The organism is Phaeobacter sp. G2 (assembly GCA_025163595.1).
Taxonomy (GTDB): Bacteria; Pseudomonadota; Alphaproteobacteria; order Rhodobacterales; family Rhodobacteraceae; genus Pseudophaeobacter.
Genome location: CP104100.1, coordinates 3,489,732 through 3,720,417, shown reverse-complemented (window position 1 = coordinate 3,720,417; position 230,686 = coordinate 3,489,732). Strand labels below are relative to the sequence as shown.

Here is a 230,686-nt window from a genome sequence, read left to right as displayed (position 1 = left end):
GGATAACCGCGACATCTGCAGTTCTGGCCCGCCAGAAAATTGCAGCAGAGGGCGGTATTCTGATCGGATTCTGGGATGAGCAGGAATACGAAGAGGCCACCGGCAAACCCTTTAGCAGCCTGGTTCCGGCAGGGCGGCCGGGGTAACGCGGGAGACCGGACTGTCCAGTGAACCCAGGCGGTCAGGGAGCGGAGGTCTTTTGTGGCCGATGTGACGCGCTGCCATGTCGGCCCAGACATCCCTCATGTACGGGGCAGGCCCTGTTTGCCAGTCTACATGTCACTTTGTTCCATTGCGATGGTGCGCGCAACACTGGGCAAGCTCTGCATTGCAAAACAGCGGTCTGCAGTAGGCGCGGCGGCTTTGCGGGGGCGAAAGCTCTGCGATTTACTGATTGCGGGCGGGGCTGGAAGTGAGGTGGCCTATACCTGCAGCGCCTAGACTGCCCCGCCACTTTATGCCCTGCTGGGGATGCCAAAACATTCACAGTTGGGGCTTCTCTTGCGCAATCGTTAGCGCTAACTGTATTGCATAAGAGCGGGAGGTATGATTCGGCTAGGTGGGTTCATAAAGGTATTGGAAAATGAGCGAAATTTGGTCGAAGCTGAGTGAGCACCGCAGACAAACTTCTGAGATGTCGATTACCGAACTTTTCGAAAGAGATCAAAACCGGTTTCAGAGCTTTTCTGCCCAAGCCGACGGATTGTTGCTGGATTTTTCCAAAACCGCCCTAGACGAAACCGGACTAAATGCGCTGGTTGATCTGGCGGAACAGGCTGGCTTGGCCAGCAAGATCGAAGCAATGTTTCGGGGCGATCCTATCAACGTCACGGAAGGCCGGGCTGCGTTGCACACAGCCCTGCGCAGCCAGAACGATACGGCTGTGATGGTCGATGGTCAGGATGTCATGCCGGAAATCCAGCAGACCCTGCAACGTATGGAAAGCTTTGCCGGGGCTCTGCGCAGCGGTGCCTATAAAACCGTAACCGGGGCGCAGTTCACGGATGTTGTGAATATTGGCATTGGTGGTTCAGATTTGGGCCCTGTCATGGCAACCCGCGCCCTTGCGCCCTATCACGATGGGCCGCGCTGCCACTATGTTTCCAATGTCGACGGCGCCGATATTACCGATTGCTTGGCTGGGCTGGATCCACAAACCACCTTGATTATCATCGCCTCAAAGTCTTTTACCACCATTGAGACCATGACCAATGCGGCAACCGCGATCTCTTGGTTGCGCGCCGCTCTTGGCGATCAGGCCAGTGGGCATTTGGCGGCGGTGTCTACGGCTTTGGACAAGACCACTGAAATGGGCATTCCCCCGGAACGGGTCTTTGGCTTTGCCGATTGGGTTGGCGGGCGCTACTCGCTTTGGGGGCCTGTGGGCCTGCCTATTCTGATTGCGGTTGGGCGTGATAATTTCCGCGCCATGCTCAGTGGTGCGGCGGCGATGGACCGGCATTTCCAAACTGCGGATTTTCGCCACAACCTGCCGGTTCTGCTGGGGTTGGTTGGCATCTGGCACAGCAATATCTGCGGCTATAATACGCGCGCAATCCTGCCTTACGAGCAACGCTTGGCGCGCCTGCCGGCCTATCTTCAGCAGCTGGATATGGAAAGCAACGGCAAATCTGTGACGCTGGAGGGCAGCCCGGTGCGCCGCACCACGGGTCCGATTGTCTGGGGGGAGCCTGGGACCAATGGTCAGCATGCCTTTTATCAACTGCTCCACCAGGGCACCCATGTGGTTCCCGCCGAGTTCCTGATTGCGGCAGAGGGGCATGAAGCCGAGCTTTCGCATCAGCATGATCTGCTCAAGGCAAATTGCCTGGCCCAATCCGAGGCCTTGATGCTGGGGCGCTCTGCGCAACAGGCCCGCGCCTTGGCCCAAAGCCGCGGCATCCCTGAGGGTGATCTGGATCGCATGACAGCGCATTTGACCTTCCCGGGCAACCGTCCGTCGATCACCCTTGCCTATCCCCGTCTAACCCCCTTTGCACTGGGCCAGATCATTGCCCTGTATGAACACCGTGTCTTTACCGAGGGGGTCATCTGGGGGATCAATTCCTTTGACCAATGGGGGGTTGAACTCGGCAAAGAGCTCGCCGTTGGTCTGCTGCCACTTATTCAAGGCGCCACGGACAGCAGCAAGGATGGCTCTACCCTTGGGTTGGTGGCAAAACTGACAGCCTCCACCCCCGCAACCTGAGGCGCACCCGGTGGGGCGCCAATCGCAACTGGATCTGATATCACTATGGTTTCTCGCGTTATCCCCGTCGACCCCTTTGATCTGGTTCTCTTTGGTGCCACTGGCGATCTGGCGCGCAGAAAAATCCTGCCGAGCCTGTTTCACCGTTTTCAGATCGCGCAGTTCAGCCCCCAAAGCCGCATCATCGGCACGTCGCGCAGCAAGCTGGACAAGTCCGGGTTTCAGGCCTTCGTGGCCGAGGCCATCCGGGAGTTTGGCCAGGAGGGGGAGACCGGAGAAGAGGATATCGCCGCCTTTGTTCAATTGCTGGACTATGTGCCAGTGGATGCAAAAGACGACAACGGCTGGCTGGCGCTGAAAAGCCATCTGCGCGCCGATGTGATCCGGGTGTTTTACCTCTCCGTGGGACCCAGTCTGTTCCCTGAAATCGCCAGCCGTCTTAGCTCTTGCAACATTGCCACACCAGAGAGCCGGATTGTTCTGGAAAAGCCCTTTGGCCATGATCTGGGGTCGGCACAGGCGCTGAACGCGGCGTTGCGGGATCATTTTGACGAAAGCCAGATTTACCGGATTGACCACTATTTGGGCAAAGAAACGGTGCAGAACCTGATGGCGCTGCGCTTTGCCAACTCCCTGTTTGAGCCGTTGTGGAATTCCACCCATATCGACCATGTGCAGATCACCGTTGCCGAAAGCATCGGCGTCGCCGGGCGGGGGGAATATTATGACCGTTCTGGGGCCATGCGGGATATGGTGCAGAACCATTTGATGCAGCTGCTCTGCCTGACTGCGATGGAGCCGCCCTCGCGGTTCACCTCTAATGCGGTGCGCGATGAAAAGGTCAAAGTGATCGAAGCGCTGGAAACGGTGGCGCAGGGCGATCTGGCACGGGGGCAATATCGTGCCACCCCCGGCAGGGCTGTTGCCGACAGCTATCTGGATCACGCCGGTGATCCCAACAGCCGCACCGAGAGCTTTATCGCGATGAAGGTGCAGGTGGCCAACTGGCGTTGGGCCGGGACGCCCTTTTATCTGCGGACAGGCAAATGCCTGCGGGCCCGTGAAAGCGAAATTGCAGTGTATTTCCGTGATCCGCCCCATAACATTTTTGAAGGCGCCGACGGGGTGCATGGCAATGTCCTGGTGATCCGCCTGCAACCGGATGAGGGCATCACCCTGCGCACCACGATCAAGGATCCGGGCCCGGGCGGCATGCGGCTCACCGGGGCCAATCTGGATATGACCTTTGCCGACTCCCTGCCCGAAGCGGGGCGTCCCCAGGATGCCTATGAGCGGCTGATCATGGATGTCATTCGCGGCAACCAGACCTTGTTCATGCGCGGGGATGAGGTCGAGGCCGCCTGGGCCTGGGCCGATCCAATCATTGACGGCTGGAGCCAGTCCGGCGCCGCCCCCCAGGCCTATGATCGTGGCGGCTCGGGGCCTGAGGATTCCCTGTTGCTGATGCACCGCGATAATCGCCGTTGGCGCACTATTGGTGCCTGATGCGTTTCACCACCGCCCCTTTGCCGACCCATCGCTAGCACCTGCCAGACACCCGAAAGGCCTCTTACATGCGACTTAATAAAACTCTCGCCGAGGTAACCCACCGGATCATCGCCCGCAGCGCCGCCAGCCGCAGCGCCTATCTGGAGCGCATGCAGGCCGCTGCAGTCAAAGGACCGGCGCGGGCGCATCTCAGCTGTTCGGGGCAGGCCCATGCCTATGCCGCCACCGGAGCGGATCAAGCGACACTTGCCGAGGCGAGCAGCGGCCATCTGGGCATTGTCACAGCGTATAATGATATGCTGTCAGCGCATCAGCCTTTTGAAACCTATCCGGCGCTGATCCGCGACGCCCTGCGTCAGGCCGGGGGCACGGCGCAGGTGGCGGGCGGAGTGCCTGCGATGTGTGATGGTGTCACCCAGGGCGAGGCGGGTATGGAGCTGAGCCTGTTTTCCCGCGATACCATCGCCATGGCCACCGGCATCGCGCTGAGCCACAATGTCTTTGATGCGGCGGTCTATCTGGGGGTCTGTGACAAGATCGTTCCGGGGCTGGTGATCGGGGCGCAGGCCTTTGGTCATATTCCGGCGGTTTTCCTGCCTGCGGGTCCCATGACCAGCGGATTGGCAAATGACGAAAAGGCGCAGATCCGACAAAAGTTTGCCGCCGGAGAAATCGACCGGGCCGAATTGCTGAAAGCCGAGATGGCGGCCTATCATGGCCCCGGCACATGTACGTTTTACGGGACCGCCAATTCCAATCAGATGTTGATGGAATTCATGGGGCTGCACCTGCCCGGCTCCAGCTTTGTCAATCCCGGCACCGCCCTGCGCGAGGCGCTGACGGTAGCGGGGTCACAACGGGCGCTGGCGCTCTCGGCGCTTGGCAATGACTATACGCCGATCTGCCAGGTGCTGGATGAAAAGACCTATGCCAATGGCATCGTCGGGCTGATGGCCACGGGCGGCTCCACCAATCTATTGATCCACCTCATCGCCATGGCGCGCGCCGGCGGGATCATTCTGGACTGGCAGGATTTTGCGGACCTGTCGGAGGTGGTGCCGCTGCTGGCGCGGGTATATCCCAACGGCTTGGCTGACGTGAACCACTTCCACGCCGCTGGCGGTTTGGGCTTTATGATCGGTGAGCTGCTGGAGGCGGGCTTCCTGCATGGGGATACCAAAACTGTGGCGGGCGAGGGGCTTGCGAGCTACACCCAAGAGCCGTTGCTCTTGGAGGAGGGGCTGACCTTCCGTCCTGGCCCCAAGGAGACCTTGAACGCTGCGATTGTGCGCCCGGCTGCGGAGCCGTTTCAGGCGACGGGCGGGTTGAAACGTCTGACGGGCTCACTGGGGACTGCGGTGATCAAGGTCTCGGCGGTGGATGAAAAACATCATGTGATCGAGGCGCCGGCGCGGGTGTTCCACGACCAAGAGGACGCCAAGGCGGCCTTTAAGGCGGGGGAATTCAACGGCGACGTTATTGTCGTGGTGCGTTTTCAGGGCCCCAAAGCCAATGGCATGCCCGAGCTGCACAGCCTGACCCCGATGTTGGCGATCCTGCAGGGGCGGGGTCACAAGGTGGCGCTGGTCACCGATGGGCGCATGTCTGGGGCTTCGGGCAAGGTGCCGGCGGCGATTCACGTGGTTCCCGAGGCCCTGGATGGTGGACCAATTGCCAAGGTTCGCGATGGCGATATGATCCGGCTGGATGCCACCAGTTGCGCGCTGGAGATCCTCACAGAGGGGGTGCTGGACCGCGCCAGCGCCAGCGCCGATCTCAGCGCCTATCAGCACGGCACGGGGCGCGAAATGTTTGGCATGTTCCGCCGCACTGTGACCTCAGCCGATACCGGCGCCACGGTGTTTGATCTGCCCACCGAGGCGACGCCGACCTCACAGAACTGACACAGAGCAGGCAGGCCGCTCCTTTGGGCACTTTCCCAATTTATTTTGTATGCCCCGCGACTGCCCTGCGCGGGGCATAAGGTTGTGCCTGATCTGCTGGGCTTGACTCTTGGCGGGCTTTGAGTGTTTTTGAACCAATGTAGAATTGGTTCAGCTGGCTGTTGCAGGCTGAAACGTGACGGGCCTAAACATGACGGGCCGAAACATGACGGGCCGAAACAGGTCGCAAGGGGGCGCAGATGCAGGGGTTTACCACACGGCCAGAAATTCGCGGCTCCTTTGGTGTTGCAACCTCAACCCATTGGATCGCCTCGGCTGTAGGCTTTGGCATTCTGGAGCGTGGCGGCAATGCCTTTGATGCGGCGGTGGCCGCCGGGCTGGTGTTGCAGGTGGTCGAGCCGCATTTGAACGGCCCTGCCGGGGATCTACCAGCCATTTTCCATTCCGCTAAATCCGGCAAGACGACAGTGCTTGCCGCCCAAGGCCCGGCGCCGGCCGGGGCGACGATAGATCACTACCGGGCACAGGGGCTGGAGCTCATCCCCGGCTCAGGACTGCTGGCCACGGTCATTCCCGGCGCTTTTGATGGCTGGATGCTGATGCTGCGCGACCATGGAACCCTGTCTCTTGCTCAGGTGATGGAGCCTGCAATCTCCTATGCGCGCGACGGCCACTCGGTTTTGCCTGGGGTCGCCCATACCATCGCAGGCCTGGCGGACTATTTTGCGGCTGAGTGGCCCAGTTCCGCTGCGACCTGGTGTCCCGGTGGTGTTGCGCCCGCACCAAATGAAAATTTCAAGAACCCCGATCTGGCCCGGACATACCAACGTCTGGTGGATCTGGGTGAGGCCAGCGGCGCGGACCGCGTGGCGCAGATTGATGCGGCCCGTAGCGCCTGGGCAGAAGGTTTTGTTGCCGAGGCAATCGCGGAGTATCTAAAAACCGCAAAGGTGCATGACGTCTCGGAGCAAAAGAACAGCGCCGTGTTGACGGCGGCAGATCTGGCGCAGTGGCGGGCGCAGTATGAAGAGACGCTCAGCTATACCTATCACGGCTGGACCGTGCATAAGACCCAGGCCTGGTCGCAGGGGCCGGTGTTGTTGCAAAGCCTGGCGATCCTGAACCATTTTGACCTGGCAGCGATGGACCCTATGGGGGCAGAGTTCACCCATACGGTGATTGAGGCGATGAAGCTCGCCTATGCGGACCGCGAGGCCTATTATGGCGACCCGGATCACAGCGCGGTGCCGATGGATGTGCTGTTGTCGGATGAGTATAACGCCGGGCGCGCAGCGATGATCACTGATCAGGCCTCGCTGCAGCAGCGCCCCGGTCGGGTGCCAGGGTTTGAACATCAGGCGGATGCCTATATCGCCCGGGCGGCGCGGGACTTTGGCGTCGCTGAGGCTGCACCACAAGAGCCGACCATGGCGCATCTCACGGAGAAACGTGGCGATACCGTACATTTGGATGTGATTGATCGCTGGGGCAATATGGTCTCTGCAACGCCTTCGGGAGGATGGCTGCAATCCAGCCCTGTGGTGCCCGGTCTGGGCTTTGCGCTGAACAGCCGCGCCCAGATGTTCTGGCTGGAGCAGGGGCTGCCCACCTCCTTGGCGCCGGGGCGGCGCCCGCGCACCACCCTGACGCCAAGCCTGGCAGAAAAGGACGGCACCCGGCTGGTCTTTGGCACGCCTGGGGGGGACCAGCAGGATCAATGGCAATTGATCTGGTTCCTGCGCTTTGTGCACCACGGGCTGGATCTGCAGGCGGGTATGGACGCGCCGCTGTTTCATTCGATGCATTTTCAAGGCAGCTTTTATCCGCGCGCCGCCCTGCCTGGCGAAATGATGATTGAAGCGGCTTACGGCGAGGCCGTAATCGCTGACCTGCGCCAACGGGGCCATATGGTCACGGTGGCCGAGGATTGGACCGTTGGACGACTGACCGCAGCCCTGCGCCATGCGGATGGGAGCCTGCAGGCTGCGGCCACGCCACGCCTGATGCAGGCCTATGCGGTAGGGCGCTAAGCTGCGCGTGGCAAACTGTCTGGCGAGCAGAACACATACAGGAACGGGAACCTAAGACATGTTTGAGATCGAAACCCTTTTGACTTTGGCGGCCGTTGCTGCTGGATCGGGCGTCGTGGGCGGGATACTGGCCGGGCTATTGGGCGTCGGAGGCGGCATTGTCATTGTGCCGGCTCTTTATCTGGCATTGTCCCTTACCGGGATGGACAGTGCGCTCACCATGCAGGTGGCCGTTGGCACCTCGCTGGCGACCATTGTGTTTACCTCGCTGTCGTCGGGCTATGGTCACTATCGCAAAGGCGCCATTGATATGGGCTTGCTCAAGCTTTGGGCGCCGTCAATCCTGATCGGGGTGCTGATTGGTGGCGTTCTGGGGGGGGTGGTGTCAGGCAAGGTGCTGATTGCGGTTTTTGCCGTGGTGGCGGCCATCGTCGCTTTGGACATGATCCTGCGCACAGGCGCTGACAGTGCAACACCGCGCAGCTTTGCTAAACCGGTCTGGGCCGCTTTGGGCGTGGTGGCCGGGGCGATTTCGGCCATGATGGGGATTGGCGGCGGTACCGTCTGTGTGCCGCTGTTGAATTTCCTCGGCTATGACATTCGCAAAGCGGTTGGCACCTCAGCGGCCATTGGGTTTGTGATCGGTGTGCCCGGAGCGCTGATTTACATGGCGACCGGTTTTGGCGCCGAGGGGCTGCCGCCGTTTTCTTTTGGCTATGTGAACCTTTTCCTGGCAGCGGTGATCATTCCATTGAGCACCAGCTTTGCGCGGGTGGGGGTTAAACTGGCCCATAGCATTCCGCGCCGAGCCCTGCGACTGGCCTTTGGCGTATTCTTGATGCTGACCTCTGCGCGTATGTTCAGCGACCTGGCAGGTCTGTAGCCAGCAATGACCGATCACCCTCCACGCAGCCCAGCAGGCACATCCGATACCCGGCAGCCGCAACAGCATCTGGCGCAGCAGTTGCGACAGGGAATTGCATCCGGAACCATGCTGCGCGGGGACCGCCTGTTGCCTGAACGAGAGATGGCGCAGCATCTGGGCGTCAGTCGTGCCCGTTTGCGGCAGGCGCTGGATCTGCTTGAGGCCGAAGGCGCCCTGTTTCGCAGACGTGGGCAGGGAACCTTTGTGCAACCGCCCCCCGCAACTGACGCCGCGCGGCTCAAGAGCCTCGCGCAACGGGTGAGCCCGCAAGAGGTGATGGAGGTGCGGTTGCAGATCGAGCCTGCCCTGGCAGGTCTTGCAGCCCTGCGTGCCGATGACCAAGCGCGCGAGCGTTTTGCACAGGCGGCCCAGGCGACGCTCGATGCGCCGGATCAACACAGCTACGACGCTGCGGATGACGTCTTTCACTATAAAATCGCAGAGATGGCGCAGAACCCGCTATTTCTGACAGTCTATGAGGCAATCCGTACGGTGCGGGCGCAGTCCAGTTGGGCCACCACACGGGCCGCTCATTATTCGCCTGAGGTGATGGCCGTTCTGGGGCAGCAGCACCAGACTCTGGCAGCGGCCATCCTAAAGGGCGACAGCCCGGCGGCAACGCAGATCATGCAGGACCACCTGCACTGCGTGGCGGAGACGCTGTTGCAATCCCAATAGGGTCGTGACCTTAGAGGAACACCCGGTATTGGCTTAATAACTTCATGCCCTGTTTTGTTATTTACGGAAATTTTCTGGTAAGTAATATCTTGGGTTGCAGGTTCTGTTTCCTGGGGTTGTTTTGGCGCTATTTTTGAATTTTTAATAAACGAACTTTAATAAAGGGGCGTACAACCTTGTGGAGTTTTTAAATGTTCAGGAATGTCTCAATAAACTTAAGATTGCTGGTTTCTGGCATTACAGCGGTGTTATCTATCGTATTTCTGGCCAGTCTGTCGGTCTATAGCCTATGGCAGAGTGAATTGGAATTGGAAGGGCAAATCGCCACTGTCGGGACGGTGCGGCAGGAGTTAAACGCAAATCTGAAACGCGAAGCGATAGAAGGGCTGGTTGTTTACGGCCTGCTTCAGGGCGCAGATCTCTCCAATGATGATAAAGCAGCGCTGTCGGCGCAGCTGACGGAAGAGGCAGAGAGCCTTCTGACCAGTCTCAAAGAGCTTCAGGTGACAGAAACCCAGCCCGAAACCGCCGCCGCGATCGAAACAGTTTTGCCTATGGCAGAGCAGAGCCTCGCCTCTAGCCAGGCTCTTCAGGCTTTGGGGTTTCGCGATAGTGCCGCTGCTCTGGCAGCGCTGCCGTCCTATTTGCAAGAATTCCACGCCTTGGAAGAAGCGCTTCTCTCTCTTGGTGAAAGCATTGAAACGCGTGCCGCGGAAACAGCGGTGGCGGCGCGGGCCCATGATATAAATATGCTTTATACGTTATTGGGTATTTCTGGCCTGACCATTTTGGTGGTGCTATATAATGCGCGCAAAACGACGCTGACCATTACCAGACCAATCGAACGCTTGCGCATGGCGCTCAAAGATGTTGCGGAAGGGGATTTTGAGATCAGGATCTCTGACCGAATGCGCCCGGACGATTTTGGTGAAATTGCCCATGATATCGATGTGATTACTGCCCTTGTTGTAAAAACTCTCGCCGAACAAGAGGCGGGCCGAGCCGAAGGGGAGCGTGTTATCACCCGTCTTGGGAACGGGTTGAAAAATATGTCGAAAGGGGACTTTAGTGACCGTATTGATGAAACCTTTGACGATGAATACGATCCACTGCGCATTGATTACAATGAAACGGTAGATAACCTGAATGAATTGATTTCCAAGGTGGTATTGGCCAGCAAGGGTATTCAGGGACGATCCAGTGAAATTCAGGTCGCATCCGAGGATCTGTCGACGCGCACTGCCAGCCAGGCCGCAACGCTGGAGCAGACTGCAGCAGCGCTGGAGCAGATGGCTATGAGCGTCAACACTGCGGCGCAAAACACCAAAGAAGTCGAGCAGGCGGTGGTGACAGCGCGCAGCGACGTGGAACACAGTGGGCGGGTCGTTGAGGGGGCAATTGCCGCCATGAACGAAATTGAGGCGTCCTCTAGTCGGATTTCGCAGATCATTGGGGTGATTGATGACATCGCCTTCCAGACCAACCTTCTTGCGCTTAATGCCGGGGTTGAAGCGGCACGCGCTGGCGAAGTGGGGCGGGGATTTGCTGTTGTGGCCTCCGAAGTGCGTGAGCTGGCACAGCGGTCGTCTGAAGCGGCAAAGGAGATCAAAATCCTTATCGCGACCAGCTCCGATCATGTCCAGGATGGGGTGCAGCAGGTTGACGGTGCAGGCAAGGCACTGGAAGCGGTTGTCCAGCAGGTCGCCCAGATTTCAGAGCTGATATCGGGCATTTCTGCGGTCTCTGCCAATCAGGCTACGGGGATCAACGAGGTCAATATCGGCATGTCTCAGCTGGATGAGGTGACCCAGAAAAATGCGACCATGGTTGATGAGTCCAGCTCTGCTATCCAGTCTTTGAATGGCGAAACACGCGGACTGAATCAGCTGGTTGATCAGTTTGTCTTGCGCGAAGAGCAGGATCAGGTCGAAGACGCAACCTCTTGGCAGGACGGTGCACCTGAGCCTTGGCAGGACAGTGCGCCTGAGCCTTGGCAGGACAGTGTGTCTGAGGTGGATTTTGCCGAAGCCACTGACGATTTCGACGTGGATGATATGGACTATGAGGAAGAACAGATGCCTCGGTCTGCATAGGCCATTACCGGCCTGAGCCATCATCGGCCTGAGCCATCAACCTGACTGAGCCATCGACGAAGATCGCAGCTAGGATGATCTGTCAGACAATGGCAGGATGCGCCCATTTTGAACAGCCGTAAACTTTTGGCTGGATCTCAAACCGAGCGCATCCGCGAAATCGTACAACCAGACCTAAAGGTAGTAGCTGTCGGAAAAGACATGATGTGCCAACCGGTCACGCTTGAGGCCACGTTTTGCAAGCTCTTCGTCGCTCATCGCCATCAGTTTGGTTAGGGTTTTGTAGCGCGTATCGTTTTCGGCCATTGCGACCAAACCTCTGCCAAGGGCTGTGAAGGGCTTCGCAAGAAGATTCAAAAGTCCAAAGGCGGTTGGGGCGGTATAATGTGCGGTATGTGCCATTTGCAGGTCACTCCTGATAAAACGTCTCCCATGGGGTGAAAATAGGCGGCGGTTCTCCGCGCCACCAGCCGCAGCGCCGTCATAGCCGCTATGCGTTGAGCTCAGGCGCCGGGATGGCGTAAATTTCAGGCATTAAAATCATATATTTGTTAGATTTTTTGCATCTTGTGAAACCTGCGGGCTCAGGGGGCGTGAAATTGAACCCTTGGGCGGGTAGGGCGCATCTGTATTTCAGGATGAATCTGTCCAGTCCTTGGCATGTTGCAAAATGCAAGCATGAGGGAAAATGGTGTTTTTTCCCGTTGCGAGCAGGGCCTGAATGATAAGAATTGGCCCATGAGCGAAATGAACTGTCCCAACTGTGGTAGCGGCGTCAGCCCGGCGATCAAAAGCGTCAAGATGATCACCTGCGAGTCCTGTGCGACCACTCTGCTGCTTGAGGATGCGGGGCTGCGTCTTGCGGGCAGCCAGGGGGTGCTGCATGAGGTGCCGATGATTTGCCAGCTGGGCGATGAGCTCAAGATCGGCAAGGGGCGCTATCAGGTTCTGGGCCATGCCCGGTTTTCCTACGGGCGCGGCACCTGGGATGAATTCTGGGCGATTGACGGCTCCGGCAATCCGGTGTGGATTTCCGTCGATGAGGGCGATCTGATCCTGCAGCGTGAACTGCCAGAAAAAGACTGGCCACAATTTCGGGGGACGCTGCGTCTGGGCCGTACGCTGCGCTACAAGACTGAAGGGTTTCGCGTCGACGAAGAGGGAACCGGAACATGTGTTGGCCTCAAGGGCAGCTTTGGGCACCCGTTGACGGTCGGAGAGAGCTATCGCTTTCTCAACCTGCAGGGGGAGAATGGCACTGTGCTGTCGGCGGAGAGTGTCGGCAAGGACTATGAGTGGTTCATTGGCAGCTGGATCGACCCCTTTGAGGTCGAGGTCAAAGCAGCATGAGCCTGAACCCAGATCTTAAGTCGATCAACTGCACCGCCTGTGGCGCCGGGCTCGACGTTCTGGGCGGCGGCCGGGTGACAACCCATATCTGTAGCTATTGTGGCACGGCGCTGGATGCGTTGGACAATTATAAGACCCTGGTAAAATTCAATATTCTGGAGCGCCCGGAGACCCCGATCAAGATTGGGGCGGCGGGGCAGATCTTTGGGGTGAACTACACTGTCATTGGGCTACTGGAACACGAAGAGGTCTGGCGCGGGCGCAGTTGGAAATGGGTGGATCATCAGGTGTTCTCTCCCACTCATGGCTATGCCTGGCTGACACTTGAGGATGGCCATCTGACCTTTTCGCGGCGCTACCGCAAGCCGGTGGGCTGGCTGTCAGAAGCTGAGGTCAACCGCGCAGATACCCGCCCGAGGGTGCGGGCCGGGGGAGAGGTGTTCCAATATTATGAGACCTCAACCAGCGCGGTGACCTATGCAGAGGGCGAATTCACCTGGGCGCCGCGCAAGGGACAGAAGACCACCACGATTACGGCGATGTCCGACACTGCGATGTTGGGCTTTTCGACCACCAAACGCGAACGCGAGATCTACCATACGGTCTATCTGGAGCCGACCGAGGTTTCCGGCTTTGATCTGGACATTGGGAGCAAGCCAAGCGGAGTACATGCGCTTCAGAAATTGAAGGCAGGCGCCCATGCAGCTTTCCTGACCAAGGCGGCACTGGGCTGTATGGCGCTGTGCCTGGGTTTAGCGCTTGTCATGTTCCTGCAAAACGGCAGGCTAGCCGAAACGCGGCAACGGTTCTCGGTTACGGAACTGCCGGTAACCATCCCGTTTGAGGTGAGCGAACCAGGGCGTCTGACCCGTATTGATCTACAGGGAAATGGGCGCAATAGTTGGCACTTCCTTTCGGTAGAGCTGGAAGATCCCGAGGGGGAGGTTCTGTTTGAGTCCGGGCGCACCGTGGAATATTATCATGGGCGCGACAATGAGGGCAGCTGGAGCGAGGGCAGCAATGCGGCGAGCCTGGCCTTTTTTCCGCCGGCGGCCGGTCGTTATGCGGTGACGCTGGATTTGGAAGAGAGCGGATTTTGGGCGCCCAATGTGAACCGCGCCTCTTCGCCGCAACGCCAGTTGACTGAGGTGAGCCTGCAAATTCGCAATGGCGTTTCCAGCAGTTTCTGGCTGGTTCTCCTGGCGCTTGGTTTTGGCTGTGTTGGCGGCCTGCCGATGCTGCGCCGTTATCTGCATAACAGGGCCCGCTGGCGCGACAGCGACTGGGTTGATGAGGACGACGATTGAGATGATGTTATTTCGGCTGGTCTTTGTTGTGCTCTCGGGGCTGGCTATCGCTGGAACCACCTATGTCGCCTATCTGGGCCATGGCGGCGAAAGCCGTGATTTGGATCGCTCTATCCGCGCTGTCAGCGCTGGGCGGGGATTGAATGGAAGTATCAAATAGAGAGGATTCTCATGGAGTATCTTGCCGCAATTCAGCTGGCTGAAATGATCAGCACTGTTGTCTATACAATTCTGGGCGTCGCGCTCATGGGGCTGATCTGGAAGGTCATTGACTGGATGACACCTTTTCCCATCATGAAAGAGATCGAGCAGGATCAGAACATGGCGCTGGCGGTGTTGATTGGTTTGGTGTTCGTTTCGATTTCGATCATCATTGCGGCTGTCATTGTCTCCTGAGCCGCAGGTGCAGACGACAGAGGGCGCAGGCGCATCAACTGACCCGCTTGCGGCGGCCAAGTCCCTGCGCCTGCGGGAAGCCTGGCTTTTGGTGGCAACCTTTCTGGTGGCTGTGGCCGGCCTCATCTATGAGCTGATTGCGGCCACATTGTCGAGCTACCTGCTGGGTGACTCCGTGCGACAGTTCTCCTATGTGATCGGGGTGTTTCTGTCGTCCATGGGGCTGGGGGCCTGGCTGTCGCGCTATGTGGAGCGCCCAATGGCGGGCTTTGTCTGGGCGCAGATCCTGCTGGGGATCGCGGGTGGGTTTATGGCGCCGGCGGTGTTCCTGACCTTTGCCTGGATGGAGAGCGTCAGCCTGCCGTTGTACGGATTGCTGATCACCGTTGGGCTGCTTTCGGGACTGGAGATCCCGTTGATCGCGCGGGTGCTCAAAGACATTGGCGCGCCGGAGTTCCGCTTTGAGAATGTTCTCAGCGTTGACTATATCGGCGCATTGGTTGCCTCGCTTGCCTTTCCATTGCTGATCATTCCGCACCTTGGCCTGATGGCTGGGAGCCTGGCGTTTGGGGCGCTGAACCTCGGGGTTGCCGGGCTGTCCTTGTGGATATTTCGTCGCGATACCAGCCGGGCGCAGCTGGGGGTCTGGGCGATCGCGTTGCTGGTGACCCTGGTTGCACTATGGCAGGCAGAACGCCTGGTATCCGTGACAGAGAGCAACCTGTTTGAGGATGACATTATCCTCAGCGAAGCCACGCCCTATCAGCAGATCACAGTGACCCGGTATCGCGACCGCACCCGGCTGTTTCTGGACTACTCGATCCAGTTTGATAGCCTGGATGAGTACCGCTACCATGAAAGCCTGGTGCATCCGGCCATGTCGCTGGCGCCGCGCCGCAAATCCGTGCTGATCCTTGGCGGCGGTGATGGGATGGCGGCACGGGAAGTGTTGCGCTGGGCGGAGGTCGAGAAGGTCACGCTGGTCGATCTGGACCCACGCGTCACCGAGCTGTTTCGCGACCACCCGGACCTGTCACCTTTGAACCACGGATCCCTGTCTGATCCGCGCCTTGAAATCAAAAATGTTGATGCCTGGCGCTTTGTTGAAGGCAGCAGCGCTGTCTATGATGTGATAATAATAGATCTTCCTGATCCCAAGAACCTGGCCCTGTCCAAGCTCTACAGCCGCCAGTTTTACGGCACCTTGGTTGAGCGGCTGAGCGCGCAGGGGATTATGGTGACACAGGCGGGATCGCCACTGTTTGCCCGCGAAGCCTTTTGGTCGATCAATGCGACCCTGCAGTCCAGCCGTAACCCCCAGGCCCCGGGGGCTGGGCTGTCGACGCAGCCCTACCATGCCTATCTGCCGAGCTTTGGCGATTGGGGATTTGTACTGGCCAGTCCGCAAAAACCGGCCTCGACGCGGCTTGGCCTGCCTGCAAATCTGGCGGCGGAGCTGAAATATCTGACCCCCGAGGTGTGGCAGGCGGCGCAGGTGTTTGACCCTCAAAGTGGTCCCACACCAGTGGCGGTCAATACGGTGCAGTCACATGCTTTGGTTGGGTATTATCTGGATGGCTGGGCGCGTTGGTTTGAGTAGCCCGTAGGGCCTGCGGTTTTTAAGGTCCTCGCCTTGGCGTCAGTGCGCAAGCGAGATGATTTCTGATCAAATTATTGCAGGGGCAACAGGGGATAGGGTAGGTAGCGGTCAGGATTGATCGCACGGGGCAAGACCCCAGTAAGGAATAGCCCATGACCCCGCTTTCTGGCCTCAAAGTTGTTGAATTGGCGCGCATTCTGGCAGGTCCCTGGATCGGCCAGTCGCTGGCGGATTTGGGCGCCAAAGTGACCAAAGTCGAAAGTCCTGATGGAGATGATACCCGCAGCTGGGGGCCTCCGTTTATTGAGCGCGACGATGATAAAACAGCAGCCTATTATTATGCGGCCAATCGCGGCAAAGACTGTGTTGTGGCGGATTTTCGCACCGAAGCGGGGCGCGCGCAGGTGCTGGAGCTGATCCGGGATGCGGATATTCTGATCGAGAATTTCAAGGTCGGTGGGTTGGCGAAATATGGCCTCGATTATGAGAGCCTGGCCCAGGTGAACCCGCGGCTGATCTATTGCTCGGTCACCGGGTTTGGTCAGGACGGACCCTATGCCAAACGCGCAGGCTATGATTTTCTGCTGCAGGGGATGTCCGGTTTGATGTCGATCACCGGTGAGCCTGAGGGCCAGCCGCAAAAGGTAGGGGTTGCGATCACCGATGTGGTCACCGGGCTTTATGGCACCATTGGCATTCTGGCGGCGGTTGAACAGCGCCATACCACGGGCCGGGGTCAGCACATTGACATGTCCTTGCTGGATTGCGCCACGGCGGTTCTGGCAAATCAGGCGATGAACTATCTTGCCACCGGTGACAGCCCGACACGGCTGGGCAATGCGCATCCCAATATCGCGCCCTATCAGGTCATGGCGGTACAGGATGGGCATATCATTCTGGCCGTGGGCAATGACGGCCAGTTCCAGCGCTTGTGCGATGTGCTGGGTCTGGCGGGCATCAAGGCGGATGCGCGGTTCAGCTCGAACCAACTGCGGGTGGCCAATCGCGATGCCCTGACGATCTTGCTGGAAACCGTGCTGGCGGGCTGGAGCCAGGGAGAGTTGCTGGCAGCACTGGAGGCGGCGACGGTTCCGGCGGGTCCGATCAATACCGTGGGTCAGGCCTTTGAGGATCCACAGTTGCAGCATCGCGGAATGCAGATTTCACCAGAGGGCATTCCTGGCGTCCGTGGTCCCTGGAAATTCTCGGATGCTGATCTGGCGTTGGAAAAATCGGCGCCCAAATTGCCAAAATAAGCTCTGCATTTTCTGGGCTACGGCTCTGGAGTGATGCTGATAGGTGGCTGGTCTCCCAGCAGGCGCCGCACCTTTGGGTCCAGTCTGACGCTGGTGCTGGGGTAGGCGCCGGTCAGCGCCAGGGCTTCGCGGGCGCTGGTGCGCTCAGAGATGCGTACCCAGACCGTGCGGGTGGAAAAGGGCTGTTGATCCGGGCGGGCAGATACCCCAAGGGTCAGCCCCTGCAGATAGGTTGTCTGTTGTGGGTGTTCCGGCATTAAAACTGTCTCCGACAAGAAACCACCTGCGCGCCGGTGGGTCTCATACATACACAGCCGGTTTCCCTGAAAGCTGGCCAGCCCGTGATAACGGCTGCGCTGGCGAATGCTGCCGTCGCCGGAGGTCGCCCGCTCATAGGTATGGGTGACAACCAGACCATCCTCGGCCCGGAGCTGGATCAGACTGCGCAGGATCTGCCCTGGCCAGGTCGGGGTGCAGTAATAGGCGTGATAGACCCCTAAAAACCGACGCAGCGGGCGGGCCTGGTTTTGAAACAGCCGGTTGAACGGCAAAAATGAGGGATTTGCGGCCAGCGCAGCCTTATCCAGCCGCGCGCCCTGTGCGGCGCAGAATTTATCATGGGGGGCCAGCAGCTCTGCCTCTGTCAGGGCAAAATACTTACTGATGCGCCGCAGGTTATGGGCCGAGGGGGCGCCGCCACCGCTGAGGTAGCGGTTGAACTGCTGGCGATTGATGCCAATGCCACGACAGGTCTGCGCAATCGGCCCCGCTTCGGCACAGAGCCAGCGCAGGTTTTGGGCGAAAGAAGACTGCATCTGGCGCTCGCTTATGAGGATCTCGATAAAGTGCTTACATTAGCGTCACTTTGGGTACAATTGCGCAGTATGGAAATTCAGCGACTTGGGCGAGATTGCAGCAAGATTTGTAGCCAGAAAATGAGATGCCCGAATGCCCAACGCCTATGACCTGATCGAGACCACCTGGATCACCCTGCCCGACGGGCGCCGCCTGGCTGCGCGGATGTGGTTGCCACGGGTGCAGACTCCGGTTCCAGCCATTCTGGAGTATCTGCCCTACCGCAAGGGCGATGGCACCGCGCCACGGGATGAAACCACCCATAGGGTTTTTGCCAGCGAAGGCTATGCCTGTATCCGAGTTGACATCGCCGGCACCGGGGACAGCGAAGGCGTCTTTGATGACGAATATTCGGAGCAGGAGTTGAGCGATGGCGAAGCGGTTCTGGCCTGGATTGCGGCGCAGGATTGGTGCGATGGCAACATCGGTATGATTGGCATTTCCTGGGGTGGCTTCAACGGGTTGCAACTGGCATATCGCCGCCCCGAGGCGCTCAAGGCGGTGGTCTCGGTGGCCTCGACAGCGGATCGCTACGCTGATGATATCCACTATATGGGCGGCTGCCTGCTCAGCGATAATGCCAATTGGGGCAGCCAGATGTTTGCCTATCAGTCGCGCCCGGCAAACCCCAAGAACCGCGCTGACTGGCGGGAGGATTGGATCAAGCGGATCGCGGAGATGCCCTTTATGGCCGCCGACTGGCTGCGCCATCCGACCCGCGATGATCAGTGGAAGCACGGCTCCGTCTGTGAGGATTGGTCGGCCATCACCGCCCCGGTTTTGGCCATCACCGGCTGGGCGGATGCCTATGTGAATACCCCATCCGCCCTGGCCGCCAATCTCACCGCACCCTCCAAGGCGCTGGTGGGCCCCTGGGAGCACCGCTACGCCCATATCGCCAAACTGGATCCGGCGGATTTCCATGGCGAGGTGCTGGCCTGGTTTGATCACCACTTGCGTGCAGAGGATAACGGAGCTCAGGATCTGCCGGACTACCGCACCTATATGCAGGAACATTTCAATCCCACCATGCAGAACAAGCCCCGTCAGGGCCGCTGGGTAGCTGAGGCGCAGTGGCCATCCCCCAATGTGCGCGACCGAGTGATGTATCTGGGCGCTGATGGGCTGTCGGAGACGGTCACACCAGGGCAGCGGGTTGTGCGCAACCCGGCGACGCTGGGGCAGGCTGCGGGTTATTTTTGTGCTGGTATGCGGTTTGAAAATGAACTGCCCGGAGATCAGACGGCGGATGATGCCATGGCTACCTGCTTTGACACTGGGCCACTAGCGGAGCCGCTGGAGATATTGGGACGGCCACGCCTGCGGGTGTCCTTCAGCGTCGACCGCCCAGTGGCGCAGTTGGTGGCGCGGCTGTGTGATGTCTCGCCCGAAGGGGTCTCACAGCGGATCACCTACCGCGCCCTGAACCTGACCCATCGCGACAGCCATGAAACCCCGGCGCTTTTGGTGCCGGGGCAGCGCTATGAGGCCGAGATCGCCCTGAATGAATGCGCCCATCACCTGCGCGCCGGGCACCAGCTGCGGCTGGCGATATCGACCTCTTACTGGCCCATCGTCTGGCCCGCACCGCAGGCCGCCGAAGTAACGCTGCATCTGGAAAGCTCGACGCTCACCCTGCCGGAGCGGCGTGTCGCAACCGAGATCGCACCGCAAAACCCCGGTGCACCGCGGGATTATCCAACCCTGCAATCGCAGGTATTGCGGCCTGCCAGCGGCACCTCACAGACCATAACCCGTGAAGATGGCACAGTGGTGCTGGATACCTTTGACGACTATGGCAAGGCGGTGGATCCCTATCACGGGCTGACGGTGGGCAGTCATGTGTCGATGCACTACGCCATACACCCTGACGATCCGGCCTCCGCAGTGTTCGCCAGTGATTGGACCTTCACTTTTGAACAAGACGCGTGGCAGGTCTCGATTGACACCGAGAACAAGATGACCTGCGACGTGGAGAACTTCTATCTGTGGCGCAAAGTGACGGCCCGCGAGGGGGCGGACGGGGCGGAGGTTCTGGTCAAGGAGTGGCAGGAAACCATCCCGCGCGGATTTCAGTGATTGGCCGCAGATCAAAACCGGGGTCAGGCGTCTTTCGCCTGACCGTCGCTGCTGATTTGTCTTAAAAATCCAGGCCGAGATCCAGGGTGCTTGCCGAATGGGTCAGCGCGCCGGAAGAGATGAAATCTACCCCAGTGGCGGCGACTTCGGCAATGCGCTCCAGCTTCATGTTGCCAGAGGCTTCGGTCACCAGCTGGCCCTGGGCCAGCTCGACGGCGCGGATGAGGTCAGGGGTGCTCATATTGTCCAACAGCACCACATCGGCGCCGCCAGTTTCCAGTACCTGGCTCAGCTGAGCCAGGGTGTCGACCTCGATCTCGATCTTCATCATATGGCTGACGCTGGCCTTGGCGGCGTTCAAAACCTGGGCAATGCCACCAGCGGCGGCGATGTGGTTGTCCTTGATCAGGATCGCATCCGAGAGGCCAAAGCGGTGGTTTGAACCTCCACCATGGATCACAGCCTGTTTTTCCACCATCCGCAGCCCCGGCGTGGTTTTGCGGGTGCAGGTGATGCGGGTCTGGGTGCCTTTGGTTTCGGCGACAAACCCGACGGTGAGGCTGGCAATCCCGGACAGACGCCCGGCAAAGTTCAGCGCCACGCGTTCGCCGGACAGGATCGCGGCGGCCGAGCCCTCGATGGTCATCAGGGTGTCGCCGGGAGCACAGGGGGCGCCATCCGCGATCAGGGTTTCAACCTGCAGCGAGGGATCCACCAGATGAAAGGCGATGCGGGCGATCTGCATACCAGATACAACACCGGCCTCGCGGGCATTCAGCCGCGCCCTATAGCGGGCCTCGGCCGGGATCACCGTGCGGGTGGTTATATCGCCGTTCTGGCCCAGATCCTCATGCAGGGCGGCGCGCACCAGGGGTTCCAGCAACAGGTCGGGCAGGGGAGCTTGGCGGATCATGGCATGTCCTTTCAAAGGCTTTGTAACACCCGGTCACGCAGGGCATGGGCGGCGCTGAGGGTGGTCTGGCTACGCTGGGCGAGGGCAGGGTCTGCCTGCGGGAAATCGGTGCGGAAATGGCCGCCACGGCTTTCGCGGCGTTCCAGCGCGCTGGTGGCAATCAGGGTGGCGGTGGCGCACATGTTGAGAAAGGCCTCATCATGGGACTGCGCCGCTTCCAGCGCTTGCAGGGTGGCAAGTGCTTGCCGCAGCCCTTCTGCGTTGCGGCGCATGCCAACATGGGTGGTCATGGTCTGGCGTAGCTGTTGCACCGCCGCCGCATCCAGGCTTGGAGCGGCTGTTGCGAATGCAGGGTGGAGTTCTGCCACTGGCGCTGTCGGCATTGCGATAGTGTCTGCAATGTCCCGGGCCGCGCGGCGGGCATAGACCAGGGCTTCGAGTAGCCCGTTCGAGGCCAGACGATTGGCGCCATGCAGCCCGGTGGAGGCGGCTTCGCCACTGACCCACAAGCGATCCAGCGAGGCACGCCCGCGCATATCCGTCTCGATCCCGCCCATGTGATAATGGGCGGCGACAGCCACCGGAATGGGATCTTTTACCGGGTCAATCCCGGCGCGGGCACAGGTTTCGGCCAGGGCGGGAAAGCGGCTCAGCACCTCGGCGCCAAGTGCGGCACGGGTGTCCAGCATGGGGCGGCGCCCGGCCTGGGTTTCGGCAAAGATACCCCGCGCCACCACGTCACGCGGCGCCAGCTCTGCGTCCGGGTGCTGATCCAACATGAACCGGTGGCCATCAGAATTGATCAGGGTGGCGCCTTCGCCGCGCAAAGCTTCTGTCGCCAAGGGGGCAGGATCTTCACCGCAGTCAACCGCAGTGGGATGAAACTGGACAAATTCCGCATCTGCAATGCGGGCGCCAGCGCGGGCGGCCAGCCCGATAACCTGGCCCCGGATACGTGGCGGATTGGTGGTATGGGCAAACAAGCCGCCAGAGCCACCCCCGGCGAGCAAAACGGCAGGGCAGGAGATCAGCACCGGCGCGGAAGGCTGGTCAGAGCGTCGGATCCAGACCCCTGTCACGGTATCGGCGCGGGTCTCCAGCCGCAGGGCCTCGGTGCCCTCAGTAACCTGGATCGAGGGGGTGGCGCGGACCTCCTGGATCAGGGTTTCCATGATCTGTTGGCCGGCCTGATCGCCTTTGACCCGGACAACGCGGGCGGCGGAATGAGCGGCTTCGCGGCTCATCACGTAGTTGCCGTCAGCATCGCGATCAAACGGCGCGCCCAGCTCTGTGAGGTCAAGAATATGATCGCGGGCCATGCGGGTGACCATATCGGCCACCTCGACGTCGACGGTGCCGTCGCCGGCCCTGCGGGTGTCACGGGCATGGGAGGCGGCGCTGTCGCTTTTGGCCATGGCCGCAGCAACACCGCCTTGCGCCCAGGCGGAACTGGCCCCCAGACCCAGGGGCTCGGGCGAGATCATCAGCACCGGACGCGGGGCCAGCTCCAGCGCTGCGTAAAGCGCCGCAAGACCCGCACCGACAATGACGATACGGTCGGTGCTCAGCTGTTTGGCTGCAACTGGGGCGGTCATGCGCCTGGCTCCCAACGCGGCGCTGTTGCTGGAGAGGTCGCCACCTCTCAGATGCCCAGCTTTTGTGACAGGTCGATCATTTTCTGCACTGCCTGGCGGGCGCCTTCGGCGACTTTGGGATCAACCTCGATTGGCTCGGACATGGTGTGCAGCGACCAGAGAATTTTCTCCAGCGTGATCTTTTTCATGAAGGGGCACATGTTGCAGGGGCCGACAAAATCCACCTCTGGCAGGCTGTCTGCGATATTGGAGGCCATGGAGCATTCGGTGATCAGCAGGGCCTTTTCCGGCTTTTCGTCGGTGACATATTTGATGATGCCACTGGTGGAGCCCGAAAAATCGGCCTCAGCCACCACATCGGGGGGGCATTCGGGGTGGGCAATCAGCCGGGTGCCGGGATTCCACTCGCGGAATTCGCGCAGATCCTTGGCGCTGTATTGCTCGTGCACGATGCAGGAGCCCTCCCACCAGACGACGTTCTTATGCGGCACATCCTGGGCTACATTCTGCGCCAGATACTGATCGGGGGTCATGATGACCGTGTCAGAACCCATGGCGCCGACAATCTGCGCGGCGTTGGAAGAGGTGCAGCAAATGTCTGAGGCGGCTTTGACCTCGGCGGTGGTGTTCACATAGGTGACCACCGGGGCACCGGGGTAACGGCGGCGCATATCTTCGACACCCTCGGCGGTGATGGATTCCGCCAGCGAGCAGCCTGCCTCCATGTCCGGCATCAGCACGACCTTGTCCGGGCTGAGGATCTTGGAGGTTTCGGCCATGAAATGCACGCCGCATTGCACGATGACGTCGGCCTCGACCCGCGTGGCCTCGATCGCCAGTTGCAGGCTGTCGCCCACCACATCCGCAACCCCGTGGTAGATTTCGGGGGTCATGTAGTTATGCGCCAGAATAACCGCGTTGCGCTCTTTTTTCAGGGCGTTGATCGCAGCCACATAGGGGGCGTGGATAGCCCAGTCCATTGGCGCAACCACGCGTTTCATGCGCGCATACTCCTCGGACATCTCCTGCGCCAAAGCGGGGTTTGGCGCCAGATCGTAGTGAGCGGCGAGCTGATCGCGCATGGTTTGCAGATCAAACATGGCTAATCCTCAAAGTGGTGTTCAGGACGAAACGTTGGGTGAGGCTTGTTTCACGTTCAAATTCCGCACGCAAGGGAGACAGGGGGAATACCAAGGCTTGTGCGGTAATATGGCGCGAAGGAAGCCCGTTGTTGGGGTCTATTGGCGCATTGCGGCATCAAAAGGAAACCAAAATGCGCCTGCCGGGTCGTATTTCCCGGGTTTCTTGTCTGTATTGATCGCGGAAATTGGCAAAGTTCCGATAGAAAAAGATGGCGAATTTGACCCCTGGGTAGAGGCGGCCAAAGGTGGGGCTGGACAAATTGTCCCTTTTTCTGCCCTTGGCAAATTAGCCCTGTTTTTGAGCGATTAGCTGTGATTTTGAACCAATGGAAGGTCAGATGGTGACCCGGGCAGGAGGCGGCTATCCTCCCACCCTAAGAGGAGAAAAACAGGCGCAATGGTTGATCTGTTGGATGGTATGCTAAGGGCCTTTTGGCTGGTAGTGACCTTGGATTCTGACCTGGTAGAAATTACTCTACGCTCGCTGCGGGTCACTTTGACCGCGTTGGCGTTTGCCTCGGCGATTGCCCTGCCGTTTGCGGCGTTGCTGGCGGTGCGCCGGTTTCGGATGCGGCGGATTACCATTGCCGTGCTGAACGCGCTGATGGGGCTGCCGCCCGTGGTTGTTGGGTTGATCGTCTATGTGTTTTTGTCACGCTCCGGGCCGTTGGGGGTGATGGGACTGCTGTTTACCCCAACAGCGATGATCATTGCGCAGGTCATTATCATCGTGCCGCTGGTTGCCTCGATTGCACATCAGTCCCTGCGTGAGCTGTGGAGCGATTACCACGATCTGCTGATTTCGATGAATGCTAGCCAGGGGCAGCGGATCAAGGCGCTGCTTTGGGACGGGCGCCGGGCCTTGCTGACGGCGGCGCTGGCGGGATTTGGCCGCGCCATCGGTGAGGTCGGCGCCATCATGGTTGTTGGCGGCAATATCGACCATGCAACGCGGGTGTTGACCACCGCAATCGCCCTAGAGACCGGCAAAGGTGACTTTGCCATGGCGCTGGGGCTTGGGTTTGTGCTGATTGCCATGGCGATCACCGTCAATCTGGCAATTCACTGGCTGGGTCACACGGAAAGTGAGGGGCGCTGGTAATGAAGACGGCATTGTTTCCGCTGGTCGCCAAACAGGCCATGGTCCGCCGCCGTGGCAAGGTGCTGGTTGGTCCCATTGACCTGACTCTCGAAGGTCGGGGCACCACCATTGTGATCGGCCCCAATGGCGCCGGCAAGACCACGCTGCTGAAAATGCTACACGGGATCGTGCGGATGAACGGCGGCGCACTGGATTGGGCCTGTTCCAGAGAAGAGGCGCAGCGGCGACAGGCCTTTGTGTTTCAAACCCCGATCATGATGCGCCGCTCTGTGGTGGATAATATCGCCTATCCCTTGCAACTGGTCGGTGTCGCCCGCGCGGAGGCGCGGGCGCGCGCGGCGCTGTGGGCCGAGCAGATCAATCTGGGCGATGCGCTGGACCGGCAGGCTACCTTGTTGTCCGGGGGCGAACGGCAGAAGCTGGCGCTGGCCCGGGCGTTGATCCGCGAGCCGGACTTATTGTTTCTGGACGAACCCTGCGCCTCGCTGGATGGTCGGGCCACCCGCGAGATCGAAGAGATCCTGTTGCGGGCCGCAGCTTCGGGGACGCGGCTCATTATGTCGACCCATAACATGGGGCAGGCGCAGCGCCTGGCCGATGAGATCTTGTTTGTTTTGCAAGGGTGTATTCACGAATTTTCTTTGGCCCGGGAGTTCTTTGAGGGGCCAAAGACCACACAAGCACATGCTTTTCTAAGAGGAGATATTGTAGAATGAAGCAGCTACTATTGGGTACTATTACAGGTCTGCTATTGACCGGTGCGGCCTGGGCCGATGAGATGAAACTGGCGGTCACCACCTCCTTTCACAACTCGGGCCTGGCGGAAATTTTGCTGCCGGAAATCAAGGCTGATCTGGATCTGGATGTTCAGCTTTTGGTGGTTGGCACAGGCCAGGCAATCCGTCTGGGCGAAGCTGGCGATGTGGATGCCATTCTGGTGCATTCGCAAAAGGCAGAGGAAAAATTCCTTGCTGGTGGCAACGGCACTCATCGCCGTGAAATCATGTATAATGATTTTGTCTTTATCGGCCCCAAATCTGATGTCGCCGGGGTTGCCGCTGCCAAGGATGCAGCCTCCGCGTTGCAGTTGATTGCTGAGGCCTCGGCGCCTTTTGTCAGCCGTGGCGACGATAGCGGCACCCACAAAAAGGAGCTAAGCCTATGGGCTGCAGCGGGTCTGGATGCCGCAGGGTTTGACAGCTGGTACCGCGCAGTTGGTGCCGGTATGGGGGCGGCGCTGAACACGGCTTCTGGTATGGAGGCCTATATCATGGCGGACCGTGCCAGCTGGCTGAACTTTGGCAATAAGGGCAATCTGGAGCTGCTGTTTGCAGGCGATCCGGTCTTGTTCAACCAATATGCCTATCTGCCGGTGAATCCTGAAAAGCACTCCCATGCCAAAAACGATCTGGCGATGAAGCTGGAAGCCTGGCTGACCTCGGATCGGGCCAAGGAGCTGATCAACGCCTATAAGATCAACGGCGAAACCCTGTTTGTCTTTAACGCCAAACAGTAACGCCCCTGTCTATTGTGATGATTGGGCCCTCGTCTGGTGACGGGGGCCTTTTCCTTTTTACCAGTGTCGGCCTATGGCTCTTGCCCGTCGATGGTGAGCGTCACACGATCACCGGCAAACCAGGTGCGGCCAAATTCAACCGGGCGACCCGTTGGGTCGATGTTGACCCCCGTGGTGCGCAGAATCGGCGCGCCTTCTGATATGCGCAGGTGCAGGGCCTGGGTTGCGGTTGCCAGTTTGGCGGTAATGCGGGTTTCCAGCCGGGTGTAATCGGCAATGCCGCAGGCCTTGAGCGCCGCCGTGACCGATTGCATATCTTCCAGAGAGGTCAGCATGTTGGGCAGAACCTGCGCGGGAAAGACGCTTTGAAACAGGGCGATGGGTTGCTCATCCGCCAGGGAGAGCCCGTCATAGACATGCACAAAGTCGCCGAGTTCTAAATCCAGCGCTGCGGCCTCAGTCTTGTCGGCGGCGCGGGTTTCCAGTGCCAGAATGCGTTTGGCGGGGATCTGGCCGCCGCGGGTGATATTTTGGTGAAACCGCACCCGTTTGCCGATGGGGTAATCGGTTGGGGCGGCTGCAACAAAGACCCCAGAGCCGCGCCTGGCATGCACCAAGCCTTGCTCGGCCATTGCCGCCAGCGCGCGTCTGACCGTATGGCGGTTGACGCCAAAACGCGCCGCCAGTTGTGCCTCTGAGGGCAGTTTGTCGCCGCTGCTATAGCGCCCCTGTGCGATGTCATCCGTGAGCGAAATTGTGATGGATTTCCAAACGGCTGTGCGGTTTCCAGGGGTGGGTGTCTTGGGGCCGTTTGCGGACATGTCACTAAACTTTCACAAGGTTTCGATTGCGCTTTGGGGACGGGCTTCGCTATGATTTGTCTAGTTGTATAGAACATGTAGACAAGCTGGCCAAGAGGCTCTGACAGATGAAGACAGAAATTTCCGCCACGGCGCGCAAGACCTGGATGAGCCTTTTGGCCCAGGCAGATGAACGTGAGCTCAGCCAATTGTGGGGGGGCTTTGATCACGACCCCGCGTTTGATTGGCTGCGTCCCCCAGAAGCAGGTGGCGTGATGGTACGGGGCCGCATGGGCGGCGGCGGCGCGCCTTTTAACCTGGGCGAAATGACGGTGACGCGCTGTGCGCTGACGCTGGCGGATGGCACCGTAGGCCATGCCTATGTGCAAGGGCGCTCAAAACCCAAGGCCGAGATCGCCGCCAAGGTGGATGCCTTGATGCAGACCAAAGTGGCAGATGATCTGCGCCAGGCGGTGTTGGAGCCGCTGCAGCAGGCGCAGCAATCGCGCAAAGAAGCGCGCGCAGCCAAAGCCGCAGCCACCAAGGTCGAATTTTTCACAATGGTTCGGGGAGAGGATTGATGTCCCTAGATATCGAAACCAACAGCTACGGCGGTGGCTTTGCCACGCCGCCCGTGGATGCGGCAAATGCCTTTCGCGCGGCGATGAACGCCATGGCCCGTCCCGGCACTGTTCAGAACATCACCGGCGCAGAGCCGCCTGCGGGTATTTCTGCGGCTGCGGGTTGTCTGTTGCTGACGCTGTGTGACCCGGAAACGGGCGTCTACCTTGCGCCAGATGTCGACAGCCCTGCGCTGCGATCCTGGCTGGCCTTTCACACCGGTGCGCCCTTTGTGGCGGCTGATCGGGCGGATTTTGCCCTGGGCAGCTGGGGGGCGCTGATGCCGCTGTCGCAATATCGGATCGGCACGCCGGAATACCCGGATCGCTCGGCCACTTTGATTGTCGAACTGGCTGATTTTGCCGCTGCAAATGCCACCCTGTCCGGTCCGGGCATCAAGGAGCAGAACCATTTGGCGCTGCCGGATGTGGTGGCCTGTCAGGGCAATGCAGCGCAGTTCCCGCTGGGGGTGGATTTCTTCTTTACCTGTGCGGCGCAAATGGCGGCGCTGCCGCGTTCGACCACCATATTGGCAAAGGACTGATCCGATGTATGTAGCCGTAAAGGGTGGCGAACGCGCCATCGACAATGCCCATGCCTGGCTCGCCGAAGAGCGTCGCGGTGATACCGGTGTTGCGGAACTCAGCCTGGCGCAGATCCGCGAACAGATGAGCCTCGCCGTCAATCGCGTCATGGCCGAGGGGTCGTTGTATGATCCGGATCTGGCAGCCCTGGCGATCAAGCAGTCGCGCGGGGATCTGATCGAGGCGATCTTTCTGATCCGCGCCTATCGCACCACCTTGCCGCGCTTTGGCTATAGCGAAGCGGTGGATACCGGTGTCATGGCCTGTGATCGCCGCATCTCGGCCACCTTCAAGGATGCACCTGGTGGGCAGGTGCTGGGGCCAACCTTTGACTACACCCATCGTTTGCTGGATTTCAAACTGGCCGCAGATGGTGAGGTGCCGCAGGCCGCAACCGCGCCGCCGCGTATGGAAACAACCCCGCATATCACCGAATTCCTGCAGGGGGAGGATATCATTGAGCGCGAGCCAAGCTCAGAAGCCGTGCCCGGTGATCTGACCCGCGAACCGATGAGCTTTCCGGCGGGGCGCGCCGTACGCCTGCAGTCACTGGCACGCGGCGATGAGGGCTTTATCCTCGGCATGGCCTATTCCACCCAGCGCGGCTATGCGCGCAACCATGCCTTTGTTGGCGAGCTGCGCATTGGCAAGGTGCCGGTGGAGATGGAGATCCCCGAGCTGGGTTTTGCGATCGAGATCGGCGAGGTAGAGCTGACCGAATGTGAGACGGTGAACCAGTTCAAGGGTTCCAAAACCGTGCCGCCGCAGTTCACCCGTGGCTATGGTCTGGTCTTTGGCCAGTCAGAGCGCAAAAGCATCGCCATGGCGCTGGTCGACCGGGCGTTGCGCTGGGAAGAACTGGGCGAAGACAACCTAGGTGCGGCCGCGCAGGATGAGGAATTTGTCCTCAGCCACTCCGACAATATTCAGGCAACGGGTTTCCTGGAGCACATCAAGCTGCCGCATTACGTGGATTTCCAGTCAGAGCTGGAACTGGTGCGCAAACTGCGCCGCGAGGCGCAGGAGCTGGCGGATCAGATGGCCGCACAGGAGGCGGCGGAATGAGCTCAGTCTTCTCTGCCGTCTCCATCGACGGAAGCATCATCAATGCCATGAGTGAATGTCGATCGGCTGCGCAGTTTCTGATGCGTTTTCGGGCGGTAGAACATGGCCGCCAAGATCAAACCAATAACCACCACAACAATGGTGATACCCAAGACGGTGCCAAGCAGTTCATTGGACGTCATATCTCAAATCTCCTTTGGGAAAAATCAGCTGGGGAAAGGGCATATCATGTCTGACTACAACTTTGCCTATTTGGACGAACAAACCAAGCGGATGATCCGTCGGGCTATTTTGAAAGGTCTGGCAGTGCCTGGCTATCAGGTGCCCTTTGCCAGCCGTGAAATGCCGATGCCCTATGGCTGGGGCACTGGCGGCGTGCAGGTCTCAGCGGCAACGCTGACGCCGGATGATACGCTCAAGGTGATCGACCAGGGTGCCGATGACACCACCAATGCGGTGTCGATCCGCAAGTTCTTTGAACGCACCGCCGGGGTCGCCACCACTGAGGAAACCGCCAAGGCCAGCGTCATCCAGACCCGCCACCGGATCCCCGAGGCCGAGCTCACTGAGGATCAGATCCTGGTCTATCAGGTGCCAATCCCGGAACCGCTGCGCTTTTTGGAACCGCGCGAGACGGAAACGCGCAAGATGCACAGTCTTGAGGAATATGGCCTGATGCATGTGAAACTATACGAGGATATCAGCCAGCACGGCGATATTGCCACTTCCTACGCCTATCCGGTCAAGGTCGAAGACCGCTATGTGATGGATCCTTCGCCTATTCCAAAATTCGACAATCCCAAGCTGGAGATGGCAGCGATCCAGCTGTTTGGCGCAGGGCGCGAGCAGCGCATCTACGCGGTGCCGCCGTATACACGTGTGGTCAGCCTCGATTTTGAAGACTACCCCTTTGAAGCCACCAAAGCTGATCATCCCTGTGATCTCTGCAATTCAGAGGACAGCTATTTGGATGAGGTGATCCTGGATGATGCGGGCAGTCGAATGTTTGTCTGCTCTGACACCGATTACTGCCGCGCACGGCGCGCCGAAGGCCATGTGGGGCGTTTGGGCGAAACCGAAGGGGAGGCTGCGTGATGAGCTCTCAAACAGGAGACCAGGAGATGACACCGCTGTTGCAGGTGAACGCCCTGACAAAAATGTACGGACCCCGCATTGGCTGCAAGGATGTCAGCTTTGATCTCTACCCCGGTGAGGTCATGGGCATCGTTGGCGAAAGCGGGTCTGGCAAATCGACGCTGTTGAATGCCATGGCAGGCCATCACCCGCCGGATCGCGGCGAAGTGGTTTTTGACACCCGCGCCGATGGGCCGGTGGACACGTTGAAAATGTCAGAGCCAGAGCGCCGCATGCTGGGCCGCACCGACTGGGCCTTTGTGCATCAGCATGCCCGTGATGGGCTGCGCATGTCGGTTTCGGCTGGCGGCAACATTGGCGAGCGGCTGATGGCCGTGGGCGGGCGTCACTATGGCGAGATCCGCACCCAGGCTGCCGACTGGCTGGGCCGGGTGGAAATCAGCGACAGCCGTATTGATGACCGGCCCTCGGCCTTTTCCGGCGGTATGCAGCAGCGGCTGCAAATTGCCCGCAATCTGGTCACCGGTCCGCGGCTGGTGTTTATGGATGAACCCACAGGTGGTCTGGATGTGTCGGTGCAGGCACGGCTGCTGGATCTGCTGCGCAGCCTGGTGCGCGAAATGGGGTTGAGTGCCATCATTGTGACCCATGATTTGGCCGTTGTGCGCCTGCTGGCGGATCGGTTGATGGTGATGAAGGATGGTCATGTGGTTGAAAGTGGCCTCACCGATCAGGTGCTGGATGACCCACAACATGCCTATACCCAGCTCTTGGTTTCCTCGGTGCTGCAGGTCTGAAGGATAAAGACGATGATTGAACTTGAAAATGTGAGCAAGAGCTTCACCCTGCACAATCAGGGCAGCGCGGTGATCCCGGTGATGGAGCGGGTCAACCTGGCCGTCGCTGCCGGGGAATGTGTCGGATTGGTTGGCGCGTCGGGGGCGGGGAAATCCACTCTGATGCGCGTGATCTATGGCAACTACCTGGCGGCCTCGGGGCGGGTCATGGTGGGGGATCTGGATGTGGCTCAGGCCGAGCCGCGCCAGATCATCGCTCTGCGCCGTGAAACCCTGGGCTATGTCAGTCAGTTCCTGCGGGTGGTGCCCCGGGTGGCGGCACTCGATGTGGTGGCCGAGCCGCTGTTGTCGGTTGGCACCCCGATTGAGGCCGCGCGGGAAAAGGCCGCCAGTCTGTTGGCAGAGCTGAATATTCCAGAGCGGCTCTGGTCGTTGAGCCCGACAACCTTTTCCGGCGGCGAGCAGCAGCGGGTGAACATTGCCCGGGGCTTTGCCTATGACTATCCGGCGCTGCTGCTGGATGAGCCCACTGCCAGTCTGGATGCCAAGAACCGTGCCACGGTGCTGCGGCTCATTGAGGGCGCCAAGTCACGCGGGGCGGCCATTATCGGCATTTTCCATGATGAGGCTGCCCGCGACCAGGTCTGCGACAGCTTTATCGATGTATCGGCGTTTTCGCCGCAGGTGGCAGCATGACAGAGGCCTCTGCAATGGGGCCGGTGATCGCTGTCGTTGGGCCTTCGGGCGTGGGCAAAGACAGTCTGATGGAGGCCTTGGCTGCTGCGGATCAAAACCTCTGCCTGATGCGCCGGGTGGTGACCCGCGCGCCAGAGGCCGGCGGCGAGGACTACGATGCGGTGAGCGAAAGCGCGTTCAGCAAGCTGGTGGCGGATGGGCATTTTGCCCTGCATTGGCCTGCCCATGGGCTGCACTATGGCATCCCGCATCAGATCGAGGCGCTGCGGGCTGCGGGCAGGGGCGTGCTGGTCAATCTCTCGCGTGCGGTGTTGCTTCAGGCGCAAGAGGTTTTTGGCGATTTCATTGTTCTTTCTGTAACCGCCCGCCCGGAGGTTCTGGCAGAACGTTTGACACAGCGCGGGCGCGAGGACAGCGCCGAGGTTCAACGTCGCCTTGCCCGCGCACGCCAACCGCTGCCTGCGGGGCTACGGCGGCTGCACCAGATCGACAACAGTGGAGATCTGCAACAGGCAGTCGCAGCGGCACGTGCGGCGATCTATTCTACCGCTGTGCCAGAGAGGGCGTAGCGGTGGATCAGATGAAAGCTGCCATCGCTGTCTTCGCCCACAAGTGCGATATCGCTGATCGCCAATGGCCGGGGCAACAAGGGCATCAAATGTGCCTCAAGGGCGGCCTCTACAGCCGGCAGCTCCGCTTTGGGAAGCTTGCCAGTAAGGGTGAGGTGAAAGCGGAACTGCTCCAGCACGTAAGGATAGCCCCAGGTCACCAGATTGGCCTCTTGCGCAGGGGTGAGCCCCGCCGCACGGCGCTTTTCCAGCTCGGTCTGCGGCGCGGGCGCACGCAAGCCGTCCAGATCCCGGACGCAGGCCGCCGCAAGCCTGCCAAGGGCGGTTTCATCGCCGCTGACACGCAGAGCCAGAAAACGCCCCAGGCGGGCCAGATGCAGCCCCTCCAACACGACCGGAGCCTGGCTGGCCGCCAGGGCCGTGCAGGCCTGTTGCAGGTCGGCCAGGCTGTAGCCCTCGGCCAGCCGCATCGGCGGCTTCAGCGTTGCATGCAGTCCGTATTTACGCGGCACTGCAGTGATGCCCGCCAGATCCAGGCCAGAAATTTCCGGTTGGGCAGCGACCTGCCCAGCCGCCATATCCCAGCCCAGCCACTGGGTTGCAAAGACGCTCCAATCGGCTGCGGCCGGGGGCGCGTAATAGATCGCATATCGCGTGAATGTCACATTGGCCTCCTATACGTGGCCATTCCTATAGCTCGAAAGACGTGAAGCCCAGATGACAGATGAAATGATCCTTGCCAATGCCACCCTTGTGCTGCCCAGTGAAACACTGCGCGGCCAGGTTAAACTCCTGGGCGGAGAGATTGCGGATATTGCTGAGGGGACTTCTGTACCCCAGGGCGCAGTGGACTGTGAGGGCGACTATCTTTGCCCCGGTCTGGTTGAATTGCACACGGATAATCTGGAGCGCCATATCCAGCCGCGTCCCTCGGTTGACTGGCCCCATGCGGCCGCCATCATGGCCCATGATGCGGAACTGGCAGGCACCGGGATCACCACCGTTTTTGACGCCATGCGGGTTGGGTCGGTCAGCCGCAAAGAGAGCCGGTATGGCTCTTATGCGCGTGGGCTGGCGAATGAGCTTCTGGAGCTACGGGCAGCAGATGCGCTGAAGATCTCACATTTCCTGCACCTGCGGGCAGAGGTCTGTTCGGATACTTTGGTCGAAGAGCTGGCAGAGTTTGGCGAGGCGGACCGGGTTGGCCTGGTCTCTTTGATGGATCACACGCCGGGGCAGCGCCAGTTTCGTGACATTTCCAAGCTGGAGGCCTATGTCAAAGGCAAGCACGGGTTTAACGACGCAGAGTTTGCGGCGCATGTTGCCCATCTGAAAGCCCTGCGCGACAGCCATGGGGATCTGCATGAGGTCGAGGCGGTCAAAGCCGCCCGCCGCTTTGGCGCGGTGTTGGCCAGCCATGACGACACCACAGCTGAGCAGGTGGCCACCTCGGCCCAGCATGGCATCCATCTGGCCGAATTCCCCACTACAGTCGAGGCGGCACGGGCCTGCCACAGCCATGGCATCAAGGTGATGATGGGGGCCCCCAACCTGATCCGGGGCGGCTCGCATTCAGGCAATGTGGCCGCACGGGAACTGGCTGATCTGGAACTGCTGGATATCATCTCGTCAGACTACGTACCGGCCGCGCTGTTGATGTCGGCGGTCAAGCTGGGCGAGATCTGGGGCGATATGGCACGCGGATTGTCTACTGTCACCCAGGCACCAGCGGATGCGGTTGAGCTGTCTGACCGGGGCCGTATTGAGGTGGGTAAACGGGCGGATCTGATCCGGTTCAAGCTAATCGACAACACCCCGGCGCTGCGCGGCACCTGGGCGCGGGGGCAACGGGTGGCCTAACTTGGGCAAGTGTCACGCGGATCTGCAATCTAATTTGATGCAGGTCTGTGTGGTATCCGAAATGAACTGAAGGGGGATGGTTTTGCTGGGGGCGCAGCAGACTCGGCAGAGAAGACGTAATTTGTCCGCTGTGAGCCCATTTAGACTGACGAGCATCTCGACGCCAATGTACGCTTGGACGCTTGACAGATGATTGCAACCTTCCCGATAGTGCAGAAGTGTTGTCGATTTTCCCCCGGGCCTTAGAACCGCAAGCTTGGCGGAACTCAACACGCCAACACTACTGTGCAGATCACCTAAATAGATGGGTCCTCCATTATGCTTCGTTACGTCTCAGTTATAGCCAGCTTGATCGTGGCCTGTATTACAAGCAATGCAACCGCTTTGGAGCTCCCCAACCCAGCCGCTAAATTTTGCACTGAACAAGGCGGGGCATATTTCCTCGTAGAGGATACCGCTGGCCAACGCGGGATTTGCACCCTCGCCGACGGCAGTGAGGTCGACGCTTGGGCGTATTTCCGGGAGCAACATGCCTCTGTTGAGGAACGCAGTCTGATTGCCGACCGCATTTGGCTGGGCGGCCCAATCCTGACCATGAACGATGATGCGATGCGCGTTGAAGCCTTGGCAGAAAAAGACGGCGAGATTATCGGCGTTGGTGACGCGGGCGACGTAATGGCCCTTCAGGGCGCTGAGACTGAGATCATTGATCTGGCAGGCCGCACCATGATCCCCGGTTTCGTGGATGCCCACGGCCATGTGTTCATGATCGGCATTCAGGCGCTGTCGGCCAACATGCTGCCCGCGCCTGATGGCACGGTGAATGACATCCCCACGTTACAGCAGGTGCTGCGCGACTTTGCCGAAGCCCAACCCGAGCGTGTCGGTGCCGCAGGGCTGATCCTTGGCTTCGGCTATGACGACGCACAGCTTGCCGAGCAGCGTCACCCGACGCGGGACGAACTTGACGCTGTCTCAACCGACATACCGGTCTATGTCGTTCACCAGTCCGGTCACCTTGGCGTTGCGAACTCCAAGGCGCTGGAACTGGCGGGCATCACCGCTGACACGCCAGACCCCGCAGGCGGTGTGATCCGGCGGCGCGAAGGCAGCTCCGAGCCCAACGGTGTGCTGGAAGAAAACGCGGCAACTGTTGTGATTGGCGGCTTGCTGGGCGGACTGGATCAACAGGCCAACCGCGCGATTTTCCGCGCTGGCGTCGAATTGATCTCCTCTTTCGGATACACTACAGCGCAGGAAGGGCGCTCGATCCCCGCTGTGGCAAACCTGATGCAGGCGGTAGCCACCGAGGAAGGGCTGGACATAGATGTGGTGACCTATCCCGATGTGTTGGTGGACCGCGACTATATTCGGGCGAACCACTCCCGCAACTATACAGACCGTTTCCGCGTCGGAGGCGCAAAGCTGACCATCGACGGCTCGCCGCAGGGCTTCACTGCGCTGCGCGACCGCCCGTATTACAACCCACCCGAAGGATTTCGGGCTGACTATGCAGGCTATGCATCGGCATCGAATAACCAGGTCTTTGACGCCATCGATTGGGCATTCGAAAACGATGTTCAAATCCTTGTACACGCCAATGGTGAGGGCGCGTCGGATATTTTGATCGGCGCCATCGACACCGCGACGCAAACGCACGGGCCAGCCGACCGTCGGCCGGTTCTGATCCACGGTCAGTTCATGCGCGAAGATCAGGTGGATGCCTATAACCGACTGGATGTTTTCCCGTCCTTGTTTCCCATGCACACTTTCTATTGGGGCGATTGGCACCGTGATCGCACGGTTGGTCCCGTGGCAGCGGATAACATCTCGCCCACCGGATGGGTTCGCGAACGTGGCATGATGTTTTCAAGTCACCATGATGCGCCTGTGGCTTTTCCCGACAGTATGCGCATTCTTGATGCCACCGTGACCCGTCGGTCGCGCTCAAACGACATCATCGGTCCGGCGCAGCGGGTCGATGTGCTGACGGCACTCAAATCCCTAACGATTTGGCCCGCGTATCAGCATTTCGAAGAGGGTCGCAAAGGATCGCTAGAGGTTGGGAAACTTGCCGATCTGGTTATTCTGTCCAAGGACCCCACAGCGATTGACCCCGAAACGCTCGATACCATCGTGGTGCTGGAAACGATCAAGGAAGGCGATACAATCTATGAAGCCAGTCAGCGCGAGGGGCGTCTAAACTATCGCCCCCGCAACGACGGCACGGACCCTTATGCCGATTTTCTGCGCATCTTCACCGTGTCACACGAAATGCAGGGCGCCCCAAGATCGTTCAGTGCAATGCGTCCTTCACTTTTCGCGACCGCACCGCACTCCGGTGCCTGTATAGCGCGCACTTTGAGCGATATCATGACCGCCTCGCTTGTGACGGAAAGCTCTGGCAAAGAGTAGCTAGAGCAAAGTGTTCGGCGAAATGCAGACATTTGTTCGATTTGCAGGAAAGTAAACAAAGTCCGCAAAGCTGACATTTCGAATATGCGCCTCTATGAGACACTGATGCCTTTCAGTGAACGAGATCCAGGGAGATATGCCTGGTCGAAATTTTGTTTCAGCGGAGCTCAGGCGCGATAAAATAGGTAACGCCCTTCGGGGATGCCTTCGGGGCCTTTGAGTTCTTCAAAACCGACCAGGGGCTGACCTGACACCACGATGCCACCCTTGGCCATGACAGAGGCGATCACCGGCGACATGGCTGCGGCCTCTGCCACATCCTGTTCCTTGACGCCAAAGCCAAAGTCATAGTGGGCCAGGACAATTTTGTGGCCCTCGGATTTGAGACGTTCCAGCATCGGAACCGCCTCGCCCTGCAAAAAGTCTGCTTCGGGGGGCACACAGGAGGGATGGCACTGCAGGACCCGGTCAATGACCCAGACCCGGCGGTCGGGCAGGATTTCCCGCAGGTGGTCATAGGTGCGGCCATTGCCCAGCCCCATGTCCAGCACATCGCCAGCAACCCCTGCGATTTCTGCCGCAGCCCAGTTCAGCCCGTCGCGCTGGGCGGTAAAACGGCGCAGCATAGAATCCAATCGGCTCATTTCAGATCGTCCTTTGTGTCAAATTTCCAGACCTGTCCCGGCCCCTGCATCAGGCGCGCTATCAGCGCCTCGGTGAACTCCCAGATGGCCGCATCATGCACCAGGTGATGGGTGAGGATACCATAGGGCTCGCGGGTGTCTGCCATGCCTTTGCGGCGCGCGCGCAGCTGGTCGCAGATCTGCGCGATCAATCGCTCTGGCGCGGCCAGTGATCGGCTGCCTTTCCAGTCGATTGGGTCCAGATGGGTATTGATCTGCGCCAGCCCAGGCGCAGCCAGGGGGCTTGGGCGCGGGGTAAAGGTCGACAGGGCGGCAAAGCCCAGATCCGCGAGCGCGGGCACCAGATCCAGGGCAATCCGGTTCCAGGGCGGCACAAACATCGGCAGCAGCCGGGGGCCAAACAGCGCCTGCAAGCGGGCCAGTCCCTGCTGTATCTCGCCAAGTGCCACCTGCGCCGGGCGCTGGTCCGGGAATTCACATTTCTTTTGACCCTCGGGCGCCTGGTTCTGGTGGGCCCAGCCATGCACAACGGGAATGAGCTGAGGATGCTGCGCCACGTAGGAGGCCAGTGCGGATTGCGCCGTCTCGGGGATCACCGCCAGATGGACCGGCAGCCCCAGTTTTTGCGACACCGCACTCAGCTGGTCCAATTGCGTGGTTGGCGCAATGGCATCGTCGTCGCGCCACCACAGGGGCAGCTGCAGCCCCTCGGCCTGCCATTTGGCCAGTTCGGCATCAAGCGGGCTCCAATCGGCGGTCATGGCTGTGCTCATATCCGTGCTCATACCTGTGCTTTGACCAGATCATGGGCAATCTCTACCGCACGCCGGGCGCCGTCAAACTGAAACTGATCGGCTGAGCGGCGCGGCGCGCAACGCGCCTTTTCGACGGCTGCAATCAGGCGCTCCGGGGTCAGTTCGGCGGTGCGCAAAGCCTCAAAGCCTGCCAGCGGTGTCAGGCTTTGGGCGCGCAGGCTTTGTTCTACTTCTTTGCCGGCATCAAAGGGGATCAGCACGGCAGGTGTTTCTGCCTGCAACAGATCCAGCGCGGTATTGTAGCCGCACATGCTGACCGAGGCCGCCACATGGGTAAGCATCTGGCGAAAGTCCGGGCGGGCGGGCTCCAGTATCGCTGGCGAAGGGGTTTGGGACAGCTTTTCAATCCGGGCTTTGGCATCGCTGCCACCCACCAGTAGGCGCCAGGGGGTGTCGGGCATCAACCGCGCCGCCTGTAGGGCTGTCTGATAGATTTCATCGCCAACACTGCCGCCGCCAGCACTGACCAGTATCTCGCCACTGCCTTCGGCCGCAGGATGTGGCCCGGCGGCAGCCGGGGCGACAAATCCTGTGTAGTGCAATTTGGCGGCCAGCAAGTCAGAGACCGGCCAGCTCAGCTCCAGCCGGGTGGCCTTTGGGTCGGAATGCACTAGAACAGCGTCATAGAACTCTGCGATCACCGCATCTGCTTTGACGGCTTTTTCCGGCTTTGAGGGCGGCGCCAGAATATCGCGGATCGAGGCAAGGATTTTTGGCGGCTTGGGTAGCACCTTGGCTGCCTGCAGCAGAGCACGAAATTCATGGCGCAGGGAACGACGGCCAAAGGGATATAGCTCGGTGATCAGCAGATCTGGCTGCAGGAGTTGCAGGGCCTGGCACAGGGCCGACTGGCGCTGGTGATAATACCGCTCATCCGCCAGCGCTCCGCCGGGGGTCAGAAGCTGGGTGAAATTCACCCCGTCCGAGCGCAAGGCAGGCAGTTGCAGCAGATCTATGTCACTGGTGGCGAGCTGCGGCGCGGGGAAGCCGCCCGAGACGATCTGCACCCTATCGCCGGCAGCCTGAAAGGCGCGCCCCAGGGTCAGCGCCCGCGACAGATGCCCGGTGCCAAGCAGATGGGTGACGACGATCATGACCTTCATGGGGTGGGCCGTTTCAACAGGCGCACAGGTTCGGCCCAGGGGGACAGATCCTCGCCGTTCAGCTCAATAACAAAAAGCCGGTTGCGTTTGATGCGAAAGGGGGCGGGGCCGTCGAAATTCCACTGATAGGCCTGCGCCAGGATCATCCGCATGATGCCGATATGGCAGACCGCAACCGTGTCGCGTTCCAGGCTGGCCAGCCAGGGTTTGATCCGCATCCAGACCTCGGCGGGGCTCTCGCCGCCGGGCGGGCGGTAGTCCCAGCCCCAGTGTTCTATATCGCGAAAGCCACTGTTTGGGGCCGCCTTCAGCTCCAGGCCCTTCTTGCCCTCCCAGTCGCCCCAGAACATTTCTGTCAGGTTGGCGGCGGTTCGCGGGGTTTTGCCTGTGACCAGCTGGGCTGTTTCCACCGCCCGCGCCAGCGGGCTGGACCAGAGCGCGGCCTGATCCCAGGGGCTGGGCAGGGCAAATTCGGATAGCTCGGCACGGGCCTGGGCGTCGAGCGGGATATCGCTGCGCCCCTGGATCTGGCCTGCGCGGTTCCAGGCGGTATGGCCATGGCGCAAAAGAGCAAGGCGGATCATGGGCGTTCCTCAAGCAGGGGGGTGACGGCGCGCCAGAACCGGGCGCTGGCCGCCGGGGCCAGATGGTTGGCGGCGATCATCTCGCGGGCCTGAGTGCCTAGGTAGTGCCGCAGGCCCGGGTTGGATAACAGCTGTTGCAGTCTGGCGGTTAGCGCTGCGGCGCCAAGGGACACCTCTGGATAATTCTCAGGCTGGTTACTGGGCGCCAGAATGTCCCGCATGCCGGGGCGATCCTGCGCCACCACCGGAACCCCGTGGCTTTGCGCTTCGAGATAGACCATGCCAAAGGCCTCGTTGACGCCGGGCCAAAAGAATAGACTGGCCTGCTCATAGGCCTTGGCCAGTTCCGTGCGGGAGAGTTGGCCCAGAAAGGTAACCCGCTGGGCAAAGGGCGCCATCAGGGCCTCAACCTCGGGCCGGGCGGGGCCATCCCCGGCGATCTGCAACTGCCAGTTGCCCTGTAGCCCCCGGAGGCTGTCTGCGATGATCTGATAGGAGGCAAGCTTATCCCCGTGGCGCATCATGCCAACACTCAGCATAGGGCCATCCAATGTGCTGGCAGGAGGCAGGTTGGCGGCTGGCAGAAACGGGGGCAGGCTGTGCAGCGATTGGTCGGGGTGTTTGTCGCGGTCCAGCGTGATCAGGTCATTGGCGGTGAAATAGAAAATCACCGCTGCGGCATCTGCGGCCGCATGGGCAGACTGGGCAAAGTCCGCCCATGGGCCGGTCAAGCGCCGGGAGGCCCGGGTGCTTTCGATCTGTACATAGGGAATACCGCGCGCCCGCGCGACGAGGGGACCAATGAGATCAGGGGCCTTGTAGTAGTTGTGATAGGTGACCCAAAGATCCACGGCGGGCATCTCGGCACAGAGACGGCGGACCTCCTGGGTGGCTTTGTCTCTTAGCAGCGCCTGAAGCGCCGCATCGCCAGTCTTGTCAAAAACCTTCAGCTCGGTCACCAGATCAACCTCGGCGCCACCGGCCGCGATAATGTCGATCAGGTTGCGCGCCATTTCCCGATCGCCCGAAGGCACAGGGTGGCGCGGCGATTTCATCGGCGCATAAAAGGCGATCCGCTTGGTGCCTGCGGTGGTCATGAGCCCTGCAGCATGGTGTCCAGCCGGCTCACCAGCTGGGCAATGCCGGGGTCCATGCCAAAGTCGCGCCGCAGTCGTAACAGCGCGGCCTCGGCCATGTCTTGCGCCATCTTGGGATTCTGCGTCAGCGACAGGATCGCCTCGGCCAGGGCCTTTGGGTCATCCTTGCTGAGCAGCCCATGAGTGCCGCTGTCGATGAATTCGGGAATGGCAGAAACTGGCGTTGACAGGATTGGCAGCAATTGCGAGGCCGCCTCCATCAGCACATTGGGCAGCCCATCGCGATCCCCGTCCGCCGCAACCCGGCTGGGCAGGACAAACAGGTCAGAGGCCCGCATCGCCGCGATGACTTCGGGCTGATCACAGGCGCCCCGCCAGGTAATTCGCTGCGCGATACCGGCGTCCTGAGCCATGTCCTGCAACAGGTCATTGAGACCGCCGCCGCCAATATGTGTCCAGTGCCAGTCCAGATCCTGCGGCAGCAAGGCCATAGCGGCAATCAGCCGGTCAAAGCCCTTTTTCTCCACCAGGCGGCCAACCGACATCAGCTTCAGAGGGTCGCCCGCAGCCCGCCACTCTCGGGTGGGGGGGGCTGGGAAGCGTGCCAGATCCAACCCGTGATAGATCAGATCAATGCGGCTCGGGTCGTCTGACATCTGTTGCAGATGGCGGGCACCAAAGCCAGTGCAGGTGGCGCCAAAGGCTGCGCCGTGATGCTGGCTTGATAGTTTTTCGCTGATTTCCCAGTCCGGTGAGGTCCAGATGTCCTTGGCATGGGCCGAAAAGCTCCAGGGCAATCCGCGCATGATGGCGGCATAGCGCGCTACAGAGGCGGGGGTGTGCAGGAAATGCGCGTAGAGCCCCAGCACCTCGGCGGGGGCTTCGGCGGCCAGAACGCATGCCTGGCCAAAGCGGCGGATGCGGTTGCGGCTGGGATCGCGGGCCAGATCTGCACGCCAGATGCGGTAAGCCTCTGCATAGCCCGGCAAGGCCTGTGCCTCGGAGCGGGCGGCCCAGACACGGTCAGGTTCCTGATACAGATATTCGGGCAGATAGCGCACCTTTGCCTTCAACCGCTCATGCAGTGGATGGCGTTTGACATCGGTGGGGTGGCGCAGCGACCAGATCTCAAAATCCAGGCCAGCCTCTTCCAGGGCGACAAGCTCTTGGGCGATAAAGGTTTCCGAGAGCCGTGGCCAGCCTTTGACCAAAACCGCCAGGGAAGGGTGCTCTGTGCTCATTCAGCGGCCTTTCGCGGCAAGTCGTGCAATAGGGACGCAACCCGCCGGGTGACGCAGTCCAGCCCATCCAGCAACCCATCTGAAAAGGCGGCTGAGGGTGGTTTTTGCGTCGCCAAGGCGCGGATCGCCTTGGTCATGGCCTTTGGCGTCCAGCCATCGCGCTTTTCATCCAGCATGGAAACCAGGCCCAGCTCCTCGGCCCGGCTGGCGCGGATCCATTGTTCCAGCCGTGGCGTAGTGCGGGGCACGATAACAGCCGGTTTATCAAAGGAGAGCACCTCGCAGAAGGTGTTGTAGCCGCCCATGCAGACAACGCCCTGGGCGCCGGAGAACAGCGTCTCAATTCGCGATTCAAACCCCACAGAGGTAACCCGGCCCTCAAGAGCGGCAACACGGGTCTCAAAGGCCTCGCGGGTTTCGCCAGAGAGGAAAGGGCCGTAGACCAGCACGGCGCGTGGTGACAGTGCTGGGTCTTGTTCATAGGCTGACAACACCAGATCCACCATCATGGCGCCGTCGCCGCCACCGCCGGGGGTGATCAGCACATATGGCTGCTCGGGCGGGTCATCCCAGGCCCCGAGATCGCGCCGCAGATAGCCGGTCCAGTGCATCCTTGCCCGTGTGGCCGGGCTGAGCTCCAGCCCCTGGGTTGGATCGTAGATGGTGGACAGGCCATAGACCCAAATTTCGTCGTAGTAATTTTCGGTGGCCTCAACCGCCTCTTTGCGGGCCCATTCTGCGGCCAGGACGTCAGGCTCGTCCAGCACATCGCGCAGACCCAGGACCAGCTTTGTCCGGGCCTGCTCTGCCAGCAGTTTCAGCGTCGGCAGCAGTTCACCACGAAATCCGGTGGGTTCTTTGTCCACGATCAACACATCCGGGACATATTGTTCTGCCACAGAGCGGATCAAGCCACTGCGCAATTTTGTTGTCTCTTCGATGTTCATGCCCATGGTGCGCGAGGCATAGCTTCCGTCAGAGCGTTTGATCACCCCAGGCAGGCGCATATGATCGACACGGCTGGGAAAGGCAAAACGGCCCGCCACCGGCGACCCCGTCAAGATCAGAGCCGAAGCGGAGGGATCTGCAGCAGTAATTGCCCCTGCCAAGGCACGGGAGCGGCGCAGGTGACCCAGCCCGAATGTATCATGGCTATACAGCATTACCCGAGGGCCGCGTTGTTTGGCATTTTGCTCGAGCGAGAGATCTTTAGTCGAAGTCATTGGCTAGCCTGCAGCTGTACTACAGTTTGGGTGGTGCAATAGGAAAGTGCCGAAATCAAGGGGGGTAACCTTTCAAACTCCCGAAATTGGGCGAAATGGCAGGCAGGTGACAGCTCTTTGCCGTCTGACAGCCGTTCCCTGGGCGCAAGCAGACACAGCAACGCGTCGGGGCTGTGGTGCTGTCTGTGCTGAATTTGCCGGGGGCAGCCGGGGCGGAACACCGGTCCGCGACACTGAGGCGAGACATGGGCGAGGGTGTTGTTTCTGCAATCTGTTCAAATTCTCTTGTGGTGAAAACCGCTGCTTACAATTGTGGAGAGGGGGTCTTGTCGTTACCGTGAAAATACCATTTGAGCGGAGCCCGTCAGTTATGATTCATAGATTTTCCCAGTTTCTCTGTTTCAGCCTCGTGCTGTTTGTCTGCGCGGTGGTGCTCCCGGGGGCTGGCCTTGCACAGGATGCAGCGGATGCGACCCCTGATCCGGTGGCCCGGGCGGTGGAGCTGGCGGCGGAAAGTGGTCTTGGGGTAATTATTGTCGATGGCAATGGGTCTGTCACCTCACCCTCTCCTGTGGCGACCAAGGTTGCCCCCTCGCCGATGGAAGGACATTCGTCGTTGATGAAGGCGCAGACGGAGTTTCAGGCTTTCCGCCAGGAGCTTAACAGCCGTCTTGAGGCGCTGCCCTATTCGATCTTTGAGATGAAATACATCCTGCGCCAAACCAGCCCGGACGGGCGCATCCGCACCTATGCCGAGGTCCTGGGGTGGAGCCTGTTGTTTCTGCTGATCGGGCGCTGGCTGTCGGTTGAGATCTACGGCAAACGCATCGCCAAACGCTATGTAGTGGCCCGGATAAAGGCAGAACCAGAAGGCTATTACGAGAAAATGCCTTTTCTGGTCTATCGCTTCTTTATGGGTGTTTTAGGAACCATCGTTGCGATGGTTTTTGCCTTATTGGCCTCGTTGATCATTTTTGGTGCATCGGGCGACAGTTCCGTCGAGTTCACCGTGACCGCGATCTATACCGCGTTTTTTGTTGCCAGCATCGTGTCCGACCTGTGGCGGATGGTGCTGTCGCCCTATCTCAGCCAATATCGGATGCCGGTGTTTTCCGATAGCGACGCCAGGCGGCTGTATCTTTCGGCCTCTGTACTGGCGACCTATGATGTCTTTTCATTGATTTTTGCCACCTGGGTTCACGATTTTGGGCTGAACTACAATGTCTACGCGTTGGTCTCTGGCTTTCTGGCTTTGCTTGGGGCCTTGGGCGGTCTGGCCCTGATCGGCTTCAATGGCAGGGCTATTTCAAACGCAATCCGGGCAGGGCGCAGCAAGGAAGACTGCTCCTGGCTGCTGCGCGTTCTGTCGATGGCCTGGGCGCCCGTCATGGTCGTTTATATCGTCTTTGGTTGGTTGAACCTGGCGTTTGATCTGGTGTTGGAGCGGGAGATGTCAGTGCCCTTGATGGCTGGGACCTACATGGTTCTGACCTCCATTCTGGTTGTCTATGGGGTTATAAACTACGGCATTGAGGCTGTTAGCTATCGCCGCCGTCTCCCAGAGGGGCTTGCCCCTGCGCCTGTCCTGGGCTCCGAAGAGGGGAACGCGGATGGCATGCTGTCCGAAATCTCTGAGGACGAGATCAAATCCATGTCCCAGAGGCAGGGATACAGGCTCTCGACTTTTCAGGAACTGGCGCGCCGGGTGGCGGGTATCCTTGCCTTTTTGGTGGGCGCCTATTCGCTGGTCCTGGTTTGGGCCCCCGAAGCCAGCTGGATGAAGACCACGGTTGCCGAGCGGGCGTTTGATGTCATTGTTATCCTGTTTTTGGGCTATATCGTCTATCACACTGCGCGGATCTGGATCGACAGCAAGATTGATGATGAGGTCGGTGACGTGCCGGAGGCAGAGCTTGGGGATGAAGGTGGCCATGGCGGCGCCAGTCGTCTGGCCACGCTTCTGCCGCTGTTTCGCGGCGTTATCCTGGCCGTGGTGGTAGTGTCGATCATTCTGATTGTACTGTTGGAGCTGGGGGTGAATGTCAGCCCGCTGTTTGCTGGTGCTGGTGTAGTCGGTCTGGCCGTTGGGTTTGGGTCGCAAACCCTGGTGCGGGATATCTTTTCGGGGGCATTTTTCCTGCTGGATGATGCCTTTCGCAAGGGCGAATATATCGACATTGGCGATGTCAAAGGCACGGTAGAGAAAATCTCGGTGCGCTCGTTCCAGCTGCGTCATCATCTGGGTGCGCTGCACACCATTCCTTTTGGCGAGATCAAGGTCCTGACCAATTATTCGCGCGATTGGGTGATGATGAAACTGCCGCTGCGGGTGACCTATGACACAGATGTGGAAAAGGTCCGCAAGTTGATCAAGAAGCTTGGGCAGGAATTGCTGAGCGATCCGGTCATTGGCGACAGTTTCATGCAGCCCCTGAAGTCGCAGGGGGTGATTGAAATGCAGGATTCTGCAATGATCATCCGGGTCAAATTTATGACCAAACCGGGTGACCAATGGTTGGTCCGCAAGAAAGTCTATCAGGATATTCGTGAGCTATTCGCCCGCGAAGGCATAAAGTTTGCCCATCGGGAGGTCACAGTGCGATTGGCCGAGGATCAGGTGGAGGATATGCCGCAACATAAGAAAGAAGCCATGGCAGGCGCCGTGCAGGCGGCCATTGATGAGGACATCCTGGATGTGAACGGCGAGGGGGATGATCGCTAGACACTGGAGCTGCCTGGAGGTGTCCGTGGCGCCTTAACATGACCGTGCTGTGCAAACGCCTAGGGGGCCTGCGTCATTGGTCTATCCATATGAAGGGGGGCTCCCGCCCCCAATGCGATCCGCTGACGCGCCTCGATTGGCGTTGGGCCGGGCGCCGGGCCTGCGGCCCGGCGGGGGCGATAGCGGCCTTGGAGTGCTAGGATCTAAACGCGGGACAGTGCCCCCTGTCCTTAGTCTTTAGGTGCCCTTGGCCCTTAGGTTAGAGGCCAGCGGGCGGGGGCGCTGCTGCAGGCCTGCGCGGGGCGGTGCCAATGCATCTGGGTGGCGCCAACCTGCAAAGCGGGGCGCAGCCGCAAAGCCGGCCCCCAGCTGCTGTCTTCGACCTCGGGCGCGTAGTCTGCTGGCTGAGAGCCTGAAATCTTGGGCCCCGTGAGCTGCTGCGGTATCTGCGCCAGCTGCTCTGCCATGCGGGCGAGGGACAGCCGGGCGCTGGCAGCGCGCTGGGTTGTGGTCGCCGAGGTCAGAGCATTGAGCACAGCGGCAGCCATCATATAGCCGGTGGCATGGTCCAGAGCCTGCACGGGCAGCGGGGTTGGCTCGTCAGCCCCGGCCCATTGAGCGCCCCTGTCCGCGATGCCGGCGCTCATCTGTACCAGGCTGTCAAACCCGCGCCGTCCTGCCCAGGGGCCGGTCCAGCCATAGGCATCAAGTGTGACCTCTATCCGGTTGGCGGCGATGTGGTCGCGGGTGGCGAGGTCCAGTCCAAGCCCGTCGAGCGCGCCAGGGCGATAGCCATGTACCAGAACATCGGCCTGGGCCAAGAGGTCTTTGAACCGCTGCAGCCCGCCGTTGTCCCGCAGGTCGAGACTGGCCATGGATTTGCCCAGGGATATGTCTTGGATCACCCCTGGTTCGTCCCAGCCCGGCGGATCAATCCGCAGCACCTCGGCGCCAAAACCGGCCAAGGTCCGGGTGGCGATAGGGCCAGCGAGAACCCGCGTCAGATCTAGCACGCGCAAACCTGCCAGAGGCCGCGTGGCGGTCGCCTGGGGGCGATCGCGCAGCAAAACGGGACGCGGTGCGACCCAGTTTATCAGCGGTTCTTGTTGCACGGCCTGTCCCTGGGGATGCGCCAGCCACTGCTCCCTGCTGCGCATAAAGGCGGCGACACCGCCCTGGGCGACAACCGCAGTTTCAAGCGCTTCCCCCTCCCATGTGGCGACCGCTGCGGTCACGGCTGCGGGGTCTTCGGCGCAGCCCAGAACCAAAAGGGCGGCAGCGCGGTGATGGGGCAGGTTGGTATGCAGCCGGATCCAACCGTCCTTGCAGCGGTAGTTGCCGGCAATCGGATCCCACAGGCTGGGGAGCTTCCAGCCCTGGGCCGCGAAACTGTAGCCAAACCAAAGCGAGGCAAGGCGCTGATCCACCGTTACCGGCTGGGCGTTGGAGCCGAGACCTGTCGCCTGCATCAGCAGCGCCAGCTGCTGGCCAACGGCGGCGAGGCTGGCATTGGCCAGCTCGCTGACGGCATAGGCGCTGTCATAGCGCCCCGTGCCAGTGGTTTGATAGCTCTCGGGGCTGGGGAAGTCTTGCAGCTGGCTCATTGTTGATAGGGGTCCAGACTGTCGCGCAGCCCATCGCCAAAGAAGTTGAAGGCCAGCACGATGATGACAATCGGCAGCATCGGAATGGCGGTCCAGGGATAGATCTCGATTGAGGCGAGGTTTTGCGCATCATTGAGCATCACTCCCCAGCTGACCGCCGGCGCTCGCAGCCCGAGGCCGAGGAAAGACAGAGCCGTCTCGCCCAGGATCATCGCCGGGATCGACAGGGTGGCAGAGGCAATCAGATGCGACATGAAGTTGGGGATCAGGTGCTTGCGGATGACCCGACCAGAAGAGGCCCCCATCATTTCCGCCGCCCGGACGTATTCCTCTTCGCGTAGCGACAGGAACTTGGCCCGCACAGACCGTGCCAGCCCCGGCCAATCCAGAATGCCCAGGATCACCGAGATGATGAAAAACACCGCCACCGGTGACCAGTTTGATGGCACCGCTGCCGACAAGGCCAGCCACAGGGGCAGCTCTGGCAGCGAGCGCAAAACCTCGATCACCCGGTTGATTACCCAGTCAATCTTGCCGCCAAAATAGCCCGCAATCGAGCCAAAGAAGATGCCCAGCACAAAGGAAACCGAGATCCCGATGAGACCAACCGTCAGCGACAATTGCGCCCCGTAAAGAATGCGGCTGAAAATATCACGCCCCAAGCGGTCAGAGCCCCAAAGAAACAGCGTCGCCCCTTCGGGTGCACAGAACAAATGGGTGTTTGACGGGATTAGCCCGGCAATATTGTAGCGCTCTGCCTGGCAAAAGAACTCAAGCTTGAGCGGATTGTCGAGATCCGGTTTGAACACCCATTGAAAGGTCTCAAGATCCGCCTCGGAGGTCATGGGATAGATGAAGGGGCCGAGAAATTCGCCGTCATGGAAGAAGTTAATCGACTGCGGTGGCGAATAGAGGTTTTCGCTCATGCGTTGGTTGGGGCCATAGGGGGCGATAAAGCCGACGACAGGCAGTAAAAGATAGCAGATCAGCAGGAAGGCCCCCGAGATCAGCCCCAGCTTATGGGTTTTGAACTTGCGCCAGATCAGCACCCAGTTGGGGGCATCCAGATCCTTGCGCTCCAGCTCCAGCAAGGAGGCCTGGGGATCATATGGCGCGTCGTCAACAAAGCGTCCGTCAGGAAGTTGGGTCATGCGTCACGCCCCTCGTAGCGAATGCGGGGATCCAGCAGGACCAGCAGCACGTCTGAAATCATCGTTCCAATCAGCGTCAGCAGGGCGACAAACATCAAGACAAAGCCGGAAAGAAACATGTCTTGGGTCTTGAGTGCGGTCAGCAGGGTGGGGCCGATGGTCTGCAATCCCAGAACAACGGAGACCAGAACCGAGCCGGAAATCATCGCCGGCAGCAGGTTGCCAATATCGGCGACAAAGGGGTTAAAGGCCACCCGCAGGGGGTATTTTGCCAGCATCCGGGCAGGCCCCATGCCCTTGGCCACGGCGGTTTCCACATAGGGTTTGCCCAGCTCGTCCAGCATATTGGCGCGCAGCCGCTGCATCATCGCCGAGGCCCCGGAGGTGCCGATGACAAAGGTAGGCACAATCAGGTGGATGAGAATGGATTTCACCTTTTCCCAGCCCATGGGCTCGCCCTCAAAGGCGGGGTCCATCAAGCCACCAATAGGCAGGTTGAACCAGCGGTGCCCGTAATAGAACAGGATCAGGGCGAGCAGGAAATTTGGTGTGGCAAGGCCAAGGTAGCCAATAAACGCAGAGGTATAATCGACCCAGCTGCGCGCCCGCGCCGCCGCCAGAACCCCCAGTGGCAAAGCCACCACATAGACAAACACCACCGCCGCAAGGTTGACCAAAACGGTGAGCCAGAGACTGTCGCCGACGATTTCCGCCACCGGGCGGTCAAATTCAAAGGACCAGCCAAAATTGCCCTGCACCAAACCAGAAAACCCATGCGGTCCGGGCAGGAAGCCAACCCAGATAAAATACTGCTGCCACAGGGGTTTATCCAACGCGTATTCGCTGCGCAGGAATTCAGCCTTGGCGACGCCGGCAGACTGGCCGCTGGCGCGCAGCTCTGCGATCTGATTGGAGAGATAATCGCCGGGGGGCAGGTTGATGATGACAAAGACCAGGATGGAGACCACCCAGAGCGTCAGCAACATGGTGCCAAACCGGTAGAAGGCGTAGCGCAGAATCTCCATCAGCCTTCACCGTCCTGAAAATAGAATTCGTCGGGGCGATAGACGCCAAAATGGGCACCGGGTTCCCAGGCCCAGATGGCCTGTTCGGGTACATTGTGCAGCCGGTTTGACACCACCACCGGCTGCGGCGCCGCTGCGACAATGCCAATTCCGTAGACTTGATCCGCGTGGATCGAAAGCATTTGGTGCCAGATTTCGGCCCGCTCAGCGTCGTCGGCGGCCAGCTCCCACTCATGCAGCAGTTCCATCAGGCGCTGAGCGTGCTCCATGTCCGGTGCCTCGCCGGCGGCGCCACCGGTCTGGTAATACTGCCCCCATTTGGGCCAGGCCAGAAACACCTGATCGGTGGGCGCAAGAAAAGCGGGAGAGGTATGTTTTTGCGGCAAGCCATTGTCCCAGCCGTACCAGACCGAGGCCATGGTGGTGCCGGAAAACACCCGGTTGCGCAGAATGTCGCGATCCAGCGGCCGCATGATCAGCTTGACGCCAATGTCGTTCCAATCGTCGGTGATGATCTGTAGCGCATTTTCCACTTCCTGGCGTTCGCCTGCGGTCTCGACCACCAGCTCCATGCGGCGCCCATCGGGCAGATGGCGAATGCCGTAGCCGTCCTTTTCGGTAAGCCCGGCCTGATCCAGCAGTTCGTTTGCCTGTTCAGGGTCAAAAGAGGCCCAGGCCTCGCGGAATTCTGGTCTAAAGAAAGGGCTTCGTTCCAGCACTGACATTGCCCCGGGCTTGGCCAGTTTGAAATAGAGCGCCCGGTTGATGGCTGCCCGGTTGATTGCCAGCGACAGGGCTCGACGCACCCGCACATCACGCAGGGTGTCGCGCCAGACCGGGTCGGCGGTGTTCAGGTTTGGATAGATGGCGATCTGTGATGCAGCGCCGGTTCCCCAAAGGTAGGTCCTGTAGGTGTCCCCGTCGTTTTCGCCCTTGCGCAGGATGGGAATGTCACGAAAGCCAAGACCGCGGGCCTGCAAATCTGCCTGACCTGCGTTGGATTTGGCCGCGACCAGACCACCGGCCACGATCTCCATCTCGACGGTGTCAATATAGGGCAGTTGTACGCCCCGGCTGTCGACCCGGTGATAATAGGGATTGCGGACAAACTGATGGCGGATGCGTTTGCCGGCAGTGGCATTCATCCAGGGTTGCAGGGTTGGTAGCTCGTGATTGTCGAACTTGTACATGTTGTCGTATTTATTATGCAGGGCGGCCCAGCTTTTGACCCGGGCATAGTCCACCTCTTCGGCCAGGGTGTCGGCATCGGCATAATCGGCGTGGAATTGTTTCAAGTAGGCCGAAGGGCGGTAGATGAAGGGCGGGCGTGCCTGAGCCAGGTTTTGCAGGAACTGCGGATGAGGCACCTGCCACTCAAAGATAACGGTGGTCTCATCCGGGAAACTGACCTGGGGCAGCTTGCCCTCTGCAAAGAGAAAATCCGGTGGCCCGGCGGGGCTCAGCAGCGGATTATTGGCGATGTCTTTCCACCAATATTCAAAATCAGCCGAGGTAAAGGGATCCCCATTGGACCAGCGATGGCCCGGACGCAGCCGCAGGGTGTAGCGCTTGTTTCCCTCGTTTTCATAGCCCAGCAAAATATCTGGCTGCAATTGGTAGTCTTCGGAATATCCCATCAGTCGGGCATAGCCGTAGACCACCATTTGACGGATGTCTTTGGAGCGGGTCACCATGGTGTTGAGCGTGCCGCCCTGCACACCAAACTGGCGCCCTTTAGCTGCCAGATCCACAACCAAGGGCGCATGGGGCAAGCGTTCAGAAATGGGGGGCAGATTGCCGGCGTCAACTTCTGGTTTCCAGAACCCGCTTTCGACAAAACTGGGCCCGGCATGCCCCGGCAGCGGCAGCAGCAAGAAGCTGGCAGCAAGCACCGCAGAGGCACGGGTGAGAAGTTTTTGTGTGGCTCTAAACATGGCAGCGTACCTTGTGTCCGGGCTCGAGCGGCACAAGCGGCGGCGCGTCAGAGCCTGAGAATCTAAAGTGTTCGGGCCAGTCCTCGGGGCGACCGGCCCCCTGCGCCACCAATTGCAGATTGATCGGGCGGTGAATGTCCGGCTCGGGTTGGGCTGCAATCAGGGCCTTGGTGTAGGGGTGCTGAGGATTGTGAAACAGGGTTTCGGGGGTCGCTTGTTCGACCACCAAGCCACGCCGCATCACAGCGACCTCGTCGGCGATCCGCGCTACCACGGCCAGATCGTGACTGATGAACAGATACGAGAGTTGTTTTTGATCGCGAATTTGCTCCAACAGGCGCAGAATTTGCTCCTGCACCGACACATCCAGCGCCGAGGTGGGCTCGTCGCAGACCAGCAGGGACGGATTTAGCATCAGGGCGCGGGCAATCGACAGGCGCTGGCGTTGCCCCCCGGAAAAGGCATGGGGATAGCGCTGCAGCATGTCTTCGCTCAACCCGACCATTTGCAGCATGTCGCCAGCCTTTTCACGCCGTTCAGCCCGGTTGCCGATGCCGTGGATTTCCAGGGGTTCTACCATGGTGTCCAGAATACGCATTCTCGGGCTCAGCGAGGAGTAGGGATCCTGAAACACCATCTGAGCCTCGCGCTGAAAGGCGGTGCGGGCGGTGCGATCCATCTTGTGCACTGCGATGGGTTCGGCCCCGGCTGTGGCGCGAAACAGCACTTCGCCGCCGTCGTCCGGCGGTTCGGCCCCCAGGGCAATCCGGGCGGCTGTGGTTTTGCCTGAGCCGCTTTCACCGACGATGGCCAGGGTCTTGCCACGGGGCAGCTGCAGATCAATGCCGCGGCAGGCATAGATCAGGCTGGGGGCTTTCCAGCCTTTGCCAGCGCGCATGCTATAGGTTTTTGAAACCGCGTTCAGCTCCAGGATCAGATCTTTTTGTTCTGGCATGGCCTTGGGCGCTGCGGCTGCGGGAATTTTTGGCGCGGCCTTGATCAGCGCCTGGGTGTAGGCATGGGCCGGGCTGGACAGTAGCGGCTCGGCGGCGCCGGCTTCCATCACCCGCCCCTTGTGCATGACCACGACCTGTTCGGCCATATTGGCCACCACGCCCAGATCATGGGTGACCAGGATCATCGCCATACCCGTGTCGCGTTGCAGCTCCTTCATCAATCCCAGAACCTGCGCCTGGGTTGTCACATCCAGCGCGGTTGTCGGCTCATCTGCGATCAACAGCTTGGGCTTGGCCACCATGGCCATGGCAATCATGGCGCGCTGCCGCATACCGCCAGACAGCTCAAACGGATAAGAGCTGTAGGTGCGTTCTGGATCGGGGAATCCGACGCGTTCAAAACAGGCAAGCACCTTCTTTTTTGCTTCGGCCTCGCTTTGGCGCCCATGCAGCCACAGCACCTCGGCCACTTGATTGCCAATGCGGTGCAGCGGTGACAGGGATCGCATCGGTTCCTGAAAGATCATGGCGATTTGGTTGCCGCGCAGATCGCGCATTCCAGCCTCGGGGAGATGCACCAGTTCTTTGGAGCTGGCGCCATCGTTAAACTGGATGCTGCCAGTGCGGATTTGCGCTGCCTTTGGAAGAATGCGCAGAACTGCGCGACAGGTCACGGTCTTGCCGGATCCGCTTTCACCGACCAGCGCCAATGTCTCGCCGGGGGCGACGTCAAAACTGACCCCGCGCACAACGGAGTCATCCTTGCCAAAGCCGATGCTAAGGTCCTTTACCGAGAGCAGAGGCGCCATTCAGTGCTGCCCTTGGTGATGTCGTGATCCGGTCATTATGTCCCGTCTTTCCCTGTTTTTTTGCGCTCACCTTCGCGCGGGGGTGGTGGTCTAGTCAAACCCCATTTGCCCTGGTGGGGTTTTGCAGAAACAAAATTGATGAAACGGCACCTGTGCGCCACAATTTGCTCTGGCGGCCTGAGCCTAGGCAGCAAGTGCTACACATTTGTTTCAGGATCTGACAAAGCAGGGCGGGACTAAGGCGCGGTGGCGCTGTACCAAAGCCATCCGACCTTGCAGGCATGCCAGAGGAGACCTGATATGAGCACCCGATTGGACCTTTTTATAGACCGCATGGTGTCGCAGCGCGCCTGTCTGGATTTTGGAATAGCCCAGACCGCTGATATGCAGGGGCCAGTGTTTGAGCTGGGGCTGGGCAATGGCCGCACCTATCACCACATGCAGCACAACATCAAAGGCCGCGATCTTTATGTGTTTGAACGTGCCGTGGCCTCGCATCCCGACAGCACCCCACCAGAAGAGCTGACCATCCTCGGTGATGTGCGTGAAACCCTGCCAGCAGCCTTGACCCGCTTTGGCGCTACTGCCAGCCTGATCCATGCGGATCTTGGCGGTCATAACCGGGCCAAGAATGACGCTTTTGCGCAGCTGATCTCGCCGCTGGTTGAACCTCTGCTGGCTGTCGGCGGGCTGATGGTCTCGTCTGACCGGATGTATTTTGAGGCGCTTACCGAAATGCCTCTGCCGCCCGAAGCCGTTGAGGGGCGCTGCTTTATCTATCGCCGCGACAGCTAAGAGCGGGATTTGTGGCGGGACGTTGGGTTACTCTGGCCCTCGCCCGCCAGCGCCGCCTAGGTTGGGGCCTGACCAAACCGGTGACCAGGGAGGCCAACCGATGATTTTTTATGATTGTTCCACCGCACCCAATCCGCGACGGGCGCGGATGTTTTTGGCGGAAAAGGGCCTTGCGCCGGAAAGCCACGATATCTCGATTGCCAAGGGAGAGCAGCTGAAACCAGAATTTCGCGCGGTGAACCCACGGGCGACCATTCCGGTACTGGTGACGGATACAGGCTGCGTTTTGACGGAAAACCTCGGCATTGCGGCCTATCTGGAAGCCCATACGCCGGAGCCTGCCCTGATGGGGCGCACGGCGGATGAAAAGGGCCTGGTGCTGATGTGGAATTCTATTGTCGAGCAGCAGGGCGGCATGCCCATCGCCGAGGCGCTGCGCAATACCCATCCGGCCTTTAGTGATCGCGCTATTCCTGGCCCCGACAATTACGCCCAGCTGCCGGAACTGGCAGAGCGCGGCTTGGCGCGGACCCAGGCCTTTTTTACTCTGTTGGAAGAGCGTTTGCGCGAGAGCCCTTATCTGGCCGGTGAGGCGTTCACCTTGGCAGATATTTCGGCCTTTGTGTTTGTTGAGTTTGCCCGTGTGATCCAGCAGCGGATCCCGGAAGAGAACACCGCCAGCCTGGCCTGGTACAAGGCAATCAAGGCACGTCCCAGCGCGCAGCTCTGACGTCCTCGGGGCAGGGGCGGGCATGACAGGTCTGGACAACATCCTGCGCCCGCCGCAGGATGGCGCAGCCCAATGCTGGATGGCTCCACCCCAGAAAAAGATGAGTTTTTATGCCACCAAAGCCGCTTTTGCACCGTGACAATCCCAGCGCCGAACCGCTGGTTGGTAATGTCAAAGTCACCCGGGACGACTGGCTCAATGTGGCGATGGATGTGCTGATCAGCGATGGGGTCGAGCAGGTCAAGGTGCTGGCCCTGGCTGAGCGGATGAAGGTGTCACGCTCCTCCTTTTATTGGTATTTCAAGTCCCGGCAGGATCTGTTGGATGCCTTGCTGAAAACCTGGGAACAGACCAATACCGCCGCGATGTTGGCCCGTGCCGAGGCCCCGGCAGAGGCCATCACGGGCGCGGTTCTGAACGTGTTTCACTGCATAGCCAATCCGGCCTTGTTCAACACCGCGCTGGATTTTGCAGTGCGGGACTGGGCGCGGCGATCTGGCAAGGTCCGCAGTCTGTTGGATCGCTCGGATGCGCGCCGGGTAGAGGCCTTGACGCAGATGTTTCTGCGCTACGGCTATGCGAGCCTGGAGGCCATGACCCGCGCCAAGGTGCTGTATTACATGCAGCTGGGCTATGACATGGCCGAACCCAACGAGAGCTACGCCCATAGGTTGGAAATGACGCCGCAGTATCTGAAGGTCTTTACTGGGCGTGAGCCCAGTGCGATTGAACTGGATGAATTTTCAGAGTTCACCCGCAAGCACTGGGATTTGTAACCCGGTTTGACCTAAAAGAAATGGCCCCGGTTGGGGCCATTTCTTATTCATAGCTTTTCGAGCAGGCGGGTGGCGTTGGCGCGGTGCTTATGGGCGGCCTCCAGCCGCACCGGACCATAGCCACGGATCTCCATCGGGGCCTCTAGGATCTGTAGGCAGTCCTGGTGCTTATCGCTGCTGTAACTGGCCGCGACCCTGTCCAGGGCTGCCTCGTACCAGGCCAGCAGGCTGCGATGCAGGCGGGCTTCCTCGTGGTAGCCAAAGGGGTTGAGCCGACTGGCGCGCAGCACCCTGGCGCGGCTCAGCACCGACAGGGCAGGGCGCAGCCAGGGGCCAAAGCTCTTTTTGAGCGGGCGGCCTCGAGCGTCTTTTTTGCGGCTCAGCAGGGGCGGGGCCAGGTGGTAGTTGACGCTGTAGTCACCTTCAAACTCCTGGGCGATCTGATCTTTGAAGCCGTCGCCGGTCATCAGGCGGGCGACCTCAAATTCATCTTTATAAGCCATCAGTTTGAACAATGACCGCGCGGCGGCCTCGGTGAGCTCCTCCTTGGCCTGCTCGGGCAGCTGGTTGCGAAAGCTGTCCAAAGTGCTGGTAAAGCGCTGGGCATAGGCGGCATCCTGATACCCCGTCAGGAAAACCGAGCGGCGCTCGATGATCTGGTCCAGTGTTTCGGTGCTCTCTGGGGCTTCGGCATAGAATTGCGCCACCAGCTGGGGATCCGTGGCCATGGCGCGGCCAATGGTAAAGGCAAGGCGGTTTTTGTCGATGGCCACGCCGTTCAGTTCGATCGCCTGATCCAGTGCCGTACCGCTGACTGGCACCAGCCCTTTTTGCCAGGCGAAGCCCAGCATCATTACATTGGCCAGAACCGCATCGCCCAACAGGGTCTCGGCGGCCTCGTTGGCGTTAAAGCCGCTGAGGTTTTCAGGACCCACTGCCGCTGCAATTTGTTGTTCACGCACCCCTGCCATCAGATCGGCGTCACGGCGCAGCACCAGATCCCCTGTGGGCATCTCGGCGCGGTTCAGCACAATCCGGGTGCCCGCGCGATAATGGGCCGAGGCCTTGGGGGCGGAGCTGACCACCACATCACAGCCAATCACCGCATCTGCGGCGGCCTGATCAATGCGCACCTGGTTCAAGCTGTCTGGGCTGGCAGAAAGGCGGATATAGCTGAGCACAGTGCCGAATTTCTGCGCAAAGCCGGTAAAGTCCAGAACGCTGGAGCCTTTGCCCTCCAGGTGTGCCGCCATGGTGATCAGCGCGCCGACCGTGACAACGCCGGTGCCGCCCACCCCGGTGACCAGCAGATCAAAGGGTGTCTCCAGCGCTGGCAACTCAGGCGCGGGCAGTTTTGCGGCCAGGGCATCGCGATCCAGTCCCGCAGGCAGTTTTTTGCGTCGGCTGCCGCCCTCAATGGTGACAAAGCTGGGGCAGAAACCGTTCAGGCAGGAGAAATCCTTGTTGCAGCTGGACAGGTTGATCTTACGCTTGCGGCCAAAGGCTGTTTCCTTGGGTTCAACGCTCAGGCAGTTGCTCTCAATCGAGCAATCGCCGCAGCCTTCGCAGACCAGATCATTGATAAAGGCGAACTTCTTGGGGTCTTCCATGGTGCCACGCTTGCGGCGGCGGCGTTTTTCGGTGGCGCAGGTCTGTTCGTAGATCAGGGTAGAAACCCCCTTGATCTCACGCAGCTCACGCTGGACCAGATCCATATCGGCGCGGTCATGGAAGGTGGTGCCGGCAGGAAAATCGCCGCGGTTGAATTTGTCGATATCATCAGAGACCAAGGCAATGCGCTGCACCCCTTCGGCGCGGCAGGTCTGGGCGATGCCGAGGACCGAGACCGGACCATCGACGGGCTGGCCGCCGGTCATGGCAACGGCGTCATTATAGAGGATCTTATAGGTGATATTGGTGCGCGCCGCGACCGCCTGTCGAATGGCAAGCGAGCCGGAGTGATACCAGGTGCCCTCGCCAAGGTTCTGGAAGATATGCTTGCCACCATTGTACTGCGAGGCCGCCGTCCAGGTGACGCCTTCGCCGCCCATCTGTGCATAGCCAGAGGTTTCGCGGTCCATCCAGCTGGCCATCACATGGCAGCCGATGCCGGATTTGGCCTCGCTGCCGGTCGGCAGTTTGGTTGAGGTGTTATGCGGACAGCCGGAGCAGAAATAGGGGGTGCGGTTGGCCCCGGGCACATTGATCAGCTTGGGTGGCTGGGCCAGCAGGGCAGCAGCCTTGGCGGGCAGGCCCTCATTTGGGAAAAAGCTGTCCAGACGTGCGGCAACGATGGGGGCCAGCATCAAGGGGCTCAGCTCGCCGGTCCAGGGGATCAGCGGCTCGCCTGCGCTGTCGTATTTGCCAACCATTTTGTTGGGTTTGTCACCGGGCCAGTCGTAGAAATACTCTTTGAATTGGCTCTCAATGATGCCGCGCTTTTCTTCGACCACCAGCACTTCGTCTTTGCCACGCATGAACCGCAGAGCTTCGGGGCGGGCGAGAGGCCAGACCATGCCAACTTTGTAGATGTCGATGCCCAGACGGCGACAGGCGGCTTCGTCCAGGCCAAGCAGGCGCAGGGCCTCCATCAGGTCCAGGTGCCCCTTGCCGGTGGTGACAAAGCCAAACTTGGCTGTTTCAACATCATAGATACGGCGGTCAATCGGGTTTGCCTCGGCAAAGGCGCGCACCGCCTTGATCTTGGCGCGGATGCGGGTCTCGATCTCGGGCGAGGGCAGGTCGGCGCGACGAATATGCAGCCCACCAGGGTAGTCTGGCAGCTCAGGGTAGGTAAAGCTGCGGTCCTGTTGCAGTTCAATCGAGCGGGCGCTTTCAACGGTTTCGGACACCGCCTTAAAGCCAACCCAGGTGCCAGAGTAGCGCGACAGGGCAAAGCCATACTCGCCGTAGGTGAGAAACTCGGAAACATCGGCCGGGTTCAGCACCGGCATGAACCAGGACATGAAGGCGACGTCGGATTGATGCGGCATGGAGGAGCTGACGCAGCCATGGTCATCACCTGCCACCACCAGCACACCGCCCTTAGTGGAGGAGCCATAGGCATTGCCATGTTTCAGCGCATCCCCCGAGCGATCAACGCCGGGGCCTTTGCCATACCACATGGAAAACACGCCCTCGACCTCGCAATGGGGATCCAAAATGGCCTGCTGCGCCCCCAGAACCGCCGTGGCACCAAGATCTTCGTTGACGGCAGGCATAAAGGTGACGCGGTTGTCTTCCATCCGCTGGCGCGAGCGCCAGAATTCCAGATCCACTGCACCCAGCGGCGACCCGCGATAGCCAGAGACAAACCCGGCGGTGTTCAGCCCGGCGCTGCGGTCTCGCCGCGCCTGATCCAGCATCACCCGCGCCAGAGCCTGGGTGCCGGTGAGGAACACTCGGCCTTTGGTCTGGTCGTAGCGGTCATCTAGTTTGTAGCTGCGGAAATCATGGCTCAGCTCGGTCATTCTGGTGATCCTTGCGGGTGGTATGGCTGGGAAATGTGCTCTTTGAGGCAGAATAATCCGTCTGAGGTGAAAAGATCTGTCTGAATTGTTGGTTTTTACCGGTGATTTGGATATATTGACCGAAACTTGGCCAATAAATGGATAGATTATCACTCATGCAGCTTATCGACGACCGTGACAGGCATATTTTGCGGCTCTTGCAGGAGGATTCTCGCATTTCCAATGCTGAGCTTTCTGAAAAGGTGGGCATGTCGGCTTCGGCTCTGTGGCGCAGGGTGCGCGCGCTAGAGGACACAGGCGTGATTGAGCGCTATGGCGCGGTGGTGAATGCCAGTGCTATGGGGCTGGATTTTCAGGCAATTGTGCATGTGCAGCTGACCCGCCATGACCCGGAAAAGCTGGCGGAGTTCATTCGTGCCGTCGAACAGAGCCCCTTGGTACAGGAATGCTATGCCACCACGGGCCAATCGGATTATCAAATGCGCGTCCTGGCGCCTGATTTGGAATCCTACAACCGGTTTCTTGAGGAGTTCCTGTTTCGCCTGCCTGCAGTTGCCAGCGCGCAGACCAATTTGGTTTTGCGCACCATCAAACGGGACCGCTCGGTGGTTTCACAGGGGTAGATGGGCAGAACAAGGGGGCTGGAAGGGGTCAGCTGGCAGGCGTCACTGGCTGGCTCACTGGCAGGCGACGCATTTCACCCAGGCGGCAGTCATGGCGAGATAGGTCAGCTGGTGCAGGCATTGATCCGTGCCCATGGCGCGCCAAAAAGACGCCTGCTGGGGGTTGAGCTCTTTCTTTTCGGAATAATGCGCCTTGCCGTAATCGATGTGAAAATGCACCACCCATTCCGCAACGCAGATCAGCAGGGTAAAGCCAACAGGTGCGCCCATCAGGACAAACACAACCACCGAAAACAGCGCATGAACCCCGGCGTGTTGCGCACGTCCTGCATGCAGGTATTCGTCCCGGCCGGATAACATTTTGGGTGTCTGCAAAAAGAAGTCGGCAAACAGATGTTTGATCTGCAACAGGCAGAGCAAAATCAATACGGATCCGACAAGTCCTGGCAAGACATTCCCCTGTACAAAATTCTCTGGAACCATACGGATTTTTTACCAGCTGGCAAATACTGTGTAGCAGGGATGCCGTAACGGGACAGTGACCTTCATCACAGGCGCAACATTTGCTCTGCCCATTGCCTGTCAGGTGCAAACCGCGCTAGGCATGAAGAACTGTTTTTGCTGCAGCCAAAGTTGGAGCTCTCCCATAGAACCGTCTCTCTTCCGTTTTATCTGGAAATATTCCAAACGCGACCAAGTTATCCTGCTGATGGTCACCGGCTGTTTGTTTCCGCTTTTGTATCTCACACTGGAACTGCCCAAACGGATCATCAATGATGCCATTGGCGCGCAGACTGACCGTATTGACCTGCTTGGCTACTCGATAGGAAAACTCGATTACCTGTGGATTCTCTGTGCCGGTTTCCTGATTGCCGTGCTGCTGCACGGATTGCTGAAAATGCGCATCAATACCATGAAGGGTGTACTGGCTGAACGCATGCTGCGACGGTTTCGCTACAGGCTGATCGCGCGGGTTCTGCGCTTTCCTCAGCCCTATTTTGAGCGGGTAAGCCAGGGTGAACTGGTGTCGATGATTACCTCCGAGAGCGAGCCGATGGGGGGCTTGATGGGGGATGCGGTCAGCCAACCTGTGTTGCAGGCCGGACAGATGCTGACAATTCTGTTTTTCCTTTTCACCCAAAGCCCCTGGTTCGGGTTGGCGGCAGTGGCGCTAATCCCGCTGCAGGGCTGGCTGATCCCGATGTTGCAACGCCAGATCAACCTGCTGAACAAGACCCGGATTCATCAGGTACGGGCGCTGGCCTCTGAGATCGGTGAAAGTGCCGCTGGCGCTGCGACGCTGCGCATCAATGGGGGCTGGCGCTACCGGATGGCGGTGATCACCGACCGGCTGGGCCGTCTCTATGACATTCGGTTCCAGATCTATCAGAAAAAATTCTTCATGAAGTTCCTCAACAACTTCATCACCAATCTGACCCCATTCTTCTTTTACTCCGTGGGGGGCTATCTGGTGCTGCAGGGGGAGGTCTCCCTTGGGGCGCTGGTGGCAGCCCTGGCGGCCTACAAAGACCTTGCCTCCCCCTGGAAAGAGCTGTTGGCCTATTACAACCAGACCCAGGATATGGCCCTGCGCTGGGATGTGATTCTGGAGCGGTTTGCCCCGTCGGGCATGGTGCGCGAAGAGCTGATGTCCGGCGAACCGGATGAATTTGTCCGGCTCAATAGCGATGTTACGCTCAATTCGGTCAATGTGCGGGATGCAGATGGGAATTTGGTACTGGAAGACCTGAATGCAACCCTACCGGCGGGGCGGGTCATTGGCATTGCGGCCCCCTCAGAAGAGGACCGACGGGCCATGGCCGCGTTGTTGACCCGTGAAGTTTTGCCGTCTGCCGGACAGGTGACCGTCGCAGGCCAGGATATGCGGGATCTGCATCAGGCGGTACTGGCGCTGCGCGTCGGCCACGTGACGTCCCGCCCGGTACTGTTTCAGGGCTCCTTTGGCGATAACGTGATGATGCCAATGCGCCAACGCCCCAAGGGCAGCGCCCATGATACCGGGCGCTTTCGGGCCGCGCAGCTGGCAGGCAATAGCGCAGATGCCTTTGATGCTCCCTGGCTGGATCCGGAACTGGCGGGGTTTGCGACCGAGCATGATCTGCGCGACTGGTGGGTTCAGCTTCTGGCCGGCATCGGTACCGACAGCGCCCTATTTCGGCGTGGGATGGAACAGAAATTTGATGCCATCCAACACCCGCGCTTGGCGCAGTCTCTGGTTGATCTGCGGCCCAAGGTGCGTGCAGCCATCGCAAAGTCGGAACTGGGCGCGCAGGTACATGGCCTGGCCCCGGATGCCTATAACCCCGCCTTGCCAGTGGTTGAAAACTTGCTCTACGCGACGCTGAGCGAGCCTATCTCCGAGGAAATGCTGAGCCAGCACGTCGATTTCCTCGACCGTCTGCGAGAACTGCAACTGGTCGATGATCTGGTTGCCCTGACACAGGACGTCGTGGACATCCTGCGGCAGATTTTTGGCATGGATGGCACGGATCACCCCCTATTTCGCAAGCTGGGACTTGATCCCAAGGCCTATGAACGGGCTTCTGCCCTGGTTGACAAGACCCGCAGCAAGGGCACCGAGGCGCTGGAACAGGACGAGCTGGCGCAATTGATGATCGTGCCCTTCAGCATTTCGGCTGAACAGATCGGCCCGGCCTTCACGGATGAAATGAAGGCCCGGATCCTCGCCTTTCGCAAAAGCCACGCGGATGAACTGTTGGGGACCTTGTCTGATGTTTTTGTGCGCCTAGACGAGGCAAGCTTTGCCCCGGGCCTGACGGTTCTGGAAAACGCTCTCTTTGGCAAGATTTCCGACAGCTCCGGCGCGCGTGGGGATGAGTTGCGGCGGTTGGTGTCGCAGGTTCTGGTCGAAAACGGCGCCCGTGACATGGTGGTAGAGCTGATCTTTGATTTGCCCATTGCACTGGGCGGCCAGGGGCTGCCTTCCAGCTATGCGGAACCCCTGGCCTTTGCCAGGGCCACGATCAAGCGACCGGATATCCTGCTGTTGGATTCGGCTTTCTCCAGCTATGATCTGGACACCCGGATTGCGGTGCATAAGAACCTGCGCCGCCTGTTGCCCGATACCACGCTTGTTTATCTCGAGTCGGCGTTTGATCGCGTGGATGTGTTTGACGCCTTCTATGAGTTGCGTCAGGGCAGGCTGGTCAGTGATGACCCGGACCATCATGTGGTCGAAGACAGTGCCGCCAGCCAGGATCTGGCGCGCAAGCTCCGGGCATTGGAGGAGACAGAGCTGTTTTCTGGCCTGAACCGGCGGCAGCTGCGGTTATTGGCCTTTGGTGCACGCTGGTATTCAGCCCAGGCCGGGGATGCGGTTTTCCTGAAGAACGATGTCGCCAGTGATGGTGTCTACATGATTACCGAGGGCCAGGCCGGCCTGTTCCTGCCACAAGAGGGGCACGAGGATCATAAGGTCACTTCGGTTGGGCCGGGTAAGTTGGTGGGGGAATTAGGTCTCATCCGCAAAGAACCGCGGGCACTGAGCATGATTGCGGAAACCGAACTCACCTGTTTGCGGATCGGTGAAGAAGAATTCCTGGCCGTGGTCGAAAATGATGCCAATACGGCCTTCAAACTGCTGCAGGTGGTCTCCGGCTACGTTGGAAACTGATTTCTGGTCCCTCCCATGTCCTTGGCGCCTTAACGGGCTGATGTAGGCCGAAGACAGGGGGGAAGACAGGGGGAGGGTGGATAGGGCCAAGAAGGACAGGTGCATGACTGGACGAAACCTGTTTCTGCAGACGCTTACAGGCAGGGAAACGCCTCCAGAAAAACGCTCCCAGAAAAAAGTCGGCTGAAAAAAGCCTGGCGATAGCCGGTAGCTGGTGCGGGTTTAGCTGTCGGGGCTGCAGAACTGCCGGTAAAGCAGGGCAATGAGCTCTTGCGTGTTTTGGTCCTTGAGCGAGTAGAAAATGGTTTTCCCCTCTCGCCGCGTTTGCACCAGCCCCTCATCACGCAGCCGCGCCAACATCTGGCTGACAGCGGCCTGGCGCATATCCAGCAGGGACTCCAGGGTGCCTACGGATTTTTCGCCGGCACCGAGATGGCAAAGAATCATCAGCCGTCCTTCATGGGCCAGCGTCTTGAGAAAGCCTGCCGCCTCGGCAGCGCGTTCTGCCATGTTGATGGGCGCTTCCGGGTGTAATTCTGTTTCGACCGTCTCTGCTGAGGTGGCTGAGTCAAGGAGAGGCTCTGGGGTCTGAAGGGTCACGTATCCAACATCCTGCACTGGTTGATGGGCGCATAATGCCCCACATCCCATAGCAAAGTCACCCCCTGCAATGACGTCTGTCGTGGGTTAGGTCTCTAGTGGCGGAGCGCCGCCGGCAAAACTGTTGCCATTTTGATAGTCGCAGGGCTCTTCGCGCATGTTGAGATGCAGATCAGTGCCGGTAAAGGGGTGCGCACGAGCGAGAGCCTCATCAACCTGAATTCCAAGTCCAGGGGCATCAGGCACGGTGATGAAGCCGTCCTCCACCCGGATGCTGCCTTGGATCAGCGCGTCGTGAAATGGCGTTTCGATGCATTCAGCCATCAGGATGTTTGGGATCGAGGCGGCCAGTTGGATATTGGCGGCCCATTCCACCGGCCCGGCATAGAGGTGCGGCGCCATCTGCGCATTAAACACCTCGGCCAGGGCTGCCACCTTTTTCATCTCCCAGATGCCGCCAGCCCGGCCCAGGGCAGGCTGCAGGATTTCGGCAGCCCCCGCGCGTAAGACGGCAGCAAATTCGGATTTGGTGGTCAATCGCTCCCCGGTGGCAACAGGAATTCGTACCGAGCGGGCGACACGGGCCATATCGTCGATCGTGTCCGGCGGGGTGGGCTCCTCGAACCAGAGTGGTGAATAGGGTTCCAGGGCCTGGCCTAGGCGGATAGCCCCACCAGTGCTGAATTGCCCATGGGTGCCAAACAGCAGATCCGCCTTGTCGCCCACCGCGCCGCGGATGGCCTTGCAGAAGGCGACGGACAGCGAGATATCCTGCATGGCGGGCATATGACCGCCGCGTATGGTATAGGGGCCTGCCGGGTCGAACTTGATGGCTGTATAGCCCTGACGCACCATTTCGGCTGCGGATTCAGCGGCCAGCTCCGGCGAGGTCCAGAATTCAGCGATGTCGTGATGCGCCAGAGGATAGAGATAGGTATAGGCACGGATACGATCATTCATGCGCCCACCGATGAGCGCATGCACCGGCCGGTCACGGTCTTTGCCCAGAATGTCCCAGCAGGCAATCTCGAGCCCTGAAAAGGCCCCCATCACCGTCAGATCCGGGCGCTGGGTAAAGCCCGAAGAATAGACACGGCGGAACATCAGTTCGATGTTTTCCGGGTTTTCCCCGGCCATGTGGCGCTGAAATACATCTTCGATCACCGGTTTCATGGCCTCGGGACCAATGGTGGAGGCATAGCATTCGCCCCAGCCAGTTATGCCGGTATCAGTGGTCACTTTGACCAGAATCCAATACCGTCCGCCCCAGCCAGGTGCAGGTGGGGCGGTGACGATGATCTCAAGATCTTGTAGTTTCATGCCGCTATTTCCCCTCCCAGAGATCGAGCTGTTTCATTTCGTTTTCAATTTCCGCAATGACCTGCGCAGAGCTGAAAAAATAGATGTCGGGTGCGGCAAGATCATCCATGAAGATTTCGATCTCAAGCTGCATTGGGGCGCCATCAAAATCCCCGTCAATGCGCCAACGGCGGCTATTGTCCACCGCTATCTCAGGCAGCGCGCCTATGATGGCCGTGTCAAAATCCGCTGGCAGGGCAAAGCGCGGGTTTTCCGCCAGCCTGATCAAAAAGGGACCGACCTCAGCCGCGTCGAAATTCATCGAGGCCTCAGAGGTGATCGGCGCTGCCACAGGCGGTTTTGGTTTGAACAGGTCGAGCAGAAAATTCAGCACCGGGGCGCTCCGTTTTAGTTGGTTTTGTTAAACAGAATCACATTCCGCTTGGCGCTTCCGGTCTTGGTATCGGCGATGGCCTCGTTGATTTGCTCCAGGCTCCAGCGCCCGGAAATCAGCTCGTCTAGTTTCAGGCGGCCCTGCTCGTAGAGGTCTACCATCCAGGGGATATCGCGCTGAATAACCACGTCGCCCATTTTTGACCCTATAATGCCGTGTCCAACGGCGGCCATGATCACAGGCTCATAGGTCGCCTCTTGGCCGGAATGCGGCATGCCGATCACCACCACCTTACCACCAGAGCCCAGATAGCGCAGGGACTGTTCGTAGGCGGGAATGGCGCCAACCGTGACCAGCACCACGTCGGCACCTTTGCCACCCAGCGCCTTGAAGACCGCTTTCCAGGGGGCTTTCAGGCTGCCAAGCACACCGTCGGTGGCGCCAAATTCCTTGGCGATTTCCAGTTTTTCTTTGGTCATGTCGACCGCAACAATGCGGCGGGCTCCTGCAATGCGCGCGCCCTGGATGGCGTTCAGTCCGACACCGCCAGCGCCAATGACAACCACATCCTGCCCGGCGCGCAGCCCGGCGGCGTTCACTGCGGCGCCAACGCCTGTGATCACCCCGCAAGAAATCAGCGCGGCAGCTTCTTTGCTGAGGCTCTTGGGGATTTTGACGATCTGGCGCTGGTCCACGACCACCTTTTCGGCAAAGGCACCACAGGCCATGGCCTGCATCAACGGGGCGCCCTCTGCAGTTTTCAGAGGCCCATCGTTGAGGGCGTCATAGGGGGTTTCGCAGAGGGTGGGTTTGCCGCCTGCGCAGCAGGGGCAGGTGCCACAAGAGCGGATCAGGGTGACAACGACGCTGTCGCCTTCGGCAAAACCGCTGACGCCGTCACCCAGTCCGGTGATGATGCCGGCGGCCTCATGGCCAAAGACGGCGGGCAGATGACCACCCCAGGCGCCTTCGGCAAAGGATATGTCGCTATGGCAGATGGCGACGGCCTCCAAGGTAACCTCGACCTCGCCCATACGTGGCGCGGCCAATTGAATGTCTTCGATCACCAAGGGGTCCCCATGGCTATGGCAGACGGCTGCTTTGATGGTTTGCATGGTGTTCTCCCTGCTGTTTGAACCCAAGGTGGCCCGCTGGCCGAGTGGTCGCAAGGTGGAAACCGTCAGCTTGTGCCGTTTTCCGCCACGACAGGTCGGCTGCGTAGGAAAACCAAGGCGCCAATGGCCATCAAGACAAGAGCCAGCAGGAAGGGGGCGCCGGGCAGATAGTAACTGGTCTCGCTGTTTGAGAAGAGCGCAAAAGTCGAAGCCATCATCATCGGGGAGACAATCATCGACAGTGCGTGAACCGCTGTCATCACCCCCTGCAGTTCGCCCTGCTGATTGTCCGCAACCACCCGGGACATCATCCCCTGCAGAGCAGGTTGCACCACGGCCCCCAAAGCCGCGATTGGGATCAGCATCAGGGCCAGCGTGCCGCTGCCGATCACCGCAAGCACTCCAAAGGCGATAAAGTCAAAGACCTGCCCCCACAGGACTGTGCGGCGTTCCCCAAACCAGCGCACCATATAGCGCAGCAATCCCCCCTGAACCAAGGCCATGCAGATGCCATAGATTGCCAGTGAAATCCCAATCATCCGGGGCTGCCAGGCAAATTGTTCGGCGGCAAAATAGGACCAGATTGCCGGGTAAACATAGATCGCCACGGAGTAGAGGAAATACACCCAAAGCAAACCAGTGATGCCGGGAATGCGGGCCAGGGCGCGAAAGGCGCCCAGCGGGTTGGCGCGCCGCCAGTCAAAGGCGCGGCGGCTCGCATCGGTGACGGTTTCGCGCATGACAAACCAGCCCAAGGCAAAATTCAGCCCAGCCAGGACGGCGGCGGCATAAAACGGCGCCCGGGTTCCCAGCTCTCCCAGCAGCCCGCCAATCAGTGGCCCCATCACAAAGCCGGCTCCAAAGGCGGCACCAAGCAGGCCAAAATTGGCGGCTTTTTCTGTGGGCTTGGAGATATCGGCGATATAGGCTCCTGCAGTGGCATGGGTTGCAGCAGTGATGCCGCCAATGATGCGCCCCACCAGCAACAGCCACAGCGATCCAGCCAGGGCCATCACCAGATAGTCCAGCGCCATGACAAAGAGTGAGACAAGCAGCACGGGTCGTCGCCCCAATGCATCCGACAGAGAGCCAAGCACCGGGCTGAACAGGAATTGCATCACCGCAAAAACCGTACTCAGGATGCTGCCCCAGATTGCCGCCTCGGCCAGGCTGCCGCCCTGAACCTCCAGCAGCAGATTGGGCATGATTGGCATGATCAGCCCGACACCCATGGCGTCGATCATCACAGTAGTCAGGACAAAGAACAAAGGCAGGCGCATCAGGGGGGTCTTTACTGGCGGGGAGATCAGGCGATGGCGTCTGGAGTACCTGTCGGCGCCAGCGCCTGATCTTGGTTTAGCTGGCCGTCAGTTCCGCGACTTTTGTGCTGAAACGCAAGGCTTCCGTCGGGGCGGCTCCGAGCTGCGCGACCGGATCAAACAGCGTCTGCACGTCGAGCTGGGGAAAGTCGCGCGCCACCAGCCTACGCAGCGGCGTATCACTGGCACCGGCTTCGCGACACAGGGTTTTGACCACAGCCTGCGCCTCTGGGCGCGGCATTTCGGCGGCCAGGGCAAAGCTCAGCGTCTCGGCATGGATCATGTCCAGGCCCGCGCCCAGGGCCGTGTTCATTGCCGCTGCATTGGGCGTTATCCCGGCGCAGAGATCGCGGGCAGTGCGGGCGGCGCTGGCGGCACCCAAAACGATCTGCGGCAGGCACAGCCACTCGCTGAACCAGGCAGCCCCATCGCGTTGATGCTGATGCAGGGCGCTGCCATGTAGGATCGACAGCAGCCCGGTGCCTTGGCGCGCCAGGGCAACCAGGGCGGAGGGGGCGACCGGGTTTTGTTTCTGCGGCATGGTGGAGGAGGCCCCGGCCCCGCCCAGCGAGATTTCACTGATGCCGGTTTGCACCAGGGCGATACAGTCTTCGCCCAGTTTTCCCAGCGCCAGATTGACCCGCACCATCCAGTCCATCAGCCGCAAAACGGATGTCCGATCCGTGTGCCAACTGGCCTCAGGATCAGTGAGCCCCAGCGCCTTGGCCATTTCGGCGCGGACTTCGCCTGCTTTTGGACCCAAGGCGCCGGAAGTCCCAGCCGCGCCAGAGAGAGAGATCAGCAGGCAATCGCGGCGCAGGGGGGGCAGCTCGTCAACCAGCGCCAGCAGCGGTGCGCCCCAGGTGGCGACAACAGCGCCAAAACTGGTGGGGGTGGCATGTTGGCCATAGGTGCGGGCGGCCATTGGCAGGCTGGCATGGGTCTGGGCCAGCTTGGCCAGTGCGTCCAGCGCCAGTTTCAGATCATCCTCGATCAGCGCTAGGGCCTGGCGCAGCCGCAGCATCAGGGCGCTGTCCATGATGTCCTGCGAGGTGGCGCCCCAATGCACATATTGCGCGTGCTCTGGTGCGTTCATTTCGGCGCGAAAGGCTGCAATCAGGCCAGGCACGGGCACGCCGTTTTGCCCTGTGGGCTTGCGCAGGGTGCCGGGATCCAGGGCCACCTCCATGACGGCGCGGCCAATGGCGGCGGCGCTGTCCTGCGGGATCACCCCGGCTGCCCCCTGGGCGCGGGCCAGCGCGCCCTCGACCAACAACATGGCGCGGGCCTCTGCCGTATCGGTAAACAGGCGTCCCACATCACCAGAGGTAAAGAGGTCGCCATAGATCTGGCTGTCAAAGACGGATCCCGCCATTTCAGAAGTCCTTTGCGATTTGCCCGATGAGCGCTGCCAGACCCTGTGGGTCGGCAAAAAAGGGCGAATGAGAGCACTGCATCTCGTGTACTGTGTTGCGCGGCCAATCCGCCACCATCTGCGCCTGATACTCGGGCGGGATGGTCTGATCATTGGTGCAGCGAATATAGGCCTTGGGCGTATTCTGCGAGGCATCCGTCAGCTCTAGCGGCGTCTCCTGGGGCAGAATCGGCTGGGCGCAGAGCCGGGGCAGCGCATAGGCCACGGCCTCGGCGGGGCAGTCCTGGTAAAACAGGCGCGGGGCCTCGGCCGGATCAATTGTATAGCTGGCGCCATTTGGGTGTTTGATCGCGGCAGAGCCAATGGTCTGACGTGGTCCTGCCTTGCGCATGTCGATCAGCGACTGGCCGGAGACGGGCACATAGGCACAGAGATAGATCAAACCGCGTAGCGCCTTTGGCGCGATCTCAGCCGCAGCAGTGATTGGATACCCGGCCCAGGAATGACCCAGAACAATGGTCTCGGGCGAGGTCGCTGCGACGATGGCCTCGGCTGTTTCCTGCAGGGTCACGGTGGCAGGGTCGCGGCCATCGTCGTGGCCGGGCAGGGTGATGGCACGGGCGGTGTGGCCCTGGGCCTCAAGGGCAGGGATGACGTCGCGCCAGCACCAGGCACCATGGCAGGATCCGTGGATCAGCAGGAAATCAGTCAATGTGTCCGGTCTCTTTCAGGAACTGGGTTAGGCGGTCGGCATATTCATCTGGTTGTTCAACACAGGGGATATGGCCCGCGCGGCGGATCAGGTGGAACTGGCTGCCGGGAATAAGATCGACGGTTTCGCGCACCAGATCCGGCGGTGTGGCGCCATCCTCGGCCCCGGCAAAGCCCAGACAGGGCAGGCGCAATCCGCTGGTCGGAGTATAAAAATCAGTACCGGCAATGGCGGCGCAGCAGCCGGCATAGCCCGCCCGCGATTGTTGCACCAGCATGTTGCGCCATAGCTGTAGCTCCGGCGTGGCGCGGAAGTCGCGGGCAAACCAGCGCTCCATCACATTGTCAGCCAGAGGTTCGATGCCCTGATCAGTGACCGCTTTGACCCGGTCCTGCCACATCTCGGCGGTGCCGATCTTGGCGGCGGTGTTCGACAAGACCAGCGCGCGCACCATGTCCAGACGTTTGACCGCCAGCCCCTGGGCGATCATGCCGCCAATGGACAGCCCGACAAAGACACAGTCGCGGACCTGCAGATGATCCAGCAGGCGCTCGGCATCGCGCACCAAGGCCCCCATGGAATAGGGGGCAGGAGGACAAGACGACAGCCCATGGCCGCGTTTGTCATAACGGATCACTTTCAGCCCGGCAGGCAGGCGTTCCACCACCGCGTCCCAGACCCGCAGATCTGTGCCAAGGGAATTGGCAAAAACGAGAGGCGCGCCGTCAGGGTCGCCATCAATGCGGTAGTGAAGCTGGACATCACCGAGGTCTGCGATTTGCATGCGGTCTTCTCCGGTAGGGGTGGCGGCTATCTACCAAAGACGCGGGGGCGGGGTAAAGCCCGGCTTTGCTGCCCGTTTCCTCCTGCGGGCCAAGCCTGCGGCAGGACTGAGCTGTTATCGCACAGTAGCGGGCTCGTCAGTGTCAGGCCCATCGCGCAGCTCCATATGTGCCATGATCTGACCATGGTCCGAGGCGAGTTTGTTATAGGGGGCCTCTGGGTGGCTGCCATCGGTCAGGTGATCGTTGAACACACTGTAATAAAGCATCTGCCCCTTGGCGCCTGACCAGGTGGGATCAAAGTGGCGCGACATGTAAATCTGGTCGATGCTTTCATGCACGCCGCCAAAGGCCGTGGTATAGACCACATCCCTGAGCGAGCGTTTGAGAAAGACCTTTTCGGCCGAGCGCAGGCGCACCCTGTCCACCGCCTCTTGGATTTGCATGTTCTCCGATCGGCTGTAGCGGTCATTGGCGTGCTTGGCATCATGGCGCAGCATCCAGGAGTAATTGCGAAAAGGCACCTCCCCCGAGATGATTTCACTACTGACCGCATGTTCGCCATCGTTGAAATCGCCCAGAACCATCACCGGGCGGTCCTGCTCCAACTCGTCCAGAATGGCCCGGCGCAGAACCCAGGCTTCGCCCATGCGACGCAGGGCCGCGCGCAGCGCCCCCAGGGCCCGGCCTGCCGGGTCATAGGCGGTCAAAACGGTTTCCGGAGCCTGTGCCGCGCCGGGTGGGGTGATGAATTCGCCCAGTTTGGATTTCAGATGGCAGTTGAAGACGGTGACAACCTGACCGTTGATCGGAATACGCGCCTTGAGGATCGGCCGCGACAGGCAGCGCAGGGTGTAATGGCCCGCCTCTTCCTCGCCGCCGAGATGAGACATGGGGATATCCAGCGGCGGGTCCAGCTCTTGGATTACCTCTGGGGTGCCAACAAAGCCAAAGCGCGACAGGATCGCCAGACCGGGGCGGCGCTGGCCGGGCTTGCCGGTGTCATTGGCATTGGGGGCAAAGGCGAGGCCCGTATCGCCGTAGGGACCATAGGCCAATTTGCGAAAAATGGCCTTGCGATGATAACGTTTTGAGCGATCCGGAACCGTGGCAGCATTGGCCTGAATACCGCGGGCATCAGCCTCGGCAATCACCTCGCGCAGGGGCTCTTCTTCAAAAATTTCCTGAAAGCCAACAATATCGGCATCCAGTGTCAGGATCTGATCGGCCATCCAGTCCGACTTCCACGCGTATTCCTCGGGGGTGTAGCTTTGGAAGCGGTAGTATTCCTTGTCCTGACCAATCAGATTTTTGACGTTGAAAGAGGCGATGGTGAAACGGCTCATGGCGAACTCCGTCAGAGGGATAGCGGCCTTATCTGGTCAAGCATAGCGGCTAATCGCCTGGCGGAACAGCTCTGCATCGACATTGCCGCCAGTGGCCACGGCAATCACCGCCTCGCCTTTGATCTCATCCGGGTGGAACAAGGCAGCGGCCAGGGCGACGGCACCGCCGGGTTCGATGACGATCTTCAACCGCAAAAAGGCCATGGCCATGGCGCGCAGTGCTTCTTCTTCGGTGACCACAATACCGGGGCCACAGAGGCGCTGCAGGATTGGAAAGGTCAGCGCGCCGGGGGCGGGGGTGAGGATGGCATCGCAGATCGACCCGGAGATTTCAGCGTTGCTCTGAATGTCACCGCTGTGCAGCGACCGGGTGACGTCATCAAACCCCTGGGGCTCAATCGGGCGCACCCTTAGGCCCGGGGCTGTGGCCTCCAACGCCAGCGCCACACCACTGGTGAGACCGCCACCGCCGCAACAGACCAGCACATCGGCCTGGGTGACGCCCTCTTCCTCTGCCTGGGCGGCAATCTCCAGCCCCACACTGCCCTGTCCGGCGATCACTTCTGGCTCATCATAGGGTTTGATCAAGGTGAGACCGCGCTCTTGGGCCAGTGCCTGACCAATGGCGCTGCGGTCCTCTCCGCCGGCGCGGTCATACAGTACCACCTCAGCCCCCAGCGCGCGGGTATTTTCGATTTTCAGGCTGGGGGCATCGGCGGGCATCAAGATCACCGCCGCCACCCCGTGGGTCTTGGCGGCTGCGGCGACGCCCTGGGCGTGGTTGCCGCTGGAATAGGCCAGAACTCCGCGCGCACGCTCTGCTTGCGTGAGGGTGGAAATCGCGGCCCAACCGCCGCGAAACTTAAAAGATCCAGTATGTTGCAGGCACTCGGCCTTGACCAGAACCCGGCGTCCGGCAATGTCATCCAGAAACGGCGAGCCCAGCAAAGGTGTGACGCGGGCGTGGCCCTGCAGCCTTTGGGCGGCGGCTTGGATCATTTCAAAGGATGACATCAAATAGGCTCCAAAATGGACTGAATAAGAGAAAGGGATTGGGGTTCATCCAGGAACGGAACATGGCCGCGATTGGCCAGTTCCACAGCGTGAATTGCCGGTAGGCGGCGTTGCATTTCCAGGTAGGTTTCGTGGCTCAGGACATCTGAATTGGCGCCGCGAATAATGCCGCAGGGTAGCCCGTCCAGCGCCATGAAAAGCGGCCAGAGATCCGGCACCGGGCCTGCCTCGGCCTGGGCCAGCAGCGCATCGCGCAGCCGGGCATCATAGCGCAGCTGCAAGCCTGTCTCGGTGGCATCGTAAAAGGTTTCCACCTCTTCGCGCCAACGCTGGGCGGGCACATCGCCAAAGCCGGGCGCCATCAGGGCGGCGAGGGTCTCGGCGGCCTGGGCGTGGGTCTTGGCGGCTGGGCGCCGCCCCACATACATCATGATCCGTGCTATCCCGTCCTCTGGAATGACCGGGCCAACGTCGTTGAGGATCACTGCGGTAAGGCGGGATTTGGCAGTGGCGGCCAGCATCATCGCCACCATGCCGCCACGTGAGGTGCCAAGCACCGCTGCCTGTGGCAGTGATAAATGGTCCATTAGCTCCAGCACGTCCTGGGCTTCGCGTGGGACGTTATAGTTCTGAAAATCCGGGTCATAATCCGACTGGCCGCGCCCGCGTGCATCCAGTGTGATCAGCCGATACTGCCGGGCCAGGGGCGCGAAATAGCGAAAATCCCGGCTGTCGCGCGTCAGCCCAGCCAGGCAGATCAGCGGCGTGCCAGTCGGGGTGCCGCTTTCCTCATAAAACAGCGACAGGCCATCGCTTGTGGTGAAATAGCTCATGCAGCGGACCCTCGGTTATGTGGCAGCCAGATCAGGGATGGAGGTCAGGTCGTTCAGCACATGTTGCGCAGACCAGGGCAGCCGATCCATGGGCTCTGCTGCGCGATTGACCCAGGCGGTGGTAAAGCCATACCCCGCTGCGCTGGCGGCGTCCCAGCCATTGGAGGACACAAAAAGCACTTCGTCCTTCTGGCAGCCAAACCGCTGCCCGACCAGGTCATAGACACGTGCGTCTGGTTTGAAGATCCCAACGCTTTCTACCGAGAGCACATCATCCAGAAGCGCGCCGATCCCGGCAGATTGCACGGCCCCATCCAACATGTCGGGGGACCCGTTGGACAGGATCGCGGTGTTCATTTCCGCCGCTTTCAAAGCGGCCAGCATCGCCGGGACTTCGGGGTAGGCCTGAAGCTGCCAATAGAGATCCAGCAGACGTTTGCGTAGTTTATGATCCCCGGCAAGACCTGTGGCCTCAAGCGCCCAATCAAGCCCATCCTGGGTAACCTGCCAAAACCCGCAATGGGCATCCGTGATGGCGCGCAGCCAGGAGTATTGTAGCTGTTTCAATCGCCAATGGTTGGCGAGCTCTGCCCAGCTGTCCTGCAGATGTGGAAATTCGGGTTCGGCGGCAGCCTGACGGGCAGCGGCGGCAACGTCAAATAGCGTGCCATAGGCGTCAAAAACACAGGTGGTGATTGGCATTGCATTCTCCCTTTTTGGCCATCCTGTCATGGCCTTGGGCAGGGCGCAAAGCGCGAAGTTGTGATGAATACAATTGTAGCTCTCAAGGGTTACAATATGCCGGTGCTTTGCGTCTTTGCACCTAGGTTGCCCAGGGAGCGAGCCGACGGGTTTACTTCAAAACTGAGGTCTGTAGGGTGCGCCACTGTAATTTTGTATAACTGGAGGTCACATGACCGAGGTAAAGAACGGCGATACCGTCCGCATTCACTATACAGGCACTCTGGCTGATGGCTCTGTATTTGACAGCTCAGAAGGACGGGATCCGCTGGAGTTCACTGTTGGCTCTGGTCAGGTGATTGCGGGCATGGATGCAGGTCTGCCAGGAATGGCTGTGGGCGACAAAAAGCGGCTCGAAATTCCATCGGCGGACGCCTATGGCCCGCTGAACCCAGAGGCGCGCCAGGCGATCCCGCGCGAAGGCATTCCTGACGATATCCCGCTGGAGCTTGGCACGCAGCTGCAAATGCAAAGCCCCGAAGGCCATGTGCTGCCTGTGACCGTTGTCGAGGTCACCGAGTCCACCGTGACGCTGGATGCCAACCATCCACTGGCGGGCAAGGATCTGAACTTTGAAATCGAGTTGGTCTCGATCGGCTGATTGCCATTTGACGGCGGTTTGAGAAGGGTCAGTAGAAACACTGGCCCTTTTTCTTTGCCTTGTATTTGGGCGCGGATCTGGTTTTGCTGCACCTCAGGGGCAGTAGGAGGGCGCTTATGCAGGGGCAAGATATTATCAAGCGGATTGGGTTGGACTGGCCGATCTTTCAGGCTCCGATGGCAGGGGTCAGCACACCAGAAATGGCCGCCGCGGTGAGCGAAGCCGGGGGATTGGGTGCGCTTGGGATTGGTGCGGCCACGGTTGATACGGCCCGCGAGATGATCCAAAAAACCCGCGAGCTGACCCAGAAGCCGTTTAACATAAACGTATTTTGCCACAGGCCTGCACAGGCTGACCCGGCTTTGGAGGCTGGCTGGCTGGCCCAGATGGCGCCTTTGTTTGCTCGCTTTGGTGCCTCCCCGCCCAAGAGTTTAAACGAGATCTATACCAGCTTTTGCAGCGACAGCGCTGCGCAGCAGATGTTGTTAGCAGAAGCACCTGCGGTTGTGAGCTTTCATTTTGGCCTGCCGGATGCCGAAATCATCCAGGGGTTGAAGTCCAAAGGGGTTTTCCTGATGGCAACTGCGACCTCGCTCAAAGAAGCGCTGGTGATACAGGCGGCGGGTGTTGATGCGGTGGTGGCTCAGGGCTGGGAGGCCGGCGGCCATCGCGGTCTTTTCGACCCGGATGCGCCGGATGCGGGGTTGAAAACCCCTGACCTGACGGCAGAGCTGGTCGCGAGTCTGTCGATCCCGGTTGTTGCTGCGGGTGGCATGATGACGGGGGGCGACATTGCTGCTGCGCTGCGCTTGGGGGCCAGTGCTGCGCAGCTGGGAACCGCCTTTGTCGGATGTGACGAAAGCCAGGCTGATGGGGGCTACAGGCAGGCTTTGGCCGCTGCAACTGCGGGGCAAACGCAGATGACCGCTGCCATTTCCGGTCGTGCCGCGCGTTGTTTGAAGAACGGCTTTACCGCCTGGGCTGAAACACAAACGACCACATCAATCCCGGACTATCCAATTGCCTATGATGCTGGCAAAGCTCTGAATGCTGCGGCCAAACTGGCAGGTGAGACAGGATTTGGCGCTCAATGGGCCGGAACCGGGGCGGCGCAGTCGCGTGCCATGGCAAGCAGTGATCTGATGGCGCTTTTGGTGCAAGAGATGCAGGTTGCGCTGAGGGAGGCTTGAGCCGCTACGCTTAAAGCAACCTAGGCCCTACGCAGGCAAAAGGGCGCCTCTGAGAAGCGCCCTTTTAAAACCCATTTCTTTGATACTACAGGTGGTCTTGTTGCGGCATGCCCAGGACATGGAAGCCGCCATCGACGTGGATGATCTCCCCTGTGGTGCAGGCACCTGCATCCGAAGCCAGATAAACAGCAGTGCCACCCACGGCCTCAAGCGTTGCGTTAGACCGCATGGGGGCGTTTTGCTCGGTGTGCTTGTAGGTCTTGCGGGCGCCGCCAATTGCCGCCCCGGCCAGGGTCTTCATCGGGCCGGGAGAGATCGCATTGACACGGATGCCTTCGGGCCCAAGATCATTGGCCAGATAGCGCGTGGCGCTTTCCAGAGCGGCCTTGGCCACGCCCATGACATTGTAATTTGGCGTGACCCGGTTCGAGCCGCCGTAGGTCAGCGTCAAGACGGTGCCGCCATTGTCTTTCATAAAGGGATGCGACCGGCGCGCCACTTCGATCAGCGAATAGGCCGAGATGTCCATCGAGTTTTTGAAATTCGCCCGGCTGGTATCCAGAATGCGCCCGGTCAGTTCAGACTTGTCCGAATAGGCAATGGCGTGGACAACAAAATCAAAACTGTCCCAGCGGCTGCCCAATTGTTCAAAGGCCGTGTCCAGCGAGGCGTCATCGGTCACGTCAACGTCGACCATAAAGTCACTGCCGACGCTTTCAGCCAAAGGTGCCAGACGTTTGCCAAAGGCCTCACCCTGGTAAGTAAAGGCAAGGTCCGCCCCGGCTTCGGACATCGCCTTGGCAATGCCCCAGGCGATTGAGCGTTCATTGGCAACACCCATGATCAAGCCGCGCTTGCCCGTCAAAGTTCCAGACATTATGAGTGTTATCCTTTGTACTTGCTCAAAACCATCGATCCGTTGGTGCCACCAAAGCCAAAGCTGTTGGTCATGACACAGTCGAGGCCTGCGTTTTCAACGAGCTCGGTTGCGATCTCGCCGGGCAGAATGCCCTCGGCCAGGGTGTCCACATTGATCGATGGGGTAATAAAATCTTTATCCAGCATCAATAGGCAGAAAATTGCTTCCAATGCGCCCGCCGCCCCCTGGGCGTGGCCGGTCATGGATTTGGTCGACGAGACCGGCGGGGTCTGACCTTCGCCAAAGACCCGGCGCACAGCCTCGACTTCGCCAACGTCGCCAACAGGCGTCGAGGTGCCATGGGCGTTGATGTAGCTGACCTTGCGGCCTTCTGGCAGGGTCGACAGCGCCAGACGCATGGCCCGTTCGCCGCCTTCGCCAGAGGGCGCAACCATGTCGTGGCCATCGGATGTGGCCGCATAGCCGACAACTTCGGCGTAGATCTTGGCGCCGCGCGCCAGCGCGTGGTCAAGATCTTCCAGCACCACGATGCCGCCACCGCCTGAGATGACAAAACCGTCGCGGTCCTGATCAAAGGCGCGGCTGGCCGCTTCTGGGTTGTCGTTTTTCTTGGAGGACATCGCGCCCATGGCGTCAAACAGGCAGGACAGGGTCCAGTCCAGCTCTTCGCCGCCACCGGCAAACATCACGTCCTGCTTGCCCATCATGATCTGTTCTGCCGCATTGCCGATGCAGTGCAGCGAGGTCGAGCAGGCCGAGGTAATGGAATAGTTTATGCCTTTGATTTTAAAGGCTGTCGACAGGTTGGCCGAAATGGTCGAGGACATACATTTTGGCACTGCAAAGGGCCCGATGCGCTTGGTGGCGCCGGTTTTGGCAACCACCTGATGCGCCGCCAGCATGGCAGAGGTGGAGGGACCACCAGAACCTGCGACAAGACCAGTGCGCTCATTGACGATCTGATCCTCAGAGAGGCCCGCATCGGCAATGGCCTGGCTCATGGCGATATGGGCATAGGCAGCACCTGGCCCCATAAAGCGAAGGGCGCGCTTGTCGACATGTTCCTTGATGTCGATCTTCAGCGTGCCGGCAACCTGACTGCGAAAGCCATGCTCGGTCATTTCCGGGCTGGCAACGATGCCGGATTTCCCCGCCTTCAACGAGGCGATGACTTCTTCGGTGTTGTTTCCGATGGAGGAGACGATCCCCAGACCGGTGACGACGACACGACGCATACGTGCACTCCCTTAATTGCTTATGTCTTAGTATGCATTGCGGCGGGCAGGTGCAAGATGGCTCTGATATGGGCCTCGGGTGTTTGAACGTATTCGTGAGGATTGCCCAGGGTATCTAACCCGCTGCCCGAGAGATGCGCAGCCTGTTCAAATTTTGGCCGAAATCTCTTTCAGGGCGCCCAGCTCTTTTTGTGTCAAAACGCCCGTGTCAGCACGTTCCAGTGCATCTTTCGACAGGGCCGCTGCGGCTGTTTTGAATGTTTCGGGGGACATCTCTGCGAGCGCCAGCAGGGCGTTGTGCAGTTTTAACTGGACCTCGATGACCGCAGCGCCATCGCGGGCAATAGGTCGAAAGGCCTGCTCCAGCAGCTCGGCGCTCTGCAAGGGGGGCACGGTGACATTTGAATATTCAACCTTTTGTGACAGGTCAGAATACCAAGGCGCGAGTATCCTGACGAGCCGGCCGATCACGTCAATCGCAGTTCCCGGATCATTGACCGATTGTGACAGCGCCCGTGAGGCGATCTCGGACATGACGATGAGCCCGAATTTGGGGTCCTGATCAAAGCTGCGCCGTTCACCACAGGAAAACGCCGCTCTGAGCGGGGTAAGGTCGTGATCCGCATGAGTGTTGCCCGTCACCAACAGTAGTGGTGTCGCCTTATGAACAAATGTTCCTGGTAAGGCCGCGATCCAGACCTCGAGATCCAGTTCCTTTGCGCATTTGGAAATGGCTCCAATGTCAATGTGTTGCACAAAGCCGATCACATTTGAACACAGCCTATGGGCACTGTCTGGAGGGGGCTGTTTTTGCGGCTTGCCACCCAGGCAGGGTTTTTCAATACGCCGCTGCAGCGCGGTGCTTGCTGCTGCTTCAACACGTTCTACGGTGTCTTCGATGCGCCCAAAACTTGCCAGCTGACTGATCCAGCGCAACAGCGCCACCACAACAAATGCAATCACCAGAACGGTTGTGGCAAACAACACCAGACGCCCTGCTTCGGAGTAGTAGCCCGCATTCAATGCAACAATGCCAACAAGGCTGAACAAGAAGGCACCTAGAAACGTTGCCAAGACATTCTGTGTGGTGTGGTCTTCCTGCAGCAGGGCCGTTGCGCGCGGGGTGGCAGAACCTGCGGCTGTCGAGAAGGCCGAAACCGCGATGGACAAGGAAAACGTGGTCACTGCAAGCATCGAGGTGGCCAGAATATTGAGCACCTGATCCACCGCGCCTGCGCCGATTTTTTCGCTCCAGCTAAGGGGTAATAGCTGCCCCACGAACTTTGCCAGCACCACGGAGCCGAGAGCCAGGACTGCAAAGCCGACTGTTCTAACCCATATTTTGCGCAAGTGCTGCAAAATGAGCCAGACAAATTTGATATTGAAAAGATCTGAAAGAACGCTGCGCATAGTGGCGACCCTAGTGAGAAACAAATTGGGCGTCGATGAAAATATCGAAACCATGCGGGTGGCTATGGTGCGGGGCTCTGGGATTATGGCACAGGGCCTAGGGTAACAAAAAAGAGGCCCGGGGGCCTCTTTTCATTGGATCTCTATTCGGATGGCTTATGCCTCGGAGAGAACGACCTTCATGTCTTTGACGTCATAGATCATCTCGCCATCGGCTTCGACGATGCCATCCGCCACACCCATGGTCAGGCGGCGCGTCTGGATCGCTTTTTTGAAGTCGATCTTATAGGTCAGCATCTTGCGCTCGGGGCGGACCATGCCGGTGAGTTTGACCTCGCCCACACCAACCGCCATGCCGCGCCCCTGCCAGCCGCGCCAGCCGAGGTTAAAGCCGGTGAGCTGCCACAGCCCGTCCAGGCCCAGACAGCCGGGCATGATCGGGTTGCCGGGGAAATGGCACTCAAAGAACCACAGGTCCGGGTTGATATCGAATTCTGCAATGATATGGCCCTTACCATGGGCGCCGCCATCGGCGCTGACCTCGGTAATGCGGTCCATCATCAACATTGGTGGCGCTGGAAGCTGGGCATTGCCTGGGCCAAACAGCTCTCCGCGGGAACATTTCAACAGATCGTCTTTGTCAAAGCTGCTGGGGTAATCGGCCATGCTGGCGCGTCTCCTGCCTGAGGTGTTTCATGTGTTTTTCCTCATGTAGCACCCGGCTCAAGGGTCCTGCAAGAGCAGTGAACACTGCCGAGCACGGGGAGGGGGCACAGGGTCGTTTGCCGTGCCGTTCACCGCAGGTGGGGATTCTGTTTGAAAAATGCAATTCATTCGCAGTATAAACACCAATAGCAACGCGATGCAGGATCCGCACATGACGCCAAACACCGAAGAAGTGGCAACACACTGGCTGGTTGACGCCGGTCTGCGCCCGACCCGCCAACGGCTTGCCCTGGCGGAGCTTTTGGTGGGCGATGGCAAACATCGTCATGTCACCGCCGAAAGCCTGTTTGACGCTGCCAAATCCAAAGGCACCGCCGTTTCACTGGCCACGGTCTACAATACGCTGCGTGCTTTTTGTGACGCAGGCGTGTTGCAGGAAATTACTGTGGATGGGTCAAAAAGCTATTTTGACACCAATACCCATGATCACCCGCATTATTTTTGGGAGGACGGCAACCGGGTTACCGATGCGCCCTCTGATCAATTGGTGATTCAACGCCTGCCCGACGCACCTGAGGGTATGGAAATCGCCTCGGTTGATGTGGTCATTCGTCTGCGGAAGGTCTGAGGCCAGCTGCTGCGGGTTTGGGATTCTGGGGGCTCAGGGTCTTTGACAGGATGTCCATCGCCTGCGCCACGGCCGAATCAGGTTTTGGCGCACCGTGGGTGGTGATAATCACTGGCTCCAGGGCGCAGCTGTCGCGGATCGGGATATTCACCAGCGCTTTGCCATCGTAGCTTTGGCGGATAGGTGGCGCGCTATAGCTGATGCCGATCCCCTCTGCGTTGGCGGCGAGGCTGCGCAGCACCTCCAGAGAAGCCGCACGATGCGAAATGCGCGGAGTTAGCCCCAGGCTTTTGAACAGCGCCAGCATATGTTGCACCGACACGCCCTCCTGCGAGAGCACCAGAGGCTCGCGGGCCAGTTGCGCCAGGGAGAGGCTGTCGTGCTGCGCCAGGTCATGGTCGGGCGGCATCAAAGCCTGGGGGGCGCGATTGTCGATCACCAACCGTGTGAAGCCTGCATCCAACCCCAGATCATAGGTCACCGCCAGGTCGATTTCCCCCTGCAGAAGGCCAGCAATGATCTGTGCAAACCCCAGAGTTCTGGTTGTCACGGTGAGGTCAGGCAAGGCCGCGCGCAGGTGGCGCAGAGCGGGGGCCAGTACAAAGGGGGCCAGATCGGAAAAACAGCCTATGACCAGGCTTTGCACCACAGGGCTGCTGCCGTTCTGAGTCTCAAGCCGGGCGGCCTGGTCCAACAGGTGTTGGGCCGCTTTGGCAAAGTCACGCCCCTGAGGGGTGAGCGACAAAGGCGTGCCTCGCCGCCGCACAAACAGGGGGTGGCCCAGGTGGTCTTCGATCCGCGCCAGGGCGGTAGAGAGGGCGGGCTGACTGACATTGAGGGCCTGTGCAGCCGCAGACAGGCTGCCGTGCTGGGCAACCGCGCAGGTGTATTCGTAGTGGCGCAGAGTTAAATATAGCATGTGGTTATAACTAGGTTAGAAATATATTATTTGAAACTAATTTACTCAGGCGGCATGGTCGGCGCAGCAAAAATACTTCTTTTCCGCCCACCGCCAAGCTGGAGCCCGTCAGTCTGCCCGTCTGTCAGGCTGTCGCAAGCGGGCCGGTGTGGTGGTACAATCAGGACGGAGATCCCTATGGTGCACCCTCTCATCACGCAAACCCAAATTGACGATTTTCAGCGCGACGGCGCGGTGTTGATCAAGGGGCTATTCAAGGGGCAGGTCGACCAGCTGCGCCGCGGCATTGCCCAAAACATGGCGCAGCCCGGTCCCTATGCGTCAAACAATGAGAAGGCAGGCCAGACCGGGCGCTTTTTTGATGATTATTGCAATTGGCCCCGCATTTCGGATTTTGAGGCGGCGATCAAATCCTCACCGGTAGCGGAGGTTGCCGCTGACCTGATGCGCTCTGACCGGGTGCAGATGTTCCATGACCATGTCTTGGTGAAAGAACCGGGGACCTCGATGGCGACTCCCTGGCATCAGGATGGTCCCTACTATTTTGTAGAAGGTCGCCAGACCATCAGCTTTTGGTCGCCGCTGGATCCGGTGACAGAGGCTGCCCTGCGCTGTGTTGCGGGCTCTCACAGGTGGGAAAAGGAAGTGCTGCCAACCCGTTGGGTTTCGCAGGAGGGGTTCTTTGCCGACGAAGGGCAGTACATGGCGGTGCCTGATCCCGAGGCTGAGGGCATGACCATTCTAGAGTGGGACATGGAGCCCGGGGATGCTGTGGCCTTTGATTTCAAAACCCTGCATGGGGCCCGTGCCAATACCAGCCAGAGCCGCCGACGGGCCTTCTCATTGCGGCTGGTGGGGGAGGACGCGCGCTATGTCGAACGCCCCGGACCGACCTCGCCGCCCTATCCGGGGCACGACATGCAGCCGGGGCAACGGCTGCGGGAGGATTGGTTTCCGGTGTTGCTGCAGCGCTAGGGCCAGCACGGTGAGGGGAGGGGGCCCTGCCCCCTCTTGCGCCGGATGGGGCTTTCACGCCTGAGATCCTGTTGGTCAGGTGAAATGGCAGGTGGCGCCGGGGTTGGGTTTGGAGGTTAGAACCATTGTCCTGGTTCCATCAGGCCAAGGTCCAGCAGTTGCCGGGAGTGCCACTCAAAGGGAGTGGAGTTGTGCCATTTGAAACTGTCGATGGCAAAATCCGATCCGGGGTTGCGTTTAAGCGCTTTTGCGGTGCGAAAGGAGCAGATGGCAGCGGTTAGATTGTGGTGCCAGGGGCAGGCGTAGGTGTTGTATTCCTGATTATTGAAGGTGTGATTGTCTTGCAGTTCCAGGCCTTCTTTGACCTGGAACAGAGAAATCCTGTCGATCTTGCGGCTGGTCCAGGGAATATGCTCCTCATGGCGCCAGCGCACGCCGCCAAAGAAGTCCAGCTGCCTTTCGCGTGGCTCTTGGGTGGCATCATCCCAGCGGGCCTGGGCGTAGTAGCCTGACTTGTCGAGAAAGGCGGTTTCCAGGGACACGGCGTTGGGATGTTTTTGTAAATCGCCAGCATAGAGATCGATCACATAGCTCAGCATTGCCGAGCGCCGTTCCTCGGTGTGGAACGTCAGCATCTCTGCCACTGTTCTGGTCTCGCAAAACGGGAAGAACAGGAATTCAGCATTGTAGCAGTAATAGAGCCAGCATCCCGGTTGCGCTGCCTTGATAATCTGGTTGACCGCCCCGAACACGTTCTCAGGGGCACTGCAATCAAAGGGAACGCGGTGGACTTTGGATTTGATGTCACGCGGCAGATCAAAGGCATCTGGCATCAGGGCAACAACGGCTTTGAAGCCGGATTGCAAATGATGGCGCAGGGTTGTGGCCACCTCGATATCGTCCTCGACAAAGATCAGCGCGACGGGGCCTTTGACCAGTAGGGCCTTTTGTTGTTTGAGAAAATCTTCCAGCGAAGAATACATCATGCTCTTGTGTCTCTGACCTTTTGCTGCCGTTCTGGCAATTGCCCTTAAAATCGGGTAATCCCGCCTGCATTGCAAGCCGCGAGATTTGCCGTTATGGCAGGCCGTTGTTCCCGATCCCTGCTGGAAGGCACCACAGATATGACCGCGCCCAAGAAGCTGTTTATCAAGACCTATGGCTGTCAGATGAATGTCTATGACAGTGAACGCATGGCCGAAGCGCTGGGCGGGCAGGGCTATACCGAGGCAAAATCTGCGGATGAAGCGGATATGATCCTGCTGAACACCTGCCACATCCGCGAAAAAGCTGCCGAAAAGGTCTATTCGGAGCTGGGGCGGTTCAAAAAGCTGAAGGCGCAGAAACCGGATCTCAAGATTGGGGTCGCGGGCTGTGTGGCTCAGGCCGAGGGGCAGGAGATCATGCGCCGTCAGCCGCTGGTGGATCTGGTGGTTGGGCCGCAAAGCTATCACCGCCTGCCAGAGATGGAGGAAAAGGCGCGTGAGGGGGAGAAGGTGCTCGACACTGATTTTCCCGAAGAGGACAAGTTTGAGAAACTGAAGCGCCGCCCCAAGTCCAAACGCGGTCCGACGGCGTTTTTGACCGTGCAGGAAGGCTGCGACAAGTTCTGTGCCTTCTGCGTTGTGCCCTATACCCGTGGTGCTGAGGTTTCGCGCTCGGCGGATCGTATCCTCACCGAAGCCCGCGATCTGGTTGAGCGCGGGGTGCGCGAGATCACCCTGCTGGGGCAGAACGTCAATGCCTATCACGGTGCCGGAGCCAATGGCGATCTGACTCTGGCCCAGCTGATCTGGGAGTTGGACAAGGTTGAGGGGCTGGAGCGGATCCGGTTTACCACCAGCCATCCCAACGACATGATGGATGATCTGATCGAGGCCCACGGCACCTGCAAGAAGCTGATGCCCTATCTGCATCTTCCGGTGCAGGCGGGATCTGACAAAATTCTCAAGCGGATGAACCGCAGCCATACCGCTGAAAGCTATCTGCGCTTGATTGAGCGGATCCGCGCGGCGCGGCCGGATATTCTGATCTCGGGTGATTTTATCGTCGGCTTCCCCGAGGAGACCGAAGCAGATTTCCAGGCCACTCTGGATCTGGTCGAAGAGGTGAAATACGGCACCGCCTATTCCTTTAAGTACTCCACCCGTCCCGGAACCCCCGCTGCTGAGCGCCCGCAGGTTGACCCGGTTGAGGCCGATGACCGGTTGCAGCGGTTGCAGGCCTTGTTGACGCGCCAGCAGCGCGAAATTCAGGACAGCATGGTGGGACGTGAGGTCGGCGTTTTGTTTGAGAAACCGGGGCGTCAGGCCGGGCAGATGCTGGGCAAGTCAGACTATCTGCACGCGGTTCACGTTGCGGATTGCGACCGGCAGGCCGGGGACTTGGCGCGGGTGCGCATCGTTTCGTCGCGCACAAATTCGCTGGCTGGTGAGCTGATCGACTAGCGGCAGCGGGGCTTTGGGGGCGCTTTGGGCGCCTGGCCTGTGCAACGTGGAGGGGGCCTCAGGTAAGGGGCGATTCTTTTTGCCGTTGACTGCTGGTTGATTTCGCTTGGAAAACCGTTTTGCGGAGGTTTGATTTTGGCGAGTGAGTCATAATTGCTGCGCTCTTGGGGACAATTTAAACAAAACAGTATGAGTGTTGCCTGAAAGCGCATAATCTTGCGAAAAGCCTGCAAGGGTGGGGGCTGTTTTTATGAAAAAGCCGTGTAGATTGTTGCTGATAACCTGAGTGTTAGGAATTTTAAGCGGCAAGCTTCTCTGGGCAATACCCCTGGAGGGACTTAGGTGAAGGAAATCTGGTTGTGATGACATTTAAAGCAAATAACATGGTCGCCCTGCTGGCCGCTGCCGTGGCCGCGGTGAGCCTGTCTGTCGGGTCGGTGCAGGCGCAGCAGCGCACAGTTGTTGGTGAACGCTACGTTCCCACCATCTGGGTGGACCCCGACGGCTGCGAGCACTGGGTGATGGACGACGGCGCCGAAGGCTATATGACGCCGCATGTGACGCCTGATGGCAAACCCGTCTGCCGTCGTGGCAATCTGTGTGGCGTGATGGAGACGGATCAGTTCTTTGCAACTGACAAGCACTACATCAACGCTGCGGGTCAGTCGCGTCTGAAAGAGTTTTTCAATTCCAACAAAGGCAACGTGCGCTCTTTTGTGATCGCTGGTCACACCGACAGCCGGGCCTCTGATGAATATAATATCCGTCTGTCACAGCGCCGCGCCAATGCGGTCGCAGGCGTTGCAAAATCGGTTGGAGCACGGATCACAGATATCCGTGCCTATGGCGAGCGTGACCCACGTGTACCCAATACCAGCGCCGCAAACATGGCGCAGAACCGTCGCGTCGAAATCTATTGCTTGCGCTAAAGAAGGACATCAAGATGCACCTACTCAAAGCAACCGCGCTGTCCCTTGCGCTGACCGCCGTGGCGGCCTGTGAAATCACCGAGGACAAAACCCGTGACCAACACGCTGGGGATGGCTCCAATACGCACCTGTCGAATATGACAGCGGGGATCTGGGTTGATCCCCAGGGCTGTGAACATTGGATCATTGATGATGGCCTCGAAGGCTACGCTGATCTGCGGCGCACCCCGGACGGCAAGCCCGTCTGCAACAGCCCGCTGCCGCGCAATGTTGCAACGGGTCCGTTCAAGGATGGCTCAACCTTCCCGGATTCTCTCTGAGGCTTTACGCCCAGGGGAAACCATCAGTTTCAAGATGCGGTCGCCCCTTTGGGGCGACCTTTTTTGTCTCATTTCTGTGAATTTGTAGGTCGCCTGCTTGCACCTGATCGGTGGCAGATGCAGACTGCCATGAGAAACCCATACTCAGGAGCTCCCCCCATTGGTCACAAGCGCTCGGATCCAGCCACCGACCCCCAGCACCACGCAGGAGGTGCTGCTCGAATTCCCTGACAATCGCCTGCTGATTGATCTTTGCGGCGAATATGATCGCAACCTGACGGAAATCGAACAGAAAATCGGTGTCCAGATTGTGCGCCGGGGCAATCAGCTTTTGGTTCTCGGGGAAGAACCGCTGCGGGATCAGGCCGCTGAAGTGCTTGTTTCGCTCTATGATCGGCTGGAAACGGGGCGCAGTGTTGAACATGGCGATGTCGACCGCGAGCTGCGCATGGGCCATTCCAGCGACGAGGTCGCTGAGGATCAGCTTGAGATGTTCAAAGGTGGCCAGGTCGAGATCAAGACTCGCAAAAAGCTGGTTGAACCTCGCACGGATGCGCAAAAGGCCTATGTGCGCTCGCTGTTTGAGCATGAGCTGGCCTTTGGGATTGGTCCTGCTGGGACCGGCAAAACCTATCTGGCGGTTGCGGTCGGGGTGAACCTGTTTATCACCGGCCAGGTGGATAAGATCATCCTTTCGCGTCCGGCAGTCGAGGCTGGGGAGAAGCTTGGCTATCTGCCCGGTGACATGAAGGACAAGGTCGATCCCTACATGCAGCCGCTTTATGATGCGCTGAATGATTTCCTGCCCGGGAAGCAGCTGGCAAAGCTGCTGGAGGAAAAGCAGATCGAGATCGCGCCTTTGGCCTTCATGCGTGGGCGCACCCTGTCCAATGCCTTTGTTGTGCTGGACGAGGCGCAGAATGCCACCTCGATGCAGATGAAGATGTTTCTGACCCGTCTTGGCGAAGGCTCACGTATGGTGATCACTGGCGACAGGACCCAGGTGGATCTGCCGCGTGGGGTCACATCTGGTCTGGCAGACGCGGAGCGTTTGTTGGCGCCGATCTCCAAGATCAGCTTTAATTACTTTACCGCGCGCGATGTGGTGCGACATCCGCTTGTCGCCGCCATCATCGAGGCCTATGACGCCGAGACACCACCGGCGTGATGCCCGGGCCCATTGGTGGCGAGGTTCTGTCCAACTGCGGCGGTTAAAGGGTAACGACATAGATGGCTTTGGAGATCACAGTAGAGGACAGCCGCTGGCAGCAGGCCGGGCTGGAACATCTCGCGCATCAGGCGGTTGATGCCGCGCTTGGGCATTTTGACCTTGATCCTGAGGAATGTGAGATTGCCTTGCTGGCCTGCGACGATGATCAGATCGCCGGTTTGAACGCAGAGTTTCGCGAAAAACCTGTTGCCACCAATGTGCTGAGCTGGCCAGCGGACGATCTGGCGGCCTCAGAACCGGGTGGGCAGCCGTTGCGGCCAGAGGCAGATTTTACCGGTGAGATCCCGCTGGGCGATATCGCAATTGCTTATGACACCTGTGTCCGGGAGGCAAATGCCGCAAATAAGCCGCTATCGGACCATTTGCGCCATCTGATCGTTCACGGAGTGTTGCATCTTTTGGGCTATGACCACATTAGCGACCTTGACGCCACAGTGATGGAAGGCTTGGAGGTCGAGATACTTGGCAATATGGGTTTGGATAACCCATATACTGTGGATGACAGCCTCTAACGGGGCATTTTGGATAGGACAGATGGGCGATATAGAAGGCAGTTCTAACGCGGCGCATGGCGCGCTGCAGAACATAAGCAGCGCTGTGGCAGAAGCCAGCGCTGCACAACGACCCGGGTTTTGGGAGCGTATTTTTGGCTCCTTTGCGCCGGCCACACCTGAGCAGCAGCCACAGGCAGAGCCCGAGGGACCCAGTCCCGCAGCCCAGTCTCATGGGATGATAAACCTGCGCCGTATGCGGGTCGAGGATGTGGCTATTCCCTCGGCTGAGATCCTCTCGGTTCCGGTCTCTATTGATCGCGACGATTTGGTGCAGGTGTTCCGCGATAGTGGCTTCACCCGGATCCCTGTCTATGAGGGCACTCTGGATACGCCACTTGGGTTTGCGCATCTCAAGGATTTTGCCCTGACCCATGGGTTCAATGGCGGCAGCAAGCCCTTTGAGCTGTCTCAGATGCTGCGTCCTTTGCTGTTTGTACCGCCTTCGATGCCGATTGGTGTGCTCTTGGCCAAGATGCAGGCTGAGCGTCGCCATATGGCCCTGGTGATTGATGAATACGGCGGCGTCGACGGCCTGGTGACGATTGAAGACCTGATCGAACAGGTGATCGGTGAGATTGAGGACGAACACGACCCTGGCGAGGACCAGACCTGGTATCAGGAAAAAGCTGGCTGCTATATCGCTTTGGCCCGTACGCCTCTGGCGGAATTTGAAGCCGAGGTAGGCCAGTCGTTGACCCACCACGAAGATGTCGACGGCGAAGAGATAGAGACGCTTGGCGGGCTGGTCTTCATGCTGTCTGGCCGGGTTCCGGCACGGGGGGAGGTCATCGTGCACCCCGATGGGCCGGAATTTGAAGTCATGGACGCCGACCCGCGCCGGATCAAACGGTTGCGGGTGATGCTGCCGGACCCTGCCGCGGGATGAGCGGCCTGCGGAGCAGATGTTTGCGCGCTGCTCGGCAGCGGTCAAGCTGGGTTGCCGGGTTTTCGGCCTTTGGCCTTGGGGCCTTACTGTCGGTTTCGCTTGCTCCGCTACATTTTTTGCTGAGCCTGCCACTGGCGCTTGGCGGCCTGGGCGTGCTGGCGCTCTGGGCGCGGTCCCCCCTGCAGGCCTCGGTGATTGGCTGGCTGGCAGGGCTCGGGTATTTTAGTTTTGCCCTGTCCTGGATTGTCGAACCCTTTCAGGTCGATGCAGAGCGTTATGCCTGGATGGCCCCCTTTGCACTGGTCTTTCTTGCGGCCGGGCTGGCGCTGTTTTGGGCGGTGGGCTTTGGCCTGGCGGTGCGCTGGAGCCCAGGTGCCGGGCTGAAAGACAAACAGGGCGACAAGCTGGAGGCGCGGCACGATGGCAGGCGGCTTGTGCTACTGCTGGCGCTTTGGTCCCTGGCAGAGCTTGCACGGGCCTATCTTTTTACCGGCTTTCCCTGGGCCGGGTTTGGGCAATTCTGGATTGATACCCCTGCGGCGCAGCTGTTGCCCTGGGTGGGCGGTCAGGGGCTGGCTGTGCTGACCTTTGCGGTGACGCTGCCGCTGGCGCTGTTGCGTAGGCGGCCGTTGTTGGCGGTCTCGCCATTGTTGGGACTGACCTTGGCTGGCTATGCCTTGCCGCCCCTGCCTCCAAAGCCCGCGATGACCTCTCATCTGGTGCGATTGGTGCAACCCAACGCGCCCCAGGCGGAAAAGTGGCTCCCCGAACGGCGCTGGGATTTTGTCCGTCGTGCCATTGAGATGAGTGAGACTGGCGTAAGCGTTGATCAACCCGGTCAAGGCCAGGTCAGGCCGGATCTCATTGTCTGGCCAGAGACTTCGGTTCCGCAGCTTCTGAACAATGCCAGCGATACCCTGTCTGCGATTTCAGAGCGGGTTGCTGGGGTGCCTGTCCTGCTGGGCATCCAGCGGCGCGTCGAGGGGCGGTATTACAATTCAGCGATCCTGGTGAACGCACAAGGGCGGGTGGATCAGATCTACGACAAATCACATCTGGTGCCCTTTGGGGAATATGTACCCTTTGGCGATCTGATGGCCCGGTTTGGGATCTATGGTTTTGCGGCGCAAAGCGGTGCTGGCTATAGTGCCGGTCCGGGGCCTGGCCTGATCGACCTGGGCATTGGCCAGGCGCTGCCGCTGATCTGCTACGAGGCCGTCTTTGCTCGGGATGTAAATGCCGCCCCGGCGCGTCCCAATATGCTGATCCAGATCACCAATGATGCCTGGTTTGGCACGCGATCTGGCCCCTATCAGCATCTGGTGCAGGCACGGATGCGCGCAGCGGAGCAGGGGCTGCCGATGCTGCGGGCCGCCAATACCGGCATCACCGCGATGATCGACCCCTTTGGGCGCCTGCGTGAGACCATCGCATTGGGAGAAACCGGCGCCGTCGATGCCATTCTGCCACAACCGCTGGCTGCCACTGTTTACAGCCGCACGGGCGATCTCCCGGTGCTTTTTCTGTGTATCGTCCTGGTTTTGGGTGCTGTAGAAAAACGACGCAGGGCCGCGAAACCGTCACAGTAGATTAACGTCTGGCGATTAGTATTTGACCTCTAGTTCATCCGAGCGTACTTGGTACGAAGTCCTCTCACAACGGCTTCCTGACGTGACGAGGTTAACCCAATGGAGCATTTTCATGTCTCGTAAGAATTATACTTTTACCTCGGAATCCGTTTCCGAAGGCCACCCGGATAAGGTCTGCGATCAGATTTCGGATGCGGTACTTGACGCATTTCTGGCCGAAGAGCCAGAAGCCCGCGTCGCTGCGGAAACCTTTGCAACCACCAACCGCGTTGTCATCGGCGGTGAGGTGGGCCTGTCCGATCAGGACAAGCTGCACGAATACATGGGGCGGATTGATGCGATTACCCGCGCCTGTATCAAAGAGATCGGCTATGAGCAGGACAAATTCCACCACGAGACCGTGGAAGTCACCAACCTGCTGCACGAGCAGTCTGCCCATATTGCCCAGGGCGTTGATGCCTCGGCTGACAAAGACGAAGGCGCGGGCGATCAGGGTATCATGTTCGGCTATGCCACCACCGAGACACCGCAGCTGATGCCTGCGCCGATTCAGTACAGCCACGCTGTTCTGCGGCGTCTTGCAGAAGTGCGCAAAAATGGCACCGAGCCTGCATTGGGGCCGGATGCAAAATCGCAGCTGTCCGTTGTCTATGAAGATGGCAAACCGGTGCGGGTCAGCTCGCTGGTGCTGTCGACCCAGCACCTGGACGAAAGCCTGAGCTCGGAAGATATTCGCGCAATCGTTGCGCCTTATTTCCATGAGGTCCTGCCCGACGGCTGGCTGACGAACGAGACCATTTGGCATGTGAACCCAACTGGCAAGTTTGTCATCGGCGGTCCCGATGGGGATGCAGGCCTGACCGGGCGCAAAATTATTGTTGATACATATGGCGGTGCGGCACCTCACGGTGGTGGTGCCTTCTCGGGTAAAGATCCGACCAAGGTTGACCGCTCGGCGGCCTATGCAGCGCGCTACCTGGCCAAGAACGTGGTTGCCGCCGGCATGGCAGAAAAATGCACCATTCAGCTATCCTATGCGATTGGTGTCTCCAAGCCCCTGTCGATTTACGCCGATACCCATGGCACCGGCGAGGTGGCTCCGGCTGAGATTGAACGCGCAATTGATCAGGCAATGGATCTGACCCCCCGCGGCATTCGCCAGCACCTGGGCCTGAACAAGCCGATCTATCAGCGCACCGCTGCCTATGGCCACTTTGGCCGCGAACCCGAGGCCGATGGCGGCTTTAGCTGGGAACGCACTGACCTGGCCGAGGCGCTCAAAAAAGGGCTCTGATCCAGGCAACAACCTAACTGCAGGGGCCAAGGTCTTCCATCATGGAGGGCTTTGGCCCTTTTGCTTTTTGGGCTGCATGCGGCAGAGCGTTCGCTCCGTTGCGGCCCATCTGCCCCATCTGGCCAGTGTCGATGCCAATTTGCACTTGGGTCAAAGCACCCTATCGAGTCATGTTGGGGGCAGCACATGAAACTGATTAGGTTTGGACAGGATGCCCCGTTTGATGATCCGAAGTATTGTCGCTGCTACTTTGGCGCTAAGCCCCCTGTCGCTTATGGCAAAGGAACGGATGTCGGATAAATTCGAGGTCAAAGGATCGGTGCTGATCTATGACACCGAAAAAGCCAACGGCGAGATCCTTGATGATGACATTCGGGCCCTCAAGTTGTCCCTGAGAAAACACACAGCCGTCACGGAATTACACCTCAACAGCAGCGGTGGCAGCGTCCATGCCGGGGCCGAGATGGCCGCGATTGTGATGAAGTACCGGCTCGATACCTATGTCGAGGAGGAGTGCACAAGCGCCTGTGTTGATGTCTTTCTTGCCGGAAACCGGCGGCAAATGGCCAGTGGGGCCAAAATCGGCTTTCATCAACGCAGCTGGGCGGCCCAGGCGGTCCAGCGCTACTATCGCAAATACCGCGCGCGCAATGATTGGGGGACACCCTTTGAATTTGGTTCCTGGATCTACGGCGATACCCAGACGGAAGTACATGCGCATCTGGTCTATATGATTTCGCGCGGGGTGGAGCCGGGCTTTGTGGTGTCGACCTTGAAGGCAAAATCGGATGAGATCTGGTATCCGTCTCACGAAGAACTTTCTGCGGCCGGGGTGCTGCGCGAGGCAGTGCCGGGGGTTGTCCCATTGCAACGGGTGCCAGTGGCGCAGGCGGAGCAACTGCCGCTTGCGGCGCCGGAAGTGAAAAAGCAGCGCTAGGGGCATTGAACCGGCGCCTCTCTTGACCTGCGCCGCTGCTTGCGGCAGATGAGCGGCCAACTGCGCACAAGCCTTGTTTGCAAAGGCTGCTTTGATTGCGACTGATCAAAGAGGGCGCCTGAATAAAGGAAGTGCCCCGCCATGGCCGAGAAGAAAACACCCCGTGATACCGGCAGCGACAGCGGTTCAGCCAAGGGTGACACAGCAAACAGCACCCCGGAAAATGGCGCTCATGTGAGCGGCGCGCCCTGGCGCAATTTCTATGGCCGGTTTAGTGGCAAGACCCTGAAAGACAGCCAGCGGCGCTATCTGGCCGAAGATCTTGAGGCGCTCAGCCCCGGTGCTGTGGGCTGGGAGGAAAACCCGGATCGCGCGCCACTGGATCTCGATGCCCTGTTTGGCGGGCGCGACACCTGGCTCGAGGTTGGCTTTGGCGGCGGTGAACACCTGGTACATCAGGCCAGCTGCAACCCGGATGTTGGCATCATCGGGGCTGAGCCGTTTATCAACGGTGTTGCCATGTTGCTGGGCAAGATCCGCAAGGCAGGCTGCGAAAATATTGCCGTGCATCCCGGCGATGCTCGCGATTTGATGGATGTGATCCCGCCACAGTCCATTGCCAAGGCGTTTTTGCTGTATCCTGACCCCTGGCCCAAGACCCGCCACCACCGCCGCCGGTTTGTGACGCAGGAACATCTGGAGCCCCTGGCGCGTTGTCTCAAGCCCGGTGCCATCTTTCGCGTCGCCACCGATATTCCAGACTACGTGCGCCAGACGCTGGAGGAGGTGCCAAAGGCTGGTTTTGAATGGCTGGCGAGCGAGGCCGCAGATTGGCGTGAACCCTGGCAGGACTGGATCTCCACACGTTATGAGCAAAAAGCCCTGCGTGAGGGGCGCACTCCGACCTATCTGACCTTCCGCCGCCTCGGCTAGGGGGCAGCGGGTAAGGGATCGGTGCTGGACGCTCTGATCGCAATTCGTTACCGATAGCGGAAACATATGCAGGCTGACAGGATGCAGGCTGACACGACATAGACAAAGGAAACGCCATGTCCGGACACGGTACCCCGATCCCGATGACCTCCCACCGTGCTGAGCCTCTGAAAGGCGTGGCAGAGGTTCCGGGGGACAAGTCGATCTCCCACCGCTCGCTGATCCTGGGGGCCATGGCCATTGGCGAGACCAGGATCTCCGGCTTGCTGGAAGGTGATGATGTGCTCGACACGGCCAAGGCAATGCAGGCCTTTGGCGCCGAGGTGGTCAATCACGGGGGCGGCAAGTGGTCTGTCTTTGGTGTGGGTGTTGGTGGCTTTGCCGAGCCGGATCAGGTGATTGACTGTGGCAACTCCGGCACTGGGGTGCGGTTGATCATGGGCACCATGGCCACATCACCCATCACCGCGACCTTTACGGGTGACGCCAGTCTCAACGGGCGTCCCATGGCACGGATCACCGATCCGCTGGCGCTGTTTGGTGCCAAGGCGGTGGGCCGCCAAGGGGGGCGTTTGCCGATGACCATCGTTGGCGCGGCAGAGCCAACCCCGGTACGCTATGTGGTCCCGGTGCCCTCGGCGCAGGTGAAATCTGCGGTGTTGTTGGCAGGGTTGAACGCGCCGGGCAAAACCGTGGTGATCGAAAAGGAAGCCACCCGTGATCATTCCGAACGGATGCTGGCTGGCTTTGGTGCCGAGATCACCGTGGAGGACACCGAGGAGGGCCGGGTGATTACCCTGACCGGCCGCCCGGAGCTTAAGCCACAGGAGATCGCCGTGCCGCGCGACCCGTCTTCGGCGGCCTTTCCGGTCTGCGCGGCGCTGATTACACCGGGGTCGGATGTTTTGGTGCCAGGCATTGGCCTCAACCCCACCCGCGCCGGTCTGTTTTACACGCTGCAGGATATGGGCGCGGATCTCACATTTGAGAACCCGCGCGAAGAGGGCGGCGAGCCGGTCGCGGATCTGCGGGCAAAATACTCTCCCGATATGCAGGGCATCGAGGTGCCGCCAGCGCGGGCGGCGTCAATGATCGACGAATACCCGGTACTGTCCGTTGTGGCGTCTTTTGCCCATGGCAAAACCATGATGGCGGGCGTCAAGGAGCTGCGGGTAAAGGAAAGCGACCGCATCGACGCGATGGCGCGCGGGCTGCGGGCCAATGGCGTCACCGTGGCCGAGGGTGAGGACTGGTGGTCGGTTGAAGGCCTGGGGCCGGATGGGGTTCCCGGCGGCGGCACCTGCGAAAGCTTCCTCGATCACCGGATCGCCATGTCCTTTATGGTGATGGGTATGGGGGCTCAGAACCCGGTGACAGTGGATGACGGCTCGCCGATCACCACCTCCTTCCCGATCTTTGAGCCGCTGATGACAGGCCTTGGTGCCAAGTTTACGCGAGCCTGATGCGCTGGCGCGCTGCATATTGGCTTTGCGTTTTGGCCGGGCTTGCCGTTTATGCGGCCATGGTGTTCTGGACCCTGCCAGCCATCGCGCAGGCGGCAGGGGGGCTATCGGCTTTTGATCTGCGGCCCTTTGGATATAGCGAAGCTGAGGCGCGTGCCTTTCTGACCGCTCTGAGTGCCGAGGGGCGGGCGCTGTACACTGGCCCGCAGCGGTGGCTGGACCTGCTCTATCCGGCGCTTCTGGGGCTGTCGCTGGCGGGGCCGGTGCTCTGGCTGGTTGCGTCCAGACCCTGGCGCGTGGTGTTTATCGGCGTGATTGTGGCCGCTACCGCGCTGGACTACCTGGAAAACTATCTTGTGGCCGGTCTGCTTGCAGGGGATATTGACGCGAGGGCGATTGCCGCAGCTTCGCGCGCGACGATGGTTAAATCGGCGCTGGACAGCTGCGCTATTTTGATCGTGCTGGCCGTCTCCATACGGGCGGCCCTAAGGAAGGGAAAGAACAGACCATGAGCCAGAGTTTTACCATTGCCATCGACGGTCCAGCGGCAGCAGGAAAGGGTACGATTTCTAAGGCGGTTGCCGCAGAGCTGGGACTGGGACATCTGGACACCGGGCTGCTGTACCGGGCGGTTGGGGTCAAAACGCTGGAAGGCATCCCGGCCATCACAGCTGCGCAGGGCCTGACCTCTAAGGATCTGCAACGGGATGATCTGCGCGGGCCAGAGGCGGCGCAGGCGGCCTCCAAAGTGGCGGTAATCGCCGAGGTGCGCGCGGCCCTGGTCGATTTTCAACGCGCCTTTGCCCGCCGCGCCGGTGGGGCGGTCCTGGATGGGCGCGACATTGGCACGGTGATTTGCCCCTATGCCGAGGTAAAGCTTTTTGTCACCGCCAGCGCCGAAGTCCGCGCCCAGCGGCGGTTCCTGGAGCTTTCTGCAAAAGGCAAGGCTCAGACCCTGGAAGAGGTGCTGGCAGATGTCAAAGCCCGCGATGAGCGCGACATGAACCGCGCCGAAGCACCGTTGCGCCCCGCAGAGGATGCCGTGGTGATCGACACCAGCGCATTGTCGATAAAAGAGGCCATTGCCAAAGCCCTGCAAGAAGCTTCTGCCCACCGTTGACGCACTCCTCTGATCTAAGTGAACAGCTTCAAGCGTGGGCCTGGTGGGGTACTATATTGGCTGCTATGCGGGCATTTCTGCCGTTTGAGATTTGATCTGGACCTTCAATATGGCTCAAAAAATTCAATCCCTTGCTGTGGTCGATCGCCTTTTCCCACTCATTGTGACAGGCGAAAAAACGTCAACAATTCGGTGGCGGGAGCGGCGCATCGCGCCAGGTCGGCTAAGGTTCTTCAATCAGGCTGACCCCAGTAAGAGTGTGGAAGTCGAGGTGGTTCGTTGTACCGAGCTGCCTTTGGGCGAGGCTGCGCAGTTTGTGGGGCGGGCGCAAGAGTGGCCCGACGCGATTATGCTCGAAGGCATGCGCGAACACTATCCGGAGATACAGCTTTCGAGCATTGTGCAGGTTGTTGAATTCGCCCCTCCTTCGTCTTCATAGGTCTTTAGGTTTGGGCACGCAGCTGCCGTCTGGTCGCGCAGGAATAAATTTCTCTGCGAGATATTGAACTAAACAGTTCAGTTCCGATATGGGAGATGTAAACCTTCCAATGACGGGAAAGACTATGTTTCTAGAAAAGCTGAACTGGCGCTATGCCACCAAAAAGATGGACCCCTCCAAGCCGGTGTCCGAAGAGGCCGTGGCGAAGATCGTTGAGGCGGTGCAGATGGCGCCGACCTCCAGCGGCTTGCAGCCTTATGAGCTCTTGGTGGTGCGCAATACAGAAAAGCGGGCGGCCATTCGCCCTGTTGCCTGGGATCAGGCACAAATCACCGATGGCTCGCATCTGTTGGTCTTTGCCGCCTGGGACAACTACAGCGAAGCGCGTATCGACGCGGTTGTGGATCAGATGGCTGAAGAGCGCGGTGGCATGACTGACCTGCTGCAGGGCTATTATGACCGGCTCAAGGCGATGTATCTGCCCCGTTCTGATGAGGAAAACTACGCCCATGCGGCGCGTCAGGCCTATATCGGTCTGGGCTTTGCCCTGGCAGCGGCGGCGGAACTGGGTGTGGACAGCACCCCGATGGAAGGGTTTGACCCGGAAAAGGTCGACGAAATTCTGGGGCTGAAAGAAAAAGGCCTGCGCTCGGTCCTGTTGTTGCCCCTGGGCACCCGCGACGAAAGCGGCGACTGGTTGGTGAACCTAAAGAAGGTGCGCAAACCGCTGAGCACATTTGTGACCAATATCGACTAAACGGAAAGATGGGGCATCTCGTCGTGTTGGGGTGCCCTCGTTTCCCCTCGTGTCAGCGCCTGAATTAGGTGCAGCTGTGCTCGGCTGATCCAGAAAAATAAGGCCTTTTCCCGGCGGCTGCGTTGGTTTTACTTGCGCGGGGCCGGGAATCCGCTTAACAAGCGCGCTGTCAGTATAGGGGCGGCTAACGCTCGAATGGCAATCTGAGCAGGGTCGGGGAAAGTTCCGGCCCTTTGTGTTTGTTTGCTCCAGATGCCTTTGTGCCACGTCCCATGCGACCAAACCCCAAGACCGGCGGAGACAACCGCACGGCCAGAAAACTTTGTAAAGGAAACCTGAGACCTCATGGCTCAAAACGTATCTATGGAGGACTTCGAAGCCCTTCTTAACGAAAGCTTCGAAATGGACACCCCAAACGAGGGGTCCGTTGTTAAAGGCAAGGTTATCGCGATCGAAGCGGGCCAGGCCCTGATCGACGTAGGCTATAAGATGGAAGGCCGCGTTGACCTGAAAGAATTCGCAAATCCTGGCGAAGCTCCTGAAATTGCTGTCGGCGACGAAGTAGAAGTCTTCCTGCGTTCCGCTGAGAACGCCCGTGGCGAAGCTGTAATCTCTCGTGAGATGGCACGCCGCGAAGAAGCCTGGGACCGTCTGGAAAAAGCATATGCCGACGACGAGCGCGTCGAAGGTGCGATCTTTGGTCGTGTCAAAGGTGGCTTCACCGTCGATCTGGGTGGCGCAGTTGCCTTCCTGCCAGGTTCGCAAGTTGACGTCCGCCCCGTGCGTGACGCTGGCCCTCTGATGGGTCTGAAGCAGCCCTTCCAGATCCTGAAAATGGACCGTCGTCGTGGCAACATCGTTGTATCGCGTCGTGCGATCCTCGAAGAATCCCGTGCCGAACAGCGCGCCGAAGTTATCGGCAAACTGTCCGAGGGTGATTCTGTTGACGGTGTGGTCAAAAACATCACCGAATACGGTGCATTCGTTGACCTGGGCGGCGTAGACGGCCTGCTGCACGTCACCGACATGGCATGGCGTCGTGTGAACCACCCCTCCGAGATCCTGGCGATCGGCGAAACCGTCAAGGTTCAGGTCATCAAGATCAACAAAGAGACCCACCGTATCTCCCTCGGCATGAAACAGCTGCAGGAAGATCCATGGGATCTGGTTGGCGCCAAGTATCCGCTCTCCTCGGTCCACAAAGGCCGCGTGACAAACATCACCGATTACGGTGCATTTGTTGAGCTGGAGCCCGGTGTCGAAGGTCTGGTCCACGTCTCTGAGATGTCCTGGACCAAGAAGAACGTGCACCCCGGCAAGATCGTCTCCACTTCGCAAGAAGTTGACGTCATGGTTCTGGAAATCGACGGCTCCAAGCGCCGCGTTTCCCTGGGTCTCAAGCAGACACAGCGCAACCCATGGGAAGTCTTCTCGGAGAGCAACCCCGAGGGCACCGAAGTCGAAGGCGAAGTCAAGAACATCACCGAATTCGGTCTGTTCATTGGTCTCGAAGGCGACATCGACGGCATGGTTCACCTGTCCGACCTGTCCTGGGACGAGCGCGGCGAAGATGCGATCCAGAACTACCGCAAAGGCGACATGGTTTCGGCCGTTGTCTCCGAAGTGGACGTTGAAAAAGAGCGTATCTCCCTGTCGATCAAAGCCCTGGGCGGCGACAAGTTCGCAGAAGCCGTTGGCGGCGTGAAGCGTGGCTCCATTGTCACCGTGAACGTGACTGCCATCGAAGAAGGCGGCATCGAAGTCGAATACGAAGGCATGAAGAGCTTCATCCGTCGTTCCGACCTCAGCCGTGATCGCGCAGAGCAGCGCCCCGAGCGCTTCAATGTTGGCGACAAGGTCGACGTGCGCGTCACCAATGTCGACAGCAAGACCCGTCGTCTGGGTCTGTCGATCAAAGCTCGCGAGATTGCAGAAGAAAAAGAAGCTGTTGAGCAGTATGGTTCCTCGGATTCCGGCGCAAGCTTGGGCGATATCCTGGGCGCAGCTCTGAACAACGACTGATTTCGACCTGCACTTTAGGTTCTAAACGATTTGAACGGCCCTGCCTTTTGGTGGGGCCGTTTCTTTTTCGGCGGATTTCCACCACTCCTCGGCGCGCCCCAGACGGTCTCCGCCCCGGCACCGGTGGGCGCGGCCTGCGGTTCACAGCAGCGCTGAAAAGGGCGCTGTTCTGCTGGGGAACGGCTTGCGAATCAACTACTTCTCTTGCCGCCTGCGATGCGCAGTTAACGTCTTCGTTGGCTCTGCTTTGCTCTTTGCTGCGGTTAAAACTGTGAATTTGTGGTCGTTTGACGAATTTTGCAGGGTAAATATCGGCCAACTCTCTTCTGTTTTGGTTCCTAGATGGGGCTTTTGGACCTATAGTTGTCGTTAGCCGGCAAAGGCTTGCGTAGTTTTGGGAGGGCAGTGAGTATGATCCGTTCTGAATTGATTCAGAAGATTGCAGACGAAAACCCGCACCTGTATCAGCGGGATGTCGAAAGGATCGTGAATACGGTGTTTGAGGAAGTGACTGATGCGATGTCCCGGGGCGACCGGGTTGAATTGCGTGGCTTTGGGGCTTTCTCAGTGAAACAAAGGGACTCGCGCGTTGGTCGCAACCCACGCACTGGTGAAACTGTCCAAGTTGAAGAAAAACATGTTCCGTTCTTCAAGACCGGTAAGCTCTTGAGGGATCGCCTGAACGGAAAGGCCTAAATGCGTTATATTCGCTACGCTATCCTGGGAGCCCTGGGAATTCTGTTGGTTTCGGTTTGTATCGCAAACCGCACTATCGTTTCGCTGAAACTGCTGCCGGATGCAGTTGCTGAATTTGTCGGGATGAACCCTTCGATCTCTTTACCATTGTTCATGGTGGTTCTGGGTGGCCTCGGGGCCGGTCTGGTCATTGGCTTCATCTGGGAATGGATCCGCGAACATAAACATCGCCGGGCGGTCAGCAACCAGAATCGCGAAGTAAAGAAACTGTCGCGCGAAGTGAAAAAGCTGAAGCAACAAAAACATGAGGGCAAGGACGAGGTTCTGGCCCTTTTGGACGAGGCTAGCTGAGCAAAGCGAATGAGTGCTATTCGGGTCAAGATCTGTGGGCTCAACAGCCCACAGGACGTCGCTGCGGCTGCCGCTGCAGGTGCCGCCTATGTTGGTTTTGTCTTTTTTCCAAAATCTCCACGTAATATCTCCATTGAACAGGCCACCCACCTGGCGTTGGAGGCCCCTGTTGGTCTGTGCAACGTGGCGCTGACGGTGAATGCCGATGATGCCATGCTGGACACTCTGACCGATGCGGTGCCACTGGATATGTTGCAGCTGCACGGCAGCGAGAGCCCGGAGCGGGTTGCCGAGGTAAAAGCGCGCTATGGGTTGCCAGTGATGAAGGCAATTGGGGTGGCAGATGCTGCAGATCTGCCGCAGATTGATCTCTATTCTCAGGTGGCGGATCAGTTGCTGATTGATGCCAAACCGCCCAAGAACGCTGATCTGCCGGGCGGCAATGGGCTGGCCTTTGACTGGCGTCTGCTGGCGGGTCGCAAATACTGGCAGCGCCCCTGGATGCTGGCAGGCGGGCTCACCCCCGAAAATGTCGCAGAGGCGGTGCGCATGACTGGTGCCCGGCAGGTTGATGTCTCTTCTGGTGTCGAGGCAGCGCCGGGGCAAAAAGATGCTGCGCTGATTGCCCGGTTTAGTGCGGCCGCCCAGTCTGTGGCTGTCTGAGTGGCAGTTGGCCCACGCGCTGCTGATTGGTCGCTTGGTGCCTCCTCTGAGGCCAACATGTTTGTGCATCAGCAGTGCAGGGGCCGTTGGGTAAATCTGAAGCCCGACAGATAGAATCCTTCCTTGCCTCCCTTTACCCGCCGCCGCCCGCAGGCTAGTCATATCGGGCGCAGCGACCAGTGCTTCGACAAGGGGAAGAACCATGGCAAACGATCTCTTCAACAGCTTTATGAACGGACCTGACGAAAAAGGTCGCTTTGGCATCTTTGGTGGACGATTTGTCTCGGAAACCCTGATGCCGCTGATCCTCAGCCTGGAAGAGGAATATAACCGGGCCAAAGATGATCCCAGCTTTTGGGCAGAGATGGAGAGCCTCTGGAAGCACTATGTTGGCCGTCCCAGCCCGCTGTACCACGCTGAGCGCCTGAGCACCCATCTGGGTGGTGCCAAGATCTACATGAAGCGCGACGAGCTGAACCACACCGGCGCGCATAAGGTCAATAATGTGTTGGGCCAAATCCTGCTGGCGCGGCGCATGGGCAAGTCCCGCATCATTGCGGAAACCGGCGCGGGCCAGCACGGGGTTGCTACGGCAACTGTCTGCGCCAAGTTTGGTTTGAAATGTGTGGTTTACATGGGCGCCCATGATGTGAAACGTCAGGCCCCCAATGTCTTCCGCATGCGTCTCCTGGGCGCCGAAGTCATTCCGGTGACTTCGGGGCGCGGCACCCTCAAGGATGCCATGAACGACGCTCTGCGCGACTGGGTGACCAACGTCAACGATACCTTTTATTGCATCGGGACCGCAGCAGGCCCGCATCCCTATCCGGCGCTGGTCCGTGATTTCCAGTCGATCATCGGCAAAGAGGTGCGGTGGCAGTTGGCCGAGCAAGAGGGCGAAGGTCGTCTGCCAGATACGCTGATTGCGGCGATCGGTGGTGGCTCCAATGCCATCGGGTTGTTCCATCCTTTCCTGGATGACAAATCGGTCCAGATCATTGGCGTCGAAGCCGGCGGTAAGGGCGTCGATGACCGGATGCAGCACTGTGCCTCGCTGACCGGAGGCCGCCCTGGTGTGCTGCACGGCAACCGCACCTATCTGTTGCAGGACGATGATGGTCAGATCCGTGAGGGCTTTTCGATCTCTGCTGGTCTGGATTACCCTGGCATCGGGCCAGAGCATTCCTGGCTGCACGATACGGGCCGCGCCGAATATGTCTCGATCACCGACAAGGAAGCCCTGGAGGCCTTCCAGCTGTCCTGCGCAATGGAGGGTATCATCCCGGCGTTGGAGCCCAGTCATGCGCTGGCCCACGTGATGAAGATCGCACCAGAGCTGCCATCGGACCATATCATCGTGATGAATATGTGCGGGCGCGGCGACAAAGATGTCTTTACCGTCGCGCGCCATTTGGGCTTTGACATGTCCGACACGGAAGAGGGGCGGGATCTGGAAGACTAACCGGTCACAGTCCAAGCCTTGTAATCAAAGGAAAAGAGCCGCCCCGGAAACCACCAGGGGCGGCGTTCAGCTGCTTCAGGGTTTCTGCAGAACCGTCTTGAAACCTCGGACCTGCGGCTGCCGGATAAGGCACTACCGCCGCCGCTAGGGGCGCGGGTCTGATGTCTTGACGGCGTGGTTTTGCAACAGCGACAAAGGCACAATGTCCAGGGCCCGCGCATGGGTCGCCTCAAGACAGACAAGCGGCGCGCAACCTTCGTCGGCGGCTTGCAAAAACCGCCCGGCGCAGAGGCACCATTGATCCCCGGGCTTCAATCCAGCAAAGCCAAATTCGGGTCGCGCTGTGGAGAGATCATTGCCGACATATTTTGAATAAGCGAGGAATTCGGCTGTCATGACAGCACAGACCGTGTGGCTGCCCTGGTCTTGGCTGCAGGTGTTGCAATACCCGTCGCGAAAAAAGCCGGTGAGCGGCGCCAGTGAGCAGGGCGCCAGCGCGCCGCCCAGAACATTTATGCTTTGATCCTGTTTCATGGGTTTAGCCTACAACATTCTAGCCAAGTTTCGGAATATTTTGATATTGATCCTGCTGACGCGTCTATTCGCGGCAAAACGGGGCGTCCCCGCCCAGAGGCGACTGCAAAGGCAGGTGCAAAAGGGGGGGCGTTATTTGAACTTATCTACCAGCTTTTCCAGAGCAGATCGATCATCCGGCTCTACGGCTGCTTTGGGGGGCGCAGGACGGGCAGCAGGTTCCGAAGCGTGTTGTGACACAGTTTTTTGGGTATCCTGTTGGGGGGCGGGTTTCTTGCCGGTGGGTGGTTTTGAGCCGCCAGAGCTGCGTGGTGGAGCCACCCGCAGCGACACTGCGTTCATGAACTTGCCCCCATCCCCGGCGGCCAGCGCCGCAGCCCCATCCGAGATACCGCGCAGCAGATCATCCAGCCAGGCCTCATCCGCCTTGGGGAAGTCGCGCAACACATAGCCCGCCACCGCATCTTTGTGGCCAGGGTGTCCCACCCCCAGCCGGACCCGGGCATAGTCCGCTCCGATATGAGAATGCAACGAGCGCAGCCCGTTGTGGCCGGCATGGCCACCGCCCTGTTTGACCCGGCATTTGCCCGGCGCCAGATCCAGTTCATCGTGCAATACGGTGACATCTGCGCTGGTGAGCTTGTAAAACCGCATCACCTCGCCAACGGACTGGCCAGAGAGGTTCATGAAGGTCTGGGGCTTGAGCAGCAAGACCTTGATGCCCCCCAGTGTGCCCTCACAGATCTGGCCCTGAAATTTTGATTTCCAGGGCGAAAACCCATGGTCAGAAGCAATTTCATCCAGCGCCATAAAGCCGATATTGTGCCGGTTGCGGGCATATTTGGCACCGGGATTTCCGAGCCCAACAAAGAGTTTCATAGCCTGTCTCATCCCAGGTTTCGGGTGCTTGCGATCCCTGACTGTAAGCGTGCCAGTCAGATTGGCAACCGGTCATGGGGTTTGAGGCTATATGGCGCGGTTCGAGGCAAATATCCAGAGCCGCGGTCCGAAGGGGGCCGAAATCCCAACGAGGGGGCTGGTTTGATCTGTATGTACACTGGCATGCGGTGTCTTGGGCCCTGCGCTGCTCAGAGCCCGTGGGCGCCGCGCTGTGGTAGGGAGTAGTCCGCATCTTTGCCCAGCAGATGACGGGGAATAGGATCGGATATGATCTCGCCGCGAAACCTGGGGGCATCAAAGTTGAACCCACGCAAGATCCGGAACAAAAGCCTTCTGCGCAGCTTGGCCTCTTCCTGCTCCAACCGATCTAACATCACACATCACCCCTTACTCTAGACAGATGGGAGCCTGGCTGGAAAAGGCAAACGAGAGGTTTTCACAAAGCAGGATTCTCTTTAGAGCTTGTCCCTTTTTTTGGACAGTTTTTGCGGATTTATGGCTTGTTTTACTTTCGATGGATGCTTGGCGTCTGGCCGCTGCGAGGGCGACAATACGCCAAGCTGCTGAAAAAACCGCAGCCGAAACACACCCCTTTGAAACAGACGCAGCGGAAACGGACACAGCTGAAACGGACACAGTCGAAACGGACACAGGGGCAGACGCAAAGGCCGACGCAAAAAAAAACGGGGCCCCGCAGGACCCCGTTTCATCACATCCCAAAGGGGAGGTGATTTTACTCTTCAGCAGCAGCAGCGGCTTCTTCGCCGGCGTCTTCGTCTTCGTCAGCGGCAGAGATGCCACCAGGTGCTGCGATATTTGCAATAACGAAGTCGCGGTCGATTGTTGGACGCGCGCCTTTTGGCAGCTCGATCGAGGAGATAGTGATCACGTCGCCGATTTGGCTGTTCGCCAGATCAACGGTGAGCTTCTCAGGGATGTCACCTGCGGTAACAACCAGCTCGACTTCGGGGCGAACAACAGCAAGCATGCCGCCCTTTTTGACGCCGGGGCAGGTGTCTTCGTTGATGAATTCAACCGGGATGAACAGGTTGATTTCCGAAGTCCGGCGCAGGCGCATCAGGTCGAGGTGCGTGGGCAGGTCTTTGACAACGTCACGCTGAACGTCGCGGCAGATCACGCGCACGTCTTCCTGGCCTTCAACTTTCAGGTTCCACAGGGTGGACTTGAATTTGCCGGCTTTCAGCTTTTTCAACAGAACGTTGAACGGGATCTGGATCGAAAGGGGATCCGCGTCACCACCGTAAACAACACCAGGAACCATGCCAGCACGACGTGCTGCGCGAGCGGCGCCCTTGCCCGTCCCCGCACGTTCCTCGGCGACGAGATCAGGAATCTCTTTTGCCATTTGTATTCTCCAATATATCTAGGTGGAGTGCCTCCAAGGCTGTCACTCCACGTGAAGGCCTGCGCTTACAGGGGATTTGGGATTCTCGCAAGGGGGCATTCGCTTGAACTGCCAGTTGCGAGCGCTGCCCCCGGACTGCGACCTTCCGCCGGGATATTTTTGTCCAAATGAAAGGGACTGAAAAAGGTGATCTGTCGCGAGGCGGCGCACAGATATGGGATGCGGTAAAGCCGCGGGTGCTAAGGGAAGTATTAAAGGCCATAGGTTAGTCTGGAAACCCTGTCCATTCTCCGGAGCCTGCTGAGGTGCTGCATCTCTTTTCCCTCTTTTTGCCAACGGTGATTCCCTCCTGGCGGTTTTTCAAGACCGTGGCGCCTTCGCCGCGGATTGAATACCGCCTGATTGAGGCTGGCCGGGTGGGGGACTGGCAGGAGGACCGTCCGCGGCCTGGGCATCTTGGGTTTGGTCAAATCCTGCGGCGCATGCTGTGGAACCCGGAATGGAATGAGCAGCTCTATCTGGTCAGCTGCTCTGAGCGTCTGATTGATGAGCCCAGTCAGCATAGCGTCGACGAAATCAACCTTCGGGTTGCGCGGCTATTACCTGCCGGACAACAAGAGCTGCAGTTTCGCCTTGTGTTTGTGTCGCGTGAGCAGGGGCAGATCGTCAAGCTGGTGGAATATGAAAGCAGTCCTGTTTCTCTGATCACCCTACAGGAGGCGGTGGGATGAGTGGCCTGAGTTTCTTGCAGCAGGGGCTTTCAGCGGGGCAGGCGATGGGCTGGATGCAGCTTTTGCTGGCCTTCGCCATTGCTCAGCAAAGCCTGGAGCACCTGGCACTGGGTGCGTTGGGGCTGCGGGACCGGATGATCTTTGTGCCGCGCTTGGTGCTTTGTGTTGTCATGGGGCTGGGCATTGGCGGCGCCTGGCCTGTTTGGGGGCTTTGGGGGATTAGCCTGGCCATGCTCTGGCGCTATCAGGGGCCCTATAATGGCGGCAGCGACAAGATGACCATGCTGATCCTCAGCTGTCTGAGCCTGGCGCATCTGGCGCCAACAGCGTTCTGGCAGGAGATGGCACTGTCTTATCTGGCGGTGCAATTGGTGCTGTCATATTTTGTCTCAGGCCTGGTCAAGGTGGTGAACCCGGAATGGCAGCGGGGGGAGGCCCTGCGCGATGTCTTTCGCTTTTCCGCCTATCCGGTGAGCGAGGGACTGCGGGGGCTGGCGGATCATCCGCGTTTTCTGTTTGTGATGGGCTGGGCGGTGATCCTTTTCGAGCTGGTCTTTCCGCTGGCTCTGTTGGATCCGGTGGCGCTGAAGCTGGCGCTACTGTGTGCTGCCGGGTTTCACTTTTCCAACGCCTGCTTTTTTGGACTGAACCGGTTTTTCTGGATCTGGCTCTGTGCCTATCCGGCCCTGATCTGGTTTCAGGACCGGATTTTCTAAGGGGTTCAGTCCTGCCAGTCGCCTTCAAAATCCTTGGGGATCAGCAGATTGTGCCGCCCGAGGTTGGCAATGTCGCGCTCGCCACAGAGCGCCATGGTGGTGTCCAACTCTTTGTGGATCACCTCCAGCGCCGTGGTGACGCCTTTTTGTCCCATGGCGCCCAGCCCGTAGACAAAGGCGCGGCCAATCATGGTGCCAGAGGCGCCCATGGCCAGCGATTTCAGCACGTCCTGACCTGAGCGAATGCCGCTGTCCAGGATGATCTCGACCTCTCCGCCAACCGCATCCATGATCTGCGGCAACATTCGGATCGAGCTCAGCGCGCCGTCCAGCTGGCGGCCGCCGTGGTTGGAGACAACAATTGCATCTGCCCCGACTTTGACTGCCATCTTGGCGTCTTCGGCATCCAGAATACCCTTGAGGATCACCTTGCCGCCCCACATTTCCTTCAGCTTGGCAATCTTGTCCCAGTCCAGCGACAGGTCGAACTGTTCCGCAGTCCAGGCCCCCAGCGAAGAGGCATCGGAGATACCGTCGACATGGCCGACAATATTGCCAAACTCACGTCGTTTAGCGCCAAGCATTTCGATGCCCCAGGCCCATTTGGTCATCAGATTGGCGATGGTTTTTGGCGTCAGCTTTGGCGGCGCGGACAGACCGTTTTTCAGGTCCTTGTGCCGCTGACCGAGGATCTGCAAATCCAGGGTGATCACCAGGGCCGAGCATTTGGCATCCTTGGCCCGCTGGATCAGCCGCCGCACGTAGTCTGCGTCGTTCATTGTATAGAGCTGGAACCAGAAGGGTTTGGTTGTTGCTTCGGCGACATCCTCGATCGAATTGATGGACATGGTCGACAGTGTAAAGGGGACGCCAAAGTCTTCGGCGGCTTTGGCGGCTTTGATTTCACCATCGGCATGTTGCATGCCAGTCAGCCCAACCGGCGCCAGGGCCACGGGCATGGCGACATCTTCACCGATCATCTGCGCGGCAGTGCTGCGCCCTGACATATCTACCGCAACCCGTTGGCGCAGGCGGATCTGTTCAAAGTCAGATGTGTTTTCGCGAAAGGTCTGTTCGGTCCAGCTGCCGCTTTCCGCATAGTCAAAAAACATCCGCGGCACCCGCCGTTCGTAGATGCGTTTCAGATCCTGAATATTGGTGATTACCGGCACGGATAAACCCTCGCTTTGGTGTGGTAAGGTTTCCTTACCAATTTTAAGCGCTCACTGCAACACTCAGAGTGCCCTTCCCAAAACGCAAAAGGCCGCACCCAAAGGCGCGACCCAGTCTTGTTCCGGAACTGTGAAAATAGTTAGCCCCGATGGGCGCCATCCGCGAGGGATTTTACAAAACCCAGCACCTGAGACACCGGCTTGCCGCTTGCCATCTGGCTGACGATGGCGCTGCCAACCACGGCCCCGTCAGAGATCGAGGCAATGTTCTGTGCTTTTTCTGGCGTGTTGATGCCAAACCCGACGATGACCGGCAGATCAGTCGAAGCTTTGATACGGGCCACTTCGGGGCCGACATCGCCCGCCTGGGCTTCGGCTGAACCGGTAATGCCGGTGACGGAGACATAGTAGACAAACCCAGAGGTGTTCTGCAGCACGGTGGGCAGGCGTTTGTCATCGGTTGTTGGGGTTGCCAGCCGGATAAAGTTCAAACCCGCTTTTTGTGCCGGAATGCACAGTTCATCGTCTTCTTCAGGGGGCAGGTCCACCACGATCAACCCGTCAATGCCGGCGGCTTTGGCATCCAGCAGGAACTTGTCGACACCGCGACTGTAGATCGGGTTGTAATACCCCATCAAAACGATGGGGGTGGTGTTGTCATCCCTGCGGAACTCAGCGGCCAGCTGCAGCGTTTTTTCCAGGGTCATGCCGCCATCAAGCGCGCGCTGGCCTGCCAGCTGAATAGTGGGGCCGTCGGCCATGGGATCGGTGAAGGGCAGGCCAAGTTCGATAATGTCGACACCCGCCGCTGGCAGGCCCTTTACCAGCTCTAGCGAGCGCTCATAGTCTGGGTCACCAGCCATGACATAGGAGACAAAGGCCTTTTTGCCGGCAGCTTTGAGTTCGGCGAATTTGGCATCAATACGGGTCATGGTCAGGCCTCTTGCAACTTACCGCTCCGGTGTGCCGAAAGTTGCAAGGGAAATCAATCCCGAGGCTGAGCCCATTTGCGTTTTGATCCGCTAGTTCAGCGGAATATGCCAACGCAGGGTCAAACTATTCACACCAGGATTGATGTCGGCTGTCGAGGCATTGGATTTATGGCTGAGCGCTAGAGATAGGGCCTTGCCGTTCTTGAACTGTTTGCCCACCGCAAGCTGGCTGCGGATTTCAAAGGTAGAGCCGAGATCGTTCACGGCAGTGCCTTCAATAAAGGCACCGGGCAAAACGCTGGCCTCGATAAACCAATCCTGTTTCAGGTCCCATTTGCCACTTAGGCCGCCCCCTACAAAGGCATCCCCTGTGTCAACCACTTCAACCGCGCCCGCCAGTCGTGCGGAAAACACATTGCCTTCATAAAAGGGGCGATGGTTGTACTCCAGTGACAGGATCGCACCATCCTCTGCGCCATTCAGTGAATAGTCGGAGTAGCCTGCGCCAAGAACGATCTCCTGCCCAAAGGCGGAGCTCGCGAGCCCTGCGGTGAGAACCGCAGAGAGAAGAATTCTTTTTTTCATGTCTTTCCTCAAAACGTCATGGAACTTGGGAGGAGGTAGGATAAGAATCGGCGATTTAAACCTGCGCACACGTTTATGATATCATAAGTGAAGATTTCACATTTAACAGTGTGCTGCTGCGGGTCAAGAGATCTGCGCGTGAAGTCAGGCAAGGCTCGGCGGGCGATGCTACCTTGCGCCGGGACGCAATGCTGCCTAGAAGCCATTGCCAAATGGCATCAGGAGGCCGAGATGGGCTTTAAAATGGGAATTGTGGGCCTGCCGAACGTCGGCAAGTCGACCTTGTTCAACGCATTGACCAAAACCGCATCGGCGCAGGCCGCGAATTTTCCGTTCTGCACCATCGAGCCCAATGTGGGTGAAGTTGGCGTGCCGGACAGCCGCCTGGACAAACTGGCGGCGATTGCCGGTTCAAAGCAGATCATCCCAACCCGGATGACCTTTGTCGATATTGCCGGTCTGGTAAAAGGCGCTTCCAAAGGCGAGGGCCTGGGCAACCAGTTCTTGGCAAATATCCGCGAAACCGATGCAATTGCACATGTTTTGCGCTGCTTTGAGGATGGCGACGTGACCCATGTCGACGGGCGCGTTGATCCGGTTGCGGATGCGGAAACCATCGAGACCGAGCTAATGCTGGCGGATCTCGAGAGCATCGAAAAGCGCCGTGCCAATTTGGTACGCAAGCTAAAAGGCAATGACAAAGAGGCCCAGCAACAAGAGCGTCTTCTGGCCGAAGCCCAGAAAATGCTGGAAGAGGGAAAGCCTGCCCGCCTGGTAGAAGTGGACGAAGAAGACGCCAAAGCCTGGAAGATGCTGCAGCTCTTGTCCACCAAGCCGGTTCTCTATGTCTGCAACGTCGGTGAGTCGGAATCAGCCGAAGGGAACGCGCATTCTGCCAAAGTTGCGGAAATGGCGGCGGCTCAGGGCAATTCACATGTGATAATTTCGGCGCAGATCGAAGAAGAGATCAGCCAGCTTGATGCAGACGAAGCTCAGATGTTTCTTGAGGAAATGGGTCTTGAAGAAGCCGGACTCGACCGGCTTATTCGTGCGGGCTACGAGCTGCTGCACCTGGAAACCTATTTCACCGTCGGCCCCAAAGAGGCGCGGGCCTGGACCATTCGTCAGGGCACCTCTGGGCCGCAGGCTGCCGGTGTCATCCACGGCGACTTTGAAAAGGGCTTTATCCGGGCCGAAACCATTGCCTATGAGGACTTTATTGCCTGCAATGGCGAACAGGGCGCCAAAGAGGCCGGCAAGATGCGCGCCGAGGGTAAATCCTACATCGTACAAGACGGCGATGTGATGCACTTCTTGTTCAATACCTAAACGCTTTTGCAGTGTGATCCTGGCCTATCGATGGCCATTTTACCGATATGCTCCCCCATGCAGTGTAAATGTATGGGGGTTTTCTTTTGATTTGCCGGATGCCGCTTTGGCAACCCTGGTCTTGAATTGGGGGCGGGGCTTGAAGCGCTGCGGGCGCAAATGCTAGGCCGGCCGGGGGCGCCAAGTGGAGACAGCCATGATTAAACTGATAATTGACACGGATCCTGGCATTGATGATGCCATGGCGATCTTTTACGCGGCGGCGGCGCCGGAAATCTCGCTTCTGGGGCTCACCACGGTTTTTGGCAATGTCACCACCCAGATTGCCACGCGAAATGCCCTGCGCCTGCTCGAAGCCGCAGATTTGCAGGTGCCGGTGGCCCATGGGGCCGAGGCACCTTTGTCTTTGCCGCCGTTCTCGCCGTCGGCACAGGTTCATGGCGACGAAGGTTTTGGCGATATCCCAGCCCAGCAGCCCATAGGCGCGCCGGTGGCAGAGGAGGCCGCGGATTTTCTGATCCGCATGGCCCGCGAACACCGGGGCGAGCTGGTGCTGTGCCCTATCGGTCCTTTGACCAATATCGCCCTGGCCATTCAGCGCGACCCTGAGTTTGTCAAAAACCTCAAGCGGATTGTCATTATGGGCGGATCGCTGGAGGAAGGCGGCAATATCACCGCTCATGCCGAGGCCAATATCTACCACGACCCCCATGCGGCGGATGTGGTCTTTGCTTCCGGCGCGGATCTGGTGATGGTTGGGCTGGATGTGACCCATCAAATTCTGTGTACCGCAGCCGATTTCAGCTCGATTGCGGCCCGGTCGCCCGCATTGGGGGGGATGTTGCAGAAGATGTCAGAGTTCTATCTGAACTTTTATGAAACCGTGGGGAAGTTTGACGGCTGCTCCCTGCATGATCCTGCTGCGGTGATTGCCTGCAGCCACCCGACCTTGTTTGAGGTCAAGAAACTGCCGGTCCGGGTGTCCTGTACCGGAGAGACCTCAGGCGCGACAGTAGAAGCGGGCAAGGGCAGCCGAGCAGCGACTTCGGTTTGCCTCAATGTCGACGCGCAAGCGGTGAAAACACTGTTCCTTGAACGCCTGGCATTGCTGCCCTGAGCAGGCGCTGCGCCGCCGCCTTGGCGCGCTATTGGTGATTTGCCTCAAGGGAAATCGATGTCTTCTTAAGTGGAAATATTAAGAGCCGGGCTCCCCACCAGTTTGCTGGGACTTGTCCGCGAGCCGTTCCGTGGCGCCGTTGGCAGACGGTTGATTGCCGTCTACGAGGCTGACGTGACGGCCCGCTATGGGCGCAAGGATTTTAAAACCCGGGTGCGGCGGTCGCGTTTTCCTCTGGGGGAGCAGGGCTAGCTGCTGCAGGTTCTGCCCACGGCAGGTCGTGAATAGGACAGGCGGGGCATTTTTCGTGGCAACACGGTCGGTCGGCCTGTCCGCTTTTGCATCATCTCCAAAGATTTTGACTGCGCTGTAGAGGCTCCGCTGTTGCTGGTCTTCTGTGGATTGCCCAGGCGGCCCTAGAATAAAGCTTCCTAAGCGAGGTTGTGCCGTGATCTGGCGCCATGTCTCAGGGGCATTGGACACACAGTAGCACCTGCAAGGCTCAGGAGGGGGCGTGCCCCCTGCGCAGCCGGGGCGCGGACAAACAGTCAGCCGGATGTAGCTGGCTGACCCGTGGCGCAGCCTCTCTTATTGCCGCAGGGCGACACCTTAACGAAGCGAGGCGCAATTATTGATTTGGAAAGAGAATCCAGAAGGAGCTGCGATGCGAATCGTGGCTGATTCTTGCCCCAATTGGGTGAGAATTGGCAGCAGCCCACCGAATTCTTACCGAAGTCTTGTGGTCCAAGAGGTATTTTAGGGCGCATGAACGAGACAAAAATGCACGTTTTTACAGGTGTTTGGCTAAAATCTTAAGAAGAGTCTTAACGTCAGGTGGTCTTTTGCTCTGTTTTAGCACCATTCTGCAGCATCAATAACCGGGGGGTTAGGGAATTGTTAACGCTGCCACATTCTGTCCACGATTTCGTCCACCACGCACAAGATTGGGCCCCATTCCAGCCGCACGACTGAACAAACATGTCGATGTGGGAATTTGGAGTGGAAAATGAAACAAATAATCGCTGTGGCTGCGGCCTGCTTGCTTGCAAGTATGTCCAGCGGCGCGAGGGCGGATGATCCGCAATTTGGAGCAAGATCGCTACCTGGGTGGGAAGCGGTTGGACGTCTGAATATTTCGGGACGCAATATGTGTACCGGATCCTTGATTGCGCCAAATTTAGTACTGACCGCGGCCCATTGCCTGTATGATCCGGTAACTGGACGCGCGATTGATCCGACGACGATCAAATTTGAAGCGGGCCTTGTGGGGCGACGTTCCAAGGCTGCACGCAACATTGCCAAAGCAGTGGTGCATCCTGGATATCGCCACAGTGAAAGAGGCGACACACTGATGGGCAGCGACATTGCGGTGCTCCGTCTGTCTCGACCGATCAGTTCGAGTCAGATCCAGCCGTTGGGCATGTCCCTGAATGCCAATCGCGGAGACGCAGTAGGCGTGTTGTCTTATAACTTCAATCATGCGACGCGCCCCAGTTTGGAACGCAGTTGCGAGGTTCTGGCAAGACAGCGCACAACCTTGGTAATGTCATGTCTGGTTGATTTTGGAGCCTCAGGCGCACCGGTTCTACAGGTGAACCCTGGTCGATCGCCCACACTGGTTTCGGTGGTTTCTGCCAAGGCCGCGATGGGGAGCAGGCCAGTGTCGATTGGAACCGCGCTGGATTCAACCCTGTGGCGCTTGATGCAGCAGGCCGGCTGACGACAGATACGTCCCTCCTTAGCGACGTTCCCACGCGACCTGCTGCCAGAATGGCGGTGGGAAGCCGGGGCACCAAGGCGCAGAGGACCATTGGGGCGCAGTCCTGAACGGCTGGACCGTAGAGGACAGGCTGTCAGGCACAGCCGGGAAGAACAGGGCAGCGGGCAAAATGTTGTTGCATCCGCTGCTGGGGCCGGACCGTGATATGCGTGTCTATGGTTCACGAAAGGCCTCTTGAGATTTGTACAGAGGCTTCAACAGGTATTTCAGTACGGTCTTTGATCCGGTTTGCAATTCTGCGGTGGCCCGCATGCCTGGACGGATTTCGATGCCCTGCTGGCGTTCGGTCAGATCAGAACGATCAACCCGGACGGTGACCCGATAAAAGGGTTCGGCGCGGGGATTACGTTCGTCCTCAAAGGTATCCGCCGAGACAAAATCGACCTCGCCATTCAGCGCGCCATAGATGGTATAGTCATAGGCCGACAGCTTGATGGTGGCCTTTTGACCGGTTTGAACGCTGGCAATATCCTTGGGTTTGACGCGGGCTTCGACAAACAGCTCTTCGCCCATTGGAATGATTTCAAAAATCTCTTCACCGGGGCGCACAACGCCGCCAATTGTGGTGACGCCCAGGCTGTTGACGATGCCGGACATCGGCGAGGTGATAACCGTGCGGTTCAGTTGGTCTAGCGCCAGTCGCTGATCCTGCCGCAGCGAGGCCAGCTCACGCAGGGCCTCTGAGTATTCTTCCGCCAGTTTCAATTCGTTCTGGGTGCCAATCTCGTTGAACTTGGCCTGGGCATCGGTGGCCGCTTTCTGCGAGCGGTTCACCTCGATCAAGGCGACGATGTTTTTCTCATAGAGATTTTGCATATTCGCCAGCTCGTCATTCAGCTGGTCGAGGATCTTGCGCGCGCTGGTACGGCGGCTGTCAAAATCCCCCTGCCGGGCGTTCAGCAAGGCCCGCTCAGAAGCCAGGATCTCAGCCGAGCGGTTGGCCAGGGCATCAGGGACGGTAAACTCATAGGCCCCGTCCATTTCTGCTTCCAGGCGGAACTGTTTGATTTCCAGGGTGTCGATCTGGTCCTGCAATTCATCGGCGATGGTGCGGAATTTGGTGTCCTGCAGCTTGGCCAGGATCTGCCCGGCGCGCACCTCATCCCCCTGACGCACGTGGAGCTCGGCCAGAATGCCGCCTTCGAGGTTCTGTACGATCTGCGCCCGCGAGGAAGAGACCACTTCGCCTTCACCGCGCACGATTTCATCCACCGAAGCAAAGGCCGCCCATCCGATGAACAGCAACAGGGCTGCCCCAACCAGATAGACAATGCGGCTGGCGCCACGGGCGCTTTCGGCAAGATCGTAATGCGCGGATGAGGTCATTTAGCCTCTCCAGCGGCGAGATGGGCCAGAACCTTGTCGCGGGGACCATCCACCACCATGCGCCCGTCCTGCAGGATCAGGGTGCGGTTGGTCAGTGACAGGATGGGCATCCTGTGAGTGGCAATAACGGCTGTGCGGCCCTGGAGCCAGGTTTCCAGACGGCTGACCAGGGTCCGCTCCAGCGTTTGATCCAGCGCCGCGGTTGGCTCATCCAACAACACGACTGACGGGTTCTGCAGCCACAGACGTGCCCAGCCGATGGACTGGCGCTGTCCAATCGACAGGCCGCCACCGCCATCGCCAATATCCAGATCCAGCCCCTTATGGTGACCGCGCACATAGGCGCCCAGGCCTGAGAAGTCCAAAGCAGCCATCAGGCGGGTATCGTCGCGCTCCAGCTGATTGAGGTTGAGGTTGTCGCGCAGCGAGCCCGCAAACAGCCGCACGTCCTGGCTCAGGTAGCCGATATTGCGACGCAGATCGCGTGGGTCGATCTGGCCCATATCGGTGCCATCAATCATAATGCGGCCTGAATCTGGGGAATAAAGCCCTGACAACAGCTTGATCAAAGTGGATTTGCCCGAGCCATTGACGCCCAGTACCGCAACCCTTTGACCGGGGGTGATGGCAACACCAGGCACATCCAGGGTCGGGGCGGCGTCTTCGTCGTAGCGGAACACAACTTCGCGCAGCTCAAAGCGGCCCTGAAGCTGCTCACGGCGCAGGTAGCTGCGTTCAGCCTCCATCTCCTGCGGGGCGCTGGCGATGGCCTCCAGCCCCTCCAGAGCGCCCTTGACGTTGCTCCAGCGCGCCATGGTGGCGGCAAACTGGGTCAGCGGTGCCAGGGTGCGGCTGGTCAGGATGCCGGTGGCAATGATTGTGCCGACGGTGAATTCACCGGCAAAAACCAGAAGCGTGCCCAGAACCACAGCGGTGATATAGGTGGCCTGCTGGATGCCCTGGGACCAAAAGGTGAGAGCGCTTGCCAGACGGCGTTGCTCGGTTGAGGAATGCGACGACAGCACGTTCAGCTCATCCCAGTTCCGCATCACGCGGTCTTCGCCACGCTGGGTTTTTACGGTGTCGAGTTCGGTAATCACCTCATGCAGCAACCGGCCTGCCTTGGCATTGGCGCCCTGGGTCTGGCGGGTCAGCGCGATCATCTTGCGCTGCATGAAATAGGCCGGCAGCAACATCAGAACGCCACCGACCATGATCACCCAGACGATGGGGCCGGCGATCGAGGCCACCAGCAGCAGGAAGACGGCGATAAAGGGAATATCGGCCAGGGTGGAGATGGTCGAGGAGGTGAAGAATTCCCGCACGGCGCCAAAATCGCGCATCGCGGCAAACAACCCCGACGGCGGCAGCGGTTTCTTGTCCGACCGCATGCCGATCAGGCGGCGCATCAGGTTGTGCTGCACAGATAGCTCGATCTGGCGTCCGGCGGCATCTGTCAGCCGGGCACGGGCAACTTTCAGCAGCGCCTCCAGCATAATCGCAAGAAAGGCGCCAAGGGCCAGCACCCAAAGCGTTGCATGGGATTGATGGGGAACCACCCGGTCATAGACCTGTAGCGAAAACAGGGCGACAGAGACGGCCAGAATATTGGCCACCAATGAGCCCAGCATGATTTCGCCCACCTGACGGCGGTACTTGGGGAACTCGCCCCAGAACCAGTGGTCGCTTTCCAGCTGTGGCGTGTGGCGCGCTGCCATTTGTTTCAGCGAGGGGCGCGCAACCAGCAGGGTGCCGGTGAAAAATGGCGTGAACTCGCCCAACGGCACCTCGGTGCGATTGTCGGGGCAGGTGGTGTCAAAAATGGTGAGCCGCCCCTGGTCCTGCCCCAGAACCAGCACACATTGGCCGCCCTTCATCATCGCCAGGGCGGGCCAGTCGCCGGGGGTCAGCTCTGGTCGGCGTTGCAGTTTCACCTGCAACCCGGTGGAGCCCAGAGCCTGGGCCAGGCTTTCGGCCGAAGAGTCGCCCGGGTTGTTGCTCCACATGAAGCTGGCGATATCGCCGGCATGGGCCTCTGTGCCCTTCAACGAGGCAAGTGTCGCAATCAGGGTCGCCCGGTGCTGAATACGGGCGGAGGCGCCTTCGATCAGGGTGCCAACTTCGCGGCGGTTGCCTGTTGCCACTTCTGTTTGTTGAGGGGGGGTGGAGCGGGCAGCAGCCGTGGGGGGCTGATGGGCCAACCCTGTTGCAGGCTGGTTTGCCGGGGCGTGCCGGTGTTCTGCGGTCGCAGCGCCGGGGGCGTCAATAATCTGACCCGCAACAGGAGCCGCAGCCGAGGACGGCGCCGGGCTGGGGGGGACAGCCCGCAGCCGGGGGCTGCCTGGTTTGCGCGACGGGGAGTTGGCTTTCGGGGTCGATCCGGGCCGGGGTGGAAAGGTTGTATCGGTCAAATCTTATCCCCATCCGCCAGTAGGCCCATGTCACTTGCCAGCATCAGCTGGATCAACACAACTTCGTATTTTGCTTCGATATGGTCCTGCTCGCGCTGAACCAGCTCTTCGTAGATTGAGACCACATCCATCACAGGCCGCTGGCCTGCTTCGAACTGTGCTTTGAAAAGCCTGTATGTTTCGCGGCTGGCCCGCGCCAAAGAGGCGGTCTCGGCGGTCTGACGCCGGTAGGAGGCCAGCCGCTGCACCTGACGGGAATAGCTGCGCCGCGCGTCTTCTTCAGATTCGCCAATCTGACGACGGGCGGCTTCTTTGGAGACCTCGATGGCTTTCAGAGCCGCGCCAGTGCCAAGCCCCAGGGGTTCGGCCAAATCCAGGGTCAGCCCCGCGCCGGAGCCATCAGAGGTGACATTGCCGGCCGCAGCAATCTGCGGCAAGAGCCCGGCGCGGCCAATAACCGCTTCCGCCACGCCGCGATTGGCGACGGCCTGGGATTTCAGCACTGAAAGATACTGCGTTGTGTCCGGGGGGGTGCCCAGGTCGAGCTTGCCGGGTTTTTCCGAAAAGCTTTCCCCGGTCATCGCCGTGAGCTCGGCGCGGGCGGTGGTGGCCGCATCCTGCGCGGTGGTGCGGGCATTGCGCATGCCGTTGATCTTGCTGTCGACCACATTCAAATCAGAGCGGTCGGACAACCCGCCATCAACCCGACCCGCGACGATGCGGCGGAATTCCTGCATCTGGGTCAGGGCACGGCTGTTGTAGGCGGCTTTCTCATCACCGCGCAGCCCGGCCAGATAGAGCCCCACGGCATCTTCGACCCGCTCGTTCATATCAACCGAAAGATTGACCGCAGCGACTTCAACATCGGCGGCTGCAAAGGCGCGTTCGGCTTTGCGGCGCCCATTGTCAAAAAGAACCTGTTGAATAAGCATGCCAGCCACAAGATCGCCCAGGTCGGTTAGGCTGACCGAAGGGCCGATTGAGGGCAGCCAGTTTTTCGATTCTGCCTCGGCGCGCAGTTTGGCGCTGATCAGCTCTGCCTCGGACGCGCGGGCAGAGGCCGCCACGGCGGCTTCGGCGACGGCGTTATATACAGTATCTTCGGCCAGCAGCGAGCGGCGCTCAAGCAGGGTCGAGATAACTTGTGACGTGGACTCACCTTCGGGCTGCACAAAATTGCCGCCGCGCCGAGAGACCTCGGTTTCGTCACTGGTTTTGCCCGCAAAGATGGGCATGCCATCGGCGCAGCCGGAAAGACTGCACATAAGTGCCAATGCGCCAATGGGTCGTGCCAGTTGCATACTGCCCCTCGCCCTTTTGTAGGGTTTTGGTTGGGACCGGCAGCAGTCAGGAACGGTGCCGGTCCAATTGATCAGATGATGACGGTGACGTCTTGATCAATGACCAGGGTCGCGCCGTCGGTGCCGACTGTGTAGACATTGTAGTTCTCGCCACCGACATTGCGGGTGCCTTCCAGGGTCGCCCCTGTCACGGTCACACTGTCGTCGCCCGGGGTTGACCCACTGTGGATGGTCAGGGTGTCCGAGTTTTCAGACAGCGCCTTGATATCCGCTTCGGTCAGAACCAGCGAGACATTGCTGGCCGCGCCAAGATCCAACTCATCAATGTTGAACTGACCCAGAGAGGCGTGATCCAATGTGCTGGCGGTGGTGGCGTTGTCTTCGAGAACAAGCAGGGTGCTGGAGCCGTTGCCCAGCGAGTCAACATTGGTCACCACCAGGTCGGTACCGTCAGGGATGGCAGTGGAGAAATCAAACTCCGTAATGCCGCCCCCTTCAGAGACAGTCACGCCGGGGTTGGAAACAGACCCATCGCCTTCGAGTGCCTTAACGGTAATGGATTCACCCGTTCCGGCGATGCCTTCGACGCTGATTTCGCTGACGTCTTGGCTGCCAATCTCATAGGTGACAGAGTCCAGAAGAGGGGCTTCAAAGACGGTATCGACTTCGAAGCTTTCGGTCAGGGAACTGGTGTTTCCTGCTGGATCTGTTGCAACAATCGTAGCCGTTGCAGAATACTCCCCAGCCGGCAGATCACTGCCCGAGAATTCAGCACTCCAGTTGCCCGCAGCATCGACGGTGGCGGTTTTGGCCACACCCCGGATCGTCACGACAACCTCAGAGCCGGGCTCGACGGTGCCCTGCAGGGCAAAGCCGGCATTCAGCTCATCCTGATTGACCACGTCATTGGCGGTTTGATTGGCCTCGACGCTGAAGGGATCCACCTCGGTGTCGATCGCAAGGGTGCGGGTGACAACGTCCGTGTTGCCCACAGCATCGGTGGCATGCACTTCGATGTCGACATCGGTTGTGCCGGTCGGAATAGAGCTTTGCGGAATAAGGACCGTCCAGTTGCCCGCAGCATCTACCGTGGCGTTTTGGGCGCCAGCGGCGCCAAAGAACACCTGAACAGTGGAGCCTGGCTCGGCAGTGCCGGTCAGCTGGACACCGCCCTGGGCTTCGGGGCCGGACAGAATATCGTCCGCACCGGCAAAGCCGCCGTTTAGTGTGGCGCTGGTTTCGGTATCAATATGGACCGTGTGGCTGCTGGTCGTGCTGTTTCCGGCGGCATCGCTGGAAGTGACTTCAACAGTGCTGGCATAATTGTTGCCGCCAGTGATCTGTGCGCTGCTGTAGCCAACAGACCAAGTTCCATCGCTGGCCACGGTTGTTGTCTGGGTAACGCCCTGAAACAGAACCGAGATTGAGGCACCGGCTTCACCGGTTCCCGACAGGGTGACACCGGATGAGGCTTCGGAGAAGCTGATAATGTCGTCGCCTGCGACGGTGTTGATGCCGACGGGAGGCGCAATGGTGTCGACCTCCAGTGTCTCGCTAAAGGTGGCGCTATTGCCAAAATCATCTGTTGTGGTGATGGCCACATCTGTCGTGTACTCGCCAGTGTTGATCTGGGTCGAGTCAAAGGTAACCGACCAGCTGCCATCTGCAGCAACAGTTGTCGTCTGGGTGTGACCGTTGATGACAACACTGACGCTGGCGCCCGCTTCACCTGTGCCGGTGATGACGGTACCTGTGGAATGTTCGCTGCCATTGACAAGATCGCCAGTGGACTGCGTGCCGCTGGTGACGTCCAATTCTGGGGGCGTGGTATCGATGATGACTGTAGGGCCATCCAGATCATGGGTTGTTCCATCGGGATCGACGACCTGGACGGTGGTGTCATAGTTGCCATCTATCGGCAGGTCTACGACCGGGAAGGTTACTTCCCAGATGCCATCCTCGTTGACGGTGCCTGTCTGTGTCTCGCCGCCAACGTTGACTTCGACTTCAGCTCCGGGCGTACCGGTGCCGGTGATGACAACCGGATCCGTGGTTGAGCCCGCAACAGGGTAGGTCGCATCGGGGTCATCTACTGTAGGAATGATGAGATTGCCGCCTCCGCCGCCACCTCCGCCACCGCCAGCGATGACTGCGGCACCGGCGACACCGGCTGCTGCGCCAGCTGCGCCGAGACCGCCAAAGAGTGGGGCTGCCAAGGGAGCAATAACCGGCTCGATGCGGTCAACATCCAAAAAGACCATGTCGTCATAGGCGGACCACTTGCCGGTAAGATCCAATGGCTCGTAGCTGGCAAACAGCGCGCCCTCGGCTTTGTCTTCCAGGACAACTTCGACAAAATTCCCGTCCTCGCTGAGGAACAGGTTTTTGCCTCCGGCTGTGCCATTGCTGTAGTAGTTTTGCAGCACCAGGATTTGGCCATCGGCCAGCACGAGGTGGAGATCGGATCCCCGCCGTACATAGCTGTCGATGTCCGAGGCGCTGAGGTTCAGCGAAATGTCCTTGGAGTGCGTGACATTGAGAAGTGAGGGGGAACCCTCTGAAAAAGTGCTTTGACGGGTGGTCCCCGAAAGATCACGGGTGATAAATCCAACAGTACTCATTTTTTTCCGCTCGCTTCTAGACCACGCAGCGCCCGAAATCATGGGGTGCGAAGTGTCCGGTGCCTGTATGTTTCTGCCGAAGACCGTTCTATGCGGCCATATTGTGAGTATATTGCGTCGAATTTAAATCAAATGTCTAGCCGGTGCTGGCAGGAACTGTGGATGAATTGCGCTCTATAGTGTCTTGTTTGCCGCAGGTTTTCTGCCGTGACAGGGCGTTTTCGCCTTTTCTGGGCGTCTTGTTAACAAAGGGTTAATGAAATTGACGGCAGTCGGCTGGTCGGACGGAGCAGTGGCTCAGGGCACGATTTGGACGAAATCAAGGCGAAAGCCAGCACCCGGGGTTCAGTGCCCCGTTATCCTGTCCCAACCAAAACAGCGCCCGAAAGCCCGGCGAAACCCTGTGAGAGGGAGGGGCGACCCAGGCTGTCGGCGGGAGCGCGCTGGGGGTGAGCTCAGAAAATCTGGAGAGTTTGTGAAGGATTTTTTACAAAAAAACTTCTGGCAATTAATTAAAAATACACCAGTTCCTATTAGTATGAAACTCGCAAATAGTGTACCCTTGCGGAAGACTGAACGGCGCCCGAGACTCTCGATTAGCCGGACCAAGCCCCCTGATCAGAGCGGGCATCCGGTGCTTAAGACGCCGTTGAACAAGAGCAGAAATCAAAAGCAAAAACGACCGCGGACCTCCGTGGCCCAGGTACTGGGCTCTCTATGTCTGCGCGTTTTCACTACCGCCAGGAGGAAGGGCGAAGCGTAACCCAGGAGGCTAGATCCGATGAAAGACATTGCCGAGATATTTGTTGAGCAATATGGCCAGACGCGTGAACAGGAGATGTCGCTCTATGACTATCTCGATGCCTGTCGCACCGATCCGAGCCTTTATGCCAATGTGGCGGAGCGGATGCTCAAAGCCATCGGCGAAGAGGAGCTGGTGGACACGTCCAAGGACGCGCGGCTTGGGCCGATCTTTCAGAACCGAACGATCAAGCAGTATAGCGCCTTCAAAGATTTTTATGGGATGGAAGACACCATCGAGCGCATCGTCGGCTACTTCCGTCACGCTGCCCAGGGGTTAGAAGAGCGCAAGCAGATCCTTTATCTGCTGGGGCCGGTGGGGGGTGGTAAATCCTCGCTGGCGGAACAGCTGAAACGTCTGGTCGAAGATCAGCCCATCTATGTGCTGAAAGCCGGTGACCAGTTGTCGCCAATTTTTGAAAGCCCGTTGGGGCTGTTTGATCCCGTGCGCATGGGCAAGCTGCTGGAAGAAGAATACGGCATTGCCCGCCATCGCCTGCCGGGGCTGATGTCGCCCTGGGCGGTGCAGCGGTTGGATGAGTTCGGCGGGGACATCTCCAAATTCACCGTGGCGCGGATCTATCCGTCGGGGTTGCGGCGCATGGCGGTGGCCAAGGTCGAACCCGGTGATGAGAACAATCAGGATATCTCGACCCTGGTGGGCAAGGTGGACATTCGCCAACTGGAACATTTCAGCCAGGACAATCCAGATGCCTATAGTTTTTCGGGCGGTCTGAACCGCGCCAATCAGGGCGTGCTGGAATTTGTCGAAATGTTCAAGGCCCCCATCAAGATGTTGCACCCCTTGCTGACCGCGACCCAGGAGGGCAACTACATGGGCACTGAAAGCTTTGGCGCCATACCCTTTACCGGGCTGGTGCTGGCCCACTCCAACGAGAGCGAGTGGCAGGCCTTTAAGAACAACAAGAACAACGAGGCCTTTATTGACCGGGTGTCAATTGTGAAAGTGCCCTATTGTCTGCGGGTCAGCGATGAGGCGCAGATCTATGGCAAGCTGATCCAGCACAGTGAGCTGGCAGAGGCGCCCTGCGCGCCGGAAACGCTCAAGATCCTCAGTCGCTTTTCGGTCCTCACCCGGCTAAAGCCGCATGAAAACTCCAACCTTTATTCCAAGATGCGGGTCTATGATGGCGAAAGCCTGAAAGACACCGACCCAAAGGCCAAGACGGTTCAGGAATATCAGGACCGGGCCGGCGTTGATGAGGGCATGAGCGGCATCTCCACCCGTTTTGCCTTTAAGGTGCTGTCGTCGACATTCAACTTTGACACCGATGAGATCGCAGCGGATCCGGTGCACCTGATGTATGTCTTGGAACAGATGATCAAACGGGAACAATTCCCAGCTGAGACTGAGGCCAAGTATCTCGACTTTATCAAAACGGATCTGGCCCAACGCTATGAGGAATTCATCGGCAATGAGATCCAGAAGGCCTATCTGGAGAGCTATACTGAATACGGCCAGAATGTCTTTGATCGCTACATCTCCTATGCGGATGCCTGGATCGAAGAGCAGGACTACAAGGATCCCGACACGGGGCAGCTGTATGACCGTGACATTCTCGACAGTGAGCTGAGCAAGATCGAAAAGCCGGTGGGGATCGCCAACCCCAAGGATTTCCGCAACGAGGTGGTCAAGTTCGCTCTACGTCATCGCGCCAATACCGGCGCAAACCCGGCGTGGAATTCGTATGAGAAACTGCGGGACGTGATTGAAAAGCACATGTTCAGCCAGGTCGAAGAGCTGCTGCCGGTGATCAGTTTTGGCAGCAAGAAAGACAGTAAGACCGAGAGCAAGCACCAGGAGTTTGTCGAACGCATGCGCAGCCATGGCTACACCGATCGTCAGGTCCGGCGCCTGGTTGAATGGTATATGCGGGTCAACAAGGCCGGGTAATGGGGGCGCTGCAAGATGCATCAATTCATCGACAGACGCGCCAACCCCAAAGGCAAAAGCCACGGCAACCGGCAACGGTTCCTGCGCCGTGCCAGGGAAAACATAAAAGAGCGTGTTGACCGCTCGGTGCGGGAAAAATCCATCCAGGACGGGGATGGTGTCTCGCCCGAGGGGGAAAAGGTGACAATCCCGGCAAAGGGATTGCAGGAGCCTCGGTTCTTTCACAGTGGCCAGGGTGGCAACCGCAGATATGTATTGCCGGGCAACAAGGAGTTTGTGGTTGGCGACACCATCCCGAAACCAGATGGCGGTTCAGGCCAGGGCGGGCGCAAGGCCTCGGAAGAGGGCGAAGGTGATGATGCGTTTTCCTTTACCCTGACCCGTGACGAATACCTGGAGATCCTGTTTGACGGGCTGGAGCTGCCGGACCTGGTAGAAAAATCCACAGTTGAGACAGAAACCATCGGCAGCCGCCGCGCCGGGCTGACCACGGCTGGCACGCCCAATAACCTCAACCTGGTGCGCACCATGCGCAATTCCCTGGGGCGGCGGATTGCTTTGCGACGCCCTTCTGCTCAGGCGCAGGCGGATCTGGAAGCTGAGATTGAAATGCTGGCGGGCCTGCCCACTCTTTCAAAGGCGCAGGTCGCGCTGCTGGAGGAGCTACAATCCCGGCTGGAGGCGTTGCAACGCAAGCGTAAGGTTGTAGGTTATATCGACCCGATAGATCTGCGCTTTGACACCCATGTGCCAGAAAAGATCCGCAAATCTCGCGCGGTGGTGTTCTGTCTGATGGATGTTTCCGGCTCAATGCAGGAGCGCGAAAAGGATTTGGGCAAGCGGTTTTTCCTGCTGCTGCATCTGTTCCTGTCGCGCTGCTATGAACACACGGAACTGGTCTTTATCCGCCATACCCATCTGGCGGAGGAGGTGGATGAGGAAACCTTTTTCTATGCCCGCGAAACCGGCGGCACCATTGTTTCTACCGCGCTGGACAAGATGCGTGAGGTGATAGCGGACCGCTACCCGCCGCAGGAGTGGAACATCTACGGCGCGCAGGTGTCAGATGGCGAAAACTTTGGCAATGACTCGGCGCGCTGCAAAAAGCTGCTGCTCGAGGATCTGCTGCCGGTCTGCCAATACTACGCCTATATGGAAATTGTCGAAGAAAGCGCGGATGCGCTGCTGCATGACAGTGAGGCGGGGGATGACCTGTGGCAGAACTACCGCGCGGTCAAAGCCCAGGCGCCGCATTTTGAAATGCAGCGCGTGGCCCATGCAGCCCATATCTATCCGATCTTCAGGGAGTTCTTTCTGCCCCGGATAAAGGGAGGTCAAAATGCTTGACGCAAAACCGGGATCCAACCTGCTGTTTGACGGACCAGAGTGGAGTTTTGAACTGCTGGAACAGGCCCGCGACGCGATTGAAGAGATCGCGCTGAATGATTTGGGGCTGAATGTCTATCAGAACCAGATCGAAATCATCTCGGCGGAGCAGATGCTGGATGCCTATTCCTGCACCGGCTTGCCGCTGATGTATCAGCACTGGTCCTTTGGCAAACATTTTGCCCGCGACGAGGCGCTGTATCGCACCGGACGCCAAGGGCTGGCCTATGAGATCGTGATCAACTCCAACCCCTGCATCAGCTACAACATGGAAGAAAACACCATGGCGATGCAGACATTGGTGATGGCCCACGCCGCCTTTGGGCATAATCACTTTTTCAAGAACAACTATCTGTTCCTGCAGTGGACCGATGCCGATGGCATCCATGACTACCTTGCCTTTGCCAAGAACTACATCGCCGCCTGTGAAGAACGCTATGGGCTGGACGCGGTGGAAGAGGTTCTGGACGCGGCCCATGCGCTGCAAACCCAGGGGGTGTTTCGCTATGGGCGCCCCCCAAAACCCACTGCGCAGGAGCTGCAAGCGATGCAGCGGCTGCGCGATGGCCATGAGGCCAGCCGCAGCCTGCTGGATATCTGGACCGATGCCACTTTGGGGCACAAAAAGGAGGAGGACGCGCGGGAGGCGCCCTTTAGTGCACGCCGCAAAAGCCTGAGCCTGCCGCAGGAGAATATTCTCTACTTTTTGGAAAAGCACAGTCCGATTTTGCAGCCCTGGCAGCGGGAACTGCTGCGCATTGTGCGGATGCTGGCGCAGTATTTTTATCCGCAAAAACAGACAAAGGTGATGAACGAAGGCTGCGCCACCTTTGTGCATTATTATATCATCAACGAGCTCTTCTCGCAGGGGCGCCTCACTGAGGGCGCCTATATGGAGATGATGCACAGCCATACCAATGTGGTGTTGCAGCCCGACTATAATGACCCGCGCTATGCGGGACTTAACCCCTATGCGCTGGGCTTTGCCATGATGATGGACATCAAACGCATCTGCCAGGACCCCACCGAAGAAGACCGCGAATGGTTTCCTGATATCGCAGGCCATGAGGCGTGGCGGGAAGTCTTGCGCGATGCCTGGGCCAATTACCGGGACGAGAGCTTTATCCAGCAATTCCTGTCGCCGCACCTGATGCGCAAATTCAAACTCTTTGCGCTGGTCGATCAGGAAGACCAGAAAGACCTGGTGGTGAGCCAGATCCACAACCGGGCTGGCTACAAAGAAATCCGCCGTGCTTTGGCGCAGCAATATGATCTGGCCTATCTGGAACCCGATATTCAGGTCACTGATGCTGATCTGAGCGGCGACAGGCGTTTGATCCTCACGCATGCGGTGCGCGATGGCGTTCACCTGGATGAGGAAAACAAGCGCGAGGTGCTCAAGCACCTAGGCACACTCTGGGGCTATGATGTCTGTCTGAACGCGATGGAGACAGAGCTCTGGACCTGAGTGGACGGAGACCGGGCGCGCTTTGGGCCTGCTTTGATGAGAGTCCTATTGGTTGCGGGGTGGGAATGTTTTGTGCAACTCGTCGATGACATAGGGGTGTGAATGCCGCTGTGACGTGCTTTTATCCTGGTCTGCCGTGGATTGCAGATGTGGGTGATCAGCGGCCAGTTCAGGGTGCGTATGGGGCAGGTTTTCTGGATCATCGGCAGGCCATTGGCGCCGCGCATAGAGCAGCCCCAGAATAGCCAGGGCATTCAGCACCAAGAGCGAAATCCCCATGCCATAGCTGCTCATGCTCCAGCCGGCCAGGGGATAGGTGATCAGCCAGCAACCATGGGACAGGGTGAACTGCGCGGCAAAGACCGCGGGGCGATCCTCAGCCCGGGCTGAGCGTTTCAACAACCGCCCCGAGGGGGTGAGCACGGTCGAATAGCCAAACCCGGACAGGAACCAGCAAAGCATCACCGGCAGCAAGGCCGCATTGGCAAAGATCGCATAGGCCGCCAGCCCGGTCTGGGCCAGGATCGCGATGAGCGCCCCTGCGATCATCAGGCTGCGATCCTGGTGCCCGGCCAGCAGTCTTGGCAGGGTAAAGGCCGCCAGCATGGATCCGGCGCCAAAGGCGGCCAAGGCCAAAGCCACCATATGTTCGGACAGGCCTAGCTCGGCCCGGATGATCACCACGGTGTTGATGATCACCATGGCGCTGACCGAGGCGGCAACGGCTGTCAAACCCAGCAACCCGCGCAGGCGCGGCGTCTTCAGATAGATGCGGATCCCCAGCGTCGTGCGCTGATACAGCCCGGTGGTGGCGCTGGGCTGGGGCGAGGGCAGGACAGTTGAGACCACCAGCAGCGCCGAGGCGATAAACCCAGCGGCAGTGCCAAAAAACAGGGAATTGGCTGTCACCAGCGTCAGCAGCAGTGCGGCCAGCGTAGGCGACAACAGGCTTTCGATGTCATAGGCGAGGCGCGACAGGGACAGCGCATTGGTGTAATCGTCTTCATCCGGCAGCACATCAGGAATGGTGGCCTGAAAGGCGGGGGTGAACCCGGCAGATGAGGCCTGCATGACAAAGATCAGCACATAGATCTGCCAGATTTCGCTGACAAAGGGCAGCGCCAGCGCCACCAGGGCGCGAAGGATATCGAGCGTCACCAACCAGCTGCGTCGGGGGAACTGGCTGGCAAGTGCAGCGGCTATTGGGGCAAGGGTCACATAGCTGACCATCTTGATGGTGAGAGCGATACTCAGCACGATGGAGGCATCGGCGCCAGCCAGATCATAGGCGATCAACCCCAGCGCCACGGTGGCCAGACCGGTGCCGATGATGGCAATCACCTGCGCCGCAAACATATGGCGAAAGCTGCGATTTTTCAGAACCGCTAGCATTTGGGCAGGGCGCCGCGTGATACCTTTGCAGCTGTCGCAACGATGTTCACCAGAACTGCCTGCGGTGCCATTCTCTGGCTGCGGTCAAGATGATCCAATTTCCGCTCCCAATTGGGGGTTTTACCACAGGGGCCCTCATGGCCTCATTCTCCCGTAGCGGACGGTAAATGCAAGGCGGCTTTTGGCTGGCAGCGCTTCCTGACAAGACTTCGCATTGACAAGGCCCCTGTTTCAATTGGATACAATATTCCAAATAAGGATGCGCGCCAGTTCATTTATCGGCTTGCTGCATCTCTCTGTTGTTCTGAAATTAGTGCGCGTCAACAATGCGCCCTTGTCTGATCCTTTTGGGAGACCTCAATATGACCGCTTCTTTTGCCGAATACCGTGAATTGGCCAAATCCCTGGGCGTTGATGCCTTGGCTCTGGTGCCGGGGCCAAATTTCACGCGGGCGTTGGGGCAGGGGTTTATGAGCCATGAACGCCCCTTTGTCCTGGTGATCCCGGCGCAGGGGGCTCCGGCGGCGATTGTGCCAAATCTTGAATTGGGATCCTGGGGGCTGGTCGATTTTGACGGCGCGGTTTTTGATTGGCGCGACCAGGACGGCTATCAGGCCGCCTTTGCGGCGCTTGCCAGCCATATGCCAATGACACGCCTCGCGGTGGAAGGTCAGGTGATGCGGGTCTTTGTGCATCACGGGCTTAAACAGGCCAGCCCGGAGCTGGAGATTATCGACGCCGAAAAGCAGATCTCGGGGTTGCGGATGATCAAGAGCGAGGCCGATATTGCAGCCATGCAAAAGGCAATCACCCTGTCAGAGCGCGCCCTGCATCGGGTCTTGGCGACGGTTGAAATTGGTCAAAGCGAGAAAGAGATCGAAAGCCGCCTCATTCAGGCGCTGTTTGCTGAGGGCGCGGATGATCTCGCCTTTAGCCCAATTGTGGTGGCGGGCGATAATTCGGCCCGGGTTCATGGCCACGCCCGCGCAGACTACCTTATTCAGTCGGGCGATGCGCTGCTGTTTGATTTTGGCGCCCGCAAGGATGGCTTCTGCGCCGATATCACCCGCACGGTTTTTGCCGGCGAGGTGAGCGATGAAGGCCGCGCGGTTTATGAAACGGTTCTGGCGGCCAATATGGCAGGGCTTGCGGCGACCAGGGCCGGGGTGAGCGCCCATCAGATTGATGATGTGGTGACAGGTGTGTTGGAGACCTCTGCCTTTGCTGCGCATATCGAGACCAAGACCGGTCACGGTCTGGGGCGGGACGTGCACGAAGCCCCCTACATCATGCGCGGCAACCCCCAGCTGCTGCCTGCAGGCACGGTTTATACCAATGAACCGGGGCTGTATCTGTCGGGCAAGTTTGGCGTTCGGATCGAAGATGACGTGCTGATCACCGAAGAGGGCTGTCAGGTTCTGACGCAGTTTCCAAAGGAGTTGACGATTGTCGGGGCGTGAGGGCTGACCAACTTGGCCCGCTGAGGGCGGCTACATCCTGACCAAAGACAAAGGCGCAACCCCATCAGGAGTTGCGCCATGATAGATTATCGGTGCCCCTATTTCAGAGGCGGCATTCCGGTTTTAGAATTCAACAACCGCGCGGATGGATTTACCCGCATGCATCAGATCAAAGCCTTCGTTGATCTGATCAAGCGTCAGCTTATGGGTGATCATCGGGTCGATTTCGATCTTGCCGTCCATGTACCAATCGACAATTTTGGGCACATCGGTGCGCCCGGATGCGCCGCCAAAGGCGGTGCCGCGCCAGCTGCGGCCGGTGACCAGCTGGAACGGACGGGTGGAGATCTCGGCACCCGCAGGGGCGACACCAATGATGATGCTTTCGCCCCAGCCTTTGTGCGCGGCCTCCAATGCGGTGCGCATCACGTTGACGTTGCCGGTGGCATCAAAGGTGTAATCCGCGCCGCCGCCGGTCAGCTCTACCAGATGCGCCACCAGATCGCCCTCGACCTCGGCTGGGTTGACAAAATGGGTCATGCCAAAATGCGTCGCCATCTCGATCTTGCCGGGGTTGAGGTCAACGCCGACAATCTGATCGGCGCCGGCCAGTTTCAGCCCCTGGATCACGTTCAGGCCAATGCCGCCCAGACCAAAGACGATGGCGGTAGAACCGATTTCGACCTTGGCGGTGTTGATCACCGCGCCAATACCGGTGGTGACGCCACAGCCGATATAGCAGATCTTGTCAAAGGGCGCGTCCTTGCGCACCTTGGCCAAGGCGATTTCTGGTACAACCGTGTGGTTGGCGAAGGTTGAACAGCCCATGTAGTGATGAATGGGCGTGCCATCCAGCATCGAAAACCGGGTGGTGCCATCGGGCAGCAGCCCTGCACCCTGGGTCGATCGGATCGACTGGCAGAGATTGGTTTTGGGGTTGAGGCAGTATTCGCACTCACGGCACTCAGGGGTATAGAGCGGGATCACGTGGTCGCCCACTGCCAAGCTGGTGACGCCTTCACCCACTTCGATAACCACACCGGCGCCTTCATGGCCCAGAATGGCAGGAAAGATGCCTTCGGGGTCATCGCCAGAGCGGGTGAACTCATCCGTGTGGCACAGGCCGGTGGCCTTGATTTCCACCAGAACCTCACCAGCCTTTGGCCCTTCCAGGTTCACTTCCATAACTTCGAGCGGCTTGCCCGGAGCAACTGCAACAGCGGCACGTGTGCGCATCATAAATCTGATCCTTCGTCCTGTTTCGGTCGCCTGTTTGGTTCTGGCCAACAAGCGACCTATCAATAGTTTTCCCATGTTCGGCGTGGCGGTGATAAACAGGCGGTCCTGTCCGCCTCAGTTGGGCTCACCCAGCGTTACAACCGCCCAAGCCTTCTCGCAAGGGATACCTGAGGTTTAACCCGCATCGCGGCCGGGTGATGATCTCAAAAACGACCAATGGTGCTGCGCGAGGGGCATGGTTGTCTGCAACACTTCAACGGGCGCCATGTTTGCTCATCTCAGACCTCAAACAAAGGGTGACGCACAGGCTGGCTTTGGCGGCGGCGCGGAGGTCGCAAGTAATCGAACCATTCAATGTGATTTTTTCGGGGTAGGGCTTGACCTTCCCCTAACTGGAGGCCCCAAATGAAGTCCCGAACGAGGAAAACCACTGGATTTCGCTATGCAAGACCGCCAAATTTCGATGCAGATTACGGGGCTTAATTGTGCGGGCTGTGTTGGTCGGGCCGAAAAAGCCCTGGCCGCAATACCGGGGGTAACTGAGGCCTCGGTTAATCTGGCCACAGCCAAGGGGCAGGTTCAGGCTGCACAGGATCTTGAACCCGCGGCGCTGGTCTCGGCACTGGAACAGGCCGGCTATCCGGCTGCCGTGTCGCAGTTGAGCCTGGATATCGAAGGGTTGAGCTGTGCCTCCTGTGTCGGGCGGGCAGAGGCGGCTTTGCGTGCGGTTCCTGGTGTGGTCACAGCAGAGGTGAACCTGGCCACCGAGCGGGCGGATATCCGTTACCTGACCGGGGCCACCCGCGCGGCAGATCTGCGTGCGGCCAGCACAAATGCGGGCTATCCTGCCTCCCTGCGGGGCGATGAAGCGGATGCAGCGGAGCAGGCGCAACAGCGCCGCGCCCAGGAGATCAGCGCACTGGCGCGACAGCTGAGCCTTGCTGCCGCCTTGACCCTGCCGGTTTTTGTGATCGAGATGGGCAGCCATATGATGCCCGCGATGCACCATTGGGTGATGGCCAATATCGGCCATAGCAATAGCTACATGTTGCAGTTTGTTCTCACCACCCTGGTGCTGATCGGGCCGGGGCGACAGTTCTATGGCAAAGGCGTGCCCGCCCTGCTGCGCGGTGCGCCGGATATGAACGCATTGGTGGCGCTGGGAACAGCGGCGGCCTATGGGTTTTCTGTGGTCTCGACCTTTTTTCCACAGCTGCTGCCTCCGGGCGCGGCCAATGTCTATTTCGAGGCCGCCTGCGTCATTGTCGTGCTGATTCTGACAGGGCGTCTGCTGGAGGCCCGTGCCAAGGGGCGCACCGGGGCTGCGATCCGCAAATTGGTGTCCTTGCAGCCCAAAACAGCGGACCTGCTGCGCGGCGATACGGTGGTTGAAACCCCGGTGGAAGAGATCGCCCCCGGAGATCTGATCCGGCTGCGCCCCGGCGCGCGGGTCGCGGTGGACGGAGAGGTGACCTCTGGCACCTCCTTTGTGGATGAAAGCATGTTGAGCGGCGAGCCGCTCCCAGTGGAAAAGGGCAAGGCCGCGCGCCTGTCAGCCGGAACCGTGAACGGATCTGGCGTGCTGGAGTTTCGCGCCACCCATGTGGGGCGGGATACGGCGCTGGCGCAGATCATCCAGATGGTTGAACAGGCGCAGGGGGCAAAACTGCCGGTACAGGGCCTGGTCGACCGTATCACCCTGTGGTTTGTGCCAGCGGTTTTGCTGACGGCCGGTTTGACGGTGCTGGCTTGGCTGCTGCTGGGACCTGCGCCCGCCTTGCCGCTGGCCCTGGTGGCCGGTGTGTCCGTGCTGATCATTGCCTGTCCCTGCGCCATGGGGCTGGCGACGCCGACCTCGATCATGGTTGGCATTGGCCGGGCGGCGCAACTGGGGGTGCTGTTTCGCAAAGGTGATGCCCTGCAAAAGCTGCAATCGGTGCAGGTGGTGGCCTTGGATAAAACCGGCACCCTGACCGAAGGCCATCCCGCCTTGACCAATATGCACGTGGCTGACGGCTTTGACCGGGACGCGGTGTTGCGGCTGGTTGGCGCCGCAGAGGCCCAGTCCGAACACCCCATCGCCAAGGCTCTGGTTGCGGCGGCGGGTACCGACCTGCCAAAGGCCGCACAGGTTGAGGCCCTGCCGGGGTTTGGGCTGCGGGCCCAGGTGGAGGGGCAAGAGGTGTTGATTGGGGCGGCGCGGCTGATGCAGCGCGAGACGATTGACTGCAGTGCGCTGGCTGATCTGGCGCAGAACTGGGGCGCCGCAGGGGAGACGCCGTTCTATGTGGCCATTGACGGCCGGCTCGCGGCGGTGCTGGCGGTGGCAGATCCCATCAAACAGGGCACAGCGGCAGCCATCAAGGCGTTGCAGGCGCAGGGATTGAAAGTGGCAATGATCACTGGCGACGCAGAGACAACAGCCCAGGCCATTGCGGCACGTCTGGGCATTGATGCGCTGCGTGCAGAATGCCTGCCAGGGGATAAGGTAGCGGCACTGAAAGACCTGCAAAACAGCTATGGCACGCTTGCCTTTGTGGGCGATGGGCTTAACGATGCCCCGGCGCTGGCGGCGGCGGATGTGGGGCTCGCCATTGGCACCGGCACCGATGTGGCGATTGAAGCGGCGGATGTGGTGCTGGTTTCTGGTGATTTGCGCGGGGTGCAGGATGCGCTGATGATCAGCCGCGCCACCATGCGCAATATCCGGCAAAACCTTGGCTGGGCCTTTGGCTACAACCTGCTTTTGGTGCCGGTAGCGGCAGGGGCGCTTTATCCTTTTGGCGGTCCGCTGCTGTCGCCGGTGCTGGCGGCTGGCGCTATGGCGCTGTCCAGTGTCTTTGTCCTGAGCAACGCGCTACGCTTGCATCGGCTGAAATCCTGCTTAGATGAAGAGCCAGAGGTGTCGGCCCCCGGCACTGCTTCGTTTCGCCCCGCCACCTGACGGCACAGCATGAGGTCCGCATGAATATCGGTGATGTTTCAACCCGCTCGGGCCTACCGGCCAAGACCATTCGCTACTATGAGGATATCGGTCTGATCAAGCCGCAGCGCAGCGACAATGGCTATCGCTGCTTTGTCGAAGCGGATCTGCACAAGCTGGCCTTTCTGGGGCGGGCACGGGCGCTGGGCTTTACCATCGAAGACTGCCGGATGCTGATGGCGCTGTATGAGGATGAGAGCCGCGCCAGTGGCGATGTCAAGCAGCTGGCGCTGGAACACCTGAGCAAGATCGAGACCAAGATTGCAGACCTGCAGGCGATGCGCGACACCCTGACCGAGCTGGTGCATTGCTGCGCCGGGGACAACCGACCAGACTGCCCGATCTTGAAAGACCTGTCCGGCAAAGTATGAGGCGGCGACACCAAACCCCAGCAAACCAGCCTGTGTATTGGTGGTCAGCGTGCTGATGGAATGTAAAACAGGCAGCCCGGTGACCTGGCTGCCTGTTTTCTATCGGACAGTCTAAACGAATGCGGCCGGCGTTTTAGGCCGGGCGCAGGCCGAGTATGTCGCGGGCTTGTTGCCAGCTGGCGACGGGGCGTTCGTATTTATCGCACAACTCGACCGCACGCTGCACCAGGGCGGCGTTTGAGGGCGCCAGGGTTTCACGGGTGAGGCGCAGATTGTCCTCAAGGCCGGTGCGGGTGTGGCCGCCTGCGGCAATTGCCCATTCATTGATCTGGATCTGACCGGGGCCGATACCGGCACCGCACCATTCTGCCTCTGGTGCCAGGCGCTTTACGGTTTTGATGTAAAAATCAAAAGTTTCACGATCCACCGGCATGGCATTCTTTACGCCCATGACAAATTGCACATAGAGCTTGCCTGCAATGCGCCCATCCTGGTTCATCTTTACGGCCTGATGGATATGCGACAGATCAAAGGCCTCGATCTCGGGCTTGACCTCATATTGGCGCATCTCACTGGCCAGCCAGTCAACCAGATCCGGCGGGTTCTCATAAACGCGGGTGGGGAAGTTGTTTGACCCCACCGAAAGCGAAGCCATGTCGGGACGCAGTGACAGCATGCCGCCGCGTTCCTGGCCCGCGCCCGACCGCCCACCAGTGGAGAGCTGCACAATCATGCCGGGGCAATGTTTGTTCAGCCCTTCCAGCAGGCGGCCAAACTTCTCTGGATCGGATGAGGGGGTTTGATCGTCATTACGCACATGGCAGTGGGCAATTGTGGCACCAGCTTCAAAGGCGGCCTGGGTGCTCTCAACCTGTTCGGCAATGGTGACGGGCACCGCCGGGTTGTGCTCCTTGCGGGGCACGGATCCGGTGATGGCGACGCAGATGATACAGGGTTTATCCTGGCTTGAGATGGTCATGGAGGCTCCCTTAGATATCAAAAAACACGGTTTCGTCGTCGCCTTGCAGGCGGATGTCAAACCGATACACGGTCTGGCCGTCGCGTTCACTGCGTTTTGCGATCAGGGTTTTGCGGCGCTTTTCCCACTCAACCACATTGATCACCGGGTCGGCTGCGTTGGCCTCTGCCTCATCGTCAAAGTAGAGCCGGGTATTCAGCCCCACATTGATGCCGCGTGCCACGATCCACAGGTTGATATGGGGGGCCATCATCTGACCATTGCGCCCCAGCAGGCCACCGGGTTTGATCGTGTCAAAAGCCCATTCGCCAGTCTCAAAGTTGGTGATTACCCGGCCCCATCCACGAAAGCCTGTCTCGACGGTGTCATGGCCGGCATGTTCCGGGTGCGGATAGATCCCATCGGCATTGGCCTGCCAGACCTCCAGCAGCACGTCCTTCACCGGCGACCCGGTGCCGTCGATGACCAGGCCTTCGACACGGATCCGCTCGCCCTTGGCATTTGGGCCTGCGATGTCCTGGCCCAGTTCCTGATCGTAGATCTGGAACCCAGCCGCGCCGGGGGCAAGGCCAATATGCACATAGGGGCCAGCGGTCTGCGAAGGGGTTTCTTTCAGATATTCAAGTGATTGTGGCATTAGTTCCCCTCCAGGCGGTTTTCAAACAGGGTAGAGCGACGGCCGCGCAGCACGATGTCGAATTTATAAGCGATGGTATCCAGCGGAATTGTCGCATTCATGTCGAGCTTGGCAATCAGCTGCTCGATGGCATCCGGGTCCGGGATTGTCGCCACGATGGGGCATGTTTTGACCAGCGGGTCGCCCTCAAAATAAAGCTGAGTAATCAGGCGCTGGGCAAAGCCCGAGCCAAAAACCGAGACATGAATATGCGCGGGCCGCCAGTCGTTGACCCAGTTGCGCCAGGGGTAGGCTCCGGGTTTCACGGTGCGGAAATAATAGTAGCCGTTCTCATCGGTCATGGTGCGGCCACAGCCACCAAAGTTCGGGTCGATGGCGCCAAGGTAGCTGTCTTTCTTGTGGCGGTAGCGGCCACTGGCATTGGCCTGCCAGATCTCGACCAGCGTATTGGGCACCGGGCGGGCGTTTTCGTCCAGCACCCGGCCATGCACGATGATGCGCTCACCGATGGGGCTTTGATCTGGCTGAGCATAGTTGGACAACAGATCGTTGTCGATCGGTGTCATGTCGCTGTGACCAAAGCGTGGTCCGGTGATCTCGCTGGGGGTGTTTTCCAGACTGATCAGCGCCAGTTTGGGCGAGCGCGCCACGGAGGTCTTGTAGTCTTTGTCATAGGCCGGGGGGTGCCAGCGGCGATCACGCTGATAAAACTCACCCTGTTTTGCTGGTGCTTTGGTCATAGTGGTCTTCCTCCTCAGGCCTTGGCTGCTGCGGCGTCGGCTTCCATTTCTTCGTAGGTTTGCTTGGCGAGTTTCAGCGCATGATTGGCGCGCGGCACGCCGGCATAGATCGCCACATGCTGGAAGGCCTCCAACACGTCGCTTTTGCTGGCGCCGGTGCGGGCGGTGGCGCGGATATGCATGGGAATTTCGTCAAAGTTGCCCAGCGCGGCCAGCAGGGCCAGGGTCAACATCGAGCGCTCACGCGGTGCAATGGCATCCGAAGACCAAACCGTGCCCCAGGCACCTTCGGTGATCAGGGTTTGAAAAGCCTGATCCATATCGGTCTTGGCGGCTTCGGCGCGGTCCACATGGGCGTCGCCCAGAACGGCGCGCCGGGTCACCATGCCCTGATTGTATCTGTCGTTGCTCATCCGGTGCAGTCCTCTGATTGGGGGCTTGCGAGGAGTATCACATATCAAAATTGTGCTGTATAATGTGATTTTTCACATGTTTGCATTGCGAAAATGATATGCGTTTATCTGCTCATCTCAAACTGCGCCATCTCGAAGTCTTTGTCGAAGTGGCGCGCCAAACCAGTGTGACCCAGGCGGCAGAGGCGCTGGGTATGACGCAGCCTGCTGTCACCCGCGCCCTGCGCGAGCTGGAAGCCGTGTGCGGCAAACCCCTGGTGGAGCGTCATGGTCGGGGCATCCGTCTGTCGCCCTACGGGGAGATGTTTCGCCATCACGCGGGGCGCAGCCTGGCCCTGGCGCGCGACGGGGTTGCGATGTTGCAGGGGCTGGACGCGGGTGAGGGGCCGCAGCTGCGGATAGGTGCCCTGCCGACGGTTTCTGCCACTTTGGTGCCGGATGCTTTGGCTCAGCTGGAGGCAGGCATGGGGCGCAGCCGGTTTTCAGTCACCACCGGGGACAATCAATATCTGCTGGATCAGCTGCGCCGCGGCGATCTGGATCTGGTAGTGGGGCGGTTGCCCGCACCCGAGCGCATGGTGGGGATTGATTTTGAACCGCTGTTTCATGAACGCGTTGCCGTGGTTGTGGCCACAGGACACCCCCTGGCGGGCAGCAGCCATCTGCCGGAGGGCGCGCTGCAGTCCTCTCCGGTGTTGATGCCCTCACCGGGGTCGATCATTCGTCCCCTGGTGGAACATATGTTTCTGGAGCAAGGTCTGATGATGCCTCAGGCGCCTATCGAAACGGTGTCGGCCACCTTTGGGCGGCGCTTTGTGCTGGACCACGGTGCCATATGGTTCATCAGCCAGGGCGTGGTGCAGGCGGATCTGGCGGCGGGGGCAATGCAGCAGCTGCCCCTGGACACCACCAGCACCCAGGGGCCGGTGGGGCTGTGTATTCGCAGTGAGCACCAGCTGTCGGCAACCGGAGCCCGGTTTTGTAGCTGCCTGCGGGGGCTGTGCTCTTTGTCGGAATAGGATTGCGGAGCGCAGGTGCCGGGTCAGGCGCGCAGGCTGGCCAGCGCCATACTGCTGATATCACGGGCAATTGTGTCGATAAATTCCTGCGAGGCACCGCGTTCTGGCCGGAACCAGAACACTGGCGAGTTGAGGACCAGCAACAGGCCTGCCACCGCGGCGGTCAGGTTGCGGTCTTGAAAACTACCTTCTGAAATTCCGCGTGCCACTTCGGTTCGAAACAGCATTTCATACTGGCGGTGTCCGGTGCGAATTTGCTCCTGAAGGTCCATTTCTACCCGGCTCATCTTTTTGGCCTGGGTACCGGCGGTGTAGGTTTGCAGGATGACCTTGTGATAGGCCAGCGAGTTCAACACTTCGTAGATGTGACCGCGCGCCATCCTGTCGAGCGATTTGACCGCCGGCAGGTTGGCATCAATAAGCCCCTCCACGGCTCTGTAGGTAAACCCAGCTGCGCGCAGTTGTACCGCTGCAAGAAGAGCGCCTTTGGATGGGAAGTGGTGGTAGATCCGCCCCTTGGTAGAGCCCAGCTGCGCCGCGATATCATCCACAGAGGCGCTTTCGACGCCCAGAGTCATAAAACAATGGGCGGCGGCATCCAGGATCTCGCTTTTTGAGGTGCTGATCTGTTCTAACATCTAAGGTCTGCCTGCATTTCAGGTTGGATCTTGGCCTATCAGACTGCCCGGATAACAGGCAATCCACAAGCCGTTGCCCCGAGAGAATAAGCAGGGCGAATAATCTGGGCGATCAATCTGAGCGTCTCTGGCTGTTTCACTGCCGGGCTGCGTCAGACAAGTGGTATAGAGACAAAGCCGCAGGCACCGGTGCGCCGATCGGGACGGTTCGGGAAGCTGCTGACGCCAGTCCGGTCACCGCATTAGACGCAGGCCCGAGGCCCCCCCAGGTGCGGTGGGGGCGATAAAATAGGACCCAGAACAGCACGGCTAAGGGGACCGCACAATAAAGCAGGCTGGTAGGATCTGAGAATCAGCCTAGGGGGACAGGGAGGCGAAAAATAGACACTTTTTGACAGTCTGACGCTGGGTCTCGCCGATTGACAGGTCAAAAACATACTCAGTAGTCTGTTTTTAGACGCTTGGGATTCCGCAGCTATAGGAGGCAGCCGGAAAAACCGAAAAAAAGCGCTAAGGCCCGGCTGCGTTCGGGCAAGGAGCCGTTCTTTAGGAGCGGGGGGAGGAAAATTTGGAAGTATTGCAGCTCTTGATCAGTGGGCTTGCGAATGGCTGTGTTTACGGCCTCATCGCGCTTGGGTTCGTGTTGATCTACAAAGCCACTGAGGCGGTGAATTTCGCCCAGGGGGACTTTATGATGATTGGGGCTTTTGTGAGCCTTGGTCTGACCAATGCGGAATATATGCATTTGCCGTTCTGGATCGCCGCGCCGCTGACGATTTCGATCATGGCGGTGTTTGGCTATCTGCTGGACCTTTTTGTTTTGCGCCATCTCTTTGGCCAGAACCAGACAGCGGTGGTGATCCTGACGATTGCCATGGGGTTTGTCCTGCGCTTTGTCGCGGGTTTGATTTGGGGGCATGAGCCTCAAACCTTAGAAAGTCCTCTGGCGCTGGGCGATCTGCATATCGGCGGCGTTGTCCTGGGCATGGCGGATCTTGCCATCATCGTTGTGACCTTCCTGTTGACCTTTTTCTTGTATCAGTTCTTCCAGCGCACCAAGCTTGGGCTGGCAATGCAGGCGGCAAGTCAAAACCAGATGGCGGCCTATTTCATGGGTATTCCGGTCAAGCGCGTTCAGGGATTGATCTGGGGGCTGTCCGGTGCCACGGCTGCGGTTGCGGGTATTTTGTTTGCCTCCAAGGGGGCCATTGATCCGAATGCCGGTTTGTTGGGGATCAAGGCCTTTGCGGCGGCGGTGATTGGCGGCTTTGGCTCGCTTCCCGGTGCCCTGGCGGGTGGTCTTATCGTTGGGGTGATCGAGCCCTTTGCGGCGCGCTACCTGGCTGCCGGCTACTCACAAATTGCGCCCTATGCCCTGTTGCTGGCTGTGCTGATCTTCAGACCCCACGGTCTGTTCAGCCAGGTCCGCGTGAAGAAGGTATAAGCTCATGCGTATTCATTTCAAAACATCCTACGTGCACGACATTCGACTGTTCCCAGACCGCTGGACGCTCTGTGTCTATGGTGCGCTTCTGGCGCTGGCCTTTGGATTGCCCTACCTGCTGGATGAGTTCTACCTGGGCGAGGTCACCAATGTGCTGATCTGGGCGATTGCCGGCCTCGGCCTGATGCTGCTGACCGGCCAGACGGGTCAGGCGAGCCTGGGCCACGCCGCGTTTCTGGCGATCGGCTGCTATGCCAATACCATCCTGATCGAACAGGGCGTGCCCTTTATCATCGCCTTCCCATTGGCGGGGATCATCACCGGGTTTGTCGGCCTGTTGATTGCCGTTCCGGTCTTGCGGCTGCACGGGATTTATCTGGCGATTGCCACCATTGCCCTGTCGGTTCTGGCCGATGACATCATTGTGTTGACCGAACACTGGAGCGGCGGTGTTTCCGGCAAATTCCCGGAGATGATCACCATCTTTGGGTTTGAGATCGAACGCTGGTCGATGCCATCGCGGTTCTACTATCTGGTCCTGGTGGTCACCATCATCTGCACCCTGTTTTATCGCAACTTGCTGCGCTCGCCACTGGGCCGTGCCTTTGCCGCGGTGCGGGACAGCGAAGTGTCGGCCACCGCCATGGGCGTGCATATTGCCCGCACCAAGGGCAAAGCCTTTGGCCTGTCCTGCATGATCACCGGCTGGTCCGGCGCTTTGATGGGCTACTATGCCGGCACCTTCAACAACGAGACCTTCAGCCTGGTGATTTCCATCACCCTGTTGATGATGATCGTGATTGGCGGGCTTGGATCCATTCACGGGGCATTCTTTGGCGCCGTGGTCGTCGCCTTCCTGCCGCAGGCCTTGTCGATCCTGAAGGACAATGTCGTGGGCAGTGGTGTCGCCATTCCAGGGCTGGAGACAGGCGTCTTTGGCCTGATCCTGATCCTGTTCATCATGTTTGAACCGATGGGGATCTACGGGCGATGGCTCAAGATCCGCACCTGGTTTGAGCTGTTCCCATTTGCGCGCAAGGACATGTTCCGCCGCCAGAAATCCTACCTGAAGACGGAGCGCCTGAGATGAGCCTTTTGGAAATCAAAAATGCCACGCTCAAATTTGGTGGCGTGGTGGCGGTCAATGATCTCAGCTTTTCGGTTGAAGAGGGCGAAGTCTACGCCATCGTCGGACCTAACGGCGCGGGTAAGTCCACCGCCTTTAACCTGATTTCGCGCTTTTATGAGCCTTTTGCCGGCACGTTCACCTTTGCCGGCAACAACCTGCTGGAGCGCGAGGCGGATCAGGTTGCGGATCTTGGCATTGCCCGGACCTTCCAGAATATTGAGCTGTTCGAGCATGCCACGGTGTTGCAAAACCTGCTGGTGGGGCGCCATCGCCATCGCAAGACCACGCTATTGGAAGAGATGTTCTTTACGCCGCGTGTCCGCCGCGAAGAAGAGCGCCACCGGGAGGCGGTTGAGGAGGTGATCGATTTCCTAGATCTGCAGCCCTACCGCAACAAGATGATCGCCGGGCTGCCTTACGGGGTGCGCAAGGTGGTTGAACTGGGGCGTGCGCTTGCCTCAAAACCGCGCCTGCTTTTGCTGGATGAGCCCGCTTCGGGCCTATCGGTAGAGGAAACCCAGGACATGCGCTGGTGGATTGATGACATCCGCAAACAGATGGGGATCACCGTTTTGATGGTGGAACATGACATGGGGTTGGTTTCAGGGGTGTCTGACAGGGTGCTGGCCCTGGCCGATGGCGCCAAACTGGCCGAGGGCACACCGGCTGAGGTCCAGGCCAATCCGGCCGTGATCGAGGCCTATCTTGGCGCGGGGGCAGTCTAATGGGTGAACCTTTGCTGGAAATCAAAAACCTCGAAAGCTTTTACGGGCCGATCATGGCCATCCGGGGGGTGTCGCTCAAGGTCGACAAGGGGCAGATCGTCACCGTGCTGGGCGCCAATGGCGCCGGGAAATCGACCCTGCTGAAAACCATCTCGGGCATCATGGACCCTGAAAAGGGCGAGGTGCTGTTCAACGGCAAGCCCATTCAGGGCCAGGAACCCCATCGTATCGTGGAACATGGCATTGTGCATGTTCCCGAAGGGCGCGAGGTTTTTCCGCTACTCACCATCGACGAAAACCTCAGCCTTGGGGCCTATACCCGGTCAGATAAGGCCGAGATCGAGCGCGACCGCGAGATGGTCTTTGACTACTTTCCGATTCTGGCTGAACGTCGCAACCAGGAGGCCGGGACCCTGTCGGGCGGGCAACAGCAGATGTTGGCGATTGGGCGCGGGTTGATGCTGCGGCCGCAGATCATGCTGCTGGACGAACCCAGCTTGGGTCTGTCTCCGCTGCTGGTGCAGGAAATCTTTGCCATTCTGCGTCGTCTCAATACCGAAGAGCACGTGACCATGATGCTGGTGGAGCAAAACGCCCGTATCGCGCTGGACCTGGCAGATGTGGGCTATGTGATGGAGATCGGCCGGATCGTGATGGATGGCTCTGCTGATCGGCTGATGGAAAGCGATGATATCAAGTCTTTCTACCTGGGCCATCAGGAAGAGGGCCAGCGCGGCGAGAAGCGCTGGAAACGCAAGAAAACATGGCGCTAGGAGGGGCAGAGATGAATATTCAAGTCGGAAAGCAGACCGGGCTCGCCCAGATCGAAATCAATGGCGTCTCCTACAATTCAGAACCGGGCCAACGTCCGGTTCTGGTCGATGGCTGCGACACGATCCCCAAGCTGTTTCAGGCCCGCTGCATGGCCCTGCAGGATCGCACGGCGCACCGCGAAAAGGACATGGGGATCTGGAAATCCTATTCCTGGATCACCTATTGGGAACAATCCAAATGGATTGGCCTTGGCCTGCTGTCGCTGGGAATGGCGCGCGGCGAAGTGGTCTCGATCCTGAGCGAAGATCGCCGTGAATGGCTCTATACGGATATGGGTGTGCAGGGCGTCGGCGGCATCGCCTCCGGTGTCTATACCACGGATTCCGCCTCGCAACTGGCCTATCTGGTCAATGACAGTAGCAGCCGGTTCCTGTTTGTTGAAAACGATGAACAGCTGGATAAATACCTGGAAATCGCTGATCAGGTGCCAGATCTGGCCAAAGTGATCATTTATGATCGCGATGGCTTGCATGATCTTCAGCAGGATAAATGTATGTTTATCGAAGATCTGGTCGAACTGGGTAAAGCCTATGAGGCTAAAAATCCCGGTGCCTTTGAAGCCGAGATTGCCAAGTCCAAGCCGGAAGATACAGCCATGCTGATCTATACTTCCGGCACCACTGGCATGCCCAAAGGCGCCATGTTGGGGCATGAGAACATCATGGCCTCGATGGAGGCGGGGGCGCGGGCTCTGGCCGTGAACCCGACGGATGAGCAACTCTGCTTTTTGCCGCTGTGTCATATTCTGGAGCGCAATGTTTCGGTCTATTTCCCCTTGGGGGCCGCGAGCACGGTGAATTTTGCCGAAAGCCCGGAGACGGTTTTTGACAATATGCAGGAGGTGTCTCCGGCGACATTTTTTGCGGTGCCACGGGTTTGGGAAAAAATCTATTCGCGGGTTCTGGTGCTGGCACAGGAAGCCACGCCAATGGGGCGTTGGGCCTTTCAGCAGGCGATGAAGGCCGGTCAGGCGCGGGCAGAATATGTTATGGTTGGCAAAGAGCCTCCAGCCGGTGTTGCGGCGGCCTATGCCTTCTGGGACTTCATGGTTCTACGCAACCTGCGCCGGATGCTGGGCATGGACAAGATGCGCCGGGGTGGCACCGGGGCGGCCCCTATCTCGCCCGAGCTGCTGAAATGGTACTGGTCCATTGGTGTGCCGCTGATTGAGGGCTATGGCATGACCGAAAACGCCGGTATTGCGACCATCAACACACTGGAGCAAAACCTGCCGGGAACCGTTGGCCATCCAGTGCCGGGGGTGCAGATGCGGATCGCCGAAGATGGTGAGATCCAGACGCTGGGGTTGAACAACTTCCAGGGCTACTGGCGCAACAACGAAAAAACCGCCGAAACCTTTACCGCCGATGGCTGGTTGCGCACAGGCGATGTTGGCCGAGTGGATGAGGCCGGCAATCTGACCATCACGGGCCGGATCAAGGATATTATCATCACGGCGGGGGGCAAAAACATCACCCCGGCCGAAATCGAAAGCCGGTTGAAGTTCAGCCATTACATTTCGGATGCAGTGGTGATCGGGGATGGGCGCAAATACCTGAGCTGTCTGATCATGATTGATCAGGAAAATGTTGAAAAATTTGCCCAAGACCGGAAGATACCCTTTAGTGACTTTGCGTCGCTCTGCGCTGCTGAGGAGGTGCTCGCGCAGATCAGACAAGAGGTCGAAGCGGTGAACAAGGATTTTGCCCGGGTGGAACAGATCAAAGATTTCCGCCTGATCAACGTCCTGCTGACCGCCGAAGATGACGAGCTGACGGCGACGATGAAATTGAAACGCAGTTTTGTGGAGAAAAAGCATAAAGCGCTGATTGACGACATGTATTGACGGCGTGATCTGAACACGCTGCGAACCAATCCAGGGAGGAAATGGAAATGAAGACACTTACATCCAAGCTTATGGCGGGCACACTGATGGCCGGCGCTGTGGCTTTGAGCGCAGGCTCTGCGGCACAGGCCGACAGCCAGGGCGTGACCGATAGCGAAGTGGTATTTGGCTCGGTCAATGACCTGAGCGGTATCTTTGCTGCCGTGGGCGTACCTGCCACAAACGGGGCAAACCTGCGCTTTGAAGAAGCCAATGCGGCGGGGGGTGTCCATGGGCGCCAGATCCGTTTTGTTGTTGAGGACAACGGCTATCAGATCCCCCGCGCGATGCAGGGCTACAACAAGCTTTTGAACCGCGACAAGGTGTTTGGCATGTTGCTGTCATTGGGCACCCCGATGAACATCGCCGGTTTCAAACTGTTGGATCCAAAAGGTATTCCAAACATCGGGCCGCTGTCCTCGGCGCGTCAGATGCTGCAAGATCCTGTTGATAACAAGTTCATTGGCTTTTCCAGCTACTATGATCAGGTGGATGCGGGTGTAACCTATCTGGCGGGCGAATTTGACGCCAAAGAAATCTGCAGCATGTATATTCCTTCGGATTTTGGCAAAGAAATCCAGGAAAGTGCAGTTGAAACAGCTGAAAAACTGGGCCTGACATACGCCGCGGAAACCAGCCACAAGCCAGACGAGCTGGATTTTGTTGGCTCGTTGACCAAGTTGAAAGCTGCGGGATGTGACGTCGTTGCCTTGGGCCTGGGCGTGCGCCAGGGGATTACCGTGGTTGGCACCGCCAAAAAACTGGGTTGGACCGACGTCAAATTCCTTAATACCTCGGCTGGTTTCCTTGGTGTTGTTGCTGCCGTACCAGGTGGCGTTACCGAGGGGCTTTATGCCGCTGCTGGCTGGGTGGATCTTGTTGCCCGCGCCGAGGAGGAAGCTCCGGCCCAGTTCATTGCGGCTTATGAGGCCAAGTTCGGCCAGCCCGCCGGTGGATTTGCCATGCTTGGCTACTCGGCTGCAGATACTGTGGTGCGTGCGCTCGAAGCCGCAGGCCAGGATCTGACCCAGGAAGCCTTTGTCAAAGGCATGGAGTCTCTGGCCTATTTCGATGAACTTACCGATACGCAGATCTCCTACAGCGCTGAAGACCACCGTGGTGCCGATGACATCGTGATTTCGGTTGTCGAAGCAGGCAAGTGGAAAGAGCTGAGCCGCCAGTAACCTGCGCCAGTAGCGACTTCTCTCCCTCGGGGGAGAGGTCAGACCACAAGAGGCCCGGCACCGATTAAGGTGTGCCGGGCCTTTTTCTTGCTCCCTTGGCAGCTTGTTTTCTGGTTCGCCGATCGAGCGGAATGACAGCTGATGTCTCGAGCTTGCCAAATGTCGGAAATAATATAAATTCGCATGTGAGAATGCGTGCAAAGCTCGGTGTTTTGCAAAATCTGTGGGGGGAAAGATGACAGTGAAACGTCGCGAGTTTATCACAGGCGTGTCTGCCGCCATGTCTGCGGGACTGTTGCTGCCAGCAGCCAGCTGGGCAAAAACAGGGATGTCCAGGTCGCTTACACTTGGAGAAATGCAAGTAACCACCCTGTCAGACGGGCATTTGACCCTGCCACGCTCGTTGCTTTTTGCGAGTCTAGACCCGGAGGCCGTGGACCAGATCCTGCAGGCGCGCGGGATCGCTGCAGGCCCGATGCATCCGCCACTCAATGTGACGCTGTTGCGCCATGCGGGACGGCTGGTGCTGTTTGATGCTGGGTCCGGCCCAGGTTTTCAAAACACCGCCGGGCAATTGACAGCGGCGCTGGACGCCGCAGGGGTTACCCCGGACGAGATAAGCCACGTTGTCTTTACCCATTGTCACCCGGATCATCTTTGGGGCGTTCTGGATGATTTTGACGACCCCTTGTTTCCCAATGCCCAATACCTGATGGGAGAGGACGAATGGGCCTATTGGTTTGATCCCAACACAGCCTCGACAATTTCTGGGGATCGCGCTTCAATGGCGGTGGGCGCTCTCCGGCGGCTGGAGGTCATGGAAGAGCGTCTCAGCAGATTTGGCGATGGCCAGGAGATCCTGCCTGGGGTCGCAGCCCATGCAAGCCATGGGCATACGCCAGGGCACATGTCGTTTGAGCTGCGAGATGGGCAACAAAGCCTTCTTATCGGTGGAGACGCAATTGGCAATCACCACGTCAGCTTTGCGCAGCCGGAATGGGCGATTGGCACGGATCAGGACGCTAATCTGGCGGCAAAAACCCGGCTCCGTTTGCTGGATATGCTGTCACATGATCAGATGCAGCTGATTGGCTATCATTTGCCAAAGGGTGGCATTGGCAGGGTTGAAAAGGCGCCAACCGGTTACCGCTTTATCTCCAGTTTTGAAGAGTAGGCGCAGGGTCGGGAGCCAATAATCCTACGCCGTCAGCGGAATTTTGATAAATCCCAGTTTTTTGGGGGGGCGTGAATAGTGGTTTTATGTGCAAGCACCCCAAGACGCTGACAAGAAGTGAAATGACCGCCCGTCGCCCCGAAGGGCACCGATGAGAAATTGGCACGCCCTTGGCGTGGCGGGTTTGACGGGTTTCCCTCTGTCTGCGTTACATCTGATTGAAATAGAACCACAGTTTTTTATAGATGCCTCTTGTCAGAGACCAGATATGATAAACTGGCGGTGCAGGATTAATGGATCCCGACCTAGCAAAGCCTGCTGGTTTTAGAAGATTTGGTAGCGTAGAAACGGCGATTCGAAATTATGATATTTGTATGGGTTCCTTGGTACTTGTAGCTTTGAGCATTGTTCAGAGAGGGGGCGAATTCCGTAAAATAAATCCTGTAAGATCTTTTAAAAAGTAAGTTTATCTGCCTGATATTGAAGTGTAAATTTCAATAGGTTGTAAATTAGTTAATCTCAGTTTTTTAGATTAATCATATTTATTTACGATTTATTGAAATTTTTTTATTTACAATTCAGGGAAGTGTTGTTGTAATTTAATCATTCCGTGTGTTTTTTGGGGTGTGTGATGAGTATTCTGCTTCGCGTCGGCCAGTTTGGAGCTTTTAATGTTGCCCAGGGCGATGGTACGCCTATCCCGTTGGGAGCAAAGCATCAGGCGCTATTAGCCTTGTTGTGCATGGCTGAGTCGGGGGTTCGAACCCGCGCTTTTTTGGAGCAGACCCTGTGGAGTTTGGCGCAGCCCGAACAGGCCAAAGCCAGCCTTAGAACCGCCTTGTCCACACTCAGGCGCCATTTGGGGCCTGCGATAGCACCGGTGATTAGTGCCAATCGGGAGAGGGTGACATTAGACCTGAGCAGAGTTGCCTTTGAGGACTGCGCCCGCGACGCTGAATTCATGGAAGGGTTTGAACTGCCCTATGAGGCAAATTTTGCTCGGTGGCTGCAACACACCCGGATCGAGATAGGCCGGAGTTCGGCCCGCAATGGCAAGCCGCCTCAGCAAGAACGACGCCCAAGACCCGAGAGCCTGTTGCCGCTGATCGCGGTGCTTCCCTTTGTACAATTGGCACCAGGTGAAGATGCCTCCCCGCTGGGATCACTGATTTCAGAGGAGCTGTCGCGCAGCCTGTCGCGCAGTCAGGCCTTTACTGTCACTTCCTATTTGGCATCCCGTCAATTTGATTTGGCGCGGGTGCGCCCGTCGGAGGTTTCGGCTGTTGCGGGGGTGAAATACCTTGTTTCCGGCTCCGTGCGGGCAAACGGGCAGGTCATGTCCACCGAGATCGAACTTCACGATGCTGAGCGGGAGCAGGTGATCTGGTCGCGGCATTTTGAGGGGCCATTGCCAGATTTGATGGCTGGCCGGAGTGAGGCCCTATGCGAGGCGACCCGCCAAATTGGCCAGACCCTGGTTGGAGAGGCGGTGCGGATTTCGGCCTTTAAACCGCTCTCCAGTCTCGAAGGGCATATGCTGTTGATGGCGGCGATTTCCATGATGCAGGAGATGACCGCTGACCGCTTTGGCCGTGCCCGTGAAATTCTGAAGGTTCTGTTGGATCGCGACCCCAAACATCCCCTGGTGCTGACCTGGATGGGCTTCTGGCACGTGCTGCGGGTTCAGAAGGGCTTTTCCAGTGATCGTCAGATGGATGCAGGGCTGGCCAGCCAATATGCCGGCGCCGCGCTGGCAGCTGATCCTTCCTTTTCTTTGGCACATACGTTGAGGGGGGCAATTTCCAGCCATCTGCTGTTTGATTTTGACATGGCGCAGAACTCCTATGACCTGGCGCTAAAGGATAACCCAAACGAAGCTTTGGCAATCTTGCTGAAGGGGGCAACTTGGGCCTACCAGGGGCATCCGGTCGAGGCGGTTGAACTCACTGATGCGGCGCGGCGGCTTACCCCCCTGGGTCCGCAGAAATATTATTTCGACTCGGTCTCTGCCTCCGCCAACCTGTCCGCCCACAACTACGACCGCGCCCTTCAGCTGGCTGAGCGGTCGCTGCAAGCCAATGCCACCTATCCGGCCAGTTTGCGTACCAAGGCAATTGCACTGCAGCTTTCTGGCCGCTCAGGTGAGGCGCGCGAGGCAGTTCAGAACCTTTTGGCGACGTCCCCCAAGTTCAACCTGACCCAATACCACCGGGAACACCCAGGCGCCGCCTCGCTGGAGGGGCATGAATGGGCCGATGCCCTGAAACAGGCGGGTGTTCCAGCCTGACAGCGCCTGACGGGTACAACGCTCTGGCTGCACTGAACCCGGCTGCGGTGGGGTCGATGCGTAGGTCTAGAAAACCTATCCATCAGTCCCACTGTCTTTCCTGAAATTGCGCTGTATTCTGCCGCCAAACCCCAAGGCGCTTGGCGGCATATCTTGTGTTGCAACCAACAAAGTGTGCGCGGGGAAAACCGTACAAGGAACACGTCGCAATGAAAGCCATTACATACCGCGCCTATGGCGCTGCTACTGAGGTTTTGCAGGTAGAAGACCTGCCTGTCCCTGGCCCAGCTGCAGGAGAAGTCCTGGTGGATGTTGCCTTCTCCGGGGTGAACCCGTCGGATGTCAAAACCCGCACCCGCGGGCAGCCAGGGCTGCAGGGGTTTCCCTGGGACTACATCATTCCCCACAGCGACGGGTCCGGTGTTATCTCAGCCGTGGGAGAGGGGGTTTCTCACAGCCGCATTGGTGAGCGGGTATGGCTCTGGAATGGCCAGTTCCGCCGCCCCTGCGGCACCGCCGCGCAACAGATCGCACTGCCGTCTGAGCAGGCCGTTACCTTACCTGATGGGGTGAGCCTGGAGGTGGGGGCTATCCTGGGAATTCCCGGGCTGACGGCCTGTCATGCTGTTTTTGGCCAGGGTGAGGTCGCAGGCAAGACCGTTTTGGTGCAGGGCGGGGCAGGCACCGTTGGGCTTTTGGCGGTGCAACTGGCCAAATGGGGCGGCGCCCGCGTCATTGCGACCTGCGGAGCCACTGGCCGGGAACGTGCGCTTGCTGCTGGTGCAGATGTGGTGTTGGACTATCGTGCCAAAGATCTGGCCGAGCAAATTCTGCAAGCCAACAGCGCCAAACCGGTGGATCTCGTTGTCGAGGTTGAGTTTGGCGTCAACATTGAAACAGATGCGCAGGTGATTGCCGACAATGGCTGTATCGCGGCCTATGGCTCTGCCCAGGAAATGTCACCAAGCCTTCCCTTTGTGACGCTTCTTTTTAAGGCTGTTCGCCTGGAAATCATCCTCGTCTATTTGCTCACCGAGGTAGAAAGAGCCGCAGCGATCTCCCGATTGCATGCCGCCTTGGGGGCTGGGGCACTGCGCTTTGATATTCAAAAGGTCTACAATTTATCAGAGGCTTGCCACGCTCATGAGGCCGTAGAGGCAGGGGCACGGCAAGGCGCGGTGTTGATCCAGATGGATGAAAACTTGGCGCAACAGGACTAGATCCGCAGGGCGCGAGAGGACCGGTGGGAAAAGTTTTGGATTTTTCCAAAATCCCTCTTGCGCCCCCCCGAAACTCACACTAGAACGCGGCTCACTGATGGGGTGTGGCCAAGTGGTAAGGCAACAGTTTTTGGTACTGAAGATCGTAGGTTCGAATCCTACCACCCCAGCCAGTACTTTCCAGCCATAGACGTAAGAGCGACGGAGCCCAGACTGGCCCCAATCGCCCCAGGTTTCGGCCCCTGAGTTTCGGCTGCGGGTGACGGGCACCCGACCCACCCGTTGACCCGGTAGAGGGTGTTCAGGGTGGAGCGGGACGTTGCTTTAGCGGCGGGAGAAGCCCAAGCCACATGTCAGAGCAGGTCGAAGTCCACCCCGTTAGCCCAGAAGTCCCAGTCGTCGCGCTTGTTATCCGCCGCTGACCCGTCAACCAGATGCTCGGGACGACAGCACCGTCGATTATGACAGCGATGGCGCACCACCGTCCTCTCATCGACCACCGCTCGGTTGACCACGCAGTAGACGAACCGCGCCGCTGCGACCTGCCGACCTCGGAACCGTATCTTTGGCCGGTTGGCCTCCTAAAGGAAAAGCCTACCAATACTCTGAAGACAAAATCGCAAGAAATTTCGTTAAAGTGGCGCTGGGGAAGGTAACCGAACTTGCCGTTTCCCCATTGAAATGGTTTCAACTATAAGTGTAGACAGCTTCACATCTTGCAATTTGAAATACTATCGAGGACCAGCCATATGCCCACTATGACCGTAACCGGATCTCTGGACGCTCAGATGGCTGGGCTTGTAGCGACGTTCAATGGTGCGCAGCTTAACAATCGCTACGACACCGGGACTCTTCTTCTGGTTTACAACTACCCTGAAACAGTGGTTTTGCGAGGTTCTGATTTACGGGTCCCAGGCGCCGGCGTATCCTTTGTTACCGGTATTATAACCGAATTCGACTACGAAGAGGTTTCTTTTAGCCCCTCATACAGGACAACAGAATTACTTGTTCTATCAGGAGTTTCGGTTGATGCTGCGTCCGTCATTGAACTGATTTCCCACGGCACTACCAGCTCAACAGGCCGCTTCGATGTCGACTATTTCGTATCCTTCTTGAATAACCAAAACTGGGAAATAGTTGGGTCAGACGAGGCTGACGAAATCAGTGCTGGCACCTATTTCGATCTTTCGGGTAGCGAGACAATCAATACCGGTTCGGGAGCAGACCTCATTTCTGCTGGTCTGGGCAATGATAGCATACTGGCCGGTGATGGTAACGATACGCTAAATGGGAATGGTGGCAGCGACACGCTAAATGGCGGGGCGGGGAAAGACAGGCTAAAAGGCGGCGCTGGAAGTGACGCTCTCAATGGTGGCAACGGCAGCGACCGGTTAAAGGGGGGGGCTGGCAGTGACGTAATTGACGGAGGTCGAGGTCACGACAGAGTGTTTGGAGGAGGCGGAGCCGACAAACTAAAAGGCGGACGTGGCAACGACTTGCTGACTGGCAATAAAGGAGACGACACTCTAGATGGCGGTTATGGAGCTGATCGCTTTGTCTTCAGTCGAGGTGATGGGGCGGATACGATTTTAAACTTCAATGCAATCGAGGATCACATTGTGATTAGGCGTGGTGCGTCTGAGTTTGATGATTTGACTATCACTCAATCAGGAAGGGACGTTGAAGTCACTTTCGCCAATGTGTCGATTACCTTCGATGGGTTTGACGTGGCCGACGTTACATCAGACCTGTTTTTGTTCTGACCCTTTAGGCAGCCTCTGTGTGCTGTACCGTTGATCTAAGCCCCCAGCTAGCTCTTCTACCGGCAACCTTCTGCCCCGTTAGCAACCGGGGGGGCATTCGGTCGGGATGCGGGTTACTTTCGCTCCGTCGTGTCTCTGGGGCGCCACCACCAGCCCGAACACTCCAGCCCCCTTAAACCAAACCGCCCCAGACTTCACTCCGCTAACGCTCAAACTGCCCCAGCAACGGCCCCAGGTTTGCTAGCGGGTCGGCTAAGTCGATGAAGAGTCTCGGCAGGCTAGGTTTCCTACCACCCCAGCCAGTACTTTCCAGCCATAGACGTAAGAGCGACGGAGCCCAGACTGGCCCCAATCGCCCCAGGTTTCGGCCCCAGTGATTTCGGGTCATCTGAGTGATGTACTTGCCCCCTGCAAAGCTGACCCCTCCCGCTGTGGGAGAGGCCGTCAGCGTTATGACTGAGTATTGTCGGGTAGAGGGAAGAATCCCCCCTGAGACGACCCGGTCTCCCCATCTCGTTGAAGCACCTCTGACGCATCTCCTCCCCTCTGTTACCTAGGGCTAGGAGGGGAAAGGGAATAGGTATAAGTAATGAATAGAAGGCGTAGGGGAGAGACCCCAGGTTCTTCCTTCCTTACCTAGAAGAAAGGTCACCTATGGGAGACATAGAGAACCCCTGGCACTCCCGCCCCATAGACGTCCACCGCTGGTCAGACCATCCTGAGGTCGCCGGGTTATGCGATCGGATCTGACTAGCTCTAATCAGATACCAGTCCCTGGCGCCAAGGCTTACTATTTCGTCTGGGTGCTTTGGGTCTCCATAAGTTGATAACCTCGAACTCCTTTTTTGAGACCAGATACTTCCAAGTTTCACCTGTATAGGTGACGTGCTCATTGGAAAGAGGGGAGAACGTTGCCAGATAATTCCGCTTACACTCCAGGAGAACATAGGTGTTCATCTCCAGATGACGCTCCATTGTATACTTGAAACCATCGCTGGGTCTTTCAAACTCTTCATAGGGGCGAACAGCTTCGACGACTTGTCTCCTAATTTCACGATCTTCGACCGGATTACAATTTGACTCAGACAAGTACAAACTCTGGCATGATGCACATACTAAGAGCGCAGCCATAGATAGATTTTTTATGCTAGTTCCCGTACCTGCCATTCTAGTACCTCTTTTGAAATTCAATCTTTTAAATTCACTTCAGCCTAAACGGCTCAACAGGTCGACCAGTCCGTTGTTCATGTTGGGCTTTCCTGCGTAGATACCCCTCTGACCTAGCAACCTGCCTGAAGGCCACATAGTCTTGGAGGCTTTGTTGCACAAATCGTGACGGGGATTCACTGTATGAATCCAGCGTGATAGCTGGGATGCATGAGCAGTTGGGCCCCTACGAAGTATAAGACCACGAATTGGTCGTCTTCCAATGACGCGCTGAAGCAGCGTGGATCGTTGGCGATCTGGTTTGATCCCGAGATGGTTTGGACACCGCCACCGACCGGCAGGCGCGGTCGTCAATGCAAGTTCAGCGATGCCGCGATCCAGACCTGTCTGACCATGAAAGTCCTTTTCGGTATGCCACTGAGGCAGACGGCTGGGTTCGTTGAGAGTCTGTTGCGGCTGGTCGGACTGGATTGGTCCGTGCCCGATTTCAGTACGCTGTGGCGCCGCCAGAAGACGCTGAACGTGAGCTTGCCGTATTTCGGTGGGACTGGCCCACTGAACCTTCTGATCGATAGCACAGGCATCAAGGCAGAGGGCGAAGGTGAATGGAACGCCCGCAAGCATGGCGGCCCCAAGCGACGTATTTGGCGCAAGATACATATCGGGATTGATGAGGAAACGCTGGAGGTTCGCGCGGTAGAGGTCACCACCAGCAACATCGGTGATGCGCCCATGTTGCCTGAACTGCTCAACCAAATCCCACCAGATCAGGACCTTGGGTCAGTGACCGCCGATGGTGCCTACGACACGCGCAGATGCCATGACGTGATTGCAGCACGGGGCGCTCATGCAGTCATTCCGCCGCGCAAGAACGCCAAACCGTGGAAACCCACACGCGCCGGAGCCATCGCAAGAAACGAAGCGGTCAATGCCTCACGATACCTAGGGCGCGCGCTGTGGCGACGATGGAGCGGATACCACCGCCGAAGCCGCGTTGAAACCAAGATGCACTGTGTGAAGCTGCTCGACCAATCGCTGATGGCCTGGGACTTCGACCGGCAGGTAGCGGAAATCCAAGTCCGCATCGCGGTCCTAAACCGCTACACCGCTCTTGGCATACCCGTCACAGAGCCCGTAGGGTAAATCCGTCCAGGGAAAGGGGAAATGCGCTCAGACCCCGATTTGTGCAACAAAGCCCTTAAAGGGTAGTAATGGGAATGATAAGCTTTTGGGTGGTGACGGTAAGGACACCTTGGACGGTGGAGCTGGAAACGACACTCTGAAAGGTGGTGACGGCAACGACAGGCTTGTTGGCGGAACAGGTAGTGGCAAGGACACGTTGTACGGAGGTGGCGGCAACGATACCCTGAAAGGTGGTGGTGGTCGAGATGTGTTGCGCGGCGACAAAGGAGACGACACCCTGGATGGCGGTGGTGGGGCTGACCGCTTTGTGTTCAAACGAGGCGACGGTTCTGACACCATCAACAACTTCAACACGTCCCAAGACCTTATCCAGATTGGGCGTGGAGTCTCTGAGTTTGATGATCTGACGATCACCCAGTCGGGAAGCGACGTTGAAGTCACTTTCGCCAATGTGTCGATTACTCTCGACGGGCTTGACGTGGCTGATCTTACGTCAGACTTGTTTTTGTTCTGATTGTGAAGGTGGCCTCTGTGTACTGTGTACTGTGTACTGTGTACTGTGTACTGTGTACTGTGTACTGTGTACTGTGTACTGTGTACTGTGTACTGTACAGTTGGCCGTCGACTACTTTCCAGCCTTGGCTAACAACTCCCGTCAGCAGGTCGAGCATCCTCAGTCGGCCAGGACGGGGGTCAGGACGGGGGGCAGGATCTCAGTCGGTCGGCTCCAGAGGCCCGGCGCTGCTGTTTGGGTCGAGCAACCACTCAGACATCCAAACCGCCCCAGCAACGGCCCCAGGTTTGCTAGCTGGTCGGCTAAGTCGATGAAGTGTCTCGGCAGGCTAGGTTTCCTACCACCCCAGCCAGTACTTTCCGGCCATAGACGTAAGAGCGACGGTGCCCGAACCGGCCCCAATCGCCCCGACTTTTGTCCCCAGTGGTTTCGGCTACGGGTGATGTACTTTTCCCCTGCAAAGCTGCCCCTCCCGCTGTGGGAGAGGCCGTCCGCGTTATGCCTGAGTATAGTGGGGCAGAGGGATAAGTAATGGAAGAGAAGGGAAGAAACGGGAAGAACCCCTGAGACTATACGAAGCAAGCAAAAGCAGCTGTTGGAGAGCGCGGCAGTTCGGTGGTGATCTTGGAAACGGGCGCGCCGCGCCAAAGCAGGTTGATCCAAGCAGATTCGCAAGAGCAAATTGAGCAAAAACCCGCCCTTAAATACTAGAATTATATACATATTACACTTTGGGGCCGGAAGATTGACGGGAGTTTGTTAATCTTTCAGCGGGACAATCCACGGGCTGTACACGACCCGAGGACTTCGTTCATGTATCGATTATTGGACTGCATTACCCAGGACCATATCTATGGCCTGGTTGCAGTGGCGGCTTTTATTTGCGTCATTGGCTCGGTGCTCTCCACCCATATGTCCTCCCGCTTGACACAATGGAAGGGCAAGCGGCGCCTCGTGCAACTGCCCTTGGCGGGGTTGATTACCGGAGCGACGATCTGGTCGACCCATTTTATCGCAATGCTGGCTTATGACCCAGGCTATGCACATGGCTATGAACCAGTCTTGACCGGTCTGTCGCTCTTGGTGGGGATCTTGGGTTCGGTCGCGGCCAACGCCTGGCTGGCCTATGGCAACAACCGCTATGCGCCCTATGTGGCTGGGGCAATTTTTGGCCTCTGTGTGGCTGCGATGCATTACACTGGCATGAGCGCCTATCTGTTGCCGGGGAGGATTGTCTGGAGCCTGCCGCATATGGTGGCATCTGTTCTATTAGGAGCGGGCTTAGGGGCTATCAGCTACGGGTTGATTGCCAAACGTCTTGATGGGATGGCAGGGCGGATCTGGCCAGCTGCCACTATGGTCTTGGCAATCTGTCTGATGCATTTCACCGGCATGAGCGCGGTGGAGATCCGTCTCGACTCGTCTGTAGTTGTGCCCCCCATGGCGATTTCGGACACCGCTATGGCGATGCTTATTTTTGGTGTCACCGTGATCATCCTGCTGATTGCCATTGCTTCGGCAAGTATCGAGGTCAATCTTGAGGGTGAATCACGCTCGCAACTTGAACACGCAGCCCTGCATGACCCCCTGACCAGTATGCCCAACCGCATGTGGCTGGCCCGCAAAATGGACGACTTGGCGACACAGTTGGCCGAGGATGAAACGGCGCGGGTGGCAATGCTGACGATGGATCTCAACCTCTTTAAGGAGGTGAACGATCTGCACGGTCACGCCATGGGCGATGCAGTGTTGCGCCGGGTCGCTTGGCGATTGAGCATGCAACTGGGGGAGGGCGAATATGTTGCACGGGCGGGTGGCGATGAATTTGTGGCCATACAGGTTGGCTTTCGCTGCATCGAGGAGGTGCTGAGCTTTGCCAAACGGTTGCATGCGGCCATCATCGAGCCTATCGACCTCGAAGAGGTCTCTCTGCGTGTTGGGGCATCCATAGGGATTGCAACGACGCTGGAGGATGGGCGAGATGCAGCCCAGTTGCTGCATAAATCGGATGTGGCGATGTATCGGGCCAAGTCAGAAACCGACCGGCCAATCTGCCTGTTTGATGAGGAAATGGGTCGGATCAACCGCAACAAGATGCAGCTCGTCCATGACCTGCGCAGGGCGCTGGAAAACGACGAATTCGAACTGGTGTATCAGCTGCAGAACCGGTTGGAAACACTGGCGCCAGAAGGGTTCGAGGTTCTGCTGCGCTGGAATCATCCGACCCGCGGACGGGTGTCGCCAGAAGAGTTTATCCCGGTCGCCGAGGAAACCGGCCTGGTGCGCGACATCGGTGCCTGGGTTCTACGGGAGGCCTGCCGCGAGGCAGCTCAATGGGATTACCCCTATAGTGTTGCTGTCAATGTGGCACCGCAGCAGCTGGTACAGCCCTCGTTTCTGGAAAACGTGATGGACAATTTGTTCGAAACTGGCCTGCTGCCGCAGCGTTTGGAACTGGAGATCACCGAGGCCAGCATTATCCACGACCAGGCACATACGCTCAAGGTGATGCACAAGCTGAAGGCGCTGGGTATTCGGATTGCCATGGATGATTTTGGCACCGGCTATTCGTCGCTGTCGATGTTGCAGACCTTCCCCTTTGACAAGATCAAGATTGACCGCAGCTTTATTCAGGATGTGCATAAGAACCCGCAACGTGCCGCGATTGTGCGCTCCACCTTGCTGCTTGGTGATGCACTGGACATTCCGGTACTCGCTGAAGGGGTCGAGAGCGAAGACGAGCTTATATTCCTGCGTGAGGAAAATTGCACCTCAAGCCAGGGCTACTACTTTGGCCTGCCAATGGCCCGCGAGGACATGCGCCGGATCACCTGCAAACCTATTGACGATCAAGAAGAAAATGCCGCGTGAACACCTGCGGTTTTGGTGACCACCTTCCATAAAGCGAAGGAATACCTTTCATTGCTGCAGGCGGTTTGGCTAAGGCGGGCACTGATCGGGGGTATCGTTTCAATCGCAACACCTTACGTTGGAGCCCCCGCCCGGGGCATGCCTTCGCATTCCGGCGCATAAGCTAAATCCAGATCAACGTCGCCAAACGTCTTGGCGGCCTTTTTCATCAATGCGCTGGGCCAAGCCAGTAAATTCGGCTTCGAGGAATTTATGGAACCGTTTAACTGCCGGGCGAAGAGGGCGGTCAGGGTCCCACAAAAGCCCAAGCTCTCTTTCGGGGTGTTCCAGTTTCACCGGCAGCGCTGTGATGATCTTCGTTGTGCTTTGCATGAAGACGACGGAATACGGTAAAACAGTGAGAGAATTTGATCCGGCCATCACGCTGAATATTGATGCAAGCGAGCCACCGGTAAAGCTGACCCGAAAGTCCGTAATCCCGATGCTTTGCAGAGCCATGCGCAGGTCTTCATAGAGCGGGCTTCCGGCAGGTGGCGCGATCCAGGGGTAGGCCGCTATATCTTCCAGCTTGAACGCTGATTTACGTGCGAGCGGGTGGGATGGCGCACATGCTATGACATTTCTACCGCGCAAAATTGGCTTGAAACTCAACTTCGGTGGCACCGCATTGGCATTGACCGGGCAGATTGCCAAATCGATCAGGCCAGCGCTGAGCTGTTCGCTAAGCTCAGGTAAATACCCATAGGTTTGATGAATGGTGACATCGGGAAAGGCTGTTTGAAAAGAAGCAAGCATTCCAGAGATAACGCCGTCCATAAAAATTGGTGTGCCCGCAATGCGTGCGGTTCCAGCCTTGCCTCTGGAATACAGCTCTGCAGCGGTTTGGGCTGCCTCACTGGCCTTTGCCACCACTCTTCCCTGTTCAGCCAGCGTCAGGCAAAGCTCTGTCGGCCTCAGGGGCCTTTTTCCCTTTTCGAATAACCGCGCCCCAAGCCTTTTCTCCAGCATCGCCAAAGAACGAGAAACGCTTGGTTGAGACTTGTTAAGTGCGGCAGCGCCTTCGCTCAACCCGCCCGCGTCGATGATGGCAGACAGCATATGCAGGTGATTTGGATCAATCTTCATAACCTAAAGGTATATTGATTGTCTCATATTCGATCAACCACTCAGTTTTTGCATCTAATATGGACGAAACAATGAGCGGAGAAGACATCGTGCCACAGCCAATTCAGAATTCGGACACAGCTGTTCGCGTTGTCTTTGGGGCGGCAAAGCGCATGTCCATCGCCGCCGAAGTCCAGCGGATCGGCGCATCCAAGGTGCTGGTTCTGGCCACGCCGCAACAGAGCGACGCGGCGTTGGAGATTGCCGAATTGCTTGGGCCTTTGGCGGTTGGGGTCTTTTGCAAAGCAGAAATGCATACCCCTGTTCATGTCACAGAGGCCGCGATGGCCCAGGTTGCTGAAACGCAAACAGATTGCCTGATTGCCATCGGTGGCGGATCAACCACCGGGCTAGGCAAAGCGATTGCTTTTAGAACCGGCCTGCCACAGATCGTGATCCCAACGACCTATGCAGGCAGTGAATGCACGCCAATCCTCGGCCAAACGGAAAAGGGTGTCAAAACCACCCTGAGCGACCCAAGCGTTTTGCCAGAGGTCATCCTGTACGATTCTGAGTTGGTGAGGACGCTTCCTGTGCCAATGACGGTCACATCGGCGCTGAATGCGATGGCCCATGCGGCAGAGGCGCTGTATGCGACCAATCGCACAGGCGAAACAACCGCAATGGCGATCCAGGGGCTTGAAGCCTTCATTGATGGCCTGCCCAGGGTGCTCAGGGAGCCGTCTGACCTAGTGGCGCGCGAAGCAACTCTGCGCGGCGCATGGGCCTGTGGGACCGTTTTGGGGCGGGTCGACATGGCCCTGCATCACAAACTTTGTCACACGCTGGGCGGCGCATTCAATCTGCCCCATGCAGAAACTCATGCGATCGTTCTGCCCCATGCCATTGCCTACAATGCCCGCGCCGCCGGGCGCGAATTACAGCCAATTTGTGATCTTCTGGGCGGCGAAAACGCTGGAACAGCGCTGCACGCTTTTGCTCAAAAGATGAACGCACCAACCGCTTTACGCGACTTGGGCCTGCAACAGCGCGATCTTGATCACGCCGCAGATCTGGCAACCACAAAACCCTATCCAAACCCACAGCCCGTGACCCGCGATGACATTCGCGCGCTGTTGCAGGCTGCCTGGGCCGGAGACGCACCAATTCAATAAGCATCACGATGTTTGGGAGGACATTATGTTATCACGCCGTAAGCTACTTCAATCATCCGCCGCAACCGGCCTGACGCTGGCTGCCGGGGGGCTTGCTGCCCCGGCGCTGGGGCAGGGCGCAAAAATCCGGCTTGGCTATGTCAGCCCTCAGTCCGGTCCCTTGGCTGCCTTTTCGGATGCCGACGGTTTCATCATCGACGGCTTCCTGAATTCCGAGGCTGGCGCAAACTTCGAGGTGATCGTCAAGGATAGCCAGTCCAACCCAAACCGTGCCGCCGAAGTCGCCAAAGAGCTGATTATTGATGACGAAATCGATATGATGCTTGTGGCTTCGACACCGGAAACCACCAATCCCGTTGCCACAACCTGCGAGTCCGAAGAGATCCCGGTGATTTCTACCGTGGCGCCCTGGCAGCCCTATTTCATCGGCCAGCAGGGCAACCCTGGTGATCCGAACAGCTGGCGGCCGTTTGACTTCAGCTTCCACTTTTTCTGGGGGCTAGAGGATGTCATTTCCACCTTTACCGCCATGTGGAACCAGCTTGATACCAACAAATCAGTCGGGGCCATTTTCCCCAATGATGGGGACGGCAATGCATGGGGGGACCCAAATGCGGGCTTCCCGCCCGTACTGGACGCCCAAGGGTTCAGCCTGACAGATACGGGGCGGTATCAGAACCTCACAGATGATTTCAGCGCGCAAATCAATGCTTTCAAAGCAGCCAATTGCGAGATCGTCACAGGCGTCCCCATTCCGCCAGACTTCACGACCTTCTGGACGCAGGCGAAACAGCAAGGGTTCAACCCAAAGGCTGCCAGTATTGGCAAAGCAATCCTGTTCCCGCAAGCCGTCGAAGCACTGGGCGAACATGGTCACAACCTGAGTTCCGAAGTCTGGTGGTCCCCGTCGCATCCCTTTGCGTCATCGCTCACGGGGCAATCCGCAGGCGACCTTGCAGCGCGCTATACGGGAACGACAGGTAAGTCCTGGACCCAGCCGATTGGCTTTGCCCATGCCTTGTTCGAGATGGCAGCAAACGTCATGGGACGCGTAGAAGACAGCCGCGACCCTGACGAAGTCACCTCTGCCATTGCTGCAACGCAACTGGATTCAATGGTTGGGCGCATCGCCTTTGATGGTGCAGGCCTGCCGCCCTTTGCGGCGCAGAACGTGGCCAAGACACCGCTCGTCGGTGGCCAGTGGCGCCTCAAGGATAGCGGCGGTTACGAGCTGGTGATTGTGGAAAATTCCAAACATCCAAACATCCCGACAGGCGGAGCAATGGAAGAAATTTCCTAAAGCTTCTGCATCTGCGCCCCGCCGACCCTGGCGGGGTGCCTCTCTCTCCTCTTGTTAGATGGCCCCTTCCTTTGGGGCCTTGGATAAAGCCATGTCGATCCTATCGCTCCAATCAGTTACCAAAAGTTTCGGCGCCTTGACGGTGACGGATGATGCCAGCTTTGATGTTCCGCAGGGGCAGGCGCTGGGCATCATCGGGCCAAATGGGGCGGGTAAATCGACCCTGTTCAACCTGATCACCGGTACTATTCGTGCCAACCAGGGCAGCATTCATTTTGAAGGGCGCGACGTAACCAAAGTGTCGGCGATGGAGCGCTGCCTGACAGGGATCGGGCGATCCTTTCAAATCCCGCAGCCCTTTGAAAAGCTGACAGTCTACGAGAACCTCCTGGTTGCCGCGACCCATGGGCGCAACATGTCCGAAGCTGCGGTGCGTGACGATTGCGCCGAGGTTCTGGAGCGAACGGAACTGATCGCCCAAGCGAACACGCCTGCGGGGCAGCTGTCGCTGTTGGAACGCAAACGGCTGGAACTGTCCCGTGCCATGGCGACGCAGCCCAAACTGTTGTTGCTGGATGAAATCGCAGGCGGCTTGACCGAAGGCGAATGTCAGGCGCTGATCCGCACCATCAAGGACATCCATGCGCAAGGCGTCACGATCATCTGGATTGAACATGTGCTGCACGCGCTGACCTCGGTGGTGGAGCGCCTGCTGGTGCTGGATTTCGGCAAAGTTATCGGGCTCGGTGATCCGGATGAGATCATGGCAAGCCGGGAAGTCCAAGAAATTTATCTGGGGATCGAAGTCTAATGGGCCTTTTGAGCACGCAGAACCTGACCGCCCACTACGGGGATTTTCAAGCGCTCTTTGGAGTTGATATCGACTTGGGCGAGGCTGAAACCATTGCGATCATCGGCGCAAACGGTGCTGGCAAGACGACGCTCATGCGCTCAATTGCCGGTGTTCTACGCAATGAGCCAAAAGCGGTGCTTTATGACGGCATCCCAATCGGTACGCAGCCCGCAGATGAAATCATGTCCCAAGGCGTCGCGATGGTGCCTGAAGGGCGTAAAATTTTCCCCTCCCTAAGCGTCGAGGAGAACCTTTTGATCGGCACCTATGGGCGCAAGATCAAGGGGCACTGGACGTTGGACACTGTCTATGAACTCTTCCCGATCCTGGGAGAGCGGCGGAACACTCCGGGGACGGCGCTCTCGGGTGGGCAGCAACAGATGGTCGCCATTGGCCGGGCGCTGATGAGCAACCCACGGGTGCTGCTTTGCGATGAAATCAGCCTCGGGCTGGCGCCCGTCGTCATCAAGGACATTTACCAAGCCATTCCGCAGATCAAAACGGCGGGCGCATCGTTGATCGTGGTGGAACAAGACATCGCGCAGGCCATGGCCGTCGCCGACCGGGTCTATTGCATGATGGAGGGGCGTATCACCCTGACGGGCACGCCCGACAGCCTGTCACGCGACGACATTCACGACGCATATTTTGGAGCAGGCCATTGATCTGGATCGATACAATCATTCAAGGCATCCTGCTGGGTGGCCTTTATGCACTTTTTGCCTCAGGCCTGAGCCTGGTGTTCGGGATCATGCGCCTGGTGAACCTCGCCCATGGCGATCTGATTGTGATGGGCGCTTACCTTATTCTGGTGTTGGTGACCTTGCTGGGCCTTTCACCGTTTATCGCAGCCCTTATCGCCATGCCGGTAATGTTTGCATTTGGCTATCTGCTGCAAAAGTTCCTGCTGAACCGAACGCTGGGCGATGATATCCTGCCGCCATTACTGGTGACATTTGGCCTGTCGATTGCGCTGCAAAACGCGCTTCTGGAAGGCTTTTCTGCTGATAGCCAACGCTTGCCGACAAATGCGCTGACAACGGCCTCACTCGACGTTGGGCCGATCACTCTGGGTGTCATGCCGTTGCTGACCTTTGGCTCTGCTGTTTTGGTGATTGTTGGGCTGAACCAGCTGTTTTACCGGACCGAGCTTGGCCGCGCCTTTCGTGCCACATCCGATGACGCAACCACCGCCAGCCTGATGGGCATCAAGCCTGCGAACATCTTTGCCACCGCTACAGGCATTGCACTGGTGATCGTCACAGTTGCGGCGCTTTACCTTGGCCTGCGTGCAAATTTTGACCCCAATATCGGCCCCGCCCGCCTGATCTATGCCTTTGAGGCCGTTATCATCGGAGGTCTTGGCTCGCTTTGGGGCACGCTACTGGGCGGGGTCATCATCGGCGTGGCCCAAACGCTGGGCGCGGCCATCAATCCCGAATGGCAAATCCTGTCCGGGCACATTGCGTTTCTTGTGGTGCTGCTTTTGCGCCCCCGCGGCCTATTTCCGAGAGCGAATGACTGATGGCATATTCTGTAACAACTCAAACCCCCGCCTCGCGGATTGCCGCCATCCTTGGCGTTGTCCTGATCGCCGTTTTGATCGCGCTGCCGTTCTTTGCGGGCCGCAGCGCAATTCAGGACATGTTTTTCATCCTGACAATGCTGGTTCTGGCGCAGTTCTGGAACCTGCTTGCGGGCTACAGCGGGCTGGTGAGCATTGGGCAACAGGCCCTTGTCGGGATGGGCGCCTACGCGCTGTTCGGCGCGGTGATCCTTTGGGGCGTTGATCCAGTTCCCGCGATCCTTTTTGCAGGCATCGCAGCACTTGTGATCGCTGTACCCACCGCGTTTTTCGCTTTCCGCCTCAATGGCGCCTATTTTGCCATCGGTACCTGGGTCATCGCCGAAGTGGTGCGCTTGCTGGTTGCCCAATGGAAAACCCTGGGCGGCGGAACCGGTACATCCTTGCCTCGTGACGCAACCCGCGACATGTGGTTCGTTGATCTCATCAAAGAGACGCTTGATGTGCGCTCAGCCGCGGCACGCGATATCCTGGCCTATTGGCTGGCACTGGTGCTGGCTCTTGCGACAATCGGCTGCATCTACTGGCTGCTGCGCACACGGCGCGGGCTTGCGTTGGCTGCAGTGCGTGACAACACCCAGGCTGCGGAATCCGTTGGCGTGGATGCAGGGCGGATGAAATGGATCGTGTTCCTGAGCTCCGCTTTTGGCACCGGGCTCGCAGGGGGGCTGATCTATATGCAAAAAGCCCGCATCAGCCCAGACGCGGCCTTTAGCGCCACCGACTGGACGGCCTATGTGATTTTCATTGTTGTCATCGGCGGCATCGGCACCATTGAGGGCCCGATCCTCGGCGTGCTTGTGTTCTTTGCGCTGCAATCCCTGCTCGCTGATTTTGGCAGCTGGTATCTTATGACCCTTGGTGTGCTGGCCATCGCGATCATGCTGGTCGCCCCACGTGGCCTTTGGGGACTCGTCTCCGAACGCACCGGGCTTCACCTTTTTCCAATACGCCGCCGCCTGAGTGGTGGCAGACTCAAACTTGAGGAGAAATAAACTCATGGCAGATATCACGACAGAGGTTTTGATCATCGGTACCGGGCCTGCTGGCTCCACAAGCGGCGCCCTGTTGTCCAGCTACGGTGTCGAGAATATCGTCATCAACCGGTATCACTGGCTGGCAAACACGCCACGCGCGCACATCACCAACCAGCGCACAATGGAAGTGCTGCGAGATCTGGGCAAAGAGGTGGAGAGTGAAGTCTACCTCAATGCGATGGACCAGAGCCTGATGGGGGAAAACGTTTTCTGCGAAAGCCTTGCGGGGGAAGAAATCGGCCGCATGAAATCCTGGGGAACGCATCCTTTGTCCAAGGCGGAACACTTGCTGTCTTCGCCAACCTTTATGAACGATCTGCCCCAGACCTTCATGGAGCCGATCCTGTTCAAAACGGCCTGCAAGCGCGGCAGCCGCGCCCGGATGAGCACAGAGTATAAATCCCACGTTCAAGATGCCGAAGGGGTGACAACCACCTGCCTTGATCGCATGACAGGCCAGGAGATCACTATTCGCTCAAAGTACCTGATTGGCGCAGATGGCGGCAATTCTCTGGTGGCCGAGAACGAAGACCTGCCCTTTGAAGGAAAAATGGGTGTTGGCGGGTCGATGAATATCTATTTCCGCGCTGACCTGACCAAATATGTCGCCCACCGTCCTTCGGTTCTGTATTGGGTAATGCAGCCCGGTGCCAATGTTGGCGGGATCGGTATGGGTCTGATCCGCGCCATCCGCCCCTGGAATGAATGGCTGATCGTTTGGGGCTATGACATCAACGAACCTGCCCCGGTGGTGGACGAAGCGATGGCGACGGATGTGGCCCGCCAATTGGTTGGTGATCCAGAGCTTGAGATTGACCTCATCAGCGCCAACACCTGGACAGTAAACGATACCTACGCCACGCAGATGTCCAAAGGGCGCGTGTTCATCATGGGGGACGCGGCGCACCGGCATCCGCCCTCAAATGGGCTTGGCTCGAACACCTCCATTCAAGACGCATTCAACCTGTGCTGGAAAATGGCCGCCGTGGTCAAAGGGGAAGCAGGCGAGAGCTTGCTGGACAGCTACACCGCCGAGCGCGCACCCGTGGCCAAACAGATCGTGACCCGTGCAAACCAGTCTATCGGTGAATTTGGCCCAATTTTTGAAGCCCTCGGCATGACCGGGGGATTGGACATTGATCAGATCAAGGCCAACATGGATGCCCGATGTGGCACGACACCAGAGGCAGAGGCACAGCGCGCGGCGTTAAATTCAGCGATTGCATTCAAGAAGTATGAATTTGATGCCCATGGTGTTGAAATGAACCAGCGCTATGCCTCAGCTGCGACAGTGACCGATGGTCAGATCGAACCTGATTTTGCACTGGATGCGGACCTTCATTATCAGCCAACCACCTGGCCGGGCGCACGCATTCCACATGCCTGGCTGTTTGATCAAAAAGGCGACAAACACTCAACGCTCGACCTGGCGGGTGGCGGGGCCTTCACGCTCTTCACTGGCCTTGGCGGGAGGGCCTGGGCAGAGGCTGCAGAACAAGTTTCCAAGGCCTTGGGCGTCAAGCTGGAGGCGCATGTAATTGGGCCGCGTCAGGACTATGTCGATCATACTGGCGATTGGGCGCGGGCGCGTGAAGTGGGCGATGCCGGCTGCATCCTGACCCGCCCCGATCAACATGTCTGCTGGCGCAATGACGCGATGGCGGATGATCCCGTGGCGGAGCTGACCCGGGTTCTGACTGCAATTCTGGCACGATAGGAAAACATGATGTCCACACAAGAACAGGGCTATTTCACCGAAGAAAACTCTGCCGAGGTTGTGATCAGTCGCAATGCGCAGGCAAAAGACGCACGTCTTGCTGCCGTTATGGGCGCGATCACCAAACATCTGCATGCTGCCGTGAAAGAAATTGAACCAACGCAGGAAGAGTGGTTCGAAGCGATCCAGTTCCTCACCAAAGTAGGGCATACCTGTGATGATTGGCGGCAGGAGTTTATCCTGCTGTCGGATAGCCTTGGGGTGTCAATGTTGGTCGATGCGATCAACAACAGAAAACCATCCGGCGCATCAGAGTCCACCGTGCTTGGCCCGTTCCATGTGCCGGATGCCCCCGAGTTGCCAATGGGGTCCGACATCTGCCTTGATGAAAAGGGCGAACCGATGTTGGTCAAGGGCCGCATCCTTGGCACCGATGGCGTTCCGATCAAGGGGGCCAAGATTGATGTCTGGCAGGCAAATGATGAAGGCTTTTACGATGTTCAGCAAAAGGGGCTGCAGCCTGACTTCAACCTGCGCGGGGTGTTTCGCACTGGGGCAGATGGCTCGTATCATTTCAAAGGGGTAAAGCCGAAATTCTACCCAATTCCCGATGATGGGCCTGTTGGTCAAATGCTCGAAAAACTCGGGCGCCACCCCTTTAGGCCCGCGCATTTGCACTACATCCTCGAAGCGGAGGGTTTTGAGACACTGATCACCCATATCTTTGATCCAGACGACCCATATATCCACTCGGATGCGGTTTTTGGGGTGAAAGAAAGTCTGCTCGCCAAGTTTGAGCTGGTCAAAGACCCGGCCCGCATCGCAGAGGCTGGCTTTGCTGGACCTTACTACGAAGTGGTCCATGATTTTGTATTGGCGCCAAGCACATGAGCACGCCTTGTATCATCTGTGTCGCGATTACCGGGAGCTTGCCGCGCAAGGCAGATAACCCGGCCGTGCCAATCACCGTCTCAGAGCAGATCGAAAGCACACATGCGGCTTTTGAGGCGGGGGCAAGCATCGTGCATGCCCATGTGCGCAATGACGACGAAACCCCGTCCAGTGACCCTGAAAAATTCGCGGCCCTGAAAGACGGGGTGGAAAAACATTGCCCCGGCATGATCATCCAGTTTTCTACGGGCGGGCGGTCTGGCGCAGGTCAAACACGGGGAGGCATGCTGCCGCTGGGCCCCGACATGGCCTCGCTCTCGGTGGGGTCAAACAATTTCCCGACGCGGGTGTATGAAAACCCGCCAGAGCTTGTGGATTGGTTGGCGGCAGAAATGCTGTCCTATTCCATCAAGCCAGAGATCGAAGCCTTTGATCTGTCCCACATCCTGAAGGCCGCAGACATGCACAGACGCGGCCAGATCAAAGATACCCCGTATGTCCAATTTGTCATGGGGGTGAAAAACGCCATGCCTGCAGATCGCCAGGTGTTTGACTTTTATGTCCAGACCGTCAAACGGCTGTTTGGCGAAAAGGCGCAGTGGTGTGCAGCCGGGATTGGTGCAAATCAGCTCGTTTTGAATGAATGGTCGGTGTCATCAGGCGGCCATGCGCGCACAGGGCTAGAGGACAACATCCGCCTCAGCAAGACGCAGCTTGCGCCGTCGAATGCCGCTTTGGTGCAACGTGTCGCTGATATCTGCGCGCAGCATCACAGACCGGTCGCAACAGCAAGCCAAGCGCGCCGTATATTGGGTATTGCGTGAGAACCCAGCACTCAAGTCGCACGGCCCCCTGATCCGCGCCACTTGAGTGGTCCAAGTTGAATGTGACGGCCTTATCGGCCTGGTTTCCAGAGCCGGTGGGCTGCCCCAATACATCGGACCTGTCACGCTTGCGGACCGCCCCAGCGGGTTCGGCTACAATCCGCTGATCCTGTGGGGTGGCTGAACATGTCGGATGAATGGGTTTGACCCCTAGGTCAGCGCTCCCGTCTGCCGCTTTTGGTCAGTCTCCCCGTTTCGCAAAATGGTAAGGGATCCTTACCCTTGACCCCCATCTTGGATAAGATGAATAATGATGTGCTGCCGCCCAAGGCCAGCACCCGGCAACTGCTGCTAGGTTCAACACTGCACAATCAGGAGCCAACATATGTTGCGTCGCCATATCGCCTCTTTGGTGCTCTGTCTCAGCGTCTTTCCAGGTGTGGTATTGGCCCAACCCGCCGAGAAGGCAGCATCGCCGCTTTTCCTGGAGCTGAACGCCCTCCAGGATGTGGGGGCAACCTGTCGGCTGACTTTCCTGGTGCGCAATGAGACAGGCCAGCTTATCGACCAGAGCATTTTTGAAACTGTGATCTTTGACACCTCAGGTGGCGTGGTGAGCCTGTCGCTTTTTGATTTTCGCGAGCTGCCTGAAAACCGGCCTCGGGTGCGCCAATTTGAGCTGCCAAATATGGCCTGCAGCACGGTGGGGCAGGTGCTGATCAACGGTGCAAACTCCTGCCTCGTCGATGGGGTCGAAAGTAAGATCTGCGATAAGGCGCTTTCGCTGAGCAGCCGGCAAACAGTGGAGTTGCTGGGATGAAGTCATTTGATGTCATCCGCGAGATCCTCGCCCTTGGTGGTCCGGTGGTTTTGATCCTGATTGCGGTGTCAGTACTGACGCTTGGGGTGACGCTGTACAAGCTCTGGCAGTTTGCCGCCTGCGGCGTTGGCCGCCATCGTGTGCTCTCAGACGCTCTGGAGGCCTGGGATGCCGGGGAGCGACAGGCGGCGCAGCGGCGGATCTCTGAGAGCCGCAGCTATCTGGCGCCTTTGTTGCGTGCGGCAATGCAGGCCCAGGGCCAGGCTGATCTTGAGGGGCGACTTGAAGCCGAAGCAGGGCTGGCCCTTGCCGGGCTGGAGCGCGGCTTTCGGTTTCTCGACACCGTTGCCCAGCTTGCGCCTTTGTTGGGGTTGTTTGGCACGGTTCTTGGTATGATCGAGGCCTTCCAGAACCTGCAAGGTGCCGGCTCTTCGGTTGATCCGTCTTTGCTGGCCGGAGGGATCTGGGTGGCCCTGCTGACCACCGCTGTCGGGCTGGCCGTGGCCATGCCGACCTCTATGGTTCTGGCCTGGTTTGAAAGCCGAACTGCACGCGAAAGAGTGTTTGCCGACAAAGCCCTGCAAACCGTTCTGGTGCCCGGCCAGGCAGAAAGCCAAGCCGGGTCTCAGTCAACGGGCCAGGTCCGGGCCGCCGAGGCACAGGTTGCCACATCTTTCGATGCGTAACCAAGCCCCCTTTGTCCGGCGTGCCTTGTCGATGACGCCGCTCATTGATGTGATCTTTTTGCTGTTGCTGTTCTTCATGTTGACCTCGACCTTTTCAACCTTTGGTGAAATCGAGTTGGGCCAGGCGACCGCCGGGACCGCGGCGCCACAGACACAACCCGATCAAAGGGTTTTTGTGCAGCTTGGGGCCTCACGCCTTGTTTTGAATGGCGCATCGGTCACTTTGGAAGAACTGGCTGCACAGGTTGAAACCGGGCAGGTGCTGGTTAGTCTTGATGCCGATACCTCGGCGCAGCGGGTGGTGGATCTGTTGGTGCATCTGCGTGGCCGCAAGGGGCTGTCCGTCATGGTGCTGGAATGATCCCATGATCAGGCGCCCCCGCATAGGCCGCAAACGCGACTCGACGATCACGCTGATCAACGTGGTTTTCCTGATGCTGATCTTTTTCCTGATCGCCGGCACGGTTGCGCCGCCGCTGGACAGCAATTTACAGTTGGTGGAAACCTCTGGCCTGGAAGGGCGTGAGCCGCCGGATGCGCTGGTGTTGCACCAGGATGGCAGATTGAGCTTCCGGGGCGCTGTGACCGATCCTCAGACATATATGGCTGACCATGGGGCCAAGCCGGTGCGCATCGTCCCGGACCGCGCCGTGCCAGGGGCCCGTTTGATTGAGGTGACCGGCGCATTGCGCCGTCTGGGCGCGCCCGGCGTTTTTCTCGTGACTGTGCGGTCCCTGGAATGATCCGAGGCTCCACTGTTATCGCGATGGCCGCATTGCTGCTGTCGCTGCTGCTGCATTTTGGCGGTTTGCATGCTGTGCAGACTAGGCCGTCTCCGCAGCCGTCTGAGCAGGGAGGGGAGGATGCCATCGCTGTTGGCAACGCCTTTGAAGACTTTACCGAACCGCAGCCAGAGCCGCCCCCTGCTGAAACAACTCCGCCGCCCGAACCGGAACCCGCTGATGTGCCCGAGCCGGAGCCTGCCGATGTCCCGGAGCCAGAAAGTGCAAAACCGCCGATCAGTGAGGCGCTTGTTGCATCCGAGACACCGCAGAGCAGTTTTACACCGGACACAGGCACGGCAGAGGAGGTGACGTCGCAAGCAGCTGGAGCTGGCGAACAGGCGCCGGACCAGATTGCTGAACCCCAGACACGCTCACCCTCTGGCGCTCAGCAGGACAGCCTTGCCGAACCGCAGCAAACAGCACCGACAGTGCCCGACCCAACACCCGCCCTACCAGTTGCCCCGACGGCGCCAGTCCCCCCTGCGCCACAGCCTCGCGCGGCCTTGTCGGTTTCCGTCCCGCCCAGTCTGCCTGTTACCCCGTCGCCGGTGCCCTCAATGGTTCCCACTATTCCCCTGGGAGAAGCCTCCGCGCCTGAAACACTGGAGCCATTGAGTGACCCAGAGGCTGAAGGCAGCCCCCCCGAAAGAGCGGACACAGCGCAAGGTGAGACCGATCAGGCCGTTGCCGTTTCGTTGCGCCCACAGCTGTCGCGCCGCCGCTCCCAGGTCGCGCCCACAGGGGCGAGAGAGGCCGCAACGGACCTGAGCGCTCTTCGGTCTCCACCACTGATTGAATCGCCTCTGAGCGCCTATCAAAACGGTGAAACCAATCCCTTTGCCGGGCAAAGCGGTGGGTCCCTGGCCGAAGGCTTTGGCCTGCAGTCGAGCCGCAATACCGGCAACGCCAGCACCACCAACTATGCCGGCCGGGTTTTGCTTCATCTCAACCGAGCCGTCTCGGTCCGGGTTTCGGTTCCAGGCGTTGTTCAGGTTCTGTTTGAGATAAATCCTGATGGCTCATTGGCGGGGGTCGAAATTATCAGCAATACAGGCACGCAAGAGCTGGCTCGTGCCGCCAAGAGGCAGGTTCAAAACGCCGATCCCTTCCCGCCGCCACCAAAAGGTGTCAAACGGAGAATGTCCTTTGTTTACCGAAGCAACTAACCTCTTGCCCAGCTGAAACGTGATTGCCAAGGTCCCCAGCAGGATCGCCAGCGCGCGCCGATAGTGGGGCTGGGGTTATACTCAGGCATTGGGCTGCCTCCATCTGTGCGCTCGTGCCATCATGACAAGTCGGATGAACCAGGCGATCACCAATAATTTATTGCAAATTTCGTTTTTCTTCAATGGTTTGGTGTGCATCAAGCCCCGCTTGCTCACCGCGGTTGAGCGCCCACAATCCTTTTAAAGAATTTGGAAGAATTTCTAAGTAATCTTAGCAGAGAGCTATTATGAAAATGGAACGTCAAAGTGACAATCAACGACCGCCGCCTACATGCTCGACCGACACAGGGAGAAGCTCCCTTTGGTCTTCATGAAGTATTTATCTCGCGAACAGACGAACGCGGTGTGATCAAAGCAGCCAACTATGTGTTCAAGCGGGTTGCTCACTATGAATGGGACGAACTTCTCGGTGCCCCGCACCGGATCATTCGGCATCCAGATATGCCCAAAGGTGTATTCCACCTGTTGTGGGAAACCCTGAAACGCGGCGAGAGCATAGGTGCCTACGTCAAGAACAAAACAAAAGACGGCCTGCATTACTGGGTTTTTGCGGTCATTGTCCCTTGCCCCGGTGGATACCTCTCTGCGCGTATTCGCCCCAGCAGCGCAATGTTCACCGAGGTCAAAAATGCCTATGCAGAGCTACTGCAGGCCGAAGGGGACGGTGATCTGTCTCCGAGCGACAGTGCGGAGTTGTTGAAAAAATGGGTGCTTTCAAAAGGGTATGAAAACTATCACCAGTTTTGCACCGCCGCTCTAACCGAAGAGCTGCTTTCGCGTTCTGCCGGTCTCGATACGGCTCCGGATCCAAAGATCCTGCAACTGCAGCAAACTGTATCAGATGCCAATGCGCTAGTTGCCGAAACCAAAAGCCTGATTGGGGAATTTGATGCAATGCGGACCATTCCTCATAATCTGAGAGTGATCGCATCTCGCATCGAGCCAGCAGGTGGCCCTGTTACCGTATTATCGCAAAACTATGGCAGTATGTCTTCTGAGATGTCGAACTGGTTCGAGGCCAACGTCATGGGAGAAAACAGCAATTTCCACAAGATTAAAGTCGCGGTGACCAACCGTCTGTTTGTTGAGGGCATGACCCGCATTTTGGAAGAATGTGACGATCTCCTCTCCAAAGAGCGCCGGGCGCTGGGGACGGCCGATATTGCGAAAGAGCGTGAGATCCTTGCGAATCTTATCAAAAGAGAGAGGGAGCAGGCCTGTAAAGGCGGCGAGCAAGTCAATTTCGAAGCTGACAGAATTCAACATGCTTGCAATGTGATGCACCGACAGTTTTTGGGACTAAGCACCACGAGGGTTCTTTGCAAAATCGAAGCTGCGCGGTTGCCCAAAGATGGGGAAACCCTGGATGACATCATCAATCAGCTCGGCAGTTTTCAAAGAAGCATTGCAGAGCGTTTGACAACTATTGCCAAGCTGAGCGACCAAATCCGCGCCATAGAATAGAGCACGGCGGAGTGCCTTGTCTCCTGTGTGGTGAACCGAGCGGTGATCGGTGAACCGCCAGCGGGGGCTGCCGCAATTGCGGCAGAACTGAAACACCTAGGCTAGCGGGTTTGAGATGCGGTAAATCTAAGGCAATCCTCATGTACGCCACCACAAAATGTGTAGCGTTTGTGTAGTGGTATAGCCACTAACACCATGAAAGCACTGCAATTTCAATGAAAAATGGTGCCCCCACACGGATGTGACCCCCTTCAATTACTGTTGTTTTACAAGCGCTTAAGTACACCGCTTCGAGGGTTTTGTGTAGTGGTTGTGTAGCGGTTTGGCTGAAGTAGCGGCTGGAGGCAGCACGTATGCGCTGCCCCGATGTTCATTTACTTGGTAGCCCGACAATCAACCTAGGGTTTGTACCGAAGCAAGGTCCCCCTAAAGGCCTGTGGGGTCCCCAGCATGTAGAACCAAGCAAGCGACCGGAGGTTTGACAGGGCAACATTGACTAGCAAAATGTTGGTTGCACACCTCACGGGCGTCCCACGAGTTCGACCTTAACCCCCGTGGACTAGCCAGAGTAGCGAGCCGCCCAGCCTCCCCATTTGGGGACCCCTATCTTATGGGTAGCTTGCAAGCTTTGCCTAAGGGTCCGCAGTGAGGCCCTCAGGCCGAACATCATTGATCATCATCTAGAAATCTTCAACACCTTCAAAACTCAGGCCGCCTTCCTCGACTTCTTCGGCATCTACTTCCTCCAGTATTGCCCGACCAGTGACATTCAACGCTGGCCAGAAAGGCTCGCTTTCAAGCAACCTGCCGAGCAACGCAGGAGACATAATCTCCAGCGCTCTAGCAAGAACATCTGGTGACTTGAGGATACTTGTGACCTTTAACTCCGCGAGTTCCTTCGCAAGGCTCTGAGCCATCAACTCTAGGGCATCAGGCCCATGATCTCGCTGGGACTTCCCCTTCCAGTCAGTACGGCACTGCTCCCACCCGGCGTCGATCATAGAGCTGGGTGACATACCCCAAGTGGCCAAAAACTCCTTTGCCTGCCGCATATTGCTTATGGTGGACTTTCCAACACCTGAACATTCACTCTGCTGCTTGATTGATCCTTCCCCCAAGCAGACCATTCGCCAAGCATTGTTGAGCATCTCAGCCTTGCTGATCTTGACTTTTTCTCGGTTGTTTAATCGACCGGCCATCCCAATGGCATCCCCAAGGGAAATGTCAGGGTGAGCCACCACAGGAACCGCCAAGGTCTTCCCTGATTGCTCTTGCTTTAAGGAATACGCAGCATGGCGGTGGTGACCGTCGATCACAATCCAACGCTTGCCCGACCACCAAACATGCAGGGTCTCGTCAAGATTTGACCCGTCAAGGCCTCCCGCGATCTCTTTTACTCGCTCAACGTCGAGCCCGTCAGATCTCACTTGGAAAGCGAGGGGTTCAACATGGATAGCACTCAGCGGTAGCTTTCGGGAGCTCTTTCCAGATTGGAGAGGGCTTGCCTCCCTTTCAGCCCTCAGGCGCTCTATGGCGGCACTGGGTGCTTCTGCAGGGCAACTCATCACCCGCGCCCCTTCGGAGCATGATACGCCCTCTTAGCGGCCTTCTCAGCGGCTTCCTTCGCCAGCGCATCAACTAGCATTTTGTCCGGGTCCTTGCAGTTGGTTGAGATCTTGTAGAACGTTACATGGCGCCCTGCGGCGAGGGAGTGTATTCTCTTCCATAGCTCACAATTTGCTACCTTTTTTCCATTCGATTTACGCCATCCCCGTTGCAACCAGCCTTCGAGGTATAGCTCAAAGCCATCCTTGATGTACTTGCTCTCAAGGACGATCAAAACAGATTCACCCTCAGGGGTCATTTCTAAAGCGTCGATGACCGCCGTCAAATCTGCAATATGGTTCGTGGTGCTTAGGCTTTTACTACTATGTTCAATCGGCTCGCCATTAGGTACGTAGAGCCAAACAGCAGCTCCACCGGGTCCAGGATTGCCCTTGCAGCTTCCATCGGTGAATGCCACGAATTTTCCTTCGGCCAAGGCCGTCTTCATAAGTTTGTCCATCAAGTATTCCATGTAGATGTTTGAGGTTCTGGGAACGCCAAAGCTCTCCTAGATCAACGGAGGTCAGGCGCTGGAGGGAGGCTCTTCCCACCTATAGTGCAACCTAATCTCCGAGCAGCCGCACAACCGCCCAGAACCTAAAATAAAACAAGAACTTGAACATCAAACCGCCTTAATGATCCGGTAGACACTAGCTCGGCCAATTCCAACCCTCTTGGCAATCTCCGTAGCTCCTACTCCATCCCTGTGCAGAGCAATAACTTCAGCACTCTGTGCCATAGCTGTTGGCTTGCGGCCTTTGTACTTTCCCGCCGCCTTCGCTTTGGCAATACCTTCCCTTTGACGCTCCAACATGATCGCCCGCTCAAACTCAGCGACTCCGCCCAGTACGGTCAGCATAAGCTTCCCCGTTGGAGTGCTGGTATCAATTCCCATATCGAGGATACGCAGTGCTGCGCCTTTTTCTTCCAGGGTCTTTAGGATTTCCAGTAAATGCGACACAGACCTCGCAAGGCGGTCCAGTTTGGTCACCACTAAGGTATCTCCCTCCCGAACGTATCCCAGCGCCGCCTCCAACTGTGTGCGGGCCTTCACATCCACTGAAGAAACCTGCTCCGTAAATGTCTTCTCACACCCAGCACCTCCCAAGTCTCTCTCCTGCGCTTCAAGTCCTGCGGATTGATCTAAGGTCGATGTACGGGCGTATCCGATGAGCATTGAGTGCCTCCAAATGTCTCACATAGCTCTTAGAGGTCTGAATCAATCTGTCTCAAAAATCAACACACAACTTGTATGAGACAATTCCCCGTGTGCCTGAGACGTTTCTCAGAGCCTTGGCCCATTGAGACATCCTGACTCAACAGAAATGTGTCACCACTTTGAAGCAGCAAGTTGAAAGCCCTCCCCAACACAGGTGTCTAGCCCACCATCCCGTGCCAAACCCAACCACAGACACAAGAGGGGGACATTTACAGGTAGCCGAAACGTAAAAGGGGGGTCAGATTTTTAACCCCAAAATTACGAGAAAGTCCGAACCCTTTGCGACAACCAGCCAAACCGATAGTTCTGCAGGCAACGGTCCAAGCAACATCCAGACCACACCGCACTTCTATTAATGGTACCGACTGTCAGGCCAGCTGCATTGGAAACAACGACGCAAGGCGGGGGAGCAACCCAACTGATCAATTCAGTCACAGCTCCCCTACGCGACATGACCAGTGAAACGAGGCCCGGCAAACGAAATTCTATACGACTTAGAAATAAAATTCGATAACCTCTTAGCCAGACATCTCGATAATTCAAAGGATACTGAGAAAACCACATTTAGTGGTACTTCGCACCTCTGTTATTGAAAGCAAGTTTCGTCCCCTCAAGTATATTAACTACTGCCTCGTTTATTTCTTTACTTTCAATAGAGCCAGAGCTGTAACTGATCTCAGGCCCTCCCTTCCTAGAAAAAGTGGCTTCGATTATCTGTTCAGCATCGCAAACAACAGCGAGATTGGGGTTGTGAGTCACCATGAAAATTTGACGTGTCTTTTTCGCCTCCTTCATTACTGGAACCAACAAGCTAACAATTGTTTGGTTGTCGAGGTTTTCTTCGGGTTGATCTAAGACAATCGGGTTTCGCCCTTTATCAACAAGTAGATAGAAGATCAGAAGGAGTGCCCCACGTTGGCCGGGTGACAGCTGCTCAATCGGCGTGTCTTGGAATAGTAATGTGTATTTCGGCTCAACGAAGGACAGCCCGAACACAAGATCGTAAACGCTGGAGGAGCTTCTATCCTTTCTCATAATTTCATCCAATCCAAATGAATCGGGATCAATATTTCGTGCAGATCCGTCGAGAAGTTCAAAAACCCCATCAGCCAGCAAAGCAGCTTCATCTTCAGACTGAAGGGTATTTCTTTCAAACACGTCTCTTACTGCCTCAAGGCTTTTGTCCTCACCTCTCAACTTTCCACTACTTTGCTTAACCAGATCAAATATTCTTGATGATAGTTTATCGGCCCTAGCATCAAGTTTAGATTGAAAGCTTAGTTGATACTCTTGTGGAATTAGGGTGTCACCTTGAATGACCGATTGAAGAGGTGCAAATAGCTCCTCTCGCATTTTTCGCTGCCCTTCAATTGCAGCAAATATTCTTTTAACTATCACTCCGCGATCCGCCTTAAGCTTCGCAAGTAGTTGCGGCAGCTCTTCATGGGACGCTATTCGAGAGATTATCCCGTTGCGACTTTCGGGTTCATCCGCCGTTCCATCTATTGCTAGCAATGCTTCTTCCCACCGCCGCAAATCTCTCAAATAGCTTTGATACCGTTGCTGTGGCTCGGCCAGTTGGTTTGCCTTCTTCTCTCGAAGAGAAATAAGCTCTTGTTCTCGCAAAAGACGCTCTGCATTCCCAGTAGTCACTTTATGAAGCAACTGCTTGTACCTTCTGTCTCGCTTGTCCAACAACGACATCTTGGTCTCCAACCGAACGAGGTCAGTTGGTTTCACCCGGATCTGGTCGGCGTTTTGTTGTTCGTTGGTCAAAAAATCCTGATAAACTTGCTCAACTCTTTTGACTTTTGCCCTTAAGCTGGTTGAGGCTTGTATCTTGTCATTTATTTTGCGCTCAAACCCTCGCAGCTTAGCTCCATGCGCAGTTGCCAGCTCTAGCCAGCTATCTATTTGCGTAATTTCCTCTTTTGCAGCGGCTTGCCCAGGTGTCAAAATTTCCTTTGGTTCAGAAACTTCGGGCGGCTTTGAATTGACGTGCTCCTGCCTTTGTTGGTCTATCAACTTGAGCTGCTCATCAAGGTTTTTGATAGTTGTTGGATGCAGCTGTTGCTCTACTGCAGAGATGTCTTGATTCAGAGAATTCATTTCCTTCCGACGCTCTCCAAGGTCGTTTCGAAAATCATCTTCCAGTTTGTCAATTAACTCATCAAAATTCGTAGCTCCGGCTCGTTCGGAAGAGGGGACATGAGCAAAAATTACAGACCGAAGCTCTTTCTCAAACTCGTTTGATTTTCCCGTTACGTGTTCATTGCAAAGTGCTTCAAATCGACCTTGAGGGATGTACCTAACAAGTTCTACTTGCTCTGGCTCAGGGTTTTCTGACAGCAACAGAACTCCATCCGCACCTGCTTTCCATTTCAGTCTACCTTTGAAAAATGCTGCCGGTTCACCAGACCTTCCTCTGAAGCGCTCGCGGGTCAAGAAAGAAAAATGTGTTGTTTGCTGAGACTGTCCAAGCAATGCGATTATGTCCGCCAAAGCGCTCTTACCGCTTCCTTTGTTTCCAATGATAGCTACAAGGTCTGGATTTAAATCCAAATCGCATCGATCAAGCCACGCTGGCACATTGCTGGGTGCTCCCTCCTTCGAAATAGACAAGCTGTCAATATAGAAAGTCTTGTTCGAGAGAACCTTCTCCAATTTTGAGGGCGTTTTACCAATAAATGAACGATTTTCAGGTTCTTTTATGGCCTGCTTCAACCCTTCCCAAGTTGGGTCGGCCTTGATCCAGGTCTTTTTACCTGAAGGAAAGTCACCATATCCTCTTTTGTCATTAGATCCTGTCACCCCTGAAAACTGATGCGCGTCACTTCCAGAAACAGCCAGGCGAGGGCGACCTTCAAGGGCTGTCTGAAAATTGTCGAACCATTTTTCATTTCCTGGTGTTTTCTTTCCAGAAAACGCAGCCCATTGATCATAATTTCTGGCTTCAAAGATAGGAGGAAGAGAAAACAGACTCCTTACAAAGGAATAATTCTCACTCCAATTAACATCCTGCAATCCGTCGTGCGTCGAGAAGGGCATAAAAGCCATCGCCAAATCGCCAGGAACGTCCTGAATAGCTTGCATATATGACTCGCGAGTTACTTCAGCCATTTGACTTCCGATGTGAAGTGAATGTTTAAAATCTGCCTTAACTCTTTCCAGCGACGACCCATGCTTTTTCAGCTTATCGTCGCGCGTCTGTCTCGCAAAGTCAGACAGTGAGTTGTCAGAAAGTGTTCGGCCAGTAACCTCAAGTTTTAGCGCAGATCTAAAGTCCGATAAAAGCTGATCTTCGATCCTGTCAGAAAAAATTACATGTGCGTTCAGCCTGACTTCTGTGGGGGTGCAAATTCGAAGTTCAATACCCGGGAAAACCGTCTTCACTAGTTTTGGTGCATCAGGTTCCTTGATCCGCCTTTGGAGTTTCAACCACCCGTCGAATGTCCAATAGTCCATGATAGCAAATGCAGCGGGCTCTGCAGCATTTAATGCGTTGATCATCTCATCGATCAACTTGTTGTCCTCATCTTCGCTCGCACCAAAGCGTTGTCCTGCCCAATGAAATGATGCCGGAGTGTGAATGTGGAGATCCCAAGTTCTCCACTCTGAGCCCCTGGGGTAACCCCTTGGATTCGTCTTCAAATCGTCCATGTGAAATCACCTAGTCAAAAGTTTTGATCAGTGTGACAGATGCAATCAAAAGGTGAAAGCCCACATGGGGATCTAACTAGAAATGTGGGAAATCGTAGACACGCCAAAGCCTAACTGCTTCTTCGAGATACCTAGCTTGCAAATCAAGAAGATCATCATCTCCGTACCCACTCGCTGCGCCACCTTCTCCATGCCCGTGGCCAAACAGCAAAAGCTGAAAATTTGATGGTGCAACACGCCTCAGGTAATTCTTAAGGGTATGCCGCAGGGAATACGGTACTTTTCGACCTTTCTCCCAGACACCAGCCGCCTTCATCATTTTGATCAAGACCGCAGAAAGAGTGTTGCTGTTCGGCCTTGAGGCGTAGCGAGGAAACACTGCACCGACCTGCTCGCTTCTGCCCTCCAATCGGCTCTTCATCATCTGCAGAGCGGCCCCAATCAAGGGAATGCGCCTAGGACGCTCCCCCGTCTTGAGGCGGCGAGTACCATTTGCCCTGATTTCAAAGTGAGGAACACTATCGGTCAGCTTCACTTCACTCCAAAGGAGCCCCCTGATTTCATTGGGGCCAGCCCCCGTGAACATCATCAGTAGCCATATATCGGCGGCATCTGAGTTCATTTTTTTCACATGCGGAATGGTCAGTCGAATTTCTTCCAAGGAAAGGTTGGCTCGCTTGACCTCCCCGGCTGTTCCATCATCCTGCGGAAGTTCGATACCGTAGAAAGGGTTTTCCCAAGAGGTGAGTCTGAAGCGTTTTTTGCTATGGTTCAGCACGGCGTTCACGGTGTTCATGCGACGCTCAATTGTTGAGATCGCATTTCCCTTGTCTCTCAGACTATCCCGGTAAGCATAGGCGTGGTCAAAGGACAGCGCTTCAAGGGAAGGGTTCTCCAAGCCTATAGCCTCTTCAATCCCATTCAGAACAAGACCAACCTGCTTTGAAATATCCCGATAGGTTGCTCGGGCCTCTCGGTCCTTCAGATAGTTGTCAGCAGCGTCTCTTAGGGTCACTGGAGGGCGCTCTATCCCTTTGAGCTGCGCCTCCAAGAGCACGTCAAAACTTGAGGGAGCTGGATTGTTAGCGAACTTTGCCCCCAATTGCTGAGATGACAGTTTCTCGGCTTCCTTTCGGACCGCTTCAGTGAAGTCCTGATACTTTCCTTGCTCAAGCTCTAAATCAACGGGCCCAATACGTTTGTCTCGGGGGGTCGCAAGGCCATGCTCAATTGCCGCCTTCTGAGCGATCTCCCATCTGATTTGTTCAGTGGAAACCTTTGAGCGTCTACCTGCCATTGCTTCATACTTGGCGTGAGCAACCTTCCAAGCTTCATAGATTTCAGCAGGATCTTTTGTACCAAGAGACCACTCCACAGCATTTTTCCCAAATACGCCTCGGAGATCTTCAGGGACTCGCCTGCGATACTTGGCATTTGCTGTTGCTGTAGCGGGTTTGAGATGCGGTAAATCCAAGGCGATCCTCATGTACGCCACCACAAAATGTGTAGCGTTTGTGTAGTGGTATGACCACTAACACCATGAAAGTACTGCAATTTCAATGATAAATGGTGCCCCCACACGGACTCGAACCGCGGACCTACTGATTACAAATCAGTTGCTCTACCAGCTGAGCTATAGGGGCACTCTTTAGTATTTGCTCCCAAGAAAAACCGTCTCGTTGGCACTTCTCAGTTGCTGCGCCCTTCTACACCAAACAACTCTGTTTGCAAGGCCCCTCAGGAAGAAATTTTTCCCGATTGAGTCCTTTGACCTTTCGTCGTTAACTACACTCCAAATTCGGCTCGAAACCGTCCTGGACTGCGCAAAGATTGGGCTCTGTCGGGTAAGGTGGACACGACAGCGAAGCATGGGGGCAGAATTGACTGCGCGGGCGAGTTTGAATCGCCTCGGTTTTACCGGAGACTTATAGCTTCATTTCACGCGACCATATCGAGCACGTCACGCTGTGCATAGAAGGTCTCTTTGGCCTCGGCTGGCGGGGCATTCCCGCTGGTGCCAAGTAGGCGACTATTGTTGAACCAATCGACCGAGCCGAGAGTGGCCATTTCCAGATCCTGCATGTTGCGCCATGGCCTCTGGCGGTGGACCAGTTCGGTTTTTTAGAGACCATTTATCGTCTCAGCGAGGGCGTTGTCGTAGGAATCCCCGACGCTGCAGACCGATGGTTCAATACCTGCTTCGGCCAAACGCTCGGTATAGCGAATGGATAGATATTGCCCGCCGCGATCCGAGTGATGGACCAATCCGCTTTTCTGGACGGGCCGTCGATCGTGCAGGGCCTGTTCAAGAGCATCGAGAACAAGTCAGTTTTGGCAGACCGACAGACCCGCCAGCCGACAATGAGATCACAGTCCGCGGTCGTGACACCGTCGCGTATGCCACTGTCTGTCTCGGCCTGCTTACCCCATCCACTCAAGGTCTGGGGAATACAGCCGATCTTGGGTGCAATGGCGGCGATCGGACCCGCCTGCGTCTCATAAGAGCCTTGATGCTCAAGCACCATATGGGCCGCGCGGACGCGGACCTCAGGCGAGTGGCGATTTGCCATTTTGCTTTTTGTCAGAACCATCATCCTTACTTAAGTTGAGGGTCTCCGACAAACTCGGCGTGATTCAGTTTGGGAGGAAGGACATGTTTCATGCTCCGCCACAGCGAGATCTTGTTCACAGCTTTCACCTGGCGCATTCACATCATAGCGGCAGGGGGCGTCTTGTGTGTCATGCCATTGGATTTGCTGGTAAAATGATTGGTAATTTACTCGAGGCCTTCATCTCCTTCAGCGAGAGATTTGAGCGAATGCTGGTTACCCCTGGCAAGCGGCGCAGGGTGGTGTCGACAAAAACGCTGTAATCATCCAGATCTCGCGCCACAACGATGAGCAGGAAGTCATCCGCGCCGGTGGTGTTGTGACAGGCAAGAATGTTTGGGGTCACTTCGACGATGCGCTGGAATTCCGCCGTCGCAGTCTGATCGTGTTCAGAACAGCGCAACTGCACGAAGGCCATGACACCCAACCCCAACTTGCGCCGGTTCAGATTGGCCTGATAGCCGTCGATAAAGCCGTCTTCCTCGAGCCGTTTCAGGCGCCGCCAACAGGGGGTTTCGCTCATTCCTATGGTTTCGGACAGTTTCGCATTTGTCATGCGTCCGTCATTTTGCAGCAGGGTCAGAATCTGGGCATTTGCGGCGTCGATGTCAGGCATGGGGGAGTCTTTCAAAAACTTGTTCTTAAAGAGGGATTTTCCCTCATATTTACTGCATTTGACGCAGGAATAGCAAAGTTATTTCCATGTAGGGCGTTATGATCGGCTCCAGCCACCCCTGAAGCGGAAAGACCCTGCCATGAAAGCTGTCCTATTTGAAAAGTTCCAAGAAGCGCCCAAGCTGGTCACGGTCGATGACCCTAGCCCCGAGGCACATGGTGTGGTCTTGAAGGTCGCTGCAACGGGCGTTTGTCGCAGTGACTGGCATGGCTGGATGGGGCATGACAGCGATATTGAGCTGCCGCATATTCCAGGACATGAGCTGGCGGGCGTCGTCGAGGCGGTGGGCAAGGATGTGACCAACTGGAAGGTGGGGGACAAGGTGACTGTGCCCTTTATCTGCGGTTGCGGCAGCTGTTCCGAATGCCATGCGGGTCATCAACAGGTGTGTTTGCACCAGGAGCAACCTGGCTTTACTCACTGGGGATCTTTTGCCGAATATGTCGGCATTCACCAGGCGGACCTGAACCTGGTTTCGCTTCCAGAGAGCATGGATTTTGCCACGGCTGCCAGTCTGGGATGCCGGTTTGCTACCTCTTTCCGCGCGGTGATTGATCAGGGCAGGGTCAGTGCGGGTCAATGGGTGGCGGTGCATGGCTGTGGCGGCGTGGGCCTGTCCGCCGTGATGATTGCAGCGGCTGCCGGGGCGAATGTGATTGGGGTGGATCTTGATCCCGCCAAACTGGCCCTTGCACAGGATCTTGGCGCTGTTGCCGTCATCAACGGCACCGAAGCAGATGTGGCGCAAGCCATCCACGATATCACCCGCGGAGGAGCCCATGTGTCGCTGGATGCATTGGGTCATCCTGTGACCATGACCAATTCCATCCTGTGCCTGCGCCCACGGGGTAAGCATATTCAGGTTGGCCTGATGCTGGGAGAGCACGCAGCACCTGCGATACCGATGCCCAAAATTGTAGGCCAGGAGATTGAGCTGCTGGGCTCGCATGGGATGCAGGCGCATCGCTATGGCGCGATGCTGGACATGGTTGCCAGCGGCAAGCTTGACCCGGCCCGGCTGGTGGGAGCACAAATCAGCCTCGCGGAGGCGCCTGAGGCTTTGATAAACATGAATAAATTCCAGTCCGTTGGCGCGACAGTCATCACCCGGTTCTGAGATTTGTGGCGGTTTGTGCATCAGCGGCGCTCTGCTGGGCGGCCAATCGAATAGGGAGAGTGTCAGGCGATGTTTGAAAAAGTTGAGGAATACCCCGTCGACCCGATCATGATCGGAGCAGACTATTTTGCGCAAGATCCACGCTTGGATAAGCTCAACCTGACCGTTGGAATCTATCAGGATGCGCAGGGAAAAACGCCGGTCCTGCAGGTCGTCAAAGAGGCAGAGAAGCGCCTGGTTGAAACACAGGCGAGCAAATCCTACCTCGCCCTGACCGGGGATGCGGACTACTGCGCGCTCTTGGGGCAGGAGATCCTGGGCCAAACCTGTGACGGTGCTGTGGACAGTGACTGGGTTGCGGCGCAGACCGCAGGCGGGGCGGTGGCATTGCGGGTCATGGCGGATCTTCTGGCGCAGATGCCCGATGCGCCGACTGTCTGGCTGCAAACGCCGACCTATGGGAATTACATCCCGATCCTGCAGGCTGCAGGTGCCCAGTTCAGGCAGGTGCCCTACTATGATCCGATCCGGCGCGAGATCACCTTTGATCAGATGCTCGACGGGTTAAGTGCCGCCAAAGCTGGCGATGTGTTCTTGATGCAAGGAGTCTGTCACAATCCAACCGGCGCAGATCTGACGCCGGAACAGTTTGAGGCTTTGCTGACTGTGCTGGAGGCGCGGGGCATTGTGCCGTGGATCGACCTTGCCTATCTCGGCTTTGCCCAAAGCTTTGAGGCGGATTGCGCAATGGCCCAGCAGATCGCAGCGCGCTTTGCGGAATGTATTGTCTGCATCACCCTGTCCAAGTCCTTTGGTATATACCGCGACCGGGCCGGGGCGCTCTTCGTCAAGACAGGCAAAGCAAACCGCGCCCGGATGCACAGGGCGATCTCGGCGATTGTGCGCGCGGGGGCCTCTCATGCACCGGATCATGGTCCCGCTGTGGTGCGTGAAATCCTGCAAGACCAAAAGCTGAAGGCCCTTTGGTTGCAGGAGCTGGATCAGATGCGGGCTCGCGTAGCCCAGGTGCGCAGGGACATCGCTCAGGCGGAGGGCGACACATTTGGTACCCAGGATTTGGCATATCTTGCCAGGCAATCGGGGATGTTTTCTCTGCTGCCGCTGACGGCGCCCCAAGAGGTCGCCTTGACACGTGACCACGGCATCCATGTGGTGAAAGGCGCCCGGGTCAACGTTGCGCGGCTTGGACCGGATGATATTGGCTGGCTCATTCGGGCGGTGCATGAGGTGATGACAGCCCCGAGTTGAACGCAGGCGCGGCTTGAATCCAGTCCCGACTTGAAACCAGCCCCGACAGGAATGCAGGCCAGATTTGGGGGCAGGGCGTGCAGGCAGTGTCCGGCTTCATAACCTGCTCAGGCCAGATTGCCGTGCCACACATAGGGCAGGGGCCAAGTCAAAGGTCCTCTGCCCAGGGTGGGTCAGCGCCTTCGCGCGCAACAGTTTTGGCAGCGACCTTTGCACCATGGTTCAAAGCGGTGTGAAGTATCTTTGGGGGCAGTGCCTTTACCTGATCCTTGCTGAGGCAGTTCAGCTCGGACAGCTTGGCCAGAAGGCCCGCATTGAAGGTGTCACCAGCGCCAACTGTATCGACGACCTTTGCCGGTGCCGCAGGTATGTGTATGTGGGTGCCATTGGTCATAAAACCATCTGCGCCCTCATCGCCACGTGTAACAACCACCAGCGCAGGCCCCAGCGCCAACAACCGTGTCACCTTTTGTTCGTCGCTTTGGGGCGCAGGGAACAGCCAGTTCAGATCTTCGTCGGAGACTTTTACAATATCAGCCTGCGCCATCATGCGGTCCAGTCGCTGGCGGTAGCGGGCTGCGTCCTTGATAAAGTCCGGGCGGATATTGGGATCAACCATGACCACCCGTGTAGGCGCTTCGCGTTCCAGGAGCGCGGCGTAGCAATCACTGGCGGGATCTCTGGCAAGGCTGATACCGCCAAAAAACAGGGTAGTGACCGCATTGGGCAGGGCTGGGATGTCGGCAATATCCAGCATCCGCCCGGCAGAGTTTTCATCGTAAAAACAATAGGAGGCCTGTCCGTCCACCAGCTGTACAAAGGCCAGGGTTGTGGGGCGATCCGACCACAGGAGATGCGCGGTATCCACATGGGAGTGGCTTATATGTGCCGCCAGTTGCTGGCCGAACATGTCATGTGACACCCCGGTAAGCAGGCCAACCGGTGCCCCAAGACGTCCCAGGGCTACGGCGGTATTGAGCACTGCCCCGCCGGGCTTTGGCACATAGGCGATGGTGCCCGGCTGCGGAGCAATTGGCATCATGTCGATCAAGGCGTCACCGCAACAAAGGATCATTGCTACACTCCGGTGCTGGGGGTGTCCTGAGACAGCGTTCAGCCTTGCCTATCAAATCCTTGCGATAGGATGCCACCAAAAATGCGCCTTAAATAGCGCGATGGAGAGGTGTTCCCCGGAGAAACATCGGTAGAGTGATAGCGGGAAAGGGGACGGCAGGCCACGATCATAGGAACGCGGTAAAGGAAATCTCAATTCCGCCCCGCTATTTTGGGCAGGACCGCAGTTTCAGACAGAAGGCTGATATGAACAAAACCTGCTTGGCTTTGCCTCTCACCTACATCGTTTTTGCGCTCAGCGCGGTGCAAAGCAGCGCCACAGAGCAGTTCTCCATTGTGAATGAGGATTTCTTTGGCCAAGGAAATACAGCTGTACAGCCAGTATTGGCGCGCCATAGCCCGGTATCCGTGCTGACGGCCAAGCCCGCGCCAGAGGGGCTAGAGGCTGAGATGGAAGCGGTGCAGGCCAATCTTGCCAGCCTGTTTGCCGATCGTCGCGGCACCAGCCTGTTCCGGGCGCTGCCGCGGGGCGTGGCCAAAGGGGCGGTGGCAAAGCTGATGCAGCTGATCGCCAGCGCCGAGGCCGGAGGGGCGCAGTATGATGCGGTGCAACATGCCGCCACTGTCAAACCCCGCAAACGCCCAACCGCAATGACCCTGGGAGAGATCTACGATTGGATCGCCCGCACGCCGGGGCAACAGCACGCCATTGGTCGCTATCAGTTCATTCCCGCCACCCTGAAACGTCTTGCCAATCATGTGGGCGCCAAACGTGGCGATGTGTTTTCGCCAAAACTTCAGGACCGTCTGGCGCATCAGCTGCTCGAAGAAGCGGGCTTGAGCGCAATGATGGCCAATGACATGAGCCGCAAGGATTTCATGCATAATTTGTCAAAGATCTGGGCCGGGTTGCCGACCTCTAGTGGCAAATCCTATTATCACGGGCTGGCAGGCAATCGGGCGGTGCTCAGCTGGGCCAAGTTCGACGCCGAGATGGCGCGCATCTTCCCTGGGTAATGGTGGAGGACCATGGGCCTGTTCTGGCTCTGTCACGGAGGCGGGCTCAGGGCCTTTGCGTAGATTGGTCGCATCACCACAGCGGTCAAATACATTGGGACTTGGTAACAGCCGAGAAAGATCAGGAGCGGCTCGGTGGTGCTGGCGGGCAGGGCGATCAGAAACAGCGCAACGTTTCTGTTTCCGGCCACCACAGAGGTGGGCACCGCGATCCTGCGACCTCCCCGCCACATAAGCCAGCGAAAGCAGGCGTATTGCAGGCCAAAGTTGAGGCACAGGGCCAGCAGCATCCATTGCGCCACAGGCCAGGGGGCGCTGTGGAAGGCAGGGCCAAGCGCTGCCATCAGGCCAATCACGATCACCACCAGTGCCACAATTGTTAGCCCATCCACCGCGCTGGCCATGCGCTCTTTCAGATCGCGGGCAAGCAAGTGGCGACAGGTAAATGCCAGCCCGACTGTCAGGGCGATCGTGCCACTCAAACGCAGCGCCGCCAGCAGGACGGTTTGGGCATCGCCGAGCTCGGGCAGCAGCAACAGCACTGGCAACACAGTCAAGGGCATCAGGGCGGTGCCAAGGATCATCAGCCGAAAGGCGGGCTCCGGGGCATGACCCATCAGCTGTGTGATATTGGGGCTTCCGGTGAGGGAGGGGGCAGCCAGCATCAGGATCACGGCAATGGCCAGCGGCGTGGCCAGCAGCCCCAGTCCGGCAAAACAAAGCAGCGCCACAACTGGCAGGATCATTTGCAACACTACAACGGTCTTGAGGCTGGAGATACCTTCGCGCAGCCCTGCCAAGGCGCGTGATGCGCCAATGCGAAAGCCGTTTAAAAACAACAACCCGGCCACCAGCTCGGGCAGCCAGGGTTTGAGCGTTGCGGCCAGCTGGGGCAAGGCAAACCCTGCCAGCAACCCAAACACCATGGCCGCCCGCCCATAGCGGGCGACAATGGTCAACAGCTCTATCATTTTGCTATCCGCCAGATGGTCCGCTGCGCAGATTGTTGGGCAGCCAGGTTGCCAGCTCGGGCCAGGCGACCAGGATCACCACCATGACCAGCATCAGGCCAACCATGGGGATCGCGGTCTTGGCAATATAAGAGATCTCGTGGCGGGTCATGCTTTGCAGTACAAACAGGTTAAAGCCAATTGGCGGCGTCACCTGCGCCATTTCAACCACCACCACGATGAAGATGCCAAACCAGATCACATCAATACCGGCCTGACGGATCATTGGCTCAACGATGGCCATGGTCAGTACCACCGAGGAAATCCCATCCAGGAACATGCCAAGCACCACATAGAACAGCGTGAGCGCCACAATCAGCACCAGCGGAGACAGGTTCATCTGATCAATCCAGGCCGCCAGCGCCCGGGGCAACCCGGTAAAGCCCATGGCCAGCGACAGGAACGACGCTCCCATCAGGATCAGCGCAATCATGGCAGAGGTCCGGGTGGCCCCCATCAGGGATTCAGCAAAGGTGCTCCAGCTCAGCGAGCCCTGAAACAGCGCCAGTGTCAGCGCACCAAGCACCCCCACAGCAGCCGCCTCGGTGGCGGTGGCAAGTCCGAGGTACATCGAGCCGATCACCGCAGTAACCAACATCAGCACCGGGATCAGAAAACGGCTCTCGGCCAGCATCTGGCCAAAGGACATGGCGGGTTCTGGTTTGGGTCGCTGGTCCTTGGCAAAGAAATGCCAGCCGATGATATAGGCCATGAACAGACTGGCCAGCACCAGGCCTGGGAAAATACCGGCCATGAACAGCTTGGTAATCGATTCATTGATCGACACGCCATAGACGATCAACGTCAGCGAGGGCGGGATCATCAGCCCCAGCGTGGCGGCGCCAGCCAGGGTGCCGACGATCATGTATTCCGGGTAGCCCCGTTTGCGCAGCTCGGGGATCGACATCTTGCCGACGGTTGTCAGCGTCGCTGCGGAGGAGCCGGACACGGCGGCAAAGATGGTGCAGCCGGCAATATTGGTGTGTAGCAGCCCACCAGGCAGCCAGCGCATCCAGGGGGCGAGGCCGCGAAACATGTCCTGTGACAGGCGGGTCCGATAGAGGATCTCTCCCATCCAGATGAACAGCGGCAGCGCCGTCAGGGTCCAGCTGGAGGCCCCGGTCCAGATGGTGGTGATCATCGCGTCCCCGGCAGGGCGGGTGGTGAACAGCTCCATGCCAAACCAGGCGACTCCCATCAGCGCCAGACCAATCCAGACGGAACTGCCCAGCAGAGCAAAGAGAACAAATACAAAGATAAGGGTTGTGTAGATCTCGCCCATTATTCCACGGCCTCCGAAGTGATGCTGGCCCGGCGGGTGATCAGCAGACGACACAGATAGTCCCATAGCGCCAGCGCCAGCAGCACGGTGCCAATCGACATGGGCAGTTGCGGCAGCCAGACTGGGGTATAGACCCAGTCACCGCCGGTTTCAGCCCATAGCTTGCCCCATTGGGACGGTGCGCTGACAAACATCTTCAAGGCGGAGATCAGCCACTCCGGGGTAAAGTCCTGCCCCTGGGTACGGTCATTCAGCATCTCCGACATAATGTTGGTCTTGATGGCAAAGCGGGCAAAATAAGTGGCGGTAATGGCCGCGATCCACATGGCGACCGCATCCAGCCACAGGCCAAAGTGATGCCCGGTGTTGAGAAAGATCGACACCCGGATATGGGCGCCACGGGTCAGCGCATGGGCCAAAGCAAAAAAGGAGGTCGCTGCCATGGCATAGCCTGCATATTCGGTGGAACCTGGGAAGGTCAGGCTGCTCCAGCGGGCCACCATTTGCGCCACGATAAGCAAAAGGATCGTGACCATACAGATCGCGGCGAGCACGCCAGACCATAGATACAGTCGATCCAGTAGCGCCTGCAGTGGCCGCAGGGCCCGCCCCATCCGAGACGGAGCAGTCAGACAGGCCAGTGCCAGAAGAGTTGGAATAACAAAAAGCCAAACCCAGAGCGGCAGGCCCAGAAACGGTTGCCAGTCACGCATGCCCATCCCCCAAAGTGCAGTCAAAAAAGACGGCCCCTCGCTGGTAGAGCAGGAGCCGTCAGGTGAGAGATGTTGGCCTTAGTTCGCGTTATAGGCGTCCAGGATGGCCTGACCATCATCACCGGCAGATGCCAACCAGTCAGCGGTCATCTTGGCGCCGATTTCCTGCAGCTCACCCAGGAATTCCGGGCCTGCGTCGGTCACGGTCATGCCATTTTCTGACAGCTGCTCAAAGTACCAGTTGGCCAGTTCTTCGGATTTGGCAGAGCAGGCAGCCCCGGTCTCATCGGCAGCCTTTTGCACCTGGCCCTGGGTTTCGGCGCTCAGGCCTTCCCAGATCTGTTTGTTGACCATGACATAGTTGCGCGGCAACCAGGCGTTGACCTTGTAATAATGACTCAGGTTTTCCCAGACCTTGCGGTCATAGCCGGTCGAGCCGGACGAGATAAAGGCCTCGGCCACACCGGTGGCCAGCGCCTGGCTCAGCTCGGCGGCTTCTACCTGCACCGGGATCATGCCCAGCTTTTCGGCGAAGGTGGCCGTGGCTGTGTTATAACTGCGGAACTTGATGCCCTGGGTGTCGCTGGAGGAGGTCACTTCCTTGTTGAAATAGAACCCCTGACCCGGCCATGGGCAGGTATAGAGCGCCACCAGGTTGAGGTCCGAAAGCTGGGCGTTCACCTTATCTTTGGCGGCGTGCCACAGTTTTTCATTGTCCGCATAGGTGGTGGCAACAAAGGGCAGGTTGTCCCAGCCCAGCAGCGGCGCCTCATTGGCATGGGCGGACATGAAGCGTTCCCCAATGGGGGCCTGGCCGGTCTGCACAGCGCGTTTGATTTCGCCGCCCTTAAACAGGGAGCCGCCAGGATGCACGGTAATGTCGATATCGCCGCCAGTGTAGTCACGCACCTTATCGGCAAAAACAACACCCATTTCAGAGTGGAAGTTGGTTGCGGAATAGGCCATCGGCATATCCCAGCTTTCCGCAGCAGCGCCTGAGGCCGCAAGCGCCAGCGCAGAGGCTGCAAAAGCCATTTTGGTAGAGATTTTAGACGTCATGGTAGTCTCCCTGGAGGTTGGTATGTGCTGTTTCCCAGCTTGGTCTTGCCGACTTGTTGTGGGTATCGGCTTGTTCGTGAGTGGGCTGTGCTGCAATCGTTAGGCAAAACGATCTGGCGCAAAGGGGCGCATGTCAAGGTTGATGGGGCGGCCGGAAATCAGATCGGCCACCATACGCCCGGTTTTTGCGCCGCCGGTGAGGCCAATATGCTGGTGGCCAAAGGCGGTGAATACGCCCGAGGTCGCGACCTCACCAATCAGCGGCAGGCTGTCAGTTGGCGCGGGTCGAAAGCCGAGCCATTCTTCCTCTTCAACGGCCTGCATCTGCGGGAAGGTCTCTGCCACAGTGCGCCGCAAAAGGGCCAGGGGCGCCTTAGAGGGGGTCTCATCCAAGCCACCAAATTCCACAACCCCGGCGCAGCGCAGGCCTTGATCCATCGGGGTAGCGACAAATTTGCCGGCCGCAACCATCATCGGATAACGGGGGGTTATGCTGGGGGATTTGAACAAAATATGGTAGCCCCGTTCCGCCTCCATCGGCACCTTGAGGCCGAGCTTTTGCATCAGGGGTTTGGACCAGATCCCGGCAGAGATCACCGCCTTGTCACAGTCAAAGCGCCCTTGATCGGTCTCCACCGCTGAAATCCGGCCACCGCTGAGATCGAAATCCTTCACTTCCGCCTGGATGAACGTGCCACCCATCTCGACCAGGAGTTTGACCAGGTCTTTGACGTAGTTGGCGGGGTTCAGGATAAAGCCATGGTTTTTGTTCACTGCCAACAGAGAGGTGTTCTTGCCCAGGATCGGCTCGTGTTCCTGAACCGCCGCGCCCTCGATGATGTCTGGGATGAACCCGGCCTCGCGGCGCAGTTCCCAGACATAGGCGTCCTGCTCAAAGGCGGCGCGATCCTTGTAGGCAAAGTTGTAATCCGTCTCTTTGATCCATTTCGCCGCCGGGGTGTCGGCGGTCAGGGCTTGATGCTGTTCGACACTGTCGCCGACAATATGGGTGAGAGATTTTGCAATGCGGCGGGTATCGCTGTCATTGGCGTGTGACAGGTACTTCATCAGCCAAGGCAGCAGCTTGGGGGTATAGCCCCACCGCATGAACAGCGGAAACTTTGGGTCTAACAGGTACTTGGGCCCCTTGGGGATCAAACCGGGGGTGGTCACCGGCACCATGGCGCAGCTGGCCAGCAGGCAGCCATTGCCATAGGAAGCGCCCATGCCGGGGGCACCTTTGTCAATCAGGGTGACCTCATGTCCGGCACGTTTCAACCAGAGCGCCGAGGCGGCGCCCACAATACCGGCGCCAACAATGATGATGTGTTCTGTTTTCATGTGATGATGCTTTGTGTCCTATTGAGCGCCACAGGAGCGGCTAAGGGACTTTGAAATGGGCCCCGACCTTTTGCTGACCATGCCCAGTCAATCACATCATTTCAAATATAATTATCGATGCACTCCATAAGAATAAATGATATATGATGGTATGAACTTACGTTTTAGACAGTTGCAGGCCTTTCATTCGGTGATTGAGACCGGCACCGTGACCGGGGCCGCCGCAATTTTGGGGATCTCCCAGCCTGCGGTTTCGAACCTGTTGCATCAGTTGGAACGGCAGACTCGGTTCAAATTGTTTGAGCGCGATCGCGGCCGGTTGCGGGCGACGCCAGAAGCCAATCTGTTGTTTCGTGAGATTGATACGGTGGTGCGCGGTTTTGATCACGTGACCCAGGCGGTGATTGATCTGCAGAATAAGCAGGCCGGGCAGCTACAGGTGGCCTCGCAGCATTCCATGTCCTTTGGGTTTATGCCCAAATTGATTGCTGAATTCGCCCGTGATCGGCCTGATATGTCGATCTCGTTCCAGTCGCAGTATTCGTCCAAGGTGCAGGAATGGGTGATCTCTGGTCTGTTTGAAATCGGCATCTGCGAAACGCCGCTGCTGCATGATGGGCTGGTGGCCCATCCGATCCGGGTAGAGACATCTGTGGCGCTTCCCGCAGGTAGCCCGCTGGCGCAGCATGAGGTTTTGACGCCGGCGCTGCTGGAAGGGGCGCCTTTTCTGGTCATGGGGCCCGATCACATTACCCACCGGCGGCTCCGCGAGGCTTTTGTTCAGGCGGGGGTGCCGCTGAAGACGCGGGTTCATGCGCAGCTGTTCAAAAACTTGCTGAGCTTTGTCAAAGAGGGCATGGGCGTGGCCCTGTTGGACCCCTTTGTGTTGGATTTTGACAGGGAGGGGGGCTTTGTGTCCCGTCGCTTTCGCCCGCAAATCCTGATGGAGATGGCCGTGATCACCTCTGCCACCCGGCCGCTGTCTGCGATTGGACAGGAGTTTCTGGCGCTGTTGCGGTCTGAGCTTCAGCCCTATTGCATTGACTGACGGCGTTCAGGCAAGGGGGGCTCCCGCGCAGATCAAGGCCATCAAAGATGACCTCTCTCCCCTTGGGCCCGGCGCCGCGCCACAGGCGCGGCGCGGTTGGTGCCTGCAGCCGGGGGAGTGGGGAACGGAGTTTCACGGCGAGCCTATGTCTTTTCCGAAAAATGGCACTGGAACGGGCATCGGTTGTCATCTTTGTCAGACACCGAGAGTTCCGCCCGTTCGGTATAGTCCCCCGGGCTCCGCCCGTTCGGCCCTGAAAGGCTCTCCCAGAGCCTTTCCGAGACGGGCCTCACCCCATCCAGCGCCGTACCGGGGCGTTGCTGTCTTCCAGCGCCTGACAGACCACATCCACCAAGGTGGGGCCGTCGTGATCAACCGCCTCGCGCATCACCCGTTCAAGGTCTTCGGGGTTCTCCACACGCCAGCTTTTGACACCATAGGCGGCAGCGATGGCGGCGTGGTCGGTGCGGTTGAAGTCGACGTTGTAGTACCGCGCGCCCTTGTCCGCAAATTGGCTGGCCTTGATCCAGCCGAAATTTGCATTGGAGAACACCACAAAGGTGATAGGCGCGCGGGCGCGGCAGACGGTTTCCAGCTCCCCCACGGTAAACCCAAAGGAGCCGTCTCCCATCAGGGCCACGGTTTTTGATGCAGGCCGCCCGAACCAAGCCCCCAAGGAAGCTGAAAGCGCGTAACCAAGGGCGCCATGCGCCCGGTTGGTGATGAAATAGCGCCCGGGTTGCTGCAATTGATAATAGGCCGAGAGATAGGGACAACTGGTGCCGGGGTCCGAGACCACGGTGGCATCCGGCGGCAGCACCTTCATCAACGCATCAACCACGCGCTCGGGGCGGATTGGCGCCTCTGTGCTTTGGGCCAGGTGATGAAACTTCGCAAACTTGCGCGCTTTGATCTGCGCGATGGCAGCTGCACCGCCAAAGCCATCGGCGCCCTGTGTGCGGCGATCCAGCTCCGCGTTGACGGCGGCCAGCGAAAGCCGAAGATCACCCACCACGCCCACCTCGGTACGGTAGTTGGCGCCAATCACCATCGGGTCATTGTCAAAATGCACGATGCGGGTGCCGGGCGCAGGGGCCTCCCAGCGCGAGGTGGTGGTAGAGCCCGCACGACAGCCCATAAACACCACCATGTCCGCCGCCTCCATCATCTCCCAGGTTTCATCAGTACCGCCGTTTGACCCCACAACCCCCAGACAATTGGCATGGGTTTCAGCCAGAGACCCCTGACCTGAGATCGAGGTAGCGACCGGAATATCAAGCCGGGTGGCAAGGCGGGAGAGCTCCGCCATGGCGCCGGCAATCACGATGCCGCCGCCACAGATGATCAGCGGCGATTTTGCCGACAGGATCGCATCTATCGCGGCCTCTGCCGCGCCGGGTTCGGGCGCCTGCGGGTAGGCGGGGTAGCTTTGGTGTTTTGGGTCTGCCCAGATATCACTGGGGTCAACAGCATCATATTGCACGTCATATGGCAGGCCAAGGTGCACTGCACCCGAGCGGCCAGTGGTCATCGCCTTGAAGGCGGTGCGTACCATCCGGGGGATATGCTGCGACTGCTTGATCACCGTGTTCCACTTGGTCAGTGGCCGCATCAGGGCGTCCTGGTCGACCTCTGTCAGCGGGTATTTCCCATAGGAGGCAACCGAGATATCGGTGGTGATGCCCAGAACCGCGTAGGAGCTTTCGGTGGCTTCAATGAGGCCGGGCAGGAGATAGGTGGCGCCGCCGCCCGAGGGGCCCTCGGCCACACCGGGGCGCCCGGTGACGCGGGAATAGCCATCGGCCATATAGGTGGCGCTGCGTTCATCCCGGGTCAGCACATGGGTCATGCCGTGATCCAGCCCACGCATGGCGTCGTAAAAGGGCAGGGTGGTGTCGCCGCAAAGGCCAAAGATATGTTGCACGCCATGGGCTTCCAGCATCCGCACCATGGCCTCAGCGCCGTTCATCGCATTGCTCATTTTACTCTCCGGGTTGTGATCAATCTGTTTTGGTCATTGTGGGGCGCTCCACCGGAGCTGGGTGTCGTTCATCCGCACAGGCTGCGGAATCAATTTTGTGTTCATAATTGTATACAGTTTGGAATTCATTATTGCGACCAAGTCAACCCTGCTCTAGCGTGGCGACAATTCAGCAGGAAACTGCAGCAAGCCCAGGATGTGAGCGGAGCAAGATGGCGAAACGGGAAAGCAATGTTGACCGGGTCTATGAGGCGCTGCGCCGGATGGCAGCGGATTTTGCCTTTAAGCCTGACCAGCGGATCAATGAAAGCGCCCTGTCCGAAGTGCTGGGGGCCAGTCGCACACCGCTGCGGGAGGCGCTGAACCGCCTGGTGGCCGAGGGGTTTTTGACCTTTCAGATCAACCGGGGCTTCTTTTGCCGCCCGCTGACGCCGGGCTATATTCTTGATCTCTATGAGGCGCGTGTGGCGATCGAATGTGAAGCCCTGCGGATTGCGTGCCTGCGGGCGCCGGAGCCGGATATTGCCGCGTTTTCAGATTATCTGGACCGGATGGAGCCGGACTATGAAAGCGCCACCGAACTGGAAGAGCTACTGGCATTGGACGAGGGGTTTCATAGCCGCCTGGTGCAATTGTCCGGCAATCGTGAGCTGCAACGGATGTTGAAGAACCTCAACGGACGGATCCGTTATATTCGCCTGATTGATCTAAAGCGGATGCGCGATCAGGCCGAGGGCCGGGCGCCGGGCGATGTTTCGGCCCATCGGCAGGTGCTACAGGGGCTGGCCGCGCGGGATGTTGATGCCGCGACCGATGCGTTGCGCGGGCATATTGAAAAGCGCCGGGAAGAGGCAACCGAGGCGGTGCGCATCGCCTTTTCACAGCTTTACGTGCCGGACGAAGACTAGGCACTGGACGCTAAACATAGGGCGCTAAACACTGGGTGCGCGCGGGCGGCCTCTACGCAAAAGGAGACGGGATGGAACAGGGTGGCAAGACGGTCTATGGGGCCGCGGTGGGGATCCTGATGCTGGAGACGCAGTTCCCCCGTATTCACGGCGATATGGGCAATGCCCTGACCTGGGATTTCCCGGTGCATTACCGGGTGGTGCGCGGGGCTACTCCGGATCTGGTGGTGCGCAATGATCCGACCCAACTGGTGGATTTGTTTATCGAGGCAGGGCGGGATTTGGTTGCGATGGGCTGCGATGGCATCACCACCAACTGTGGTTTTCTGGCGCTGATCCAGGATCAGGTGAAGGCGGCGCTGGGGGTGCCGGTGGCGACGTCTTCGCTGATGCAGGTGCCGATGGTGCAGGCGCTGCTGCCCACAGGTAAGCGGGTTGGCGTGTTGACCATTTCCAAGGAGACGCTGACCCCGGCCCATCTGCGCGCCGCTGGTGCGCCAGAGGATACACCGGTTGGCGGCACCGATGGGCTGCGCTGCTTTACCCGTGATATTTTGGGGGATGCTGCGGCGATAGACTTTGAGGCCTGCCGGCTGGACATGATTGACGGGGCGCGGGCGCTGGTAGCGGACAATCCGGATCTGGGCGCCATCGTTTTGGAATGCACCAATATGGTGCCCTATGCCCGTGATCTGCGCCGGGTGACGGGCCTGCCAGTGTTTTCCATCCACAGCTTTGTTACCTGGTTTCAGGCCGGGCTGATGCCGCGTCGCTATGATCTGGAGCTGGATGATCCACGCTGGTAGCGCCTGGCTAGTGCGCGGGCGTCAGCTGAGCACCAGCAGCCAGAACCAGACCGTCAGCACCGAAGCTGCAGTGGCAATCAGTACCGACGAGGCGGCCACCCGTTTGGCGCGCCCGTACATATTGGCAAAGATATAGGCGTTGAATCCCGGCGCCATGGCCGCATTCAGCACGCCAGAGCGGAACAGATCCTGCTTCAACCCCAGTGTGCCCCCCAGCAGCCAGACAATGCTGGGATGTACCATCAGGGCGGTGAGGCAGACAAAGCCAATGGTGCGCAGATCGCCTTCGGGGCGGTACTGAACCAGCACGCCGCCGAGGGCAAACAGCGCTGTAGGCAGAGCGGCGCGAATGACCAGTTGCAGGGCTTCATCCACAGCTGAGGGGATCGTCAGCCCTGCAAGGTTGAAGGCAAAGCCAAGCGCGATGGCAAGGATCAGCACGTTTTTGAACATCGCGGTCAGCACAGAGGAGACGGTCTTGATCCCGCCGGCCCCGCGGTTGCGCACCACCTCCATCGCGGTGATGCCCAGACCGTAGCAAAAGGGGGAGTGAAAGGCGATGATCGCATAGTTGCCGGTCAGGTTTTCCGGTCCAAAGGCGCGTTCGGTAATGGGCAGGCCCAAAAGAACCGAGTTGGAGAACAGGCAGCAAAACCCGATGGCGACGCAGTCTTCCCAGTCCCGTTTGAACAGCAAGCGGGCGCCGGTCAGGCCGATGCCAAAACAGGTTGCGGCTCCGGTATAAAAGCTGATGAGCAACTTGGGGTCAAAACTGTCGGAGAGGTCCAGATTTGCCATGGCATGAAACAGCAGGCAGGGGATGGCAAAGCCCTGGGTGAATTTCATCAAGCCATCAACATGGGAGGCAGAGAAAACGCCTTTTAGCGTTGCCACATAGCCTGCTGTCACGACCAGAAAGACAGGTAGGATGACATCAATCAGACTTTGCAACATCGCCGGGTCTCCTTTGCGGCAAACGCCTTGGGCCTTAAAACTGGCGGGCCTTGCCACTGGGGGGAGCGACAGGACTGGCCTAGCGGAAAATCAGGTTCTGCTTTGATCGGGGCGACGGCGCCGCCCAGATCATAGCGGCCTTACAGCGCGCAGCGAATGACCATGCCGTCATAGGCCGGGGTGATGTGATCGGCGGTCTCGGCCTTTACCGTGGCATAGTCGAGATCAATGTGCATATTGGTCAGCACCGCGCGTTTGGGCTGCATCCGCTCGATCCAGGCCAAGGCCTGATCAAGGCTGAAATGAGTTGGATGAGGGCTGCGGCGCAGGGAATCCAGGACCCAGTATTCCAGCCCCTCCAGTGCGCCGGTGACATCCTCGGAAATTTCGGCCACATCCGGCAGATAGGCGAGATTGCCAATGCGGAACCCAAGCGCATCCATGGCCCCGTGATTGACCTCAAACGGCAGGAAAGGGATCTCGCCACCGGGGCCGTCAATGGTAAAGGCGCCATCAATGGTCCGCAGATCCAGGATCGGCGGATAGGGGGAGCCTTCGGGCTGCACAAAGGCATAGCCAAAGCGCGACAGCAGCGCATTCTGGGTGTCGCCATCGGCGTAGACGGGGATCCGCGCACGCATGTTGAACACGATCATGCGCAGGTCATCCATACCGTGCACATGATCCGCATGAGAATGGGTATAGACCACCGCGTCCAACCGCCCTACCTCGGCATCTAGCAACTGGCTGCGCATGTCAGGTGAGGTGTCGATCAGCACCGAGGTGGTGCCATCCGGCCCGTCGCGTTCCACCAGCATGGAGCAGCGGCGGCGCCGGTTGCGTGGATTGTCAGGATCACAGTCTCCCCAGTGCCCGCCCAGGCGCGGCACCCCACCGGAAGAGCCGCAGCCCAGAATTGTATAGCGCAGCTCAGCCATCAGGCGGCGGCCTCATAGCGGCCAGCTTTCCAGAACAGGCGGTCGAAATTGGCCTGGGTCTGGGCGGCAAAATCTGCGTAGTCCAGGTCAAAGACCTTGGCCCCGATCTGCGCCGTCAGGGCAGAATAGGCAGGTTCGTTGCGTTTGCCGCGATGGGGCGGCGGTGCCAGATAGGGGGCATCGGTTTCCACCAGGATGCGGTCCAGCGGCGCGGTGGCAAAGATATCGCGCAGCTCCTGGCTTTTGGGGAAGGCGGCAATGCCTGACATCGACAGGTAAAAGCCAAGATCCAGCGCCGCGCGCCCCAGCTCAACCGAGGAGGAGAAACAATGCATCACGCAGCTGAAGGCGCCGTTTTGCATCTCTTCGCGCAGGATCCGCGCCATGTCGTCATCCGCGGCACGGGCGTGAATGATCAGCGGCAGTTTGGTGTCGCGTGCTGCGGCAATATGGGTGCGCAGAGACTGCTGCTGAATGTCGGCGCTTTCGGCCGTGTAGTGATAGTCGAGCCCGGTTTCGCCAATGCCGACAAATTTTGGATGATCCGCCAGGGCAACCAGTTCATCATAGCTGGCCATGGGTTCTGCCGCGACGCTCATCGGGTGGGTGCCTGCGGCGTAAAACACCGGCGCATGGGCCTCGGCGATGGCGCGCACGGCGGGCTCGTTCTTGAGCTTGGTGCAAATGGTAACCATGCGGGTCACGCCTGCCTGAGCCGCGCGGGCAATGACCGCGTCCAGCTCGCCTTCAAAATCGGGAAAATCCAGATGGCAATGGCTATCGGTGATCTGTGGAACTGTGGTGCTCATGCCTGCCTCGTCGTGTATCTGGCCGGATCCGGGGTGGCCTGCCTATAGGTCACCGGGATGCGGTCTCTTGCATCTTAAAAACCGTATCTAGGACAAGTGAAGCCGGGTCAAGGTTCACCGCCTGCCCATGGCGCGCGCGTGCTGTGGCCTCAGCCGAGAGATCCGCCCAGGCACGTCCCTGCAGCGGCGTGGCGGCCAGTCGGGTCAGCATTGCGGCCTCGCCTGCTGCGGCTTCGGGCTGTGGCGGCTGCCCTGTGGCGCCGGTTCGGGCCAGTCGCGACAGGGCGATCTCAATCAGGCTCAGCAGCAGCTCAAACTTTTCGGCAGCGCCACGCTGGGCCGAGGCCTCAGCCAGGGCGATGGCGCGTTGGCGATCCAACCGGGGCATGGTGTTGAGGATCTGCACCAGCTCGGCGTAGATTTTTAGCCCGCTCAGGTTCAACAAACGCAGAGCAGCCCCCACAGAGCCCGCCGACAGGGCGGTAAGATGGGCGGTGTTTTCAGGCAAATCAGCGCCCGCCTGTGCCAGGGCCGATTGCATATCTTCCGGCAAAAGCGGCCCCAGTCGCAGGGTGCGGCAGCGCGACCGGATCGTCGGCAGCAGGCGCGAGGGCTGATGCGAGATCAACAGCAAAGTGGTGCGGGCAGGGGGCTCTTCCAGCATTTTCAGCAAGGCATTGGCAGCACTTGTATTCATGTCGTCGGCGGCATCCACAATCACCACCCGGCGACCACCATCGGTGGAGGACAGGCCAAAAAAGCGGTTCAGTTTGCGGATGTCATCCACCACGATCTGATCGCGCAGCTTGCCCTTGTCATTGTAGCTGCGGCTGATGGCGGCGAGGCCCGGCTCGGCCAGGGCCTGAATGCGGTGTGCGACCGGGTGATCCGGGTCAATCGACAGGGATGTTGCGGGCGGCGGCGCGCCAAACAGGCCTTCCTCGGCGGGTGGTGTGGCCAGCAGGAACCGGGCGATGCGCCAGGCCAGGGTTGCCTTGCCGACGCCCTGCGGCCCGGTGAGCAACCAACCGTGATGCAGCCGGTTGGAGTTGAAGGCGGTGAGAAAATCCTGCTCTGCCTGATCCTGCCCAAAGAGCTCTGTGGTCTCGCGCGGATGAGGTGCGCCGGGAGCCTGATCGGCACGCGGCAGGTCTTCGTCAGCTTTTGCCTTGGGCGCGCGGCTCATTGCTGCGCCGCTTTGACACGGGCGGCCAGGGCTGCTTTTGCGAGCTGCAATACATCAGCGGCGACCGCGTCGATATCCTGGGCACCATCCACAGTTCTAAAGCGGTCAGGGAACTCTGCTGCCAAGGCCAAAAAGCCGGCACGCATTTTCTCCTGCAGGCCGAGGCCAAAATCTTCGAACCGTTCTTCTGTGCCCTGACGCCCCTTGGCCCGGGACAGGCCGGTGGCGGGGTCCATGTCGATGAGCAGGGTCAGGTCCGGCTCACGCCCAATCATAAGATTATGCAACTGATCCACAGTGGCGCGCAAATCGCCCCGTGACATGCCCTGATACATTCGGGTGCTATCGGCAAAGCGGTCGCAAATCACCACCTTGCCCGCAGCCAGAGCGGGCAGAATGGTACGCTCCATGTGGTCGCGCCGGGCAGCGGTGAACAACAGGATCTCGGTCTCGGCGGACCACTTTGCTGGATCGCCTTCTAGCACCAGACGGCGGATATCTTCAGCCCCCTCAGAGCCACCCGGCTCGCGGGTGAGAACAACATCGTAGCCCGCCCTGCGCAGAGCCTCGGCCAGGCGTTTGCACTGGCTGGATTTTCCTGAACCGTCAATACCTTCGAAGGTCAGGAACAGGCCCGCGGGCAGCTGCATTCTATGCTCGGTCACTGGGCAGCCTCGGGACCGGCAATCAGGCGTCTGGACAGAACCTTTGCTGCATTTTGCACCCGCTGAAAGAAACCGGCATTGGCGACATCCTGTTCCGCCACCAGGGGTAGGCGGATTTCCGGTAGCCCATCCGGCTGCAGTACCAGCTCTGCCAGTTGCTGGCCTTTGCTGATGGGGGCATTGATTGGGCCGGAATAGACCACCTCAGCCGGGATTTCAGAGCCCGCGAGAGCAGGCAGTAGAATTTCCAGATCGGTTTCGGGCACCAGACCTACCGATCGTTCCGATCCACGCCAGACCTCGGCGCTGGCGACCGAGACACCGGCCTTGGCGATGTTCTTTTTGGCAAATTGGCGAAACGACCAGTTAACAATGGCTTCGGCCTCCTCTGCGCGGGCCTTGGTGCTGTCCATTCCGCTCACCACAAAGATCACACGGCGATCCCCCTGCACGGCGGAACCCACGAGACCATAGCCTGCCTCCGAGGTGTGCCCGGTCTTGAGCCCATCGGCGCCAATGCCTAGCCCCAGCAGGGGATTGCGGTTGCGGGTATTGGAGGGCGCCCGGCCGTCAAAGGCAAAACTCTTTTCGGAAAACAGCGGGTAATACTGTGGAAAGTCTTCGATCAGATGTTCGGCAAGTACGCCAAGATCCTGCATCGACATGCGGTGGCCGATCGCGGGCCAGCCGTTGGAATTGGCAAAGCTGGCATTGCTCATGCCCAGCTCATGGGCGCGTTTTGTCATGTAACGGGCAAAGCCGGCCTCTGTGCCATCGGGGCTAAGTGCTTCGGCAATGACTGCACAGGCATCGTTGCCCGACAGCACGATAATGCCGCGCAGCAGGTCGTCGACACGCACTCGGTCGGTGGTGTCCAGAAACATGGTAGAGCCGCCATAGCTCATGGCGTGAGCACTGACAGGCAGACGTTCGTCCAAAGACAGACGGCCATCGCGCAGCGCTTCGAAAGCGACATAGAGCGTCATCAGTTTCGACATGGAGGCCGGGGGCAGCGGCACTTCGGCATTCTTTGACAAAAGCACCGTATCGGTGCCCTGATCCACCACATAGGCGGCCCGCGCTTTGGTATCAAAAGCGGCAAGCGGCAGCGCCGTCAGGCAAAGCCCAAAGCTGGCGGCCAAGGTAAGTTTGGCAAAGGGGCTGACCATGGATTTCGCGCCTGTTGATTTCACGCCTTTGGCCTCCTTGGGGATGGGGGTGACGGTGTTAATTGGTGACGGCATAAGCATCAGTAAAGCCGGTTTCCTTGATCTTTTTCAGCAGCTGGCTGCGTTCCGATTTGGATTGGGCTGGGCCGACGACAACGCGCCAGAATGGTTTCCCATTCCCGGTTTGCGCCAGGACAGTGGGGATCAAACCGGCGTTGCGCATCTGTGCTGCGGTGTTCTTTGCGTTACTTTCAACGCTAAAAATGCCGATTTGAATGAAAGGCTTACTCAGTGAAGAGACACGCGGCGCCGGGGCGACGGGGGCCTGTGGACTAGAGACCTGTGGACTGGAGGCTGGTGCCGCCTCGATCGCGGCAGCGGCGCCTGCGATTGGATCCAGCGGCGTGGCTTCGATTTCATCCGCGCCAAGCGCTGCGGCTGCTGTCTCTTCCAGGGGGCTGTCCTGCAGGGTCGCGTCAGCCAAGGTGGGATCCGGCAGCTCTTCGGCTTCACGACGTAGCGCGGTGACATTTAACTCAATGGGAGCGCCGGCCAGGATGCCAAGCGCCGCCGCCGCATCGGAAGAAATCTGCAATCGTGGGCCGGGGATTTCACGTTCGCGGCGGAACAGGGCGCCGATGACAAATTTGCCATTGGATGTGTTGCGGATGATCACTCGTTCCGGGTCTTTGGCATCTGGGTGCGCCACCCATACGCCGCCCAACGATGGACGGCCATCCCAGAGCCCGGCTTCGTTGACCTGAAACACATCCGGCGCTTCGACGTCGCGTTCAACCAATTGTGTTCTACTGGAACCTGTGACGGCAGTCTCTGCCGGTTTGGGTTTCAGAAACCCCAGATTGGCGCCGTCTTCGCAGGCCGAGAGCGCCAGCACTGATACTGCCATCACGGCGAGGCCAAATCGTGGTCTCGATTTCGGCATGGGTGGTGTCATGATCATTTCCTTGCCTGTGCTCTTTGCGCCAAAGCGCGTCTCGCCGGATTCCCGGTCGTCGTTTTGATTTGGCGAATGATAGCCTGCAGCGGCAGTCATGAAAACCCTATGCCCGAGGGTGGTTTGCAAAAGCTGGGTGATGGGCGTTATCCCGCGCGTTTCCTGCTAGGCGCAACAGGGTTTCATCTGTCAGTAAGGGGGGATTTTGAGGGCAATTGTGGGCCAGGACATTTCGTGAGAAGGGATAATTTCCTCTTGCGTGTTGTCTTGCAGCACCTTAAACCGCCCCAAGACCGGGGAGGTGGCAGAGTGGTCGAATGCGGCGGTCTTGAAAACCGTTGAACGTGAGAGCGTTCCCAGGGTTCGAATCCCTGTCTCCCCGCCACTAAATCAAGCACTTCAGCGGTTTTGAACCAGCTACGCACAGCTGGATACTTGCGGTTTATTTCCCCCTGTTCTGGAGCAGCTGTTTTGTGGCCGTATCTTAGGTTCTGGGCGGTCTTTGCCAAGCTTTTGGGGCGCTGGCTTGAATGGTCTTGCGCCATTGAGAATTTTTTATCCATTGGTAGGCGTGCGCAGAAAACGGTTGAGCTGCGCGGATGCCGTGCCGCAGGAGCCGCTTTCGTCTCGCCATTTCTGGCCAATTTGGTCACAGGTAAGCAATTGGCTTCGGCGGAACCTCGGCCTGGACACCGGTGCGTATCAGGTCAATGTATCTGGTGACGCTGGTAGGGCGGCTGGTCAGTGTATCACATTTTAAAATTCGAAATAACTCACCTTGGGCCAGAGAGCGCAGTTTTTAGCAAAACCGCAAGCGTGAATTCACAGAAAAAGGGCAGCTGAGTTTTTTCCCGTCTCTTTCCCCTTTGATTGTGGAGTGCCAAGTAGGACAATGCCTTGGCAGTTCGGCTGTTTGTGGCGGTCGGTAGTGGGGGCGGAAAAAAATATGTTTAATATTAAACTTTGTGCATCTATGCTGTGTGTATGAGAGCGAAATAGCCAAGGCTTTGAAAACCACAAAGAAAGTGTGGTTTGCTGTCGCACCGAGAGTCAACAGAGCCAATGAAAAAAGAAAAAGTGGAGTTGGTTTTCGGAAATGCCTGAGCGAAAACTCTATATCGCGGATGATAATTTTGAGTTCGCAGAATACCTTATGACGGTCGCCAGGCGTCTGGGATGGACCGTCCAAACCTGTTCAAATGGCAATGAACTGCTTGCCTTGTTGCGCTCTGGCAAGGGGGCGGCGGTGGTCCTGGTGGATATAAATATGCCGGAAAAAGATGGCATAGAAGTCATCGAAGGGTTGTCTGAAGTTTCCCGCCCGCTGCGGTTTCGATTTATGACCGGCGGCGCCGATGCCCCGATGTTGGCGGCAAAGCTGATGGCGCGGGCGCGAAATCTTTCGGTTGGACGCAATCTTTACAAACCGATTCCAATGGACACTTTGAAACTGGTTTTGGTTGATGAATGGGACGCGCTGATGAAATTGGAAAAGGCGCCTGATCTCCCTGTGGAATGAGCCGCCTTTTGAATGAGCAAGCTGTCTCTTTTTTACACGCAAGAGAGTGCAGCGTGACCAGGGGTCGGTTCCGTTGTATTTTCCGCGTCACACCGCTGGCGACCATCCTGCATTCTGAAACTACGATGATTGTAGGACTGCGCTTCAGGCGGCGGTCCTGACTGCGGCGCCGCAAGCGGTCCAGGAGAAGCCCGTAGGCCATCGTTATCCGCAAAGGTCGACTTGAAAGAACACTCTGATAAAGGGCATGTTTACAAGTTCAGTTTACGCTAAATTTGCCCACGAAGGGATGGGCGCATAGAGTAAAATCTGAATTGAGCATTAAGTCGATTAGCAAGGTGTTTTAGAGTGTTTCCCAGTTTCAGCTTTGGCGAGCTCGGCACGCGTGGACTGCCAATTGATGTTGCGAACCGTCTGCGCCGTGGTCAGATACGCGGCACGATCGAACAGATGCGGGTTATGCTGTTGGGCAATACTCTTTTTGCGCCGGCCCTGTCCATGAACGCTTGGGGCCAGGGGCGTGATGGCCTGGTCGTGCTGTGGACCGTTGCTATTGTCCTGTTTTCATGGTGTATTTTTTACTCTTGGACCACTTACTATCAGACCACGGGGTCCGAAAAGGACATGCGAGGGTTTGTTATTCAGACCTTTTTTAACTCGTTGTTCTGGACCACCGGCATGGCCTTGTTCTACCCAGTTGCCAGCGGCGATCAGAAGGCCATTATTACTGCGATCATGGCGGGGTCTTTGGCCTTGGGGACGACAGGGTTTTCGCACGCGCCCTGGGCCGGCATGACCTATCTGGCTGTTCAGACCGTTGGGAACGGACTGGTGGCGCTCATCTGTGGGCTGACACTCGGGTCCTCGACGGATTTTCTGATTTTTGTTTTGATGATTGCGGCTGGTGTCAGCCTGTTTAATGCCACCCTAGAGGGAGCAAAGGCGGCCAGGGTTGCGTTCAACAATCACGAAAGACTGAGCGAGAAAAGCGAGGTCGTCGAACTTTTGCTCAAGGACTATGAAGAACAAGCCACAGAATGGCTTTGGCAGACGGACAAAAACGGCCACCTTCTGAGCGCTCCGGCTCAGGTGTTGGAGATGTGCGCGTCACAGGGGGGACAGACGGACAGCATTGATCTGGTTGAGCTGTTGGCTGCGAACTGCACCAAGGCTGCAGAGGAGGATATCAGACAGCTACAACAGGCGTTTGCTGACAAAGCCGAATTTCACGATGTGCGCCTGTCGATTCAGAGCCCGGTGGATGGTGAGCTGCGCTGGATCCTGATGAAGGGTCGGCCGCAATTCGAACGGGGCGCGTTCCAGGGGTTTCGCGGCATTTTTGCGGATGCGACCGCAGCAGTGGTTGCGGAGCGAAAGGTGCAGTTCCTGGCCTCCTTTGATGGGCTGACAGCGCTGTTGAACCGAAACTCGATCCAAAAGAAACTCTCCGAATTGCAGGCCGACGATCACTATGCGGTGGCGCTATTGGTCGATCTGGACGGGTTCAAACAGGTCAACGACAGTTACGGTCATCATATCGGGGATCTTCTGCTCAAGAAGGTGGCGGAACGCCTGCAGGAAAACACCAGTGAGAATACCTGGGTCGCGCGGCTTGGCGGCGATGAGTTTCTCGTGATGATGAACCGCGATGAACCCATCAGCACCGCCGAGGTCACCTGGACTGCGCAGTCCATTTGCGAGCGGGTATCTCAGCTTGCAAAAGTCGAGGACTTTGTCGTGCAAGTCTCGGCGTCCATTGGCGTGTCCAGATTTCCAGAAGATACCCGCCAGGGGCTCGAGCTGCTGTCCATGTCGGATATGGCGCTCTATGAGGCCAAGAATGCCGGCCGTGACCGGATCACCTATTTTAACGCCGAGATACAAAACAGGCTTTCCGAGCGAAATACCATAATTGAACGTCTGAAACGGGCGGTGCGCAATGGAGAAATTGAGCCCCACTATCAATCCCAGCATGTTCTGAGAGATGGTCGTCTGACCGGCTTTGAAGCGCTTGCGCGGTGGGACGATGAGGTTCTTGGCTCTGTGAGGCCGGATGTCTTTATTTCAATCGCTGAACAGACGGGGCTGATTGTTGAGCTGGGCGAGCATTTGCTGCGCCAGGCCTGCGAAGACGCAACCCAATGGGCTGAGCTGATGCCAAAGGCGCCGCCTGTTGTTTCCGTGAATATTTCGCCGGTTCAATTTGCCCGAACCGATGTCACCGGTCTGGTCTCCAGGGTATTGCATGAAACCGGCCTGCCACCAGAGCTGCTGGAGGTTGAGGTCACCGAGGGCGTATTGATTGCATCCAGGGAAAAAATCGCCGCAACATTACAAGAGCTGTCGGAGCTTGGCGTCTCCATTGCACTTGATGATTTTGGCACCGGCTATTCGTCATTGAGCTATTTGAAAGATCTCCCCCTCAACCGGCTGAAAATTGATCAGTCCTTTGTAAAGGATCTGTCCCGGACAGCCTCCAACCCTATCGTCAGCACGATTGTGCAATTGGGGCACAATCTTGGACTTAATGTTATTGCTGAAGGGGTTGAGGATCAAACTGATGTGGACCTTCTGGCTGAGCTGGAATGCGATGATGGGCAGGGGTATCTCTATAGCCGCTCAATGACCAAAGAGGCCACAAGCCGCTATATTGCTGAAATCGCCTTGCAGGCCTCGCAGCAATAGAGGCGATAGCTGGCAACGGTCTGGAAGGCTGCCGCGGCTGTGCTGTCCGCTCTCTGAGGCAGGCCTTATGGCGGTTTTGCATCTTCCTTCCCGACCCTCAGGGCCAGATAATGCGCAATTTTAAGAGCAATTTTGTGCGCGTTTTGACCAAAAGTAATCCCGAGTTAATAATACCCTGCCTAATTTCGGGGGGATTGTTTTTTAGGAGTAAAACATGAAGTTCGGAATTTCGGCAGCTGTGTCTGCCTCATTGGCTTTCTTTTCTGGTGCAGCCACCGCTGCGGAAATCGAAGTCATGGCGGGTGATCTGCCACCTATGATTCAAAAGGATGGATCGGGCCGCGAGGCGGAGATCATTTCGGCCGTATTGGGTCACTGCGGCCATACTGTTGTCTTCACTGTCCAGCCCTTCACACGTCATTGGCAGTCTTTTGAAAAAGGCTCTGGAGATGCAGTGGCAACTGTCCCAGTGGGTATGCCAACCGCAGGCACACAGACGCAGGCCTATGTCGCCTATCAAAATGGTGTGTCTTACCTGAGCTCTTCCAACCACGAGGCCGCGGCGCTCTCTGATCTGGATGGCTGGAACATTGTTGCCTTTGAAGGGGCCAGCAATATTATTCCGGGCCTTGGCGGCAGCACCTCTGCCTTCAAATCCTACCGGGAAATGGCAGACCAGAAGACCCAGAGCAAACTGCTGTATGGTAAGCGTGTAGACGGGATCCTTGGTGACGGTATGCTGTTTGCAGAATTTGCACGCCAGTTGCAAGAAGCGGGCGCTTCTTCCGGTGTGGATGCCAGTCAGTCGATTGAATTCCGCGCGATTTTTGATCCTAGCCCCTACGCGATGAGCTTTAGAGATCCGGCCCTGGCGGCGGACTTTGATCGCTGTTTTGCTGAATTGGATGCGGCAGGGGCCATTGCTGAAATCAACGTCAAATGGACCGACAAGTATCGCGATGCCCTCGAAGGCAACTACATGTCCTATTAAGTGATCGCCGCCGTTTGGGCGCAGCCTGCACCGGCAATTTCCCAAACGGCGGCACCGCCAAATGCAAAACACGTGGACGATTACCAATGGTTTGGAAACGATCCTATCGACCTTTTCAGAACCGTTCTGTTGACCCGCAATAACAGTCCTTCAAGGCTGAAAAATCCTCGAAACAAGACAAGTAGACTTAAGCAAACGGAGCGTGAAAAAATGGGATTCCTGAAACGGATGTTGGGCATGTCCATAAAGAAGAAATTGCTTCTGCCCATTCTGGCTTGTATCGTTCTGTCAAATTTTGCCTATACGGTCTTTTGGGCCTCAAAGCATAGTACAGCCTTGATTTCCGCCTTTGATGCAGAGGTAAAACTGGCCCAGCGGTTTGTCGTTCCGCCAGTGGCTGCGGCTGTTTGGGATTTCAACAGTGATGCCGCTAGGGGCGCGATCCAGGGCATTGCCGATATGGAAAACGCTCTCTTTGTGCAGGTCATTGTCGATGGCGAGATTTTCTCTGAAATTTTTGTAGGCGAAGAGCAGCGGGAAGCGCTGACCGAGCAGGTCGCCGCCCTTTTGCAGGACGAAGCCGCTGAGAAATCAGTTGAGGCGAATGAAGTTGTCTATGTGAAGTTTCCTTTGACACTGTCTGATGGCACCGATGTGGGCCAGATGGTCATGGGCTTTAGCAATGGCGCCATTCATGCTACCGTTTCTTCGCTTTATCTGCAGTCGGCTATCATTGGCCTGGCCATTTGTTTGCTGATTGGTGTGATCGTGTATTTTTCCGCGGCGTCGGTAACCCGACCGCTGGACCGGATTGTTGACCGGATTGATGCCTTGCGGAGCGGCGATACCCATAGCCCCGTTCCAGAAAAACGCCGGGGTGATGAGCTAGGCCGTCTCGCCGCTGCGGTTGTGGAATTTGTCGATGCCATGCGGGCCAATGCCGAGCTGGAAGAAAAATCCAAAGCCGCTGCCGAAGAGCAGGCCGGGGTTGTGCGAGAGCTGGCAAACGGGTTGAACCAACTGTCCAAAGGCGATCTGTCTTACCGGATCAAAAAAGAAATGAGCCCGGAATACACCGCCCTGCGGTCGGACTTTAACCAGACGGCTGAAACCCTGGATGATCTGATTGGGCGCGTTTTGGTGACCATCGCGCAGATGGACCAGCAGATTGGCGAAATGGCCACCGGGACGGATGATCTGTCGCAGCGTACAGAAAACCAGGCCGCAACCCTGGAACAGACCGCAGCTGCGCTGGATAGCATCACCTCGAACGTGCGCTCTGCCACTACGCAGACGCAAGAGGTCGAAGGCACCATTTCTGAGACCAGCAAAGTTGCCTTGCGCAGTGGCGACATCGTCCAGCGGACAGTGCAGGCGATGAAGGAGATTGATGAATCCTCCGAGAAGATCTCTGAGATCAACAGTGTGATTGATGACATTTCCTTCCAGACAAGCCTATTGGCCCTGAACGCCGGGGTCGAGGCTGCCCGCGCTGGCGAAGTTGGACGCGGTTTTGCGGTGGTTGCCTCCGAGGTGCGCTCCTTGGCGCTGAAATCCGCGACTTCCGCCAATGAAATTCGCGAACTGATCCGAACCAGCTCTGAAAAGGTCAAGGTTGGCGTAGAATTGGTAGATGAAGCGGGGCGTTCCTTGGATGAAATCATTGAAAAAATTCAGGCGGTCTCCACTCTAACCACTCAGATTGCCGCCTCTTCTGGGGAACAGTCTTCGACCATTTCGGAAATCAATGCCGGTATGATCGAGTTGGACCGGGTAACCCAGCAAAACGCCAGCATGGTTCTGAAGTCCAGTGATCAGGGCAAAAGTCTTCAGCGGGCTGCGTCGGAACTGGCGGAGCTGGTCGCCGGGCTCAAGCCGACCTCGCACAGCCAGGGCGGAACCCCAGCTACGCAGGGCATGGTCCACGGTGATGACTTTGGCTCGGATGATTTTGGTGGCACGGGTTTTGGCGACGAAGGCTTTGACATCGATGACTTTGACACTGACCGGCTGGCGGGGTGATCCTTCGCCAAACCTTGCTAAGGTTTGACCGCCGCTGTCAGCAACAACAGCCCCCCGTTCACCCGAGTGTGGACGGGGGGTAACTTTTTTGTCGCTTGACCTGCGCCTTGCTGAGGCTAGCTTTGGGAAAAAAAACCAAAGGAAATCTAATGATTGGATATGTAACTGTTGGCGTCTCGGATATGGAGAAAGCCAAGGCCTTTTATTGCGATCTTTTTGCGGATCGCGGCGCAAAGGTGATTATTGATGGCGGGCGCATCGCGATGATTGGGGCAACGCCAAAAGAGCCGATGATTTCGGTCTGTGTGCCCTATGACAAAAAGGATCCGCAGCCCGGAAACGGCAACATGGTGGCCTTTGCTGCACAAAGCAAAGAAGAGGTTTCCGAGCTGTATAACAAGGCTATTTCGCTTGGCGCCACCTGCGACGGCGAGCCGGGCCAGCGTATTCCTGATCGGTTCTACGGGGCCTATGTGCGCGACCCCGATGGCAACAAGATGACCTTTTATGTCTTTGGCTAGGGCCGGAAGACCCTCAATTCTATCTGAGCATGTGGGATGACTGGGGCCTGACCCCAAAAACCCTGCGACGGCCTGACAGGGTGCCCCGACAGGCCGTTTTCTACCTGCAGTTGGATACAGCAGCTGATCCGGGGACGGCAGCTCACGCGGGTTTTCTTGCACCAAGACGGCTCGGGGCGCCGCGCCGCAAGGCCGGGTCTATATACCGTGCTTGGCCAAAGTGGCCCATGAAACAGAGAGCTGCCGACCGTCCTAAGCTGTGATTTCTGCTGAAACCGGCCGCGACCACGGTCCTAGCCTGCGCGCCCATTTGCTTGCCAGCAGCGGGGAACTTGCATAGCGTTGTCGGCAACTTTGTCTCTTTGAAATGATCTCTTTATGTTAGATTTTAGTCTGGTTTTGATTGGGCTTCTTGGCCTGATTTTTCTGCTTGGTGTTCCCTATCTTCTGGTGTCGCATACACGCCTGAAATCGCAGGTGCGCGATTTGGACGCAAAAGTGCGCGCGCTGCAAAACAGCGCCTCAGGCAAACAGGTCTCAGCAGATCTGCAAACGCCTGAGCAACAGCCCAACGCGGCGGCCAAACCTGCGGTCCCTTGGGGCAAGGCGCCCGATGATGCAACCGACGCCACCCAGATCGAGGACCAAGCGGAAGACGTCCGTGCCGCAGAAGACAGTACAGTATCTGGGCCTTTTGTGGCCCCGGCGGAGACAGAGCAAAACGCCGAAAACTTTGCCAGCGTCACACCGCGAGAGCCATCTGCACCAGCGCCGCTTTCTGAAACGCGCGCGGATCCGTCCAGTGACCCGGCTCAGTCCCCGCGGGCTTTTGTGTTGCGCAGAGATCTTGTGGAGGCCCTTAGCGGTTGGCTGCGGGAGAACTGGGTTTTGGTGGCAGGGGCTGCGTCTCTGGCCTTGGCAGGGCTCTTTATGGTGCAATACGGCGTTGAAAACGGCCTTTTGACGCCGTTCTGGCGGGTCATGGCCTCTTTGGGCTTTGGCGTGGCGCTTATTCTTGGGGCTGAAACGATCCGGCGTCGTATGGGGGATGTCACGGACGGAGCAGCGCAGCATCTGCCCTCTGCCTTGGCAGGAGCAGGGGTCGTAACACTTTTTGCCGGGCTGCTGTCGGCGCGGGTGATGTACCAGCTGATTGACCCTGGCCCCAGCTTTGTGGCGCTTTGCCTGGTGTCGCTGCTGGCCCTGGTGCTGGGCTGGTTTTACGGCGCCTTCCTCACCGCTTTGGGGCTGCTGGGCGCCAGCGCGGTTCCCTTTCTGGTGGGGGGGCAATCGCAGGATGCCTGGATGCTCTACTACTATTTTGCCTTGATTGCGACGGTGGGGCTGGGGGTGGACACGGTCAAGCGCTGGGCCTGGATCTCGGGGCTTGCCTTGGCCGCGCCGCTCACGGCCTGTCTGTTGCTTTACCTGTCCGAAGGGGGGGAGCCGCATTTTCTGACCGCGCTGTTGGCGATTACCGCAGCAGCAGTGATCCTGCCTGGGCGCAGCCTTTGGCCTTGCCATGGCGGACCGGCGGTGGTGGAGGTCTTTTTACCCAAACAGGGGCGGCGGACCTATCCAGAATTCCCCACCCGTATTTCTGCGGTCGCCATCTGTGCTGCGGGGGCTGCGGCGCTGCTGGTGGCTGTGCAGGCGGATCAGGCGGCGGTGGTTGTCTTTGCCCTGCTGACATTGGTGACGCTGTTGCTTGCCAGCGTGCTTTGGATGCGCCATGCTCCAGCTTTGTTTGACCATGCACTGGTGCCGGGACTGGCGATCCTAGTGGTTGTCCTGCTGGAGGGGCTCAACTTTGGCCCCCTGTTTCGCGAGTTTACCGCCGCCATCACCCGCCCGCCGGAAACCCCGGCACCCCAAATCCTGTGGCTTCTGGTGGCAATTGCTGCGCTGGGCTCGGGGCTGGCCTATCTGCGCATGCGGTGGAGCCTGACTGGGCCTGATGGGGAGAGCCAAGAGCCTGAGGCATATTCCTCGGCAAACCTCCCGGTATTCTGGGCGCTCTGTGCGGCGAGTTTTGCCCCAGCCTTGCTGTTGATCCTCGAGTTCACCTGGAGACCCGCCGCGGTGCACGGTCTCTACACCTGGGCCTTGGTGGTGCTGACCATGGCGGCGGGAATGACCTTTCTGACAGAGCGCGCGGCCCGTGGCCCGCGCGGCGGGCAGCGAGAGATGCGCGTGGCGCTGCTTGCCATTTCAGCGCTGACCCTCATTGCCTTTGCGCTCTTTCTGGTGTTGGCGCAGACTGCGTTGACTCTCGCCCTGGCTGTCATGGTGCTGTTGGTGGTCCTGATTGACCGGAAATACGATCTGCCCGGCCTGGCGCTGTTTGTGCAGATCGCAGTGGCGGTCATTGTTTACCGGCTGGTGCTGGATCCCGGCGTGACCTGGGCGCTGGACCGCGACTATATCGACGAGGGTTGGCAGTATGTGACACCGTTGTCCCAGATCGCCCTTGGCTATCTTGGCAGCCTGGCGCTGCTGGGAGCTGGCTGGTTCCTGACACGACAACAGCTGCGTGAGAAAACCACGCTGGTGCTGGAAAGCGCCGCAACATTGATAGGCGCAGTGTTCTTTGCTGTGTTGATCCTGCGGCTGCTGCCAGAACAGATGCGCTATAGTCATGCGGGTATAGGGCTGATGGCCACAGTGTGGGTGGCCTCTCTGGTGAACCAGCTGCACCGGCTCCGTCTGAGCGGTCGCTTTTCAGCTCTGCTGCGCGGCATCCTGATCCTGGGCTATGGCGTGGCTGCCTTGGGCTGTATTGGCGGGTTACTTGTGTTTGCAAATCCGCTGTTGGCCAGTGGCGAAATCGTGCGTGGCCCGTTGATCTTGGACAGTTTGGCTGCGGCCTATCTGCCGCTGGCGGCAGTCTGTGCTGCGGCAGCGCTGCGGCTGGACCACCTGAACCGCTGGGTTCGGACCGGGTTTGGTCTCGCGGCGTCTGTGCTGGCGGTGATCTATATCACCTTGGAGATCCGCAGGTTCTGGCGCGGCAATAACCTTAGCCTTCCGGGGGTGATCGATGCTGAGCTGTATTCCTACACCGTGGCTTTGCTGGTTGCCTCGGGTGGGGTGCTGATGCTGGCCTTTTGGCGTCGTTCAAACCTGCTCCGCAGGCTGGCCATGGCCGGGGTGGTGCTGACAATTGCCAAGGTATTCCTGGTGGATATGAGTGGTTTGTCCGGCCTGACGCGAGTGTTTTCCTTCATGGGGCTTGGGCTGGCGCTGGTCGGGCTTGCCTGGCTGAACCGCATCATGAACGCCCAATGGGACAAAGGGAAAATACAGCCCGAAAAGCAAGAGGCCTGACCAAACTGCATCAGGGGAAGATCTACAAAAAGGGCGGGCCAGAGCGGCCCGCCTTTTTTATTTGCAATGACCTGACCCACCACGGCCGGAGCCATCGTATCGGAACGATGCAGTGGATACCTCGCGCTACCTCGGTCGAACCATGTGGAAGCGATGGAGCGGGTATCTCCGCAGGAGCCGCGTCGAGACCAATATGCACTGTGTGAAGCAATTGGGCCAATCCTTGATGGCCCGAGACTTCGAGCGATAGATCGCTGAAATCCAAATCCGGATCGCGGTATTGAACCGCTACACCGCTCTTGGCATACCTGTCACAGAGCCCGCAGGATAACTCCGTCTGGGGAAAGGGGGAGTCTGTCCTTCAGACGGTTTGCGCAGCAAAGCCGCGCAAAAGAGTAAAGTACTTGTTTAAAGGCTGAGCCGAGGCAAGTTCCGCGTGCTTGCGTAAGAGTGCCTCTCCCCAACAGAGCGGCCCAGCTTGGGGGATCTATTGGGGAAAGCGCCTGTTGAATAGCTTGCGGCTACTTGGCTGTAAGGGTCTCGAAACGCAGACCAACGGCGGTGCGCGGTGCAAAGCCTTTCCAATAGGTGTGATCCGGCAGTTCCTTGCCTGCATCGTCTTTTGAGACAACACCGTCGATGGCCTGTGGTATCAGCTCCAGGTAGGGTGTGTTGTCGGCCTCAGACTTGAGGTGCAGTCCCATAAAGGCGGTGGCAAAGTGCTGGGTGATATTGTTCATCCGGTTGGTGTCCCAAACCGCATCGGCGTAGTGCTCAAACGGGATGAAGTCGAGATTGTCGACCGGTTCCCAGCTCTCAATTGGGGCAGGCATTGGCGCGGCGGCGTTGTGATTTGCGCCTTCAAAGGTCAGCAGGTGACGGTTGGTATTGACTGCGCCCTCAAAGATTTTCCGAATTGCCGAATAGACAGAGACATCATCGGCGCTGCCCGCCATAACCATCAGCGGTTTGTCGATGCCAGCCAGGCCGGTCGCATCCCAAAAGCCGGTGTTCATCCCCCAGGGACCAATGGCAATCACCGCTTTGACGCGGTCATCACTCAGCGCGGCGTGGCTTTCTGACCCTGCCTGATGGCGGGCCAGCAGACCAGCGGGCGTGCCCCAGCTATACTGGGTCGAGGCCTCGGTCACGCCGGCACCGGCAAAGATCACAGCGCCGTAGCCCCCCATGGAGTAGCCGATAACCCCGGTTTGATCAGTATCGATGATCTCGCCCAGAGGGCCTTCCAGTGCCTCCATCTGATCAATGACAAACCGCTGATCAATCGGGCGGTTGAGCAGGGTTGAACCAAAGGCGGCCTTGTCGGAATAGGTGCTGTCACGGTGGTCAATCGAGACGGTGACATAGCCCTTGGTTGCGAGATTTTCCCCCAGGTGGGACATCAGATAGCGGTTGCCGGGGTAGCCATGTGAGATCACCACCAGAGGATAAGTCTCGCCACTGGCCGGCGTTGCATCACGGGCGGCACGGCCCTGTAGGGTGACTTCTGTCTTGCCGTCCCGCAGGATGGCGCGATAGCTGCCGCCCTGTTCGGTTCCCTCCGCCGCCGGATACCAGACCTCTACCGTCAGATCACGATCATACAGTGGCTGGTCGGTGTCAGTGGTGTTTAGAATGTCATTTTGACCGGGATTGGTAAACTCCAGCGTCTGCACCCCGATTGGATGGGCGCCAAAGGCGGCAAGCTCAGGCGCATCTGGCCGAATGCGATCGATGCGGTTCTCTGCCGAGCTCGCCAGAGGCAGGCTGGTTGCAGCGAGGGCAAGCCCGATGCCGGCCGCCAAATTTTTCTTAGACATATCCGTCTCCCAGTTTCGTATCCATTTGAAATGCCCCGTAGTTTTTGTTTGGGGCCCGCGCGTGTCTTAGGGGCGCAATGTAACAAACTGTCCTGCAGGCTGCGGGTGGCAGCCAAAGCATCCCCGCTGGCGCCTCTGGTCACAAAGACCCGATCTGCTGCTGTGGGACGGACCTCTTTGAACAGCGGTCACGATAGTTTCTGGGCGATTGCGCGTCACCTTTCTCAGATGACTAAAGAGTTGCGCTCTGGGTCAAGTCTCCGCATCGGGCTGGCTGCAATAACGCAGCGTTTCTTTCACAGGGGCCGAGGGTTAGCAAAAGCCCGCAAAAGCAGTCTCCAAGGGGACAGGACATGTGCAGTGGCCCTACAGCGCAGATTGTCCTTATTTTGGATGCTCTATACTGTTAGGACATTCACATTTTCAGCAGGCCAATTTTGCGAGAGCTCCGATGAAACAGACACCTTGGTTGGGCTTTTCCATTGATCGTGATGCCAGCACTCCGGTGTTTGAACAAATCTGTGCCGCCATTCGCCTGCGCGCCGCTTCGGGGGATATGGCGCCGGGCAGCAAACTGCCGCCAACCCGGGTGTTTGCCACCGAACTGGGGGTGTCGCGTTCCACCATCGTCACCGCTTACGAACAACTGGTTGCCGAGGGATACCTCAGCAGCCAGCAGGGCTCTGGCTATCGGCTTTGTGCCTCTGGCGAAGTTGAGCTCACCCAGGTGCCGGCTATCACGGCCCCGCCGAACTCTGGTGCCAGCAAGCGGCGAGGGCATGAGCCAAGTGCTGCCTCAGCCCCCGCGTCAGACATGGCCGGGGTGCTTCCCTTTCGGGCCGGCAGCCCGGATATGCGGCTGTTCCCCTATCGGCAATGGGCCAAGACAGTAGCACGGATCTGTCGCTCCGACCCGCAGGCCATGTTTTTGGGCAGTGGCGGCTTTGGCTCTTTGGCGCTGCGCCAGTCTATCTGCGATCACGTGGCGGAATGGCGCGGCATTTCAGCGAGCCCCGAGCAGGTGATTGTCACCGCTGGTGCCACGGATGCCCTGGAGATCTGCCTGCATGCGCTGGCACAATCCGGCGATAGCGTCGCGTTGGAGGATCCGGGGTATCGGCCCTTGCAGTATTTCATCACGTCCCAGGGCCTGACGCCAGATTACCTGCACGTTGATGACAATGGCGCGGTTCTCCCCTCTGGCCCGGTGGCCCCCCGGCTGGCTATTCTGACGCCCTCGCATCAGTTTCCACTGGGCGGCGCCATGTCTCCGGCGCGACGGATGGAGTTCATTCGATGGGCAACCGAGACGCAGGCCTGGATCATCGAGGATGATTACGACAGCGAGTTCCGCTACGCTGGGCGGCCCATCCCAGCGATGGCTGGTTTTGATCATTTGCACCGCACTCTCTATATTGGCAGTTTCTCCAAAATCTTTTCCAACGCCCTGCGCCTGGGCTACCTGATCCTGCCCAAACCGCTTGTCGCACGCTTTGCCAACAGCATCGAACGCTTTGGCCCCAGGGCCAGCAGCATGCCACAACAGCCGCTGGCGAATTTTATCGACAGCGGTGAGTTCTATCGCCATCTGCGCCGGGTCAGACGGATCTACGCAGAACGCCGCCGTTTTCTGTTGCATCAATTAACCCAGGATTTCAGCGCCTATGGCTATTGCGTCGATCACCAGGCTGGCATGCAGGTGGTGTTCCATTTGACCTGCGCCCTGCAGGACCAGGAAATTTGTACCCTGGCGGCAGAGCAGGGGCTGAGCATTGAGGCGCTTTCGAGATTTGTGCAGACCCCGACCCCAAGCGCGTGTGGCTACAACGGATTGCTTCTGGGGTTTTGCGGCTACCGCGAAGAAGAACTAAAACAGGGTCTAGGCCTGTTGCAGCAGGTTCTGCAGCAGCTTTCCCGTTAAGTGCCAGAAGCTGCCGGGGGCTGTCTGGGGCTACCAGGGGCCGAGAGGAGCCTTGCCCAAGCAAAGTTTCATTATCCCACAGGTTGCTTGTGTGATATTTTACTTTCCTTTGAGCGTCACCTTTGGGAATTAAGTCGAATATTGGCTAGTTTTTTTGGAGAAGTATTAAGCAATACAGGCGGCCATAACAGAATATTAGGATGCGTCACATAGGCAGGGAATAAGCGTTAGATTTAGAGGACTATTCCAAGATGCCCCAGCTTTTGTTCCGATTGCCCATACGGATATACGCCCTAACCGCGTTGGCGGTGGGATTGGCCGCGGTTTTGACCTTTGTTTTGCTGTCTCGCACGGTGGAAAATGCCTATGAGATGCGAGAGAAGGAGCTCGACAATTTGGTCGGCACCGTTATCAGCGCCCTGGCTGATCTGGACGCAAAAGTTCAGGCTGGGGACCTGACATTGGAAGAGGCGCAGGCGCTAGGGAAAGAGCAGGTCGAACTGCTGCGTTTTGGCACCGCAGGCTACTTCTTTGCCTTTAATCAAAACAACACCATGGTTGCACATCCAGTCGCCCCACAATTGATTGGGGAAGATCAGTCAGGCTTTGAAGATGTGAATGGTCTTAGGGTTTTTGAAGAGTTCAACAGGGTCATCGAGACGACAGGCTCCGGCCCGGTGATCTACCACTTCAACAAGCCGGATTCTGAAATTCAGGAAGCAAAAATGGGCTACGTCAAAGCCTTCACCCCTTGGGGCTGGGGCATCGGCACAGGCGCCTATGTGGCTGATATTGATGCAGAACTAAATATCGTTCGCTGGACTGCCATCGGTGCCTTGGCCATCAGCCTCGCCATTCTTAGCCTTGGGGCCACAGTGATCACCCGTAGTGTTACAGCGCCAGTGAATGCGTTGAAAAATCGGATGCACTCAATGGCTGATGGTGACACTGATACGGATGTCCCTGCCACAAAAAACAAAAGCGAAATTGGCGACATGGCGCGCAGCTTGGAAGTTCTCAAGCAGTCCCTGATCCGCCAGAAAGAGCTGGAAAGCAAACAGCAAGAACGCGAAGCTGAACAGGCCGAGGTTGTCTCCATTCTGAGTGGCAGCCTGTCCAAGCTGTCGCAGGGGGACCTGACAGTCAAAATCGGCAGCGATTTCCCACAGGATTATGGCCAGTTGCGTCGTGACTTTAACCAGACGATTGAAACGCTGAGCGGAACAATGTCGCGCATGGTCGAAGCCACCAGCTCCATCCGCAATGGCGCGGCTGAAATCAGCCAGGCCTCTGATGATCTGTCGCACCGTACCGAAAGCCAGGCGGCAACTCTGGAAGAGACCGCTGCAGCGCTCGACGAGCTGACCGCAAGCGTGAGATCTGCCGCCGAAGGTGCCAGCAGCGTTGAGGCCACCATGGAAGCGGCCAAGAAAGAAGCCGAAATCAGTGGCGAAGTGGTGCAAAGCGCGGTGTCCGCGATGACCGAAATCGAACAGAGCTCGAACCACATCGGCCAGATTATCTCGGTGATTGACGACATCGCCTTCCAGACCAACCTGCTTGCTCTCAATGCCGGGGTCGAAGCGGCCCGGGCCGGCGAAGCTGGCAAAGGCTTTGCGGTTGTCGCCTCGGAAGTTCGTGCTCTGGCGCAACGCTCTTCGGATGCTGCAATGGAAATCAAAACCCTGATCGGTGACAGCTCGAAACAGGTTGCCCGTGGGGTGGATCTGGTTGGCAAGGCTGGCGAAGCGCTGGACAGCATCGTGGGTCAGGTTAGCCACATCTCCAAGCTGGTTTCCGGCATTGCCGAAGGTGCTGTTGAGCAATCGACTGGCCTGAACGAGATCAACACCGGGGTGACCCAGCTGGACCAGGTGACCCAGCAAAACGCCGCCATGGTTGAAGAGGCGACTGCTGCCGGGCACATGCTCAATGCAGATTCCTCGAAACTGGCCGAACTGGTTGCGATCTTTAAGTTAGATGGCAGCGCCCCTGTTGTGCAGATGCCAACAGCCGCTGCCCCGATGGCAGCAACCGTAGCGCCCTCGGCGCATGGAGAGGACGACTGGGACCTTGAAGCCGCGACCTCGGCTGCTGCACCAATCAGTGTCAGCACTGACGGCAATGCAGCCAAGGACATGTGGCAGGACTTCTGACAAGCTCTAGGGCTGTGGCTTTCATCTTTCCCTAAATACCTCGGGGGAGCGTCCCGCAGGGACGCGGGGGCAGAGCCCCCAGATCAAACCTCGCAAAAACAAAGCGCCCGGCAAATCTGCCGGGCGCTCTTTTGTTTGTCCTAAAGGGGCTGAGCCGCTTAGCCGATAATGGCATTCAGCGTTCCCGAGGGGCGCATGACCTTGGCTTTCAGCTCCGCAGAGGGGTGGAAATAGCCGCCAATATCCGCGGCCGGGCCCTGTGCCGTCGCCAATTCCGCCAGAATGGCCTCTTCGCCATCGGCCAGCGCCTTGGCAATGGGGGCAAATTCTGCGGCCAGGTCTGCGTCGTCACCCTGTGCTGCCAGGGCCTCAGCCCAGTAGCGGGCAAACCAGTAGTGGCTGTCGCGGTTGTCAGGTTCGCCCACCTTGCGCGAAGGCGACTTGTTGTTGTCCAGAATGCCTTGGGTTGCCACCTCAGCGGCAGCCCCCAGCACACCGGCTTTGGCGTTGTCCTTGCTGTCTGCCAGGAACTTCAGGCTTTCACCCAGGGCGCAGAATTCCCCCATCGAGTCCCAGCGCAGGTGGTTTTGCTCAACCAGCTGCTGCACGTGCTTGGGCGCCGAGCCACCGGCACCGGTTTCAAACAAACCGCCACCTTGCATCAGTTTCACGATCGACAACATCTTGGCCGAGGTGCCCAGTTCCAGGATCGGGAACAAATCGGTCAGATAGTCGCGCAGCACGTTGCCGGTGATGGCGATGCTGTCCTTGCCTGCGGTGATGGTCTTCAGCGACTGGGCTGTTGCTTCCCGTGGGGCCATGATCTGGAACAGATCCGCCTTGCCTGCAGCTTCCAGCGCGGGTTTGACATATTTGATCAGTTCGGCGTCATGGGCACGGTTTTCGTCAAGCCAGAATATGGCTTCGGAACCGGTCAGACGCTGGCGATCCAGAGCCAGTTCAATCCAGTTTTCAATCGGTGCCTGTTTGGCGGTGCAGGCACGCCAGATGTCGCCGGCCTCGACGCTATGGGCGTGCAGGGTTTCGCCATTGGCCAGAACCACACGGATGGTGCCCGCAGCAGGGGCTTCAAATGTGGTGGGGTGGCTGCCGTATTCTTCGGCTTTTTGTGCCATCAGACCAACGTTGGCGACGGACCCCGCCGTAGTCACGTCCAGCGCGCCATTGGCTTTGAAAAAGTTGATGGTCTCATCATAGATGGTGGCATAGCAACGATCAGGAATGACGCAGTTGGTGTCGCCCTTGTTGCCTGCTGCATCCCAGCCCTTGCCGCCAGCGCGGATCACCGCAGGCATCGAGGCGTCGATGATCACATCCGAAGGCACGTGCAGGTTGGTAATGCCCTTGTCGCTGTCCACCATATACATGGCGGGGCGCTCAGCGGTGACGGCCTCAATTGCGGCCATGATGTCGGCGTTGTCGGCAACACGGTCCAGCAGATCACCCATGCCAGAGTTGGCATTGACTCCCAAGGCCTCCAGCTCGGCACCGAACTTGTCGAACACCGGCGCCAGCCAGGCTTTGACCGCGTGACCAAAAATGATCGGGTCAGAGACCTTCATCATGGTGGCCTTCAGGTGCAGCGAAAACATGGTGCCGTCTGCCTTGGTGTCGGCAATGGCCTCTGCCAGGAAGCTCGACAGGGCAGCAGCCGACATGAATGTGGCATCTGCAACGGTACCGGCCTCAAGCGACCAGCCGTCTTTCAGCACGGTAACCGTGCCATCGGTGCCGACAAATTCGATCTTGGCGTCACCGGCCTGCGCCGCTGTGATGGTGGCGGCTTTTTCATTGGCGTAGAAATCACCCTCCGCCATGGACGAGACCTTGGTTTTGCTGTCGCCAGTCCACGCGCCCATCGAATGTGGGTTGTTCTGGGCGTAGTTCTTAACGGCGCGAGCCGCGCGGCGGTCTGAGTTGCCTTCCCGCAGAACCGGGTTCACCGCAGAGCCTTTCAGGCCGTCATAGCGCGCGCGGGCGTCTTTTTCGGCATCTGTTGTGGGCTCTTCGGGGTAGGAGGGAATGTCATAGCCCTGGGCCTGCAATTCTTCGATGGCGGCGACCAGCTGCGGCACAGAGGCCGAGATATTTGGCAGTTTGATGACATTTGCGTCTGGCGTTTTGACCAGCTCACCCAGTTCTGCCAGATCGTCGGTCTGACGCTGTTCGGGGCTCAGGTTTTCTGGGAAGGCAGAGAGGATGCGCCCAGCCAGGGAAATGTCTTTGGTGCCAACACTGACATCGGCGGCAGCGGCGAACTTGCGGATGATCGGCAGAAAGGATGCCGAGGCCAGCTCTGGAGCTTCGTCTACGATGGTATACAGAATGTCGGGGTTTGAATTTTCTGTCATGTTTCTCAACCTTTCAGCGATAACGGAAGCTTTGGTGACTATAATGTAGCAGCGCTACATTTCATGTATGCGACTGAACGGACCATATGTCGAAATTGGTTTCCGGCCAGGGCCATTTAGGCCCTCATGTAGAGCAGGAGCGCGGGCGGTGCAATCATTAGGATGCAGATTCTGGCTCGTCAGATTGACGCGGCGCTGCTTTTTCGCGCACTTTTGGCTATCTTTCTTCGCCTTTTGGTGAGTGCGCTGGTTCTTTTGAGCGCGCTGGCTCCGCTTAGGCGCCATGTGAATTTTAGGAAAATTTTAGTTAACCTTGTCGGCAAGGAGCCAGTTTGATCTCCCCTGACAAGGACGACAGCGATGCCCAGAACCGCGCCACAAACCAGCCTTTTACTTTATGCCCCAGTGCCGCTGTATCTCTTTGAGGGGTCTCTTTTTATTGAACGGCAGGCGGTCAACGGGCTGCAGCTCTGGGCGCGGCACTTTGATCTGATCACGGTGATGATGCCGGTCAGCGCGGTTGCGCCTCCAGCGGGATGGGTGCCTGTGCACTGCTATCAGCAAGAGCTGTCGCGAGTCAGCATCGAACCCTTCCCCATGGCCTATCGCCCGGACCAGTTTCTACGGGCCCTGCCGCGGGCATTAAAGCGGATACGCAGGTTGATCGCAAAAGCAGATTACCTGAGCTTTGCCATCGGTGGGTTGTTTGGCGATTGGGGGGCGGTGTCCTGCCTGGCCGCGCATCAGTTGCAGCGGCCCTTTGGGGTCTGGACGGATCGGGTGGAATCCGAAGTCATGCGGCAATCGCTGGAGCGTCCAAGCGACAAGGCGCTGGACCAGACAACCTGGCGCAGTCGCTTGCGGGGGCGGTTGTATCACCGGCCCATGGCCTGGCTTGAAAAGGCTGTGATCCAGCGGGCCGATCTGGGCCTGTTCCATGGGGCTGAAACCTTTGAAGCCTATCACGGGCTGTGCCGAAACCCACAGCTGGTCCATGATATTCACATCGCTGAGGAAGATCACATCAGCGACAGTGCCTTGGCGGCAAAGATCACGGATGTTGGGAGAAAACGACCGCTGCGGCTGATCTACACCGGTCGCGCCGAGGCCATGAAGGGGCCGATCGACTGGACCACGGTACTGGAGCGGCTCAATGTTCTCGGGGTGGGTTTCCACGCAACCTGGCTTGGCGATGGCGCGGCGCTACCGCAGATGAAGGGGCGGATCCAGCGGGCGGGATTGACCAACTGTGTTGATTTCCCAGGATTTATCGAGGATCGCAGTGCTGTGTTACAGGCGCTGCGGCAGGCTGATCTCTTTGTGTTTTGCCATAAAACACCTGAATCGCCGCGCTGCCTGATCGAGGCCCTGACCTGCGGCACGCCAATTTTGGGCTATGAAGGCGCCTATGCACGGGATCTGATTTCGGGGCAGGGCGGGGGGGCGCTGGTTTCCCGTGGCGACACCGAGGCCCTGGCGCTTCGGATCGCCGAGTTGGACGCAGATCGCGACCAGCTGGCGCAGCGCATTGCAGATGCCCGCCTTGATGGGATGCCTTTTAGTGATGTGCAGGTCTTTGCCCACCGCGCCGGAATCCTCAAACAGTATCTGCCAGTGGGTGGAGCCATGCCGCCGCAAAAACGCAGGTCTGGGCCGGGTCTGGGCTGGGACGCTGCCAGATACTAACCACACAAGCAGCCGCCCCAGAGTCAGCCAGAGCTGCCCCTGCAAGTCCCCTGAGCCGCCCCCAAAAGCACCCAGTCAGATTTTTCCCGGCAAACCACCCGTTCAAGCCCCCTGCCAGTAAAGGGGGGCTATTGGCGCCAGCCCAATACCCGGCGTTCAATAAACCCGATGGTGGCGCTCAGCGTGACCCCCAGCAGCGACAGGATGGTGACGCCGGCAAACAGGCGTTCCAGATCATAGAGCGATCCGGCCTCCAGGATATAGGCGCCGATGCCGTATTCCGCGCCCAGCATCTCGGCTGCAACCAGCAGGATGATGGCAATGGCCAGGCTGATGCGGAGCCCGGACAGGATACCGGGCATGGCCCCAGGCAGCACAATCTTGCGCACGATCGAGAACCAGGACAGGTTGAAGCTTTGGCCCATGCGGATCAGGCTGCGATCAACATTGTCCACCGCGCCATAGGTAGCCACCACCGTGGGGGTAAAGGTGCCAAAGGCGATCAGCGCGTATTTTGAGCCCTCATCAATGCCAAACCAGATCACAAACAGCGGTAAAAGCGCGATCTTGGGGATGGGGAACAGCGCAGCCGTCAGCGGCACCAATCCGGCGCGAACATAGGAAAACAGCCCGATCAACACGCCGGTCGCAACGCCCAGGCTGGCGCCAAGCAAGGCACCGATAAACAGCCGGGTCAAAGATACACTCATATGTGCCCACAACAGCCCAGACGCATAGAGCTCGCCAAAGGTTTTGAGCACGTCACTGGGCAGCGGCAGGGTCAGTGGTGAAATCCAGCCCTGACGGGTGCCAAGTTCCGCAAGCGCCAGCAGCAAGACAAAGACCAAGACACCGATCCAGCGATGGCTGGCCGGGGCAAAGCCTCCACCACGAAAGGTGACCTGGCGGGCTTGGCCCTGAGAGGGTTGAGTTTCGGTGGTATCGGCGGCTGTGTTGGGTTTCAGATCAGACATGAACCAGCTCCGCATCTGCCGCACGGGCCTCTTCGCGCATCAATTGCCAAAGGTATTTTTGTTTTTCTTCCAAAGCGCTGTCCCCATAGTGACGTTGATCCAGCGGGGTATCCAGATGCACCACTTCGCGGATCTCGCCAGGGCGGCGCGACATCACCACGATGGAGTGGCCCAGCCGCACGGCTTCGGCCAGGTTATGGGTGACATAGACTGCCGTAAACGGCGTCCGGGTCCAGAGGCTGACCAGATCATCCATCAGCAATTCGCGGGTCTGACTATCCAGCGCCGAAAGCGGCTCATCCATCAGCATCACCGCCGGGTTCACCGCCAGGGCACGGGCAATCGCCACCCGCTGTTTCATCCCCCCCGACAGCTGCTTGGGCAGGGCCTTGTGGAACTCGCTCAGCTTGGTGCGGGCCAGCACATCGGCAATGATCGCCTCGGCGCGGGCACCGCGAATGCCGTGATCCTCCAGCACCAAAGAGATATTACCCCGCACCGAGCGCCAGGGCAGCAGGGCAAAATCCTGAAAAATATAGGTGAGCGGGTTGAGGCAATCTTTGGGCGCAGCGCCAATTTGCAGCACCTCGCCCCGGGTGGGCTGTTCCAACCCGCCTATAAAGCGCAACAGCGTGGACTTGCCGCAGCCAGAGGGGCCAACGATGCAGACAATCTTGCCCGAGGGGATGTCCAGCGAGATATCGCGCAGCACCTCAAAATCATCATAGGAATGGCTGACGCCAGAGAGGCGAATATCCATGCGGGAGCGCTCCGGAAAAGGGGGAAACAAGAGACGGGGCGAGATCACATCCCGCCCCGAGAAAAAGTGCGCAGCTGGCTTTAGCCGAGTGTCTGCACGTAGCTTGGGTCAATCACGGTATCCAGGCTGATGCTCTGATCCACCAGACCTTCGGATTGGAACCAGCTCAGCTGGTCCTGCAGCGAGGCGGTGTTCATCGCTGCGCCCTCATTCAGGCGCATGGTGCCATTGATGATCGACTTGGCCGCCTTTTCACGTGGGCGATCCGCATAGACATATTTGTGGATCAGGTCGACCAGCTCTTCAACACCGGCGTCGCCATGGGCCTTGTCGATCATGGTGCTGTTATAGTCGCTCACACCTTTGGAATAGCCGGCCAGGAAATCGCGCGTCATCTGCTGCTCGCCCGAAGCGTTTTTGGCCGAGGTAAAGACCGTGGTCACCTGATAATTTGGCAGGTAGTCCGACACATTGCCAATGATATGCACCTTGCCAGAGCCAGCCAGTGGTTTGGCCAGATGTGGCACGATGGACCAGGCGTCGATCTGGCCGGATTTCAGCGCGCCGATGATGGCTCCGACTTTTTGCAACGGCTTGAACTTCAGCTCGATGCCTTCGGCCTGGGCCATTTTGGAGCCCATGTAGTGGAAAGAGGATCCCGCCGAGGTGATGCCGTAGCTTTTGCCCGCCAGCTGTGCCGGGCTGGTCACACCGGCCTGGTAGGCGGCGTCAGAGACCAGGAACTTCTGGCCGTCGATGCCGACTTCTTCGGACAGGGCGCCGCCGATCACCTTGACCGCACCCTTGTCGGCCAGAGACACCAGACCACCAGACATCGCGGTTACTGCGTAGTCCACATCGCCGGAGGCAATGGCTACAGCCATTGGGGTTGCGGCCTGGAAGAACTTGAACTCCACATCCAGGCCCGCGGCGGCAAAATAGCCGCGCTCAAAGCCGATGAAGCTGCCGGAATGGCTGGTAAAGCGCAGCGCGCCCACGGTGATTTTGCGGTTTGAGGCCAAGGCTGGGCTTGCCAGTCCAGCAGCAGCGGCGCTGCCACCCAGTAGTGCCAATGCCTTGCGGCGGGTAAATGTGGTCATGATCGTTCCTCCCTAGTGAACAGTGTTGGCCTGATCCTTTTATCCCTCAGGCCTGTATTTCTGTGGTGATGAGTCTCTCCAACCGGCTAAGCGCTGTGGCGCTGTCGCGGCTTAATACTGCGGTGAGCAGTGCTTGATGCTGCGTGGCGCGATCTGGAAAATCCAGCCGCCCTTCGCGCAGCAGCGCCAGCCGAAAGCGGCGGGACTGGTCGTAGAATTTTTGTTGCGTGTCCAGCAGCCGGGGAGAGCCCGAGGCCTCGCAGAGGCTGTAGAAAAACGCCCGGCAGGCATTGTCCCACTCCAGGGCAGCCAGATCGCTGAGATCGCTTTGCACAACAGATTCGCAGTGGCGCATGGCGTGATGGGCTGCCAGAACGCGACCCTCCCAGGCGACATCCCCCAGCGCCAGCGATTTCTCCAATGCCATCTTTTCAACCTGGATGCGCATGAACAGAATGTCCTGCAGATCTGCCTCGGTGGCCGAGGTGACGCGGAACCCGCGCTGGGCGGTGGCTGCCACCAGGCCTTCGGCGCTGAGCAGCCGCAGGGTTTCGCGCATCGAATGATTAGAGCCGCCATAGCGTTGCCGCAGGTCGTTCAGCTTGAGCTTTTCATCCGGTCTGAGCAGGCCAAAGGAGATGTCGCGGC

General features: G+C 58.4%; 199 protein-coding genes, 3 tRNA genes, 2 pseudogenes and 1 riboswitch (2 of these 205 only partly in view). Of the genes and pseudogenes, 117 read left to right on the top strand and 87 right to left on the bottom strand.

Features of this window, described 5'->3' with window-relative positions:
* The 8 genes from N1037_17650 to N1037_17615 form a co-directional block, all read left to right on the top strand.
* Positions 1–146, top strand: partial view of a sulfatase-like hydrolase/transferase gene (locus N1037_17650; protein UWS79064.1) — the end only. Its footprint begins 1,504 nt before the window's first position; 146 of the gene's 1,650 nt are visible here — the last part of the coding sequence; its start codon lies off the left edge, out of view; it ends in the stop codon at positions 144–146.
* 437 nt (positions 147–583) lie between these two features.
* Positions 584–2,209 carry a glucose-6-phosphate isomerase gene (pgi, locus tag N1037_17645; protein UWS79063.1) on the top strand — a complete coding sequence of 542 codons (1,626 nt, stop codon included), beginning with the start codon at positions 584–586 and terminating at the stop codon, positions 2,207–2,209.
* Positions 2,210–2,254: 45 nt separating this feature from the next.
* A complete protein-coding gene (gene zwf, locus N1037_17640; protein ID UWS79062.1) occupies positions 2,255–3,715 on the top strand; it encodes a glucose-6-phosphate dehydrogenase in 1,461 nt (486 codons plus the stop codon).
* A 68-nt stretch (positions 3,716–3,783) separates the two neighbouring features.
* Positions 3,784–5,622, top strand: a complete 1,839-nt coding sequence (gene edd / locus N1037_17635) for a phosphogluconate dehydratase (GenBank protein ID UWS79061.1) — start codon at positions 3,784–3,786, stop codon at positions 5,620–5,622.
* 239 nt (positions 5,623–5,861) lie between these two features.
* Complete coding sequence (locus N1037_17630) at positions 5,862–7,652, top strand: gamma-glutamyltransferase family protein (protein ID UWS79060.1); 1,791 nt, start codon at positions 5,862–5,864, stop codon at positions 7,650–7,652.
* A gap of 58 nt (positions 7,653–7,710) precedes the next feature.
* The gene (locus tag N1037_17625; GenBank protein UWS79059.1) at positions 7,711–8,535 is read left to right on the top strand and encodes a sulfite exporter TauE/SafE family protein; all 825 of its coding nucleotides are present in this window, start codon (positions 7,711–7,713) and stop codon (positions 8,533–8,535) included.
* Positions 8,536–8,541: 6 nt separating this feature from the next.
* Positions 8,542–9,255: an FCD domain-containing protein gene (locus N1037_17620; protein ID UWS79058.1), complete on the top strand. Its 714-nt coding sequence runs from the start codon at positions 8,542–8,544 to the stop codon at positions 9,253–9,255.
* Between the two features lie 245 nt (positions 9,256–9,500).
* Positions 9,501–11,348, top strand: a complete 1,848-nt coding sequence (locus N1037_17615; GenBank protein ID UWS79057.1) for a methyl-accepting chemotaxis protein — start codon at positions 9,501–9,503, stop codon at positions 11,346–11,348.
* Positions 11,349–11,522: 174 nt separating this feature from the next.
* Here N1037_17615 and N1037_17610 read toward each other — a convergent pair whose 3' ends face one another.
* Positions 11,523–11,750 (bottom strand): hypothetical protein, encoded by a 228-nt coding sequence (locus tag N1037_17610; GenBank protein ID UWS79056.1) that lies wholly within the window; start codon positions 11,748–11,750, stop codon positions 11,523–11,525.
* Positions 11,751–12,086: 336 nt separating this feature from the next.
* Between N1037_17610 and N1037_17605 the strand changes: the two genes are divergently transcribed.
* From N1037_17605 to N1037_17580, 6 genes are all read left to right on the top strand, one after another.
* Entirely contained in the window at positions 12,087–12,698 is a 612-nt protein-coding gene (locus N1037_17605; GenBank protein UWS79055.1) for a DUF4178 domain-containing protein, read from the top strand.
* A complete protein-coding gene (locus N1037_17600) occupies positions 12,695–14,005 on the top strand; it encodes a DUF4178 domain-containing protein (protein ID UWS79054.1) in 1,311 nt (436 codons plus the stop codon). The genes N1037_17605 and N1037_17600 overlap by 4 nt, the downstream gene beginning before the upstream one ends.
* A 1-nt stretch (position 14,006) precedes the next feature.
* Positions 14,007–14,165 carry a hypothetical protein gene (locus N1037_17595; protein UWS79053.1) on the top strand — a complete coding sequence of 53 codons (159 nt, stop codon included), beginning with the start codon at positions 14,007–14,009 and terminating at the stop codon, positions 14,163–14,165.
* A gap of 11 nt (positions 14,166–14,176) precedes the next feature.
* The gene (locus tag N1037_17590; GenBank protein UWS79052.1) at positions 14,177–14,401 is read left to right on the top strand and encodes a DUF350 domain-containing protein; all 225 of its coding nucleotides are present in this window, start codon (positions 14,177–14,179) and stop codon (positions 14,399–14,401) included.
* Between the two features lie 7 nt (positions 14,402–14,408).
* The gene (locus tag N1037_17585) at positions 14,409–16,001 is read left to right on the top strand and encodes a polyamine aminopropyltransferase (GenBank protein UWS79051.1); all 1,593 of its coding nucleotides are present in this window, start codon (positions 14,409–14,411) and stop codon (positions 15,999–16,001) included.
* A 152-nt stretch (positions 16,002–16,153) separates the two neighbouring features.
* The gene (locus N1037_17580) at positions 16,154–17,257 is read left to right on the top strand and encodes a CoA transferase (protein ID UWS79050.1); all 1,104 of its coding nucleotides are present in this window, start codon (positions 16,154–16,156) and stop codon (positions 17,255–17,257) included.
* Between the two features lie 17 nt (positions 17,258–17,274).
* Here the strand turns inward: N1037_17580 and N1037_17575 are convergent, their stop codons facing one another.
* On the bottom strand, positions 17,275–18,072 hold the full coding sequence (locus N1037_17575) for a helix-turn-helix domain-containing protein (protein ID UWS79049.1): 798 nt from the start codon (positions 18,070–18,072) through the stop codon (positions 17,275–17,277).
* Positions 18,073–18,205: 133 nt separating this feature from the next.
* Here N1037_17575 and N1037_17570 point away from each other — a divergent pair, with 133 nt between their 5' ends.
* Positions 18,206–20,191 (top strand): CocE/NonD family hydrolase, encoded by a 1,986-nt coding sequence (locus N1037_17570; GenBank protein UWS79048.1) that lies wholly within the window; start codon positions 18,206–18,208, stop codon positions 20,189–20,191.
* Positions 20,192–20,252: 61 nt separating this feature from the next.
* Here N1037_17570 and nadC read toward each other — a convergent pair whose 3' ends face one another.
* The 3 genes from nadC to nadA are packed head-to-tail and all read right to left on the bottom strand — an operon-like array spanning position 20,253 to position 23,799.
* Positions 20,253–21,104 carry a carboxylating nicotinate-nucleotide diphosphorylase gene (gene nadC, locus N1037_17565; protein ID UWS79047.1) on the bottom strand — a complete coding sequence of 284 codons (852 nt, stop codon included), beginning with the start codon at positions 21,102–21,104 and terminating at the stop codon, positions 20,253–20,255.
* A gap of 11 nt (positions 21,105–21,115) precedes the next feature.
* Positions 21,116–22,699: an L-aspartate oxidase gene (locus N1037_17560; GenBank protein ID UWS79046.1), complete on the bottom strand. Its 1,584-nt coding sequence runs from the start codon at positions 22,697–22,699 to the stop codon at positions 21,116–21,118.
* Between the two features lie 47 nt (positions 22,700–22,746).
* Complete coding sequence (nadA, locus tag N1037_17555; GenBank protein ID UWS79045.1) at positions 22,747–23,799, bottom strand: quinolinate synthase NadA; 1,053 nt, start codon at positions 23,797–23,799, stop codon at positions 22,747–22,749.
* Here nadA and N1037_17550 point away from each other — a divergent pair.
* From N1037_17550 to N1037_17535, 4 genes are all read left to right on the top strand, one after another.
* The gene (locus N1037_17550) at positions 23,798–24,151 is read left to right on the top strand and encodes a hypothetical protein (protein UWS79044.1); all 354 of its coding nucleotides are present in this window, start codon (positions 23,798–23,800) and stop codon (positions 24,149–24,151) included. The two genes, nadA and N1037_17550, sit on opposite strands and share 2 nt — an antisense overlap.
* A gap of 87 nt (positions 24,152–24,238) precedes the next feature.
* Positions 24,239–24,943: an ABC transporter permease gene (locus N1037_17545; GenBank protein ID UWS79043.1), complete on the top strand. Its 705-nt coding sequence runs from the start codon at positions 24,239–24,241 to the stop codon at positions 24,941–24,943.
* Entirely contained in the window at positions 24,943–25,659 is a 717-nt protein-coding gene (locus N1037_17540) for an ATP-binding cassette domain-containing protein (protein UWS79042.1), read from the top strand. Before N1037_17545 ends, N1037_17540 begins: the two co-directional genes overlap by 1 nt.
* On the top strand, positions 25,656–26,459 hold the full coding sequence (locus N1037_17535; protein ID UWS79041.1) for a substrate-binding domain-containing protein: 804 nt from the start codon (positions 25,656–25,658) through the stop codon (positions 26,457–26,459). Before N1037_17540 ends, N1037_17535 begins: the two co-directional genes overlap by 4 nt.
* 71 nt (positions 26,460–26,530) lie before the next feature.
* On the opposite strand, the gene phnF is transcribed toward N1037_17535, so the two are convergent.
* Entirely contained in the window at positions 26,531–27,280 is a 750-nt protein-coding gene (gene phnF, locus N1037_17530; protein UWS79040.1) for a phosphonate metabolism transcriptional regulator PhnF, read from the bottom strand.
* A 107-nt stretch (positions 27,281–27,387) separates the two neighbouring features.
* On the opposite strand from phnF, the gene phnG reads away from it, so the two are divergent.
* The 3 genes from phnG to N1037_17515 are packed head-to-tail and all read left to right on the top strand — an operon-like array spanning position 27,388 to position 29,529.
* Positions 27,388–27,840 (top strand): phosphonate C-P lyase system protein PhnG, encoded by a 453-nt coding sequence (gene phnG, locus N1037_17525; protein ID UWS79039.1) that lies wholly within the window; start codon positions 27,388–27,390, stop codon positions 27,838–27,840.
* Positions 27,840–28,424, top strand: a complete 585-nt coding sequence (gene phnH / locus N1037_17520; GenBank protein ID UWS79038.1) for a phosphonate C-P lyase system protein PhnH — start codon at positions 27,840–27,842, stop codon at positions 28,422–28,424. The genes phnG and phnH overlap by 1 nt, the downstream gene beginning before the upstream one ends.
* A gap of 4 nt (positions 28,425–28,428) precedes the next feature.
* Positions 28,429–29,529: a carbon-phosphorus lyase complex subunit PhnI gene (locus N1037_17515; GenBank protein ID UWS79037.1), complete on the top strand. Its 1,101-nt coding sequence runs from the start codon at positions 28,429–28,431 to the stop codon at positions 29,527–29,529.
* 2 nt (positions 29,530–29,531) lie between these two features.
* Here the strand turns inward: N1037_17515 and N1037_17510 are convergent, their stop codons facing one another.
* Positions 29,532–29,711 (bottom strand): hypothetical protein, encoded by a 180-nt coding sequence (locus N1037_17510; GenBank protein ID UWS79036.1) that lies wholly within the window; start codon positions 29,709–29,711, stop codon positions 29,532–29,534.
* 46 nt (positions 29,712–29,757) lie between these two features.
* Between N1037_17510 and N1037_17505 the strand changes: the two genes are divergently transcribed.
* From N1037_17505 to phnN, 4 genes are read left to right on the top strand one after another with little or no spacing between them, the layout of a single operon-like run.
* Entirely contained in the window at positions 29,758–30,624 is an 867-nt protein-coding gene (locus N1037_17505) for an alpha-D-ribose 1-methylphosphonate 5-phosphate C-P-lyase PhnJ (protein ID UWS79035.1), read from the top strand.
* 26 nt (positions 30,625–30,650) lie between these two features.
* Positions 30,651–31,421 (top strand): phosphonate C-P lyase system protein PhnK, encoded by a 771-nt coding sequence (phnK, locus tag N1037_17500; GenBank protein UWS81394.1) that lies wholly within the window; start codon positions 30,651–30,653, stop codon positions 31,419–31,421.
* A gap of 12 nt (positions 31,422–31,433) precedes the next feature.
* The gene (gene phnL, locus N1037_17495; protein UWS79034.1) at positions 31,434–32,117 is read left to right on the top strand and encodes a phosphonate C-P lyase system protein PhnL; all 684 of its coding nucleotides are present in this window, start codon (positions 31,434–31,436) and stop codon (positions 32,115–32,117) included.
* Entirely contained in the window at positions 32,114–32,686 is a 573-nt protein-coding gene (gene phnN, locus N1037_17490) for a phosphonate metabolism protein/1,5-bisphosphokinase (PRPP-forming) PhnN (protein ID UWS79033.1), read from the top strand. The genes phnL and phnN overlap by 4 nt, the downstream gene beginning before the upstream one ends.
* Here phnN and N1037_17485 read toward each other — a convergent pair.
* The gene (locus N1037_17485; protein UWS79032.1) at positions 32,656–33,351 is read right to left on the bottom strand and encodes a DUF1045 domain-containing protein; all 696 of its coding nucleotides are present in this window, start codon (positions 33,349–33,351) and stop codon (positions 32,656–32,658) included. The two genes, phnN and N1037_17485, sit on opposite strands and share 31 nt — an antisense overlap.
* A gap of 52 nt (positions 33,352–33,403) precedes the next feature.
* On the opposite strand from N1037_17485, the gene N1037_17480 reads away from it, so the two are divergent.
* Both N1037_17480 and N1037_17475 read left to right on the top strand, forming a co-directional pair.
* Positions 33,404–34,546 (top strand): alpha-D-ribose 1-methylphosphonate 5-triphosphate diphosphatase, encoded by a 1,143-nt coding sequence (locus N1037_17480; GenBank protein ID UWS79031.1) that lies wholly within the window; start codon positions 33,404–33,406, stop codon positions 34,544–34,546.
* Positions 34,547–34,900: 354 nt separating this feature from the next.
* Positions 34,901–36,961 carry an amidohydrolase family protein gene (locus N1037_17475; protein ID UWS79030.1) on the top strand — a complete coding sequence of 687 codons (2,061 nt, stop codon included), beginning with the start codon at positions 34,901–34,903 and terminating at the stop codon, positions 36,959–36,961.
* Between the two features lie 167 nt (positions 36,962–37,128).
* On the opposite strand, the gene N1037_17470 is transcribed toward N1037_17475, so the two are convergent.
* Genes N1037_17470 through N1037_17440 form a run of 7 tightly spaced genes read right to left on the bottom strand, consistent with a single transcriptional unit; the run spans position 37,129 to position 43,668 of the window.
* On the bottom strand, positions 37,129–37,605 hold the full coding sequence (locus tag N1037_17470) for a class I SAM-dependent methyltransferase (protein UWS79029.1): 477 nt from the start codon (positions 37,603–37,605) through the stop codon (positions 37,129–37,131).
* Positions 37,602–38,366 (bottom strand): polysaccharide deacetylase family protein, encoded by a 765-nt coding sequence (locus tag N1037_17465; GenBank protein UWS81393.1) that lies wholly within the window; start codon positions 38,364–38,366, stop codon positions 37,602–37,604. The genes N1037_17470 and N1037_17465 overlap by 4 nt, the downstream gene beginning before the upstream one ends.
* A gap of 20 nt (positions 38,367–38,386) precedes the next feature.
* Positions 38,387–39,523: a glycosyltransferase gene (locus N1037_17460; protein ID UWS79028.1), complete on the bottom strand. Its 1,137-nt coding sequence runs from the start codon at positions 39,521–39,523 to the stop codon at positions 38,387–38,389.
* Positions 39,520–40,107, bottom strand: a complete 588-nt coding sequence (locus tag N1037_17455) for a histidine phosphatase family protein (protein UWS79027.1) — start codon at positions 40,105–40,107, stop codon at positions 39,520–39,522. The genes N1037_17460 and N1037_17455 overlap by 4 nt, the downstream gene beginning before the upstream one ends.
* Entirely contained in the window at positions 40,104–41,204 is a 1,101-nt protein-coding gene (locus N1037_17450; protein ID UWS79026.1) for a glycosyltransferase, read from the bottom strand. The genes N1037_17455 and N1037_17450 overlap by 4 nt, the downstream gene beginning before the upstream one ends.
* Positions 41,201–42,445 carry a glycosyltransferase family 4 protein gene (locus N1037_17445; GenBank protein UWS79025.1) on the bottom strand — a complete coding sequence of 415 codons (1,245 nt, stop codon included), beginning with the start codon at positions 42,443–42,445 and terminating at the stop codon, positions 41,201–41,203. The genes N1037_17450 and N1037_17445 overlap by 4 nt, the downstream gene beginning before the upstream one ends.
* Positions 42,442–43,668, bottom strand: a complete 1,227-nt coding sequence (locus N1037_17440; GenBank protein UWS79024.1) for a hypothetical protein — start codon at positions 43,666–43,668, stop codon at positions 42,442–42,444. The genes N1037_17445 and N1037_17440 overlap by 4 nt, the downstream gene beginning before the upstream one ends.
* Before the next feature lie 370 nt (positions 43,669–44,038).
* On the opposite strand from N1037_17440, the gene N1037_17435 reads away from it, so the two are divergent.
* Positions 44,039–46,390: a mechanosensitive ion channel gene (locus N1037_17435; GenBank protein UWS79023.1), complete on the top strand. Its 2,352-nt coding sequence runs from the start codon at positions 44,039–44,041 to the stop codon at positions 46,388–46,390.
* A 254-nt stretch (positions 46,391–46,644) separates the two neighbouring features.
* On the opposite strand, the gene N1037_17430 is transcribed toward N1037_17435, so the two are convergent.
* From N1037_17430 to N1037_17410, 5 genes are read right to left on the bottom strand one after another with little or no spacing between them, the layout of a single operon-like run.
* On the bottom strand, positions 46,645–47,994 hold the full coding sequence (locus N1037_17430) for a CoA transferase (GenBank protein ID UWS79022.1): 1,350 nt from the start codon (positions 47,992–47,994) through the stop codon (positions 46,645–46,647).
* Positions 47,991–49,145 carry an ABC transporter permease gene (locus tag N1037_17425; protein UWS79021.1) on the bottom strand — a complete coding sequence of 385 codons (1,155 nt, stop codon included), beginning with the start codon at positions 49,143–49,145 and terminating at the stop codon, positions 47,991–47,993. The genes N1037_17430 and N1037_17425 overlap by 4 nt, the downstream gene beginning before the upstream one ends.
* Positions 49,142–50,170, bottom strand: coding sequence for an ABC transporter permease (locus N1037_17420; GenBank protein ID UWS79020.1), 1,029 nt, complete (start codon positions 50,168–50,170; stop codon positions 49,142–49,144). Before N1037_17420 ends, N1037_17425 begins: the two co-directional genes overlap by 4 nt.
* Positions 50,170–52,104 carry an ABC transporter substrate-binding protein gene (locus N1037_17415; GenBank protein ID UWS79019.1) on the bottom strand — a complete coding sequence of 645 codons (1,935 nt, stop codon included), beginning with the start codon at positions 52,102–52,104 and terminating at the stop codon, positions 50,170–50,172. The genes N1037_17420 and N1037_17415 overlap by 1 nt, the downstream gene beginning before the upstream one ends.
* Positions 52,097–53,869, bottom strand: coding sequence for an ABC transporter ATP-binding protein (locus N1037_17410; protein UWS79018.1), 1,773 nt, complete (start codon positions 53,867–53,869; stop codon positions 52,097–52,099). Before N1037_17410 ends, N1037_17415 begins: the two co-directional genes overlap by 8 nt.
* A gap of 300 nt (positions 53,870–54,169) precedes the next feature.
* On the opposite strand from N1037_17410, the gene N1037_17405 reads away from it, so the two are divergent.
* From N1037_17405 to N1037_17395, 3 genes are all read left to right on the top strand, one after another.
* Positions 54,170–54,664: a class I SAM-dependent methyltransferase gene (locus N1037_17405; protein UWS79017.1), complete on the top strand. Its 495-nt coding sequence runs from the start codon at positions 54,170–54,172 to the stop codon at positions 54,662–54,664.
* Between the two features lie 100 nt (positions 54,665–54,764).
* Positions 54,765–55,394 carry a glutathione S-transferase gene (locus N1037_17400; GenBank protein UWS79016.1) on the top strand — a complete coding sequence of 210 codons (630 nt, stop codon included), beginning with the start codon at positions 54,765–54,767 and terminating at the stop codon, positions 55,392–55,394.
* 110 nt (positions 55,395–55,504) lie between these two features.
* Positions 55,505–56,170, top strand: coding sequence for a TetR/AcrR family transcriptional regulator (locus N1037_17395; GenBank protein ID UWS79015.1), 666 nt, complete (start codon positions 55,505–55,507; stop codon positions 56,168–56,170).
* A gap of 47 nt (positions 56,171–56,217) precedes the next feature.
* Here N1037_17395 and N1037_17390 read toward each other — a convergent pair whose 3' ends face one another.
* Entirely contained in the window at positions 56,218–59,640 is a 3,423-nt protein-coding gene (locus tag N1037_17390) for an indolepyruvate ferredoxin oxidoreductase family protein (protein UWS79014.1), read from the bottom strand.
* 155 nt (positions 59,641–59,795) lie between these two features.
* Here N1037_17390 and N1037_17385 point away from each other — a divergent pair, with 155 nt between their 5' ends.
* Positions 59,796–60,263 carry an Lrp/AsnC family transcriptional regulator gene (locus N1037_17385; GenBank protein UWS81392.1) on the top strand — a complete coding sequence of 156 codons (468 nt, stop codon included), beginning with the start codon at positions 59,796–59,798 and terminating at the stop codon, positions 60,261–60,263.
* 54 nt (positions 60,264–60,317) lie between these two features.
* On the opposite strand, the gene N1037_17380 is transcribed toward N1037_17385, so the two are convergent.
* Positions 60,318–60,713, bottom strand: a complete 396-nt coding sequence (locus N1037_17380) for a DUF3307 domain-containing protein (GenBank protein UWS79013.1) — start codon at positions 60,711–60,713, stop codon at positions 60,318–60,320.
* Positions 60,714–60,972: 259 nt separating this feature from the next.
* Here N1037_17380 and N1037_17375 point away from each other — a divergent pair, with 259 nt between their 5' ends.
* Positions 60,973–63,918, top strand: coding sequence for an ABC transporter transmembrane domain-containing protein (locus tag N1037_17375; GenBank protein ID UWS79012.1), 2,946 nt, complete (start codon positions 60,973–60,975; stop codon positions 63,916–63,918).
* Between the two features lie 222 nt (positions 63,919–64,140).
* On the opposite strand, the gene N1037_17370 is transcribed toward N1037_17375, so the two are convergent.
* The 12 genes from N1037_17370 to N1037_17315 form a co-directional block, all read right to left on the bottom strand.
* Positions 64,141–64,428, bottom strand: a complete 288-nt coding sequence (locus tag N1037_17370; GenBank protein UWS81391.1) for a metalloregulator ArsR/SmtB family transcription factor — start codon at positions 64,426–64,428, stop codon at positions 64,141–64,143.
* A 177-nt stretch (positions 64,429–64,605) separates the two neighbouring features.
* Positions 64,606–65,838: a mandelate racemase/muconate lactonizing enzyme family protein gene (locus N1037_17365; protein UWS79011.1), complete on the bottom strand. Its 1,233-nt coding sequence runs from the start codon at positions 65,836–65,838 to the stop codon at positions 64,606–64,608.
* Positions 65,839–65,842: 4 nt separating this feature from the next.
* A complete protein-coding gene (locus N1037_17360) occupies positions 65,843–66,211 on the bottom strand; it encodes a hypothetical protein (protein ID UWS79010.1) in 369 nt (122 codons plus the stop codon).
* Positions 66,212–66,225: 14 nt separating this feature from the next.
* Positions 66,226–67,326: a Zn-dependent alcohol dehydrogenase gene (locus N1037_17355; protein UWS79009.1), complete on the bottom strand. Its 1,101-nt coding sequence runs from the start codon at positions 67,324–67,326 to the stop codon at positions 66,226–66,228.
* A 65-nt stretch (positions 67,327–67,391) separates the two neighbouring features.
* Positions 67,392–68,606, bottom strand: coding sequence for a TCR/Tet family MFS transporter (locus N1037_17350; protein UWS79008.1), 1,215 nt, complete (start codon positions 68,604–68,606; stop codon positions 67,392–67,394).
* Between the two features lie 76 nt (positions 68,607–68,682).
* Positions 68,683–70,020, bottom strand: coding sequence for an adenylosuccinate lyase family protein (locus tag N1037_17345; protein ID UWS79007.1), 1,338 nt, complete (start codon positions 70,018–70,020; stop codon positions 68,683–68,685).
* 1 nt (position 70,021) lies between these two features.
* A complete protein-coding gene (locus tag N1037_17340; GenBank protein ID UWS79006.1) occupies positions 70,022–70,732 on the bottom strand; it encodes an alpha/beta fold hydrolase in 711 nt (236 codons plus the stop codon).
* On the bottom strand, positions 70,725–71,516 hold the full coding sequence (gene pcaD / locus N1037_17335; protein UWS79005.1) for a 3-oxoadipate enol-lactonase: 792 nt from the start codon (positions 71,514–71,516) through the stop codon (positions 70,725–70,727). Before pcaD ends, N1037_17340 begins: the two co-directional genes overlap by 8 nt.
* 114 nt (positions 71,517–71,630) lie before the next feature.
* Positions 71,631–72,860, bottom strand: a complete 1,230-nt coding sequence (locus N1037_17330; protein ID UWS79004.1) for an endonuclease/exonuclease/phosphatase family protein — start codon at positions 72,858–72,860, stop codon at positions 71,631–71,633.
* A 36-nt stretch (positions 72,861–72,896) separates the two neighbouring features.
* Complete coding sequence (locus N1037_17325; protein ID UWS79003.1) at positions 72,897–73,874, bottom strand: threonine/serine dehydratase; 978 nt, start codon at positions 73,872–73,874, stop codon at positions 72,897–72,899.
* Positions 73,874–74,707, bottom strand: a complete 834-nt coding sequence (locus N1037_17320) for an alpha/beta hydrolase (GenBank protein ID UWS79002.1) — start codon at positions 74,705–74,707, stop codon at positions 73,874–73,876. The genes N1037_17325 and N1037_17320 overlap by 1 nt, the downstream gene beginning before the upstream one ends.
* 15 nt (positions 74,708–74,722) lie before the next feature.
* A complete protein-coding gene (locus N1037_17315; GenBank protein UWS79001.1) occupies positions 74,723–75,409 on the bottom strand; it encodes a haloacid dehalogenase type II in 687 nt (228 codons plus the stop codon).
* A gap of 211 nt (positions 75,410–75,620) precedes the next feature.
* On the opposite strand from N1037_17315, the gene N1037_17310 reads away from it, so the two are divergent.
* A complete protein-coding gene (locus tag N1037_17310; protein UWS79000.1) occupies positions 75,621–76,049 on the top strand; it encodes a peptidylprolyl isomerase in 429 nt (142 codons plus the stop codon).
* Between the two features lie 116 nt (positions 76,050–76,165).
* Positions 76,166–77,239, top strand: a complete 1,074-nt coding sequence (locus N1037_17305; protein ID UWS78999.1) for a nitronate monooxygenase — start codon at positions 76,166–76,168, stop codon at positions 77,237–77,239.
* Between the two features lie 85 nt (positions 77,240–77,324).
* On the opposite strand, the gene N1037_17300 is transcribed toward N1037_17305, so the two are convergent.
* The 4 genes from N1037_17300 to fabA form a co-directional block, all read right to left on the bottom strand.
* A complete protein-coding gene (locus N1037_17300; GenBank protein ID UWS78998.1) occupies positions 77,325–78,116 on the bottom strand; it encodes an enoyl-ACP reductase in 792 nt (263 codons plus the stop codon).
* Between the two features lie 8 nt (positions 78,117–78,124).
* Positions 78,125–79,354: a beta-ketoacyl-ACP synthase I gene (gene fabB / locus N1037_17295; GenBank protein UWS78997.1), complete on the bottom strand. Its 1,230-nt coding sequence runs from the start codon at positions 79,352–79,354 to the stop codon at positions 78,125–78,127.
* Positions 79,355–79,501: 147 nt separating this feature from the next.
* Positions 79,502–80,764, bottom strand: a complete 1,263-nt coding sequence (locus tag N1037_17290) for a DUF2254 domain-containing protein (protein UWS78996.1) — start codon at positions 80,762–80,764, stop codon at positions 79,502–79,504.
* Positions 80,765–80,920: 156 nt separating this feature from the next.
* Positions 80,921–81,430, bottom strand: coding sequence for a bifunctional 3-hydroxydecanoyl-ACP dehydratase/trans-2-decenoyl-ACP isomerase (gene fabA / locus N1037_17285; GenBank protein ID UWS78995.1), 510 nt, complete (start codon positions 81,428–81,430; stop codon positions 80,921–80,923).
* A 211-nt stretch (positions 81,431–81,641) separates the two neighbouring features.
* Here fabA and N1037_17280 point away from each other — a divergent pair, with 211 nt between their 5' ends.
* Positions 81,642–82,058, top strand: coding sequence for a transcriptional repressor (locus tag N1037_17280; GenBank protein ID UWS78994.1), 417 nt, complete (start codon positions 81,642–81,644; stop codon positions 82,056–82,058).
* On the opposite strand, the gene N1037_17275 is transcribed toward N1037_17280, so the two are convergent.
* Entirely contained in the window at positions 82,036–82,977 is a 942-nt protein-coding gene (locus N1037_17275; GenBank protein ID UWS78993.1) for a LysR family transcriptional regulator, read from the bottom strand. The genes N1037_17280 and N1037_17275 overlap by 23 nt on opposite strands.
* 177 nt (positions 82,978–83,154) lie before the next feature.
* Here N1037_17275 and N1037_17270 point away from each other — a divergent pair, with 177 nt between their 5' ends.
* Positions 83,155–83,952 carry a phytanoyl-CoA dioxygenase family protein gene (locus N1037_17270; GenBank protein ID UWS78992.1) on the top strand — a complete coding sequence of 266 codons (798 nt, stop codon included), beginning with the start codon at positions 83,155–83,157 and terminating at the stop codon, positions 83,950–83,952.
* 116 nt (positions 83,953–84,068) lie between these two features.
* On the opposite strand, the gene N1037_17265 is transcribed toward N1037_17270, so the two are convergent.
* Entirely contained in the window at positions 84,069–84,938 is an 870-nt protein-coding gene (locus N1037_17265) for a glycosyltransferase family 2 protein (protein UWS78991.1), read from the bottom strand.
* A 138-nt stretch (positions 84,939–85,076) separates the two neighbouring features.
* Between N1037_17265 and miaB the strand changes: the two genes are divergently transcribed.
* From miaB to trpB, 20 genes are all read left to right on the top strand, one after another.
* On the top strand, positions 85,077–86,399 hold the full coding sequence (gene miaB, locus N1037_17260; GenBank protein UWS78990.1) for a tRNA (N6-isopentenyl adenosine(37)-C2)-methylthiotransferase MiaB: 1,323 nt from the start codon (positions 85,077–85,079) through the stop codon (positions 86,397–86,399).
* 362 nt (positions 86,400–86,761) lie between these two features.
* Entirely contained in the window at positions 86,762–87,328 is a 567-nt protein-coding gene (locus N1037_17255; protein UWS78989.1) for an OmpA family protein, read from the top strand.
* Between the two features lie 14 nt (positions 87,329–87,342).
* The gene (locus tag N1037_17250; protein ID UWS78988.1) at positions 87,343–87,648 is read left to right on the top strand and encodes a hypothetical protein; all 306 of its coding nucleotides are present in this window, start codon (positions 87,343–87,345) and stop codon (positions 87,646–87,648) included.
* Between the two features lie 160 nt (positions 87,649–87,808).
* A complete protein-coding gene (locus N1037_17245; GenBank protein UWS78987.1) occupies positions 87,809–88,816 on the top strand; it encodes a PhoH family protein in 1,008 nt (335 codons plus the stop codon).
* A gap of 62 nt (positions 88,817–88,878) precedes the next feature.
* The gene (gene ybeY, locus N1037_17240; GenBank protein ID UWS78986.1) at positions 88,879–89,391 is read left to right on the top strand and encodes an rRNA maturation RNase YbeY; all 513 of its coding nucleotides are present in this window, start codon (positions 88,879–88,881) and stop codon (positions 89,389–89,391) included.
* Between the two features lie 22 nt (positions 89,392–89,413).
* Complete coding sequence (locus tag N1037_17235; protein ID UWS78985.1) at positions 89,414–90,319, top strand: hemolysin family protein; 906 nt, start codon at positions 89,414–89,416, stop codon at positions 90,317–90,319.
* Positions 90,316–91,908, top strand: coding sequence for an apolipoprotein N-acyltransferase (gene lnt / locus N1037_17230; protein ID UWS78984.1), 1,593 nt, complete (start codon positions 90,316–90,318; stop codon positions 91,906–91,908). The genes N1037_17235 and lnt overlap by 4 nt, the downstream gene beginning before the upstream one ends.
* A 58-nt stretch (positions 91,909–91,966) precedes the next feature.
* Positions 91,967–92,015: riboswitch (SAM-SAH riboswitch) on the top strand.
* Positions 92,016–92,020: 5 nt separating this feature from the next.
* A complete protein-coding gene (gene metK / locus N1037_17225; protein ID UWS78983.1) occupies positions 92,021–93,202 on the top strand; it encodes a methionine adenosyltransferase in 1,182 nt (393 codons plus the stop codon).
* A gap of 223 nt (positions 93,203–93,425) precedes the next feature.
* Positions 93,426–94,139 (top strand): hypothetical protein, encoded by a 714-nt coding sequence (locus N1037_17220; GenBank protein ID UWS78982.1) that lies wholly within the window; start codon positions 93,426–93,428, stop codon positions 94,137–94,139.
* Between the two features lie 141 nt (positions 94,140–94,280).
* Entirely contained in the window at positions 94,281–95,072 is a 792-nt protein-coding gene (locus tag N1037_17215; protein UWS78981.1) for a tRNA (guanine(46)-N(7))-methyltransferase TrmB, read from the top strand.
* Positions 95,073–95,188: 116 nt separating this feature from the next.
* Complete coding sequence (gene aroA / locus N1037_17210; GenBank protein ID UWS78980.1) at positions 95,189–96,535, top strand: 3-phosphoshikimate 1-carboxyvinyltransferase; 1,347 nt, start codon at positions 95,189–95,191, stop codon at positions 96,533–96,535.
* Positions 96,535–97,047 carry a hypothetical protein gene (locus N1037_17205; GenBank protein UWS78979.1) on the top strand — a complete coding sequence of 171 codons (513 nt, stop codon included), beginning with the start codon at positions 96,535–96,537 and terminating at the stop codon, positions 97,045–97,047. Before aroA ends, N1037_17205 begins: the two co-directional genes overlap by 1 nt.
* Entirely contained in the window at positions 97,044–97,655 is a 612-nt protein-coding gene (gene cmk, locus N1037_17200) for a (d)CMP kinase (protein UWS78978.1), read from the top strand. The genes N1037_17205 and cmk overlap by 4 nt, the downstream gene beginning before the upstream one ends.
* Before the next feature lie 109 nt (positions 97,656–97,764).
* On the top strand, positions 97,765–98,094 hold the full coding sequence (locus N1037_17195) for an ASCH domain-containing protein (GenBank protein ID UWS78977.1): 330 nt from the start codon (positions 97,765–97,767) through the stop codon (positions 98,092–98,094).
* Between the two features lie 124 nt (positions 98,095–98,218).
* The gene (locus N1037_17190) at positions 98,219–98,851 is read left to right on the top strand and encodes an NAD(P)H-dependent oxidoreductase (GenBank protein ID UWS78976.1); all 633 of its coding nucleotides are present in this window, start codon (positions 98,219–98,221) and stop codon (positions 98,849–98,851) included.
* 345 nt (positions 98,852–99,196) lie between these two features.
* Complete coding sequence (gene rpsA / locus N1037_17185; protein ID UWS78975.1) at positions 99,197–100,873, top strand: 30S ribosomal protein S1; 1,677 nt, start codon at positions 99,197–99,199, stop codon at positions 100,871–100,873.
* A 411-nt stretch (positions 100,874–101,284) separates the two neighbouring features.
* On the top strand, positions 101,285–101,569 hold the full coding sequence (gene ihfB / locus N1037_17180; protein UWS78974.1) for an integration host factor subunit beta: 285 nt from the start codon (positions 101,285–101,287) through the stop codon (positions 101,567–101,569).
* A complete protein-coding gene (locus N1037_17175) occupies positions 101,570–101,920 on the top strand; it encodes a LapA family protein (GenBank protein ID UWS78973.1) in 351 nt (116 codons plus the stop codon).
* A gap of 9 nt (positions 101,921–101,929) precedes the next feature.
* On the top strand, positions 101,930–102,583 hold the full coding sequence (locus tag N1037_17170; GenBank protein UWS78972.1) for a phosphoribosylanthranilate isomerase: 654 nt from the start codon (positions 101,930–101,932) through the stop codon (positions 102,581–102,583).
* A gap of 202 nt (positions 102,584–102,785) precedes the next feature.
* Positions 102,786–104,045 (top strand): tryptophan synthase subunit beta, encoded by a 1,260-nt coding sequence (gene trpB, locus N1037_17165; protein UWS78971.1) that lies wholly within the window; start codon positions 102,786–102,788, stop codon positions 104,043–104,045.
* Between the two features lie 144 nt (positions 104,046–104,189).
* Here the strand turns inward: trpB and N1037_17160 are convergent, their stop codons facing one another.
* From N1037_17160 to N1037_17145, 4 genes are all read right to left on the bottom strand, one after another.
* Entirely contained in the window at positions 104,190–104,579 is a 390-nt protein-coding gene (locus tag N1037_17160) for a DUF2237 domain-containing protein (protein UWS78970.1), read from the bottom strand.
* Between the two features lie 132 nt (positions 104,580–104,711).
* Positions 104,712–105,458 carry an aminoacyl-tRNA hydrolase gene (gene pth / locus N1037_17155; protein ID UWS78969.1) on the bottom strand — a complete coding sequence of 249 codons (747 nt, stop codon included), beginning with the start codon at positions 105,456–105,458 and terminating at the stop codon, positions 104,712–104,714.
* Between the two features lie 209 nt (positions 105,459–105,667).
* Positions 105,668–105,853 carry a peptidyl-tRNA hydrolase gene (locus tag N1037_17150; protein UWS78968.1) on the bottom strand — a complete coding sequence of 62 codons (186 nt, stop codon included), beginning with the start codon at positions 105,851–105,853 and terminating at the stop codon, positions 105,668–105,670.
* A 359-nt stretch (positions 105,854–106,212) separates the two neighbouring features.
* Positions 106,213–106,845, bottom strand: a complete 633-nt coding sequence (locus N1037_17145) for a 50S ribosomal protein L25/general stress protein Ctc (GenBank protein UWS78967.1) — start codon at positions 106,843–106,845, stop codon at positions 106,213–106,215.
* Positions 106,846–107,150: 305 nt separating this feature from the next.
* On the opposite strand from N1037_17145, the gene N1037_17140 reads away from it, so the two are divergent.
* Positions 107,151–107,576 (top strand): hypothetical protein, encoded by a 426-nt coding sequence (locus N1037_17140; protein UWS78966.1) that lies wholly within the window; start codon positions 107,151–107,153, stop codon positions 107,574–107,576.
* Positions 107,573–108,292, top strand: a complete 720-nt coding sequence (locus N1037_17135; GenBank protein UWS78965.1) for an HTTM domain-containing protein — start codon at positions 107,573–107,575, stop codon at positions 108,290–108,292. Before N1037_17140 ends, N1037_17135 begins: the two co-directional genes overlap by 4 nt.
* Positions 108,293–108,297: 5 nt before the next feature.
* Here the strand turns inward: N1037_17135 and N1037_17130 are convergent, their stop codons facing one another.
* From N1037_17130 to N1037_17120, 3 genes are all read right to left on the bottom strand, one after another.
* Entirely contained in the window at positions 108,298–109,464 is a 1,167-nt protein-coding gene (locus N1037_17130; protein ID UWS78964.1) for an alpha-hydroxy-acid oxidizing protein, read from the bottom strand.
* 140 nt (positions 109,465–109,604) lie between these two features.
* On the bottom strand, positions 109,605–110,396 hold the full coding sequence (gene trpA / locus N1037_17125; GenBank protein UWS78963.1) for a tryptophan synthase subunit alpha: 792 nt from the start codon (positions 110,394–110,396) through the stop codon (positions 109,605–109,607).
* 90 nt (positions 110,397–110,486) lie between these two features.
* Complete coding sequence (locus N1037_17120; protein UWS78962.1) at positions 110,487–110,981, bottom strand: acyloxyacyl hydrolase; 495 nt, start codon at positions 110,979–110,981, stop codon at positions 110,487–110,489.
* A gap of 231 nt (positions 110,982–111,212) precedes the next feature.
* Between N1037_17120 and ychF the strand changes: the two genes are divergently transcribed.
* The 4 genes from ychF to N1037_17100 all read left to right on the top strand — a co-directional run bounded on the left by ychF (position 111,213) and on the right by N1037_17100 (position 115,147).
* Positions 111,213–112,310: a redox-regulated ATPase YchF gene (gene ychF / locus N1037_17115; protein ID UWS78961.1), complete on the top strand. Its 1,098-nt coding sequence runs from the start codon at positions 111,213–111,215 to the stop codon at positions 112,308–112,310.
* 196 nt (positions 112,311–112,506) lie between these two features.
* Entirely contained in the window at positions 112,507–113,427 is a 921-nt protein-coding gene (locus tag N1037_17110; protein UWS78960.1) for a nucleoside hydrolase, read from the top strand.
* A 102-nt stretch (positions 113,428–113,529) separates the two neighbouring features.
* Complete coding sequence (locus N1037_17105; protein UWS78959.1) at positions 113,530–113,679, top strand: hypothetical protein; 150 nt, start codon at positions 113,530–113,532, stop codon at positions 113,677–113,679.
* A 754-nt stretch (positions 113,680–114,433) separates the two neighbouring features.
* The gene (locus N1037_17100; protein ID UWS78958.1) at positions 114,434–115,147 is read left to right on the top strand and encodes a trypsin-like serine protease; all 714 of its coding nucleotides are present in this window, start codon (positions 114,434–114,436) and stop codon (positions 115,145–115,147) included.
* Between the two features lie 213 nt (positions 115,148–115,360).
* Here the strand turns inward: N1037_17100 and N1037_17095 are convergent, their stop codons facing one another.
* The 4 genes from N1037_17095 to N1037_17080 all read right to left on the bottom strand — a co-directional run bounded on the left by N1037_17095 (position 115,361) and on the right by N1037_17080 (position 122,866).
* Positions 115,361–116,533, bottom strand: coding sequence for an HlyD family type I secretion periplasmic adaptor subunit (locus N1037_17095; GenBank protein UWS78957.1), 1,173 nt, complete (start codon positions 116,531–116,533; stop codon positions 115,361–115,363).
* Positions 116,530–118,677 (bottom strand): ATP-binding cassette domain-containing protein, encoded by a 2,148-nt coding sequence (locus N1037_17090; protein ID UWS81390.1) that lies wholly within the window; start codon positions 118,675–118,677, stop codon positions 116,530–116,532. Before N1037_17090 ends, N1037_17095 begins: the two co-directional genes overlap by 4 nt.
* A 263-nt stretch (positions 118,678–118,940) precedes the next feature.
* Positions 118,941–120,245 (bottom strand): TolC family protein, encoded by a 1,305-nt coding sequence (locus tag N1037_17085; protein ID UWS78956.1) that lies wholly within the window; start codon positions 120,243–120,245, stop codon positions 118,941–118,943.
* Positions 120,246–120,316: 71 nt separating this feature from the next.
* A complete protein-coding gene (locus N1037_17080; protein ID UWS78955.1) occupies positions 120,317–122,866 on the bottom strand; it encodes an Ig-like domain-containing protein in 2,550 nt (849 codons plus the stop codon).
* Positions 122,867–123,647: 781 nt separating this feature from the next.
* Here N1037_17080 and N1037_17075 point away from each other — a divergent pair.
* From N1037_17075 to N1037_17065, 3 genes are read left to right on the top strand one after another with little or no spacing between them, the layout of a single operon-like run.
* The gene (locus tag N1037_17075) at positions 123,648–125,582 is read left to right on the top strand and encodes a PrkA family serine protein kinase (GenBank protein ID UWS78954.1); all 1,935 of its coding nucleotides are present in this window, start codon (positions 123,648–123,650) and stop codon (positions 125,580–125,582) included.
* A 15-nt stretch (positions 125,583–125,597) separates the two neighbouring features.
* Complete coding sequence (locus N1037_17070) at positions 125,598–126,929, top strand: YeaH/YhbH family protein (protein ID UWS78953.1); 1,332 nt, start codon at positions 125,598–125,600, stop codon at positions 126,927–126,929.
* Positions 126,922–128,436 carry a SpoVR family protein gene (locus N1037_17065; protein ID UWS78952.1) on the top strand — a complete coding sequence of 505 codons (1,515 nt, stop codon included), beginning with the start codon at positions 126,922–126,924 and terminating at the stop codon, positions 128,434–128,436. Before N1037_17070 ends, N1037_17065 begins: the two co-directional genes overlap by 8 nt.
* 45 nt (positions 128,437–128,481) lie before the next feature.
* On the opposite strand, the gene N1037_17060 is transcribed toward N1037_17065, so the two are convergent.
* Positions 128,482–129,828, bottom strand: coding sequence for an MFS transporter (locus N1037_17060; GenBank protein ID UWS78951.1), 1,347 nt, complete (start codon positions 129,826–129,828; stop codon positions 128,482–128,484).
* Positions 129,829–130,190: 362 nt separating this feature from the next.
* Here N1037_17060 and N1037_17055 point away from each other — a divergent pair, with 362 nt between their 5' ends.
* Positions 130,191–131,288 (top strand): Xaa-Pro peptidase family protein, encoded by a 1,098-nt coding sequence (locus tag N1037_17055; GenBank protein ID UWS78950.1) that lies wholly within the window; start codon positions 130,191–130,193, stop codon positions 131,286–131,288.
* A 123-nt stretch (positions 131,289–131,411) separates the two neighbouring features.
* Here the strand turns inward: N1037_17055 and N1037_17050 are convergent, their stop codons facing one another.
* Positions 131,412–132,524: an S-(hydroxymethyl)glutathione dehydrogenase/class III alcohol dehydrogenase gene (locus N1037_17050; protein UWS81389.1), complete on the bottom strand. Its 1,113-nt coding sequence runs from the start codon at positions 132,522–132,524 to the stop codon at positions 131,412–131,414.
* Positions 132,525–132,969: 445 nt separating this feature from the next.
* Between N1037_17050 and N1037_17045 the strand changes: the two genes are divergently transcribed.
* Positions 132,970–135,471 (top strand): heavy metal translocating P-type ATPase, encoded by a 2,502-nt coding sequence (locus tag N1037_17045; protein ID UWS78949.1) that lies wholly within the window; start codon positions 132,970–132,972, stop codon positions 135,469–135,471.
* Between the two features lie 20 nt (positions 135,472–135,491).
* Positions 135,492–135,881, top strand: coding sequence for a Cu(I)-responsive transcriptional regulator (gene cueR / locus N1037_17040; GenBank protein ID UWS78948.1), 390 nt, complete (start codon positions 135,492–135,494; stop codon positions 135,879–135,881).
* 133 nt (positions 135,882–136,014) lie between these two features.
* Here cueR and N1037_17035 read toward each other — a convergent pair whose 3' ends face one another.
* From N1037_17035 to pcaC, 4 genes are read right to left on the bottom strand one after another with little or no spacing between them, the layout of a single operon-like run.
* Positions 136,015–136,860, bottom strand: a complete 846-nt coding sequence (locus tag N1037_17035; protein UWS78947.1) for a 3-keto-5-aminohexanoate cleavage protein — start codon at positions 136,858–136,860, stop codon at positions 136,015–136,017.
* 10 nt (positions 136,861–136,870) lie between these two features.
* Positions 136,871–137,497, bottom strand: a complete 627-nt coding sequence (pcaG, locus tag N1037_17030) for a protocatechuate 3,4-dioxygenase subunit alpha (GenBank protein ID UWS78946.1) — start codon at positions 137,495–137,497, stop codon at positions 136,871–136,873.
* Positions 137,497–138,237: a protocatechuate 3,4-dioxygenase subunit beta gene (pcaH, locus tag N1037_17025; GenBank protein ID UWS78945.1), complete on the bottom strand. Its 741-nt coding sequence runs from the start codon at positions 138,235–138,237 to the stop codon at positions 137,497–137,499. The genes pcaG and pcaH overlap by 1 nt, the downstream gene beginning before the upstream one ends.
* 14 nt (positions 138,238–138,251) lie before the next feature.
* The gene (gene pcaC / locus N1037_17020) at positions 138,252–138,650 is read right to left on the bottom strand and encodes a 4-carboxymuconolactone decarboxylase (protein ID UWS78944.1); all 399 of its coding nucleotides are present in this window, start codon (positions 138,648–138,650) and stop codon (positions 138,252–138,254) included.
* A gap of 98 nt (positions 138,651–138,748) precedes the next feature.
* On the opposite strand from pcaC, the gene pcaQ reads away from it, so the two are divergent.
* Positions 138,749–139,669, top strand: coding sequence for a pca operon transcription factor PcaQ (gene pcaQ / locus N1037_17015; protein UWS78943.1), 921 nt, complete (start codon positions 138,749–138,751; stop codon positions 139,667–139,669).
* Positions 139,670–139,692: 23 nt separating this feature from the next.
* Here pcaQ and N1037_17010 read toward each other — a convergent pair whose 3' ends face one another.
* Entirely contained in the window at positions 139,693–140,307 is a 615-nt protein-coding gene (locus tag N1037_17010) for a TetR/AcrR family transcriptional regulator (GenBank protein UWS78942.1), read from the bottom strand.
* Positions 140,308–140,875: 568 nt separating this feature from the next.
* On the opposite strand from N1037_17010, the gene N1037_17005 reads away from it, so the two are divergent.
* The 14 genes from N1037_17005 to N1037_16940 all read left to right on the top strand — a co-directional run bounded on the left by N1037_17005 (position 140,876) and on the right by N1037_16940 (position 159,647).
* The gene (locus tag N1037_17005) at positions 140,876–141,751 is read left to right on the top strand and encodes a branched-chain amino acid ABC transporter permease (protein ID UWS78941.1); all 876 of its coding nucleotides are present in this window, start codon (positions 140,876–140,878) and stop codon (positions 141,749–141,751) included.
* Between the two features lie 4 nt (positions 141,752–141,755).
* On the top strand, positions 141,756–142,841 hold the full coding sequence (locus tag N1037_17000) for a branched-chain amino acid ABC transporter permease (GenBank protein UWS78940.1): 1,086 nt from the start codon (positions 141,756–141,758) through the stop codon (positions 142,839–142,841).
* The gene (locus N1037_16995) at positions 142,838–143,605 is read left to right on the top strand and encodes an ABC transporter ATP-binding protein (protein UWS78939.1); all 768 of its coding nucleotides are present in this window, start codon (positions 142,838–142,840) and stop codon (positions 143,603–143,605) included. Before N1037_17000 ends, N1037_16995 begins: the two co-directional genes overlap by 4 nt.
* Entirely contained in the window at positions 143,605–144,378 is a 774-nt protein-coding gene (locus N1037_16990; GenBank protein UWS78938.1) for an ABC transporter ATP-binding protein, read from the top strand. Before N1037_16995 ends, N1037_16990 begins: the two co-directional genes overlap by 1 nt.
* An 11-nt stretch (positions 144,379–144,389) precedes the next feature.
* Complete coding sequence (locus N1037_16985; GenBank protein ID UWS78937.1) at positions 144,390–146,285, top strand: long-chain fatty acid--CoA ligase; 1,896 nt, start codon at positions 144,390–144,392, stop codon at positions 146,283–146,285.
* A gap of 47 nt (positions 146,286–146,332) precedes the next feature.
* Positions 146,333–147,508, top strand: a complete 1,176-nt coding sequence (locus N1037_16980; protein UWS78936.1) for an ABC transporter substrate-binding protein — start codon at positions 146,333–146,335, stop codon at positions 147,506–147,508.
* A gap of 235 nt (positions 147,509–147,743) precedes the next feature.
* Positions 147,744–148,682 (top strand): MBL fold metallo-hydrolase, encoded by a 939-nt coding sequence (locus tag N1037_16975; protein UWS78935.1) that lies wholly within the window; start codon positions 147,744–147,746, stop codon positions 148,680–148,682.
* 631 nt (positions 148,683–149,313) lie between these two features.
* On the top strand, positions 149,314–150,969 hold the full coding sequence (locus N1037_16970; GenBank protein ID UWS78934.1) for a transcriptional regulator: 1,656 nt from the start codon (positions 149,314–149,316) through the stop codon (positions 150,967–150,969).
* 209 nt (positions 150,970–151,178) lie between these two features.
* A complete protein-coding gene (locus N1037_16965) occupies positions 151,179–152,189 on the top strand; it encodes an NADPH:quinone reductase (GenBank protein UWS78933.1) in 1,011 nt (336 codons plus the stop codon).
* A 98-nt stretch (positions 152,190–152,287) separates the two neighbouring features.
* Positions 152,288–152,362 (top strand) — tRNA-Gln (locus N1037_16960).
* Positions 152,363–152,938: 576 nt separating this feature from the next.
* Positions 152,939–153,952, top strand: coding sequence for a hypothetical protein (locus N1037_16955; protein UWS78932.1), 1,014 nt, complete (start codon positions 152,939–152,941; stop codon positions 153,950–153,952).
* Between the two features lie 1,377 nt (positions 153,953–155,329).
* The gene (locus N1037_16950; GenBank protein UWS78931.1) at positions 155,330–156,262 is read left to right on the top strand and encodes an IS5 family transposase; all 933 of its coding nucleotides are present in this window, start codon (positions 155,330–155,332) and stop codon (positions 156,260–156,262) included.
* Between the two features lie 85 nt (positions 156,263–156,347).
* Positions 156,348–156,776, top strand: coding sequence for a hypothetical protein (locus tag N1037_16945; GenBank protein ID UWS78930.1), 429 nt, complete (start codon positions 156,348–156,350; stop codon positions 156,774–156,776).
* Positions 156,777–157,589: 813 nt separating this feature from the next.
* Entirely contained in the window at positions 157,590–159,647 is a 2,058-nt protein-coding gene (locus N1037_16940; protein ID UWS78929.1) for an EAL domain-containing protein, read from the top strand.
* Positions 159,648–159,821: 174 nt separating this feature from the next.
* Here the strand turns inward: N1037_16940 and N1037_16935 are convergent, their stop codons facing one another.
* Positions 159,822–160,772 carry a LysR family transcriptional regulator gene (locus N1037_16935; GenBank protein UWS78928.1) on the bottom strand — a complete coding sequence of 317 codons (951 nt, stop codon included), beginning with the start codon at positions 160,770–160,772 and terminating at the stop codon, positions 159,822–159,824.
* A gap of 71 nt (positions 160,773–160,843) precedes the next feature.
* Between N1037_16935 and N1037_16930 the strand changes: the two genes are divergently transcribed.
* The 15 genes from N1037_16930 to N1037_16860 all read left to right on the top strand — a co-directional run bounded on the left by N1037_16930 (position 160,844) and on the right by N1037_16860 (position 175,114).
* Positions 160,844–161,926: a maleylacetate reductase gene (locus tag N1037_16930; GenBank protein UWS78927.1), complete on the top strand. Its 1,083-nt coding sequence runs from the start codon at positions 160,844–160,846 to the stop codon at positions 161,924–161,926.
* Between the two features lie 25 nt (positions 161,927–161,951).
* Entirely contained in the window at positions 161,952–163,226 is a 1,275-nt protein-coding gene (locus N1037_16925) for an ABC transporter substrate-binding protein (GenBank protein UWS78926.1), read from the top strand.
* 91 nt (positions 163,227–163,317) lie between these two features.
* A complete protein-coding gene (locus N1037_16920; protein UWS78925.1) occupies positions 163,318–164,037 on the top strand; it encodes an ABC transporter ATP-binding protein in 720 nt (239 codons plus the stop codon).
* Complete coding sequence (locus N1037_16915) at positions 164,037–164,744, top strand: ABC transporter ATP-binding protein (protein ID UWS78924.1); 708 nt, start codon at positions 164,037–164,039, stop codon at positions 164,742–164,744. Before N1037_16920 ends, N1037_16915 begins: the two co-directional genes overlap by 1 nt.
* Positions 164,741–165,604: a branched-chain amino acid ABC transporter permease gene (locus tag N1037_16910; GenBank protein ID UWS78923.1), complete on the top strand. Its 864-nt coding sequence runs from the start codon at positions 164,741–164,743 to the stop codon at positions 165,602–165,604. Before N1037_16915 ends, N1037_16910 begins: the two co-directional genes overlap by 4 nt.
* On the top strand, positions 165,604–166,659 hold the full coding sequence (locus N1037_16905) for a branched-chain amino acid ABC transporter permease (GenBank protein UWS78922.1): 1,056 nt from the start codon (positions 165,604–165,606) through the stop codon (positions 166,657–166,659). Before N1037_16910 ends, N1037_16905 begins: the two co-directional genes overlap by 1 nt.
* Positions 166,660–166,663: 4 nt before the next feature.
* On the top strand, positions 166,664–168,418 hold the full coding sequence (locus N1037_16900; GenBank protein UWS78921.1) for an FAD-dependent monooxygenase: 1,755 nt from the start codon (positions 166,664–166,666) through the stop codon (positions 168,416–168,418).
* Positions 168,419–168,427: 9 nt separating this feature from the next.
* Entirely contained in the window at positions 168,428–169,309 is an 882-nt protein-coding gene (locus N1037_16895; GenBank protein UWS78920.1) for an intradiol ring-cleavage dioxygenase, read from the top strand.
* A complete protein-coding gene (locus tag N1037_16890) occupies positions 169,306–170,133 on the top strand; it encodes a 3-keto-5-aminohexanoate cleavage protein (GenBank protein UWS78919.1) in 828 nt (275 codons plus the stop codon). Before N1037_16895 ends, N1037_16890 begins: the two co-directional genes overlap by 4 nt.
* Positions 170,134–170,518: 385 nt before the next feature.
* Complete coding sequence (locus N1037_16885) at positions 170,519–170,953, top strand: hypothetical protein (protein UWS78918.1); 435 nt, start codon at positions 170,519–170,521, stop codon at positions 170,951–170,953.
* Positions 170,950–171,639 carry a MotA/TolQ/ExbB proton channel family protein gene (locus N1037_16880; GenBank protein ID UWS78917.1) on the top strand — a complete coding sequence of 230 codons (690 nt, stop codon included), beginning with the start codon at positions 170,950–170,952 and terminating at the stop codon, positions 171,637–171,639. The genes N1037_16885 and N1037_16880 overlap by 4 nt, the downstream gene beginning before the upstream one ends.
* The gene (locus tag N1037_16875; protein ID UWS78916.1) at positions 171,632–172,000 is read left to right on the top strand and encodes a biopolymer transporter ExbD; all 369 of its coding nucleotides are present in this window, start codon (positions 171,632–171,634) and stop codon (positions 171,998–172,000) included. The genes N1037_16880 and N1037_16875 overlap by 8 nt, the downstream gene beginning before the upstream one ends.
* A gap of 4 nt (positions 172,001–172,004) precedes the next feature.
* The gene (locus tag N1037_16870) at positions 172,005–172,382 is read left to right on the top strand and encodes a biopolymer transporter ExbD (GenBank protein ID UWS78915.1); all 378 of its coding nucleotides are present in this window, start codon (positions 172,005–172,007) and stop codon (positions 172,380–172,382) included.
* On the top strand, positions 172,379–173,590 hold the full coding sequence (locus N1037_16865; GenBank protein ID UWS78914.1) for a TonB family protein: 1,212 nt from the start codon (positions 172,379–172,381) through the stop codon (positions 173,588–173,590). The genes N1037_16870 and N1037_16865 overlap by 4 nt, the downstream gene beginning before the upstream one ends.
* A gap of 306 nt (positions 173,591–173,896) precedes the next feature.
* Positions 173,897–175,114: a PAS domain-containing protein gene (locus N1037_16860; protein ID UWS78913.1), complete on the top strand. Its 1,218-nt coding sequence runs from the start codon at positions 173,897–173,899 to the stop codon at positions 175,112–175,114.
* Between the two features lie 680 nt (positions 175,115–175,794).
* Here N1037_16860 and N1037_16855 read toward each other — a convergent pair.
* From N1037_16855 to N1037_16820, 8 genes and pseudogenes are all read right to left on the bottom strand, one after another.
* The gene (locus tag N1037_16855) at positions 175,795–176,679 is read right to left on the bottom strand and encodes a hypothetical protein (protein UWS78912.1); all 885 of its coding nucleotides are present in this window, start codon (positions 176,677–176,679) and stop codon (positions 175,795–175,797) included.
* Complete coding sequence (locus tag N1037_16850) at positions 176,679–177,179, bottom strand: ribonuclease HI (protein UWS78911.1); 501 nt, start codon at positions 177,177–177,179, stop codon at positions 176,679–176,681. Before N1037_16850 ends, N1037_16855 begins: the two co-directional genes overlap by 1 nt.
* Before the next feature lie 162 nt (positions 177,180–177,341).
* Positions 177,342–177,896, bottom strand: coding sequence for a recombinase family protein (locus N1037_16845; protein UWS78910.1), 555 nt, complete (start codon positions 177,894–177,896; stop codon positions 177,342–177,344).
* 606 nt (positions 177,897–178,502) lie between these two features.
* Positions 178,503–181,598 carry an AAA family ATPase gene (locus N1037_16840; GenBank protein UWS78909.1) on the bottom strand — a complete coding sequence of 1,032 codons (3,096 nt, stop codon included), beginning with the start codon at positions 181,596–181,598 and terminating at the stop codon, positions 178,503–178,505.
* A 76-nt stretch (positions 181,599–181,674) separates the two neighbouring features.
* On the bottom strand, positions 181,675–183,084 hold the full coding sequence (locus tag N1037_16835) for a hypothetical protein (protein ID UWS78908.1): 1,410 nt from the start codon (positions 183,082–183,084) through the stop codon (positions 181,675–181,677).
* An 81-nt stretch (positions 183,085–183,165) separates the two neighbouring features.
* A tRNA-Thr gene (locus N1037_16830) sits at positions 183,166–183,241 on the bottom strand.
* Between the two features lie 295 nt (positions 183,242–183,536).
* Positions 183,537–184,189: pseudogene (locus N1037_16825) on the bottom strand (DDE-type integrase/transposase/recombinase).
* A 148-nt stretch (positions 184,190–184,337) separates the two neighbouring features.
* Positions 184,338–184,823, bottom strand: a complete 486-nt coding sequence (locus N1037_16820) for an Lrp/AsnC family transcriptional regulator (GenBank protein UWS78907.1) — start codon at positions 184,821–184,823, stop codon at positions 184,338–184,340.
* Positions 184,824–184,962: 139 nt separating this feature from the next.
* On the opposite strand from N1037_16820, the gene N1037_16815 reads away from it, so the two are divergent.
* Complete coding sequence (locus N1037_16815) at positions 184,963–186,000, top strand: zinc-dependent alcohol dehydrogenase family protein (protein UWS78906.1); 1,038 nt, start codon at positions 184,963–184,965, stop codon at positions 185,998–186,000.
* Between the two features lie 69 nt (positions 186,001–186,069).
* Positions 186,070–187,269 (top strand): aromatic amino acid transaminase, encoded by a 1,200-nt coding sequence (locus N1037_16810; GenBank protein ID UWS78905.1) that lies wholly within the window; start codon positions 186,070–186,072, stop codon positions 187,267–187,269.
* A 148-nt stretch (positions 187,270–187,417) separates the two neighbouring features.
* Here the strand turns inward: N1037_16810 and N1037_16805 are convergent, their stop codons facing one another.
* Positions 187,418–188,344 (bottom strand): carbohydrate kinase, encoded by a 927-nt coding sequence (locus tag N1037_16805; GenBank protein UWS78904.1) that lies wholly within the window; start codon positions 188,342–188,344, stop codon positions 187,418–187,420.
* A gap of 245 nt (positions 188,345–188,589) precedes the next feature.
* Here N1037_16805 and N1037_16800 point away from each other — a divergent pair, with 245 nt between their 5' ends.
* Positions 188,590–189,360, top strand: coding sequence for a hypothetical protein (locus N1037_16800; protein ID UWS78903.1), 771 nt, complete (start codon positions 188,590–188,592; stop codon positions 189,358–189,360).
* Positions 189,361–189,392: 32 nt separating this feature from the next.
* On the opposite strand, the gene N1037_16795 is transcribed toward N1037_16800, so the two are convergent.
* From N1037_16795 to N1037_16775, 5 genes are all read right to left on the bottom strand, one after another.
* Entirely contained in the window at positions 189,393–190,331 is a 939-nt protein-coding gene (locus N1037_16795) for a hypothetical protein (GenBank protein ID UWS78902.1), read from the bottom strand.
* A gap of 4 nt (positions 190,332–190,335) precedes the next feature.
* A complete protein-coding gene (locus N1037_16790; GenBank protein UWS78901.1) occupies positions 190,336–191,652 on the bottom strand; it encodes a TRAP transporter large permease subunit in 1,317 nt (438 codons plus the stop codon).
* Positions 191,652–192,365, bottom strand: coding sequence for a TRAP transporter small permease (locus N1037_16785; protein UWS78900.1), 714 nt, complete (start codon positions 192,363–192,365; stop codon positions 191,652–191,654). The genes N1037_16790 and N1037_16785 overlap by 1 nt, the downstream gene beginning before the upstream one ends.
* Positions 192,366–192,443: 78 nt before the next feature.
* The gene (locus N1037_16780) at positions 192,444–193,400 is read right to left on the bottom strand and encodes a TRAP transporter substrate-binding protein (GenBank protein UWS81388.1); all 957 of its coding nucleotides are present in this window, start codon (positions 193,398–193,400) and stop codon (positions 192,444–192,446) included.
* 123 nt (positions 193,401–193,523) lie between these two features.
* The gene (locus N1037_16775; protein UWS78899.1) at positions 193,524–194,765 is read right to left on the bottom strand and encodes an FAD-binding oxidoreductase; all 1,242 of its coding nucleotides are present in this window, start codon (positions 194,763–194,765) and stop codon (positions 193,524–193,526) included.
* A gap of 151 nt (positions 194,766–194,916) precedes the next feature.
* Here N1037_16775 and N1037_16770 point away from each other — a divergent pair, with 151 nt between their 5' ends.
* Entirely contained in the window at positions 194,917–195,813 is an 897-nt protein-coding gene (locus N1037_16770) for a LysR substrate-binding domain-containing protein (GenBank protein ID UWS78898.1), read from the top strand.
* 289 nt (positions 195,814–196,102) lie between these two features.
* Here N1037_16770 and N1037_16765 read toward each other — a convergent pair whose 3' ends face one another.
* The gene (locus N1037_16765) at positions 196,103–197,794 is read right to left on the bottom strand and encodes a thiamine pyrophosphate-binding protein (protein ID UWS78897.1); all 1,692 of its coding nucleotides are present in this window, start codon (positions 197,792–197,794) and stop codon (positions 196,103–196,105) included.
* 212 nt (positions 197,795–198,006) lie between these two features.
* Between N1037_16765 and N1037_16760 the strand changes: the two genes are divergently transcribed.
* Entirely contained in the window at positions 198,007–198,702 is a 696-nt protein-coding gene (locus N1037_16760) for a GntR family transcriptional regulator (GenBank protein UWS78896.1), read from the top strand.
* Between the two features lie 71 nt (positions 198,703–198,773).
* Positions 198,774–199,508, top strand: a complete 735-nt coding sequence (locus tag N1037_16755; protein ID UWS78895.1) for an aspartate/glutamate racemase family protein — start codon at positions 198,774–198,776, stop codon at positions 199,506–199,508.
* Between the two features lie 21 nt (positions 199,509–199,529).
* Here the strand turns inward: N1037_16755 and N1037_16750 are convergent, their stop codons facing one another.
* The 7 genes from N1037_16750 to N1037_16720 all read right to left on the bottom strand — a co-directional run bounded on the left by N1037_16750 (position 199,530) and on the right by N1037_16720 (position 206,184).
* On the bottom strand, positions 199,530–200,462 hold the full coding sequence (locus N1037_16750) for an AEC family transporter (protein ID UWS78894.1): 933 nt from the start codon (positions 200,460–200,462) through the stop codon (positions 199,530–199,532).
* A 140-nt stretch (positions 200,463–200,602) separates the two neighbouring features.
* Positions 200,603–201,400: an MBL fold metallo-hydrolase gene (locus N1037_16745; GenBank protein ID UWS78893.1), complete on the bottom strand. Its 798-nt coding sequence runs from the start codon at positions 201,398–201,400 to the stop codon at positions 200,603–200,605.
* A complete protein-coding gene (locus tag N1037_16740) occupies positions 201,400–202,209 on the bottom strand; it encodes a TatD family hydrolase (protein ID UWS78892.1) in 810 nt (269 codons plus the stop codon). The genes N1037_16745 and N1037_16740 overlap by 1 nt, the downstream gene beginning before the upstream one ends.
* 49 nt (positions 202,210–202,258) lie before the next feature.
* A complete protein-coding gene (locus N1037_16735; GenBank protein ID UWS78891.1) occupies positions 202,259–203,395 on the bottom strand; it encodes a DNA polymerase III subunit delta' in 1,137 nt (378 codons plus the stop codon).
* Positions 203,392–204,045, bottom strand: a complete 654-nt coding sequence (gene tmk, locus N1037_16730) for a dTMP kinase (GenBank protein UWS81387.1) — start codon at positions 204,043–204,045, stop codon at positions 203,392–203,394. Before tmk ends, N1037_16735 begins: the two co-directional genes overlap by 4 nt.
* Positions 204,046–204,056: 11 nt before the next feature.
* Positions 204,057–205,229: a D-alanyl-D-alanine carboxypeptidase gene (locus tag N1037_16725; protein ID UWS81386.1), complete on the bottom strand. Its 1,173-nt coding sequence runs from the start codon at positions 205,227–205,229 to the stop codon at positions 204,057–204,059.
* A 58-nt stretch (positions 205,230–205,287) separates the two neighbouring features.
* Complete coding sequence (locus N1037_16720) at positions 205,288–206,184, bottom strand: SPOR domain-containing protein (protein ID UWS81385.1); 897 nt, start codon at positions 206,182–206,184, stop codon at positions 205,288–205,290.
* 295 nt (positions 206,185–206,479) lie between these two features.
* Between N1037_16720 and N1037_16715 the strand changes: the two genes are divergently transcribed.
* The 8 genes and pseudogenes from N1037_16715 to N1037_16680 all read left to right on the top strand — a co-directional run bounded on the left by N1037_16715 (position 206,480) and on the right by N1037_16680 (position 217,580).
* Positions 206,480–206,569 (top strand) — tRNA-Ser (locus N1037_16715).
* A 711-nt stretch (positions 206,570–207,280) separates the two neighbouring features.
* Complete coding sequence (locus N1037_16710) at positions 207,281–207,703, top strand: response regulator (protein UWS78890.1); 423 nt, start codon at positions 207,281–207,283, stop codon at positions 207,701–207,703.
* Positions 207,704–208,051: 348 nt separating this feature from the next.
* Positions 208,052–210,388, top strand: coding sequence for a bifunctional diguanylate cyclase/phosphodiesterase (locus N1037_16705; protein UWS78889.1), 2,337 nt, complete (start codon positions 208,052–208,054; stop codon positions 210,386–210,388).
* Between the two features lie 214 nt (positions 210,389–210,602).
* A complete protein-coding gene (locus N1037_16700) occupies positions 210,603–211,379 on the top strand; it encodes a transporter substrate-binding domain-containing protein (protein UWS78888.1) in 777 nt (258 codons plus the stop codon).
* A 237-nt stretch (positions 211,380–211,616) separates the two neighbouring features.
* Positions 211,617–213,401 (top strand): methyl-accepting chemotaxis protein, encoded by a 1,785-nt coding sequence (locus tag N1037_16695; protein UWS78887.1) that lies wholly within the window; start codon positions 211,617–211,619, stop codon positions 213,399–213,401.
* Positions 213,402–213,550: 149 nt separating this feature from the next.
* The gene (locus N1037_16690) at positions 213,551–213,922 is read left to right on the top strand and encodes a VOC family protein (protein UWS78886.1); all 372 of its coding nucleotides are present in this window, start codon (positions 213,551–213,553) and stop codon (positions 213,920–213,922) included.
* Between the two features lie 378 nt (positions 213,923–214,300).
* Positions 214,301–217,249 carry a DUF2339 domain-containing protein gene (locus tag N1037_16685; GenBank protein UWS78885.1) on the top strand — a complete coding sequence of 983 codons (2,949 nt, stop codon included), beginning with the start codon at positions 214,301–214,303 and terminating at the stop codon, positions 217,247–217,249.
* Between the two features lie 100 nt (positions 217,250–217,349).
* Positions 217,350–217,580, top strand: a pseudogene (locus tag N1037_16680) (IS5/IS1182 family transposase).
* Between the two features lie 190 nt (positions 217,581–217,770).
* Here N1037_16680 and N1037_16675 read toward each other — a convergent pair.
* Positions 217,771–219,069: an alpha/beta fold hydrolase gene (locus N1037_16675; protein ID UWS78884.1), complete on the bottom strand. Its 1,299-nt coding sequence runs from the start codon at positions 219,067–219,069 to the stop codon at positions 217,771–217,773.
* A 451-nt stretch (positions 219,070–219,520) separates the two neighbouring features.
* Between N1037_16675 and N1037_16670 the strand changes: the two genes are divergently transcribed.
* Together N1037_16670 and N1037_16665 are read left to right on the top strand one after the other, a co-directional pair.
* The gene (locus tag N1037_16670; GenBank protein UWS78883.1) at positions 219,521–220,990 is read left to right on the top strand and encodes a PLP-dependent aminotransferase family protein; all 1,470 of its coding nucleotides are present in this window, start codon (positions 219,521–219,523) and stop codon (positions 220,988–220,990) included.
* Between the two features lie 251 nt (positions 220,991–221,241).
* Complete coding sequence (locus N1037_16665; protein ID UWS78882.1) at positions 221,242–223,146, top strand: methyl-accepting chemotaxis protein; 1,905 nt, start codon at positions 221,242–221,244, stop codon at positions 223,144–223,146.
* 158 nt (positions 223,147–223,304) lie between these two features.
* On the opposite strand, the gene N1037_16660 is transcribed toward N1037_16665, so the two are convergent.
* Positions 223,305–225,518 carry an NADP-dependent isocitrate dehydrogenase gene (locus N1037_16660; GenBank protein ID UWS78881.1) on the bottom strand — a complete coding sequence of 738 codons (2,214 nt, stop codon included), beginning with the start codon at positions 225,516–225,518 and terminating at the stop codon, positions 223,305–223,307.
* 360 nt (positions 225,519–225,878) lie between these two features.
* Here N1037_16660 and N1037_16655 point away from each other — a divergent pair, with 360 nt between their 5' ends.
* Positions 225,879–227,204, top strand: coding sequence for a glycosyltransferase (locus N1037_16655; protein UWS78880.1), 1,326 nt, complete (start codon positions 225,879–225,881; stop codon positions 227,202–227,204).
* Between the two features lie 128 nt (positions 227,205–227,332).
* On the opposite strand, the gene N1037_16650 is transcribed toward N1037_16655, so the two are convergent.
* The 4 genes from N1037_16650 to N1037_16635 form a co-directional block, all read right to left on the bottom strand.
* Complete coding sequence (locus tag N1037_16650) at positions 227,333–228,178, bottom strand: ABC transporter permease (GenBank protein UWS78879.1); 846 nt, start codon at positions 228,176–228,178, stop codon at positions 227,333–227,335.
* Positions 228,171–228,938 (bottom strand): ABC transporter ATP-binding protein, encoded by a 768-nt coding sequence (locus N1037_16645; protein ID UWS78878.1) that lies wholly within the window; start codon positions 228,936–228,938, stop codon positions 228,171–228,173. The genes N1037_16650 and N1037_16645 overlap by 8 nt, the downstream gene beginning before the upstream one ends.
* Before the next feature lie 80 nt (positions 228,939–229,018).
* The gene (locus N1037_16640; GenBank protein ID UWS78877.1) at positions 229,019–230,038 is read right to left on the bottom strand and encodes an ABC transporter substrate-binding protein; all 1,020 of its coding nucleotides are present in this window, start codon (positions 230,036–230,038) and stop codon (positions 229,019–229,021) included.
* A 46-nt stretch (positions 230,039–230,084) separates the two neighbouring features.
* Positions 230,085–230,686, bottom strand: the 3' portion of a protein-coding gene (locus tag N1037_16635) for an FCD domain-containing protein (protein UWS78876.1). Its footprint extends 64 nt past the window's final position; the window shows 602 of its 666 coding nt (coding positions 65–666); its start codon lies off the right edge, out of view; the stop codon is at positions 230,085–230,087.

Bases quoted from the DNA above. Each gene is read 5' to 3' on its own strand.
- pgi (UWS79063.1), top strand. From the start codon at position 584: ATGAGCGAAATTTGGTCGAAGCTGAGTGAGCACCGCAGACAAACTTCT.
- zwf (UWS79062.1), top strand. From the start codon at position 2,255: ATGGTTTCTCGCGTTATCCCCGTCGACCCCTTTGATCTGGTTCTCTTT.
- edd (UWS79061.1), top strand. From the start codon at position 3,784: ATGCGACTTAATAAAACTCTCGCCGAGGTAACCCACCGGATCATCGCC.
- N1037_17630 (UWS79060.1), top strand. From the start codon at position 5,862: ATGCAGGGGTTTACCACACGGCCAGAAATTCGCGGCTCCTTTGGTGTT.
- N1037_17625 (UWS79059.1), top strand. From the start codon at position 7,711: ATGTTTGAGATCGAAACCCTTTTGACTTTGGCGGCCGTTGCTGCTGGA.
- N1037_17620 (UWS79058.1), top strand. From the start codon at position 8,542: ATGACCGATCACCCTCCACGCAGCCCAGCAGGCACATCCGATACCCGG.
- N1037_17610 (UWS79056.1), bottom strand. From the start codon at position 11,750: ATGGCACATACCGCACATTATACCGCCCCAACCGCCTTTGGACTTTTG.
- N1037_17605 (UWS79055.1), top strand. From the start codon at position 12,087: ATGAGCGAAATGAACTGTCCCAACTGTGGTAGCGGCGTCAGCCCGGCG.
- N1037_17600 (UWS79054.1), top strand. From the start codon at position 12,695: ATGAGCCTGAACCCAGATCTTAAGTCGATCAACTGCACCGCCTGTGGC.
- N1037_17595 (UWS79053.1), top strand. From the start codon at position 14,007: ATGATGTTATTTCGGCTGGTCTTTGTTGTGCTCTCGGGGCTGGCTATC.
- N1037_17590 (UWS79052.1), top strand. From the start codon at position 14,177: ATGGAGTATCTTGCCGCAATTCAGCTGGCTGAAATGATCAGCACTGTT.
- N1037_17580 (UWS79050.1), top strand. From the start codon at position 16,154: ATGACCCCGCTTTCTGGCCTCAAAGTTGTTGAATTGGCGCGCATTCTG.
- N1037_17575 (UWS79049.1), bottom strand. From the start codon at position 18,072: ATGCAGTCTTCTTTCGCCCAAAACCTGCGCTGGCTCTGTGCCGAAGCG.
- N1037_17570 (UWS79048.1), top strand. From the start codon at position 18,206: ATGCCCAACGCCTATGACCTGATCGAGACCACCTGGATCACCCTGCCC.
- nadC (UWS79047.1), bottom strand. From the start codon at position 21,104: ATGATCCGCCAAGCTCCCCTGCCCGACCTGTTGCTGGAACCCCTGGTG.
- N1037_17560 (UWS79046.1), bottom strand. From the start codon at position 22,699: ATGACCGCCCCAGTTGCAGCCAAACAGCTGAGCACCGACCGTATCGTC.
- N1037_17550 (UWS79044.1), top strand. From the start codon at position 23,798: ATGGCTAATCCTCAAAGTGGTGTTCAGGACGAAACGTTGGGTGAGGCT.
- nadA (UWS79045.1), bottom strand. From the start codon at position 23,799: ATGTTTGATCTGCAAACCATGCGCGATCAGCTCGCCGCTCACTACGAT.
- N1037_17545 (UWS79043.1), top strand. From the start codon at position 24,239: ATGGTTGATCTGTTGGATGGTATGCTAAGGGCCTTTTGGCTGGTAGTG.
- N1037_17540 (UWS79042.1), top strand. From the start codon at position 24,943: ATGAAGACGGCATTGTTTCCGCTGGTCGCCAAACAGGCCATGGTCCGC.
- N1037_17535 (UWS79041.1), top strand. From the start codon at position 25,656: ATGAAGCAGCTACTATTGGGTACTATTACAGGTCTGCTATTGACCGGT.
- phnF (UWS79040.1), bottom strand. From the start codon at position 27,280: ATGTCCGCAAACGGCCCCAAGACACCCACCCCTGGAAACCGCACAGCC.
- phnG (UWS79039.1), top strand. From the start codon at position 27,388: ATGAAGACAGAAATTTCCGCCACGGCGCGCAAGACCTGGATGAGCCTT.
- phnH (UWS79038.1), top strand. From the start codon at position 27,840: ATGTCCCTAGATATCGAAACCAACAGCTACGGCGGTGGCTTTGCCACG.
- N1037_17515 (UWS79037.1), top strand. From the start codon at position 28,429: ATGTATGTAGCCGTAAAGGGTGGCGAACGCGCCATCGACAATGCCCAT.
- N1037_17510 (UWS79036.1), bottom strand. From the start codon at position 29,711: ATGACGTCCAATGAACTGCTTGGCACCGTCTTGGGTATCACCATTGTT.
- N1037_17505 (UWS79035.1), top strand. From the start codon at position 29,758: ATGTCTGACTACAACTTTGCCTATTTGGACGAACAAACCAAGCGGATG.
- phnK (UWS81394.1), top strand. From the start codon at position 30,651: ATGACACCGCTGTTGCAGGTGAACGCCCTGACAAAAATGTACGGACCC.
- phnL (UWS79034.1), top strand. From the start codon at position 31,434: ATGATTGAACTTGAAAATGTGAGCAAGAGCTTCACCCTGCACAATCAG.
- phnN (UWS79033.1), top strand. From the start codon at position 32,114: ATGACAGAGGCCTCTGCAATGGGGCCGGTGATCGCTGTCGTTGGGCCT.
- N1037_17480 (UWS79031.1), top strand. From the start codon at position 33,404: ATGACAGATGAAATGATCCTTGCCAATGCCACCCTTGTGCTGCCCAGT.
- N1037_17470 (UWS79029.1), bottom strand. From the start codon at position 37,605: ATGAGCCGATTGGATTCTATGCTGCGCCGTTTTACCGCCCAGCGCGAC.
- N1037_17465 (UWS81393.1), bottom strand. From the start codon at position 38,366: ATGACCGCCGATTGGAGCCCGCTTGATGCCGAACTGGCCAAATGGCAG.
- N1037_17460 (UWS79028.1), bottom strand. From the start codon at position 39,523: ATGAAGGTCATGATCGTCGTCACCCATCTGCTTGGCACCGGGCATCTG.
- N1037_17455 (UWS79027.1), bottom strand. From the start codon at position 40,107: ATGATCCGCCTTGCTCTTTTGCGCCATGGCCATACCGCCTGGAACCGC.
- N1037_17450 (UWS79026.1), bottom strand. From the start codon at position 41,204: ATGACCACCGCAGGCACCAAGCGGATCGCCTTTTATGCGCCGATGAAA.
- N1037_17445 (UWS79025.1), bottom strand. From the start codon at position 42,445: ATGAGCACAGAGCACCCTTCCCTGGCGGTTTTGGTCAAAGGCTGGCCA.
- N1037_17440 (UWS79024.1), bottom strand. From the start codon at position 43,668: ATGACTTCGACTAAAGATCTCTCGCTCGAGCAAAATGCCAAACAACGC.
- N1037_17435 (UWS79023.1), top strand. From the start codon at position 44,039: ATGATTCATAGATTTTCCCAGTTTCTCTGTTTCAGCCTCGTGCTGTTT.
- N1037_17430 (UWS79022.1), bottom strand. From the start codon at position 47,994: ATGAGCCAGCTGCAAGACTTCCCCAGCCCCGAGAGCTATCAAACCACT.
- N1037_17425 (UWS79021.1), bottom strand. From the start codon at position 49,145: ATGACCCAACTTCCTGACGGACGCTTTGTTGACGACGCGCCATATGAT.
- N1037_17420 (UWS79020.1), bottom strand. From the start codon at position 50,170: ATGGAGATTCTGCGCTACGCCTTCTACCGGTTTGGCACCATGTTGCTG.
- N1037_17415 (UWS79019.1), bottom strand. From the start codon at position 52,104: ATGTTTAGAGCCACACAAAAACTTCTCACCCGTGCCTCTGCGGTGCTT.
- N1037_17410 (UWS79018.1), bottom strand. From the start codon at position 53,869: ATGGCGCCTCTGCTCTCGGTAAAGGACCTTAGCATCGGCTTTGGCAAG.
- N1037_17405 (UWS79017.1), top strand. From the start codon at position 54,170: ATGAGCACCCGATTGGACCTTTTTATAGACCGCATGGTGTCGCAGCGC.
- N1037_17400 (UWS79016.1), top strand. From the start codon at position 54,765: ATGATTTTTTATGATTGTTCCACCGCACCCAATCCGCGACGGGCGCGG.
- N1037_17395 (UWS79015.1), top strand. From the start codon at position 55,505: ATGCCACCAAAGCCGCTTTTGCACCGTGACAATCCCAGCGCCGAACCG.
- N1037_17390 (UWS79014.1), bottom strand. From the start codon at position 59,640: ATGACCGAGCTGAGCCATGATTTCCGCAGCTACAAACTAGATGACCGC.
- N1037_17385 (UWS81392.1), top strand. From the start codon at position 59,796: ATGCAGCTTATCGACGACCGTGACAGGCATATTTTGCGGCTCTTGCAG.
- N1037_17375 (UWS79012.1), top strand. From the start codon at position 60,973: ATGGTCACCGGCTGTTTGTTTCCGCTTTTGTATCTCACACTGGAACTG.
- N1037_17370 (UWS81391.1), bottom strand. From the start codon at position 64,428: ATGGCAGAACGCGCTGCCGAGGCGGCAGGCTTTCTCAAGACGCTGGCC.
- N1037_17365 (UWS79011.1), bottom strand. From the start codon at position 65,838: ATGAAACTACAAGATCTTGAGATCATCGTCACCGCCCCACCTGCACCT.
- N1037_17355 (UWS79009.1), bottom strand. From the start codon at position 67,326: ATGCAAACCATCAAAGCAGCCGTCTGCCATAGCCATGGGGACCCCTTG.
- N1037_17350 (UWS79008.1), bottom strand. From the start codon at position 68,606: ATGCGCCTGCCTTTGTTCTTTGTCCTGACTACTGTGATGATCGACGCC.
- N1037_17345 (UWS79007.1), bottom strand. From the start codon at position 70,020: ATGGCGGGATCCGTCTTTGACAGCCAGATCTATGGCGACCTCTTTACC.
- pcaD (UWS79005.1), bottom strand. From the start codon at position 71,516: ATGCAAATCGCAGACCTCGGTGATGTCCAGCTTCACTACCGCATTGAT.
- N1037_17330 (UWS79004.1), bottom strand. From the start codon at position 72,860: ATGAGCCGTTTCACCATCGCCTCTTTCAACGTCAAAAATCTGATTGGT.
- N1037_17325 (UWS79003.1), bottom strand. From the start codon at position 73,874: ATGTCATCCTTTGAAATGATCCAAGCCGCCGCCCAAAGGCTGCAGGGC.
- N1037_17320 (UWS79002.1), bottom strand. From the start codon at position 74,707: ATGAGCTATTTCACCACAAGCGATGGCCTGTCGCTGTTTTATGAGGAA.
- N1037_17315 (UWS79001.1), bottom strand. From the start codon at position 75,409: ATGCCAATCACCACCTGTGTTTTTGACGCCTATGGCACGCTATTTGAC.
- N1037_17310 (UWS79000.1), top strand. From the start codon at position 75,621: ATGACCGAGGTAAAGAACGGCGATACCGTCCGCATTCACTATACAGGC.
- N1037_17305 (UWS78999.1), top strand. From the start codon at position 76,166: ATGCAGGGGCAAGATATTATCAAGCGGATTGGGTTGGACTGGCCGATC.
- N1037_17300 (UWS78998.1), bottom strand. From the start codon at position 78,116: ATGTCTGGAACTTTGACGGGCAAGCGCGGCTTGATCATGGGTGTTGCC.
- fabB (UWS78997.1), bottom strand. From the start codon at position 79,354: ATGCGTCGTGTCGTCGTCACCGGTCTGGGGATCGTCTCCTCCATCGGA.
- N1037_17290 (UWS78996.1), bottom strand. From the start codon at position 80,764: ATGCGCAGCGTTCTTTCAGATCTTTTCAATATCAAATTTGTCTGGCTC.
- fabA (UWS78995.1), bottom strand. From the start codon at position 81,430: ATGGCCGATTACCCCAGCAGCTTTGACAAAGACGATCTGTTGAAATGT.
- N1037_17280 (UWS78994.1), top strand. From the start codon at position 81,642: ATGACGCCAAACACCGAAGAAGTGGCAACACACTGGCTGGTTGACGCC.
- N1037_17275 (UWS78993.1), bottom strand. From the start codon at position 82,977: ATGCTATATTTAACTCTGCGCCACTACGAATACACCTGCGCGGTTGCC.
- N1037_17270 (UWS78992.1), top strand. From the start codon at position 83,155: ATGGTGCACCCTCTCATCACGCAAACCCAAATTGACGATTTTCAGCGC.
- N1037_17265 (UWS78991.1), bottom strand. From the start codon at position 84,938: ATGATGTATTCTTCGCTGGAAGATTTTCTCAAACAACAAAAGGCCCTA.
- miaB (UWS78990.1), top strand. From the start codon at position 85,077: ATGACCGCGCCCAAGAAGCTGTTTATCAAGACCTATGGCTGTCAGATG.
- N1037_17255 (UWS78989.1), top strand. From the start codon at position 86,762: ATGACATTTAAAGCAAATAACATGGTCGCCCTGCTGGCCGCTGCCGTG.
- N1037_17250 (UWS78988.1), top strand. From the start codon at position 87,343: ATGCACCTACTCAAAGCAACCGCGCTGTCCCTTGCGCTGACCGCCGTG.
- ybeY (UWS78986.1), top strand. From the start codon at position 88,879: ATGGCTTTGGAGATCACAGTAGAGGACAGCCGCTGGCAGCAGGCCGGG.
- N1037_17235 (UWS78985.1), top strand. From the start codon at position 89,414: ATGGGCGATATAGAAGGCAGTTCTAACGCGGCGCATGGCGCGCTGCAG.
- lnt (UWS78984.1), top strand. From the start codon at position 90,316: ATGAGCGGCCTGCGGAGCAGATGTTTGCGCGCTGCTCGGCAGCGGTCA.
- metK (UWS78983.1), top strand. From the start codon at position 92,021: ATGTCTCGTAAGAATTATACTTTTACCTCGGAATCCGTTTCCGAAGGC.
- N1037_17220 (UWS78982.1), top strand. From the start codon at position 93,426: ATGATCCGAAGTATTGTCGCTGCTACTTTGGCGCTAAGCCCCCTGTCG.
- N1037_17215 (UWS78981.1), top strand. From the start codon at position 94,281: ATGGCCGAGAAGAAAACACCCCGTGATACCGGCAGCGACAGCGGTTCA.
- aroA (UWS78980.1), top strand. From the start codon at position 95,189: ATGTCCGGACACGGTACCCCGATCCCGATGACCTCCCACCGTGCTGAG.
- N1037_17205 (UWS78979.1), top strand. From the start codon at position 96,535: ATGCGCTGGCGCGCTGCATATTGGCTTTGCGTTTTGGCCGGGCTTGCC.
- cmk (UWS78978.1), top strand. From the start codon at position 97,044: ATGAGCCAGAGTTTTACCATTGCCATCGACGGTCCAGCGGCAGCAGGA.
- N1037_17195 (UWS78977.1), top strand. From the start codon at position 97,765: ATGGCTCAAAAAATTCAATCCCTTGCTGTGGTCGATCGCCTTTTCCCA.
- N1037_17190 (UWS78976.1), top strand. From the start codon at position 98,219: ATGTTTCTAGAAAAGCTGAACTGGCGCTATGCCACCAAAAAGATGGAC.
- rpsA (UWS78975.1), top strand. From the start codon at position 99,197: ATGGCTCAAAACGTATCTATGGAGGACTTCGAAGCCCTTCTTAACGAA.
- ihfB (UWS78974.1), top strand. From the start codon at position 101,285: ATGATCCGTTCTGAATTGATTCAGAAGATTGCAGACGAAAACCCGCAC.
- N1037_17175 (UWS78973.1), top strand. From the start codon at position 101,570: ATGCGTTATATTCGCTACGCTATCCTGGGAGCCCTGGGAATTCTGTTG.
- N1037_17170 (UWS78972.1), top strand. From the start codon at position 101,930: ATGAGTGCTATTCGGGTCAAGATCTGTGGGCTCAACAGCCCACAGGAC.
- trpB (UWS78971.1), top strand. From the start codon at position 102,786: ATGGCAAACGATCTCTTCAACAGCTTTATGAACGGACCTGACGAAAAA.
- N1037_17160 (UWS78970.1), bottom strand. From the start codon at position 104,579: ATGAAACAGGATCAAAGCATAAATGTTCTGGGCGGCGCGCTGGCGCCC.
- pth (UWS78969.1), bottom strand. From the start codon at position 105,458: ATGAAACTCTTTGTTGGGCTCGGAAATCCCGGTGCCAAATATGCCCGC.
- N1037_17150 (UWS78968.1), bottom strand. From the start codon at position 105,853: ATGTTAGATCGGTTGGAGCAGGAAGAGGCCAAGCTGCGCAGAAGGCTT.
- N1037_17145 (UWS78967.1), bottom strand. From the start codon at position 106,845: ATGGCAAAAGAGATTCCTGATCTCGTCGCCGAGGAACGTGCGGGGACG.
- N1037_17135 (UWS78965.1), top strand. From the start codon at position 107,573: ATGAGTGGCCTGAGTTTCTTGCAGCAGGGGCTTTCAGCGGGGCAGGCG.
- trpA (UWS78963.1), bottom strand. From the start codon at position 110,396: ATGACCCGTATTGATGCCAAATTCGCCGAACTCAAAGCTGCCGGCAAA.
- N1037_17120 (UWS78962.1), bottom strand. From the start codon at position 110,981: ATGAAAAAAAGAATTCTTCTCTCTGCGGTTCTCACCGCAGGGCTCGCG.
- ychF (UWS78961.1), top strand. From the start codon at position 111,213: ATGGGCTTTAAAATGGGAATTGTGGGCCTGCCGAACGTCGGCAAGTCG.
- N1037_17110 (UWS78960.1), top strand. From the start codon at position 112,507: ATGATTAAACTGATAATTGACACGGATCCTGGCATTGATGATGCCATG.
- N1037_17100 (UWS78958.1), top strand. From the start codon at position 114,434: ATGAAACAAATAATCGCTGTGGCTGCGGCCTGCTTGCTTGCAAGTATG.
- N1037_17095 (UWS78957.1), bottom strand. From the start codon at position 116,533: ATGACCTCATCCGCGCATTACGATCTTGCCGAAAGCGCCCGTGGCGCC.
- N1037_17085 (UWS78956.1), bottom strand. From the start codon at position 120,245: ATGCAACTGGCACGACCCATTGGCGCATTGGCACTTATGTGCAGTCTT.
- N1037_17080 (UWS78955.1), bottom strand. From the start codon at position 122,866: ATGAGTACTGTTGGATTTATCACCCGTGATCTTTCGGGGACCACCCGT.
- N1037_17075 (UWS78954.1), top strand. From the start codon at position 123,648: ATGAAAGACATTGCCGAGATATTTGTTGAGCAATATGGCCAGACGCGT.
- N1037_17070 (UWS78953.1), top strand. From the start codon at position 125,598: ATGCATCAATTCATCGACAGACGCGCCAACCCCAAAGGCAAAAGCCAC.
- N1037_17065 (UWS78952.1), top strand. From the start codon at position 126,922: ATGCTTGACGCAAAACCGGGATCCAACCTGCTGTTTGACGGACCAGAG.
- N1037_17060 (UWS78951.1), bottom strand. From the start codon at position 129,828: ATGCTAGCGGTTCTGAAAAATCGCAGCTTTCGCCATATGTTTGCGGCG.
- N1037_17055 (UWS78950.1), top strand. From the start codon at position 130,191: ATGACCGCTTCTTTTGCCGAATACCGTGAATTGGCCAAATCCCTGGGC.
- N1037_17050 (UWS81389.1), bottom strand. From the start codon at position 132,524: ATGCGCACACGTGCCGCTGTTGCAGTTGCTCCGGGCAAGCCGCTCGAA.
- N1037_17045 (UWS78949.1), top strand. From the start codon at position 132,970: ATGCAAGACCGCCAAATTTCGATGCAGATTACGGGGCTTAATTGTGCG.
- cueR (UWS78948.1), top strand. From the start codon at position 135,492: ATGAATATCGGTGATGTTTCAACCCGCTCGGGCCTACCGGCCAAGACC.
- N1037_17035 (UWS78947.1), bottom strand. From the start codon at position 136,860: ATGACCATCTCAAGCCAGGATAAACCCTGTATCATCTGCGTCGCCATC.
- pcaG (UWS78946.1), bottom strand. From the start codon at position 137,497: ATGCCACAATCACTTGAATATCTGAAAGAAACCCCTTCGCAGACCGCT.
- pcaH (UWS78945.1), bottom strand. From the start codon at position 138,237: ATGACCAAAGCACCAGCAAAACAGGGTGAGTTTTATCAGCGTGATCGC.
- pcaC (UWS78944.1), bottom strand. From the start codon at position 138,650: ATGAGCAACGACAGATACAATCAGGGCATGGTGACCCGGCGCGCCGTT.
- pcaQ (UWS78943.1), top strand. From the start codon at position 138,749: ATGCGTTTATCTGCTCATCTCAAACTGCGCCATCTCGAAGTCTTTGTC.
- N1037_17010 (UWS78942.1), bottom strand. From the start codon at position 140,307: ATGTTAGAACAGATCAGCACCTCAAAAAGCGAGATCCTGGATGCCGCC.
- N1037_17000 (UWS78940.1), top strand. From the start codon at position 141,756: ATGCGTATTCATTTCAAAACATCCTACGTGCACGACATTCGACTGTTC.
- N1037_16995 (UWS78939.1), top strand. From the start codon at position 142,838: ATGAGCCTTTTGGAAATCAAAAATGCCACGCTCAAATTTGGTGGCGTG.
- N1037_16990 (UWS78938.1), top strand. From the start codon at position 143,605: ATGGGTGAACCTTTGCTGGAAATCAAAAACCTCGAAAGCTTTTACGGG.
- N1037_16985 (UWS78937.1), top strand. From the start codon at position 144,390: ATGAATATTCAAGTCGGAAAGCAGACCGGGCTCGCCCAGATCGAAATC.
- N1037_16980 (UWS78936.1), top strand. From the start codon at position 146,333: ATGAAGACACTTACATCCAAGCTTATGGCGGGCACACTGATGGCCGGC.
- N1037_16975 (UWS78935.1), top strand. From the start codon at position 147,744: ATGACAGTGAAACGTCGCGAGTTTATCACAGGCGTGTCTGCCGCCATG.
- N1037_16970 (UWS78934.1), top strand. From the start codon at position 149,314: ATGAGTATTCTGCTTCGCGTCGGCCAGTTTGGAGCTTTTAATGTTGCC.
- N1037_16965 (UWS78933.1), top strand. From the start codon at position 151,179: ATGAAAGCCATTACATACCGCGCCTATGGCGCTGCTACTGAGGTTTTG.
- N1037_16955 (UWS78932.1), top strand. From the start codon at position 152,939: ATGCCCACTATGACCGTAACCGGATCTCTGGACGCTCAGATGGCTGGG.
- N1037_16950 (UWS78931.1), top strand. From the start codon at position 155,330: ATGAGCAGTTGGGCCCCTACGAAGTATAAGACCACGAATTGGTCGTCT.
- N1037_16940 (UWS78929.1), top strand. From the start codon at position 157,590: ATGTATCGATTATTGGACTGCATTACCCAGGACCATATCTATGGCCTG.
- N1037_16935 (UWS78928.1), bottom strand. From the start codon at position 160,772: ATGAAGATTGATCCAAATCACCTGCATATGCTGTCTGCCATCATCGAC.
- N1037_16930 (UWS78927.1), top strand. From the start codon at position 160,844: ATGAGCGGAGAAGACATCGTGCCACAGCCAATTCAGAATTCGGACACA.
- N1037_16925 (UWS78926.1), top strand. From the start codon at position 161,952: ATGTTATCACGCCGTAAGCTACTTCAATCATCCGCCGCAACCGGCCTG.
- N1037_16920 (UWS78925.1), top strand. From the start codon at position 163,318: ATGTCGATCCTATCGCTCCAATCAGTTACCAAAAGTTTCGGCGCCTTG.
- N1037_16915 (UWS78924.1), top strand. From the start codon at position 164,037: ATGGGCCTTTTGAGCACGCAGAACCTGACCGCCCACTACGGGGATTTT.
- N1037_16905 (UWS78922.1), top strand. From the start codon at position 165,604: ATGGCATATTCTGTAACAACTCAAACCCCCGCCTCGCGGATTGCCGCC.
- N1037_16900 (UWS78921.1), top strand. From the start codon at position 166,664: ATGGCAGATATCACGACAGAGGTTTTGATCATCGGTACCGGGCCTGCT.
- N1037_16895 (UWS78920.1), top strand. From the start codon at position 168,428: ATGTCCACACAAGAACAGGGCTATTTCACCGAAGAAAACTCTGCCGAG.
- N1037_16890 (UWS78919.1), top strand. From the start codon at position 169,306: ATGAGCACGCCTTGTATCATCTGTGTCGCGATTACCGGGAGCTTGCCG.
- N1037_16885 (UWS78918.1), top strand. From the start codon at position 170,519: ATGTTGCGTCGCCATATCGCCTCTTTGGTGCTCTGTCTCAGCGTCTTT.
- N1037_16880 (UWS78917.1), top strand. From the start codon at position 170,950: ATGAAGTCATTTGATGTCATCCGCGAGATCCTCGCCCTTGGTGGTCCG.
- N1037_16875 (UWS78916.1), top strand. From the start codon at position 171,632: ATGCGTAACCAAGCCCCCTTTGTCCGGCGTGCCTTGTCGATGACGCCG.
- N1037_16870 (UWS78915.1), top strand. From the start codon at position 172,005: ATGATCAGGCGCCCCCGCATAGGCCGCAAACGCGACTCGACGATCACG.
- N1037_16865 (UWS78914.1), top strand. From the start codon at position 172,379: ATGATCCGAGGCTCCACTGTTATCGCGATGGCCGCATTGCTGCTGTCG.
- N1037_16855 (UWS78912.1), bottom strand. From the start codon at position 176,679: ATGAGTTGCCCTGCAGAAGCACCCAGTGCCGCCATAGAGCGCCTGAGG.
- N1037_16850 (UWS78911.1), bottom strand. From the start codon at position 177,179: ATGGACAAACTTATGAAGACGGCCTTGGCCGAAGGAAAATTCGTGGCA.
- N1037_16845 (UWS78910.1), bottom strand. From the start codon at position 177,896: ATGCTCATCGGATACGCCCGTACATCGACCTTAGATCAATCCGCAGGA.
- N1037_16840 (UWS78909.1), bottom strand. From the start codon at position 181,598: ATGGACGATTTGAAGACGAATCCAAGGGGTTACCCCAGGGGCTCAGAG.
- N1037_16835 (UWS78908.1), bottom strand. From the start codon at position 183,084: ATGAGGATCGCCTTGGATTTACCGCATCTCAAACCCGCTACAGCAACA.
- N1037_16820 (UWS78907.1), bottom strand. From the start codon at position 184,823: ATGCCTGACATCGACGCCGCAAATGCCCAGATTCTGACCCTGCTGCAA.
- N1037_16815 (UWS78906.1), top strand. From the start codon at position 184,963: ATGAAAGCTGTCCTATTTGAAAAGTTCCAAGAAGCGCCCAAGCTGGTC.
- N1037_16810 (UWS78905.1), top strand. From the start codon at position 186,070: ATGTTTGAAAAAGTTGAGGAATACCCCGTCGACCCGATCATGATCGGA.
- N1037_16805 (UWS78904.1), bottom strand. From the start codon at position 188,344: ATGATCCTTTGTTGCGGTGACGCCTTGATCGACATGATGCCAATTGCT.
- N1037_16800 (UWS78903.1), top strand. From the start codon at position 188,590: ATGAACAAAACCTGCTTGGCTTTGCCTCTCACCTACATCGTTTTTGCG.
- N1037_16795 (UWS78902.1), bottom strand. From the start codon at position 190,331: ATGATAGAGCTGTTGACCATTGTCGCCCGCTATGGGCGGGCGGCCATG.
- N1037_16790 (UWS78901.1), bottom strand. From the start codon at position 191,652: ATGGGCGAGATCTACACAACCCTTATCTTTGTATTTGTTCTCTTTGCT.
- N1037_16785 (UWS78900.1), bottom strand. From the start codon at position 192,365: ATGCGTGACTGGCAACCGTTTCTGGGCCTGCCGCTCTGGGTTTGGCTT.
- N1037_16780 (UWS81388.1), bottom strand. From the start codon at position 193,400: ATGGCTTTTGCAGCCTCTGCGCTGGCGCTTGCGGCCTCAGGCGCTGCT.
- N1037_16775 (UWS78899.1), bottom strand. From the start codon at position 194,765: ATGAAAACAGAACACATCATCATTGTTGGCGCCGGTATTGTGGGCGCC.
- N1037_16770 (UWS78898.1), top strand. From the start codon at position 194,917: ATGAACTTACGTTTTAGACAGTTGCAGGCCTTTCATTCGGTGATTGAG.
- N1037_16765 (UWS78897.1), bottom strand. From the start codon at position 197,794: ATGAGCAATGCGATGAACGGCGCTGAGGCCATGGTGCGGATGCTGGAA.
- N1037_16760 (UWS78896.1), top strand. From the start codon at position 198,007: ATGGCGAAACGGGAAAGCAATGTTGACCGGGTCTATGAGGCGCTGCGC.
- N1037_16755 (UWS78895.1), top strand. From the start codon at position 198,774: ATGGAACAGGGTGGCAAGACGGTCTATGGGGCCGCGGTGGGGATCCTG.
- N1037_16750 (UWS78894.1), bottom strand. From the start codon at position 200,462: ATGTTGCAAAGTCTGATTGATGTCATCCTACCTGTCTTTCTGGTCGTG.
- N1037_16745 (UWS78893.1), bottom strand. From the start codon at position 201,400: ATGGCTGAGCTGCGCTATACAATTCTGGGCTGCGGCTCTTCCGGTGGG.
- N1037_16740 (UWS78892.1), bottom strand. From the start codon at position 202,209: ATGAGCACCACAGTTCCACAGATCACCGATAGCCATTGCCATCTGGAT.
- N1037_16735 (UWS78891.1), bottom strand. From the start codon at position 203,395: ATGAGCCGCGCGCCCAAGGCAAAAGCTGACGAAGACCTGCCGCGTGCC.
- tmk (UWS81387.1), bottom strand. From the start codon at position 204,045: ATGCAGCTGCCCGCGGGCCTGTTCCTGACCTTCGAAGGTATTGACGGT.
- N1037_16725 (UWS81386.1), bottom strand. From the start codon at position 205,229: ATGGTCAGCCCCTTTGCCAAACTTACCTTGGCCGCCAGCTTTGGGCTT.
- N1037_16720 (UWS81385.1), bottom strand. From the start codon at position 206,184: ATGACACCACCCATGCCGAAATCGAGACCACGATTTGGCCTCGCCGTG.
- N1037_16710 (UWS78890.1), top strand. From the start codon at position 207,281: ATGCCTGAGCGAAAACTCTATATCGCGGATGATAATTTTGAGTTCGCA.
- N1037_16700 (UWS78888.1), top strand. From the start codon at position 210,603: ATGAAGTTCGGAATTTCGGCAGCTGTGTCTGCCTCATTGGCTTTCTTT.
- N1037_16695 (UWS78887.1), top strand. From the start codon at position 211,617: ATGTCCATAAAGAAGAAATTGCTTCTGCCCATTCTGGCTTGTATCGTT.
- N1037_16690 (UWS78886.1), top strand. From the start codon at position 213,551: ATGATTGGATATGTAACTGTTGGCGTCTCGGATATGGAGAAAGCCAAG.
- N1037_16685 (UWS78885.1), top strand. From the start codon at position 214,301: ATGTTAGATTTTAGTCTGGTTTTGATTGGGCTTCTTGGCCTGATTTTT.
- N1037_16675 (UWS78884.1), bottom strand. From the start codon at position 219,069: ATGTCTAAGAAAAATTTGGCGGCCGGCATCGGGCTTGCCCTCGCTGCA.
- N1037_16670 (UWS78883.1), top strand. From the start codon at position 219,521: ATGAAACAGACACCTTGGTTGGGCTTTTCCATTGATCGTGATGCCAGC.
- N1037_16665 (UWS78882.1), top strand. From the start codon at position 221,242: ATGCCCCAGCTTTTGTTCCGATTGCCCATACGGATATACGCCCTAACC.
- N1037_16660 (UWS78881.1), bottom strand. From the start codon at position 225,518: ATGACAGAAAATTCAAACCCCGACATTCTGTATACCATCGTAGACGAA.
- N1037_16655 (UWS78880.1), top strand. From the start codon at position 225,879: ATGCCCAGAACCGCGCCACAAACCAGCCTTTTACTTTATGCCCCAGTG.
- N1037_16650 (UWS78879.1), bottom strand. From the start codon at position 228,178: ATGTCTGATCTGAAACCCAACACAGCCGCCGATACCACCGAAACTCAA.
- N1037_16645 (UWS78878.1), bottom strand. From the start codon at position 228,938: ATGGATATTCGCCTCTCTGGCGTCAGCCATTCCTATGATGATTTTGAG.
- N1037_16640 (UWS78877.1), bottom strand. From the start codon at position 230,038: ATGACCACATTTACCCGCCGCAAGGCATTGGCACTACTGGGTGGCAGC.